This window comes from Acidobacteriota bacterium (assembly GCA_016716715.1).
Classification (GTDB): Bacteria; Acidobacteriota; Thermoanaerobaculia; order UBA5066; family UBA5066; genus Fen-183.
The window spans coordinates 1-230686 of record JADJVE010000001.1 but is presented as its reverse complement, the minus strand read 5'-3'; the positions used below and the strand labels follow the sequence as shown (position 1 = coordinate 230686).

Here is a 230686-nt window from a genome sequence, read left to right as displayed (position 1 = left end):
TGGATCTTCTCGGCCGCATCGCGCGCCTTCTTCAGCGCCTGGGAGAGCCCGCGCGAACGCGCGCAGACGTTCAGGACGCGGCCGCCCGCCGTCACGAGCCGGCCGTCGGGGGTCGTGGCCGTGCCGCCGTGGAAGACGAAGACGCCCTCCTCGGCCTCGGCGTCCTCGATGCCCGTGATGGGGCGGCCCTTCTCGTACGGACCGGGATAACCCTCCGCCGTCAGGACGAGGCAGGCCGTGGCCTCGCGACGCCAACCCGGCGTGACGCCCTCTTCGAACTTCCCGCGGGCCGAGGCCAGTAGGAACGGCAGGAGGTCGCCGTCCATGCGGAGCATCACGGCCTGTGTCTCGGGATCCCCGAAGCGGACGTTGTACTCGAGGACGTACGGGTTTAGGCCCTTCTCGAGAATGATGCCGACGAAGAGGACGCCGCGGAACGGCCGCCCCTCTTCCTTCATTCCCTTCAGCGTCGGCTGGACGACGAACGCGAGGATGTCGGACGCGGTCGACGCGTCCAGCAGGACCGACGGGCTGTGCGAGCCCATGCCGCCCGTGTTCGGGCCGCGGTCGCCGTCGTAGATCTTCTTGTAGTCCTTCACGGTCGCGAGCGGGAGCGCGCGCTCGCCGTCGCAGAGCACCATGAAGCTGACCTCGTCGCCGGAGATGAACCGCTCCACGAGGACGCGGTCGCCCGCCGAGCCGAAGACGCGGTCCTCGAAGAAGAGCTTGAGCGCCTGCTCCGCCTCGGCTGGCTCCTGGGCGATGACGACGCCCTTGCCGGCCGCGAGGCCGTCGGCCTTGAAGACGACGGGCAGGCCGAACGACTTGAGGGCGCGCTCGGCCTCGGCGCGGTTCGTGACGATCTCGGCGTCGGCCGTCGGGATCGCGTACTTCTTCATGAAGGTCTTCGAGAACGCCTTCGAGCCCTCGAGCTCGGCCGCGAGGCGGTTCGGCCCGAACGCGAGAAGGCCGCGGTGCGTCAGTTCGTCCACGAGGCCGAGCGTGAGCGGCAGCTCGGGCCCGACGATCGTCAGGTCGATGCTCATCGACTCGGCGAAGTCGGCCAGCTCGACGACGTTGTCGACGGAGATGGGGATGCACGTCGCGAGCTTCGCGATGCCGGGGTTGCCGGGCGCGCAGAAAATGTCCGTGACGCCCGGCGCCTGCGCGAGCTTCCAGACGAGCGCGTGCTCCCGCCCCCCCGAGCCGACCACGAGAAGTCTCATGCGACGGATAGAATCTTACCGCGAGGGCGTTCTAATGAAGAGAGACATCCGCGAGCGCCTGAAGACCGAGGTCCTGCTCGGCGACGGCGCCATGGGCACGCTCCTCGTCTCGCGCGGCGCCCCCGCGGACGGCCCGCGCTCTCCGGTCTGCCTCACGACTCCGGACCTCGTCAAGGAGATCCACGACGACTACGCCGCCGCCGGCGCCCAGGTGATCTCCACGAATACGTGGGACGCGAACCGCTCCAAGCTCACGAAGTTCGACTGGGCGGACTCGCTCGAGAAGATCAACCGCGAAGCGGTCCGCCTCGCGCATGCCTCGGCCGAGGGCGAATACGTCTACGTCGGAGGCGTCGTCGGCCCTCTCGGGCAGCTCGTCAAGCCCTACGGGCCGCTCACCCGCCCTCACGTTCGGGAAATCTTCACCGAGCAGCTCCGCATCCTCCTCGAGGAAAAAGTCGACCTCCTCGTCTTCGAGACGTTCTCGTCCCTGCTCGAGATCCTCGAGGCCGTGCGCGCCGCGCGCGCCCTCTCGGCGGAGATCCCCGTCCTCGCGTCCATGACGTTCCTCGCGGACGGCAAAACGAGCTTCGGCGACGAGGCGGCCGAGAGCCTCCGCGCGCTTGCGGACGCCGGCGCGGACGTCGTCGGCCTGAACTGCGCGATCGGCCCGCAGGAATCCCTCGAGGTCCTGACGCGCGCGACGTCCTCAGTTTCCCTCCCCGTCTCGCTCATGCCGAACGCGGGCTACCCGTGGATCGTCGGCGGCCGCACCGTCTACCCCGCGACGGCCGACTACTTCCGCGAGACGGCGCGTGAGGCCGTGCAGGCCGGCGCCGCGTACCTCGGCGGCTGCTGCGGCACGGGCCCCGAGCACGTCGCCGCGATGGCCCGCGAGACCGTCGGCAAGGCCCGCCGCGCCGCCCACGCCGCCCCGTCCGTCTTCGTGTCGTCCGAGCGCCCGCGGCCCGAGGCCGCGCCGCTCGAGACGTCCGCGTTCAAGCGCAAGCTCGCCGACCCCGCGGCCCGCGTCGTGACGGTCGAGGTCGAGCCGCCGAAGGGCTTCGACTCCTCGGTGGCGCTGGACGGCGCCCGCACGCTCAAGACGCTCGGCGTCGACGCCGTGAACGTCACGGACAACCCGATGGCGCGCCTCCGGATGTCCTCGATCGCCGTCGCCCACCTCATCCGCCACGAGACGGGCGCCGAGACGATCTTCCATTTCTCGCCGCGCGACCGGAACGTGCTCGGCATCCAGTCGGACCTCCTCGGGGCCGCGGGCCTCGGGATCAAGGCGCTTCTCGTCGTGGGCGGCGACCCGCTGAAGATCGGCGATTACCCGCAGGCCAAGCCCGTCGGCGAGGTCGACACGCTCGGTCTCCTGCGCATCGTCAAGGGCCTGAACGCGGGCGTCGACCTCGCGGGCGGCGCGATCGGAGCCGCCACGTCCTTCGCGATCGGCTGCGCCGCGAACCCGGCCGCCAAGGACCTCGACGTCGAGATCTCGAAGCTCGCCGCGAAGATCGACGCGGGAGCGACGTTCGCCCAGACGCAGCCCGTCTGGGATCTCGCGGCGCTGGACCGGTTCTGCGCGCGCGCCGAGTCGCGTTCGATTCCCGTCCTCGTCGGCCTCATCCCGCCGAAGAGCCTCAAGCAGGCCCTCTACTTCGCGAACGAGGTTCCGGGGATGGTCGTCCCCGAGTCCCTGATCGAGAGGATGCGCAAGGCCGCCGACAAGGGGCCGGAGTTCGAGGAGGAGGAGGGCATCGCGCTCGCCCTCGAGCTCGCCAAGGAGATGGCGGCGCGCGTCCGCGGCCTGCACGTGATGCCGATGGGCCGCTACGGCGTCGTCAAGCGCCTCATGGAGGCGCTCGGATGAGCGCCGAGGCACGCCTGCGGGCGCTGCTCTCCCGCCGGGTCGCCGTGATCGACGGAGCGATGGGGACGATGATCCAGCGCGAGGGTCTGGACGAGGCCGCGTACCGCGGGGACCGGTTCCGCAATCACGCAAGGGACCTCAAGGGCGCCAACGACCTCCTCGTCCTCACGCAGCCCGCCATCGTCGAGAAGATCCATCGCCAGTACCTCGAGGCCGGCGCGGACATCCTCGAGACGAACACGTTCAACGCGCAGGCGATCTCGCTCGCGGACTACGGCCTCGAGCCGCTCGCGTACGAGCTGAACGTCGCGGCCGCGCGGCTCGCGCGGAGCGCCGTCGACGCCCACCGCGCGGCGACCGGCAAGGACGCCTTCGTCGCGGGCGCCCTCGGGCCGACGAACCGGACGCTGTCCCTCGCCGTGGACGTGAACGACCCGGGCAAGCGCACGCACGTCTTCACGGACATGGTCGCCGCGTACCGCGAGCAGGTGCGCGGCCTTCTCGACGGCGGCGCCGACGTCCTCCTCTTCGAGACGGTCTTCGACACGCTCGTCCTCAAGGCGGCGCTCTTCGCGGCGCAGCAGCTCCTCGACGAGGGCGCGCGGCGCGTCCCGCTCATGGTTTCCGTCACGATCACGGACAAGTCCGGCCGGACGCTCTCGGGCCAGATGGTCGAGGCGTTCTGGAACTCGATCGCCCACGTCCCGCTCCTCTCGGTCGGGATCAACTGCGCGCTCGGGGCCAGGGAGATGCGGCCGTACGTCGAAGAGCTGTCGGGCCTCGCGCCGGTCTTCACGAGCGCGTATCCGAACGCCGGCCTCCCGAACGCGTTTGGCGGCTTCGACGAGACGCCCGAGATCATGTGCGCCGACCTCGCGGCCTTCGCGCGCGAGGGCTGGGTCAACGTCGTGGGCGGCTGCTGCGGGACGACGCCGGAGCACATCCGCGCGATCGCCGACGCCGTCCACGGCATCCCGCCGCGGCGCGTCCCCGAGGTCCCGCGCGCCACGCGCCTCAGCGGCCTCGAGCCGTACACGCTGCGCGACGGTGTCTTCACGGTCGTCGGCGAGCGGACGAACGTGACGGGCTCGCCGAGGTTCTCGAAGCTCGTCCTCGCGGGCGACTACGAGGGCGCGCTCGCCGTCGCGCGGCAGCAGGTGGAGGGCGGCGCGAACGTCCTCGACGTCTGCATGGACGAGGGGATGCTGGACGGGGCCGCCGCGATGACGCGTTTCCTCAGCCTCGTTTCGGCGGAGCCGGACATCGCGAAGCTGCCGATCATGCTCGACAGCTCGAAGTGGGACGTGATCGAGGCGGGCCTGAGGTGCCTGCAGGGCAAGGCCGTCGTGAACTCGCTCAGCCTGAAGGAGGGCGAGGACGCGTTCCGCGCCCACGCGCGGCTCGTCCGGCGCTACGGCGCCGCGGTGATCGTGATGGCGTTCGACGAGGCCGGCCAGGCGGCGACGGCCGAACGCAAGCTCGCGATCGCCTCCCGCGCGTACCGGATCCTCACCGAAGAGGTCGGATTCCCGCCCGAGGACGTCATCTTCGACCCGAACGTCCTGACGGTCGCCACGGGCATCGAGGAGCACGATTCCTACGCCGTCGACTTCTTCGAGGCGACGCGCCGCATCAAGGAGGCGCTCCCGTTCGCGAAGGTCTCCGGCGGGATCTCGAACGTGTCGTTCTCGTTCCGCGGGAACAACACGGTCCGCGAGGCGATGCACGCGGCGTTCCTCTACCACGCGATCCGCGCCGGACTCGACATGGGGATCGTGAACGCCGGCCAGCTCGCGGTCTACGAGGACGTCCCGAAGGATCTCCTCGAGCGCGTCGAGGACGTCCTCCTGAACCGGCGAAGCGACGCCACCGAGCGCCTCCTCGCATTCGCCGCGTCCGTGAAGCAGGCCGGCCCGGCCGAGGCGAAGACCGACGCGTGGCGGAGCGGGACGGTCGAAGAGCGCCTGACGCACGCCCTCGTCCACGGCATCACGGACTTCGTCGAGGCCGATACCGAAGAGGCGCGCCGGGCGCTCGCCCGGCCGCTGGACGTCATCGAGGGGCCGCTCATGGCGGGAATGAACGTCGTCGGCGACCTCTTCGGCGCCGGGAAGATGTTCCTGCCGCAGGTCGTCAAGAGCGCGCGCGTCATGAAGCGCGCGGTCGCGTACCTCGAGCCGTACCTCCAGGCCGACAAGGCCGCCGGGGCGTCGACGTCGCAGGGCAGGATCCTTCTCGCGACGGTCAAGGGCGACGTCCACGACATCGGGAAGAACATCGTCGGCGTCGTCCTCGCGTGCAACGGCTACGAGGTGATCGACCTCGGCGTGATGGTCGCCGCCGACCGCATCCTCAAGGCGGCGAAGGAGCACGCCGTCGACGCCGTCGGCCTCTCGGGCCTCATCACGCCGTCGCTCGAGGAGATGACGCACGTGGCGCGCGAGCTGGAGCGCGGGGGCTTCGCCGTGCCGCTCCTCATCGGTGGCGCCACGACGAGCCCCGTCCACACCGCCGTGAAGATCGCCCCCGCGTACGGCAAGCCCGTCGTCCACGTGCACGACGCCTCGCGCGCGGTCGGCGTCGTCTCCGGCCTCCTTGGCGGAGAGAAGGCGGCGTTCGCGGAGACGAACCGCAAGAAGCAGGCGCTCCTCGCCGCCGAGCACGAGGCGCGGGCAAAGAAGCCCCTCGTCCCGCTCGCGGCGGCCCGGGCGCGCCGCCCGAAGCTCGACTGGGCGGCGGCGGACCTTGCCGTCCCGTCCTTCACGGGCGTCCGCGTCCTCCACGACGTGCCGCTCGAAACGCTCGTCCCGTTCATCGACTGGTCGCCGTTCTTCCACGCGTGGGAGATGCGCGGCCGCTATCCCCAGATCCTGGACGACGCGGTCCTGGGGGAAAGAGCCAGAGAGCTCTTTGCCGACGCGCAGGCGCTCCTCGCGCGCGTCGTGCAGGAGCGGCTCCTGACCGCCCGCGGAGTCCACGCGTTCTTCCCCGCCGCGTCCGAGGGCGACGACGTCGCCGTCTTCGCCGACGAGGCGCGCACGAAGAGGCTCGCGACGCTTCACACGCTCCGCCAGCAGATGGAGAAGCCCGAGGGCCAGCCGCTGGAGGCGCTCGCGGACTACGTGGCGCCCGCCGCGAGCGGCCGGAGGGATCACATCGGCCTCTTTGCCGTGACGGCCGGTATCGGCGCCGACGAGCTTGCCCGGTCCTTCGAGGCCGCGCACGACGACTATTCCGCGATCCTCGCGAAGGCGCTTGCGGATCGCCTCGCCGAGGCGTTCGCCGAGATGCTGCACCAGCGCGCCCGCTCCGACTGGGGCTACGGGCGCGGCGAGGCCCTCACGCACGAGGAGCTCCTTCGGGAGAAGTACCGCGGCATCCGCCCCGCGCCGGGCTATCCCGCGTGCCCCGACCACACCGAGAAGCGCACGCTCTTCGACCTCCTCGGAGCCGAGGACGCCGCCGGCATCCGCCTCACGGAGAGCTTCGCGATGTCTCCGGCGGCGTCGGTCTCCGGCTTCTACTTCGCGCACCCCGACGCGCATTACTTCGCGGTCGGCCGCCTCGGGAGGGACCAGGTCGAGGACTACGCCCGCCGCAAGGGGCTCCCCGTGGAGGAGGCCGAGCGCTGGCTCGCGCCGAACCTCGGGTACGAGCCCGCGCGCGTCGCCGTGCCCGCCGCCGCGGCCCGCTGACGCCCCTCGGAGCCGTTTACCGATCCCGGCCGTGCGTTCGCCGATTTGCCCGGGCTGAAGGCCCCGCGGGCGCGTACCTTTCCCACGGAGGCAGACATGGACCCGACCGCTCCGACACCCCGCCAGCTCCCGACCGGACGCCTGCTCGTCGGGCTCCTCTTCATCGCCGGAGGCCTCCTCTTCACCGCCGCGAACCTCGGATTCGTCCAGGTGCGCGAGGTCTGGCGCTACTGGCCTCTCGTCCTCGTCGCGGTCGGCCTCCTGCGCCTCGTGTCGCGGAACTTCTTCGCGGGCCTCGTCCTCATCGGGATCGGCGGGCTGCTCCTCGCGCGCGAGTTCAATCTCCTGTGGTTCCGGCTCTCGATGCTCTTCCCGCTCATCTTCGTCCTCGTCGGTCTCAACATCGTGCTCGAGCACTGGCGGCGGCAGGCCGGCCCGGCTCCCGGCGGCGGGGCGCCCGGCGGGACGCTGAGCGAGTGGGCGATCTTCGGCGGCGGCAAGCGCCGAATCCAGTCGCAGGAGTTCCGGGGCGGGCAGGCGAACGCCATGTTCGGCGGCTTCGAAATCGACCTGCGCGAGGCGCAGATGGCCGGCGATTCCGCCGCCATCGACGTCTTCTGCTTCTGCGGCGGCGGCGAGATCCGCGTCCCGGAGACGTGGAACGTCTCGATGAAGGCGATCGCGATCTTCGGCGGGCAGGACGACAAGACACGGCCACCTCTGCCCGGAGCGCCGCACAAGGAGCTGTACGTCACGGGGTTCATCCTCTTCGGCGGCCTCGGCGTCAAGAACTGAAGGCGCGCCGTGCACCCGCTTCTCGCGCGGCCGGGCGCCTTCGCGGTCTACCTGATCGCGTGGGTCCCGCTCACGGCCATCCTCGGCGCGCTCCTCGTCCTCGCGGGCGGGATGACGGCGCTCGAGGCCGCCGTCGTCTCGCCGCTCCTGACGGGCGTGTACGCCTTCGTGTGCCTTTCCTCGTGGTACCTGTGCATCGCATTCCCGATCCGGACGTCCCGGCTCTTTTCGCTCGCCGTCACGCTCACGGTCGCGTCGGTCGTGGCTGCGTCGCTCTGGGTGCTCTGGGGCGCGACGCTCGGCGGCCTTCTCGCCCTCGCCCCGCCGTTCGCGGCGCTGCCCGAGGCGCTCCGGCGGGCGACGCTCGTCGTCCTCCTCCTCGGCATCCTCCTGTACCTCCTCGCGGTCGCGCTCCACTACCTCCTCGCGGCGGCGCGGGACGCGAAGGAGCGCGAGGAGCGCGAGGTGGAGCTCAAGTCCCTCGCGCGCGACGCCGAGCTCCAGGCCCTCAAGGAGCGCCTGAACCCCCACTTCCTCTTCAACGCGCTCAACTCGATCGGCTCGCTGGCCGCGTCGCGCCCCGAGGAGGCGCGCCGCATGTGCGCGCTGCTGTCGGACTTTCTCCGGACGACGCTCGGCCTCTCGGGCAAGGCGGAGATCCCGCTCTCGGAGGAGATCGCGCTCGCGCGGCGCTACCTCGCGGTCGAGCGCGTGCGTTTCGGCGACCGCCTCGGGTTCACCGAGGACCTCGACCCGGCCGCGGCGGATTCGCTCGTGCCGCCGCTCCTCCTGCAGCCGCTCGTCGAGAACGCCGTCAAGCACGGGATCGCGCGCCGCATCGACGGCGGCACGCTCACGCTCGTGACGAAGCGCTTCGGCGACCGCGTTTCGATCGTCGTCGAGAACCCCGCCGACGACGACGCACCGCCCGCCGCGGGAACGGGGCTCGGCCTCGTGAACGTCGCCCGGCGCGTGTCCGCCTCGTGGGGCGACGCCGGCCGCTTCTCCGCGCGCCGCGTGGACGCGACGTTCCGCGCCGAGATCGAGCTGCCCGCGCGCGTCTGACGCGCCCGCGCGCGACTCCCATGCCATCTCCTGGCACTTGTGCTTCCCGGTACAGCCTGGAGCTGCATCGAGCGTGCCAGCCGCCGGTTTGACGAAGCGACTTCCCGGACGCACATTGGGATCAGGTGGCAAACATGTCACGCAGCAAACGCCCCAGGGCCTGACGGCTCCCCGCAGGGGCGTTCCCCACTCCGTCTGAAAAGGGATTCGCGGCGCGGCTCCGCCGTCTGAGTGGCCCGTCACCCGCGATCCCGAAGGGAGTTCCCGTGTTCAAGGCGCTCGAACTCTTCGTCTCGGCTCACGCGTTCCTGGCCCTCGTGAGCCTCGTCCTCCTCCTCGGCGCGCTTGGGGCCGCGCTTTTCTTCCGGTGGATCCCGAACAATCGCGTCGGGATCGTGGAGAAGCTCGTCAGCGCGAAGGGGTCGGTCACGTCCGGCCTCATCGCGCTTCACGGCGAGGCGGGCTTTCAGCCTCAGCTCCTGCGCGGCGGCTGGCACGTCCTGCCGCGCGTCCTCTACCGCGTCCACCGCGTGCCCCTCGTGACGATTCCCCAGGGCAAGATCGGCTACGTCTTCGCGCGCGACGGCCAGCCGCTCTCCCCCACGCAGACGCTCGCCTCGGCGGGCAAGGCGCCCGACTACCAGGACGCGATGGCCTTCATCACCGGCGGCGGCCAGCGCGGGCCGCAGCGGATGGTCCTCCGCGAAGGCACGTGGGCGATCAACCTCGCGCTCTTCGCGGTCGTGACCGACTCCGGCGTCCTCCAGCTCCCGCTCGACAAGCAGGACGAAGAGGTGCTCCGCCGCATGGCGCAGCTCATCGCCGAGCGCCAGGGCTTCACGCCCGTCGTCATCAAGGGCGGCGACGACCTCGTCGGGATCGTGACCGTCCACGACGGCCCGTCGCTCGCGGAGGGCGAGATCATCGCGCCCGTCGTGGGCGACGACCCCGCCCAGCGCGCGACGTACCACAACAAGTTCCAGGATCCGGAGCGCTACCTCGCCGCGGGCGGCTTGCGCGGCCGCCAGCTCGAGGTCCTCGTCGAGGGCACGTACGTCCTGAACCGCCTCTTCGCGACGGTCGAAATGATCCCGAAGACCGTCGTCGACGTCGGCTCGGTCGGCGTCGTCGTGTCCTACACGGGCCGGGTCGGCGTCGACCTCTCGGGCCCCGAGTACGCGCACGGCGAGACCGTGACCGCGGGCTGCCGCGGCGTCTGGAGCGTCCCGCTCGGCCCCGGAAAGTACGCCTTCAACACGTACGCGGGCCGCGTCGTGACGGTGCCGACGACGAACATCATCCTGAAGTGGATCCGCTCGGAGACGGGCTCGCACCGCCTCGACGAGAACCTGTCGGAGATCGGCCTCATCACGAAGGACGCGTTCGAGCCGACGCTGCCTCTCTCGGTGGTGATCCACATCGACTATCGGAAGGCGCCGCTCGTCATCCAGCGTTTCGGCGACATCAAGAAACTCGTCGAGCAGACGCTCGACCCGATGGTGTCGGCCTATTTCAAGAACGTGGGCCAGACGCGCACGCTCCTGCAGCTCATCCAGGACCGCAGCGCGATCCAGGACGCGGCCTCGCGGGAGATGAAGGACAAGTTCGCGCGCTACAACCTCGAGCTCGAGGAGGTTCTCATCGGGACGCCGGGCGCGGCGCCGGGAGGCTCGATCGAGCAGATCCTGAACCAGCTCCGTGCGCGGCAGGTGGCTGCCGAGCAGGTCGAGACGTACACGCGCCAGCAGACGGCCGCCGTCAAGGAGCGCGAGCTCCGCGAGGCCGAGGCGCGCGCGAAGCAGCAGTCTCTTCTGACCGAGTCGGAGGTCTCGATCACCGTTCAGTCCAACCAGGGCAAGGCCGAATACCAGCGTTCGCTCCAGCAGGCGGCGCAGATCCAGGCGCTCGCCGACGCGGAAGGCAAGAAGGTGCGCATCCTCGCGGACGCGGACGCCGCGCGCATCCAGGCGGTGGGAGGCGCCGAGGCCGACCGGGCGGCGCGCGTCGGCATCGCGCAGGCGGTCGCGGCCGAGGAGCAGGTCCGCGCCTACGGCGGGCCGCGCTACCAGGTCGCGCAGGCCGTCCTCTCGCGGTTCGCGGAGGCCATCGAGAAGTCGAAGGTCGACATCGTCCCCCGCGTGATGGTCGGCGGCGGCGGGGCCGACGGCTCGCGCACGGGCAACGTCCTCGAGGCGCTCTTCGCGCTCTTCGTCGCGAACCAGGCCGACGGCGACGGCGCGAGCGCCGCCGCGCGGCCCGAGGTCGAGACGATGAAGGAGAACGTTCGCAAGGCGGTCTTCGGGAAGATGGGCTGAGTCTTCCCTCCCTCTCCCGGCGGGAGGCCCCGGAGCTATCCTCGCTCCGTGGCCTCCCGCCCTCTCGGCGTCGTGATCGTGGACGACGAGGAGCTCGCCCGCGAGCTCCTCCGGGAGTTTCTCGTCTCCCACGGCGACGTCGCCGTCCTCGCCACGTGCGCGAACGGCTTCGAGGCCGTGAAGGCCGTCGCCGAGAAGAAGCCCGACGTCCTCTTCCTCGACGTCCAGATGCCGGGCCTCGACGGCTTCGAGGTCCTCGAGCTCGTCGAGCGCGACGCCGAGGGAAGGCCCGCCGTCGTCTTCGTCACCGCGTACGACCAGTACGCCCTCCGAGCCTTCGACGCGAACGCCGTCGACTACCTCCTGAAGCCGTTCGACCGCGCGCGCTTCGACATGGCGCTCGAGCGGGCCCGGAGCCGCATCGGCGCGGCCCGCCCGGCCGCGCCGGCCGCCCCGCTGCGCGACGGGCCTCTTCGTCGCGTGGTCGTGAAGGCCGGGACGACGGTGACCGTCCTTCCCGTCGAGACGATCGACTTCGTGAAGGCCGAGGACGACTACGTGCTCCTCTCCGCGGGCGGGAGGGAGCATCTCAAGCAGCAGACGCTCGCGAGCCTCGAGGACGCGCTTCCGAAGGAGCGCTTCGTCCGCATCCACCGCTCCTACCTCCTGAACCTCGACCGGCTGAAGAAGGTCGAGCCGGGGGAGACGGGCGCGCCCACGGCCGTCCTCGCGGACGGCACGCGCCTTCCCGTCAGCCGCGCGGGCGCCCAGCGCCTGAACGAAATCCTCGGGCGCTGAGGCGCGGGAGTTCCGCTAAAGTCCTCGGGATGGTCTGGCCGTTCGGGAAGAAGCCGCGGGAGGGATGGCGCGACAAGCCGCAGGCAATCACGAGCGCCATTCCGCGCGACGACGACCGCGTCGGCCCGGTACCGCCTCCGCCACCCACGGCGCACGCGCCGGGCGTGGCGGTCTACGCATTCGGGGAGATTCCCGCGCCGCGCCTGTTGCGCCTCGCCGACGGCACGGGTGGTTTTTTCTTTGAAGGTGAAGAGGGGAAGGAGCGCTCCTCGGCGCTGTTGGTGCTCGAGCCGGGCGGCGCCGCCGGCCCCGGCGACGTCCTGCTCTTCTCCCCCTCTTCCTCATTCGAAGAAATCTCAAAATCCTCTCCCCGTCCGAGCCACCACATCCGAAGGGACGACCTCTCGGGCCGCGGCGTCTCCGGCATCACCGGCCTGCGCTCGCGGCATGCGGGCGGCGGGATCACGGTCCTGCGCTTCGGGCCGCCGCCCGGAGCGCGCTGGGTGTTCGTGGGTCTTCACGCGATCGCGGTCTTCGCCGGCAAGGTCACGCTCGTGGACGCCGAGGAGTCGCGGGTCGTCTCCGCGGGCCAGATCGCCCTCGTCGGCGACCCGACGGCCACGCTCTACGTGGAGGCCGGGAACGACTCGGCGCTCGCCGTTGCGCTCGGCGGGGCCCACGTCGTCTCGGCCCTCGGCTGACGCCGCGTAAACACGAGAGCGGCCGCTCTCCTCCGGCGCGTCTAGAATGGTCCCCCTTTCCGGAGGACCAGCCCATGTCACCGTCGAAGCCCGTCCCCGACTCGCCCATCTCCGCCAAACGCGGAGCCGACCTCGTGCCGACCGTCAACCCCAAGGGCGAGATGGCGTGGGAGAGCTCTCCGTCGCGTTACATCGCCAAGGTGAGCCTCGCGACGGGCAAGGAGATCCTCCGTCCGATCGACCCCGACGAGCTCCTCGTCTCGGCCCACCGCGACAAGAACCCGATCGAGGTGACCGCGCAGTTCCTCGCGAGCCGCGCGATCTCGTGGACCGGCAACGAGCAGACGGTCAAGGATGGCCTTCGAAAGGTGAACCTCCTCGGCCTGAAGATCGCCGAGGCTCTCGGCCAGGCGACCGGCAGCCGCGCCGTCGAGACGCAGGCGAAGAAGCTCATCGGCGTCTCCGAGCGCAACGTGTTCTTCAAGTTCCGCGAGGCCTCCCACCTCTCCGAGAAGGACGTCAAGGCGCGGATGGAAAAGCTGCAGAAGGACGCGCGGGCGCTCCTGAAGGCCCGCGGGCGCAGCCCGAAGCTCCACGTCCTCCTGACGGGCGCCACGGGCTTCCTCGGCAAGGAGATCCTCTTCCAGGCGTCGACCGACCGGCGCATCGAGCGGATCGTGTGCGTCGTCCGGCCCGAAAAGATCCGCGACCCGAAGACGAGGGAGGTCGTGAAGGTCCTCTCGCCGAAGCAGCGCGGGGCGATTCTCCTGAAGCGCATCGGGATCTCCGGCGCGAAGGCGAAGAAATTCGTCTTCGTGGACGGCGACATCGAGAAGCCGCGGCTCGGCATCGCCGACGGCGAGCTCAAGCGCCTCGAGCGCTCGATCACGCACGTCGTCCACTGCGCCGCGAGCGTCTCCTTCGACGACGCGTACGAGAACTCCTTCCGCGCGAACGTGCAGGGTGCCCGCAATGCGCTCGAGTTCGCGCTGTCGCTCCAGGACGCGAAGGGCTCGAAGTTCATCCAGCACATAGCGATCGAGACGTCCTACATCCACGGGCGCAAGAAGCGCACGACGGCGCAGGAGTCGGCCCTCGTCTTCCCGCGCAACTTCTACAACAACTTCTACGAGCTGACGAAAGCGATGGCCTCGCTCGAGACGGACTACACGCTCATCGAAAAGGGCCTCCGCGTCTCGCAGCTGCTTCCCTCGATCGTGATCGGCCACAGCAAGACGGGCAACAACCGCGGCGACACGAAGGTCGTGAACGCCCCGATCAACGCCTTCGGCCGGAGCAAGGAGGCGATGGACGCCCTCCAGTCCGACGCCGTCGGGCGCGGCAAGGCGTGGCTCATCGGGTCGATTGCGTCCGCGTTCCCCGGCGACCGCTCCGCCGAGCTGAACATCGTCCCCGTGGACCGCGTCGTCGAGGGCATCCTCGCGGCGCTCACCGTGCCCGAGTCCATCGGAGAGCGCATCCACCTCGCGACGGACAACCGCATCCGGTCCGAGGACATCGCGCGGATCACGCGCGAGGAGATCGGGATCGACGTGCGCCTCGCGGATCCGACGCTCTTCCGCAACGTGACGCTCCCGGTCGTCAAGGCCGTCCTCGAGAGGAGCGGCGAGCCGAAGCTCGCGAACGCGCTCGACAAGCTCGGGACGATCTTCGGCGGCTACGGCGAGTGGGGCCAGCCGATCCACGACGTTGGCAACGACGTCAGGATCCTCGGCCTCCCGCTCCGGCGCCCGAACACCGAGAACGCGTTCCGGATGCTCTGCCGGCACAACAAGTACGTGCAGGAGTTCGGCAAGGTCCGCGACCTCGACGAGATCGCGCGCCGCGAGCACCTGTGGGAGAAGACGCTCAAGGAGATCGAGAACAAAACCGGCCGCCAGGTCGCCTCGATCCCGCCCGAAGAGTTCCGCCGCTTCCTCTCCCAACGCCTCGAGCTGAAGGGGTTCAAGGAGAGGGAGAAGTAGCGCCTGGCCGAACCCGACTCAGGCGACGAACGGGTTCAGGGTCCGGACTCCCGTCGACGCGACGTCCTTGACGTTGCGCGTCGCGAGGACGAGGCCATGCACCTTCGCGGTCGCGGCCATGAGGGCGTCGAGGACGGGCAGCGGGTCCGGCACGTTCATTCGCCCCCACTCCTCGGCGACCGGGCGATCCACCGGCAGAATTCTGTCTTCGAACCCCGCCGAAAGCGCGGACAGCCAGCGGTCGAGGGCCTGGGCTGACTTCGGGTCGCGGCGGCGAATCTTCTCGATCCCGCGCCGGATCTCGCCGACGACGAGGACGCTCAGATAGAGGTCGTCCGCGTCGAGCGACTCGAACCACGCGACGACGTTTCGGTCGGCCCGGCCGCCCTTTCGAAGCTCCGAGACGACGTTCGTGTCGAGGAGGAACTTCACAAGTCGACGCGGCGGGCGCGCTGAGAGCGGCCGAGGGGCCTGGCGAAGTCGGCGTCCGTCCCGCCCGCGGGCATCGCGAGGAGCCACTCCTTGAGAGTGCCGCGCGGTCCCTTCCGAAGCAGCGCCTCCTCGAGGATGCGGCGATGCTCGGCCTCGGCCGAGCGGCCGTGCTTGGCCGCCCGCACCTTCAGCGAACGCACGACGGCCTCCGGAAGATCGCGCACGAGAAGCTGGGCCATCCTGCACCTCCGAGGGGATGCTATCACTGCTAGCATGGCGTAGGCGCACCGTCAGACGGTCCGAAGCCGCTTCGCGAGGAGGCCCGTGGCGAGCGAGAGGTCGAGTTCTGCGACGAGGAGGCCCTCCTTGCCGTACGGCTGGAACGCGAGGAGCGTGCCGTCGGGCTTCACGAACGCCGACGTCGTTGCCGAACCCTCCGCCGCGTAGTTCACGGACGCGATCCAGATCGTGTTCTCGGCCGCGCGGCAGAGGAGCGCCTTCTCGTGGAACGTGTTCTTCGGGTCCGCGAACGTCGCCGGTGCATACGCGTCCGGACCGCCCAGCTCCAGGTGCGGGTGGAAGACGACCTGCGCGCCGTGGCGCGCCGCGAAGCGCACCGTCTCGGGGTAGCGCCAGCCCTCGTGGCAGATCGCGACGCTGAACGTGAGCGGCCCGACCGTGAAGACGCGGCGCGAGGTTCCCGGCGTGTACGTTTCGTCCTCGCTCGGGTCCAGCTGCACCTTGTCCTGGAAGCCGATCCGCGCGCCGTCGTGCCCGATCACGAGCGCCGTCGCGTAAAGCGCATCCCCCTCGACGCGCTCCGTACCGAGGACGACGGCGATCTTCGCCTTCGCCGCGGCCGCCGCGACGCGATTCCATGCTCTCTCGAGAAGTACCGCGTCCGCTGGAGGCGGCGTCCTTCCGAGCCCGCGGTAGCCCGGGACGTAGCACTCCGGGAAGCAGACGATCGCCGCACCTTCTTCCGCGGCGCGCGCGACGAGCTCTTCCACGATCCGAACGGACTCCTCCGGAGACTCCGGGTAACGCGGGGTCGCGAGGGCGATGCGGACCGTCGCTCCGCTCACGGCAGCGCGAGGAGGTAGTCGGCCATCGCGGCGAGCTCGGCCTCCGAGAGATACGCGTACTTCGGCATCTTCGAGCCCTCGACGAGCTTCTTCGGGTCCTTGAAGTGCTCGACGAGCCAGGCCTTGTCGCGCTTGCCGGGGAGGTGCTGGAGCGCGGGGCCTCGGCGGCCGCCCTCGCCGTAGATCTGGTGGCACTGGCGGCAGTCCTCGCGGTCGATCGTCGCGCCGCCGAGGCGGATCGGCTCGGGAATGCCCGCGAACGTCGCGCCGTCCTTCAGCGCCGCCACGTAGCCGAGCATCGACGGAACGTCCTTGTCGGGGTCCTCGCCGCCTTCCTCGGCCGGGGCGCGGGCTTCGGCGTCTTCTCCTTCACGTGCGAAACCAGCGCGTCGCCGGCCAGCGCGTGCGACCGCATCGCGAGCGGGACCGAACCGGCCGGCGCGCCCGGAGCCAGCACGCCCTCGACGCCGTGGCAGGACGCGCACTGGCGCCGCTCGTACGAGGCGAGGCCGCCGAGGACGCGCGGGTCCGGCACGTCGCCCGACCCGAGGCCCGAGCGCGCCTTCGCCTTCGGCGCGTCGAGCGCCCCGAAGACGAGGAGCGCGAGGATTCCGGCGCCGACGAGCGCGCCAAGGGCGAGGACGGGCTTGCGGTCGCGCGGGCTGCGCGACGCTCCGCGGTCGAGCCACGGGACGAGGGCGAGAAGCAGCATCGACACCCCGGGAAGGACCGCCGTGCCGATCGGCTCGAGCGGCCCCTGGAAGAATTTCAGGAGCTGGAAGAGCGGAAGGAAATACCACTCCGGCCGCGGCACGTACGACGTGTCCGACGGGTCCGCGAGGCGCTCGAGCGGCGCGGGCGAGCCGAAGGCGAGCGCGAACAGCAGAATCACGACCGCGAGGCCGGCGACGGCGTCGCGCGCGGCCTGGTACGGAAAGAACGGCTGCCGCGGGTCGGGCTCCGACGTGGGCCCCGCGTGGCCGTGCTTGCGGAGGAGGAGAAGGTGCGCGGCGACGAGACCGAGCGTGAGAATCGGCAGAAGAATCACGTGCACGGCGTAAAAGCGCGTGAGCGTCGCGGCGCCGACGGCGCTCCCGCCGGCCATGACCCGCGCGGCGGCCGGGCCGACGACGGGCAGCGCCGACGGGACCTTCGTGCCGACGACGGTCGCCCAGTACGCCTTCTGGTCCCACGGGAGGAGATACCCCGTGAAGCCGAACGCGAGGATGAGGAGGAGCAGCGCGACGCCGACGAGCCAGTTCAGCTCGCGCGGCTTCTTGTATGCGCCATAGAGAAACGTGCGCGCGAGGTGGAGCGCGGCGAGGACGACCATCGCGGAGGAGCCCCAGTGGTGGAGGCCGCGCACGACCGCGCCCGCAGGGAGCTTCGTCTGGATCGCCCTCACGCTCTCCCACGCGTGGTCCGGCGTCGGCGCATAGGAGAGCGCGAGCGCGAGGCCGGTGACGACCTGGACGACGAGCGCGAAGAGCGCGGCCGAGCCGAGCGTGAAGAGCCATGCCCGCCGCACGGACACGGGTTCGTCGGCGAACTTCCGCCAGAGCGACGACGCGCCCGCCCGCGACTCGAGGAATTCCAAAAGACGCTTCATGCTTCGAACGCCGCCGGGTCGACCGTGACCCGCCCTCCCGCGAGCACGAGCGGAACCTTCGCGAGCGGCCGCGGCGGCGGGCCGGCGAGGACGCGCCCGTCGGCGCCGTACGCGCCGCCGTGGCAGGGACAGAGGAACGCCTTCTTCGCCGCGCTCCACGCGACGCCGCACCCGAGGTGCGTGCACGTCGTCGAGACGGCCGCGAGGCCGGACGGCGAAGACGCGTCCTTCACGACCGCGAGGCGCTCCTTGACCTTGCGCGTCATGGTGCCGTCCTCGATTTTGTGCTCGACGACGACCTCCGCCGCGCCGAGGGCGCCGCTCGCGACGGCGTCGAAGTCCTTCGCGGCGCCGAGGTCCAGCGCCGCGCCCGCGGCGGACGCGCGACGCACGAGCGGCGAGAGCGCGAACGCGAGAGCAGCGCCGGCCACCGACGTGAACGCGGCGGCGCCGGCGGCGAGAGCGGTGAACGTGAACGCGCGCCTCGACGCCATCGCGGGAAGGATATTCCGGCCTAGCTCCGTCCGGGCCCGTAAATCAGCGCCGCGCAAACCGTGCCCCAGATCACAACGGTCGCGAGCAGGCCGGCGTCCGTGAAGAGGTCCGAGGTCGCGTCCTCGCCGCCTCCGCGCGTCTCGATGAGGCGCCAGCGGAAGAGGCCGAAGAGGACGATCGGCACGGTCACGAGCAGCCGGTCCGTCCCGAACCACGCGATCGTCTCCGGCGCGACGGTGTAGAGCGCGTAGCAGACGATCGTGGTTCCGAGCGCGGTGTTCTCGAACGCCTCGAGGAGGCCGACCGGCACGTCCTTCAGCGACTCGCGCCCGGCCGCGCCGCGGGCGGCGAGCTCGCTGCGACGCTTGCTGAGCGCGAGGAAGAGAGCGAGGAAGAACGTGCAGAGCAGCAGCCAGTGTGACGCCTTGACCTGCGCGGCCGCCGAGCCCGCGAGGACGCGCAGCACATATCCGGACGCGACGATGAAGACGTCGAGGAGGGCGACCTTCTTGAGGCCGAGCGAGTAGAGGACCGTGACGCCCGCGTACACGAGCGTCGCCGGGAGCGCCGCGGGGGCGGCGAGGAACACGGCGAGAATCGCGAGCGGCCCAAGGACAGCGGCCATCGCGAGGGCGATCCCCGGCGCGAGCGCGCCCGACGCGACCGGCCGGTCCTTCTTGACGGGGTGCTGCCGGTCCGCCTCGGCGTCCTTGACGTCGTTCAGGAGGTAGAGCGCCGACGCGAGCGCGCAGAAGGCGGCGGCCACGGCCGCCGTCCGGCCGGCCAGGTCCCCGCGGTCCGCGACCTTGCCGAACAGGACTGGCGCGAGGACGAAGAGGTTCTTGACCCACTGGGCGGGCCGAAGCGCGCGGAGGTACGTCGTGGCGGTCAGGATTCCAGTTTACGCGACCTTGGTATTCTGGCTCCGCCCCGATGCACGCGCCGGACGCGCCCCTTCGTCTGGAATCCTGCGCCTGTCCGCTCTGCGGGGAGGCGAGTCCCGCGCGCGAGCGCGTCTCCTTTCCGCCGTACCGAGTCGTGGACTGCCCACGCTGCACGCTGCGCTATCTCTCGCCGCGCGTCGCCCGCGAGGACCTCGGCCGTCTCTACGAGGGCGGCTACTGGGAGGGCGGCGGGACCGGGGGCGGGTACGCGTCGTACGCGGAGATGGAGGCGCTCCTCGCGAAGACGTTTGCGCGGCGGCTGGGCTGGCTCGGCTCTCCGCCCGCCGGCGGGCGCCTCCTCGACGTCGGGTGCGGGCCCGGCGCGGGCCTCGACGCGGCGCGCGCCGCCGGGTGGGAGGCCTGGGGACTCGACCTCTCCTCGGAGGCGGTCGCGCGCGCCTCGGCGCGGCACGCCGGGCGCGTGGCCAGGGGAACGCTCGAGGACTCCCCTTTTCCCGCCGGCTCCTTCGACGCGATCACCGCGTTCGACCTCGTCGAGCACGTGTACGAGCCCCGGCGTTTCGCGGCGGCCCTCGCGGCGGCCCTGAAGCCGGGCGGCAGCGTCCTCATCGCGACGCCGAACGTCGAGAGTCTCCTCGCGCGGGCGACCGGGCGCCGGTGGGTGTCCTATAAGATTCCCGAACACGTGACGTTTTTCTCGAGGAGGACGCTCGCCGACGCCCTCGCGCCGCCGCTGACGCTCGTGCGCGCCGCGCCCTGCGGGCAGCACGTCTCGCTTCCCTTCCTCCTCGAGCGCGTCGCCGCGGCGCTGCCGGCGGGCGGCGGGCTCCTCCGCGCGGCCGCGCGCGCCCGGACGCTCTCGGGCCTCACCCTCTACGCGAACTCGGGCTCCATGCTCGTCCGCGCCGTTCGCGCGACGTGAACGCCGTGGACGTCTCCGTCGTCCTGCCCGTCTACAACGGCGCGGCCTTCGTGGCGGAAAGCGTCTCGAACCTCGCGGCCTTCCTGTCGCGCCAGCCCTTCTCCTGGGAGATCGTCGTCGTGGACGACGGCTCGCGCGACGCGACGGCCGGCGCGGTGCCGGACGGGCCCGGGATCCAGCTCCTCTGCCTCGCCGAGAACCGCGGAAAGTTCGGCGCCCTGAAGGCCGGCATGGCCGCGGCGACGGGGCGCTGCCGCATCTTCACGGACGCCGACGTGCCGTACGACCTCGAGGCCCTGCCGTACGTGGTCTCTCTCGTGACCGGGCGCGGCTTCCACGTCGTCGTCGGGGACCGGTCTCTCACGGACTCGATCTACGGCTCGCGCCTCCCGCGCTCACGCGCCGCGGCGAGCCGCGCGTTCTCGCTCCTCGTGCGGCTGCTCGTCACGGGCGGCCTCTTCGACACGCAGTGCGGGCTCAAGGGCTTTCGCGGCGACGTCGCGGACGCTCTCTTTCCGCTCCTCACCGTGGAAGGATTCGCCGGCGACGTCGAGCTCCTCTACGTGGCGCTGAAGTACAACCTCTCGATTCGGCGGATCCCGGTGCGCCTCAAGAAGCACGAGCCGTCCACGATCCGCTTCGGCGCGCACGCGCCCGCGATGCTGCGCGACGCGCTCCTCCTGCGCGGCAAGTGGGACCGCGGTCTCTACGCGTCGGCGGCGCTCGCGCGAATCGCGGCGCAGGACTACTGGGTCCCGCCGCCGCCGGAGACGGCCGCGTGACGGCGCGCGCCGCCGCGGCCCTCCTCGCGCTCGCCCTCGCCGCACCCGCGCCTCCCGCGTCGGCGGAAACGGATCGCCCGTTCTCGATCGCGATCCCGGGCGCCGGCGATCCCGCCGGAGAGGTCGGCTTCTTCGACGCGACGGGCAGGCGCGTCGGCCGCCTCACGGGCCTCGGCGAGCCGGCCCACCTCGTGCCTGCTCCCGACGGGCGCTTTCTCGTCCTCGACCGCGCCACGGGGCGCATCCTCGAGCTGGACGTCGACGGGCGCGTCACGCGCGACGTGCTCTGTCCGGCCACGAATCCCCATCCGGAACGCGCGGCCCTCCTCGCGGACGGGCACGTGCTTCTCACCACCGAGGGGCGCGTGACGGAGATCGACGCGGCGGGCGCGATCGTCGCCGAGTTCGAGCCGCCTCCGAACGTGCGGTTCCTCGGCGCGGCCCGCCTCGCCGACGGGAGCACGGTCTTTTCGACCACCGAGCAGCCGGAGCCGATCCTCAGGCGGACGCCGGGCTCGAAGGACTTCGAGCGGCTCGCGCTCGACGACGGCTGGGCCGGGTCGCGCTTCGCGCTCCGCCTGGAGCCCGAGGCGCCCTCCTCGCCCAACTTCCTCCTCTGGCACCACGATCTCGCCGGCGTGAACCGCATGGCCGTCGAGGACGGCCGCCTCGTGAAGAAGGGCTTCTACCCTCTACCGCTCGCGTGGAAGCTCACGGTCGACGACACGGGGGCCGCCGTCATGATCAGCGACGCGTTCGAGATCCGGCGGGCACACGCCAACGGTCCGGTCACGCGTTTTCAGGTGCCCTTCGCTCCGCTCGGCGCCGTCTACCTCCCCGCGCGCGGCCTCTTCGCCGTCTCGTACATGCGTGTCCCGGGAGCGGCGTGGCCCGAGAGCTGGCTCGCCGACGCGTCGGCGAACCGCTTTCCGTGGCCGCGCTTCGTTCTGTTCCTCCTCGCGGGCGCTGCTGCCGGCGCCGCCGTCTTCTTCGCGCGCGGCCGCCCGCCGGCCCCCACGCCGCTTCCGCCGGCCGCGACGCCTTCTCCCGCTTCCGCGGACGGCCGCACGCTCGCGCGCCGCGCTGCGTCGACGGCCGCCGCGTTCGTCCCGCTCGCGCTCTACGCCGCAGCCCTCGTCCTCACCCGGCGTGGCGTCCTCCTGCTCGAGCCGTACTTTCATCCGGAGCGCGACGTGCCGCTTCTCGCCGGATTCACGCTCGCGCTCGCCGCGGCGATCTGGAGCCGCGCCCTGACGCGGCGCAAGGACCCGTACTGGCAGGCCGTTCTCGCGGCGCCCGCGGAGGACCGGCGCCTGCTCCTCGCGCTCCTCGGGGGCGGCCTCGCGCTCGCCGGCGGGATGGCGCTCCTCTACCGCTGGCGGGCCGCGAAGCTCGAGGTGGATTCGACTTGCCTCTGGGCCGCTCTCCACGTTCTCGTCTTCGGCATGGTGGCGGCTTCCTTCCGCGGACGAGTCCGCCTGCGCGAGACGTTTCGCGCGCATTGGGTTGTCCTCGTCCCGCTGGCCGCCGCGTGCGTCACGCACCTCTACCGGCTTCTGGACGTCCCGACGAACGTCCACTTCGACTTCGTGTACTGCTCGGTCTCGGCCCTCGAGCTGATGGACGGCAGGCTCGCGAGCATCTTCCAGACGGGCTTCGTGCCCGTGCCCGTCGTGGGCCTCCTGCCCGAGATGGCCGGGTTCCTGCTCGCGGGCCCGACGGAGGTCGGGTTCCGGCTCGGCCCCGCTCTCGCCGGCATCTCCGGCGTCCTCGCGGTCTACGTCCTCGGGACGACGTGGCGCTCCCGCGCCACCGGCCTCCTCGGCGCGATCTTCCTCGCGGGCGCCGTGCCCTGGATCCACTTCAGCCGCATGTCGACCACCGGTGTGTCGGCCGTCGCGGGGCTCTGGCTGCTCGTCTTTTTCGCCCTCGCGCTGAAGACGAACCGTGCGGGCTGGTGGCTCCTCGGCGGGTGGGTCGCGGGATGGTGCTTCTACCTGTGGCCCGCGTCGCGCGTCGCGCCGGCCGCCTGCTTCCTCGCGGGGCTCGTCCTCGCTCTCCGGTCGCCGCGGGCGACGGCTCGCCGCTGGACCGGGCCGCCGCTCATGGCGCTCGTCTTCCTCGTGTGGCTCGTTCCGCTCCTCCCCGCGTGGATCGCATCGCCGAATCTCGCGCTGCCGCGCGCGCAGGAGTCGCTCGAGGTGTACAAGCCCCAGGGCGGCCTCGACCACGAGCGGCTCCGCGCGTCGTTCGGAAGGCCGCTCGCCATGAGCGCGGGCTGGTTCTTCACGACGCCGGACCAGAGCAGCCAGGGCTCGATGTCGCCCGCGCTGAACACGGCCGAGGCGACGCTCTTCGTCCTCGGCGTCGCGGTCGCGCTCGCCGCCGGTTTCTCCCTGAACGTGCTCCTGTTCCTCGACGTCGCGCTCGTCCTGCTCGTGCTCGGGGCGTTCGCGGGCTCGCCGCCCTGGTACACGCGAATGCTCCCGAGCCTCCCGGTCGCGTGCGTGTTCATGGGCGCCGCCGCCGCCGCGCTGCTCGAGAGCCTGCGCCTGCCGAACGCGCGCGGACGCGCCGCCGCCCTCGCCGCCGCCGCCGCTGCCGCCCTCGCGATCTCCCCCGTTGCCAACCTGCGCCGGTACGTCGCCTACGAGAGCGAGCAGCGTCCGATGTGGGAAGCGACGGCGCTCGGCCGCCGGCTCCGGACGATCGGCCCCGGCCGAACGGTCTACCTCGTCTCGACGGGACGCTCGGACTGGTCGCTCAACGTGAGCGGCGAACGGCCGCCGCGCCTCGGAGAGATGCTGCCGTTCGTCTGGAACCTCCACCTCGTCGAGATCCGCGAGCTGGAGGAGGCCGTTGCGTGGGCCGCCGGCCCGAAAGCGATCATCGTGCCGAAGGAGCGCATCGCGGCGGACCTCCCGCGCCTCGTCGCGGCGTGGCCGACGGCGCGCGTGGAGGACCTGCCGGGCGTGGCCGGCCCGTGGGCGAAGATCCTCCTGATCGACTGAGCGGGCGGTCTACTTGCCGCGGCTCGCGGCGACCGTGAGCGTCGCGGCGCCGAGGCGGCGCGGCTCGGACGACGGCTCGACGACCCACATCTCGACGACGTACTCGCCGTTCGCCCAGCCCGCCGAATCCGCGACGAAGCTCACCGTCCCCGGATCGGGAGGCAGCGGCTTGGACTCCTCGCCCATCTTCGTGCCGGCGGGGTTCTTCACCCATACGACCTTCGTCGAGGAGCCGGGCTTCGCATCCCGGATGCCGTACGAGAGGAACACTTTGTCGCCCTTGGCGAACGCGTTGCCCTCCCCGCGCACCTGTGAGTCGGACCCGAGCGCGTAGCCGAGGCGGAACGCGTCGAGACGGATCTGGGGATTTGCCGGAGCGGCGGCGGCCGCCCGCGCCGGCTCGGCGGCCGGAGTCGAGGGGGCGGCGGCGCTGCCTGCGGTGGGCTTGGGCGCTTCCTTCTTGCCGCCGCAGGCCGAAAGCAGGAGGACGGCGGCGCAGGCCGGGATCCAGACGTTCATTCGTGCACGTTTCATGTCCAAAAGAATACCGCCCCCGCAGCCGAAATTCCAACGTTCAGGGCGTGAAGAGGAACGGCGTGCCGCGCCTGAGGGTGCGCAGCGCCCTGAGCTCGCCCTCCGAGAGCGGCGGCCGCGGCCCGGCGCCGGCGGGAGGCCGGAGCACGGACGGCGGCACGACGGACTCCACACCGCCCGGCGGCGTCCAGATCCAGTCGATCGCCGCCGGCCTGTGGACGACCCGGTAGACGATCTCCACCGCGTGGGGGCCGCGCGTGAGCGGGACGGGCGGCAAGCGGGTGAGCCTCTCGTCGTCGCCATCCGTTCGGCGGGGAGGCCCGCCGTCGAGCGTCATCTCGGCGGTCCCGCCGTGCGTCAGGAAGCCGAACACGTAGGGCCCGTCGGTGGGCGCGACCAGCGTGCCGCTCCAGCGCGCGGTCCATTCGCCGTCGAAGTCGAGGTCCGCGCCGAGGGACATCGCCGCGAGCGCGGCGTCGAGGCGGAGCGGCGTCGCGAGCCCGGGCGCGGTGTACGTCCCGAGGAGCCCCTCCGGCGGGCCGTCGACCGCCCACAGCTCCGAACACCGCGTGCGCCGGAGCCTCTCTTCGCCATCGGGGGCCCACAGGAACGTCGCCGGTGCGGCGCCGAGAGGGGCGTTGAACTCCACGCGATGGTCTCCTTCCGGAAGCGCGACGGTCGTCTCGCGCTCTCCGCCCCGCGCACGCAGGATCTCGCGGCCGTCCACGGCGAGAACGCCGTCGGCGATCGAGAAGCGCACGTTCCCGAAGCGCGGGACGCGGAGGGCCGCCGTCCAGCGGGCGGTCTTCGCCCCGCGCGCCGCCTCCGCGGCGCCGGGCGGCGGATCTCCGATCGCGTCCACCCGCACGGGCGGTCCCCCCGCGATCGAGACGAGGGCCCCGCGCCGCGCCGACCACGCGGCGAGAGGGACGCGGTATTCCGTCACGACGAGCTCGTTCGGGAAGTGCCGCTTCTCGCGCGTCGCGCCGCCCGGGTAGACGCTCTCAAGGTACGGAAGGTAGTAGGCCTGCCGCGCGTAGACGACGAAGGAGAGGTCGCGCACCGCGGGGATCGCGAGAGGCAGGGCGATGCCCGGCGTCGCGACGCCCATGCGGTGCGCGCGGGGCGCGAGCAGGCGCACCCAGCCGGAGTTCACCATGTGGGCGTCGTTTCCGAGGGTCAGCGCCCAGCCCCCGGCGCCGGCTTCGGCAGCGGCCACGCCCTCGACGCGCTTGAAGGGCCAGCGGTCGGACGCCGCGTACGGGCCGAAGTAGAACGCCAGCTCGGCCGCGGCGCACAAGGCGACGACGACGGCAGCCGCGGCCGTCGCCGCGGCCCTCGCGCGCCCCGGCGCCGGACCGAAACGCCGGGCCCCCTCGTCGAGGACGAGCGCCGCGAAAAGCGGCAGGACGGGGATCGCGGTCGCCCAGCGGTGCATGTTCGGCGTCTCGACCGTCACGATGACGCCCAGAATGCCGATCCAGAACCAGAGCGACACGAGCACGAGACGCACGTCGCGCACCTTGACCGTCGCGGCGAGGATGCCGAGAAGCACGAGCGCCGCGAGCACCGGCGGGAAGAGGGGCCGGTCCGTGGGCCAGAGGATGTTCTGGTCGACGTAACGGTTCAGGAAGCCGACGGCGTGCTCGACCTGGGCGACGAGGACGCGCCCGATGCCCCAGTCCGCACGGAGGTACGCGAGGCGCGCCGCGTTCCGGGGGATGAAGATCGTCGTCTCCTGCGCGCGCACGGTGAACTCGCCCGGAAGGCGCAGGGTCGCGGCGAGGAAGGGCCCGGCCGCCACGAGGGCGGCGAGCGCCGCGAACGCCACGCCCGCCGCCGTTCGCGCCCGGGTGCCCTGCGACGCGCGGAGGAAGACGGCGATCGAGAACGGGATCGCGAGGAGGCACCAGAGACGCCCCGTCGGGTAGAAGTAGATCGACAGGCCGCCGGCAAGTCCGGCGAGCCCCCAGGCCCAGGCGCGCCCCCGGCGCGCGGCTTCGAGGAAGCCCGCCGCGCTGAGCGCCCACAGCGTCTGCGTGGGCGCGGCGCACGTCGTCACGCGCGAGAACTGGAGGGCGCCGCCCATGCAGGACAGCAGCGTCCCGGCGAGGAGGCCCGCGCGCCAGCCGAAGTGCCGGACGGCGAGGGCGGTCAGGACGGCGACCGTCGCGAGGCCGCTGAGCGCGCCGAAGACCCGCGCGCCCGCGACGTCCAGCCCGGCGACCGACATGACGGCCGCCAGCAGTTTGAAGTAGATCATGCTGATGTGGTACCAGCCCGGCCGGAACCAGGCGTCCGTGTTGAAGCCGCCGGCGATCTGCATGGCGAGCGCGGCCTGATCGCCCTCGTCGGGGTTTATGCCGAACGGCACGTTCGCCAGGTTCCAGAGCCTCACGAACGCGGCGGCGGACAGGAGTGCGAGGACACAAACCGCCAGCGCGACGCGCGGGCCGCGCGCCGCCGGAAGACGGGCCGTGCCCCAGCGTTCGGGGACGTCGAGGCCGCGGCCGGCGGCCACCGCCGTCAGGACCAGCGTCGCAAGCGAGGCGATCCAGAGCGGGAGCGCCGGGTCCCGGGACTCGCCCCAGAGCGCGCGCATCGAAGCGGCCGCGAGGACCGCGGCAACGGCCATCCCCGCGGCGAGGATGCCGCCGCGCCGCGCCGGGACGACCGGGGCGCCCGAGGGCTCGGGCGCCGGCCACGCGCCGGGCGCGAGGAGGAGCGCTCCCAGGAGCGTGAGCGCCGCGCCCGCGAACCACGCATGGCCCGTCCGGACCACGGCCTCGCCCGCTGCCGCGAGGCCGAGGGCCGCCGCGCACGCGAGACGCGGCCGGGAGAGCAGCGCCGCCGCCGGTTGGATCACGGGGATTCAAGGTAGCACAGGCTTTCGCCGGCGCGGCGCCTCGCCGATAATCGGCCGAACTCTCCATGTCGACACGAGGACCCGCCCTGAACTTCCGACGCGGGCTCGCCGTCGTCTTCCTCCTGGCCGCGGCCGTGCGCGTCGTCGGGCTGGACTTCGACCAGAACCACTTCTTCCATCCCGACGAGCGCGCGATCGGCGAGGCGATCGTGCACCTCTCGTTCTTCCCGCCGCAGCTCAACCCGCACTTCTTCGCGTACGGCTCGTTCCCGTTCTACGTGACGCGCGCCGCGTCCTCGGCGCTCGCGGCGGTGACGCGGCGCGAATGGTTCGCGTCCTACGATGGCGTCATCCACGTCGGGCGGTTCCTCTCCGCTCTCTGGGGCGCTCTCACGTGCGTCCTCGTCGCGCTGCTCGGCAGGCGCTGGTACGGCGAGGCCGCCGGTCTCCTCGCGGGCGGGCTCCTCGCGTGCTCGGTCCTGCACGTCCAGACCTCCCACTTCGCGGCGACGGACGTCGCCCTCACGTTCATGGTCCTCCTCGCGCTCGTCTGCGATTCGCGTTTCGCGAACCGCGGACGAGCCCGCGACGCGCTTCTCGCGGGCGCCGCGACGGGCCTCGCGCTCGCGACGAAGGCGAGCGCGGCGCCCCTCCTGCTGCCTCTCGCTCTCGCGGCCTTCCTGTCCGTCGCCGCCTCGCGGCGCTGGGGCCGCGGCGTTTCCCTCGCGGCCCTCGCGTTTGCCGCGGCGCTCGGAGCGTTCGCGTTGGGCGAGCCGTACGCGTTCCTCGACTTCCGCGAGTTCTGGCGCTCGATCTCCGAGCAGGGCGCGATGGTCCGCCACGCGGGCCTCCTGCCGTACACGAACCAGTACGTCGGCGTCCCGCACTTCCTCTACGAGGGCAAGGAGCTCGTCCTCTGGACGCTGGGGCCGCTTCTCGGGCTCGCCGCGCTGTGGGCCACGGGCTCGAAGCTCGCGACCTTCCGCCGCTTCCGCCCGGGCGAATGGGTCGTCGCGTCGTTCCTCGTGCCGTACGTCCTCATCACCTGCACGTTCGAGGTGAAGTTCCCCCGGTACCTCCTGCCCGTCTACCCGATCCTCGCGCTCTGGACGGCCGCGTGGCTGACCGAAAAGGCCGCCGCGTCCCGCGCGGGGAGGATCCTCCGGGCCGCCGTCGCCGCGGGCGCGGCCGTCTGGACGCTCGCGTTCCTCGCGATTTACACGCGCCCCCACAGCGCGGTCACGGCCTCCCGCTGGTTCCACGAGAACGTGCCCGAGGGGACGCGCGTCCTCGAGCAGGACTGGGACGAGGGTTTCCCGTTCTCGTTCCCCGGCTCGCCTGCCGAGCGCTACCCGATCGTGATGTTCGGGTTCTACGAGCCGGACTCGGCCGCGAAGATTGCGAAGCTCGCGAAGGAGCTGGCGGCCGCGGACCGCGTCGTCCTCCAGACGAAGCGGCTCTACGGGGCCGTGACGCGGGCGCCGGACAAGTTTCCGCTCACGAACCGCGCGTTCCGCCTCCTGTTCGCCGGCGACCTCGGGTTCACGCTCACGCGGTCCTTCGCGTCGCGCCCGGCGCTCTTCGGCCTCGAGCTTCCGGACGAGCTCGCGGACGAGTCCCTGAGCGTGTACGACCACCCGAAGATCCTCCTCTTCGAGAACCGCGAGAAGCTCGCGGCGGACGAGATCGAGGCGCGGCTTCTGACGCGCACGCCGTCGCGTGCGCTCTCGCGGGGCGACCTCCTGCTGGCCGAGCCCGCGGCCTCGCCGCGCCCCGCCGCGGAGGCAGGCCCCGGCCCGGGCCTGCCCGGGCTGAGATCCGAGCCCGCCGCGATCTTCCTCTTCGCGGGCTTCCTCGAGCTTCTCGGCCTCGCCGGCTACGCGCTCCTCGCCGCCGCACTGCCGGAGCGCCCCGGCCTCTACGCGCTCGGGAAGACGTGCGGCGTCCTCTTCTTCGCGTTCGGGTCGTGGCTCCTCGTATCCTGGCGCTGGGCGCCATTCGGGCGGCCGCTGCTCCTGGCGTGGGCGGCGGCCCTCGGCGCCGGCGCCTGGGCTCTCGCGCGCCGCCGGCCGTTCGCGGCGCCCGCCGCCGAGCGATGGAAGACGGAGCTCGTCGCGTGGGGAACGTTCCTCTTCTTCCTCGCGTTCCGCGCCGCGACTCCCGAGATCTTCTCGGGCGAGAAGCCCATGGACTTCGCGTTCCTGAACGCGCTCCTCCGGTCGACCACCCTGCCGCCGCCCGAGCCGTGGCTCGCAGGCTCGACGCTCTCCTACACGTACTTCGGGCACTACGGGCTCGCCGCGATCGGCAAGCTCCTCGGCATCCACCCGGGGCTCCTCTTCAACCTCGGGATCGCGGGCGTCGCGAGCCTCACCGCGTGCGGCGTGCTCGCGGCGGGCTCCGCGCTCGGCGGACGCCTCCGGGCCGGGGCGGTCGCCGCGCTCCTCGCGATGTTCGCCGCGCCGCCGTCCGGCGTGCGGGAGGCCGTCCTCCGGTGGAAGGCCGGCCAGCCGCTCGACTGGCACTACTTCTGGGCCACGTCGCGCGTCATCGGGCCGAACGGGATCAGCGAGTACCCGCTGTGGACGTTCCTCTTCGCCGACCTCCACGCGCACGCCCTCGCGATGCCGTTCACGACCGCGTTCCTCGCGCTCCTTCTCTTCGCCGCGACGCGCGACGCGGTCCCGACGCCGCGCGAGGAAGCCGCGACGATCGGACTCCTCGGCCTCCTCCTCGCCGCCATCCAGATCACGAACGGGTGGGCCGTGCCGACGTACGCCTGCGCGCTCGTCTTCGTTCCGCTCGCCGCATACGTCGTGGCGCGCCCCGGCGGAGCTTCCGCGTCGTTTGCCGGCTTCCTGCGCGGCGTCGCGCTCCCCATCGCGGGCGCCGCGGCCGTGGCGTACGGCCTCGCCCGCCCGTTCTGGGCGCACTTCACGCCCCCGCCCCGCAACTGGGGGCGCGAGGTCGGGCCGTTCGCCTCGCCGTGGGACTTTTTCAACGTGTGGGCGTTCTTCCTCGCGCTCCTCGTGCCGTTCGTGTTCACGGCCCTCCGGCAGGGCGATCCGCCTCCAGGCCGCGCCGCGCGCGCCGCCCGCGGAATCCTCGCGGCCCTGCTCCCCCTGTCCCTCCTCTCTCTCACGCTGAAGCCCTGGCATCTCGACCAGGCGGCGTCGATCCGCGGCTTCACCGCGCTCGCGTGCGCGGCGGCCGCGTGGGCGGCCCTGCGCCCCGGCGCGAGCCGCGAGGTTCGCCTCGCCTGCGCGCTCGCGGCGTTCGGGTTCGCGGTCCTCACGGGGTGCGAGGTCATCTACGTGTGGGACCGGATGAACACGATCTTCAAGTTCCATCTCGAGGTGTGGTTCTTCTTCGCGGTGGCGGGTGCGGCCGCGTGGCGTCTCCTCCGGACGGCCGGCGGGCCGCTCTGGAAGTCGGCGGCCGCGATCGCGTTCACGGCGGTCCTGTTCACGACGGTGACGGCCATGCCCGGCTACGTGCGCAACGGCCGCGAAGACTGGCCGCGGGCGACGCTCGACGGGACGGCCTACCTCGAGTCGAAGGCGCCGGGAGACCGGGGTGCGTACGAGTGGATCAACGCGAACGTGCGCGGCGTCCCCGTCGTCCTCGAGGCGCAGGGCGACGCGTACCAGGACTTCTCGCGCTATTCGATGATGACGGGGCTCCCGACCGTCCTCGGCTGGGAGTACCACACGTTCCAGCGGGGCCACAGCCAGCCCGAGATCGACCGCCGCAAGGCCGACGTGAAGGCGGCGTACACGGCGCTCGCGCCGGACGAGGTGGCCGCCGTCCTCCGGCGCTACCACGTCGCGCTCGTGGCCGTCGGGCCGCTCGAGAGAAAGACCTACGGCGCTGGAATCCTCGCACGCTTCGGCGGGTGGACGGACCTCCTGACGCCCGTCTACCGGAACCCCGAGGTCACGCTCTTCGCCGTGAAGGGCGCGTTCGCGCCCGGCGCCTCGACGCCGCCGCTCAAGGTCGAGGAGCTGCCGGCGCGGCCCGCGGGCGCCCCGGCCGCACAGCCCGCGCAGCAGCCCGCCGGGCAGGTCCGCCAGCCGCGCGGCCTCGCGTCGGATGCGAAGGGAAGGGTCTTCGTCGCCGACTTCGGCAACGTGCGCGTGCAGGCGCTCAAGCCCGACCTCTCGCCGCTGTTTTCGATCGGTTCGCTGGGCTCCGGCCCCGGCGAGTTCCGGGACCCGTGCGCCGTCGCCGTGGACGCGAAGGGCGTTCTTTACGTCGCGGACACCTGGAACGGACGCATCCAGGTCTTCGACGAAAAGGGTGTGTACCAGCGCGAGTTCTCTTCGGACTTCTTCGGGCCGCGCGGCGTCGCGGTGGACGCGAAGGGAACCGTTTTCGTGGCCGACACCGGCAACAGCCGCATCGTGCGCTTCGACGTGGAGGGGCGCAAGGAAGCCGAGTGGGGGCGCGAGAAGGGCGCCGGCAAGCTCGCCGAGCCTCAGGGCCTCGCGCTCGGCAAGGACGGCCTTCTCTACGTCGCGGACAACGGCAACGGGCGCGTCGCGGTCTTCGCGAAGGACGGCTCGTTCGTGCGCGCGTTCGACGTGGCCGGCTGGAGGCGACAGGTGATGAGCGAGCCGTACCTCGCCGTCGACGCGTCGGGCCGCGTTTGGGTCTCGGTGCCGCTCGACGGCGAGGTGCGCGGCTACGCGCCCGACGGAAAGCTCGTCGCGACCGCCCGCGGGAAGGACCAGCCCGAGGGCCAGCGCTTCGAGCACCCGTCCGGCGTCGCGCTGCTCCCGAACGGCCGGCTCGCCGTCGCGGACTTCGAGGGCCGCCTCGTCGTGATCGACCTCCCGCGCTGACGCGGTCGATTCAGGGCCCGGAGACGCGCGTGAAGGAGAACGTGACGACCGGCAGCACGAAGCCGGGCGGAGGCGCCGGGCCGCCGCGCAGCTCCTCGGTGCCCGCCAGGACGCCGTCCGGACTCAGGCGCCCGCGAGAAGCGCAGACTCCGCCGCCGCGGTTCTCGCGCTCCCATTCGATTCCGTCGGCCGTGACCCTCACCGCGGAAAGGCCGAACCGGAAGTCGCCCCCGTCCATTGCGACCCCGTGCGCGACACAGGACCCCGACAGGCGGCCGTCCGCGAAGGTGAACGTCAGGGTTTCCCGGACCGGACGGCCGGGCTCGGTGCGAAGCGTGCCCGTCCACGTCCCGACGAACGGCGCGGCCGCCTCCGCGGCGATCGGGGGTACGGCCGGTGCGGCCGAGGCTTTGGCCGCCCGCGCCGCGCGCGCCGCGATCCGCTCCTCGACCTCGGCGCGCGCCGCCGCCGGCACGGCGATCGCGAACCCGAGCTCCCGCGAGAGCGCGGCGTACTGCGCCTCGAGAGCGGCGGCCGTCGCCGCCTCCGCATCGCGCCGGTAAGCCGGCGGGTAATCGGAGAAGAGCGCGCGCAGACCCTCGTAGATCCCGCGGTAGGCGAGCGTCTCGTGGCTCTCGCCCTCCACGGCGACGCGCCGGAAGCGCACGCCGGGGAGCCTTGGATCCGCCGGGCCGCCGTCGCCGCCCGGGCTCTCCACGAGGACGAGCCGCGCGCGCGCGTCGGGGTGGCCGCGGAAGAAGGCCTCGAGCCGGCGCGCGACGGCGCCTCCGTCCCACCAGAGGGCGGGGTCGAGAAGAACGTATCCCTGAAAGAGGGCCGGCCGCGACACGAGCGCGTGGACCGCGAAGAGGCCACCGAGCGAGTGCCCGACGAGGACCCGGTAGGGCTGCACGGGATAGCGGCTCTCGACGAGGGGAATGACCTCTTCCGCGAGATGCGCGAGGAGCGCGTCCGCGCCTCCCGGGCGCGGCACGCCGGGCACGGGGCCGGAAACGGCCGGCGCCGGCGTGAGCTCGTGGCCGCGGTCCGCATGCCGGATTCCGACGACGATCGCGTCCGGCATCGAGAGGTGCGCCGCGAGAAAGCCCGCCGCCGCCGCCGCCGGCAGGAACCCCTCTCCTGCGTCCAGGACGTAAACGACCGGAAAGCGGGTGGGACCGCCGGGACGGGGTTCCGGCACGCGGACGACGACCTCTCGCGCGCCGCCCATCGCGGCGGAGGGAACGCGGAGGATCTGGCCCGGCGCGAACGGCGTCGCAGGCGTGGGCGGAGGAAGCTTCGTCGACGCGAGAACGAGCGCGAGCGCGGCAAACGTCATGCGGCATTCTCGGCGACGGCGGAAAAATGAAAAAGCGGGGCCGGCCCCCGGCCGGCCCCGTGATTCAGGAGGTCGTGGGCCCGTTTCAGAACGACAGGCGCGCGCCCACGCGCACGACCGTCGGCGTCTGCCAGTTGATGTCCTTTCCGTACGTCGGGTTCGAGGCGCACGCCGCGTTCGAAAGGCTCGCGTTCTGCGCCGTGCATCCCGGCTGTCCGATGCCGCTCCGCGGGTCGTTCCCGGCGAGGCCGCTCGTGTTGTTGAAGAGCTCCTCGCGGCTCGTCACGCCCTGGCGGTTGATCAGGTTGAAAACGTCCAGGAGCGGCGTGACCGTGAGTCCTCCGAAGCGGAAACCGTACTCGAGGTGCAGGTCCGCCTCGAACGTGGACGGCAGGTCGCCCGCCGAGCCGCGCGGCACGAGATAGCCCTCCTGGTTGTAGCCGGCGCCGCACGCCGTGACGTCCAGCGCGCAGCCACGGATCGAGTACGGCCGCCCCGTCGCGAAGTGCGCGTTCGCGCCCACCGTCAGGCCGAACGGAAAGGCGTAGTAGCCGGACATCTTGACCTGGTGGGCGCGGTCGTTGCGAAGCCGCCCGTACGCGTTCACGAGAAGGCCGGGGTAGTCGAAGTCGGCGTTGATGTTCGGGTCGGCCTGGCCGCCCTCTCGGGTCTGGGAGAGGTTTCCGGAGTAGTTGCCCTCGAGCTGCGAGTAGAGGTAGCTCGCGAGGAGGTAGAAGTTGTTCGAGAAGCGGTGCGAGGCCGTGACCTCGAGCCCGCGGAAGTAGCGGCGGGCCTCCGTCGAGTCGCAAGGGGCGCTCGCGACGAGGTTGCCCGCCGCGTCCGTCGAGCCGTTCGGATAGCAGCGCGGGTCGCTCGGGTCCTTGATCGCGCCCAGCGAATCGCCCTGCCCCGGGTTGATGAGCGCGCACGTCGCCGGGCTCGCGGGGTTGAAATAGCCCGCGAGGTCCGGGTTGATCGCGAGGTCGCAGCGGTCCTCGACCACGCGCCCGAGCGCCCGGTAGATGCCCTTGACGCCGATCGCCCAGTTCTTCGCGACCTCGTACTCGAAGCCGAGGATGACCTCGTCCTGATACATGCCCTTGAGACCGTTCTGGGTCAGCTCGCCGCCCTGCACGACCGGGCCGCCGAGGAACAGGTCGACGGGATTCGGCGTCGAGCTCGAGTTGCGCGTGATGATGATGTACTCGTTGCCGAGCGCGCGCGTCTGGATGTCCTGCGGGATGACCTCGTAGAAACGCCCGGCGTTGGCGTAGACCTTCGAGCGGCCGTTGTTCATGAAGTCCCACACGATGCCGAGGCGCGGGGCCCATTCGTCCGTGACCTTGACGAGCGTCGTCCCCGTGTAGTCCTTCAGGGACTGCTGCTCGTAGCGGAGGCCGGCGTTGATCGTGAGGTTCTTCAGGGGCTTGAACGAGTCCTGGACGAAGAGGGCCGCGTTGTCCGTGATCGGGTTGTTGTCGACCGTCGGGGCGATCGAGTAGCCCGTGCAGTTCGGAAACGCCGCCGGACCCGTCGGGTCGATCTTCCCGACGCAGTTCGCGCCGGAAAGGGGCGTCTGCGCGAAGTAGCGGTGCTGGTAGTTGTTCAGCGCGCCACCGGCGGTCAGGCGCGTGCGAATGCGGTCCGTGCCGCCGTAGGACTCCGTGAAGTCGGAGTTGAGGTGCTCCCAGTCGATCCCGGCCTTGATCTCGTGGCTGCCCGCGAAGACGGAGCCGGCGAGCTTGTAGACGTAACGCTGGTACTTCTCGTTGAGGAGGAGGATCGGGCCGGAGCCCGGCAGCGCCTCCGTCGAGAACCCGGCCTGCTGGACCTCGCGATAGGGGCTCCCGGCGACCGGGCTCGAGTCGTCCCGCTTCTCCGTGTGATATCCGATCTGGCCCTGCAGGAGGAACGCCGTGCCGAGAATCCCGTCGTACCTCAGCGATCCGTCCGTGCCGCCGACGTTGCGGTCCACGACGAACGCCCCGCTGTCGCCGATCATGTTCGGGATCTGCGTGAGGTCGTACCGCCCGTGGAACGTGCCGGGGTCGCCGAACACCGAGACGGCGATCGTCTGCGACTCGCCGAGGCGGAGCGTGAATTTTCCCGAGTAGAGGTTGTTGCGGTTCGTGTCCGTGTCCGACGTCGAAATCGTTCCTCCCGCGCCGGTCCGGATCTGGGACAGGGTCCGCGTGTAGTCCTGGTCCTGGGTCACGCGGTCGAACGCCCCGAAGAACCAGAGGCGGTCCTTCACGAAGTAGCCGCCGAGGTCCGCGCCGAAGTCGACGCGCGTCGGCGTCTCGTACTGCCCCTGGTTCGCCGCGGCGCGTTCCGTCGTCCGCTTGTCGCTCGCGGCCAGGGACGACCCGTCGTAGTAGCCGAACGCGTCGCCGTGGAACTCGTTGCCGCCCGATTTCGTGACGACGTTGATCGTCCCGCCGAGGACGCGGCCGTACTCGGCCTCGTAGCCGCCGGTCTTGACCTCGACCTCCTGGACGAACTCGTTGTTGAGCGACTTCGCCTGCGTGCCCGTCTTGACGCCCGTCGTGTTGACGCCGTCGATGATGTAGGCGTTCTCGAGGCCGGTCGCGCCGTAGATCGTGATGTTGCCCGTGACGTCCGTGCCCGTCCCGGAGACCGTGTTCGCGATCGAGACGAAGTTCCGCCCGATCGGCAGGCGCTGCATCGTCTCGAGCGTCGCGTTCGTCCCGATCGTCGTCCGCGTCGTGTCGATCGCGGGCGCTTCGGCCGTGACGACGAGGCTCTCCTTCACGGAGACGGCGAGCTGCAGGGCAGCCGTCGTGGTGGCGCCGAGCGAAACCTTCAGGCCCGTGCGCTCGGCCGACGTGAATCCGGGGAGCTTCGCGGTCACCGCGTAAACACCCGGCGCGAGGGCCGGGAAGCGGTACCGGCCGGCCCCGTCCGTCGTCGCCGTGCGGGCCCCCTGCAGGCTCGGCGACCTCAGCTCGACGGTCGCGCCGGGCAGAGGGCCTCCGTTCTGGTCGGAGACGGTCCCGTCCAGATCGCCCGTCGTCTGCGCAAACGCGGAGCCTGCGGCACACGCCGCAAGCAGAAGGAACAACGCGACGCGACATCGATGACGCATGAACTCCTCCCGTGGACCGGCAAAGGGCCGAATCCTGCGGGGCAGCGTGCGTCCGCGCCGGTGCTCTCACATCCTGTTTGGGACGGGCGGGAGACGCGCGGGGGCGAGCTCGCGCGGGACCGGGACCGCCGCGCCCCGCATTCAAGACTTTGGTGCGGGCGCCGTCCTCTCGCCGCGCGTCACGCCGGCAGCGCTCGCCCGCGCAGCTCGTCCAGCTTCTCGCGGTACGTCGCGCTCATGGTGAGCTGCCGGTCGTCCCGGAGGATCACGACGTAGTCGCCGTGGAACCAGGGCTGGAGCTCCTTGATCCGCTCGATGTTCACCATCGTCGAGCGGTGAATCCGGATGAAGCGCTCCGGGTCCAGCTTCGCCTCGAGGCCGTTCATCGTCTCGCGCAGGAGGTGGGACTCGGCGCCGACGTGAAGCCGCACGTAGTTGCCCGCCGCCTCGACCCAGTCGATGTCGGCCGTGCGCAGGAAGTACAGGCGCCCGCCGGACTTGATCATGATCCGCTTGAGATAGCTCTTCTGGGGGCGGATCTCCTCGAGGAGCGCGACGAGCTGCCCGGAGATGTCGGTCGATTTCTCGCGCGTGATCTGGGCGCGCGCGTGCGCGAGCGCCTTCTGGAGTCGCTCGCGGCCAAAGGGCTTCAGGATGTAGTCGACGGCGCGCACGTCGAACGCCCGCAGCGCGTAATGGTCGTAAGCCGTCACGAAGACGATGGCGGGGATGCGGTCCGCTCCGACGCTCTCGAGGATGCGGAATCCGTCGAGATTCGGGACCTGGACGTCGAGGAACACGAGGTCCGGCTTGAGCTCCTCGATGGCGACGACGGCCTGGCAGCCGTCGCCGCACTCCCCGACGACCTCGACGCCCGGCTCGTCCGCGAGAAGCGTGCGGAGCCGCTCACGGGCGAGAGGCTCGTCGTCGACGATGAGCGTGCGGACGTTCGGGCGCATTACTCCGTGATACGCAGCGGAAGCGCCGCGGTTTCCAGGGCCGCGGGCGGCGCCGCGGAGGCCCGCGCGACCCTGACCGAGTCGCTTTCGCGGCAGGACCCGGCGGTTTCGCACCCGGCCCACCAGGTTTCGTCCCCGATCCGCGTGACGGTTCCGTCGGGCTCGACCTTCCAGATCCCCCTCCGGGAAACCGTATAGACGGCGATCCCGAGCCGGGTCGCCGTCGCGCGGTCCGTGACGGACGGCCGCGGGTCCACCACCGCGGGATGCGTGTGGACGATCGCCACGGCCTCGCCGGGCGTCGGCCCCAGCCATCGCGACTCCAGGTACCTGCGGTCCCAGGGCCAGTCCCGCCACGCCACGCCCGACGGGGCCCGCACGACCCACGCGGCACGCTCGGAACGGTCGCCGCCAAACCCTCCGGCTTTCCAGAGCCGGAACGCCTCGCCGCGCAACCCGGTCTCGAGGACGGACTCCACTTCCGCGGGCGCGCCGCGGCGAATGGCGGCTTCGAGTTCCAACCTGCCGGTGACGCTGGGCGCGGCAACCGCCAACGCGCTCCACCCGGCGAGTGCGGCGGCGGCGAGGCGGGAGCGTGTCATCGCTCCCGAATCTCGGTCTCGATCTCGGCCGCGTCACGGGAGCGGGGACCGCGGCCACGCGGCGCGGGACGGCGGCGGGCAGGCGCGGGAGGAACGCGCGGCTAGAAGCCGTACGCGGCGGGCGCCTCGCCCGGGTCGCCCTCGGCGGCCGGCAGCTCGACGACGAGCGGGAACGCGAGCGCGACCGCGAACCCTCCCCCGGCGACGTTCGCGTAGGACAGCGAGAAGTCGTCGCCGAAGAGGTGGCGGAGGCGCTCGCGCGTGTTCGTGAGGCCGATCCCCTCGACGACGGGCGCGGGTCCGAGCCCCGGCCCGTCGTCCGCCACGCGCAGGAGAAGGCGGCCGCCCTCGCGCGTCGCGCCCACCTCGAGACGGCCGGCGTTCGCGTCGCGCGCGATTCCGTGGCGGATCGCGTTCTCGACGAGGGGCTGCAGGAGCAGGTTCGGCACGCGCGCGTCGAGGACGTCCGAGCGGATGCGAAAGTGCGTCGAGAGGCGGTCCCCGAACCGCGTCTTCTCGATGGCGAGGTACCGCTCGAGGAAGTCGAGCTCCTCGCGGAGCGTCACCTCCACCCGCCCCGTGCTGCGGAGCGTGAGCCGCAGGAACTCGGCCAGCTGGAGGACCATGCTTTCGGCCGCTTCGGGCTTTGGCTTCAGGAGCGCCGCGATCGCGTTGAGCGTGTTGAAGAGGAAATGCGGCTGGAGCTGCATCTTCAGCGCGCCGAGCTCGGCGCTCACGAGCTGCGTCTGGAGCCGCGACGCCGCGAGCTCGCGGTCGCGGTACTTCGCGTAGGTCTCGGCGGCCCACGCGAGGGCGACGAGGGCCGCGTAGGTCAGGACGTTCGCGTGAAAATTCAGGCGGAAGAAGCTCCCGAGCGCCCACGAGAGGGTGCTCGTGCCGCCCGAATGGACCACCGCGTAGAGGAGCGCTCCCGCGACGAGGAGCTGGATCACCGAGAGGGCGACGCTGGCCCCCGCGTGCACCGCGAGGTTCCTCTTCCAGCGTGAGCGCTCCAGCGGGAAGCGCCGCGCGAGACCGAGGATCGCGGGCGTCAGGAGCGCCCAGAGCCAGTAGAAGGGCACGTTGATGAGGAGCGCGCGGCCGAAGGAGATCTCGCGGCCCCCGGACGTGATCGGGTAGAGAAAGTAGAGCTGACTCGCGAAGAAGACGCCGGCGGCCGTCCAGACGCCGAAGATGAAGGCGGCTTTCTTCCCGCGGGCGAGGGTCATGGGGACGGATACGCACCGGCCGGGGCCGGGGTTGCCGGCCGGTGCGTCGAACTCCGGCGTCGAGGGCTCAGAACCTCACGCCGGCCGCGAGCGTGAAGGTGCGGGGAAGCTGGTAGTCGAGGTTGTTTCGGGCGCGGCCGAACGTCGAGCTGTAGTCCCAGTTCGTTCCCTGGGCCGGCGCAGACGTGAAGGGATTGAACTTCTGGTAGCCGCCGGGGACGTTCACGGCCGTGCGGACGGTCGTGCTGACGCCCACGAGGCCTTGGCGGTTCAGGACGTTCAGCACCTGTGGCTGGATGAAGATCTCCACGGCGTTTGCGATCCGCGTGGAGAAGTTCAGGGAAAGGTCCGTGCGGAGGATCGTATCCGTGCGGAACGCGTCGCGCGCGGTGAAGTAGTAGTTCACGGAGGTCGGCGGGGTGACGTAGGCCGGCGCGTTCGTGACGTAGTTGCGCGTATCGACGAGGCCGACGGCGCCGAACGGAACGCCCGTGTCGATGGATTGGATCGCGCTGACGTTCAGCGAACCCACCTTCGCCGGGACGAAGGGCAGGGTGTACGACGCGTAGAGCTTCACGCGGTGGCGCTCGTCCGTCGCGAGCGAGCCATACGGGTTGTTCCAGGCCGGATTCTTGTACTCGGGGTACGTGTCGCCGGCGTTGGGGACGGGGCCCGACGCGGCGGTCTCGCCGTTCAGGTTGCCGAGCGTGTGGGACCAGGTCCAGTTGACGCCGCCGTTGAAGCCGCCGTTGCGGTAGGAAAGGCTCGTATGGAGCCCCGTGTAATTGCGCTCCACGGTGTCGGCGTTGTTCACGTAGCCGATGTCGAACCTGTTGCCGAATTCGTCAACGCCCGTTCCCGTCGCGCCGTTGATCACGTTGTTGTAGAAGTCGCGGCCCTCACGCCGCACGAGGTCGACCCGGTAGGCGAACGAGGACCCCACGTTGCCGGCGACCGTCGCGGCGTACTCGATCGTGGACGGCGAGGACAGGGAACCCTGGATGAGCGTCGTGAGGCCGGGGATGTTCGCGTAGGCGAGCGGGAGCCGGCACGTCGTGAGGTCCGGGCATCCCTGCGCGAAGAACCAGTTGAAGACCTGCTGAAGCGCCTGAGCGCGCGTCACGAGCGGCCCGCCGCTCCCGGGCGTGTTGATCGGCGTCGCGCCGGGACCGTCGTAGTACCAGATGAACGTCGAGGGCGAGCCTCCGTCCGACGAGGAGTCCACGAGGCTGTCCTGGATCGCGCCGACGTACTTCGCGTAGCTCGCGCCGACGCGAAGCGTGCCCTTGCCGGTCACGTCGAACGACGCCGCGAGGCGCGGGCTGACGGCGCTGTCGTCAGCGCGAACGACGCCGTTGCTGTCCGCGGCGTGGTTCTTGTCCCAGCGCACGCCGAGGTTCACCGAGAGCCGGTCGTTCAGGCGCCAGGAGTCATTGAGGAATACGGAGTGCGTGAGGGCGTCCGTGCCCTTGGAGAGGTTCGTGATCGGCGTGTAGTAGATGTAGGAGCTCGGCCCGATCACAGGGTAGATGTCGCCGTTCGCGAAGATCGTCGACGTCGTGAAGAGGCGGTAGTTGCTGCCGGACTGGTAGTTGTTTGCCTTGCGCTGCCCGGCGAAGTTGTCGTAGCCGGCGACGATGTTGTGCGAGCCGAGAGACCCGGTCGAGAGGAACCACGTGCCCTTGATGAGGTAATCGCGGTTGTCGCGCGACTCCGGGTCGCACACGCCGCAGAACGTGGGCGCGTTGTACCGGGCGTTGCCGCGCGACTGGTCGCGCATGAGGGTGCCCTGGATCAGGTCCTTGTACGGAGAGCCCGAGTTCTCGAACGAGAACTTCCGGCGCGAATAGAGGCCCTCGACGAAGAACGAGTTCGACAGGACGCCGTTGTAGTTGACGGTCAGGATCTCCTGCGGAAGCTGTCGCGCCGGCACGAGACTCAGGAGATCCATGATCGTCCCGAAGGACGAGTTCGTCTGCTCCTCGTCCACGCGCAGGTAGTTGCCGGTCAGCGTGTGATTCGAGACGGGCGTGAGCGTGAGCTTGGCCTGGTAGCGCTTCTCCGTGTCCCCGATCGGGAAGGAGACGTTCGAGAAGCTCGTCTGGCCCGAGGCTGTCTGGTCGAAGTACCGGCCGGACCCGAAGAACCACACGTGGTCCTTCCAGATGGGCCCGCCGAGCGTCGCCTCGTACTGGGGATTCACCTTCTGCGGCGTCGCCTCGTTCGCGGGCGTCGTCGCCGACCACGCGGCGTTCGTAAACGTCGTCCGGAACGAGCCCGAGAAGGCGTTGCCGCCCGACTTCGTGACGGTGTTCACGACGCCGCCCGTGAATCGGCCGAACTCGGCGGACACGGACGAGGTGGACGTCGTGGTCTCGGCGATCGCGTCCTCGATGAAGAGGTTGTTGGGCGTGCCGCGGATGTTGTCCGTCACGACGGCGCCGTCCACCGTGAAGAGGTTGTCGAAGGACTGGCCGCCGGAGATCGTCACGACGGGATTGACGCCATTCCCGAGGCGGTCGCTCGAGCCCGGACCGTTCGTGTTCACGCCCGCCGCGAGCGAGACCGTCGACAGGAGCGACCGCGTGACCGGGAGCTGGTCCGTGAGCTCCTTCGTGAACGTCTGCGCCGCCTGCGGCGTCGAGGTCGCGACCGTCTCCGACTTCGCGACGACGGTCGCGGCCGCCTCGACGCCCGCGAGCGCGAGCACGACGTCGAGCCGCGCCTCCTGCCCGACCGTGAGCGGCTGCGCGCGCGACTCGTTCCTGAAGCCCTGCAACGCAAACGACACCGTGTACGCGCCGGGCGGCAGACCGGGGAACACGAAGTCGCCGTTCGCGGACGTCGAGGCCGTGCGGGCGCCCTGCAGGGTGCCTGATTTCACCGTCACGAGGACGCCGGGAAGGCCCTGCCCCTCGTTCGTGACGCGACCCCGAAGCGTCGCGGTCGTCACGCTCTGGGCGAGCCCGGCCACGGCGGAAAGGAGAAGAGCGAGGGAGAGTAAGACGCGAAGTCCGGTTCGGCGCATGCACAACCTCCTTGGCGACGCGACGGCCCGTGGATACGGGACTCGCGCCTCGAATCACCAAGGTGGGGCGACCCGTGGAATCTTTCGACGGCTCAGGGACAGGCGCCCGCGGGCGGTGTCCGGCGTCGCGTCTCCGGGGACGGATCCGGCCGGCGGCGGGCGGGTCCTGGATCCCGGAGCGTCATCCGACCGCGCCGGAACGGCGAGGGCGCCGCCGCGTAATCTCCTCCGTCAGCGAGCGGCCGGCACCCTCGGCCCCCTCCGTCCAGACCCACCGCTCGTGGAGGCGGTACCGCCCGTCCGGGAGGACTTCCGTTCGCGCCCGGCACCGGCCCGCGCGGAAGTCGCCGTTTTTGTTCAGATGCTGGTAGACCATCTCGAGGCGTCCGTCCGCGGCCGCGCGGGCGAGCAGCGTTCCGAACGAGACGTCGCCGCCGTGATAGGTCGCCCAGACGACGGCGCCCTTCTGCCGGTAGTGAAAGACGGTCTCGGAGCCGGACTCGCCGTCGGCGGAATTGCGGACCGTCCGGAAGCGCCGACCGTCGAAGTCGACGTCGCTCATGCCCCCGACAATAGAATCCCCGCTCCGCGGACGGCGCACGACGGGGACGAACGCGGGATTCGGCGGGACGAAAGGCTCGGCTCGATGGACGGGAGAAACGGCACCGGCTTCTCGCCCGCGTGGGGGCTACGAGGCGCGCACGTCCAGACGGTCTGGGGGCGGCTCGCCCGCTCCCGGCGGCAGGTGCCGCTCCGCCGCGAAGCGCTCACGGCGCCCGACGGCGACACGCTGTTCCTCGATCACGCAGACGCGCCCGTCCCGGACGGCGCGCCGCCGCTCGTGATCCTCCACGGGCTCGAAGGCAGCTCGCACTCCGTCTACGCGCAGGGCCTCCTCGCGCTCGGTGTCGCCGCGGGGCTCAGGGCCTCGGTCCTGAACTTCCGCTTCTGCGCACGCGACCTCCTAGACCTCTCGAAGACGCTCCCGAACGGGCGGCCGCGGCTCTACCACTCCGGCGAGACGACGGATTTCGACTTCGTCCTCCGGACGCTCGCCGCGCGCCACGGGCGGCCCGTCCTCGCGGCGGGCGTGTCGCTCGGCGGAAACGTCGTCCTCAAGTGGCTCGGCGAGCACCCCGGCGAGCGCCTCGTCGCCGCGGCGGCGACGCTCTCGGTCCCGTACGACCTCGCCGCCGGCGACCGCCACATGGCGTCCTTCCCGTCCGCGCTCTACGTGCGCGCGTTCGTGAAGACGCTCGTGCCGAAGGCCGAGTCGATCGTGAGGCGCTTCCCCGAGGCCGCGGCCCGGCTCGACCTCCCGCGCGCGGCGCGCGCGTGGACGTTCCGCGAGTTCGACGACGCGGCGACGGCCCCGCTGCACGGATTCGCGGGCGCCGACGACTACTACACCCGCTCGAGTTCCCTCCGCGTCCTCGGGACGATCGACGTGCCGACACTCTGCCTCTCGGCCCTCGACGATCCGTTCGTGCCGCCGGAGTCCGTCGACGCCGCGCGCGCCGCGGCATCCCCCTCGGTCCGCTTCCTCGTCACGGAGCGCGGCGGCCACGCGGGCTGGGTGGCCGCGCGCGGGCTCCGCCCCGTCTACTGGGGAGAAGAGGAGGCCATTTCCTTTCTCGCGCGGCAGTCCGGCGCGGTTAGTCTCGGCAGCTGATGCAGGCCGCCGACCTCGGGCCCGTCCCCGAAGCCGAGAAGACGCAGTCGCCCGTCGACCTCTTCCTCATCATCGCGGGCGCGAACCTCGTCGCGACGACGCTCCAGACGGGCGCGAGCCTCGCGCCCGCGTTCGGCCTCGGGCAGGCCGCGCTCCTCGCGGGCGGCGGCATCGTCCTCGGCACCGCGCTCGTCGCCGCGCTCACGCCTCTCGGGCCGCGTCTCGGCGTCCCGTCCGTCATCGCCTGCCGCGCGGCGCTCGGCCTGCGCGGCGGGGCGCTCGTCTCGCTCATCCTCTACGTCACGAACTTCGCATGGATCGCCGTGAACAACGTGATCGCGGCCTCCGCGTGCGCGCGGCTCGCCGGAGGGCCGGCGAGCGTGAAGTTCTGGGCGCTCGGGCTCGGCCTCCTCGCGACGGCTGTCGTCGCGGGCGGACCGCGGGCGGTCGGCCACGCGGACCGCGTCGCCGTGCCCCTCCTCCTCGTCGTCGGCGGCATCCTGACGTTCGCGTTTCTGCGCCTCCCGGCGGCCGTCACGGCGGCGCCCGGCAACGGCTCGATGACGGCGGTGCGGGGCCTCGATGTCGTGATCGGTTACCAGGTCTCGTGGCTCCTCGTCTTCGGCGACTACCCGCGCTACACGCGCTCGCCGGGGAAGGCCGCGGCCGCCGTGTTCCTCGGCCTCGCGGCGACGAGCCTGTGGTTCGTGCCGCTCGGTTTCGTCGCGGCGCGCGCCGCGGGCTCGACGAACCCCGGCGCGATGATCGCGGCCGCGGGGCTCGGCGGCCTCGGCGCCCTCCTCCTCGCCCTCGCGACGCTCACGACGAACTTCGTGAACATCTACATGTCGGCGCTGGCGTGGAAGAGCCTCGTCCCGGCTGCGAACGACCGCGCGTCCGTCTGGACGATCGGCGTCGTCGGCGCGCTTCTCTCGCTCTTCTCGGGCTGGCTCGATCGCTACGCGGACTTCATGCTGCTGCTCGGCGGCCTCCTCGTGCCCGTGGGCGGCGTCCTGCTCGCGCACTTCTTCCTGCTCCGGATGCCCGTCTCCGTTCCGGAGCTGTACGACGAGAAGGGGCCTGCCAGCCGCCACGGCGGCTTCGCGATCCCCGGGATGTGCGGCTGGGCCGCGGGCGCGGCCGCGTACTTCCTCGCCGGGTCGACGGGCGGAACGCTGCCCGCGCTCGCGACGGCGCTCGTCGTCACGTGGGGGCTCGAGCGATGGATCGAGCCGTAGGAGGCCGCCGGGCCTGGATCGCTCTCCTTCCGGCGTTGGTGGCGATCATTGTCTTCTACGGGGCCACGCTGCGCGGCGGGTTCGTCTACGACGACACGCGCCAGATCGTCCGGAATCCGCTCGTCCAGGATCCAGGCCTCCTCGGAAGAGCCCTTGTCTCCGACGTCTGGGCGTTCAAGGGCGGCGGCGAGGCCGTGAGCGACTACTGGCGGCCCACGTTCGTCCTCTGGATCGCGGCAAACGCGCGCCTCTTCGGCCTCGGGAGCACGACGGGCTGGCACGCGGCGAACATCCTCCTCCACGCCGGCGTCACGGCCCTCGGGTTCGCGCTCCTCCGCCGCTGGGGCCTCTCCCCCCTTCTCGCGGGCGCGGTCGCGCTCCTGTTTGCGGTCCACCCCGCGCACGCCGAGTCCGTGGCGTGGATCTCCGGGGCGCCGGATCTCCTCATGAGCCTGGCCCTGCTCGCGACGCTCTGGTTCGCCGACGCGCTCCCGGAGCGCGCGACCGCGGGGACCTGGGCCGCGGCGCTCTTCTCGTTCGCGCTCGGCCTCGGCGCCAAGGAGGCCTCGTTCCTCTTTCCCGTGGTCGTGTTCGTCGCGCTTCGCCGTCCTCGCGGCGGGCGGAAGAGCGCGCCCACCGCGTGGCGCGCCGCCGTCCTCGCCTCGCCGTTTCTCCTCCTGTCCGGTCTCTTCTTCCTCTCACGCTGGGGGGTCATCGGCCGGCTGTCGCGCCCCGTTCTCGGGGGCGCGACGTTTGCGGACGCCGTTCTCACGGCCCCCGCCGCGCTCTTCTTCTACCTGCGCCAGACGCTCGTCCCCCTCCTGGTCGGGCCCTCCTACCCGCTGCGCGCCGTGACGCCCGCGACCGTCTCCTTCGGGAACTTCTGGGCGCCCCTTCTCGCGGTGGCCGCGGCCGGGTTCGTTCTCGCGCGCCTGGCAAAGAGGACGAGTACGGGAGCCGCCGGCCTCGCGCTCTGCGTCGTTCCCCTCCTTCCCGCTCTCTCGATCCAGGCGTTCGCGCCCGAGTTTGTCGTGCACGACCGGTATCTCTACCTGCCGCTTCTCGGGTTCCTCCTCGTCCTGTGGCCCGCGTTCGCCGCGGACGGCCCGCTCGCGACGCCGGCCGGCGGGCGGCGGGAGCGGATCCTCTTCGGCGCCGCGGCCGCGGGCTCTCTCGTGCTGGGCGTCCAGACCCTCCGCGCGGCTTCGGCCTATGCGTCGAATCTCGCGTTCACGGAGGCAGCCGTGCGGAGCGACCCGACCTCCGCACCGAACTGGGACTTCCGGGCCGACGCGCTCGTCGCGGCAGGCCGCCTTCCCGAGGCGGCCGACGCGTTCAGCCGCGCGCTCTCGATCCAGCCGCTCGCGACATCCGTCGTCGGCCGTTCGCGGCTCTTCATCGAGACCGGCCGGTTCGCCGAGGCCGAGCGCGACCTCGTCGCTCTCGTCGACGGGCGCGCGCTGCCCGCGTCGCCCTACGTGACGTACCAGGCCTTCGAGTCCCTCGCCATCTGCTACGAGCGCCAGAAGCGCTGGGACGAAGCGGTCCGCGTCCTCGAGACGGGAATCGCCCGCCTCCCGTTCTCGCGCGCCGCCCTCACCGAGAAGCTCGCGGTCGTTCTCTATCAGGCAGGGCGCAAGGACCGGGCGCTCGCGGAGCTGGAAGGCGTGCGGACGCGGGCCGCCGAGGAGCTCCTCCCCGAGGCGAAGGCCGTCCTGTTCCGCCTCGGGCTTCTCTATGCCGAGGCGGGCCGCAATTCCGACGCCCGCCTCGCGCTTGCGGACTTCCTCGCGCAGACGACCGCGTTCGGAGACGCCGGAACGCTCCGCGACCGCGAGACCGCCGCGCGCGTCCTCGCGCAGCTTCCGCGCTGAGCGGCCGGGCGCGCAGAATCGGCCGCGTGGCCGCGCCTCCCCGCCGCATCCTCCACCTCGACATGGACGCCTTCTACACGTCCGTCGAGCAGCGCGACGATCCCGCGCTCAAGGGCCGTCCCGTCGCCGTGGGCGGGGACCCGAAGGGGCGCGGCGTCGTCGCGGCTGCGAGCTACGAGGCCCGCAAGTTCGGCGTCCGCTCCGCGATCCCGATGGCGCGCGCGGTGCGCCTCTGCCCGCAGCTCGTGATCGTGAAGCCCGACTTCCGGAAGTACTCCGCCGTGTCGAAGGAGATCTTCGCCCTCTACCGCGCGGTCACGCCGCTCGTCGAGCCGCTCTCCCTCGACGAGGCTTACCTCGACGTCACGGAGAACGCGTGGGGCGAGTCGCTCGGGATGCAGGTGGCGAAACGGCTCAAGGCGCAGGTCCGGGAGACGACGCGCCTGACGGTCTCCGCCGGCGTCGCGCCGAACAAGTTCCTCGCGAAGATCGCCTCGGGCTGGAAGAAGCCGGACGGCCTCACCGTGATCGCGCCGGAGCGCATGGAGGCGTTTCTCGCGAAGCTTCCCGTGGACGCGCTCTGGGGCGTCGGGCCGAAGACGGCCGAGCGGCTGAGGGCCATCGGCTGCGCGAAGCTCGTGGACGTGCGCGCGGCGGACCCCGCCGCGCTCCGCCGCGTCGTCGGCAGCTGGGCCGAGTCGCTCGTCCGGCTCGCGCACGGCGACGACGCCCGTCCCGTCGTACCCGACCGGACCCGGAAGTCCGTCAGCACGGAGGACACGTTCCGCGAGGACCTAGCCGACCTCCGGGAGATGCGGACGATCGTCGAGTCGATGGCGCGGCACGACGCCTCGTTCCTCGCCGAAAAGCGGCTCCTCGCGCGCACGGTCACGCTCAAGGTGCGGTACGCGGACTTCACGACCGTCACGCGCAGCGACAGCGCGCGGCCGACGCGCGACGCCGACGAGCTCGCGGCGCGGGCGGCGGCGCTGCTCGACCGGACGGAAGCGGGAGCGCGGCCCGTGCGCCTCCTCGGCGTGGGCGTCCACGGCCTCGTCTCGCCGGGCGCTCCGGGCCCGGACGGCCAGCTGCCGCTCTGGTCCGACTAGCCGCGCAGCTTCTTCAGGATGGCGTCCGCCGCGTCGCGCCCGATGCGCACGGCGTAGTTCTGGCCGCGGTCCTCCGGGTAGATCTGCGCCATGCACGCGGACCACAGCCCGGGCACGGGTGTCTCGAGCGGCGGCAGGAGCTTCGAGTAGCCCGGCACGACGATGGGCTGAGCGTACTCGGCGCGCCCGATCTGCTTCTTCAGGATCCAGCTCTCGTCAAAGGCGGGGTTGATGCGCTTGAGCGCAGGGAGGTACTCGGCCCAGAGCGCCGCGTCCGGGCTTTTCCACTTCGGGTCGTCCGGGAGGACGTAGTTCGAGATGTAGACGACGTGCCGGCCCCCGTATTCCTCCTTCGGGATGAAGTTCGTGTGCTCGATGACGCCGCCGAACGGCATCGACGCGTCGCCGACGTTCAGCCAGTAATAGGGCGACAGCGAGCGGTCGAGCTCGAGGATCGGGCAGAGCGCGTGACAGTAGGAGATCGCGCTCCACGTCTTCCGCACGTCCTCCGGGAGGTCCGGCGCGAGCCGGAGGAGCTCGGGGATCGCGACCGTCGAGAGGACGAGGTCGAACGTCTCGGTCCCGCCCGCGAACTCCACGTCGAAGCCGCCGCCAGTTTTCTTCACGATCTTCACGGGGCGCGACGTCCGCACGTCCCCGCCGCGCGCCTTGACGCGCTCGAGCACGGCGGCGACGCCGCGCCCGAACGAGCCCTTCAGGTATCCGAGGCGTTCGCCGAGCCCGGTCTTGTCGCGCGAGCGCGTGCGGAGCGCGATCTTTCCCCAGAGCCACACGAGCCCGACGTCCTCGGCGCGCCGCCCGTACTTCTGGAAGAGCAGCGGGCCCCACACGGCGTCGAGCGCGCGGGAGTACCCGCTGCGGCGCATCCAACCGATCGCGGTGTCGCCCTCGAGGCTCTGCCAGTCCTTGCTCTGCCGGAGCTTCAGCGTCGAGAGGACGAACTGGAGCCGCCCCATGATCCCGAGCGGCGCGAACGAGAGAAGCGACGCGGGTGTGCCGAAGTCCCAGAGCTTCCCGCCCGCGAAGAACCCCATCCGGGACTTCAGCCACATGAGGTCCGCGCCGAGGCCGAACTCCTCGGCGAAGGACACGTAGTCGACGTCGCTCGTGAAGAGGTGGTGGTAGTAGCGCTCGAGGGCCGTCCCGCCCACTTCGACGACGCCGACGAGCCCGCCGGCCTCGGGGAACTTCTCGAAGACCGTCACGGGGAGACCCGCTCCGAGGAGGCGGTCCGCCGCGACGAGCCCCGCGAGGCCTCCGCCGATCACGGCGACACGAGGAGAAGCGGCGCTCACGGGCCCAGTCTAGCCCGGCGCGGACCGCGCTTTGTGTTACCTTGATTCGTTCCGTGACGGCCCTGTCCGCGTTCCTCTTCGCCTCGGTTCTTCTCCTGGCGAGCGCGTCGGGAATGGCCCTGCTCGCCCGCCTGTTCCGGGGCGACGCGGCGGACGACGGGACGGCCGAGACCGTCTTCGCGTTTTCTCTCCCCGTCGGCCTCGTGGCGGCCGCCCTGCCCGGCTGGCTCGTCTCGGGGTTCCTGCCGGCCACCCCGATCCGCTCCCTCGCGCTGCCCCTCGCGGGCCTCGCGCTCGTGGCGCTGCTCCTCTGGGGCGGGCGGGACCTCGCGGGCGTCCTCGTGCGCGGCCGCGCGCTCGTCCTTCCGGCCGCCCTCTTCCTCGCGGTCTTCGCCGTCTTCCTGTGGCTCCGGGCGCCGTACGGCGAGATCCGCCAGACCGAGAAGCCGATGGACTTCGCCGTCCTCTCCGGCCTCATGGCGACGCCGCGCCTGCCGTTCCTGGACCCGTGGCTCTCCGGCTCGCGCTTCCCCTACTACCACTTCGGGACGTACCTCTTCGCGCTGCCGGCGCGAGCGGCGCGCGTGCCGTCGGAGTACGCGTACAACCTGATCGCGGCGCTCCTGCCCGCGATCGCCGCCCTCGCGGCCTACGGGGCCGTCCGGACGCGCGGAGGCGGGCGGCGCCTCGCGCTGCTCGCGGGCTCGGTCCTCGTCCTCGGCGGGACGTTCGACGGCGCGCGGCAAGCCCTCGGCGACAAGCCGCTCCAGGACCTCGACTGGTGGGTGTCCTCGCGGCGCGTCGAGAACGCGATCACGGAATGGCCGCTCTTCACGTTCCGCCTCGGGGACCTCCACCCCCACGCCGTCACGTTCCCGTTCTTCCTCGCGTTCGCGGGCCTCGCCGGCAGAGTGGGGACGGCGTCGGGCACGCTCCTCGACGGCGTCCTCCTCGCCGCCGTCCTCTCGGCGAATCCCTGGGACCTCCCCGCGTGCCTTCTCGTTCTCGCCGCCGGCAACCTCGCCGCCCGTCCGTTCCGTGCGGCCGTCTTACGGAGCGTCTTCTCGGCCCTTCTCGCCGTCCCGTTCCTCCTTCCGTTCCTCCGGTCGCCGCGGCCGGCGTTGCACGGCCTGACGTTCTGGAAGGAAGCGACGACCGCGGGAGAGGCGTTCCTCCACTTCGGCGTCCTCGCCGTCGTCCCCGCGCTCGCGTTCGGCGTCGCGCTCGTGCGTTCGCAGTCGCGGGAGGACCGCGCGCTCGTCGCCGCGACCGCGTTTCCCGCGCTCGGCCTCGCGCTCGCCGTCCTGACGAAGCGGCCCGTTTTCGGCCTCGCGGCGGGACTCGCGGCCGGGGTCCTCTGGCTGCTCTTCCGGGAGCCCGCCGCGGACGAGGCGCCCGCCCCGACGGGCGCGCTGCGAGCGGGGTTCCTCTACGCGGCCGCGGGCGCCGTCCTTGCCTCGGTGCCGGACGTCGTCCTCGTCTCGGACTCGTATGGCGATCAGATGCGCCGGATGAACACCGTCTTCAAGACGTTCATGGGCGCGTGGCCTCTCCTCGTCATCGGCGGCGCGCTCCTCCTGCCGCTCGCGCTTTCGACGCGCCGCGCCCGCACCTTCATCCGCGCGGCCCTCCTCGTCGCGGCCGGCGGCCTCCTCGCGCACCCGCTCGCGGCCGCCGTCCTCCGGTGGAAGTGGACGGGCCCGGTCGACGGCCTGAACGGCCTCGCGTGGATGGCGCGCGAGGCCCCGGGCGACCGCGCGGCCGTCGAGTGGCTGCGAACGCACGCCGTCGAGGGCGCCGTCCTCGCGGAGGCGACGGGCAATGCCTACTCGGACTACAGCCGCATCGGCGGCGCGGCGGGGCTGCCGATCGTCCTCGGCTGGGACAACCACGAGAGCCTCTGGCGCGGCGGCGGCGCGGTCCCCGAGCTCGAGGGACGCCGCCGGGACCTGCGGCTCCTCTACACCTCCGAGGATGCCGACGCCGTGTTCGCGACGCTCCACCGCTACAACGTCCGCTACGTCGTGGTCGGCTCGTTCGAGAAGAAGGACTTCGGCGTGAACGCCTTCCCGCTTCGCGCGAACTTCCGGCGCGCCTTCGAAACGAAGGGCACCGCCGTTTACGAGATCCTGAAATGACGGCCGCGACCGCGCCCGCCGCGCCGCCGCTCTCGGCGTTCGAGAAGAGGGCCTGGATCGGCCTGATCGCCCTCTCGCTGTTCCTGCACCTCGCCCGTCTCGGAACGCACGCGTTCCACCACGACGAGTCGATCCACGCGTACGCGTCGGTGCGGCTCCTCAAGGAAGGCGCCTACAAGTACGACCCGATCTACCACGGACCCGTGCAGTACTTCGCCGTCACGGCCGTGTTCGCGGTTTCGTCGGTGGTCGGCAAGGCGGTCGGAGTCCTGACCGGGTTCGCAGCGGCCAAGACGTGGGACGGAACGTCCGACTTCACGGCCCGTCTCGCCCCCGCGCTGGCGGGCGTCGCCCTCACCGCGATGGCCTTCCTCCTGCGCCGGCGGTTCGGCGGGCGCGCCGCGTTCGCGGCGGGAGCGCTTTGCGCGCTTTCGCCGAACCTCCTCTACTACACGCGCTTCTGCCGCGACGACGCCTGGAGCCTCCTCGGAACCGCGGGGCTCTTCCTGTGGCTCGACGAGTACCTCGCGACGCGGCGCGTCCGGGACCTCGCGGTCGCGGGCCTCTGGGCGGCCGTGGCGTTTGCCTCCAAGGAGAACTTCTACGTTCTCCTCGCGCTCATGGTCCCGTCCGTCGCGGCCGCGTGGTTGGAGCCCGGGCGCGGCCTCGACGTCTGGAACCGTCTCAGGCGCCTCATCGACTGGTTCGAGGAGAACGCGACGGCCGTCGTGGGCGCGCTCCTTCTCTTCTTCGTCACGTCCGAGGTCCTCTACACGGTCTTCCTCGTCCACCCGGAGTCGGGCAACCCCGCGTTCGACGCGATCTCGTACTGGTGGGGCCAGCACAAGATGGAGCGCGTCGGCGGGCCGAAGACGTTCTACCTCCCGCGCCTCCTCCAGTACGAGTTCGCGATCCTGCTCCCCGCGCTCGCGTACATCGTGCTGCGCTGGCGGAAGCTCTCCTTCGCCGAGCGCTTCGTCGCGGGCTGGGCCCTGTCCTCGGTCGCGATGTACGCGTATCTCGGCGAGAAGGCCGGCTGGCTTCTCGTGCACCAGGTCCTCCCGTTCCTCCCGCTCGCGGGCGCCGCGTGGGCGCTCCTCGCGGAGAAGGGCGCCGGGTGGCGGCTCGCCGGCGCCGCGACCGCGTTCGCCTCGGTGGCGACGGCGCTCACGCTCTCGTTCGTCTACCCCGACCTCTCCCCGAACTCGCGGAAGGCCGAGTCCACGATCCAGGTGCAGACGTGTCCCGAAGTGCTCGGGATCGTCGACGAGATCCTCCGCTCCGGCCGCGCCGGCGAGGTGCCGGCCGCGATCGTCTCGGGCGAGGCCGGCTGGCCGCTGAGCTGGTACGTCCGGCCGGCGCCCGTGAACTGGCAGCCGCCGACGGGCGAGATGCACCCGCCGATCGTCGTCTGCGACGACGCCGACGCCGACAAGCAGGCGCAGATCCTCGGCCCCGGCTACGCGCGCGACCACGTGCCGTTCCGCGCCTGGTGGATTCCCGACACCGCGCTCTCGCCGCTGCGCCCGAGCCCGGGCCAGCTCCTGCGCTACCTCTTCACGCGCGACGCGTGGGATCGCCAGGACGGCAACAACCCGATCGGCGCCGTGTGGGTCACCGTATTCCGCCGGCAGTACCCGGCGGGTTCGCCTCCGCCCGCGCCGCCTCCTCCGCCGCCGCAGGAGTCGCCGGCCGCCGAGCCGAAGGCTCCGTCCTGACGATGAGCGCGCCCGAGATCTCCGTCGCCCTGCCCGTCTTCAACGAGGCCGACAACCTCGACGAGCTGAAGGACCGCCTCGTGAAGGCGCTCGACGCCGTGGGCCGGACGTGGGAGATCGTCTTCGTCGACGACGGCAGCCAGGACGGCTCGTTCGAGAAGATGGCGGCGTTTGCGCGCGTGGACCGCCGCATCCGCGCCCTCCGCTTCTCGCGCAACTTCGGCCACCAGATGGCGCTCACGGCGGGCGTCGACGCGGCGCGCGGGCGCGTCGTCGCCGTGATGGACGCCGACCTGCAGGACCCGCCCGAGCTCCTCGTCGACATGCTGAAGAGGATCGACGAGGGGTACGAGGTCGTCTACGCGCAGCGCACGAAGCGCGAGGGCGAGAGCGCCTTCAAGCTCTGGACCGCCCACGTCTTCTACCGGCTCCTCAAGCGCTGGACGAACGTGGACATCCCCGTCGACGTCGGCGACTTCCGCCTCATGGGGCCGAAGGCCGTCGCCGCGTTCCGGAGGCTGCGCGAGCGGCACCGGTTCATCCGCGGGATGACGGCCTGGGTCGGCTTCCGCCAGATCGGTGTTGGGTACGTGCGCCCGCCGCGGACCCGCGGCGAGACGAAGTTCCCGCTGCGCAAGATGCTCCGCTTCGCGCTCGACGGCCTCACGTCCTTCAGCCACGTCCCGCTCCAGCTCGCGACGTGGCTCGGCTTTCTCGTGTCGGGCTTCGCGTTCCTCTACATCCTCGTCGTCGTCGCGCTCAAGGTGCTCGGGATCAACGAGCGCGGCTGGACGACGCTGATGGGGTGGATCCTCCTCCTCGGCGGCGTCCAGCTCCTCATGATCGGCGTCCTCGGCGAATACCTCGGCCGCATCTACGACGAGGTGAAGGGCCGGCCGCTCTACCTCGTGGCGGAAGAGGTCGGGGGGGACGAGGCCTGACAGGGAATCTCCCGCGGGGGACATCTGTTCTAACCTTTCCAGGGATGAAGTCGGGCTATTACCACCACGCGATCGGGGACCTCAGGGCGCGCCTCTCGGCCGCCGTGCCGAACGAGGTCCTCAAGGCGCTGCACCGCAAGAGCCCCGCGCGGCACTTCGCTGTCGTCCTGCGCCAGGTCGTCCTCTTCGCGGGCGCGTTCGCGCTCGGCTGGCAGTTCGAGAGCCTCTGGGTCCGGATCCCGTGCGCGCTCGTCCTCGGCTTCGTCGTCTTCGACGGGACCGTCCTCCTCCACGAGGTCGTCCACAAGGCCGTCTTCGACGGCGACCGGCCCGGCGCCTACCGCGCGCTCGGCCTCCTCTACGCGCTGCCGTCGGGGATCTCGCCGACCCAGTTCACGCGCTGGCACCTCGACCATCACGCCGAGCTCGGCTCCTCGACGGACGACCCGAAGCGCGCGCACCTGTCTCCGAAGATCAACGCGCGCTGGCTCAAGCTCCTGTACGCGACGCCGGCGCTCTTCCCGATCTACTTCCGCGCCGCGCGGAAGGAGACCGCGACGTACCCCGAGACGCTCCGGCGCCGCATCGCGGGCGAGCGCCTCGCGGCGATCCTTCTCCATCTCGTGACGGCCGCGCTGATCGCGCGATTCGGCGGCGGCGCGCGCCTCGTCTGGCTCTACCTCGTCCCGGTATTCCTCGTCTTCCCGCCGGCCTTCGCGCTGAACCGCCTCGGCCAGCACTACGACATCGTGCCGGGCGAGCCCGCGAAGTGGGGCACGCGCATGGCGCGCTCGCCGCTCTGGGAGTTCGTCTACCTCTGGTCGAACCTCCACCTCGAGCACCACTACTACCCCGCCGTGCCGTTCTACCGCCTGCCGGCGCTCAACACGGCGCTCGTCCCCTTCTTCGAGAAGGAAGGCGTCCCGGCGCGGCGGTACCGCGACCTCCTCCGCGGCTGGATCGTCGAGAACCGCGCGCCCCATTCGGACTGGAGCGCGCCGGCCGCCCCGACGGCGCCCGCCGCGTAGGGTAAAGTCCCGCGCAGATGGCTTCCGAAGCCGCCGCGCCCCGGGTGGACAAGTACGAGGGGCTGACGCGGGACGACCTCCTCCGCGCCTTCCGCAACATGGTGACCTCCCGGCGGATTGACGACCGGGAGATCCAGCTCAAGCGGCAGAACCGCATCTTCTTCCAGATCTCCGGGGCGGGCCACGAGGCGCTCCAGACGGCGATCGCCGCCCACATGAAGAAGGGCGTCGACTGGCTCTTCCCGTACTACCGCGACCGCGCGCTCTGCCTCGGGCTCGGCGTGACGCCCCGCGAGATGTTCCTCGAGGCCGTCGGCGCCGCCGCCGACCCCGCCTCCTCCGGCCGCCAGATGCCGTCGCACTGGGGCTCGGCGCGGCTGAACGTCTTCACCACCTCCTCCCCGACGGGCTCCGAGTGCCTGCCGGGCGTCGGCGCCGCCGAGGCGGGCCGCTTTCTCCTCCGCCCCGACGCCGCCGCGATCCGCGACCAGGCGTCGCGCGCGTCCGCGGACGAGGTCGTCGTCGTCACGATCGGCGACGGGGCGACGTCGGAGGGCGAGTTCTGGGAAGCGCTCAACTCCGCGGCGACGCTCAAGCTCCCGGTCGTCTTCGTCGTCGAGGACAACGGCTACGCGATCTCGGTGCCCGTCGAGGTCAACACGCCCGGCGGCTCCATCTCGCGCCTCGTGCGCTCCTGGCCGGGCATCTTCGTCGTCGAGGTGGACGGCTGTGACTACCTGGCGTCCTACGACGCGTTCCGGTACGCGTTCGCGTACGCGCGCGAACGGAAGGGCCCCGCGCTCGTCCACGGGCACGTCGTCAGGCCGTACTCGCACTCCCTCTCCGACGACGAGAAGCTCTACCGCCCCGAGAACGAGCGCCAGAAGGACGCCGAGCGCGACCCGATCGTCCTCTTCGAGAAGTTCCTGCTCGACGAGAATCTCGCGACGGCGGACGAGATCAAGGCCCTCCGTGACGAGGTCGACGCCGAGGTGGGTCGCGCCGCGGACGAGGCGCTCGCGAGCCCGCAGCCGGCCGCCGAGACCGTCTTCGAGAACGTGACCTCCCCCGACGCCGACCCGACGTCGGCCGCGTTCGACACGGAGGACGCCCCCGCGTTCTCCGGCGAGCCCACGACGATGGTCGACCTCGTCAACGCGGCGCTCCGGGACGAAATGGCGCGCGACGGGAGGATTGCCGTGTGGGGCGAGGACGTCGCGGACGCGAGCCGCGTCGACGTCCTCGGCGAGGTGAAGGGCAAGGGCGGCGTCTTCAAGGTCACCGCGGGGCTCCAGAAGGCCTACGGCAATGCGCGGGTCTTCAACGCGCCGCTCGCGGAAGCGAGCATCGTGGGCCGAGCGATCGGCTGGGCCGCGCGCGGTCTCAAGCCCGTCGTCGAGATCCAGTTCTTCGACTACATCTGGCCCGCGATGCAGCAGCTGCGCGACGAGCTCGCGACGGTGCGCTGGCGCTCGGGCGGCGCGTGGAAGGCGCCCGTCGTCGTCCGCGTGCCGATCGGCGGCTATCTCACGGGCGGCGGGCCGTACCACTCGCAGTCCGGCGAGGTGACGTTCGCGCACATCCCGGGCCTCAGGGTCGTGATGCCGTCGAACGCGCTCGACGCGAATGGCCTCCTGCGCACCGCGATCCGGTGCGACGACCCCGTCCTCTTCCTCGAGCACAAGCACCTCTACCGCCAGACGCACAACAAGGGGCGCTACCCGGGCCGGGACTTCATGATCCCGTTCGGGAAGGCGAAGGTCGTCCGGCCCGGCGAGGACGTGACGGTCGTGACGTACGGCGCGACGGTCTACCGCAGCGCGGTCGCCGCGGCGGCGCTCGCCGAGGAGACGGGCCGGCACGCCGAGGTGATCGACCTTCGCACGCTCGCGCCGTACGACTGGGAAGCGATCGCGACGAGCGTGAAGAAGACGAACCGGCTCCTGGTCGTCCACGAGGACTGGAAGACGCACGGCTTCGGCGCCGAGATCGCGGCGCGCGCGGCCGACGAGCTCTTCGAGTGGCTGGACGCCCCGGTGCGCCGCGTCGCGGCGAAGGACGTCTTCTGCGCCTACGCGCCGCAGCTCGAGGACGCGACGCTCCCGCAGAGCGACGACATCCTCAACGCCCTCCGCGACCTGGTCGCGTACTGAGCGCCAGCGCGATGAGCAACCGCAAGCGGCTCCTGAGCTGGGCCCTCGGCGCCATCGCCTTCTCTTTCTTCTTCCTCTTCGGCGCCCTCGCCGTCGACCCGTTCCCGGCATACCGCGCCGTCATGGAGGAGTGGCTCGCGATCTCCGGCGGCCACCGCGAGGTCTTCGCGGCCGACGACGGCTCGCGCCTGTCCGTCTGGGTGCTCGGGCCCCTCTCCGCCGAGCGGCCCGTCGTCCTCCTGCACGGCCTCGGCGCCGACGCGTCGTACTGGGCCGGCACGGCGCGCGTCCTCGTCCGCGCCGGCCGCACCGTCCTCCTCCCGGACGGGCCCGGCTCCGGCCGCAGCGAGCCCCCGCGCGCCGCCGCCGGCTACCGGATCCCGGGCCGCGTCAGCGCGCTCGCCGCGCTCTTCCGCGCGCTCGCGCTCGACAAGGCCGATCTCGTCGGCCACTCCCTCGGCGGCTGGACGGTCGCCGCGTTCGCGCTCCAGCACCCGGAAAAGACGGGCCGCCTCGTCCTCGTCGATGCGGGCGGCTTCGACCTGCCCGCCGACATCGCCGCCGAGCGCCGCCGCGTGCTCCCGGAGGACCGGCCGGGCGCTCGGCGCGTCCTCGACCTCCTCTTCTTCCGTCGCCCGTTTCCCGCCGCGGGATTCGTGGTGAACGCCTTCGGCCGCAACTACGGCGGCGATCCCGCGGCCGTAACGGTGAGGACGCTGGATGTGTCCGACGGGCTGGAGGGCCGCGGGAAGGACCTGCCCGCCGGCACCGCCGTGATCTGGGGGGAGAAGGAGACGCTCTTTCCCCTCCCGCTCGGGAAGAAGCTCGCCGCGGAGATTCCGGGCGGCCGCCTCTTCGTCCTGCCGGGCGCGGGCCACGACGGCCCGCTCGAGACGCCGCGGGCCTTCCGCGAGGCGCTCGCGAGCGCTGACTTCCGCCCCTCAGTCCGGCGACAGCCGGTAGACCGTGAACGTGGGCCGCCCCCACGGGTCTTTGCCCCGGGAGACCACCGACCCCCGCCGGCCCGCGAGGCCGGCGGCTTCCAGCGCGCCGCCGTCCGCGTAGAGAACGTTCCCGTCGAGCGCGATGCGCGCGTCCGTGAGGTCCCGGAATGCGACGACGGGCCCGCGCCGCGCCCCGGGCGGCGCAAGCAGCTCCTCGACGACGTACGGGTTCCGCGCGGCGCCGCGCGCGGCGAGGACGACGCGCGCGGGCGGGCCGCCCTTCGAGGCGGCGACGAGCGCGTCCGCGAGCTCGCGCTCCGGGCCGCCGAATGCCCCCCACGTCCGCGGAGACGCGCCCCAGCGCGCGAACCCTGCGACGTCCGACGCCGCCGCGAGGGCGAGGACGCCCCCGAGCGCGACGGCCGCGAGGCGCCGCCGCTCCGGCGGGATCGCCTCGAGCACGATTGCGGCCCCGAGTCCGGCGAGAACCAGAACGTACGGCGTCATGGGAGACACCCGGTACGCGTTCGCGCCCGTGTCTTCAGCAGCGAGAAGACCGCCCGCGAGGAACAGGCCCGCCGGGAGGAGCAGCGCGCGCGCCGGCCCCCCGCGCGCGGCGCCCCACGCCGCGCCCGCGAGCGCGAGGCCCGCGACGGCGGCGGGGAGCACGGGCCGGGCCGGATCGCCGTGGCGTTCGTTCACGTCCCCGCGCCAGAAGAAGAGCGCGGCGTAATCCGTCACGTTCCGTGCGAGAAGGAGGCCCGCGTCCGCGCCCCCGTGCCGGAGGAGCGAGAGCTCCCGCTCGCGGGCGAAGAAGCGGTCCGGGGAGCGGACGTAGTGCGCGGCCAGCGGCGCGAAGACGACGGCCTCCGCGGCGAGCGCGAGCGCCGCGAGGCGTGCGAGCGGCCACGCTCCGGCCCGCCGCGCGAGGACGCGCAGGGCGGCGAGCGCGAGCACGACGGCGGGCGCGGCCAGGAACAGCCGGCCGGCGGCGTAGCCGTATGCCCCGAGCCCTGCGGAGGCGCCGGCGAGAAGGGCGAGCGCGGCCGAGCCCCTTCGTGCCGCGCGCAGGCCAGCCCACGTCGCGAGCGCGGCGAAGGCCGACGTCGCGAGGGCCACCCAGCCCCAGCGCCCCGTCGTGAGGAGCCACATCGAGGTCGCGCCGAGGACGGCCGAGGACCCGAGCGCGAACGACCGGCCGCGGCACGCTTCCGTGGCGAGGAGAAGGAACGCGGCGAAGAGGGCGAGCGCCGGCACGACCGAGAGCACATGGACGGACGCGAGCCCTCCGCCGGCCGCGACGTCGAGCGCGCGGATCGCGCGCAGGGTCGCGTTCGGGACCCACATGTTCACGAAGCCTTCGCCGGGCGGCGTGAGCGCCGTCGTCCCGAAGAAGGGCGCGCCGGGCGGGAGCAGGCGCGCGGCGCGGAGCGCGTAGGCCTCGTCGATCCACGGCCCCGGCGGCCACGCCGAGAGGTTCACGAGCCGCAGCCCGGCGCCGAGGAGCGCCGCGGCCGCAACGACGACGACGACGGAGCGGACGCGCGTGCCGGGCGGGACGGTCGGGACGGACGTCACTGCGGTCCCCCGGGCTCGAACGTGGTGATCACCGGGACGCTCGCGATCTCCGCGAACCTCTCGTCGAACGCTTCGGCGAGGACGCGCCCGTCCATGTCGCGCGCGAGCGGCTCGCCCGCGAGGACGAGAAGCGTCGGCGCGAGGTCGAGGACGCCGGCCGAGGTGAGGCGCACGCCCGAACGGACGCCCGCACCGGCAAGAAGCACGAACCCGTCGCGCGCGGCGTCGGGACCGGCCTCGGGCACGCGTCCGCGCACGAAGCGCACGACGGCCTCAGCGGTGGTGGGCGGGCCCCACCCGACGGGCGCGAAGAGGCAGATCGTGCGCTCTTTGCCCTCGCGCTCGAGAACGTCCGCGAGCGTGTCGTCGAGGAACCGGTAGTACGCCTTGAGGGCCCGGGCCCGCGTCTCGGCCCCCTCCGGCGCCGCGAGTCCCCAGTAGCGCGCGTCCCCGGCGCCGCCGAAGAGCCGCGCGGCCGTCGCGAGGCCGGAGAGGACGAGGGCCGCGACGTTGTTCGGCCCCGCCGGAAGCGCGCCCAGCGCCGCGCCGACGACGCTCAGGTCGCCCGCCGCGGCGGCGGGCGGCTCGCGGCGCGCCGGCCCTTCGGGCAATCCGTCCGGGCCGAGCGCGCGGGCGAGCGGCCGGTCCAGCCCGGCCGGAGAGACCCGGAAGAGGCGCGCGCGCCGGGCGGCCTCGGCCGGGCGCGCCGCGTCGTCCGCGTCGTCGCCCGCGAAGAAACGGTCCGTCGCCCAGAGCACCGTTCCGTCGCGCGCCGGGGCCGAGCACGGCCAGTTCAGGACCGCCGATTCGTGGCCGCGCGCCACCAGGATCTCCCAGAACGTGAGGCTGCGACGCCGGGCGCCGTCCTCGCGCACCCACGTCCCGAGCGGCGGCACGAGCCGCCCGAGGCCCGGCACGACCGGCAGCATGCGGAACGACCCCGAGAGCGCGTCCCGCCGGAAGCCCGAGACGACGCCGTGCTTGAACGGCTTCTTGCCCGTCGCCGCGGACGTCCAGAGGGCCGCGCGGTCGTACGGCGCGAGAGACGCGAGCGGCCCCGCCGCCCCTTCCGAGAGCAGGCGCGCGAACGTCGGAAGCGAGCCCTCCGACGCGAACGCCGTCAGGAGATCCCAGGAGACGCCTTCGATCCCGATGACGAGGAGGCTCCGGCGCGCGGCGCGCGGCAGCGGCTCCGGGCTCGCGAGCACGGCCCGCTCCGGCGCGCGGCGTCCCGCCAGCGGCGCGAGGAGGAGCAGGACGAGGACGGCCGCGACCGGCCGCGCGGGCGCGCCGCGCCCCGCAGCGAAAGCGAGGAGGAACGCGCCCCCCGCGAGCGCGAGCGCCGCCGCCGCGAGGACGCGCCGCCCGCCTCCGGGGACGAAGTCGTGCGCCGCCCGGCGCTGGACTTCGACGCCCGCGGCCGCGAGGCCGAGAAGGAGAGCCAGGAGGAGCGTCGACGCGCGCGTCGCGGGCCGTTTCCGGAGCCACGCGAGGGGCGCCGCGAGCGCCGCGCCGATCGCGCCGAGCACCACGAGGGCCCGCAGCGCGGGGGCGGGCGCGAGGAGATCGGGATTCAATCCGATCAGGACGTCGGCCGCCGCGACGCCGGCGAGCGCCCCCGCCAGGACGAACGGCAACGCCCGACGTCTCTCGTCCATATAATCCGCGCCCGGCGAGTCTCGCCCCCTTCCCGATGGCCGTCAACGAAACGCTTCGCGTCCTCCGCACGCTGCACTACGACGCGGCGCACTATTCGTTGTTCCTCCAGGCCGGCACGATCGGCCCGGCGGCGAAGGCGGGAAACTTCGCGATGTTGCAGGCCGGGGACGGCCTCCGGCCGTACCTCCGGCGGGCGTTCTCGATCGCGGACGTCACGACGGTCGCCGGCGTTCCCGCGATCGAGTTCGTCGTGAAGGCCGTCGGCGTCGGCACGGGAGCGCTCGGGCGGCTCCCCGAGGGCACGCCGGTGCCCGTGCTCGGCCCGCTCGGCGTCCCCTTCCCGACGGACGACCTCAAGACCGGCGACCGCGTGGCCCTCGTCGCGGGCGGGATCGGCCTCGCGCCGCTCGTCCTCCTCGCGCGCACCCTCGCGGCGCGCGGCCTCGCCGCGGACCTCTACTACGGCGGCCGCAACGAGAACGACATCCTGAAGCGCGCCGACTTCGAGCGCTTCCTCGGCCAGCACCGCTGCCGCTACGCCACGGACGACGGCTCCCTCGGCCGGCGCGGGCGCGTGACGGACCTCTTCGCGCACGCCCTCGACGGCGGGACGTCCTACCGGCGCGTCTTCGCGTGCGGCCCGCTGCCGATGTTCCGCACCCTCGCCGCGATCGTCGAAAAGGCGGGCCTCGACGCTTCGTTCGCGATGGAGTCCGAGATGGCGTGCGGTTTCGGCGTCTGCCTCGGATGCGTCGCCCCGACGACGGACGGCCGCTTCGCGACGATCTGCAAGGAAGGGCCGTGCGTGCCCCCGTCCTTCATCGACTGGAAGAAGGTCTGATGGCCGTCGACCTCGCCGTCCAGATGGGGCGCCTGCGCCTGAAGAATCCGATCGCGACGGCCTCGGGCACGTTCGGCTACGGCCTCGAGTTCGCGGACTACCTCGACCTCTCGGCGCTCGGCGCGATCTCCGTCAAGGGCCTCTCGCACCGGCCGTGCCACGGCAACCCGCCGCCCCGCATCTGCGAGACGGACGCGGGGATGCTGAACGCGATCGGCCTCCAGAACGTCGGCGTCGACGCGTTCCTCGCCGAGAAGCTCCCCGAGCTCCACGCGAAGGGCGCGACGGTGATCGCGAACGTCTGGGGCGATGCCGAGGAGGACTACGTCGCGGTCGTCGAGCGCATCGGCGCCGACCGCCGGATCGCGGCGATCGAGCTGAACGTCTCCTGCCCGAACGTCGTGAAGGGCGGGATGATCTTCGGCAACAATCCGCAGGCTCTGGCGGCGCTCGTGAAGAAGGTCCGGGCCGCCACGCCGCACGTCCTCGTCGTGAAGCTCTCCCCCAACGTGACGGACATCGTCGCGGTCGCGCAGGCGGCCGTGGACGCCGGGGCGGACGCTCTCTCGCTCATCAACACGCTCGTCGGCCTCGCGATCGACCTCGAGACGCGGACGCCGAAAATCGGCTTCACGACCGGCGGCCTGTCGGGCCCGGCGATCCGCCCGATCGCCCTCCGGATGGTCTGGGAGGTCCGCAAGGCGCTCCCGAAGATCCCGATCTTCGGGATGGGCGGGATCGAGACGGTCGAGAACGTCGTCGAGTTCCTCGTCGCCGGCGCGAACGCCGTCCAGATCGGCACGGCGAACTTCCGGGATCCCTCGCTCGCGGGCCGGCTCGTCGGCGAGCTTTCCGCCTGGTGCGCGGAGCGGAAGATCGCGCGCGCCGCCGACCTCGTCGGAACCCTGAAGACGAGGCCGCGCGAGGACCACCGGTTTGCCTGACGCGCGCGCACGCCTCGCCGTCGCGCTGGATCTCCCGGACCGGGCCGCGCTCCTCGCGATGGCGCGCCGCGTCGCCCCCGAGGCCGGCGTCCTCAAGCTCGGCCTCGAGGCCTTCGTGGCGGAAGGGCCGGCGCTCGTCCGCGAGGTCGTCGCGTCCGGCGCGGACGTGTTCCTCGACCTCAAGCTCCACGACATTCCGAACACCGTCGGCCGCGCCGCGGCCGCGGCCGCCGCGACGGGCGCGGCGATCGTGAACTGTCACGCCTCCGGCGGGCGCGACATGCTGCGAGCCTTCGGCGACGGAGGCCGCGAGGCCGCCGCGAAGGCCGGCCGCCCCGCGCCTCGGCTCATCGCCGTCACGATCCTGACGTCTCTGGACGCGAGCGCGCTCGCCGCGATCGGCGTCGCCGGGACGCCGCGCGAGGCCGCCGTGCGTCTCGCCGCGCTCGCGCAGGAATCGGGCCTCGACGGCGTGGTCTGCTCGCCGGAGGAGATCACGGCGATCCGCGCCGCGTGCGGGAAGGACTTCCTCCTCGTGGTGCCGGGCGTGCGCCCCGCGGGCACGGCGCTCGGCGACCAGAAGCGCGTGGCGACGCCCGCCGAAGCGATCCGCGCAGGGGCGGACATTCTCGTCGTCGGCCGCCCGATCACGGGCGCAACGGATCCCGCCGCCGCGGCGCGCGCGATCGTCGCCGGGATCGCCGCCGCGCTCTGACCCGTCCGCCCGCTATTCGACCTTGATCTTTTCGTAACGCGCGGTGCCGTCGGACCGGGCCGCGCGCTCGGCGAGCGAAATCTCCTCGTCGAGGAAGTCGCGCAGGGCCTTCATCAGTTCGATGCCCGAGAACGCCGCGCGGCCGAGCGCGGCGCGCCCCGCGAGCGAGACGGAGAACTTCCCGATCAACCCGGCCGCGGGCCGGAGGAAGCAGCCCTCGCCGCCGCACGCGAGGCCGGGAATCGGACCGCCGGCGCGCGGAGCGCCCGCCGCGGCCTGCGCTGCGTCCGTGGCCGCGACGCCGGGCCCGAAGTCGGCCTCGAGGGGATCGACGGGTTTCTTCTTGCGTGCCATCAGGGCGCCTCCGTCGCGCGCGCGAAGCGCACGGTGAGCTTGCCGTCCTCGACCTTCGCGCCGGAGGGCGTGAAGCCCGCGAGCGTCCGCGGGATCGGGACGTGGTGCCGGACGTTGCCGATGCGGACGATGAGATCGCCCGACGCGACCGCGAGGTCGACGTCCTCCTTCGCGACGAAGGGAAGGTCGAGCGTGAGGACGTAGCGCCCGTTCTGCTTGGTGTACCGGTAGGGCGCGACCGAGCGGAACGACGCCGCCGCGTCCCGGCCGGCCCACAGCTCCGTTCCGAGAGAGAGGAGCGCCGCCGGGCCGAGGACCTGGTCGTCGCGGAGCGGGAGCGTGAAGAGGGGAACCGGGTCGAAGTAGCGGTGCGCCTCCTCGAGGAACCGCGCCTGGGTCTTCCGCCACTTGTCGAAGAACGGGTCGTGCATTTTCCCGGGGAGGAGACGGTTCACGATCACGGCGTCCACGGTGAACCCGTAAAGGCCGAAGTACATGAAGGCGCGCTGTGTCTCCTTGATCACGATCTTTTCCGCGTTCGTGACGAGGCGGACGGTCGTCGTCTTCGGGTCCTTCAGGAGCGCGTCGACGCCGTCGAGCTTCTCGGCGAGCGACTGCACGTTGTCGAAGTACCGGTCCGGCGGGAGCGGGACGTTCGCGACCTTCCTGGCCACGGGACGCGCGACCTTCAGGATGTTGCGCTGAATCCGGAAGAGCTTCGTCATGTACCAGTCGAGCGTCGGCGGCAGGGAGACGAAGCGCAGGGACTCGCCCGTGGGGGCGCAGTCGAGGATCAGGACGTCGAACGCCTTCTCCTTCGCGTAGCGGTTCACGTAGAGGAGGGCGGAGACCTCCTCCATCCCCGGGAAGATCGCGAGCTCCTCGGCGAGGACCTCCTCGACGCCCGTCACGGCGAGGAGCGCCGTGATGTAACCCGAGATGTCCTTCCAGTGGCGCCCGATCTCCTCCGTGACGTCCACTTCCTGGATCCAGAGGTTCTCCGCGACCGGCACGGCCTCGCCGCGGTGCTTGTCCGTGAGGGCGCCCGGCAGGTCGAACGAATCGGCGAGCGAGTGCGCGGCGTCGACGGACATCACGAGCGTCTTCAGGCCCTGCGCCGCCAGCGTCAGGCCCGTCGCGGCCGCGACCGTCGTCTTGCCGGTGCCGCCCTTGCCCGTGAAGAGGATGATCCGCATCCGCCGGATGTTACGCGGGCGGGACGCTGCGCCTTCCCGCCGCCTCGCAGGCCCACGCGAGGAGGAGGCCCGCGTACCCGTCGATCGCGTAGTGCCACCCGCTCACGACGGAGGTGAAGAGGGTCACGGCGGTCAGCGCCGCGAAGAGGGCGAAGAGCGCCTTCGACCGCCGGCGCGCGAAGAACATGAGGAACGCCTGGGCCGCGACGTGCAGCGACGGCATCGCGGCCACGCCGAGATACGGGGAGATGTCGAACCCCTCCGGGTGGCGGTGGAGCGAACGGATCCGGCCGTAGTGCGCGAAGAGGAGGTCCATCGTCGCGGACTGCCCCGGCATCGCGGCGCGGACCTCCGTGTAGTCGTCCTTGAGGACGTAACACGGCCCGAGCGACGGCACCGCGAAGTAGAACCACGCGCCGAAGACCCAGAGGAGGGTGAAGCCCGCCGCGAAACGCGCGCGGTCGCGGACGGAGAGCGCCGCCCCGAACCAGGCGAGGCCCGCCATGACGGTCCAGATGAACGCGCCGTAATAGACGTCGAGAGTGCGCCACAGAGCCGGATAGGGAAAGAGGCCCTGGAGGAAGCGCCCGGGATTCACGCCCAGATGAAGCGCCGTCTCGATCCGGAAGAGGCCCGGGTCGAAGAGGACGTCGGGACGGAGGAGCGGGAGCGCGACCTTGAGCCAGCTGTAGGCCCAGGACGTGAGCGTGAGGACCGCCAGGAACCGCGCCAGGTCCGGGAGGGACCTCGGCCGGAGGAGCGCGCGGAGCCGGGCCGCCCCGCGCCTCTTCCCGCGGCGCCCCGCGAGGAGCGCGCGCACGAGAACGCCCGCGAGCAGAACGGTTCCCGTGATCGCGACGAACTGGCGCATGTCGAGCAGGGTCCTCAGGAGATCGACGTTCATCCTTGCGCGCGTCCGGAGGAGGAACGCGACGAGAACGACGTCGGCGAGGAGGACGATCTCGTAGAGTCTCGGGCGCGCGAGGCGCCTCACCACCCGCGCGTCCTCTCGCGCTGCCGCCGTTCCTTCTTCGTGGGACGGGCGCCGCCCGCGTCCTTCGGCGCGAACATCCGTTCGAGCCTCCGTGCCTCGAGAACCTCCGGGGAGGGGGGCGGCGTCGTCTCCTCGAAGAGGGCGCGCGCGTCGGCCTTCTTCACGTGCCGCTCGGCAAGCCCCTTCACGACGAACGTGCGCTTGCCGCGGGCGAACGTGATCGACAGGCGGTCTCCCGCGCGGAGGAGCTTGTGCGCGGCGGACGCGTGGCCGTTCAGGTCCACCTTGCCGCCGGCACACGCCGCAGCCGCCTGCGAGCGCGTCGGGAAGAGGCACGCCACGTCCAGCCACACGTCCAGCCGGACCTCGGTGAGTGGAGCGTCCTCGTCCTCGCGCGTCTTCGCCATCGCGCGGCTAGAAGACCGGCTTTTCGACTTTCTTGTCGAACAGGTAGACGTACTTGTAGCCGAAGATGTCGGCGGTCTGCTTGTACCGCGCCGCGATCACGACGTAGCTCCCGTTCTTGTCGACGTGAATGTCCTGCAGCTGGAGCGGGACCTTCGCGTCCTGCGCCTTGAGGTAGATGTCCATCCGGAGCTTCTCGAGCGGCTTCAGTCCGCCGAAGTTCGCCGCCTCGTTCATGGCGTCGAGGACCTCGTTGCCGTGGATGTGCAGCGGGACGACGCGCACCAGCGCCACCACGGCCACGAACAGGATCGCAAGACCGACGATCAGACCGAAGGCGCCTTCCCCACGATTCCCGATGCGACGCATGTGCAAGCTCCTCTCTTCGACGCGACCGTCCGGACGGCCCGGCTTCAACGAACCGCCCGGAACGTCCGGTTCCAGCGGGTCCTGACCAAAAAGTGTAACCCGGTGTCGAGCGTCCGGCGTAACGCCGCGCCCCGGCCCGAAAACGTCCGGTCGGAGGGCGCCCACGACCAGAGAACGCAGACGGCCCGGCCCTCGAGGTTCGCGGCCGGGGCCGGCCCCCAGAAGCGTGAATCCTGCGAGTCGTCCCGGTTGTCCCCCATCGCGAAGAACCGGCCCTCCGGCACCGCGACCGGCCCGAAGGAGTCGCGCTTCGCGAGCGCCGCCGGAGCGTCCGCGCCGTACGTCGTGGCGTCGCGGTGGACGACGAAGGATTCGTCCCGGGCAAAGCCGTTCACGCGCAGCTCCTTTGCGCGCTGCTCCACCGTGTCGCCGCCCGTCGCGACCGCGCGCTTCAGGAGGTCGCGCGAGGCGTCGCGCGGGTCGCGGAACACGACGACGTCGCCCCGCGTCAGGGTCCGGTAGGGCAGAAACCGCGCCCACGGCCCCGCGTGGGGCGCGTAGGCGACCTTGTCCACGACGATCCGGTCTCCCGCGAGCACGGCGTCCTCCATGGACGACGTGGGGACGTGGAAGATCTGGAAGACGAAGGTCTTGACGAAGAGCGCGAGCGCCGCCGCCACGAGGACGGCTTCGGCCGTCTCCGCGAAGCGCCCGGGGCGGCTCACGAGTCGACCTTGAGGACGGCGAGGAAGGCCTCTTGCGGGAGGTCGACGCGGCCGACCTTCTTCATGCGCCGCTTGCCTTCCTTCTGCTTTTCGAGCAGCTTCTTCTTGCGCGTGATGTCGCCGCCGTAGCACTTCGCGATGACGTTCTTGCGCATCGCCCTCACGGTCGAACGCGCCAGGATTTTCGAGCCGATCGCCGCCTGGATGACGACCTCGAACATCTGCTGCGGGATCATCTCCTTCATCTTCTCCACGATCGAGCGGCCCTTCGTCTGCGCCTTGTCGCGGTGGACGATGAACGCGAGCGCGTCCACGGGCTCGCCGTTGATGAGGACGTCGAGCTTCACGAGGTCGCCGGGCCTGTAGTCGATGAGCTGGTAGTCGAACGACGCGTAGCCCCGGGAGAGCGACTTGAGCTTGTCGTAGAAGTCGAGGATGACCTCGTTCAGGGGAAGCTCGTACTTGAGGACGGCGCGCTGCGTGCCCGCGTACTCGAGCGAGACCTGCGTGCCGCGCCGCTCCTGGGCCAGCGCGAGGATCCCGCCGAGGAACTCGTCCTTCGTGATGATCGTCGCGAGGATGTACGGCTCGCGCATCTCCTGGATGAGCTGCACGTCGGGGAGCTTCACGGGGTTCGAGATCTCGAGCTCCTGGCCGCGCGTGGTCGTGATCCGGTACGGGACCGACGGCGCCGTCGTGATGAGCGAGAGGTTGAACTCGCGCTCGAGGCGCTCCTGGATGATCTCCATGTGCAGGAGGCCGAGGTACCCGCACCGGAAGCCGAACCCGAGTGCCGTCGAGGACTCGGGCTCGAACGTGAAGGACGCGTCGTTCAGCCGGAGCTTCTCCATCGCGTCGCGCAGGTCCTCGTACGCTTCCGTCTCCGTCGGGAAGATCGACGCGAAGACCATCGGCTTGACGTCCAAAAAGCCGGGGAATGCTTCAGCGGTCGGACGTTCGGTCTCCGTGACGGTGTCGCCGATCTTGGCGGCGTGGAGGTCCTTGATGCCCGCGATGACGTAGCCGACCTCGCCCACGGAGAGCTCGGGCACGACGAGCGGCTTCGGGTTGAAGATCCCGACCTCCTGAACCTCGCCGCCGAAGCCCGTCCCCATCATCCGGATCTTCATGCCCGGCCGGATCGTCCCCTCGTGCACCCGCACGAGGCACGTGACGCCGCGGTAGACGTCGAACCACGAGTCGAAGAGGAGCGCCTTCAGCGGCGCCGCGGGGTCGCCCTTCGGCGCCGGAATGTCGTGGACGATCTGCTCGAGCAGGTCGCGCACGCCCGTCCCGACCTTGCCGGACGTCAGGACCGCGTGGCGGGCCGGGATCCCGATGACCTCCTCGATCTGCTCGCGCGCCATCTCGGGCACGGCGGACGGGAGGTCGACCTTGTTGATGCACGGGACGATCGTGAGGTCGTTGTGGATCGCGAGGTACGCGTTTGCGAGCGTCTGGGCCTCGACGCCCTGCGTCGCGTCGACGACGAGGACCGCGCCTTCGCACGCGGCGAGGGAGCGCGACACCTCGTAGGTGAAGTCCACGTGCCCGGGCGTGTCGATGAGGTTCAGCGTGTAGTCCCGTCCGTCCTCGGCCCGGTACTTGAGCGTGACGGAGCGCGCCTTGATCGTGATCCCGCGCTCCTTCTCGATCGGGTTGTCGTCGAGGACCTGCTCGGTCATTTCGCGGGCGGTCAGCGCGCCCGTGATCTCGAGGATCCGGTCGGAGAGCGTCGTCTTCCCGTGGTCGATGTGAGCGACGATCGAGAAGTTGCGGATGCGCGAGGGGTCGGTCATGAGGGGGGCGCGGCGCGAAAAGGCGCGGCGGAGCGCGGATTCTAGCGGACGTGGGCGGGGACCGACTTTTCGCGCCCGGGCCGCCTCAAGGGCGCCACGGTTCCACCCCGATCCTCATGTCATTCTTGACTCTGGCGGGCAGGAGCTGGGTGATTTCCGCGTATGGAGGCACGTCTTCTAAGAACCGCGCCATGGTGTTGCTGGACCAGGACTCGATGACCCGGTCGACCTGAACCCGGAGGATGAACCACGTTCTTCCGGCCGGAACCGGTACCCGACACGAACTCCGGACGTGGACCTCAACCTGATCGACCTCCTTGGTCTTCTCGTTGACGACGGGCTTTCCCCAATATCCGAGACACGCAACGGATTCCATGTACTCCTTGGCCCCGGGGTCCCAGCTGTTGAGGTGCGGAAGGAGGTGGACTCTCGTCGCCGCCGTCTCGAAGCGCAGGCTTCGAGGGTCCGAGGACTGAGTCGGGGCCAGGAGCTCGCGGGAGAATGCCTGGCGCCCTCGAGGCGCCAGGCCATTGAAGCTCTCGAGCCCCCTGAGGACCGTCCCGTCGCGCCTCATCGCGGAGATCTCGACGACCCCTCTCTCATGGCTGTCGCCGCTGTTCACGAGCTCTCCCGTGACGAGAAGGCCATTCGACCAGGGTCTTCCCGCAACGCGTTCGGCTCTCACCTTGTCCGGCGTGGTCGCTTCTGCAGCCGAAAAGCGGCCCTTCCCTCCTGCCTGCGGAGAAGGCGCCCGGCCGCCCTCCTGACCCAACGGGCTTGCAGAGATTGGCGCGGCGCCTCCAGCGGAGCCGGGCGGGGAGGTGGGACCCGCCTTCCAACCCGCGAGCGTCGCTTCCACTATCTCGACGGGTATCGCGAAGCCGAGCCCCTGCACACCGCCGACGATCTTCCACGTATTCACGCCGACAAGTCGGCCTTGCGCGTCCACGAGCGGTCCGCCGCTGTTGCCTGGATTGATCGCCGCATCGTGCTGGAGATAGGCGTGCCCCGAGAAGAGTCGAAGCGGGCTGCTCACGATCCCGCGCGTCACGGAGAAGCTGAGCTCCTGCGCGAGCGGCGAGCCGATTGCGTACACCTGCTCCCCGTAGCTCAAGCCCTTCGATGTCCCGAACGGGAGGGGCGGAAAGGGTCCCTCACCGATCGCCACGAACAGACCAAGGTCGACCTCCCTGGACCTCTCGCGGTCGCTGAGGCTCAGCCGCCGGCCGTCAAACGTGCGACCCGAATAGATCCCGCTGTGTTCCATGACATGCGCGTTCGTGAGAACCATCCCGCTGTCCGACACGAAGAAGCCGGAACCGACGACCTGCTGTGTGGTGCCGTCGATCCTGACCTCGCCCGTGATGGAGACCACCGAGCGCAATGCGGCATTTATCGGGTTATCGGATGAGGAGGGCGTTGCAGGCGTTGTGGGTGAAACGTGAGGTGCCGACGGCCGGCTGGCAACGGAGGCAGCGCTTCGGGAGGAAGTCGGCTCCTCTGGGTCAGGTTTGAGCAGACTCTTGATCCCCCTGGCCCGGCGCTCGGCGAGTTTCGCATCCTCCGGGTCGAGCCGCGCGCGCCACTTCACGGTTCGCGCTGAGTTGATCGCCCACGCCGCTCCGAAAATCACGAGCGTGACCGCCGCCACTCGCAGGAACGGGAAACTCGTCGTGGACGATGCGGCATTTGGCGGCGTCGGAGCCGGAGGACCGCGGTGGAGCGTCCTCGGGACGCCCGGGGGAGCCGCGTCCGTCGCCTCGTTTGCCGCGTCCGAAACGGTCACGTCGATCTTCCCGAAACGCAGGACGTCGCCCTCGTGGAGGTTCTGGGACCGAGTCGGCATCTCGTTCACCAGAAGCGGCGCTATGGCCGTGACGACCGGCGGCGAAACCCCCGCGTCGATCGTCGCATGGAGGGGGGCGACGGAGGGGTCGGTGAGCCTGACGTCCGCTTCCATGCTCCGCCCGACGCGGATCGATCCCCGGAGCACACGGACGCGAGGCTTGCCGGTCGAGTCGATCCAGAGGAGAACCAGACTCACGGGAGCGACTCCAGCGGCCAGCGCGAGCGCGCCACGGCCGCGAGGCCCTCGCCGAGGCGGCCCTCGGCCAGTCGCCGCAGCCCCGCGAAGCCGATCATGACGGCATTGTCGCCCGTCAGGGCGCGCGGCGCGACGCGCACGTCGACCCCGCGCGTCTTTCCCCACGCCGGGAGGCGCTCCCTCACGAGCGTATTCGCCGCGACGCCGCCCGAGACGGTGAGGACCTCGAACCGCTCCTCGCGGGCGATGCGCTCCACGCGGTCCACGAGCTGGTCGACGATTGCGGCCTCGACGTCGGCCATGAGGTCGGCGAGCTCCTGCGGCGCATCGTCCGCCGCGAGCGCGGGCCCGGACGGCAGCCCCGAGACCGGCGCGCGGCCGATCTCGCCGAGGCGCTCGCGCACGGAGGTCTTGAGCCCCGAGAAGCTGAAGTCGGCCGACCGGTCCTTGAACTGCGGGACCGCAAACGGCCGCGCGGCGCGCCCGCGGCGCGCGAGACGGTCCACCGCGGGGCCGCCGGGATAGCCCAGGCCGGCCATCTTCGCGACCTTGTCGAAGGCCTCGCCCGCCGCGTCGTCGCGCGTCCGCGCGAGGCGGTCGATGCGCGCTCCGGAGAACCGGTAGAGGTGCGTGTGCCCGCCCGAGACGACGAGGGCGCCGAAGCGCTCCGGCACGGGCGCGGCCGGCGCGCCCGCGGGGTCGACGAACGCCGACAGCGCGTGCGCTTCGATGTGGTGGACGGGGACGAACGGCACGCCGAGACCGAGCGCGACGCCCTTTCCCTCCGACAGTCCGACGAGGAGCGCGCCGACGAGGCCCGGGCCCGCCGTCGCGGCGACGGCCGAGACGTCGGCGAGCGTCACGCCCGCGTCCGCGAGCACGGCCTCGAGGAGCGGCGGGAGGTTCTGAAGGTGCGCCCGAGCCGCGATCTCGGGCACGACGCCGCCGAAGGCGCGGTGCGCGTCTTCCTGCGAGGCGATCCGGGAGGCGCGCGCGCGGCCCTCTCGGTCGAGGAGGGCGACGGCCGTCTCGTCGCAGGACGTCTCGAACGCGAGAAGGAGTCCGCCCGGGCCGAAGGGGCCGCTCTGGCCGCTCATCGGGAGGCGAGGAGCCGCGCGAGGCCGGAGGCGTGCGGGCGCTCGGAGATCCCGCGCTCCGTCACGATCGCGTCGACGAGGGCCGACGGCGTCACGTCGAAGGCCGGGTAGAGCGCGGTGACGCCCGCGGGCGCCAGGGACACCGTGCCGCCGCCGGGCAGCGGCAGGTCGACGACCTCCGCGCCGTCGCGCTCCTCGATCGGGATGGCCGCGCCATCCGGCGTCGCGAGATCGAGCGTCGTCGTGGGCGCCGCGACGACGAACGGCACGCCGTGGGCGTGCGCCGCGAGCGCGAGGCCGTACGTCCCGACCTTGTTCGCGACGTCGCCGTTCGCGGCGATGCGGTCCGCGCCGACGACGACCGCGTGGACGCGCCCGCGCGCGATGAGGGACGCCGCCGCGACGTCCGGGAGGAGCGTGACGGGCAGGCCGTCCTTCGCGAGCTCCCACGCCGTGAGGCGCGCGCCCTGGAGGAACGGGCGCGTCTCGTCGGCGAGGATCGCGAGCCTTCCGCGGGCTGCGAGCGCGCGCACGATCCCCAGCGCCGTGCCGATTCCCGCCGTGGCGAGCGCGCCCGCGTTGCAGTGCGTCAGGACGGTCGGGACGTCGACGGAAAAACGCGCGCGCAGCCATTCGGCCCCGAGCCGTCCGATCTCCGCGCAGGCGGCGCGGTCCTCGGCGGCTATGAGGTCCGCCTCGGCCTCGAGGAGGAGGACGCGCTCTTCGGCGTCGCCTCCCGCCGTCGCGAGGGCCACGCCGCGCATCCGCGCGACGGCCCAGGCGAGGTTCACGGCGGTCGGGCGTGCAGCCGCGAGCCGATCCGCGGCGGCGAGGAGCGCCGCGTCGAGGTCCTCCGGCACGCGCGGCAGGACGCGCCGCGCCTCCGCGCACATCCCGTACGCCGCAGCGACGCCGATGAGCGGCGCCCCCCGGACGGCGAGGCTCCGGATCGCCTCGGCGGTCTCGAGGGCGCTCGCGCACTCGAGGACGGACTCCTCGTGCGGCAGGCGGCGCTGGTCGAGCAGGGTGAGGACGCCCGCGCGGTACGCGTACGGCACGACGGACGTCGCGGGACGAGACGGCATCTCCACCGCCCGACTATAAGCGCCCGGTCGGGTAGGATCGTGCCGCGGTCACCTGCAGGAGGACCCCATGGCGGACCTTCCTCCCTCGATCACGGGACTCGACCTCGACGGCAAGCGCGTCTTCATCCGCGTGGACTTCAATGTCCCGCTGAAGGACGGCGTCGTGCGCGACGACACGCGCGTCGTCGAGGCCCTGCCGACCATCCTCCTCGCGAGAGAGCGCGGCGCGCGCCGAATCGTCCTCGCCTCGCACCTCGGGAAGGCCAAGGGCGCTCCCGACCCGAAGTACTCCCTCGCGCCCGTGGCCCGGACGCTCGAGCACCGGCTCGGCGCGCCCGTCGCCTTCGCCCCCGACTGCGTCGGCCCCGAGGCCGAGAAGGCCGAGGGCGCCCTGCCCCCCGGCGGCGTCCTCCTCCTCGAAAACGTCCGCTTCCACAAGGGCGAGGAGGCCAACGACCCGGCGTTCGCGAAGCAGCTCTCCGCGCTCGCGGACGTCTACGTGAACGACGCGTTCGGGACAGCCCACCGCGCGCACGCCTCGACGGCCGGGATGGCGGCGTTCTTCCCGCGCGACCGACGCGGAATCGGCCTCCTCATGGAAAAGGAGCTGACGGCCCTCGCGAAGGTCGCGACCGACATCGACCACCCGTTCGCCGCGATTCTCGGCGGCGCGAAGATCATGGGAAAGATCAAGGCGCTGAAGACCCTCGTCGAGAAGGCCGACGTCGTCCTCGTCGGCGGAGGGATGGCGAATCACTTCGTCGCGGCGCTCGGCCTGCCGGTCGGAAAGTCGCTGCTCGAGCCCGAGGGCGTGCCCATCGCGCGCGAAATCCTCGACCGCTGCAAGGAGCGGGGTGTCTCGCTCGTCCTCCCGTCGGACTTCATGGTCGCCCCGTCGCTCGAGAAGGCGTCGGCGGCGAAGGCCGTCGCGATGAACGCGATTCCGGCCGACTGGGCCGCGTTCGACGTCGGCCCCAAGACGCTCGAGATGTTCCGACGGATGACGAAGGACGCGAAGACGATCTTCTGGAACGGCCCCATGGGAGTCTTCGAGACGAAGCCCTTCGACGCGGGGACGCTCGGCGTCGCGAAGATCCTGGCCGCCTGCTCCGGCTTCACCGTCGTGGGCGGCGGCGAGAGCGTGGAGGCCGTCGTCGCGGCAGGCCTCGCGGGCTCGATCTCGCACGTCTCGACCGGCGGCGGGGCATCGCTCGACCTCGTCGCGGGCGAAGCGCTGCCCGGCGTCGAGGCCCTGCGCTGACGCCGATGGCCGCACGCCGGCTCGTCGTCGCGAACTGGAAGATGTCCCTGACGCCGTCGGCGTCGCTCGCCCTCGCCGAGCACCTTCTCGACGCGCGTCTCCCGCCGGGCGTCGACGTCGGCCTCGCCCCTTCGTTCGGCGCGCTCGAGCGCGTCGGCCGCCGCCTCCGGGGCTCGCGGATTGCGCTCGCCGCCCAGGACGTCTCGCCCGAGGCGCAGGGCGCGTTCACGGGAGAGGTTTCGGCGGCCAGCCTGAGGGAGCTCGGGGTCTCGATCGGCATCGTCGGGCACAGCGAGCGCCGGCAGCGCCACGGCGAAGCGGGCCCTCTTCTCGCGCGAAAGATCGAGCGCCTCGTCGAGAACGGAATCGCGCCGCTCTTTTGTGTCGGGGAGTCGCGCGCCGAGCGCGACGCCGGACGGACGCAGGCCGTCCTCACCTCCCAGCTGACGGCCCTCGACGGCTTCGCGGCTCCCCCGCCTCTCTTCGCTCTGGCCTACGAGCCGGTCTGGGCGATCGGGACGGGCCTCGCCGCGACGCCGGCCATGGCCGCCGAGGCGCACGCCGTGCTCCGGGAGGCCCTGAGCGCGCGCTGGGGGGCGGCCGCTGCCGGCGCGACCCGGATCCTCTACGGCGGGTCCGTCACGCCCGCGAACGCGCCGGAACTCTTTCGCCAGGCCGGCGTGGACGGGGGGCTCGTGGGCGGGGCCTCCCTGGACGCGGCGGCGTTCGGGGCGCTCCTCCGGGCCGCCGCATAGGCCGGCCGGACCCTTTCGAGCCCGAAAGTCGCGCCCGGCCAGCGTTTCCGCTATCATCTGCGGCCCCGCCGAGCTCGTCCGCGAGCGCAGTTGGCGGGGTCCGGAGTTCACCGCATGTGGCTGTACGTTCTCGTCCCGATCTACGTGATCGTCTGCGTGTTCCTGATCCTCGTCGTCCTGCTCCAGCAGGGCAAGGGCGCGGATGTGTCGGCGGCCTTCGGGGCCTCCTCCTCGCAGACGACCTTCGGCGCCCGCGGCGCGACGACGCTCCTCGAAAAGATCACGACGTGGTCTTTCGTGGCGTTCTCGGTCCTCGCGGTCACCATCTCCCTGATCCAGGCGCGGCGCCCCGGCTCCGTGCTCGCGAAGTCGATCGGGGCGACGCCCGCGAAGGCTTCCGTCCCCGCCGCCCCGGCGCCCGTGACCGCGCTTCCGGCGGCACCGGTCGCTCCGGCCCCGGCTCCCGCGGCTCCCGCAACGAAGTAGAGTTCGGTTAAGATCCCCCTCCCTCGCGAGGGTGCCCTGGTGGCGGAATTGGTAGACGCGCACGTTTGAGGGGCGTGTGGAGCAATCCGTGCCAGTTCGAGTCTGGCCCAGGGCACCATTCCTTTTCCCCCGGGACGCGGCCTCCGGCCTGAGGCGCGCTTACTTGCGGACGGCCGAGGAATCGGCCACGAAGAGCCGGACGTCGCCGTTCACGGTTTCGACCGCGAGGCTCTCCCGGCCCCCGTTGATCGAGCCGTGGGCCTCCTTCGGGCCCCACTTGCCCTCGATCGTGACGGGGAACTCGGACTGGATCCGGCCGTTCGTCGTCTGGAGCGCGCAGCGGATCGAGGAGTCCTTCGCGCACGTCACCGTCACCGAGCCGTTCACGGTCTCGAGGCTGGCCTGCCGCATCGCGCTCGCGAACGAGACCTCGACGGAGCCGTTCACCGTGTTGACCTTCAGGGGCCCGTCCTGGCCGTCCACCTTCACCGCGCCGTTTACGGTCGAAAGGACGAGGTCGCTCGTTCTCTTCGACGCGACGATCCGGCCGTTGACGGTCTCGGCCTCGACGGCGACGCCCGCCGGCAACGTGATCTGGTAGGAGACCTCCGCCGAGCTCGATCGCCCGAAGAAGGACCACTGGAAGAACTTTCCCTGCTTGGGGAGAATCGTCTCGATCTCGATCGCCGAGCCCGTCTTCGTCACGCGGATCTCGGTTTCCCTGAGGACGTCGGCGTCGGAGGCGCGGCGGACCGTCTTGACGGCCACGACCTTCAGGTTCTCGCCGCCCGACTCGATGTTCACGGCGCCGTTCACGTTCTGGAGGCGGACCTTGCGGACGCCGGCCATCTCGTACGTCTTCTCGAAGCGCTCTTCCTTCGCGTCGTCGGCTCGCGCACCCGGGGCGGCGGCCACCGCAAGGAGCGCGGCCGCAAGGACTCCGCCTGCGCGGGCGAAACGGCCGGGGCGGGTTCTGTGCGAGGCATTCATGGCGGCTCCCACCAGAGATAACGCGCGGTGGGGTGGAAAGGTTTCGGAGAAGCCTCTCAGGCTTCCACGAGCGTCGTTCCGGCCAGCTTGTCGCCCGGCCTCCGGCCGTCGCGGCGGCGGATAACCGATGCGATTTCAACGAGATTCCACCCCGGGACGAGGAGCATGAGATTCCGGGCGAAGGAGGCCGCCGGACCGGACGCCGCGCCGCCTTTTCGGATCAGGCGCAGGCCGAAGAGCTTCTTCCCGGGGCTCCCTCCGGAGGCGTCCCGGAAAAGGAACAGGAGGCCCGCGAGCACCTGCGCCGCCCGGAACCCGTCGTCGAGGCCGACCGGGGCCTGCTCGGAAACGAAGGCGATCCCGAAGACGATCGCCGAGGCGACGAGGAGCGGTCCGCCCGCCACGAGAAGGAGGTCGACGCCGAAGGCCGCCGCGCGCATCCAGAGCCGCCCGCGCGGCGGGGCGCCGAGCGGGACGGGTCCCGTCTGGAAGACGCCGTAGGATGCGTCCGCGTGGGAATCGCTCCGTCCGCCGCCCGTTTTCTCCGGCGTTTCGCCGCCGCGCCCGCCGTCGAGCTTCACCTTCACCTCGAGGGCGCGATCTCCGGAGCGACGCTCGTGCGCCTCTCCTCCCGAGCGCCCGCACCCATTTTCCCGGATCTCGCGTCCGTGCGCGCGCGCCGGCTCGCGCTGGGCTCTCCGGGGGCGTTCTTCTCGTTCTACCGGGACGTCTGCCGCCAGATCCGCTCGGCCGCAGACTACGCGGCCGTCGCGCGTTCCCTCACCGCGCGCCTCGCGAAGGAGCGCATCCGCCACGCCGAGGTCTACGTCTCGCCCGCCGTCGCCGAGAAGCTCGGCCTCGACTGGTTCGAGGTCAAGGAAGCGCTCGAGGCCGTCTTCGCCGCTCACGAAGCCGCGCGGCGGGGGCGCATCGTCGTCCTCCTCGACGCCGTGCGCCACTGGGGACCGGAGTCGGCCGACCGGGTCCTCGACCTCCACACGCAGCGCCCGTGGCCGCGCGCCCGGGGATTCGGTCTCGGCGGCGAGGAGTCGGCCTTCCCCGCCCGGGACTTCGCGCGGGCCTTCCGCCGCGCACGCCGCCTCGGGCTGATGCCGGTCGCGCACGCGGGCGAGTGGGCGGGGCCCGACTCGGTCGCCGAGACGCTGGAGCATCTCAGGCCCGTGCGTCTGGCGCACGGGATCCGCGCCGCCGAGGACCCCGCGCTCCTCACCCTGCTCGCGCGGCGCGGCATCGTCTGCGACGTCTGCCCGACTTCGAACCTCGCGACCGGCGCCGTGCCGGAGGGCGCGCCGCACCCCGTGCGGGCGCTCCTCGCGGCGGGCGTCGCCGTCACGCTGTCGACGGACGACCCGGGCCTCTTCGGAACGACGCTGCGGAAGGAATTCCGGCGCGTCGCCGGCTGGGGCGCGACGGGCGGAGAGCTTCTCGCCTGCGCGCGCGCGGCCCGTCACGCGGCGAAAAGGACCCTCTCGTACAGCGCGAGGTAGCGCGAGACGACTGCATCCGCGTTGAAGAGCTTGATCGCGCGGGCGCGGGCGGTCTGCGACATCGCCTTGTAGCGCGCGTCGTCGAGAAGCAGCGAGGCCCCGTCGTCCGCGAGGCCGACGACGTCGCCGACGGCGCGGAGAAACCCCGTTTCGCCGGGGACGACGACCTCGGGCAGGCCGCCGACGGCGTAGCCGAGCACGGGCACGCCGCAGGCCTGCGCCTCGAGCGCCGAGAGGCCGAACGACTCGGAGTCCGTCGGCAGAAGGTAGAGGTCGGCCGACGGCATGAGGGCCTCGACCGCGGGCATGTTCCCGAGGAACGTCACGTGCCCCGCGAGTCCCTTCTCGCGACAGAGGGCTTCGGCCGCGGGCCGGTCCGGGCCGTCGCCGACCATCACGAGGGACGCGGGGACGCGCTTCTGGACGCGGTCGAAGATCTCGACGACGTCGAGGACGCGCTTGACGGGCCGGAAGTTCGAGACGTGCATGAGGACCCTGCGGCCCGCCGGGACGAACCGGCACGAGAGCTGCGGCGACTCCGGCGAGAAGCGCACGGGGTCGATGAAGTTCGGGATGACGACGATCTCCTTCTTCGGCTGGAAGACGTCGATCGTGACCTGCTTGAGGTGCTCGGAAACCGCCGTCACGGCGTCGGACTTCTCGATTCCGAAGCGCGTGATCGGCAGGTACGAGCGGTCCTGCCCGACGATCGTGACGTCCGTCCCGTGGAGCGTCGTGACGAGGCCGAGGCGCACGGGCGCGAGCATCTCGCGCGCGAGGTGCGCGGAGATCGCGTGCGGGAGCGCGTAATGGACGTGGATGAGGTCCAGCTTCTCGTGCGTCGCGACGTCGCCCATGCGCGTCGCGAGAGCGAGGTCGTACGGCGCGTACTGGAAGAGCGGGTACGACGGGACCGTGACCTCGTGGTACGTCACGCGGTCCGCGAAGACGTTCAGCCGCGAGGGCATCGCGTACGTGATGAAGTGGACGTCGTGGCCGCGCCGCGCGAGCTCGTGCCCGAGCTCGGTCGCGACGACGCCCGAGCCGCCGAACGTCGGGTAGCACGTGATCCCGATCTTCACGGCTTCGCCCCCTCGTAGCCGAGGAACGCGGCGGCGGGGTCGGCGAGCGTCGGCGGGACCTTCGAGACGAAGCCCTCGGCGTACGCGACGTTCGCGATGCGCCCGTAGGCGCACGCGCGCGCCTCGACGCCGTCCCAGAAGGATTTCGACGAGACGTACGTCTCCGGCTCGCGGGCTCCGGCGTCGCCGCTCCGCTCGGCATCGTGGAACTGACTCCTGTACGCGCGGAGCGCCGCTCGCTTCGTCCCGAAGGTGGCCGTCACGTCCACGAGAAACGTCGGCGGAAGCAGCGCGTACGCCGCGTAGAACACGACCTGGTCGGGGCGATGCGCCGGGAGGCCCGTTTCGAGCTTCGCGAGGCCGGCGTACCACGCGGCCTCGGCCACGAGTCGGCCCGCTCGCTCGTGGTCCGGATGGCGGTCCTCTGTGACGGGCGCGAAGACGAGGCGAGGCCGCGCCCGCCTGACGGCCTCGACGACGAGGAGCTGCGCGGCCCGATCCGTCCGGAGGTCGCCGTCCCCGAGGTCGAGGTTCACGCGGAAGCGCGCGCCGAGGAGGCGCGCCGCTTCCGCGGCTTCCGCGGCGCGTGTTTCCGGGTTTCCCCGCGTCGCCATCTCGCCGCGCGTGAGGTCGACGATGCCGACGCCGCGCCCCCGGCCGGCGAGAGACGCGAGCGTTCCGCCGCAGCCGAGCTCGACGTCATCCGGATGCGGGCCGAACGCGAGGACGTCGACGGGAACCGCAGCGGCCATGTTCACAATACGATCTCCTGCAGGCCGGGCTCGTCCCATTTCAGGTCGCGTCGGAGCGCGCCGACGACCGCGGCCCTCCCGAGTTTCAGAACATACGGCAGAACCGGGTAGAGCCGCTCGGCGAGCTTCCCGTCCGGCAGAAGCTCGTCCATGAGCCGGCGCACCTGCTGGGCCACCTGGGCGTCCGCGCGTCCCGCGGCGGCTTCCGTCTTCTCGACGAGCTTCTCGAAGGCGAACGCGAGCTTTTCGCGCGTGGCCTCGACCGCTTTCTCCAGCGAGGCGTCCACGGCGGCGAGCGCGGGCCGGGCCGCGTCGAGGTCCGCGATCGCGCGCTCGGGGATCGACGCGACGCGGGCGAGAAGCGCGCGCGCCGAGCCCGCACCCTTCTTCCGGAGGAGCGCGTCGCTGCCCGCGAGGACGTCCCCGAGCCCGATGTCGAGCTTCGCGAGGAGGCGGCGCGCCGAAGGCGTTTCGAGGGCGACGAAGGGGCGGAGGAGGACGGCGGGTGGGACGATTCCGGCCCACGCGAAGAGCGGCCAGGACTGCGCCCAGTAGGCCACCTCCGCGGGACCGAGGACCGTCGCGCCGACGGGGTAGAGGACCGAGGCCGCCAGCGGGCGCGTGAGCGCCGAGAACGACGGCAGCCAGTCTCCGGACTCGAGCCGCGCGACGACGTCCTCTTCGGCGAAGGTTCCGTCGCGACCCTTGAGCGCGAGCCGGCCCGCCTCGTCGACGAGGAGCAGGCGCTCGGCGCCGACGCGGACGAAAAGCGGCAGCGCGGCGGCATCCGTCTTCACCTGGAGCGGATGGCCGGCCTTCGCGAGCGCCGTGCCGCGCGTCTCGAGAAGCGCGCGCACGTCGCGCCGCGCCCTCACGAGCCGGACGGCGAGAGGCACGAGCGCGGGCTTCTCTGCAGCGTCGGCCGCGTCGACGACCGGGAGCTCTCCGTCGAGCAGCCAGCCGAGCGTCCGTGTGAAAGCCGCGCCGTACGTCGCCCCTGCGTGCGCGCCCCGCAGTGCGGCGAGGGCGTCCTCGTCGGGCGGGCCGCCGAGATTCGCGGCCGCCGCTTCGAGGATCGCGTCGAGGTCGGCGGTGATCGGGAGCGCGCCGACCGGCGCCCGGTTCGCCGCGAGCGCCCCGGAATCCGGACCGAAGTCGCGCGGCCCCTCGGGAGTCGGCAGGACGACGCGCGTGACCTCGACGAGGTCGTGGTCCTCGGAGGCGCACCAGAACGCCGCGGCAGCCGGCGTGCCGGCCCTGGAGAGGTCCTCCGCGATCTTCTCCGCGGCGACGGCCTTCACGAGCGTGAGGTGCGGGCCGCCGAAGAGGCCGGCCTGCTGGCCGGTGAGGACGGCGGCGCTCTCTCCCCGGGCGAGGGCCTGGAGGCGCGGGTCGGCGCCCGCCGCCGCGGAACGCGGACGGAAGGCGCGGCGCACCGCGGCCGCATGCGCCGCGATCGCGGCCGGCGTCGCCACGCGCGGCAGGAATTCCGACACGTCCGGCGCGCCCGTCGCGAGCCCGCGCGCGAGCGCCGGAATGCCCGGCACGCGGTCCAGCGGAACGGTCATCGGCCGGGCGCTCCGAATGCCTTCGACGAAGGCTTCGAGGCGAGGAGAACGAGGCGCGGCGAGCGCCCGCGCTCGAACGCCGAGCCGTCGAAGTCGCCCCAGGCTCCGACGACCGTCAGCCCCGCGGTGCGCAGGCGGCCGCGCAGCTCGTGCTCCGTCAGGGCGCGGGCACGCTGCGCGTAAACGCGCCTGTCGGGGCCGCTCCCGAGCTCGATCTCCTTGTCCAGCATGCGACGCTCGGGATCGTACCGCCGCCGGATCACGACGCGCGTTCCCTGGATCAGCTTTTCCTCGCGCCGCGCGAGACCCGCGACGACGCGCTCGGCGTTGAAGACGGCCGCGAGGAACCCGCCGCCCGGCGCGAGGACCCGGGTGATCTCACGGGCCACGCGCGCGTCGTCGGCCGGGTCGTCCGAGCGGCCGAACGCGCCCGCGAAGCTCACGGCCGCCCCGACGCTCCGGCTTGCGAGAGGCAGGCTCTCCGGGAGCGCGCAGAGGGCGCCGGGCCGGAGGCGCGGCCCGAAGCGGCGCGCGGACCCGACGAGGCGGAGCGAGGCGTCGACGCCCACGGTCGCCCCGAGGCCGTGTCCGAGGGCCGCGGTCCGGCGGCCCGTTCCGCAACCGAGGTCGAGGAACCGGAGGCGGCCGGCCTTCGCGAACGGGGAGAGAACCTCGCGCGCGAACACGGCCTGGGTGCGCGCCTCGCGCTCGTCGCGTTCCGGATAGAGCGCGAGGTACGGCTCTCCGAACCAGTGCTCCCACCAGGGATCGCGGTCCTCGGTCACGCCGCCACCGGATCCGATGATAGGCGGAACCCCCGGGCCCGCGCCGTTCAGGACGCCGCGACCGAGATCCGCGCCTCGGCGAATCGGGCGTCGGCGTTGGCGGCGTCGAGCTGTTCGTCGCCCACGACGTCCGCGCGGCGCGCCTCGGCCGCCGTCTTCTCCTCGGCGGCCTTGCCGGCGTCGATCGCGTCCTTCGCGGCCGCCTCGTCCGCGAGGACGCGCACGGCGTCATTTGCGATCTCGGCGAAGCCGCCCCGCACGGCGACGGACGTCTTCTTCGCTCCGTCGCGGAACGTCACGAGGCCGATCCCGAGAAGAGCGATGAGCGGCGTGTGGGCGGGCAGAATCCCCATCTCGCCTTCGAGTCCGGGCAGCGTAACCTCGTCGCAGAGGGCGCCCGCAACGACGGCGCGCTCCGGGGTCACGACGGTGAGCGTGAGGCGTCCGTCCACGGCGTCAGGCCGCTCCCTTGAGCTTCTCGGCCTTCTCCTGGGCTTCCTCGATCGCGCCGACGTTGAAGAACGCCTGCTCCGGCAGGTCGTCGTGCTTGCCGTCGACGATTTCCTTGAAGGAGCGAATCGTGTCGGCGACCTTCACGTAGCGGCCCGGGAGGCCCGTGAACTGCTCGGCGACGTGGAAGGGCTGCGAGAGGAAGCGCTGGATCTTGCGGGCGCGGGCGACGATGACCTTGTCGTCCTCGGAAAGCTCGTCGATGCCGAGGATCGCGATGATGTCCTGGAGGTCCTTGTACTTCTGGAGGACCTGCTGGACGGCGCGCGCGACCTTGTAGTGCTCCTCGCCCACGGTGAGCGGCGAGAGGATCTTGGACGTGGACGCGAGCGGGTCGACGGACGGGTAGATGCCGATCTCGGCGATCTGGCGCGAGAGGACGGTCGTCGCATCGAGGTGCGCGAACGCGGTCGCCGGCGCCGGGTCCGTGAGGTCGTCGGCCGGGACGTAGATCGCCTGGACCGACGTGATCGAGCCGCGCTTCGTGGAGGTGATGCGCTCCTGCAGCTCGCCCATCTCGGTCGCGAGGTTGGGCTGGTAGCCGACGGCCGAGGGCATGCGCCCGAGCAGCGCCGAGACCTCGGAGCCCGCCTGCGTGAAGCGGAAGATGTTGTCGATGAAGAGGAGGACGTCCTTGCCTTCCTTGTCGCGGAAGTACTCGGCCGCCGTGAGGCCCGTCAGGCCGACGCGCAGGCGCGCGCCGGGAGGCTCCGTCATCTGGCCGTAGATGAGCGCGGCCTTGGACTTCTTCCAGTCCTTCGGGTCGATGATCCCGGACTCGGTGAACTCGAGCCAGAGGTCGTTGCCCTCGCGCGTGCGCTCGCCGACGCCCGCAAAGACCGAGTAGCCGCCTGCCGCCTTCGCGACGTTGTTGATGAGCTCCATGATGAGGACGGTCTTGCCGACGCCCGCGCCCCCGAAGAGGCCCGTCTTGCCGCCGCGCGTGTAGGGCTCGAGGAGGTCGATGACCTTGATGCCCGTCTCGAACATCTCGACGGACGTGGACTGGTCCTCGTAGGCGGGCGCCTCGCGGTGGATGGGCCAGTGCTCCGTCGTCGTGACGGGGCCCATCTCGTCCACCGGCTCGCCGATGACGTTCAGGATGCGGCCGAGCGTCTCGGGGCCGACCGGGATCGTGATGGGCGCGCCCGTGTCGATCGCCTTCATGCCGCGGACGAGGCCGTCGGCGGGCTTCATCGAGATGCAGCGGACGCGGTTCTCGCCGAGGTGCTGCGCGACCTCCGTGATGATGTCGATCGGGACCGTCGAGAGCTTTTCGTCGTCCACGATTCGGACGGCGTTGAGGATGGTCGGGAGCTTCCCGGCCGGGAACTCGACGTCCACGACGGGTCCGATGACCTGGACGACCCTGCCTTCAGTTGCCATGTCGGGCTAGCCTTTCTGCACGGAGGAACGGGCGGCTCTCATTCCAGAGCAGCCGCTCCCGAGACGATCTCGATGAGCTCTTTCGTGATGCGCGCCTGGCGCGCGCGGTTGTACGTGAGGGTGAGGCCGTCGATGATCTCGCCCGCGTTCTTGGACGCGCCGTCCATCGCGGTCATCTGGGCCGCGAAGAACGCCGCGTTCGACTCGAGAAGGGCGCGGTACATCTGGAACTCGAGGAAGCGCGGAACGAGCGTGCCGAGGATGACGTCGGGCCCCGGTTCGTAGAGGTAGTCCGTGCCGCCGGCTCCGGGAGCTCCCGCACCGGCCTCGAGGCTCACCGGAAGGAGCCTCTTCGTTCGGACGATCTGGGAGATCACGCTCCGAAACTCGTTGTAGACGACGTAGACCGCGTCGACCTCGCCCGAGACGAAGCGCGCGCCCAGGCCGCGCGCGATCTCGGCCGCGACGGCCATGTTCAGCTTCGAGAAGAGGCCGGGCCTGGCGTCCAGGATTTCAAAGGAACGTCTCTTCCAGAAGTCGTTCGACTTCTTGCCGAGGACGACGAGGCGCACGTTCACGCCCCTCTCCTTCTGCTCGCGCAGAAGCGCTCCTACGGCGCGGTTCACGTTCGTGTTGAATCCGCCGGCGAGACCCTTGTCGCCGCTCACGGCGATCACGACGACGTTCTTCTCCTCGCGCCCCTGGAGGAGCGGGTGCGCGCTCGTGCCGTCCTCGTTTGCCGGGACGCGCGCGGCGACGGAGGCGAGCGTCGCCTCGAGCGTCGTGGCGTAGGGACGCGCCGAGAGGACGCGGTCCTGCGCCCGGCGCAGCTTCGAGGCCGCGACCATCTTCATCGCCTTCGTGATCTGCTGCGTGTTCTTCACGCTGCGGATCCGGCGCCGGATGTCGATCAGGTTGGCCATGGGCGCGCCGCGCGACTCCCTACGCGACCTTCGCTTCGGGCCGCGTTGCGAGGAAGACCTTCTTCGCCTCGGCGACCGCCGCCGAGAGCGCGTCCTCGATCTCCTTCGTGAGCTTGCCCGCGGCGCGGACCTCGTCGAGGAGCGCCTTCTTCTGGTCCTTCAGGTACTCGTGGAGCGCCGTCTCGAACGGGAGCACCGCCTCGACGAGGAGGTCGTCGAGGAAACCCTTCGTCCCGGCGAAGACCGACGCGACCTGGAGCCCGATGTCCATCGGCACGTACTGATTCTGCTTGAGGATCTCGACGAGGCGCTGGCCGCGGTTGAGCTGGGCCTGCGTCGTCTTGTCGAGGTCGGAGCCGAACTGGGCGAAGGCCGCGAGCTCGCGGAACTGCGCGAGGTCGAGGCGCAGCGTGCCCGAGATCGCGCGCATGACCTTGATCTGCGCCGATCCGCCGACGCGCGACACCGAGATGCCGACGTTGACCGCCGGGCGCTGGCCCGAAAAGAAGAGGTCCGACTCGAGGAAGATCTGGCCGTCGGTGATCGAGATGACGTTCGTCGGGATGTACGCCGAGACGTCGCCCGCCTGCGTCTCGATGATCGGGAGCGCCGTGAGCGAGCCGCCGCCCTTCTCCTTGCTCAGCTTCGAGGCCCGCTCGAGGAGCCGGCTGTGGAGGTAGAAGACGTCGCCCGGGTACGCCTCGCGGCCCGGCGGCCGCCGGAGGAGGAGCGAGATCTCGCGGTAGGACGCCGCCTGCTTCGAGAGGTCGTCGTAAATGACGAGCGCGTGCCGGCCGTTGTACATGAAGTACTCGCCCATCGCGCAGCCCGCATACGCGGCGATGTACTGGAGCGGCGCCGGGTCGGACGCGGAGGCCGCGACGACGATGGTGTGTTCCATCGCGCCGTGCTTCTCGAGCGTCTGGACGACCTGCGCGACCGTCGAGTTCTTCTGCCCGATCGCGACGTAGACGCAGACGACGTCCTTGCCCTTCTGGTTGATGATCGCGTCGAGCGCGATCGCCGTCTTGCCGGTCTGGCGGTCGCCGATGATGAGCTCGCGCTGGCCGCGGCCGATCGGGATCATCGCGTCGATGGCCTTGATGCCGGTCTGCATCGGCTCCTTGACGGGCATGCGGTCGACGACGCCGGGCGCGAGACGCTCGACGGGGTAGAACTCCGTCGAGGCGATCGGGCCCTTGCCGTCCAGCGGGATCCCAAGCGGATTCAGGACGCGGCCGATCAGGGCGTCTCCGACGGGCACGGACACGATGCGCTTCGTTCGCTTGGCCGTGTCGCCTTCCTTGACGAGGCTCGTCTCGCCCATGAGCACGCAGCCGACGTGCGATTCCTCGAGGTTCAGCGCGAGGCCGAAGACGTCGTTCGGGAACGCGATGAGCTCGCCGGCCATCGCCTTGTCGAGCCCGTAGACGAGCGCGATGCCGTCGCCGACCGAGATGACCGTGCCGACCTCGTCGACGTCCACGCCCTGCGTGACGCCCGCGAGCTGGGCCTTGATGAGCTGGGTGATTTCCTGGGCGCTGATGTCGGCCATAAGCTTCTTTCTCCGGTCAAGACGCCGGGGCGAGTGCGTGCAGCGCGGCGCGAGCCTTCTCGAGCCGGCGCGCGAGCGACGCGTCGAGGCGGGCGCTGCCCACCGAGACGACGAAGCCGCCGAGGAGCGAGGGTTCTACGGACGAGACCACGCGCACGGTCGAGCCGGTGCGGCCCTCGACCATCCGGCGCAGGGCCTCGAAGACCGCGTCGTCGAGCGGGCGCGCGCTCGTGACGCGCGCCTCGAGCGTGCGGCGCTCGCGGTCGAGCCGCTCGCGCACCGCGGCGAGGAACGCCGGAAGGCGGTGCACGCGGCGGTTCTGGAGGAGGGTGTCGAGGAGCCGCACTCCGAGCGTGTCGACGCCGACCTTCTCGGCGACGGCGTCGAGGAGCGCCTTGCGGCGCGTCCGCTCGACGCCGGGGTTCGCGAGAACCTTCGCGAGCTCGGCGTTCGACTCGATCGCCCGGGCGACGGCGTCGAGCGCCGGAAGCTGCGCGTCGACGGCCCCGGCGGAGCCGGCGACGGCGAAGAAGGCGTCGACGTAGGGCCGGGTGAAGCGTTCCGCCATCGTCAGCCTTTCGCCCGCGCCGACAGCTCGGCCACGCCCTCGGCGACGAGGCGTTTCTCGTCTTCGGGCGTGACGTTCTTCGCGAGGATCTCGCGGGCGACCTCGACGGCGAGATCGCCGGCGTAGGCCGTGAGCTCCGCGCGCGCGGCGCGCAGCCGGTTGTCCACGTCTGTCGACGCGCGGGCGAGGACCCGCGCCGCGTCCTCCTCGGTCTGCTTCAGAAGGGCGGCGTGCTCGGCCTCGGCGTCGCGCCTGGCGCTGTCGCGGAGGTTCGTGAGCTCCGTCTCGATCTGCGCGAGGCGCTTGGCGAGCTCGGCCGCGAGGGCCTCGGCGCGCTTCGTGTCGTCCTCGGCCTTCGCGAGCGCCTTTGCGACCTCGGTCCGGCGCGTGCCGAAGAACTCGGCGACGGGCTTTCGCAGGAAATACCAGAGGAGCCCGAGAAACGCGACGAGGTTCGTGACCTGCCAGAAGAGATTCGGAATTCCGAGGAACCCCTTCACGGTCTCGTGCCCGGAGGGACTCACGCGAGCCTCCGCCCGAGCGCCAGAGAGGCGATCTCGCCTGCCGTCGTTCGGATGTTCTTCGCGAGCTCCGCACGCGCGGTGGCGACCTCGGCGTCGAGCTTCCCCTGCGCCGAGGAGGCGGCGAGCCGGACCTTCTCGCGGGCTTCGTCGAGAAGCGCCTGCCGCTTCGTGTTCGCGTCGTTGCGGGAGGCCTGCCGGGCGGCGAGCGCCTCGCGCCGGGTCTCCGTCAGGCGGCGGTCGATCGAGGCGAGCGTCTCTTTCTCGTTCTCGAGCGCCTTCGCGAGGGCGTCCGTCGCCGTCGCGGCCTTCTTCTCGCGCTCCTCGAGGATCGAGCCGAGCGGTTTGAAGACCCACGCGCGCAAGACGGCGTACGTGGCCCAGAAGAGGACCATGATGATCAGCAGGGAGAGATCGGGAAGCTGCATGTCGATCCGTCGAGCGTCGTTGCCCGCGCGGGTCGGGACCTCGAGGCGTGGCCTCGAAAGAGGCAGGGTCGACGGCCCGGAAACGCGCGCTGGCCGGCGCGTTATCTCACAGCGGGGCCCATGGGTCAAACCTCGGGCGCATCAGCCGCGGCGCTTTCCGCGCTTTCCCTCGCCTGCCATGATCGGCCGGCGCAGCCCATGCCTCCAACACAGAAACTAATCGGTCGTTTTATAACGTCTCTCGAGGGTGCCGACCGGCTCTGGGAGGAGAAGACCGCCGCGCTCCGTCCGGGCGAGCTGACCTGTCGCGCGGGCTGCTTCGGCTGCTGCGTCGGGCTCTTCGCGATCGGCCTGCCGGAAGCGCTCGCGCTGCGCCACGTGGTGGCCGGGCTGCCCGCGGGCGCTCGCGCTGCGGTGCTCGCCCGGGCGACGCGCGCGGTCGAGCAGAGCGCCGCGACGTTTCCCGGAGACGCCTCGTCGGGCCTGCTCGATCCCGAGAGAAGCGACGCGGCCGAGGGGGCGTGGTTCCTCGCCGCGCGCAACACGCCTTGCCCGGCGCTCGAGCTTCCCTCCGGCCGTTGCGCGGTCTACGCCGCACGCCCCACGACGTGCCGCACGTACGGCCTCGCGTTGCGGTCGGGCGGCGAGACGCTCGTGTCGGCCTGCGAACTGAACTTCCCCGCGGCCTCTGCCGAGCGCGTTCTCGCCACGGCGATCGAGGCGCGAAACCTCACGGGGGTCGACCAGGCGCTCGTGGAGGTCGCGGCAGCGGCGGGACTCCCCGCGGGCGTCGAGACGACGATCGCGCACGCGCTCGCCGGCTCGGCGTTCGCGGTTCTCGAACGCGGGATCCGTTAGGTTTTTTCCGGGCTGGGTCCGTCGCCCCCGGCCGGACGCGCCGCGCCGGCTTCGACGGCGCCCTGGATCACGGCGCCTTCCTCGACGACGAGCGAAGGGGCGTGGATCTCCGCGAACAGCCGCCCGCCCGCGTGGACCTCGATGCGCTCCTTGGCGTGGATGACGCCGCGCACGGTCCCGGACACGGCAAGGCGTCCGACGCGGATCTCGCCCTCGACGAGGCCCCCGTCTCCGACCACGAGCTCGGCGTCCGAGACGATCGTGCCCTTGAAGGCGCCGTCGATCCGGAACACGTCGTCGAACGTGAGCGTGCCCTCGAGCCGCGCGCCGCGGTCGAGGAATCCGTTCAGGGTGCCGCTGGACTTCTTCGCGCTCACGCGTCTCCCCCGCCCGACAGCTTCTCGAAGAGGCCGATGAGCTCCTCCTCCGAGTAGAACGCGATGCGCACCTCGCCGCCTCGTTTCTTTCTCCGGATCTCGACCTTCGTGCCGAGCGCGCGTCCCAGGCGCAGCTCCGCGTCGCGCGTGTCCGCGTCGACCGTGCGGTTCTTCTTCTTTTTGCTGCCGCCCTTGGCGAGCGCGGCGACGCGCGCCTCGACGGCGCGCACGTTCAGGCCGCGCCGGACGATCTCCTTCGCGAGCGTTTCCTGGTCCGCGGCGGAGGAGAGCGCGAGGAGCGCGCGCGCGTGGCCGGCCGTCAGCGCGCCCTCCTCGAGCGCCTCGCGCACGGCGGCGGGGAGTTTCAGGAGGCGGAGCGCGTTCGCGACCGTCGCGCGGTCCTTGCCGACGCGCTCGGCGACGTCCTCCTGCGTGAGGCCGAAGTCCTCGCGAAGGTGGCGGTAGGCCTCGGCTTCCTCGAGCACCGTGAGGTCCCGGCGCTGAAGGTTCTCGACGAGGGCGATGAGGAGATGGTCGCGGTCCGCGACGCCCTCTCGCACGACGACGGGGACCTCGGAGAGGCCCGCGAGGCGCGCCGCGCGGACGCGCCGTTCGCCCGCGAGGATCCGGTAGCGCTCCCCTTCGCGGGTGACGAGGACCGGCTGCAGGATCCCCGTCTTCGCGATCGAGCGCGAGAGCTCGGCGATCCCGTCGTCGTCGAAGCGGCGGCGGGGCTGCCGCTTGTTCGCGTCGAGGAGCGCGAGCGGCACCGTGCGCAGGCCCCCGGCCTCGCGGCCCGGCTTTGCCGAGGGAATCAGGGCCGAGAGGCCTCGGCCGAGCGCGGGTTTTCGGGACATCGGCGGAATCGTAACAGCCGCCCGCGGAGACGGGCTCGCCGCGGGTCAGCGCGCGTCGCGCCGGAGCATCTCGCGGGCGATGGCGAGGTACGCCTCGGCCCCGCGCGAGCGCGCGTCGTACAGGAGGATCGGCTTCCCGAAGGACGGCGCCTCGGCCAGCCGCACGCTGCGCGGCACCGGCGTCTTGAACACGCGGTCGCCGAAATGCTTGCGGATCTCGTCGAGCACCTGGCGAGAGAGATTCGTCCGCTCGTCCCACATCGTCGGGACGACGCCCGCGACCGTGAGGGCCGGGTTGAGGCTCTCCTTCACCCGCTCCATCGTCGCGAGGAGCTCCGAGACGCCCTCGAGCGCGTAGTACTCGCACTGGATCGGGAGGAGGAGCCCGTCGGCCGCCGCGAGCGCATTGAGCGTGAGGAACCCGAGCGAAGGCGGGCAGTCGACGAGGACGTATTCAAACCGGTCCTTCACCCCCGCGAGCCGCTCCTTGAGCCGGAACTCCCGCCTCTCGGCGCCCACCAGCTCGACCTCTGCGCCGACGAGGTCGCGGTTCGCGGGCAGGAGCGTCAGGCAGGGCAGTTCGGTCGGCCGGGCGACCTCCTCGAACGCGGCCTCGCCCAGGAGCCAGTCGTAGGTCGTGCGAAGGAGCTCCGCCTTGTCGACGCCGAGCCCGCCGGTTGCGTTGCCCTGCGGGTCGAAATCGACGAGCAGGACCGGCCGTTCCAGCGCGGCGAGGGCCGCCGCGAGGCTGACGGCGGTCGTGGTCTTCCCCACTCCGCCCTTCTGGTTCGCGACGGCGAGAACGCGATGTTTCACGTGAAACATTCCAGGACGAGGAGGCCCCGTCGCTCGCTGCTGGGGTCGCGGTGGAACGCGGAAACCTTCGCGCGGCTGTCCCGGACGGCGTCCCTCACGAGCGGCTCCGTCGTCCAGAGGAGCGCCCGCGCGCCGGGAGCGAGGACCGGCCGGGCCGCGGAGACGAGCTTCCCCGCCGAGCCGACGGCGCGGGTCGTGAGAACGTCGAAGGGCCCGCTTTTCGCCATCGGAAACGAGTCCGGGAATCTAGCGTTCACGCTGCGCGCGGTCAACGCGAGGCGCTCCGCGGCCTCCGCCAGGAACGTGCACTTCTTGCGGATCGAGTCGACGAGCGTGCCCTCGACGTCGCGCCTCACGAGAAGGAGCGGAAGCGCCGGGAACCCGCCGCCCGAGCCCAGATCGAGGAGGCGGATCGGCGCCGGACGCGGCGCCGGAAGAAAGGGCAGTCCGGCGAGCGCGTCCGCAAGGTGTCCCGCGAGCGCCTCCGGCTCGGCCGCGCGCGCCGAGACGAGGTTCATCTCCCCGTTCCGCTCCGTGAGGAACGCGAGAAAGGCCACGAGCCCCTCGCGTGCGGCCTCGGCCTGCGGCCGAACCCCGGCGGGCAGCGCCGCGACGACGCGCGCCACCTCGGCCCGGAGCGCGGCGTCCCTCACGCGGCCACGCTCCGGTCGCGCGCCAGAAGCCGCGCGAGGAGAAGCGCCGCGGCCGCGGGCGTCACACCGGGGATGCGCGCGGCCTGGCCGAGCGTGCCTGGCCGATGCCGCTCGAGTTTTTCGACGGCCTCGAGCGAGAGCCCCGGCGTGCCGCGGTAGACGAAGTCGCGCGGGATGCGCCGCCCGCCCGCTCGCTTGAGCCGGGCGACGGTCTGCCGTTCGCGCTGTAGAAACCCCGCGTAGCGCAGCTCGGACGCGACACGGTCCAGCGCCCCGGCGTCGAGCGCGGCGAGATCCCCGCGCGCCCCCTCGTCGAGCGCCTCCGCGAGGAACGCGCGCAGCGCCGAAGCGGCGAGCTCCGGCCGCCGGAGGAGGCCCGCGAGCGTCGTCTCCTCGCCCACGTTCACGCCCTCCTCGGCAAGTCGTGCGCGCGTCGCGCGGTCGGGCGTCACCCGCGCCGTCTCGAGCGCCGTGGACACGCGCGCATGGCGCGCCTCGGCCTCGAGAATCGGTTCGGCGTCTTCCGGCGCGACGAGCCCGAACGCGACCGCCTTCTCCGTGAGCCGCGCGTACGCGCTGTCGGCGCCGAGAAGGAGGCGGTGCTCCGCGCGCGACGTCAGCAGCCGGTAGGGTTCGTCGAGGCCGAGCGTCACGAGGTCGTCGAGCATCACGCCCACGTACGCCTCGTCGCGCGAGAGAACGAGCGGCTCTCCGAGATCCCGCGCCGCGCGCGCCGCGTTCGCGCCCGCGACCAGGCCCTGCCCGGCCGCTTCCTCGTAGCCGGACGTTCCGTTGATCTGTCCCGCGAGAAAGAGCCCCGGCAGCGCGCGCGTCTCGAGAGACACGTCCAGCTGCTCCGGGAATACGACATCGTACTCGACCGCGTAGGCCGGCCGAAGGATCTCGGCGTGCTCGAGCCCAATAATCAATCTAACGATTTGTTCTTGTGTCGCGGGAGGGAGAGACATCGAGAGACCGTTCAGGTAGAGCCAGTCGGTCGAGAGACCCTCGGGCTCGACGAAGATCTGGTGGCGCGCTTTGTCGGGAAAGCGCACGACCTTGTCTTCGATGGACGGGCAGTAGCGCGGGCCACGGCCCGTGATGCGCCCCGCGTAGAGCGGCGAGAGCGGCAGGCTCTCGCGGATGAGGTCGTGGACGCGCGCGCCCGTGTGCGTCAGCCAGCAGTCGACCTGGGGCTGCGCGGGAAACTTCCCGCCGCGCGAGCGGAATGAAAACGGCTCGGGCCGCGCGTCGCCCGCCGCGCGGTCCATGCGCGAAACGTCCACGCTCCCCGCGGCGACGCGCGGCGGCGTGCCGGTCTTCATGCGTCCGAGGCGGAGGCCGAGCGCCGAGAGAGCGTGAGAGAGCGACTTCGCCGGCGGCTCGTCCCACCGGCCCGCTTCGCGGCGGCTCTCCCCCACGTGCACGAGGCCCGAGAGAAACGTCCCGGTCGTCACGACCGCCGCGCGGCACGGAAGCGTCGTCCCGTCTTCGAGGACGATGCCGGCGAGCCGGCCCTTCTCCACCTTGAACCCCGCCGCCGTTCCCGCGGCCACCGTGACGCGCGCGGCCGACTCCACGACGCGGCGCAGCTCCGCCGCGTAGAGCGCCTTGTCGGACTGGCAGCGCAGGCCGCGCACGGCGGGCCCGCGCGAGGCGTTCAGCACTTTGAATTGGATCGCCGTGCGGTCCGCGACGAGACCCATCGCACCGCCGAGCGCGTCGATCTCGCGCACGACCTGGCCCTTCGCGAGCCCGCCGACCGCGGGGTTGCAGCTCATGCGGCCGATCGTCGCGGGATCGCCGGTCACGAGAAGCGTCTCGGCGCCGAGGCGCGCGGCCGCAAGCGCGGCCTCCGCGCCCGCGTGCCCGCCCCCGACGACGACGACGTCCCATGTCCGGCTCACGGGCGACACTTTAACGGCGCCGTCTACTTGCCGACGCAGAACGTCGAGAAGATGCGGTCGAGAAGATCCTCGGTGGCGGTCTCCCCCGTGATCGCGCCGAGCGCGACGAGGCCTTCTCGCGCCCGCGCCGCGACGAGCTCGGCGTCGCTCCCGCCGGCCGCGAGCGCGCCGGCCTCCGCAAGAAGCCGCGCCGCCGACTCGAGGGCTTCCTTGTGGCGCGCGAGGACGAGCAGCTCTCCTTCGGCCTCGACGAGGCCGAGGCGCGCGGCGGCCGCCGCGCGCAGCGCGTCGAGGCCGGCGCCGGTGAGCGCGGAGACGGAGAGATCCGAAGAGGAAGAGAGAGGAACGAGATCGGCCTTCGTCATCACGACGAGCGTCTTCTCCCCTCTTCCCCCTCTAAGAAAATCCTCGTCCTCTTCGTTCCTCCCGGCAAGCGCATCGACCACGTAGAGCACCAGGTCCGCGTTCTCCCCGGCTCGCGTCGCGACGTCGACGCCGATTCGCTCGACCTCTTCCGTCGCGTCGCGCAGACCCGCCGTGTCGACGAGCGTCACGCTCTCCCCCGCGATCTCGACGGTCTCGGTGATCGCGTCGCGCGTCGTGCCCGGCGTCGCCGTCACGATCGCGCGGTCGCTTCCGACGAGCGCGTTGAAGAGCGTCGACTTCCCCGCGTTCGGCCGGCCGAGGATGGCCACGACAGGCTTCCGCTCGCCCGCGCCGCGCGCCGATCTCGCAAGAGCGTCGAGCTCCGCGGCGATCGCGGCGAACTCCGCTCCCGCACGCGTCGCCTCACCGGCGGGCACGTCCTCGGCGAAGTCGAGCGCGGCCTCTAGCGCCGCCAGCGCGTCGAGCGCCCGTTCGCGGGCCGCGTGCACCCGCTTCGAGAGCGCGCCCTCCACGAGGCCGAGCGCCCGCCGCGCCGCGCCGCGGCTCTCGGCGCGCGCGAGCACCGCGAGGCCCTCGGCCTCGGCGAGGTCCAGCTTCCCGTGCGCGAGCGCCCGCCGTGTGAACTCGCCGCGCTCGGCCGGCCGCGCCCCCGCGCGCCGCGCCGCGTCCACGAGGCCGAGAACGACGCCGGATGAACCGTGACAGACGAACTCGACGACCTCCTCGCCGGTGGGCGAGTGCGGCGCCGCCCAGAAGAGGACGACGGCGCGATCGAGCGCGCGGCCCTCGGCGTCGACGAGGCGCAGGAGAAGCGCCTGGCGCGGGACCGGCTCGGCGGGGAAGTCCGGCGCGAGGCGGCGGGCGACGGCCCGCGCCGCGCCCGCCGGGCCCGTCAGCCGGACGACGGCGAGGGCCGAAACGCCGGGCGGCGTCGCGGGAGCGACGAGCACGTCGCCCCCGCGTTCGCGGTCGCCGGCGAGCGGCGACATCCTCGGCAGCCCGTCCTCAGGACGCCTTCGGCTTCATTGAAGAATGCCCGAGGTCCGTGAAGCGGTTGAGGATCATCTGCTGGGCGATCGTCAGGATGTTCTGCATGAGCCAGTAGAGGACGAGGCCGGACGGCACGTCCTTGAACAGGAAGCCCATGACGAGCGGCATGATGTTCTGGACGCGCTTCATCGTGGCGTCGCCGGTCGTCGGCGTCATTTGCTGCTGGATCCACATCGTCGCCGTCATGAGGATCGGCGTGACGTAGTACGGGTCCTTCGCGGAGAGGTCCGTGATCCAGAGCATGAACGGCGCGTGCCGGAGCTCGATCGAGTGCGCGAGCAGGTTGTAGAACGCGATGAGAATCGGCATCTGCAGGAGGAGGGGCAGGCAGCCGCCCGCGGGGTTCACGCCCTCCTGCTTGTAGAGACCCATCATCTCCTCGTTCATCTTCACGCGCGCCTGCGGATCCTGCTTGAGGCGCGAGCCCCACTTCGTCCGGATCGCCTCCACCTTCGGCTGCAGCGCGCCCATCTTCTTCATCGAGACGAGCTGCTTGTGCGTGAGCGGGTAGAGAAGGACCTTGATGACGACGGTGATGAGGAGGATCGCGACGCCCCAGTTTCCGACGTACTTGTGGATCGCGCGCAGCCCCCACAGAAGCGGCTTCACGAGGACCGCGAACCAGCCGTAGTCGATCACGCGGTCGAGGCCCGGCCGCGTCTTCTCGAGGATGTCGATTGCCTTCGGTCCGAGGAAAACGTCCGTCGCAAGGGCGCCGGTCCCGGACAGGACGACCTCGCTCTCGGCCGCAGCCGCCGGCGCGGCCGCCGGCGTCGCGGACGGCGCCGCGGTCTGCGCCGGGACGGGCGCGCTCAGCGAGACCGGGCGGAGCGCCACGACGCCCTGCGCGCCGGGCAGGAACGCCGTGAGGAAGTAGTTGTCCTCGAGCCCCGCCGCCACAAGGCCGGCGAGTCCCGGCACGGCCTCCTTGAGCCCGTCCTTGGCCCGGCGCGTGACCGAGCCGCCCGTCGCCACCGTGATCGTCCCGCCGGGGGTCGAGTAACGGCTCTGCAGCTCCTCGCCCGACGGGTTCCCGATGCTCGGGCCGAGGACGACGCCGACCGGGCCCGCCGCGCCCGCGGGGCCCTCGCGCTCGACCTTCAGGCCGATGACGTACGAGTCGCGGAAGACGTACGTCGCCGTGAGCCCGTTGCCGTCCGCCTCGCGGTACCGGAACCGCACGGTCTTCTCGCTCCCGTTCTCTTCCTTCGCGACGGCGAAGCGCGCCTTCGCCGCGCGGGCGAGGAACGGGTCCGCGGGGTCGAGCGCGAGCGTGCGCCCGGGATACGGCGCGTCCAGGCGGACCAGGTTGAGCGGCTTGCCGGCGCCGTCGCGGTGCTGCGCGAGGACGAACGCGGTGAGGACGGCGCCCTCGTTCGAGAGGCGCGCCGTGTAGAGCGGCTGGTGGACCTCGACGGTCTCCCCGGCGGCCGCGGCGATCGGCTCGACGGGCACCGCCGGGGCGGCCGGCGGCGGCGCGGCGGCAACCGGCGCGGGAGCAGCGGTGGTGGCGGGGGAGGCCGCGGCGGGAGAACCCGGCGCCGCCGTTTTCGGGGCGGCCGCCGCCGCCGCCGGTTTCGTGGGCGCGGGGGCCGGCGGCGGGAACAGCACGTACCAGCCGATCAGGACGGCGGCCGAAAGGGCGAACGCGAGGACGAGTCGTTTGGTCTCCAAGAGGTCTCCTTGGACGATCTTCTCAGGGTACGGGGTCGTGGCCGCCCGCGTGGAACGGATGGCAGCTCGCCAGCCGCCTCGCGGCGAGCGCGAGGCCGCGGGGTAGGCCGTGGCGGAGGACCGCTTCACGCGCGTATTCCGAGCAGGTCGGCGTGAACCGGCAGGCGGGCGGCAGCAGCGGAGAGACGAATTTCTTGTAGAAGCCGAAGACGGCCGCGGCCGCGCGGGCCCCGGGGGTCGGCTCGGCGGGGAAGGCGGCCACGGCGCTCACGCGCGCTCCGGCCACGCGGCGAGGGCGGCGCGGTCGAGCAGGGCGCGCAGCTCGGCGTCGAGCGCCGGAAACGGGGCGGTCGCGGCACGCGACATGACGTTCACGACGACCTCGAGGGACGCGGCCAGGGGAGCGGCGGCGTGCCAGCGGCGGTAGATCTCGCGCACCCGGCGCCGGGCGCGGTTGCGCAGGACGGCGTTTCCGACCTTGCGCGTGGCCGTGATTCCGAGCCGGCCCGCGCCGTCCTTCGGCCGCGCGAACACGACGACGAGGCGGCCGTGGTGGCGGCGGCCGGCGTCGTAGGTCGCGGTGAAGTCCCGGCGCGCGGCGATCCGCAAGGCGGCGCGGGAACGCCTCCGCGCGCGCGGGGCGCGGTTCGGGCGGTACGCGTGGACTCATGAACCGGCTCTTTGGCCGGGGGGGCCCGGTGGCGGCCCGGGCCCCTCCTCCGCTCAGGCGGAGAGGGTCTTGCGGCCCTTGGCCCGGCGGCGGGCGAGGACGGCGCGGCCGGTCTTGGTTCTCATCCGGATGAGGAAGCCGTGCGTCCTCTTCCGGTGGCGGTTGTTGGGCTGGAACGTTCTCTTCGTTTTGGCCATGGTTGGCGGACCCTCCCGCGGGGAGGGGGATTCTCCGGGTCCCGGCCCCGCCTGTCAACCCGAAGGGTCTTGGACCCCCGCTGGACGGGTGGTAGGCTCTCGCCCCCCGTCGCAAGATCGATTTGCACAGCGGTGGACATCCTGTGGAAAAAGCCAACTCCTGGGCCAAGATACTCGAGCACCTGAAGACCCGCGTCGACGAGCGGGAGTTCGACTCCTGGTTCCGCGATTCGCGCCAGAAGTCGGAAACCGCGGAGGCGATCTTCGTCCAGGTTCGAACGCCCCTCTTCGTCGACTACATCCCGGAGGCCTACGCCCACCAGATCGCCGAGGCGGCCCGCCTCGCGGGCGTCGGAACCCGCGAGATCCGGTTCGGCGCCGACGGGGAGTTCCGCTCTTCGGTCAACCCGCAGAAGATCCCGTCCGAGCCGCGGCGCCGGGCCGGCGGCCTGAACCCCGCGTACACGTTCGAGAATTTCGTGACCGGCTCGTCGAACCGTCTCGCGCACGCGGCCGCGCTGCGCGTTGCCGACCAGACTTCCCGCCAGTACAACCCGCTCCTCGTCTGCGGCGGCACGGGCCTCGGCAAGACGCACCTCATGCAGGCCATCGGCCACCGGCGCCTCTCGCGCCACCCCGGCGAGAAGGTCATCTACCTGACGTCCGAGAACTTCGTGAACGAGGTCGTCCTCGGCCTCAGGTTCAACAAGATGGAAGCGGTCCGCCAGCGTTTCCGCGCCGCCGACCTCCTCCTCCTCGACGACGTGCAGTTCGTGGTCGGCAAGGAGGCTTCCGAGAACGAGCTCTTCCACACGTTCAACGCGCTCTACGACGAGGGCAACCAGATCGTCTTCTCCTCGGACGTGCCGCCGCGCGAGATTCCCGGGCTCGCGGAGCGCCTCAAGAGCCGTTTCGAGGGCGGGCTCATCGTGGACATCCAGCTGCCCGACTTCGAGACGAAGGTCGCGATCCTCCGGCAGAAGGCCGACGCGCACGAGGTCGCGCTGGAGGACGACGTCTCGTTCTTCCTCGCGTCGAAGATCAAGTCCTCGATCCGCGAGTTGGAGGGCTACTTCAACCGCGTCGTCGCGTACGCGTCGCTCAAGGGCGAGCCCGTCTCTCTCGACCTCGCGCGCGAGTCGCTGAAGGACGTCTTCCGCGCCGAGGAGTCCGCCGCCTCTCCCGCCGAGATCGTCAAGGGCATCGCGGCGCATTACGGCCTGAAGCCGAACGAGATGCGCGCGCGGTCCAAGCGCGGGCCGATCGTCTTCCCGCGCCAGGTCGCGATGTACGTTCTGAAGGAAGCCACTCACCTCTCGCTCCCGGAGATCGGCCGGCTCTTCTCCGACAAGCACCACACGACGGCTCTTCACGCGGTGCGCAAGATCGCGGCGCTGCGCGAGGAGGATTCCGACTTCGACCGTCTCGTGGCGGGCTTCCTGGCGCAGTATCGCTGACTTTTCCACGCTTTTTTCCACCCGTTTTCCTCCCCGCTTGGCGCCCGCTTGGATAACCCGGCACACCCGTTTTCCATGTCTCGTGAATACACAATCCGGTGGCCGGCGATGCACAGGGTGTTGTGCTCTTCAACCCTCTCAATTTGAACGAGTTACATACTTCTCCACTTTTTGACACTCCCTACGACTTCTACTTCTTTTGGGGGGTTCTGAATGGTACGATTCAGATTCCTTAAGGAGTCGTCGTGGAGCTGACAATTCCGGCCTCGGTTCTTGCCCGCGAACTCAGCCTGATTCAGGGCGTCGTGGAGAAGAGAACCACGCATCAGATTCTCACGAACGTGCTTCTCGAAGCGCGAAATGGCGTCCTCGCCCTGACGGCGACAGATCTGGACACGACCCTCGTGTCCGAGATCCCGACGACGGCACAGAAGAGTGCCGGGGCCGTGACGGCGCCGGCACGCCGGCTTTACGACGTCGTGCGCGAGTTGCCGCCGAACGCCGAGCTCAAGCTCAAGGTGCTCGAGAACAACCACGTGTCCGTCGAGTGCAAGGAACCAAAGCTGCGGATCCGGCTCAATGGCCTGCCGGCCGGGGACTACCCCACGCGGCCGGAGCCCTCCGGGGGTCCGTCGCTCACGTTGCCGTTCGGCGCGCTGCGCCGCATGGTCGACAAGGTCCGCTTCGCGGTTTCGACCGAGGAGATGCGCCTGCAGCTGCAGGGGGCTCTCCTGAAGGCGAAGAACGGCGTCGTCGAGATGGTCGCCACCGACGGGCACCGGCTCGCCCTGGTCGAGGTGGAAGGGTCGAAGGCCGATTCGGGGTTCGAGCCCGTGCTCGTTTCGAAGAAGATCCTCGACGAGCTCGGAAAGCTCGACGCGGCGGATGACGCGGCCGTGACGATCGTGCGCGGCACGAACCACATCGGGTTCGTCGTCGGGAACCGGAAGCTGTTCTCGAAGCTCGACGAGCGCCGCTTTCCCGACTACGAGAAGGTCATCAGCAAGGAAAACGACAAGAAAGCCGTCGTCCCGCGGGAAGAGCTCCTCGGCGCGGTGAGGCGCATCGCGCTCCTCTCGGGCGACCGGACGAAGGCCGTGAGCCTCGCGTTCGACAAGGGATCGCTCGTCGTTTCGTCCGAGAGCCAGGAGGTCGGCGACGGCTCGCAGGAGATCCCCGCGGCCTACGACTCGACCCCCGTGACGCTGCGCCTCAACGCGCGCTACCTCGAGCAGTTCCTCGAGGCGGCCGAGACCAAGGACGTCCACTTGTTCGTCAAGGACGAGCAGGCCCAGTGCCAGGGCCGGCCCGGGGAGCCACTCGGCGGCATCCGGAGCTACCTCTACGTCGTCATGCCGATGCGGATGTAAAAGGCCTAGTGGAGATTCTGTCCCTCACGTCGGACGCGTTCCGGAACCTCGCCAGCACCCGGCTCGAGTTCCACCCGAGGCTCAACCTCGTGGTGGGAGACAACGGGCAGGGCAAGACGAACCTCCTCGAGGCGCTCGCGCTGGTCTCCGGACGGGCGTCGTTCCGCACCCGCGACCTCGCGGAGGTGCGTGAGCACCTGGCTCCGCGCACGGTCGTGTCCGCGCGCGTGCGCGAGGCGGGAGACCCACGCACCGACGCGACCCTCGGCCTCGTTCTTTCGGCCGGCGTTCGCGAGCACTACCGGGACGGCAAGCGCGTCACGCGCCTCACGGCCGCCCGCACGCTTCCCGCGGTGTTCCTGACGGCGCGCGACCTCGCGCGCCTCTCGGGGCCGGCGGCCGACCGCCGGCGCGCCCTCGACCGGGCCGCGCTCGCCGTCGACCCCGAGCACGCGCGCTTCCTCGCGCAGTACGAGAAGGCGCGCGCGTCCAAGACGCGGCTTCTCGCGCTCTCGCCGCGTTACGACGCCGACGAGATGGCCGTGTACGAATCGACGCTCTCCGAGACCGGCGCCCGGATCGCCGTCTCCCGCCGCGCGACGCGCGCGCGCCTCGAGACGGAGATCGCCCGGGCCGCCGAAGCTCTCGGCTCTCCCTTCCGCGGCGTCGCGCTCGAACTCCTGAGCGACCTCCCGGCCGAGGGCGACGCGGCGGACCACTCGCGGGCCCTGGCCGCGCTCATGCGGCAGAAGAAGGCCGACGAGCGGCGGGCCCAGCGCTGCCTCGCGGGGCCGCACCGCGACGACGTTCTCCTGAAGGCCGAGGGCGTTCCGGTCGCGTCGCGCGCCTCTTCCGGCGAGACGCGGACCTTCCTCCTCGCGTGGACGCTCGCCGAGATGACGCTCATGGCCGAGGCGGCGGGCAACCCGCCGGTCCTCGCGTTCGACGACTTCGACTCCGAGTGGGACCCTCGCGTCCTCGGCGCCTTCGCCGAGGCGCTTCCGGAGGACGGGCAGATTTTTCTCTCGTCCGCGCGCCCGGAGGCCGTCCGCGGACTCCCGCTACCCGCGGGCGCCCTCTACCGCATGGCGGCGGGCCGCCTCGCGCGCGAGGGAATCCTCGGCGCGGGCCGGTCCGCGTCGCGCGTCGCCCGCGGAGGCGGCCGGTGAGCGCGGAGTCGAACCCGAACTCGGGCGACGACTACGGCGCCGCGTCGATCAAGCTCCTCAAGGGGCTCGAGGCCGTGCGCAAGCGGCCGGGGATGTACATCGGAAACACCGACGACATCACGGGCCTCCACCACATGGTGACCGAGCTCGTCGACAACGCGATCGACGAGGCCCAGGCCGGCTACTGCGACACGATCAGCGTCGTCGTCCACGCGGACGACTCCGTGACGGTCGAGGACAACGGGCGCGGCATCCCGGTCGGGCCGCACCCGGTCCACAAGCGCGAGACGCTCGAGATCATCCTCACGGACCTCCACTCGGGAGGGAAGTTCGACGACAACGCGTACAAGGTCTCGGGCGGCCTCCACGGCGTCGGCCTCTCCGTCGTGAACGCGCTCGCGGGCGCGCTCCTCGTCGAGGTCAAGCGCGAGGGGAAGGTCTGGCAGCAGCGTTACGGCAAGGGCGTTCCGCTCGAGCCCATCCGCGAGGTCGGGAAAACCGCCAAGACGGGCACGAAGATCACGTTCAAGGCGGACCCCGAGATCTTCTCGGTCACGAGCTACAACTTCGACGGGCTGTCGCAGCGCCTTCGCGAGCTCGCGTTCCTGAACCGGGGCGTCACGATCGAGGCCGTCGACGAGCGCGACCCCAAGGGCGAAAAGAAGCACGTCTTCAGGTACGAGGGCGGGATCAAGTCCTTCGTGGAGCACCTCAACAAGAACAAGGCGCCGCTGCACGAGGCCGTCATCACGTTCGCGGACGTGAAGAACCCGACCGGCGACCCGGCGCAGGACGCCAAGCACGAGCGGCTCGACGTCGCGCTCCAGTGGAACGAGGGCTACGCCGAGCAGATCTTCTGCTTCACGAACACGATCTCGAACAAGGACGGCGGCACGCACCTCGAGGGCCTCAAGGCCGCGCTCACGCGGGCGATCCAGCGCTACGCCGAGAGCACGGGGCTCACGAAGAACCTCAAGGACACGACGCTCTCCGGCGACGACTGCCGCGAGGGCCTCACGGCCGTCGTCTCGCTCAAGATCCGCGACCCGAAGTTCTCCTCGCAGACGAAGGAGAAGCTCGTTTCGCAGGAAGCGAAGACGTGGGTCCAGACCGTCACCTACGAACGGCTATCGAGCTTCTTCGAGGAGAACCCGAAGGTGGCGCGCCGGGTCGTCGAGAAGATCGTCGACGCCGCGCGGGCGCGCGAGGCGGCCCGCAAGGCGCGCGAGCTCGTCCGCCGCAAGGGCGCGCTGGACGGCGCGGGTCTTCCCGGCAAGCTCGCGGACTGCCAGGAAGGCGATCCGGCGCTGTCGGAGATCTTCATCGTCGAGGGCGACTCGGCCGGCGGCTCGGCCAAGCAGGGCCGCGACCGGCGGACGCAGGCGATCCTCCCGCTCAAGGGCAAGATCCTGAACGTCGAGAAAGCGCGCTTCGACAAGATGCTCGCCTTCGCGGAGATCCGCTCGCTCATCCTCGCGCTCGGCGCGGGGATCGGCGAGGACTTCGACGCCGGCAAGATCCGCTACCACAAGATCATCCTCATGACGGACGCCGACGTCGACGGGAGCCACATCCGGACGCTCCTCCTGACGTTCTTCTTCCGCCAGATGCGCGCGACGATCGACAAGGGCTACCTCTACATCGCGCAGCCCCCGCTCTTCCGCGTCGTGGAGGGCAAGAGGGAGACCTTTCTCAAGGACGAGAAGGAAAAGGCGCGGTTCCTCCTCGCGCGCCTCGGCGAGGACCGCACGCTCGTCTCCGAGACGACCGAGAAGACGGCCTCCGGCGCGGCGCTCACCGCGCTCGTGGCCGAGATGCAGGAGTGGCGCGGCCTCGTCGCGCGCCTCGCCGTGCGCGGCTTCCCCGAGGCGCTCCTCAGGACGCTCGTGAACGGCGGCCTCACGGACCCCGCGGCCTTCGCCGACCGCACGCGCCTCGAGCGCGCGGCGCAGGAGCTCTCGGCCGTCGTCGAGGCGTTCGAGATCCGCGCGGACGAGGAGCACGGCGGCCACGCGATCCACGTCCGGCAGGCCGTGAACGGCGTCGTCAAGACGGGCGTCGTGGACGCGGCGTTCCTCGCCGGCTACGAGATGCGCAAGGTGGCCGACCTCGCCGCGAAGATCGACGGGTTCCTGGACGGGCCGTACCGGCTCCGGGCGAACGGCTCCGGCGCCGAGCAGGCGCTCGCGACGCTGCCCGAGGCCGTCGACGCGGTCCTCGCGAGCGCGGAGAAGGGCCTCACGATCAACCGCTACAAGGGCCTCGGCGAGATGAACCCCGAGACGCTCTGGGAGACGACGATGAACCCCGCGTCGCGCCGGCTCCTGCAGGTGCGCGTCGAGGACGCCGTCGAGGCCGACGAGATTTTCACGATCCTGATGGGCGACGCGGTCGAGCCGCGGCGCGAATTCATCGAGGCGAACGCCCTGAACGTCTCGAACCTGGATATCTGACATGGCCGACACACCCGAAAAGCCCCCCGTGATCGACCCGACGGAGAAGATCCCCGTCTCCATCGAGGAGGAGATCCGGCGGAGCTACCTCGACTACGCGATGTCCGTCATCGTCGGGCGCGCCCTGCCCGACGTGCGCGACGGATTGAAGCCCGTGCACCGCCGCGTCCTGTACGGGATGTGGGAGCAGAGCAACCGCGCCGGCCGCCCGTACAAAAAGTCAGCGCGCATCGTCGGCGACGTCATGGGCAAGTACCACCCGCACGGCGACTCGGCGATCTACGACACGATCGTCCGCATGGCCCAGCCGTTCTCGCTGCGCGAGCCGCTCGTGGACGGCCAGGGCAACTTCGGCTCCGTGGACGGCGACGCGGCCGCCGCGATGCGCTACACGGAGATCCGCCTCGCGCGCCTCGCCGACGACCTCATCGGCGACGACATCGACAAGGAGACGGTCGACTGGACGCTGACGTACGACGGCTCGCTCCAGGAGCCCGTCGTCCTGCCGTCGGCGTTCCCGAACCTGCTCGTGAACGGCTCGGAGGGGATCGCGGTCGGCATGGCGACGAAGATCCCGCCGCACAACCTCGCCGAGGCGTGCGACGCGGCGGTCCTCCTCCTCGACGATTCGAAGACCGACCTGGCCGGGCTCCTGAAAGCCCTGCCGGGCCCCGACTTCCCGACGGGCGGGATCATCCTCGGCCGCCAGGGAATCGTGGACGCGTACCGGACCGGGCGCGGCATCCTGCAGGTGCGCGGCAAGGCGGGGATCGAGAAGAACAAGAAGGGCGACCGCGAGTCGATCGTCATCACGGAAATCCCCTACCAGGTCAACAAGGCGCGGCTCATCGAGCTCATCGCGCATCTCGTGAACGAGAAGCGCCTCGAGGGCATCTCCGCGATCCGCGACGAGTCCGACCGCGAGGGAATGCGGGTCGTCGTCGACGTCAAGCGCGACGCCGTCGCGCAGGTCGTCCTGAACCAGATCCTCGCGCTCACGCCGCTGCAGTCTTCGTTCGGAATCATCTTCCTCGCGATCGTGGACGGGCAGCCGCGCGTCCTCCCGCTGAAGGACCTCTTCCGCCACTTCCTCGACCACCGCCGCGCGGTCGTCGTGCGCCGCACGCAGTTCGACCTCCGGAAGGCCGAGGAGCGCGCGCACCTCCTGCTCGGCCTCGCCGTCGCGCTCGCGAACCTCGACCGCGTCATCGCGATCATCCGGGGGAGCAAGGACGCCGCGGAGGCGAAGGAACGGCTGTGCGCGGAGGTGGTCGTCGAGAAGGCCGCGCTCGAGAAGTTCCTCGGCGTCGAGTCGCTCGAGATCTCCGCGTCCGCGCGCACCGAGGACGGCCTCCTGCGCCTCGACGCGGTCCAGGCGCAGGCGATCCTCGAAATGCGCCTGCAGCGCCTCACGGGCCTCGAGCGCGAGAAGATCCTCGCCGAATACCGCGAAGTCCTCTCCCTCGTCGCCGACCTGAAGGACATCCTCGCGACGCCCGCCCGCGTCGCCGCGATCATCCGCGCCGAGCTTCTCGCGGTGAAGGAGCGCTTCGGGAACCCGCGCCGCACCGAGATCCAGGCGGAGGCCGGCACGCTCGAGATGGAAGACCTCATCGCCGAGGAGGAGGTCGTCCTCACGATCTCCCGCGGCGGCTACGCGAAGAGGACGCCGCTCTCCGTCTACCGGGCGCAGCGCCGCGGCGGCAAGGGCCGCACGGGCGCCGCGACGGCCGCCGAGGACGTCGTCGAGCACCTCTTCGTCGGCTCGACGCACGATTCGCTTCTGGCGTTTACCAATAAGGGCCGCGTCCACTGGGTCAAGGTCTACGACCTCCCGTCGCTCGCGCCCGCGACGCGCGGCAAGGCCCTCGTGAACTTCCTCGCCCTCGAGGAGGGCGAGCGCCTCGCCGCGATGGCGACGACGCGCACGTTCCCCGACGACCGCTTCCTGATCTTCGCGACGCGGAACGGCACCGTGAAGAAGACGGTCCTCTCCGCGTACGGCAACCCGCGCGAGAAAGGGATCATCGCGATCAAGCTCGAGGAGGGCGACGAGCTCCTCTCGGCGCAGATCACGGACGGCACCCGAAAAGTGTTCCTCGGGACCCGCAACGGGATGGGCATCAAGTTCGAGGAGACGGACGTCCGCGCGATGGGCCGCGACACGACGGGCGTCAAGGGGATCGAGCTGCGCGAGGGCGACTTCCTCGTCGAGATGGACCTCGTCGAGGACTCGTCGACGCTCCTCGCGGTCACGGAGAAGGGCTACGGCAAGCGCACGGACATCGCGGAATACCGCCAGCAGGGCCGGGGCGGCACGGGCGTCATCAACGTGAAGGTCACCGAGAAGAACGGCCCCGTCGTGGGCGTCTCGTCCGTGACGGACACCGACCACCTCCTTCTGATCACGGAGCAGGGGATCCTGATCCGGATCGCGGTCTCGGACGTGCGCGAAACCGGCCGCGCGACGATGGGCGTCAAGCTCATCGACCTGGCGGACGGGGACCGTGTCGTCGCCGTCGCGAAGCTCGCGGGCGAGGACGTCCCGAACGGCGACGCCGAGCCTCCGGCCGAGGGCGCGCCGCCCCCCGAAGGCCCGCAAACCGCCTAGACGGGCTAGACTCCGCCCCCCATGCGATTTTTTCTCGACACCGCGGACGCCGACGAGGCGCGCCGCGTCCGCGAGTGGGGCCTCCTCGACGGGATCCTCCTCCGGCCCGACGCCGCCGGAGCCCCTGGGCGGGACACCCGCCGCCTGCTCGCCGAGCTCGCGCAGGTCGGCGACGGCCCGGTCGTTGCGACGCTCGCGGCGGGCGACCCGAAGGCGATGTACAAGGAGGCGCGCGAGCTCCACAAGCACGGCAAGAACGTCGTCCTGCGCGTCCCGATGACGCGCGAAGGCCTGCGCGTCGTGCGCCTCCTCGGCGACGAGCAGATCGCGACGGACGTCGGCCTCGTCTACACGGCCTCGCAGGCGCTCCTCGCCGCGCGCGCCGGCAGCGCGTACGTGAGCCCGTCCGTCGGCGAGCTGGACGACGCGGGCCAGATCGGGATGGACGTCGTCGAGTCCATCGTGCGCGTGTACGACAACTACGGCCTCGAGACGCAGATCTGCGTGCAGGGAATCCAGAACCCGATCCACGTCCTCGACGCGGCCGCCCTCGGGGCCGACGTCGCGACGCTGCCGTACGCCGTCCTCGACAAGCTCTTCGACCATCCGCTCACCGCGAAGGGCGTCGCGCTCCTGCGCGCCCCGGCGGGCGACGGGCCGAGACGGATTCACTGATGTCGATCTCCCGCGAGCGGGCCGTGGACCTTTCGCACCGGATGGTCGAGCGTCTCGGGAAGACGCCGGGCGTGGTCGTGGCGGCCGAGCGCGAGTTCCTCAGGAACCACATCCTCCAGGCGATCCTCGCGTGGGACAAGGAAAACGACCGGATCACCGGCGCCGTAAAGGCGAAAATCGCCGAAAAAGCGCGCCGCGTCGTCGAAGGCACGCGCGAGTGGGACCTCCTCGTCGCCGAGGAGATGGAGCGCGCGTACGCGGCGTTCCTCTCCCGCGGCGAGTAGCCTGGCCGGGTCGCGCCCACACTTGGTTGGCTCGAGGTGGCGGCCGGTTTGACGTTGGTCTAGGCCAAGACCTAACGTATCGGGCATGGCGACGTCAGGGACAGAGCCCGTGAGCGCGGCGGCGCGGGTCCCGCTCTACCGGACCATCGCGGACGCGGTCATCCGCGACATCCGTCGCGGCAAGCACCTCGAGGGCGAGCGCCTCCCCGCGTCCCGCGATCTCGCGCGGGCGCTCGAGGTCAACCGGGCGACCGTCCACCAGGCGCTCCAGGTCCTCAAGCGCGAGGGCTGGATCGAGACGAACAAGGGGGGCGGGACCCGCGTCGTGCGCCGCTCCAGCGCGGCCCCCGTTCTCGGGCCCGCGCCCGCCTGGGACCGCATCGCGTCGTCGCTTCTCCTCCGGATCGTCGCGGAGCCGCCCGCTGCCGAGCCGGTGGCCGCCCCGTACGACCTCTCGCGCCTCGCGCCCGACGAACGCGACTTCCCGGCCGCGGCGTTCGCCGCGCTGCTGGCCGAGGTCGCGCGCGACGGAACGCTCCTCGCGTACGGCTCGCCGTTCGGCTACCGGCCGCTGCGCGAGACGCTGGCCGAGCGCCTGTCGCGCCGGGGGATCGCGGCCGACCCCGACGCGCTCCTCATCGTGAACGGCGCGCAGCAGGGCCTCGACCTCATCACGCGCGCGCTCGTCGACCCGGGCGACGCCGTCGCCGTCGAGAGCCCGAGCTACTCGGGCGCGCTCTCGCTCCTGCGCGCGCACCGCGCCCGCCTCGTCGGTGTGCCGCTCGACGACGAGGGGATGGAGACGGCCGCCTTCGAGCGCGCCCTCGCCGAGCGGCCGAAGTTCGTGTACGCGATCCCGGACTTCCACAACCCCACGGGACTCCTCGCCTCGGCGCGGCGCCGGGCCGAGATCGCGGGCCGCGCCGCCGCCGCGGGCGTCCTCCTCGTGGAGGACGCGTTCGACGCGGATCTTCTCGTCGAGGGCGAGCTCCCGCCGCCGCTCGCCGCCCTCGCGCCGGAGCACGTGATTCACCTCGGGACGATCAGCAAGGCGCTCTTCCCGGGCGTGCGCGTCGGCTGGATCGCGGGACCGAGGGAGTTCGTCCACCGGCTCGCGGCGCTGAAGCGCGTCGGCGAGCTCACGTCTCCGCCGCTCCTGCAGGCCGCGCTGAACCTCTTCCTGACGCGCGGCGACTACGACCGCCACCTCGCGCGGACGCGCGTGCGGCTCAAGCGGCGCCTCGCGCTCGCTCACCGGACGGTCCTGAACCGCTTCCCGATCGGCACGGCCGTCGAGCGGCCCGCGGGCGGCTGGGTCCTCTGGGTGAGGCTGCCCGAGGGGGTGACCGGGCGCGCGCTCGTCGCGGCCGCGCGCGAGCAGGGGGTCCTCCTGTCGGCCGGCGCCGACTTCTCGCCCGACCAGTCCGACGTTTCCGCCATCCGCGTGTCCGTCGCACGCGGCACGACCGCCGAGCTCGAGAAGGCCCTCGAGATCGCGGGCGCCTCGGCGCGCGACCTCGCCCGCCAGGCCGCGCGTCAGAAGAAGGGCCGCGCGAAGTCCGCGCGGGACGCGAGCGACGCCCAGGAAGCGGCTCTCATTCAGATCTGAAGACGAAAGGAACTCCGATGACCACTCCCGTGTTCTCGTCCCCGTTCTCCTCCGACGCCTTCCGCGTCAAGGTCGGCCTCGCCGAGATGCTCAAGGGCGGCGTCATCATGGACGTCGTGAACGCCGACCAGGCGAAGATCGCCGAAGACGCCGGCGCGGCCGCCGTGATGGCGCTCGAGCGCGTCCCCGCCGACATCAGGCGCGACGGCGGCGTCGCCCGCATGTCGCCCGTCTCGAAGATCCGCGAGATCGAGGCCGCCGTCTCGATCCCCGTCATGGCGAAGTGCCGCATCGGCCACCTCGCGGAGGCGCGCATTCTCGAGGCGCTCGGCGTGGATTTCATCGACGAGTCCGAGGTCCTGACGCCGGCCGACGAGGAAAACCACGTCTACAAGCACGACTACAAGGTCCCGTTCGTTTGCGGGTGCCGGAATCTCGGCGAGGCGCTGCGCCGCATCGGCGAGGGCGCCGCGATGATCCGCACGAAGGGCGAGGCGGGCACCGGCGACATCGTCCACGCCGTCAAGCACCTTCGCGAGGTCACGCGCCAGATGAAGGCGTTGACGCTCCTCACGAAGGACGAGTGGATGACGGCGGCCAAGAACCTTCAGGCGCCGTTCGACCTCGTCGTGTGGGTCGCCGAGCACGGCCGGCTCCCGGTCCCGAATTTCGCGGCCGGCGGCATCGCGACGCCTGCGGACGCGGCGCTCTGCCGGATGCTCGGCGCCGAGGCCGTTTTCGTCGGCTCGGGGATCTTCAAGTCCGAAGACCCCGCCAGGCGCGCCCGCGCGATCGTCGAGGCCACGACGCACTTCGAGGACGCGGACCGCGTCGCGAAGGCGTCCGAGAACCTCGGCGAGGGCATGAAGGGCATCGAGGCGGCGAAGCTCCCCGAGGCCGAGCAGCTCCAGACCCGCGGCTGGTAGACCCGTGATCGGCGTTCTCGCCCTCCAGGGCGACTTCCAGGCGCACCTGGCGGCCCTCGGCCGCGCGGGCGTCGCCGCGCGCCCCGTGCGCACGGCGGCGGGGATCCTCGAGTCGACCGGCCTCGTGATCCCCGGGGGAGAGTCGACGACGTTTCGCACGCTCATGGAAGGCACGGGAATCGAGGCTGCGATCCGCGAGCTGGCGCGGCGGGGCGACCCGGTGCTCGGGACGTGTGCGGGCGCGATCCTCCTCGCGGACACCGTCACCAACCCCGAGGGCGCGGGCCTCGGCCTCCTTCCGGTGACGGTTGCGCGGAACGCGTACGGGCGCCAGCTGGACTCGACGGTGCTTCGCCTCACGGACGTGGACCGCGCGGCTCTCGGCGAGGGCCCGCTCGAGGCGGTGTTCATCCGCGCGCCCAAGATCACGGCCGCGGGCGCCGGAGTCGAGACCCTCGCCCGGCGCGACGGCGCCCCCGTCCTCGTCCGCAAGGACAACGTCGTGGCCGCGACGTTCCACCCGGAGCTCACCGAGGACCGCCGCGTCTTCGACCTCTTCCTCGCCGCCCGCATGAGAACATCGGCCCGATGAGCTCAGAGTTTTCCGCCGTCACGATCGACCGGCCGACCGACGTCTTCATCGAGGACCGGGGCGCGGTCCGCATCCTCTCGCTCTCTCGCGGGAAGGCGAACGCTCTCTCGACGGAGTTCGCGCACGCGCTCCACAACGCCGCCCTTGCCGCGCAGGAAGACCCATCCGTCCGTGGAGTCGTGCTCACGTCGACGAACCCGAAGATCTTCTCGGCGGGCTTCGACCTGAGGAAACTCGCGCACGCGACGGACGAGGAGTTCGCACGATTCGTCCGCGTCTTCGACTCGTTGTTTTTCGACCTCTTCCTCCTGGGCAAGCCGCTCGTCGTCGCGCTCACGGGCCACGCGGTCGCCGGGGGCGCGCTTCTCGCCTCGACGGCCGACTTCCGGATCGCGGCCGCGGGCCCGGGCACGATCGGCCTCCCCGAGGTGACGCTCGGCATCCACGTCCCGCGGCACTACCTCGAGGCGATGCGCACGACCGTCGGCAACCAGGCCCTCACGCACTGGGCGCTCCTCGGCGAGACGATGCCGTTCGCGGAGGCGCACGAGCTCGGGGCGATCGACCGGATCGTCCCGGCCGAGCGCCTGATCGAGGAGGCCGTCTCGTTCGCCCAGCGCCTCGGCGGCGCGTCGAGCGACGTCTACGCGGCGATCAAGCGAGACCTGCGCGGGGCGGCGTACGAACGCGCCCTGGACATCCAGCCCGACGCCCGCAAGGCCTTCGTCGAGTCGTGGTTCTCCGAGACGGGGCAGCGGGGTCTCGACCGCGCCCTCGCGCGTTGACGCGCGCGGGAGCCGTCTGACGTCCCCCGCGGCGCGCGCGTGGCTCGAGGCGCTCGGCCTCGAGCCGCGGCTCCCCGACACGCGCTTTCTCGAGGACCTCTTCCACGTCTTCCAGCGGCGCGTCGCGTGCGAGACGCTCACGCGCGCCGCGGGCGAGCCGGCGGCGTTCGACGCGGAGGCGTTCGCGGCGGAGTGGCCGGAGGAGGAGCGCGGCCTGACGGGCGAGGAGCGCGCGCTCTCGTTCGCGTGGTTCGCGACTCAGCTCGGGTTCGAGTGCGGGCTCCAAGAATCTCTTTGCTCCCGCCCATGGGCGGCCGGATCTCTCGACGGGTTGCGCCGGAGCGGGGGAGACGGTGGCTTTTCTTCGAGTGGTAATGGGCCGGAAGCGCACCGGAGCGTCGTCGCGACGATCGAGGGCCGGCGCATCCTCGCGGATGCGGCGATCCCGCTCCCGTTCCTCGTCCCTCTTCAATTACCTTCCAGAGAAATCCCCTCTTCCTTCGGTACGCTGAACGTCGAGCTGGGGGAAAGAGAGGGCGGCGGACTTCGCGTCAGGTGCGACGCGCGCGGCGACGTGACGGACCTGCTCCGCCTCGGGGCGGGGGCGCGCGCCGGCCCGGCGCGCGCCCCCGCCGCCCCCGTCGCCACGCGCGTTCTCGACGATCGAGTCCTGCACTGGGAGGGCGGCGTCATGACGATCCTCGACGCGTGGAGCGTGCTGCGCTACCCGCTCGCCGGGACGGAGCGCGCGGCGCTCGAGTCGCTCTTTGCGCTGAACCTCGAAGGCGTCGAGTTGCCCGCCGTTCCCGCCGCCGAGATCGCCCCGGTCCTCACCGTGTTTCACGCGGTTCCGCTGCCGCCCGAAGAGGTGGGCCGGGAACTCGAGCGCGCGGGGCGGCCGGCCTCCGATCTCGTCGCGCCTCCGGAGGCGTTCTTCGAGGCGGTCCCGGGCGGGTCGCGCGTTGCACGGAGCGCGAGATTCCGCGCGCCCGTGCCCGCCGCGGGGCCGGGAGAGTCCGTGCGAAAGACTCTCGTCTTCCACCTCGCGATGGACCTTCTGAGGCTCGGAGAGGCCAGGGAGACGGGCTAGAAGACGAGGTCGTCGCCGTCCGAGAGGACGACGAGGCGGGCGTCTCCGATCGCGGCGATCTCGGCGGCGAGGCGATCGAGGGCGGGCGGCTTCATGTGGTACAGGTAGATGGGGACGTCCTTCGGGAACTTCGCCATCTCGGCGCGCAGGGTCGTCGGCGTCAGGTGGCGGGAGACGTCCGCGATCGGCTGCATGTCGCTCGGGAACGAGCACTCGACGAAGAGAGCCTTGAGGTTCGACGCGCGGCGCGCCACGGACCAGATCTCGTCCGTCGGGCCGGTGTCTCCCGAGAAGACGACGGCGGCGCGCTCGTCCGCGAGAACGTAGCCGTAGGTCGGGACCACGTGCGACACCTTCACGGCGGTCGCCGTGAGGCCGTCGGCGGAGAACGGCGCCCCGACCGGAACGGCGCGAAACGTGACGCTCGGGCCGGCCTGGCCCTCGATGCGCGAGAAGTCCGGCCACAGCGCGTCGTTGAAGAGGTGCGTCCGGAGGGCGTCGAGGACGTCGTCGGGCGCGAGGATCTCGAGCGGGCCGCGCGCCCGCCCGAACACGTTCTCGACGAGAAACGGGAGCGACGCGACGTGGTCCATGTGGGAGTGCGTGACGAGGACGGCGCGCACGCGCTCCTGTTCCTCGAGCGAGAGCGCGTCCGTGACGGCGCCCGCGTCCACGCACAGCGCATCGTTCACGAGGAAGGACGTCTGCCGGTGTCGGGGCGTGGAGCCGCCGTGGGCTCCGAGAACGCGAATGCGCACGGGTCCGGGATTATGAGGCCGCCCGCGCCCGGAAGATCACGCGGTGACGAATCTCACAGTCTAGAAGGTCGTCCCGACGTAGAAGGTCGTCTGCCAGTCCGACAGCGTGTTCTTGAAGTCCCACTTCTTGGCGAAGTCCACGTTCCACGGCAGACCCAGGAAGTAGACCGAGAAACCGCCGCCGAAAGACGCGAGTCCGCCCGGGACCCCCGGGTTGTTCAGCCCGTTGAGTTGGCCGTCCGTCATGAACACGAAGCTCTGGCCGTCGAACCAGCCGCCGCCGACGTCGAGGAAGATGCGCCCCCGCACGCCCTGGAACGCGAGGATCGGCGTCGCGAGGACGTCGATGAGAGGGAAACGGAACTCGCTGTTCACGTAGAAGATGTTGTTGCCGATGACCGTGTTGTAGTCGTAGCCGCGAAGGGTGTCGAGGCCGCCGAACGCGTACACGGTGGGCGCTGCCCCGTTCGAGTGCGCGGCGAAGCCCCGGAACGCGAAGAGGACGCGCCGCGAGAGCGGGACGTAGAGACGCGCCTCCGCGATCGCGTCGAACGAGAGCGTCGTCTCGCCCGGCTGGAAGGACGGCGTGTACTGGAGGTTCACGTCGAGCCGGTGCCCCGAGAGCGGCCCGAAGTACGAGTAGCGCGTCGTGTCGTTCGAGAACCCCACGCCCCCCGTCGGCACGTCGTCCGACCGGGGCAGGTAGACGTACTGCTGGGAGCCGTCCGCGTTCGACTGGAGGATGGGGACGTCGAGCGAGCGGCTCACGAAGCCGATGTTCCCGTCGAAGCGCGTGTAACGCGAGGTCGGGTAGGTCCCCAGGACGGTGACGCCCGTGTCCCGCGCGATCCGCTGGTCCCGGACGACCGCGCCGGTGTCGTAGTCGTAGCCGTAGAAGTAGCTGCGGTTGTCGTAGATCTGCGCGCCCCACTGGAGGCGGCGGCTGAGGTTGAAGTAGCCGATGCGGAAGTTCGAGAACGTCGACACCGAGTCGAACTGGAAGAAGGCGCGCCGGTCGCCGAGGTAGTCGGAGAACGACAGGAGAATCTGCGAGACGAACGTCTGGTCCGAGTTCACGCCGGCGATGAGGGACGCGTTGTCGAGGAAGAGCTTGAACTTCGGGCGCGAGATCTTCTCGGGGTCGACCGAGACTTCGACGGACGGCACGAACCCGGACGCCCCGTCGGGTTTCAGCGCCGCGGGCGCCGCCGCCCTCTCGTCGAGCTTGCGGAACGGCTTCTTCGCGTCCGCCATGTAGAGCTGAAACCGTCCGCCCTGGTAGCCCGAGAAGACGACCTTCTCCTGGCCGTCGGGCCCCATGAACGCGGCCGGCCCGAGCGCGGCGCCGATGACGTCCGTGTACTGGACGATCTCGCCCGTCGCGAGGTCCTGCCCGTAGACGTTGAAAATGCCGCCGCGGGAGGACGCGTAGTAGAGCCGCTTGCCGTCCGGCGAGAACGCCGGATCCTCGTCGCTGCCGTCGCCCCACGTCACCTGCTCGACCTTCGCCGGATCCGAGAGCGGGAAGCGGACGACCTTCGAACGGGCGCCCACGATCTTCGAGTGGTACACGTACTTGCCGTCGGGCGAGAAGACGGGCCCCTCGTCGTACGCGACGTCGTTCGTGAGGTTCTTCACGGCGCGCGTCTTGAGGTCGAGGAGGAAGATGTCCCGGCTGTTTCCCTCGATCGCCGAGAAGACGATCTCGTTGCCCGACGGGGACCACGACGGCGCCATCGGGACGTCGGGCGCGACGGCGATGCGCTCGAGCAGGCCGCCGCCCCTCGCGGAGAAGATCAGGAGCTTCCGGCCGCGCTCCTGCCGGCCGAAGACCGCGATGCGGTCGCCGTCCGGGGCGAAGGACAGGTCGCGCCCGCTCTCGGGCCCCGTGGTCACGTACTGCCCGACGATGTACTCGTACTTCGTCGTCGTCCCGGGCGAGAGGTTCTTGAAGAGCTTGCGCTCCTTGACTGAGAGAAGGCCGATGTCGACGTCGTCCGCGTACGTCGTGAGCGTCGCGATGAAGTCGCCCGACGGCGAGGGCGCCGCGCCGATCTCGAAGGAATCGCGCCCGTAGGGGCCGACGCGGAAGCGCTCGCCGTACTCGGAAGCCTCGCCCTTGACCGCGAGGAGGGGAAGGTACTTGCGGCGCAGGTACCTCCGGAACTTCAGGTCGAAGTCGTCGGGCTGGATCTCGAACGTCCGGCGGAGCGCGACGGAGATGTCGCGCCCGAGGAACGACCGGAACTCGAAGATGAAGTCGCGGACGCCGTCCTTGCCCCACTCGGCCTCGATGAAGTCGAAGACGGCGTGGCCGTAACGGTACGCGGGGTAGCCGTAGATCTGGACCTTCGTGATCGGCGGGATGAGGTCCGCGTTGACCGCGTCCCTGAGGTACATCCGGTCCTTGTCGTCCTCGTCGTTTCCGAAGTACGAGGCCATGCCCTCCATGAACCACGTCGGCGGGTTCGCGGTGAGGGCGCGCGAGAGCCGGCCGCCGAACAGGATCTCGTACTGGAAGACGTGCGTGAGCTCGTGCTGGATGAGCGCCTGGAGCTTCTCGTCCGGCAGGTCGATCGGGAGGACCATCCGGTTGCGCGCGGGCTCCGCGAACGCGCCGACGCCCTCGGGGATGAAGTTCAGCTCGATGTTGTTCTGCTCGAACTCGGCGTGCGTCGCGTAGTAGATGATCGGGACGCGCTTCGGGATCTGGTAGTTCAGCCGGCGCGAGAGCTCGTCGTACGCGGACTCGGCCATCGAGACGACCTTCTGGAGCGTCGCCTTCTCGCGCGAGTAGTGGTAGACGTCGAAGTGCGTCGACTGGTAGATCGACCAGTCGAACGTGTCGTAGACGATCTTGTTCTGGCCGGCGGCGAAGAGCCCGGGGGCGCCGGCCGCGGCGAGGCCGGCGAGGAGCACGACGGCGAGGGCCTTCCTAGTCGAAGACATAACGGTTGGCCTCCCGCTCGCGGACGACGAAGAGCCCGAGGAGCTGGTTCTCCAGCGAGAAGAGGTTCTCGAAGAGGCCGGCGAGCTCGTTCACCGAGCGCTGGTTCTTCTCCTTCGTGTCGCGGAAGTTCTCCTGGAAGAGGCGCGCTCCCGTGCGCCCGTCCATCGCGAGGACGGTGACGTCGAAGGAGAAGCCCGTCGAATCGATGTTGACCTGCCGGTAGTACTTCCGGCCGTCGATCGGGCTGATGTACTCCTCGGAGCGGTAGCCGGACTTGTTCTCGACGCGGAAGTCGACGACGCCGGACAGGATGATGTCGGCGCCCGTGCGCGCCCCGAGGCCCTTCCAGAAGTCCCCGGCCTCCGTGAGCTCCTTGAGGTGCGTCGTCGGGAGGCGGACGTCGGCGGGCATCGTGACGATCGTCATCTTCGTGCGCTTGCCGAGCTGCTTGCCGAGGTAGCGGCGGAACTCGGCGTCGAGGTCGAGGTCCTTGTACTTCGGCGCGTCCTTCTTGTCGGACAGGCGCGACGCGACGATGAAGGGGGCCAGCGTGATGCGCTCGCGGCCCGTCACGGCGAGCTTCGGGCGGAGGGGGAGCTTGAGCTTGACCTCGTTGGAGCTCGAGCAGGCCCCGAGGAGCAGGGCCGCCGCGAGGGCGCCCGGGACGCAGCGCCGCGTCACGGGAATCCTCCGGGCGGCGTCGCGGGGGGGAGCGACGGCGGGGGCGCGGCGGCCGGCAACTGCGGGGGCGCGGGGGCCGGCGAGGGGACCGGCGCCGGCGCCGGGGGGGGCGCCGGCGTCTCGGGTGCGGACGAGGACGGCGCGGGCAGCGACGAGGAGCGCTGCACGGACGTGTAGTACTCGGCGAACCGCGCGTAGTTGCGCTTGATCTTCGCGTCCTGCGGCGCGAGCTCGAGAGCGCGCTTGTAGGAGGCGAGAGCGCGCGCGGTGTCGCCGGTCGACTCGTACGCGACGGCGAGGTTGTTCTGGACCTGGGCGTCGCCGGGCTGCTGGGCCGCGGCCCTCTCGTAACGGAAGAGCGCCTCGCGCCAGAACCCCTTCCTCGCCATCTCGGTCCCGTAGGCCTTCTCGGCCTTCCACGTGTCGTCCGTCTTGCCCGAGGAGCACGCGCCCGCGGCCGCGGCGAGAGCCGCGACGGCGGCGACGGCGACGGCTCGGCGAAGACTCGTCACGGTGCGGTCGGGCATTATAGACAGCGACTCCTCCGCAAATTCTCGCAAGAGAGGTGCCGCGTCCCGAACTCCGCTGGCGATCTCCGAACAGGACTCGCGTGGTCGCGCCTGGCCCGCGGACGGCGGGCGCGCGCCCTTTCGAGGCTCCTCGGGGCGGTCGAGACGCCGTCTCATGTGCTCGCGTTGTCCCCCGCGGAGGCCGCCCGGATCGCGCGGGAGGCCGAGGAGGTCGTGGCCCCGCTCCTCGCGCCGGACCGCGGGGCGACGGACGCCGACCTGCGCCGGCTGGAAGCCTCCGGCGCGCGCCTGCTCTTTTTCACGGATCGGGAGTACCCCGAACTTGTGCGCGAGATCACGGATCCGCCTCCGATCCTCTTCGCGCGCGGCGCGCCGCTTCCCCTGGCGCCCGCGATCGCGCTCGTCGGGGCGCGCCGCGCCTCGCGCCTGGCGCTGGACGTCGCGGCCGTCCTCGCGCGCGGCCTCGCGGGCGCGGGAGTCGACGTCGTCTCGGGCTTCGCGCGCGGCGTGGACGCGGCCGCGCACCGTGCGGCGCTCGAGGCCGGCGGGCCGACGGTGGCTGTGTTCGGATGCGGCATCGACATCTGCTACCCCGCCGAGCAGCGCGGGCTCCTCGAGACCCTCCTCTCTACGGGGACGGCGCTCTCGGAGTTTCCGATGGGCGACGAGCCCGAGCCGTGGCACTTTCCCGTGCGCAACCGGCTCATCGCGGGCCTCTCGCGGATCGTCTGCGTCGTCGAGGCCGCCGAGAAGAGCGGCTCGCTCATCACGGCGCGCTGCGCCACGGGGTACGGGAGGGACGTCGCCGCGGTGCCGGGTTCGATCCTCGCGCCGGGAGCCGCGGGCTCGAACGCGCTGCTGAAGGACGGAGCGATCCTCGTCCGAGCCGCCGCCGACCTTCTCGCCGAGCTGCCCGAGGAGGACCGCCGGCGGTTGAACGTCGCGGTGGCGGCCCGGACGGCGGCGTCGCTTCCCGACCTCCCGCCGGACGCGGCGGCTCTTCTCGGGGCGCTCGACCCCGACGAGCCGCGCGACTCCGACGCCCTGATTCCGGCCGCGGGACTCGACGCGGCGCGCTTCTCGGCGGCCCTTCTGCACCTCGAAATCGAGGGCCTCGCGACCGCTCTTCCGGGCGCGCTCTTCGTCCGCTCGCGCCCCCGGAGTTGACAGGCGTGGCATCGTGACGGGTCCTGTATGGCCAAATCACTCGTGATCGTCGAGTCCCCCGCGAAGGCCGCGACGCTCGGGAAGTTCCTCGGGAAGGACTTCACCGTCATGGCCTGCTACGGCCACGTCCGAGACCTGCCACGGAAGGGCATCGCCGTGGACCGCGAGCACGGCTACGCGCCCACCTACGAGATCCTCCCCGGAAAAGAGCGCACGGTCGCGGACCTCAGGCGGGCGGCGAAGGGCGCCGACACGATCTATCTCGCGGCCGACCCCGACCGCGAGGGCGAGGCGATCTGCTGGCATCTCCAGGAGATCCTCAAGCCCGGCTCCCCGAAGGCGAAGTTCCACCGCGCCGAGTTCCACGAGATCACGAAGTCGGCGGTCACGCGCGCGGTCCAGAACCCGGGCGTGATCGACCAGAACCGCGTGAACGCGCAGCAGGCGCGCCGCATCATCGACCGGCTCGTCGGCTACGAGGTCTCGGACCTGCTCTGGTCGAAGCTCTGGAGAGGGCTGTCGGCGGGACGCGTCCAGACCGTGACGCTCCGGATCATCGTGGAACGCGAGAGCGAGCGCGAGCGCTTCGTCGCCGTTCCCTACTTCTCGGTTCCCGTGACGCTGAAGAAGGGGGAGACCGCCTTCCCGGCGCGCGTCGTCCTCTGGAAGGGCGAGAAGCTCCGGTTCGACGGGACGGACCCGCGCCTCGCGACGGCCGCCGACGCCGAAGCCGCGCGCGCCCACGTCGAGGGCGCCGCGTTCTCGGTCGTGAAGGTGGACGCGAAGGAGCGCAAGAGCAGCGCGCCGCCGCCCTTTACCACCTCGAAACTTCAGCAGGGCGCCGCGCGCGTCGGGTTCAGCGTCCGGCGCACGATGCAGATCGCGCAGAGGCTCTACGAAGGCAAGACGATCGGCGACCGCGGCACGATCGGCCTCATCACGTACATGCGCACGGACTCGACGCGCTCGGCCGACGAGGCGCTCGTGGCCGTCCGGGACTTCATCGGACGGACCTACGGTCCGGGGGCGCTCCCCGAGGAGGCGCGGCGTTTCCGCCAGAAGAAGGACGCGCAGGACGCCCACGAGGCCATCCGCCCCACGTCGCTCGACCTTCCGCCCGAGGCGGTCGCGCGGTACCTGGCCCCGGACGAGATCAAGCTCTACCGGCTCATCTGGAACCGGTTCGTCGCGTCCCAGATGAGCCCGTCCGTCTCGGAGGTGACTTCGGTCGACATCGAGGCGATCAAGGGGGGCGTGGCCGCGGGCCTGCGCGCCTCGGGCACGGTCCTCAAGGACCCGGGCTGGCTCAGGGTTTACGAGAAGGAAGCCGAGCCCGAGACCGAGGAGAAGGACAAGGCCGAGACCGACGCGGAGTCCGCCGACGGAAGCGGCGCCGCGGGCGAGAAGGTCCGCCTGCCGGCGCTCGCGACGGGCGACGCCCTCGCGCTCGTCTCCGCCGTGACCGAGGGGCACGAAACGCAGCCGCCGCCGCGCTTCAACGAGGCGTCGCTCGTGAAGTTTCTCGAGGAGAACGGCATCGGCAGGCCGTCGACCTATGCCGAGATCATGCGCAAGATCGAGGATCGCGAGTACGTGAGGAAGAAGGACCGCCGCTTCACGCCCACGCCCCTCGGCCGCCTCGTCGTGGACCTCATGCGCGAGGGTTTCGACGACTTCTTCCAGACCGAGTACACCGCGAAGATGGAGGAGGAGCTGGACGAAGTCGAGGAAGGGAAGCTCGACTGGAGGAAGGCGCTCGCGGAGTTCGACGGGAAGTTCGTCAAGGACCGCGACATGGCGAAGAAGAAAATGGTCTCGGTCAAGGCCGGCCTCGCGCTCGCCGAGGTGAGGAAGCGCTTCGTCGACTTCAAGCTCACGAACGACCCGGGCGACACGTGCCCGAAGAGCGGCCACCCTCTGAAGCTCCGGATGGGGAAGGCCGGTCTCTTCATCGCGTGCTCGGGCTACCCCGACTGCGACTTCACGCAGGACATCCCCGAGGTCGAGGAAGACGAGATCGACGCGACCGAGCTCGAGGGCCAGACGTGCGAGGAGTGCGGGAGCCCGATGAAGCTCCGCACGGGCCGCAACGGCTCGGCGTTCCTCGGCTGCACGGCGTACCCCGTCTGCCGCAACACGGTGCCCGTGAAGGTCGCGGGCGGGAAGGCCGAGGCCAAGCCCGACGTCCCGACCGGAGAGGCGTGCCCGAACTGCGCCTCGGCTCTCGTGACGCGCCACGGCCGCTTCGGCGACTACGTTTCCTGCTCGAACTACCCCGCCTGCCGTTTCAAGCCGCCCAAGCCCGTCACGCTGACGGGCGTCAAGTGCCCGGTGTGCAAGGCGGGGGACATCCTCGTCCGGCGCGGGCGCTTCGGTCCGTTCTACGGGTGCTCGAACTACCCGTCGTGCGAGAAGAACTTCAAGGCGCGGCCCGTCCCGAAGGCGTGCCCGAACTGCAAGGCGTCCTACCTCCTCGTGCGCGACCGCAAGGCGGGCGCGTTCTACGTCTGCGAGACGGAGGGCTGCGGCCTCGACGTCCCCGCCTCCGACCTCGACGCCTTCGAGCCCACGACGCGCATCCCCGAGGGCGCGCTCGAAGCCGCGATCGCCGAGGCGCGCGTCCCGGCGCCCGTCAAGGGCGCGAAGAAGCGGACGGCGAAGCCGAGACCGGCGGCGAAGGAGAAATCCGCTTCGCCGGATGGTCCTCCGCCGAGTACCGCACGTTCACCGAAGAAGCCCGCCCGTCCTCGCCGAGCGAAAAAGTGACCGTCCCGTCCCCGAGCGGAAAGTAGAACCGCGTCGGCGAGAGCGGAACGAGGCCCGCCGTGTAGCGGCCTTCGAGCTCGGCCGTCAGCAGGTCCGGCTTCTTCGTGACCGTCAGCTTCTTCCCGTCCGCCATCGCGTACACGCCCTCGAGGCGCGCGTACTCCTCGGCCGTCAGGGTCGTCACAATTCCGTGGACCGGCATGTCCCACGGCTCTCCGAGGACCATCGCCGTCACGTCCCGGACGATCGCCGAAAGGCGCGCGCGGTCGAGGTTGCACAGGAAAACGAGCGTGAGGCTCTCGTCCGGAAACTTCACGAAGTCGGACGTGTAGCCCGGCAAGGAACCGTTGTGCCGATACCGGCGGCGCTTGAACCCTTCGCCCGAGAACCAGCCGTAACCGTAGTTCTCGAGGCCGGGCGTGAAGACCTCGTCCGCCTCGCGCTTCGGGACGAGCGCGCCGCCGTCCATCGCGCGGCTCCACGCGAGAAGGTCGTCGACGGTCGCGTAGAGGCCGGCGTCGCCGGCGGGCGGCGTGAGCGGGAGGCGCGGCCGCGCCACGAGGTGGCCGCCCGTGAGAGGCGTTCCAGCGAGGAGCTTCGCCCACCCCATCTCGGGGTGCGTGTAACCGACCGCGAGGCCATCGGGCACGGTCTTCCCGTCGAACATCCCGGCGCGCTTCATGCCCGCGGGCTTCAGGAGCGTCTCCGTGACGAAGTCGTTGAAGGGCCGCCCAGAGGCGTTCTCGACCACCTGCGCGAGGACGAGGTAGCCCGTGTTGCTGTACCGGAACTTGGTTCCCGGCGGAAAGTCGAGGGGCTTCTGCTTCGCCTCGTCCACGAGGCGGCGGCTCGCGCCCTCCTGCGTCATCACGGCGAGGTACTTCGGCGACCCGAGCTCGAGCGGGTCCTCGTAGTCGGGGATGCCGGACGTGTGTCGCATGAGGTGCAGCACGGTGACGGGCTTCCAGGCGTCCGGACACGCCGCGACGTGGGCGCAGATCGAATCCTCGAGCTTCAGCTTTCCCGAGTCCCGCAGCTTCAGCGCCGCCATCGACGTGAACATCTTCGTGATCGAGGCGACCGCGTGCCGGGTTTCGGGCGTGTAGGGCGCGCGACGCGCGACGTCGGCGAAGCCGTAACCCCTGCGGAAAAGGATACGTTCGCCCTTCGCGACGAGAACAGCGCCGCTGAACCGGCCGAGCGCCGTCCGTGCCGTGAGGTACCGGTCGAGGGACTCCGCGACGGTGGCGGGGGCTTCCGGGTGGGAGGAAAGCGCGGAGGAAAAGGGCAGGACGACGAGGAGCGCGAAAGCCGCGCGGAGGCGAGATCGGGTCGGGTTCATCGTGACCGGGAGACGTCCGTCGCGGTCACGAAGTTACGGGGCCGGGGTCGGGCCTCAATTCGCGATGCCGTCGGAGACGAGTCGATCGGCAAGGCCAGCCGCCATCTTCGGCGTCCCCTCGATGAGAGGTGAAGCGTCGCGGTTCGTGACGACGCCCTTCCAGATCTCCCGATCGCCGTCGAGGGCGGTGAGGCTCGCGACGAGCCGCATTCCGATCTGCTTCGACGCGATGACCTCGAACGGGGTATCGCCGAGGAGGGAGGGATACGTCTTACTCGTCATGTCGACGGGCCAGACGACGAGGAGCCCGTCGAAGCCGTCCTTGCGCGCGCGTTCGTAGAGCGCACCGAGCGTGATGCCGCCCTCCAACGAGACGGTTGGATACGAAACCGAAGGGTGAAGCGACGGGAGACGCGCGACGAGCGTGTCCTCCGTGACGCGACGCACGGCGTCGGGCAGGGCGACGACGACGAGCGTGCGCGTGAAGGCGGGCGCGGCCGGCGAGAGCCGAGCCTGGCTCTCGACGGAAACCGAGGAGCAGGCGGCGAGGGACAGCGAGGAAAGAGCCAACAGGAAACCCGGGAGCTTGCTCATGGCAACCATCCTCTTCGGAGAGTCCCCGAATTGAGACTACTCGCGAGGGGCACGCATTTCACGTGCCTGAAACGGCTAAACCTCCAACTCCCCCCGCATCATGAGAACAGCGCTCCCCTCGACGCGGACGCCGGTGGGCCGGCCGCCGGCGACGAGGACCGTCACGTTCAGCTCGGACGGGCGGCCCATCTCGACGCCCTGGTCGATCGTGAACCGGCCGCGCCCGCCTGCGACGCCGCCCGGGACCGCGCCGTGGAGCGCGAGGTAGACGCCGACGGGTCCGGCCGCCGAGCCCGTCGCGGGGTCCTCGGGCACGCCCGCGCCCGGCGCGAACATGCGCGCCCGGAGGCGCACGCCGGCGGACGTCTCGTCGAACGCGAAGAAGAAGAGGCCGAGAACGCCCAGCTCCTTCTCGACGTGATTCAGCATCCGCGTGTCGGCGAGCGCCGCCGACACCGCCTCGACCGACGCGAGAGGCACCATGAGGAAGGTGTTGCCGGTCCCGACGGCCTGCGGCGGGAGGACCGGGTGCAGCGCGTCGAACGGGACGCCGAGCGCCGCGGCGATCTGGCCCTTCACGTCGTCGCCCGTCACGGGCGCCTTCCACTCGGGCCTTCCCTGCTCCATGCGCACGCGCGAGACGCGTCCGTCCGTCTTCAGGAGCTCGAGACGCAGCGGCCCGAACCCGACCTCGATCATCACGGGGTGGGTGCCGTCGGGCGCGCCGCCCGCGACTTTCCCGAGCGCCGCCATCACGATGGCCGTCCCGACGGTGGGGTGGCCGGCGTACGGGATCTCCTTGACCGGAACGAACGTCCGCTGCCAGTAGGCGCAGGCGGGATCCCGCGCGGGCAGGACGAACGTCGACTCGGAGTAGTTGATCTCGCGCGCGACCGACTGCATCTGCGCGGCCGTGAGACCGCGCGCGTCCGGCACGACGAGGAGCGGGTTGCCCGCGAAGGGGCGATCGGTGAAGACGTCGCAGGTGACGAAGGAGACCTTCATGAAGAGCGACGTTACCGCCCGGAGGCACGTCCGGAAACGGCAGAGGCCGACCATCGGGAGCGCCCGGTCGAGGGCGCCGAGCAGGGGATACGGGCTGGCGGAGAAGAAGAGGTCGTCCACGCAGAACCCGGCCTCCTCGACGAGCGCCACGACGCGCGCGGCGGGGCGCACGGCGATGTGGTCCTCCTGCTGCAGGCCCGGCACGGCGGCCTTGATCCGCTCGGCCCAGTGGTCCCGGTTCGGCGTGTAGATCGCGAGGGCGCCGCCGGGGGCGAGGACGCGACGCGCGCTTTCGAGGCACGCCGCGAGCACGTCGTCGAGGACGTGCTCGACGAAGTCGGCGAGGAGGACGACGTCGAACGGGCCGCCCGGCGCCGCCGCGAGGTCCCGCGCATCCGCCTCCTCGAAGCGGACGTTCAGGAGGCCGCGGGCGGCAGCCTGCTCGCGCGACGCCACGACGGCGGCGCGCGCCGCGTCGATTCCGACGACCTCCGCGACGCGCGAGGCGAGAAAGAACGCCGTGTCGCCGCGCGCCGAGCCCACCTCGAGGACGCGGAGAGACGCGGAGGGCCGGATGATCCGGACGAGCGCCGCGTCGCGCTCTTCGTACTTGCGCCGGTTCCTCAGGAACCAGTGCCGGCGGTACATCCGGTCGTAGTAGCCCGGCCCGTAGACCTCGGCGTTCGGCGCGAACTTCCCGGGCGCATCCGTCACGGCCGGAGTCTACGCATCGAAAGGGGGATCGGCCCCTAGAATGGCCCCGATGGCGCGTGTCACGGTGATCGGCGGCGGCTTCGCGGGCGTGGAGTGCGCGCACCAGCTCCTGCGGCGCGGCCACGCGGTCACGCTCGTCGAGATGCGGCCCGTGCGGACGACGGACGCGCACGCGACGGACCGTCTCGCCGAGATGGTCTGCTCGAACTCGTTCCGGTCCGACAACCCCGCGAACGCCGTCGGCCTCCTGAAGCGCGAGATGGAGAGCGTCGGGTCCCTGGTCCTCGAGGAGGCCCGCAAGGCCGCGGTCCCGGCCGGCGACGCGCTCGCGGTCGACCGCACGATCTTCGCGGACGCCGTGACGCGCCGCCTCGCGGCCGAGCCGCTCCTGACGATCGTGCGGGCCGAGGCCGAAGCGCTGCCCGATCCCGGCGACGGCTTCGTCGTCGTCGCAACCGGACCGCTCACGTCGCCCGCGCTCGAGAAGGCCCTGCTCGCGCTGCTGGGCGAGAAGTACCTCTACTTCTACGACGCGATGGCGCCCATCGTGGAGGCGGCGTCGCTCGACATGGAGAAGCTCTACGCGCTCTCGCGCTACGGCAAGGGCGGCGGCGACGACTACCTGAACGTCCCGCTCTCGCGCGCCGAGTACGAGTCGTTCGTCGCGGCGCTTCTCGCGGGGGAGAAGGTTCCGTTCCACGACTTCGAGAAGGCCGTCTACTTCGAGGGGTGCCTGCCCGCCGAGGCGATGGCCGAGCGCGGCGTCGAGACGCTGCGCCACGGTCCGATGAAGCCGTTCGGGCTTCCGGACCCGCGCACGGGGAGGGAGCCGTACGCCGTCGTCCAGCTCCGGCAGGACGACCTCGCGAAGACGCACTTCAACCTCGTCGGCTTCCAGACGAAGCTCAAGGTCGGCGAGCAGCGGCGCGTCTTCCGGATGCTGCCGGGCCTCGAGAACGCGGAGTTCGTCCGCTACGGCATGCTCCACCGCAACACGTACATCAACGGTCCGGCGCACCTCGACGGTTTCTTCCGCTGGCGGAAGGACCCGCGCGTGTTCTTCGCGGGCCAGCTCACGGGCGTCGAGGGCTACCTCGAGTCCGCCGCGACGGGCCTCATGGTGGGCGCGACGCTCGCGCAGCTCCTCGAAGGAAGAGAACCCGCGCCGCTCGCGTTTTCCACGGCGCTCGGCTCTCTCGCCAGGCACGTTTCGACGCCCCGCGAGGGGGACTTCACGCCGATGAACGTGACGTTCGGCCTCATCGACGACGCCGGCGTCCCGCCTTCGAAGGACCGGGCGAAGCGCCGCGCGGAGATCGCGCGCCGCGCCCTGGAAGAGGTCGCGCGCTGGAGGGCGGAGGCCCTTCCCGTGCCGTCCGTCACGGCCCGCGGCGCGGGCGCCGCCTAGAATCGGCGCGGAGGAAGACCCGTGAAGAAGAACGCAACCGCCGCCCTGACCGCCCTGCTCCTCGCCGCCGCGCCGGCCGCCGTTGCCGACGGCCGCTCCGAGAACTTCCAGACGTACTGCTCGGTCTGCCACGGCGACGACGGAAAGGGCCAGACCGAGGAAGGCAAGAAGAAGGGCGCCCGCGACCTCACGAACGCGCGCTGGCAGGACAAGGTCGACGACGCGCGGATGGTCAAGTCCGTCACGAAGGGGCACGACAAGATGCCCGCCTTCGAGAAGAAGCTCTCGGCCGACGAGATCAAGGCGCTCGTCGCCGAGGTGCGGACGCTCGCGAAGAAGTAGTGCGCGGCCGCCTCGCCGAGGAGCTCGCCGCGTTCGACCGCCACCTCGCGGACGAGCGCGGCGTCTCCAGGCACACGCGGGCGGCCTACGGCAAGGACCTCGGCCGGTTCGGCGTGTTTCTCTCGACGGTCTTCTGGAACAAGCCGCTCGAGAAGGTCGCGGCCGCGGACGTCGACGCGCTCGCCGTGCGGTCCTACCTCGCGCACCTGCGGGCGGACGGGCTCGCGAAGGCGTCCATCGGCCGGCACCTCTCGGCGCTGCGCACGTTCTTCGCGTTCCTGAAGCGCGAGGGGAGCGTCGGGGCGAATCCCGCCAAGGCGATCGCGACGCCGCGCAGGGAGCAGTCCCTGCCGCGCACCCTCTCGGTCACGGAGGCGGGCGCCGTCGTCGCCGCGAAGGGGCGCGAGGGCGCGCTGGGCGCGCGCGACCGGGCGCTCCTCGAGCTGCTCTACGCGACCGGCCTCCGCGTCTCGGAGCTCGTGGGGCTGAAGCTCGAGGACGTGGACCTCTCCGCGCGGCAGGTGCGGACGATCGGCAAGGGAAAGAAGGAACGGATCGTCCCGTTCGGGCGCGCGGCCGCCGACGCCGTGAAGACGTGGCTCAAGGCGCGGGGAGAGATGCGCCCGGGCGCGAAGGACGCGGCGTTCCTGTTCCTGAACGCGCACGCGGGGCGGCTGACGGACCGCAGCGTGCGGCGCATCCTCGACCGGGCGATGCTCGGGGCCGACGTGAGCCGCCACGCGTCGCCGCATGCGCTCCGGCACTCCTTCGCGACGCATCTCCTCGCGGCCGGCGCCGACCTGCGCTCCATCCAGGAGCTCCTCGGCCACGCGTCGCTCTCGACGACGCAGAGGTACACCCATCTCGACGCCGAGAGGCTCCTCGAGGTCTACCGCAAGAGCCACCCGAAGGCCGAGGAGCGGGACTGATCCCAGCCCGGCGCTAGACTCCCCGCGTGGCACATCCGGTCTTTCACCACACGACGATCCTCTGCGTCAGGCGCGGGTCCTCCGTCGCCCTCGGCGGCGACGGACAGGTCACGATGGGAACCACCGTCATGAAGCACGGCGCCTCCAAAGTGCGGCGCCTCCTCGACGGCAAGGTCCTCGCCGGCTTCGCCGGCTCCACGGCCGACGCCGTCACGCTCTTCACGCGCTTCGAGAAGAAGCTCGAGGAGTTTCACGGCCAGCTCGAGCGCGCGGCCGTGGAGCTCGCGACGGACTGGCGGACGGAGAAGACGCTCCGCCAGCTCGAGGCTCTCCTCGTCGTCGCGGACGCGAAGACCTCCCTCCTTCTCTCGGGGACGGGCGACGTCATCGCCCCGGACGAGGGCGTCCTCGCCGTGGGATCGGGCGGCCCCTACGCCGCCGCTGCCGCGAAGGCTCTCCTCCGGCACTCGTCGCTCGATGCCGCGACGATCGTGAAGGAGTCGCTCGCGATCGCCTCCACGATCGACATCTACACGAACGACACGATCAAGGTCGAGACGCTGCCGTGACGCCCCTGACGCTGCGCGACCTGTCGCCGCGCAAGATCGTGGCCGAGCTGGACCGTCACGTCGTCGGCCAGGGGAAGGCGAAGCGCTCGGTGGCCATCGCGCTGCGCGACCGCTGGCGCCGCCAGCGTCTCCCGGCCGATCTCGCGCGCGACACGACACCGAAGAACATTCTCATGATCGGGCCGACGGGGGTCGGCAAGACGGAGATCGCGCGCCGCCTGGCGCGCCTCGTGGATGCGCCGTTCGTGAAAGTCGAGGCCTCGAAGTTCACCGAGGTCGGCTACGTCGGGCGGGACGTCGACTCGATCGCGCGCGATCTCGTGGACGCCGCGATCCGGCTCGTCAAGGAGGAGCGCCGCGCCCGCGTCTCGGATCGCGCCGCGGCGGCGGCGGAGGAACGGCTCCTCGACCTCCTGACGGCCGCGCTCGCGACGGACGCCACGGGCAAGTCCGTGCTGGCCGAGGGGCGGGACAAGATCCGGCGCGACCTGCGCGAGGGCAAGCACGAGGCCCGCGAGGTCGAGCTCGAGATCACGGACGACCAGAGGCCCCAGATCTCCGTCATGGGCCCGCAGGGCATGGAGGAGATGGGGATCGACATCCCCGGCATGCTCCCGGGCCTCTTCGGCGGCCCGAAGAAGAAGAAGGTCCGCCTGCCGGTGTCGGAGGCGAGGCCGCTGCTTCTCGAGCGCGAGGCCGACGCCCTCACGGACGAGGCGACGCTCCCGCAGGAGGCGATCCGCCGCGCCGAGGAGACGGGCATCGTGTTCCTCGACGAGATCGACAAGATCGCCGGGCGCGAGGGCGCGCGCGGCGGGCCGGACGTGTCGCGCGAGGGCGTCCAGCGCGACCTCCTGCCGCTCGTCGAGGGGACGACCGTCAAGACGAAGCACGGCATGTTCAAGACGGACCACGTCCTCTTCGTCGCGGCGGGCGCGTTCCACGTCGCGAAGCCCTCGGACCTGATCCCGGAGCTGCAGGGCCGCTTTCCGATCCGCGTCTCCCTCGACGCGCTCAGCGAGGATGACTTCCTCCGGATCCTGACCGAGCCCGAGCACGCGCTGCCGAAGCAGTCCGCGGCGCTGCTCGGCGCGGACGGGATCACGCTGGAGTTCGCGGACGACGGCCTGAGGGAGATCGCCCGCGCGGCGGCGGAGGTAAACCGCAACCTCGAGAACATCGGCGCGCGCCGCCTCCACACGATCCTCGAGACCGTCCTCGAGGAGATCTCCTTCGCGGGCCCCGACGCCGCCGGCGCCCGCGTCGTCGTCGACAAGGCGTACGTCGACCGCGCGCTCGCGAGCCTCGTGCGCGACCGCGACCTCTCTCGCTTCGTGCTGTAGGGATACGAGGCCGTGCCCCATCCCCCTTTCAAAGAAATCTTCTCTTCTCTTTCTCTACTTCTCTCTCTCTCGGCCTGCGGGCGGAAGCTGCCGCCCGAGGCGCCGCTGCTGGTCCTCCCCGCGCGCGTCGAGCCCGTGCGCATCTCGCAGGAGGCCGGCGACGTCGTCCTGCGCTTCCCGTATCCGTCCGTGACGAACTCCGGCTCGACGCTCACGAACCTCACGAAGGTCACCGTGGCGCGCGAGATCCAGAGCATTCGCGACGGGCAGCGCGTCCCGCCGCCGCCGGCCGACACCGCGCAGCGCGAAAGCGAGGAGAGGACCTTCCGCGCGCGCGCCGAGACGGTCGCGGAGCTCTCCGCGCGGGACCTCGACGCGGCCACGGTGGGCGCGGACCTCGTCTTCCGCGACCCGCTGATTCCGCTCTACCGCGAGAAGCGGCTCGGGCGCGTCCTGCTCCGGTACGCCGTCACGGCGACGCGCGACAAGAAGCGCGTCTCCGAGCTCTCGCCGATCGCGTCGATCGTGCCGCGCGTGCCGCCGGACCGGCCGCTCCGCGTCGTCCCGGCGGTCGAGGAGAACCGCGTCTGTCTCGACTGGTGGCCGCCCGCCGCGATGCTCGACGGCGCGACGCCGGCCGTCGTGGCGGGCTACACGATCTACCGCCGGAACGCGTCCGAGGAGGAGTTCGACGACCAGCCGATCGGCATCGCGATCGGCGCGACCACGTATGTCGACACGACGGCCCGGCCGGACCGCGCCTACGTGTACACGGTGCGCGCCGCGCCCGTCGCGGACCTCCCGCTCATCCTCGGCCCGGCCGCGGACCCCGTCGCCGTCTCCACGAAGGACGTCTTCGCGCCGCCCGCGCCCGAAGGGCTCCTCGTCCTCGCCGAGTCCGGCGGAACGCGCCTCGTGTGGAACCCGTCGCTCGCTCCGGACCTCGCGTTCTATAGGGTCTACCGGACGGACGGAGGGGCGCGAACGCGGCTCGCGGACGGCCTCAGGGACCCGCTCTTCTTCGACGCAGGGGCCGCGGGGCGAACATACGGCGTGACCGCCGTCGACAAGTCCGGCAACGAGAGCGAGCCGGGGACCGTGAAGTGAACGTCTCACCGCTCGGCGGCCTCCCGGTGCGCTTCACGAAGATGAGCGGCGCTGGAAACGACTTTCTCGTCTGGGGCGAGCCCGTGAGCGTCGGGGCGGCGGAAGTCGCCGCCATCCGGCGCCTCTGCCGCCGGGGGACGGGCGTCGGGGCCGACGGTGTTCTCTTCGTCTTTCCGGACGGACCCGGCCGCGTCGCGGCGGACTACCGCAACGCCGACGGGTCCGTGGGCCGCTTCTGCGGCAACGGCACGCGCTGCGCCGCGCGCTTTGCCGTGCTGAAGGGGCTGGCGCCGGAGACTCTGATCGTCCGAACGGGCTGGGGCGACGTCCCCGCCCGCGTCGACGGCGCGCACGTCACGCTCGCGCTGCCCGAGCCCGTGGCCGTCGGGCGCGCGGTGTCCTCGCTCGACTCCACGGGCACGCTCGAACGCGAGGCGTACGCCCTTTCGGTCGGAGTCCCGCACGTCGTCGCGTTCGTCGCGGACGGCGTGGACCTCGAGACGCTCGACCTCGCGCGCTTCGGTCCGGCGCTTCGGCGCCACCCGGAGATGCGCGAGGGCGCGAATGCGAACGTCGTGCAGGTGCTCGGGCCGTCGCGGCTCCGCGTGCGGACCTGGGAGCGCGGCGTCGAGGCCGAGACGCTCGCGTGCGGCTCGGGCAACGTCGCGACGGCGGTGACCGCTTGCGCGCTCGGCCGCGCGAAGGCGCCCGTCTCGCTCGAGACGCGCTCGGGGCAGACGCTCTCTGTGGATTTCCGGTTCGAGGGCGAGGTCGCGCGGGACGTCGCGCTCGCGGGCGACGCGCGTGTCGTCTACGAGGGAACGCTCGACCCCGGGGAATGGGAGGACGCATGAGGCTCGTGAGGTTCGTGAACGCCGGCGCGCCCGCGTGGGCGCTGGCCGAGGAGGAGACGCTCGTCCCGCTCGCGGGAGCGCCGTGGGAGACGGGAGGAGCGCCGGCGCCGTCCGGGCCCGCAGTGCCGCGCCGCGGCGTGCGTCTCCTGCCCGCCGCGGCGCCGACGAAGATCCTCTGCATCGGGCGGAACTACCGCGCCCACGCGGCGGAGCTCGGCCACGAGGTCCCAAAGGAGCCGCTCGTCTTCTTCAAGCCGCCGTCGTCCCTGATCCCCCACGGCGGGACGATCCGCCTCCCGAAGGAGAGCGCGCGCGTCGACTACGAGGGCGAGGTCGCGCTCGTGATCGGCCGTCGCGCCCGCCGCGTTCCGAAAGAGGACTGGCGGGACGTCGTCTTCGGCGTCACGTGCGCCCTCGACGTGACGGCCCGCGACCTCCAGAAGACGGACGGACAATGGTGGCGCGCGAAGGGCTTCGACACGTTCTGCCCGCTCGGCCCCGCGATCGAGACGGACGTCGATCCGTCCACCCTCACGCTCGAGACGTTCGTGGACGGCGCCCAGCGGCAGAGCGGCACGACGTCGGACTTCATCTTCGACGTCGGGACTCTGATCGCCTGGACGTCGGCCGCGATGACGCTCGAGCCCGGGGACGTGATCCTCACGGGCACGCCCGAGGGCGTCGGGCCGCTGGCGGCGGGGCAGACCGTCGAGGTGCGGATCGGCGGGGTCGGGAGCCTCTCGGTCGCCGTGGCGGCGGAAGACTAGCGGGTCTTCAGCGACCCGAGGAGCCTCTGCGGGAACCCGTCGAACGCGCCCGACGACATCGTGACGACCACGTCGCCCGGGCGCAGCTCGGCGAGCAGCGCGGAGAGGAGCGCCTCGGGCGTCGGCGCCGTGAGCGCGGGTGTTCCGGCCCCGCGGAGGCGGGCCACGAGGGCGTTGGCGTCGAGAGCGCCGGGCCCGCCCGGCTGCGCGAGCCGCGCGGCGTGGAACGGAGCGGCGAGGGCGACGGCGTCGGCCGCGCCGAGCGCCGCCGCGTACGGCTCGAAGAAGTCCGCCCGGCCCGCGGTCATCGAGCGCGGCTCGAACGCGGCCCAGACCCGGCGGCCCGGAAAGCGGTCCTTCGCGCCGGCAATCGTCGCCGCAACGGCGGTCGGGTGGTGTGCGAAGTCGTCGACGACCGTGACGCCCGCCTCCGTGCCGAGGATCTCGAGGCGGCGCTTGACTCCCCGGAAGGACGCGAGGCCGCCCGCGAGCTGCGCCGGGTTGAGGCCGAAGCCGAGGGCGACGGCGAAGGCGGCGAGCGCATTCGAGACGTTGTGCCGTCCGGAGAGCGGCGAGAGGACGGAGTAGGGCTCCTGGCCGGAGCGGTGCACCGTGAAGCGGGTGCCGCCCTCGCCCTCGGCGACCTGCGTCGCGAGGAGGTCCACGTCGGGCGCGCCCGCGGGGCGGGGCGCGACGCCGTAGAGGAGGACGCGGACGCGCGCCGCACCCAGCACATCGCGCACGTTCGCGTCGTCGCCGTTCGCGACGATTGCGCCGTCCTCGGGCACGAGCGCGACGCCGGCGCGAAACGCGGCTTTCACGGCGGCGAGGTCCGCGTAGAGGTCCGCGTGGTCGAACTCGACCGACGTGAGGACGAACGTCCGCGGCGCGTAATGGAGGAACTTCGGCCCCTTGTCGGCGTAGGACGTCGAGTACTCGTCGCCTTCGACCACGAAGGGCGCGCCGCCCCCGAGCGCAGCCGGCCCCGGGAAGTTCGCGGGCTCGCCGCCCACGAGATAGCCGGGGTCGCGGCCGGCGGCGGCGAGGAGCCACGCGGCGAGAGCGGTCGTCGTCGTCTTTCCGTGCGTCCCCGCGATCACGACGGGGTGCCGGCCGAGGAGGATCTCGTCGTGGAGCGTCTCGGGCATCGACCGGACGCGCAGGCCCCGGCGCAGGGCCTCGAGGATCTCGGGGTTGTCCCTCCTGGCGAGGTTGCCCGCAACGACCTCGGACACGTCGGCGCCGACGTTGTCCCCGCTGAAGGCGGGCAGGACGGTGATGCCCAGGGCCGCGAGGCGGTCGGACATCGGCGGGTAGAGGGGGCCGTCCGAGCCCGTCACGCGCTCGCCGTGGGCGAGGAGGAGGGCGGCCAGGGGCGTCATCGCGGTCCCACCGACGGCGACCAGGTGGAACGTGCGAGGGGCTGCGGACACCGGGCGCGGAGTTTGCTAGACAGGTCGGGCGCCGTCAAACGGCGCCTCGCTGGCGTGTCCCCCGGGGGGCCCGGCGACCCCACGTATACTCGGCAAGGCTCGAATTCATAGTGTTTCAAGGGTTCCGGCGCCGCCGGGCCCGTTCCCGAAGGAGGCTCCCGGACATGACTCCCCCCCGCCATTCCCGACTCGTTTCCGCTCTCGCGGCCGCCGCGCTCGCGGTCCTCGTCCTGCCGTCGCCCCTCGCCGCTCAGGCGAAGGCCTCGGGGGCTGCCGCCGCCGGCCCGAAGCTCGTCGTCGTCGAGGACAAGAAGGACGTCGGGCAGGTCGCGAAGGGCGAACCGATCAAGCACGTGTTCATCCTCAAGAACACCGGCAACGCCGACCTGCACATCACGGACGTGAAGCCGTCCTGCGGCTGCACGGTTCCCGAGTTCGACAAGGTCATCAAGCCGGGCGCCGAGGGGAAGGTCACCCTCACCGTCGACACGAAGGGCTTCTCGGGCCCGATCTCCAAGACGGCGCTCCTCATCACGGACGACCCGGCCGTGCCGCAGAAGACGCTCTTTCTCTCGGCCGTCGTGAAGCCGTTCGTCGACGCCCTGCCGTACGCGTTCTTCCGGATCACGGCCCTGTCCGGCGAGGCCGCGTCCGCGGACGTGATCCTCGTGTCGGACGAGCCCGACTTCAAGCCCACGAAGGCGGAGGCCCCGAACTCCTTCCTGCGCGTCGCGCTCACGCCCGTGCCCGAGAAGGAGCTCGTGAAGGACCGCGGCCCGAATCAGTGGAAGGTCACGGTCTCGACCGCGCCCGACGCGCCCGAAGGCCTCCTCGGCGGCGCCGTGAAGGTCGCGACCGGCGCCAAGAAGCAGCCCGAGATCGAGCTGCAGGTGACCGGCTTCATCAAGCCGGCCGTGTCCGTGACGCCGCTCTCGATCAACTTCGGGAACTTCGACCCGAAGGGCGATCCCCAGAAGCGGAACGTCATGCTCGTGAACAACAACGCGGCCGTCGAGAACTTCTCGGTCACGAAGGCCGAGACGAACGTCCCCGGCATCTCGGCCGAGGTCGTGCCCGTCGACAAGTCGCGCGTGCAGGTCGTCCTGACGGTCGACCAGAAGATCAAGAAGGGCGTCTTCGAGGGCGACCTCACGATCAAGACGACCGACAAGGCCCGGGCCGAGGTGAAGGTCCCGATCAAGGGCGTGATCCTGTAGGACGGGAAATCTTGCCGGAAAACGAGGGGGCGCTTCGGCGCCCCCTTTTCATTTCTTGCGGCGCGGCGCCGAGGACGGCTGGGGCGAGGTCGGGACGTCGTGGAGCGGCGGGTACCGGAGCGTCGCGGCCTCCTCGGCGATCGCCTTGAACATGCGGAGCGCCGAGAGGCGGCGCGCGCGGCGGGCGGGCATGTAAGTGGGCGACAGGAGCGCCGAGAACGGCGAGTCCGCGTCGTAATGCGAGGCCCACGTCAGGTCCGTCGTGCCGTCCGGCCGGGCGTCGACGAAGAAGGACAGCGTGAGGCTCTCGACCTTCGCGTCGAGAAGATCCGCGGCGTCGGATTTCAGCAGGAAGGACAGGATTTCTCCGGGCTGGTAGGCGATCACGGTCAGGTCGATCCGCCGCGGCCCGTCGGCCGTCGTCGCGTCGATCGAAAGGACGTCGCCCTTCGACGCCGTGAGGCCCTTGCCGTACCGCGCGCGGCGGGGCACGACGTTGGGAACGCCCGCGAGGAGCCACGTGCTCACCATCTCGGGGCCGACGAGGAGGCGCCAGACGATGGCCTTGGGCGCCTCGATGGAAACGCACTCGGCTCCCTGGAACGTCGCGATGGGCGTCTCCGTGGCGTTCCGGAGCCGCGTGCTGAGCGGGTCAGGCTGCTGCGCCGATGCGCCGCCCGCTGCAAGGGCGAGAATGCCGAGGATCGGAAGGGGGCGCTTCATCCGGTTCAGCATACCGGGAAACGTGGACTCTACAATTCCCCGATGGACTTCCGGCGCCTCTCGGCCCTTCTCCTTTTCGCGTCCCTGGCGTCCCTGGCGTCCATGGCGTTGGCCGAGGACGCGCCCGCGCCGTTCCGCTGGGAGGGGTTCGCGCGCCGCAACCCGGGGATCGTGATCTTCCGGAGCCGATGGAATCCCGGCGTCCTCGAGCTCCGGGACGACCTCGTCCGCTGGACGGACCGCGGGGATCCCGGCAAGAACCTCGTGCTGCCGGTGCGCCGCCTGACGGGCCACACGCTCGTGTGCCGCGGAGGGGCCGATGCGCCGTGCACGGAGTGGCGCGTCGCGACGAAGACGGAAGACTACATTTTCCGGGAGGTCCCGCCCGCGGGCGGCGCCTCGCTCCGGCGCGCGTTCGACGCCCTGCGCGGCGCGTACGCGGACGTTCCGTCGGCCGAGGAGCGCTGAGCGCCGGCTACTTCTTCTTCGGCGAGGAGACGGGCGGGAGGATCTCGAGCCAGTCGAATCCGGCCGCGAGCGTTCGCTCGTCGGTCGCGCCGGGGAGGCGGTCCTTCGGGGACTCGGCGTACGCGAACGCGAACGTCAGCTCGTTGACGCCATGCTTCCACGCGTCCTTCGGCGTCGGGATCGCGTAGACCCGCGGCTCCCCGCTCAGATTCACGGTCTCGATCTTCCGGCCGTTCACGGAGAACGTGAGGGTCTGCCCGGGGCCTCCCGGGAAGCCGAACGGCCAGCAGCGGAAGCGCACGAGGCGGTCGCCGTCGGCGCGGCTCTGGACCACGACACGCGCCTCCTTGCCGTGGGCCCACACGAAGGTGTCGCCGGAGTCCGTCTTCTCGAAGCCGTCCCAGCCGGGTCCGAGGGCGCCGGCCGTCGTCTCCGGATCGAAGTTCAGGGACCGCGTCTCCTCGACGCGGCGGCAGGACGCGGTGACGGCGAGCGCGGCGAGCGCCGCGAGGACGAGGCGGGCATTTCTCACGGAGCGAGTCTAGCGCCGGCTCTCGAGACCCCGGACTTCGACACCGGCCGCCACGAAGACGGCGCGTCCCTCGCGGGTTTCCGCGCGGCCCTCGGCGGCGAGCGTTCCGCCCGCAAGGCCCTCGGGCAGCGTCCACGAGCCGTCGGACACGATCGGGAGGACCGCGTCGCCTTCCTTGAGCGCCGGCTTTCCCGCGGCGCCTTCGTTCTTCCCCTCGACGCGCACGGCCTTCGCGGCGTATTTCGCCGGCGCGGCCACGACCGCCGCGACGCTCACGGCCGTCAGGCCGCGCAGCGGCTTGCCGTAGAGGTCCGCCGCGCGCGCGGGAGCGGCGGCGGAGAGGGCGAGGGCGGCGACGGCGAGAGCCGCCGCGGCGCGGGCGATTCTCACGGGAGTTTGAAAGCCTTCGTGCCGCGGTACGCGTACGTCGCCGTCGCCCCGCCGCACGGGGCGCCGGCGGAACCGGAGGCGCGCGTGTAGGTGATCGTGCCCTGGATCGAGCCGTCGTACCGGGAGAGGATCGAGCCGCTGAAGGTGCTGCTCGGATCCGCTCCCGAGAACGTGATGGATCCGTCCGTCGGGTTTCTGACGAAGCTCGTGTTCTGGAGCGACGGCCCGAACGACGGGCCGAACGCCTGGAAGCTGAAGCCGGTCGGCCCCCCCGCGCAGTTCTCGACGACGATCGTGACGTAGAGGAAGTCGCCGTTGCCGTCGACGACGTCGGCCCGGCCGGCGGCGCCGTAGGGGTCGTTGAGCAGGATCCCGAAGGCGCCGTTGTTCGCGATCGCGACCTTGACGGGCGGCGAGTAGCTGATCGACGCGATCGCGTTGTCGATCACGGAGGCGCCGGTCGCGACGGGGCCGCCGCTCTTGACCTTCACGGTGGCCGTGAGGTTCGTGTCGTTCGCGGTGTAGCCGAAGGACGCCGCGATGCCGTTGATCTGCGTCTGGGCGTATTTCGCGAGGGTGACGTCGCGCGTCCCGAGGACCGTTCCGTCGCCCTTGAGGAGCGTGACCGTGACGACGGTCGAGCCGGTCGCGTTCGCCGACAGCAGAAAGAGGTTCGTCCGGTAGCCGCTCGACCCGCTGCTGGAGGACGAGACGTACGGGACGTAGGCCGTCTCGCCGAGCGCCACGAGCTGGTCCGTGTTCTGCGCGGGGATCGCGAACCCGTTCGTGCCCGGGACGCCCGTCGAGCTCTTCGCGTTGACGACGAGCGTCTGCGAGAGGACCCACACGGGTTGCGGCGTCGCGCCCGTCGATTCGACGCGAATGCCGCCGGCCCCGACGGTGCCGAACTTCGTGGACAGAACGTCGTCGATCGCGAGCGTCGCGCTCGCCGGAACCGTGACGGTGACCTTCGGCGCCGCGCTGTTGTCACCCGATCCGTCGCTCGCGGGGAGGAGATACATGTCGACCGTCGCGGCAGCCGCGTTCGGGTTCACGATCCGGAGGCCCGTGACGTAGTCGTTTCCGCCGCCGGAGGCATGCGCGGACGTGACGACCCACTGCGTCGTGGCCGGCGTGTCCGCGCGAAGGGCCGTGGACAGGAAGAAGGCGGCGGCGAGGGCGGAGCGGGGAATGAGGCGCATGCGATCGGTTCCTCTCGAAGAGATTGTGACCCGGTTTCGACGCAAAAAGGCCGCCAAAGTTGCGGCCCTCCGGCCGGAAGTGTCCGCCGGCACGTCGGCCTCACACTCAGAAGAGCGCGCCCGGCGCGCCCGCGATCCGCCGGAAGTCGCCGCGCCGGCGGAGCGTGAGAAGCGGGATCGCCTCGCCGGCCACGAGAGAGAGGCTCCGCGCGGCCGAAAGGAGGGCGGCGGCCTCCGCGGGGACGCGCACGACGAGGCGCGACGCGCCGGAGGCGCCCGCCCGCGCCGCCAGCGCGAGGAAGAGCTGCGCGGCGGCTTCGGGGCTCCGGCCCGCGGCCGGACCGATCCACGCGCGCGTCCCGGCGCGGCGGAGCGCGCCGACCGCCTCGGGCCTCCCGCGCCGGCGCAGCGCGAGCACCTCTCCGGTGGCGACGGCCCGCTCCCACTCGGGAACGCGTGCGAAGCCGCGCGTCTCGCGCTCGAGGTCCGCGACCCAGCCCGAGAGCGGGGCGCCGAGACCGACCGGCTCCAGCGCGCCGGCGCCGGCCGCGCTCTTCGGCGGCGCTCCCGTGAACGAGAGGACCAGCGTGCGGAGCGAGAGCCCGGCGCGGAGGAGGAACGCGACGCCCTCCGGGCCGGAAGGCGCGAGCGCCTCGAGGGCGCGGGCGCGCCGCGCGGCGCCGTAGGCGCGCACGGCTTCGAGGAGCGCGCGGCCCACGCCGCCGCCCCGCGCAGCGGGGTCGACCTCGAGGCGCGCGAGGAGGAGCGCGTCCTCGCGCACCGCGGCGGCGGCGCGTCCGAGGATGCGCCCGTCCGCGGCGGCGGCCACGAGCGCGCCGTCGGGGTCCGTGGCAAGGAGCGCCGCGTCCGCGGCGGTTTTCGGCCACTCGGCCGCGCGGGCCGGCCGGACCCGGAACGAAACGGCCTTCGACGCGTTCACCTTGGCGGACGCTAACATTGACCGTGCGCCGACCAATCCTCCGGTTTGTTTAGAATCCAAATTCGCCATGGGTACGGATTAACGGCATGAAGAAGCGCAACGTGGGTCGTCCGCGCGACGGCGACCCGGCCGAGACGCGGCGCGACATCCTCAGGGCCGCGGAGGAAAGTTTTGCAGCGTCTGGGTTTGTCGGCGCCACGACGCGCCAGGTGGCCGCCCGGGCCGGGGTGAACGTCGCGACCCTCCACTATCACTTCGGGAACAAGGAGCGCCTCTACCGCGCCGTCCTCGACGCCGCGGTCGCCGGAGAGGTTCCCGACGGTCCGGCGGCGGGCTCGCCCGCCGAGCGCCTGACCGGCGTCGTCGAAGCGCTCTGGAACTTCGGCTGGTCGCGCCCCGCGCTGTCCCGTCTCAGTCTCCTCCACCGCCTGGCCGGGCCCGCGCGCACCGAAGGCAGCGCGCCCGAGATCGACGACCCGCGGGCGAAGCTCCTCGCGAAGACGATCGCGGACGTCTCGGCGAAGGGAGCGCTCCCGCCGGACGACGCCGTCCGCTTCGTGCTCGTCCTGATGGACGGCGCCCTCGTGGCGGCGCGCAACGGGCACGGTCCCGACGCTCCGGTTCCCGAGGCGCCACGCCGCGCCGTCGTGGCGGCGGCGCTTCGCGTCACGGGACTGGCCTAGACCTCGGGCGAACGCCACACGCGAGGACGATCGCGTTGACACCGGTGCCCGCGAGGACCGGGTCGACGCCGGCGACGTGTGCGAAGCGCTCGAGCATCGCCGCGGCGCCGCCGAGGAGCATTGCCGCACCCGCGAACCGGCGGTCCACGCGAACGCCGGGCACGAACGCCGCGAGCGTCGGCAGGATCAGGCCCGAGGCGAAGAGCGTGTAGCCGAGCCGGAACGTCTCGACGAGGTCGTTCAGGACGAGCGCGACGGCGAGGCCGGCCGCGCCGTACGCGACGACCGCCATGCGGGCGAAGCGCACCCCGGCGCCCGGGACGAGGTCGTGCGCCGTCGCGGCGGCGGCCGACAGGAGCACGGAGTCCGCCGAGGACTGCATGGTCGCCACGAGCGCGACGAGAAGAAGCGGCGCGAGAGCGGGGCCGGCGAGCGCGAACACGGTGCGCGGGAAAAGCTGCGCGGGCGGCCCGCCGACGCCGAGCGCGACGCCCGCGAGGGCGATGGCCGCGGTCGCGAGGCCGAACGCGAGCTTGGCGCCCGCCGCACCGAACGCCGCGCGCCGGGCCGATGCCGCGTCACGCGCCGAGAGCAGCTTCCCCCACACGTCGCTCCCGACCGCGTGCGGCAGGCCGACGAGGACGAAGAGCGCGAGGACGTCGGCCCACGAGAACGCCGGGCCCGTGGGGAACGTCAGGAGTCGTGCGGGCGGCGGCGTCCGCGCAAGCGCCGCGAGCGCGAGCGGGAGCGCGACGAGGAGGAGGCCGGAGACCATGAGCGCGAACTGCAGGAGGTCCGTCCCGACGACGGCCCGCTGGCCGCCGAGCGCCGTGTAGACGACGAAGAGCGCGGCCGTCAGGACGAGGACGCGGCCCGGATCCCACGGCGTCGCCGCGACGATCACGGTTCGCGTCGCCTCCGTGAGGAGCGCGAACCAGACGATCTCGGCCGAGACGACGAGCGTCGCGGCGATGCGCCGGACGCCCGGGCCGTACGCGAGTCCGATGACCTCCGCGATCGTCGTCGCGCCCGTCGCCCGGAGGCGGGGGGCGAGAAACGCGCCCAACGCGAGGAGGCCGAGCGCGCCCGCGAGGTCGAGCCAGAGCGCGGGGAGGCCCTTCGCCGCCACGAGCGCGGCGAGGACGAGTGTCGTCGAGCCGCCGATGACGGTCGAGGAGAGCGCGACGCCCGCCCGGAACGCTCCGAGCCCGCGGTCCGCCACGAGGAACGCGTCCTTGGAGCGCGAGGCCTTCCGCGCCGAGACGGCGCCGACGAGGAGAACGGCGGCGCCGTAGACGGCGAGCGCGAGCGCGAGACTCACGCGGGCGGGGCCGAGAGAACGTCGCGGGCGTACGCGGCGAGGAGGCGGGCCGCGTGCGGGAGAGCCCGCTCGTCGAAGTCGAAGTCCGGCGCATGGTGTGGCCCGCACGGTCCGCGCGGGCCGTCCGTGCGCGCGGCGCCGACGAACGCGAAGGCGCCGGGGACGCGCTCCAGGAACTCCGAGAAGTCCTCCCCGCCCATCGTCCGGCACTCGGCCGTCGCGCGCCCCGCGCCGAGGAGGGCGTCCGCCGCGCGCCGCGCGCGCGCGGCCTCGCCGGGGTGGTTGACGAGCGCCGGGGTGCGCGTCTCGTAGACGGTCTTCGCCCCGCAGCCCGCGGCGGCGGCGGCGTGGGCTGCGATCTCCGGGACGAGCGCCGCGAGGCGCTCCCGCGCGTCGCGGTCGAACGAGCGGCAGGTGCCCGTCAGCGTCACGGACTCGGGAAGGACGTTGAACGCGGAGCCGCCGTGCACGGACGTGACGGACACGACGGCGGGCTGGAGCGGCGAGAGGCGCCGCGCGACGACGGTCTGAAGCGCCGTGACGACGAGCGCCGCGGCGACGACCGCGTCGCGCGTCTCGTGTGGCGAGGCCGCGTGCCCGCCGGGGCTCGTGACGTCGATCCGGAACTCGTCGACGGCGGCCATCATGGCGCCGGACGCGACGCCCGCCGCTCCGAGCGGGAGCGACGTCCAGAGGTGGATGCCGAAGACGGCGTCCGGGCGGGGGTCGTCGAGGACGCCGTCGGCGATCATCGCGGCGGCGCCCCCGGCGCCCTCCTCGGCCGGCTGGAACGCGAAGACCACGCGGCCGCCCGCGGGCGGGTCGAGGAGCAGGAGGTCGGCCGCCGCGTCGAGGGCGGCCATGTGCCCGTCGTGCCCGCAGGCGTGCATACGGCCGTTCGTCGACGCGAACGGCAGGCCGGTCTTCTCGGCGACGGGCAGCGCGTCGAGGTCGGCGCGCAGAAGCACGGTCCGCCCGGGCCGGCCCGTGTCGAGCACCGCCCTGACGCCGGTCTTTCCGAGGCCCGTCCTCACGGAGAAACCGCGCGAGCGCATGCGGCCGGCGACGAGGCGCGCGGTCTCGACTTCCTCGAAAGCGGTCTCGGGCCGCGCGTGAAGCGTCCGCCGGAGGGCGACGGCGGCGGCATCCGTGGAGGCGGCGTCTTTCGAGAGCGGATTCACGCCGGGATCATAGGCCGGGGACGCGCTATCCTCGGGCCGTGACCGAGCCCATCCGCAAGACGTTCACGTTCGACGAGGCGCGCACGCTGCTCCCGGCCGTGCGCGAGAAGACGCGGCGCGCACTCGAGGCGCTCGACGGCCTCGCGGCCGTGGACGACGACGACGCCGAGACGGCCCGGCGGCGCACGGAACGCGAAGTCGAGGGGATTCTGAACGGCTGGCGCGCGGAGCTCGAAGCTCTCGGGATCGAGGTGAAGGGACCGTGGCTCGTGGACTTCGACTCGGGCGCTGGCTACTACTGCTGGAAGTGGCCCGAGGAGTCCCTCGAGTTCTTCCACGGCTACGAAGAGGGGTTCGCGGGCCGCGTGCCGCTGCAGTAACGCGTCAGGCGATCCCGAGGATCCGCTTTCCCTCGGGCGTCATCATCTCCGCGCTCCAGGGCGGGTCCCAAACGAGCTGGACCTCCGCTTCCTTCACGCCCGGCACCCGCGCGACGCGGGACTGCGCGTCCGATGCGATCGCCGGGCCCATCCCGCAGCCCGGCGCCGTGAGCGTCATCTTCACCTCGACGCGCGTGCCGCCCTTTTCCGCGGCGAGGACGCGCAGGTCGTAGACGAGGCCGAGGTCCACGATGTTCACGGGGATCTCGGGGTCGTACACGGTCTTGAGGGAGTCCCAGAGCGCGTCTTCGCTGACCGGGCCCGCGGCGGCGGCCGGCGCGCCTTCGTCGGCGCCCGCCGTGATGCCGAGGGCGTCTCCGTCCGCACCGGAGATGCGGAAGAGGCCGCCGAGCGCGGGCGCCTGCACGGTGAGCGTTCCGCCGAGCGACTGCGTGAGGAAGACGTCCGTGCCGGCTTTGAGCGTGAGGGGCTCGCCCGACGGGATCCGGATGGCCGGGCAGTCGCGCGAGAGCTGGTGTGCGGTGGGAACCTGGGGCGTCATCGGGGGGACTCCTCCGCGCCCTTGGGCGCTTTTTCATTCTCTCTCAGGAGACCGGCGGCGGAAAGGACGAGCGCGCCGCCCTGCAGCGCGGCGGCGGCCCAGTGCGGCGCGTCCGGCCCCACGCGCAGGTACAGGTTCTCGCCGGCGAACGGGCCGAAGACGCGCCCGAGGGAGGCCATGGACTGGTACGCCCCGAGGACCTCGCCCTGCTCCGTCGCCGCCGTCCGCCGCGAGACGAGGGACGACAGCGTGGGGGTCGTGATCCCGATGCCGAGCGCGATGACGGCGATGGCCGCGAGGAGCCGCGGCGGCGTCGTCCCGAGCCTGAGGAGGAGGAAGCCCGCGGTCAGGAGGACGCAGCCCGCCATCACGAGGCGCGCCTCGCCGAAGCGCGGCGCGAGGCGCCGCACGAGGCCGCCCTGGACCACGACCGAACAGACGCCGACGAAGACGAAGAACCAGGCGACCGTGGACGGCCCCGCTCCGAGTCGGAGCGAGAGGAACTGCGCGAACGTGGACTCGAAGTTCGCGAACGCGGTCGTCGTCACGAACGAGAGCAGCATCAGGGCGCCGATCTCGGGCCGGCGAAGCGCCTTCAGGAGCGGGCCCGCCGAGAAGAGCGGGCCGGACGGCGCGACCTTTCCCGCGGGGCGTGTCTCGGGCAGCTTGAAGAAGGCCCAGATGCACGCGACGAGGGAAAGACCCGCGGCGAACAGCCCCGGCGCCGCCTCTCCGAGGTGCACGGCGAAACCGCCGATGGCGGGTCCGAAGATGAATCCGAGGCCGAACGCGATCCCGACCATCGCCATTCCGCGCGCGCGCTCCGACGGGGCCGTCGAGTCCGCGATGACGGCCTGCGCCGTCCCGATGTTCCCGCCCGTCGCGCCGGGCAGGAGGCGCGCGACGAAGAGCATCGGGAGCGTGCGCGCGAAGGCGAAGAGGAGATAACCGACCACCGTTCCCGCGAGCGAGAAGATGATGACCGGCCGCCGCCCGTAGCGGTCCGAGAGGCGGCCGAGGAGCGGACCGAACAGGAACTGCATCGCGGAATAGCTCGACATGAGGAGGCCGAAGACGAGCGGCGACGGGTGGTACTTCTCGGCGTAGAGCGGCAGCAACGGGATCACGATCCCGAAGCCGAGAAGGTCGATGAAGACCGTCAGGAAGACGATCTTCAGGATGGAGCGGTTCTGCGTCAGCTGAACGACTTGCCGCAGCCGCAGCTTCCGCCGGTCGCGTTCGGATTCTCGACCGCGAAGCCGGCGCCACGCATGTCTTCGACGAAGTCCACGGTGGCGCCGTGGAGCTTGAGGGCGCTCGCCGGATCGACGACGACCTCGATGTCCTTCACGGCGAGGACGTGGTCCGTCGGCCGCTTGTCGTCGAACGTGAAGCCGTACTGGAAGCCGGAGCAGCCGCCGCCCTGGATGAAGACGCGCAAAGGCTTGCTGGCGGCCTCGGGCATTTTCGCGGCGAACTCCTTCACCTTCGCGACGGCGCGATCCGTCACGCTGAGAAGGAACACGGACGGGGAAGCGACCTGCGTGGCGGTCTCGGGAGCGCTGGACATCGAAAGTACCTCCGGCGGCGCACGCCGCCTGTGGAATATGGCTGCGAACGGCGGCGGAAGTCAAACGCCCGAGAGGGGTTGCGTATTCCCCACAGGCGGTGGAAAACCCCACCATCTAGTGGCCCCCAGAAAGAAAAGCACTATCCCTTGCGTTTTCCCCTTGAAATCACATCTCAGCGGCACTACCTTGTCCGACAGACCTGACAACGATCCGCGGATCACGAAGAGTCGTCTTCCCCGGTTAGACGAAGGGCCCGAGGTGCCGCCGGGTGGCGGCAAAAACAGGACAAACCGCTCACGTCATCAGAAGGTGAGAGGGAGGCTTTCCCGGCAATGAGCAACATGAATACGCGCGAGACGAAGGCCGGAACGAGGACGGAGCCCGCGGGAAAGACCGCTTCCCGGACCAGGGTCGGCGGGCTCACGTTCCGACGCGTCTACACGGACGGCGTGACGCACCCCTACGACGCGATCGAGTGGGAGCTCCGCACGGCCGCGATCACGAACGAGAAGGGCGAGGTGTTCTTCGAGCAGAAGGACGTCGAGGTCCCGAAGGCGTGGTCGATGACGGCGACGAACATCGTCGCCCAGAAGTACTTCTCCGGGAAGCCGGGGACCCCGCAGCGCGAGCGGTCGGTCCGCCAGCTCATCGGCCGGGTCGTCGAGACGATCACGGGCTTCGGCGTGAAGGGCGGCTACTTCCGCACCGCCGCCGACCGCGATGCCTTCTCCGACGAGCTCACGCACATCCTCGTGAACCAGGCCGCGAGCTTCAACTCTCCCGTCTGGTTCAACGTCGGCGTCGAGCCGAAGCCGCAGGCCTCCGCGTGCTTCATCAACTCCGTCGGGGACTCGATGTCCTCGATCCTCGACCTCGCCAAGACCGAGGGCATGCTCTTCAAGTTCGGCTCGGGCACGGGCTCGAACCTCTCCAACCTGCGCTCGTCGACCGAGTCCCTCTCCTCGGGCGGCATCGCCTCGGGCCCCGTCTCCTTCATGAAGGGCTTCGACAGCTTCGCGGGCGCGATCAAGTCCGGCGGCAAGACGCGCCGGGCCGCGAAGATGGTCATCCTCAACGTCGACCACCCCGACATCGAGGAGTTCATCCTCTGCAAGGAGAAGGAAGAGAAAAAGGCCTGGGACCTCATCGACGCCGGCTGGGACGGCTCGTTCAACGGCGAGGTCTACAGCAACATCGCCTTCCAGAACGCGAACCATTCCGTCCGTGTCACGGACGAGTTCATGAAGGCCGTCGAGTCGGGCGGCACGCACACGACGAAGGCCGTCACGTCGGGCGAGCCGATGGGGACGTTCGGCGCGAAAGAGCTCCTCGTGAAGATGGCCGAGTCGGCCTGGGTCTGCGGCGACCCCGGCATGCAGTACGACACTCTCATCAACAAGTGGAACCCGTGCAAGGCGACGCACCGGATCAACGCGTCGAACCCGTGCTCCGAGTACATGTTCATCGACGACTCGGCCTGCAACCTCGCCTCGCTGAACCTCATGAAGTTCGCGAAGGAAGACGGCGGCCTGGACGTCGAGAAGTTCCAGCACACCGTGGACGTCGTCTTCGCGGCCCAGGAGATGCTCGTCTCCGAGGCGTCCTATCCGACGCCCGCAATCGAGAAGAACTCGCACGACTTCCGCCCGATCGGCCTCGGCTACGCGAACCTCGGCGCGCTCCTCATCTACAACGGCCTCCCGTACGACAGCGAGGAAGGCCGCCGCTACGCGGCCGCAGTCACGAGCCTCATGCACGGGCAGGCGTTCCTGACCTCCTCGAAGATCGCCTCGGAGATGGGCACCTTCGCGGGCTACGCGCCGAACCGCGACGCGTTCCTCGAGGTCATCTCGATGCACCGCGACGCGGCCTACGCCGTCGAGAAGCCGGGCGTCCCGAAGGACCTCTGGGAAGCCCAGCGCGCCGTGTGGGACCTCACGCTCGAGTCCGGCCGCCAGCACGGCTACCGCAACGCGCAGGCCACGGTCCTCGCGCCCACCGGCACGATCGGCTTCATGATGGACTGCGACACGACGGGCGTGGAGCCGGACCTCGCGCTCGTGAAGTACAAGAAGCTCGTCGGCGGCGGCACGATCAAGATCGTCAACCAGACGGTCCCGCACGCGCTGACGCGGCTCGGCTACTCGGACGACGAGATGCACGCGATCGTCCGCTGGATCGACGAGAAAGGCACGATCGAAGGCGCCCCCTCCCTGAAGAGCGAGCACCTGCCGGTCTTCGACTGCGCCTTCAAGGCGCTCGGCGGCACGCGCTCGATCGCGCCGATGGGCCACATCCGGATGATGTCGGCCGTCCAGCCGTTCCTCTCGGGCGCGATCAGCAAGACGGTCAACATGCCGAACGACGCGACCGTCGAGGAGATCGCGGACGTCTACATGCAGGGCTGGAAGCTGGGCCTCAAGGCGATCGCGATCTACCGCGACGGCTGCAAGCGCACCCAGCCGCTCAACACGTCCGCGTCCAAGAACGACGACGGCGTGAAGGGCACGCGCGACGCGCGCGGCAACGTGATCGCCGCCGCGCCCGCGGCGCTCGCGCCCGCGCTGCGCCGGCACAAGCTGCCGGACGAGCGCCGCGCGATCACGCACAAGTTCTCCGTCGCGGGGCACGAGGGCTACGTCACGGTCGGCCTCTACGAGGACGGGATGCCCGGCGAGATCTTCCTCACGATGGCGAAGGAAGGCTCGACGATCTCCGGCCTCATGGACGCGTTCGCGACGGCGATCTCGCTGACGCTCCAGTACGGCGTGCCGCTGGAAGCGCTCGTCGAGAAGTTCAGCCACATGCGCTTCGAGCCCGCGGGCTACACGAAGAACCCCGAGATCCCGATCGCGAAGAGCCTCGTCGACTACATCTTCCGCTGGCTCGCGTCGAAGTTTTTGACCGCGGACCTCAAGGAGAGGGTCGGGATCATCTCGCGCGAGGAGCCCGGCGCCGCGACGTCGGCGTCGGGCTACAAGGTGGCAACCTCGCTCACGACGCTCGCGCCCGTGGCCGACGCGGCGATGGCGCCGATCGCGGCGGCGTTCCAGGCGATCGCCGGCATCAAATCGGACGCGCCGTCCGAGGGCGCCGAGCCGCGCGCCATCGGATTTGCCGTCCCTCTCGCCTCTGCCTCGAAGCTGACGTTCGAGAACAGCTCGGACGCGCCGAGCTGCCACGAGTGCGGAAGCCTCATGGTGCGCGGCGGCGCCTGCTACAAGTGCCTGAACTGCGGAGCGACGAGCGGCTGCAGCTGAGGTGACGCGGAAACCCGGCCTGCGGGTTTCCGCGCCTTCCCCTCGGCGCTTCGCACCGGCGGCCGCGGCTTGAACGGACCCGTCGTCCACGCCGCCTTCGAGCTTCTCGCGTACCTCACGGGGTTCGCTCTCTCGCGGCGCGCCTGGGCGCGAGAGAAACGCGTGTTCGCCGCGCAGCCCGACAGCGGCTGGATCGCCGTTGCCGCAATCCTCGGTGCCGCCTTGGGCAGCAAGCTGCTCTTCCTCCTGCAGTTTCCCGACTTCGTCTGCGCCCGGTTCCCGTCGGCGGAGGCCCTCCTCGGGGGCAAGACGATCGTCGGGGGCCTGCTCGGCGGCCTCGCCGGCGTCGAGATCGCGAAGGCGCGACTCGGCGTTGCCGACTCGACCGGGGACCTGTTCACGCTCCCCGTGATCGGAGGTCTCGTCGTGGGCAGGCTCGGCTGCCTCGCGGCGGGCCTCGTGGACGAGACGTTCGGCCTCCCGACGTCACTCCCGTGGGGCTGGGACTTCGGCGACGGCGTGCGGCGGCATCCGACGCCGCTCTACGAGATCGCGTTCCTCCTCGCATTCCTCGCGGCGCTCCGCGTCTTCGCGCCGCGCCTCGTGCATGCCGGCGACACGTTCCGAATCTTCATGGCGTCGTATCTCGCGTTTCGCGTGGCGGTCGACTTTCTGAAGCCTCCGTTCGGCCCCGTGGCGTCCGCGGTCGAGGCCGCCTTGCCGCGGGCGCGCCTCTACGCGGGCCTGACGGCGATCCAGATCGCGGCGCTCTGCGGCGTTCTGTACGATGCATCGGTGTTCCTGAGACGGATTCTCCGGCGGCCGGCGTGAGGGACGCGCGGAGAACGCGGCCGTACCTCTTCTACGACACGTCGACGTCCGTGTGCGCAACGTGCCTGAGGCGCGTCGAGGCCAAGGTGCTTCTCCAGGACGGCGCCGTCTTCCTCGAGAAGTGGTGCCCGGAGCACGGCAAGGCGCGCGTCCTTCTCGCGGACGACGCGGACTACTGGCGGATGGCCCGCGAGAAGTTCCTGAAGACGCCCGAACTGCCCGGCGTCTGCGCGACGCCGACGCGCTGGGGCTGCCCGTACGACTGCGGCCTCTGCCCGGACCACATGCAGCACTCCTGCCTCGCGCTCCTCGAGATCACGGACGCCTGCAACCTGCGCTGCCCGGTCTGCTACGCGGGAAGCGGCCCGGAGAGGACGACGTCGAAGACGCTCGAGGACGTGGAGCGGATGCTGGACGCGCTCGTCGCGAGCGAGGGCGCGCCGGACGTGGTGCAGGTCTCGGGCGGCGAGCCGACGATTCACCCCCGGTTCTTCGAGATTCTCGACGCGGCGCGCCGCCGGCCCATCCGCCACCTCATGGTCAACACGAACGGGATCCGGATCGCGAACGATGAGGGGTTCGCCGAGCGGCTCGCGTCCTACGCACCCGGCTTCGAGGTCTACCTCCAGTTCGACTCCCTGCGCGACGGCGTGAACCGCGCGCTGCGCGGGGCGTCCCTTGCCGAGACTCGGCTTCGGGCCCTCGACCGTCTCGACGCGCTCAACCTCTCGACCACACTCGTCGTCACGGTCATGCGGGGGCTCAACGACGGCGAGATCGGCGAGCTGGTCCGATTTGCGCTCTCGCGCCGCAGCGTCCGCGGCGTCACGCTCCAGCCCATGCAGGTGGCGGGCCGGACGGACGGCGTCGATCCGGAGCGCGACCGGTTGACCCTGACCGAGGTGCGGAGGCGCCTCCTCGAGCAGACGGACGTCTTCAAGGCGGCCGACGTAATTCCCGTGCCGTGCAACCCCGACGCGCTCGCGATGGGCTACGCGCTGAAGATCGACGGGCGCGCCGTGCCATTGACCGGCCTCCTCGACCCGCAGGTGCTCCTCGCCGAGGCGCGGAACACGATCGTCTACGAGAAGGACGAGGCCGTGAAGCGGCACGCGCTCAGGCTGTTCTCGACCGGCACAGGCCCCGAGGCCGCGGCCGAGACACTGCAGGACCTTCTCTGCTGCCTGCCGAAGGTCGGCGTCCCCTCGGGCCTGTCGTACGAGAACCTCTTCCGCGTCCTCATCGTCGCGTTCCTCGACGCTCACGGCTTCGAGACGCGCGTCGCGAAGCGCTCGTGCATCCACATGGTCGAGCCGGACGGGCGGCTGATCCCGTTCGACACGTACAACCTCTTCTATCGCGACGGGGCCGCGGAGCGCCTCTCGGCTCTGAGGGCCGGAGTCGACGCCGCGTTCCGCCCGGAGGTGTCGTGAGCGACCTCCCGCCCCAGCCCGAGCCGCCGGCCCCGCCTCCTCCTCCGCCCCTTCCCGCAGGGCCCAAGGCTTCGTGGCCGCCAGCCAAGGACACCGTCGGGACCGGCGTCCTGAGGCTTCTTCTGCTGCACCTCATCCAGATCCCGCTCACGGTCGTCGCCGGGCCGCTCTGGATCGGGATCTCGCAACTCGTCTACGTCGTCCCGCAGCACTTCGCGTTCAAGAAGCAGGGCCGGAACGCGTGTATCCGCGGCCTCTGGATCGGCGCGGGCGTCACGTTCCTCCTGAACGCGGGCTGCTTCGGAATCGTGATGTACTCGCTCTCGAGCACGAGCTTCCACTAGGTCCCTTCAGCGCCGGCTCCCGAAAAGCCGGTTCTGAAGCGCCTCGAGGAGACCCACGGGCCGCAGGACGATCTCGCTTCTGCCGGCCGGCAGCCGGACGCGGAGCGTGCCCCGCTCCGTCGTCTCGACGCGGCCTCCGCGGTCGGCGCTCACCGCGAGGAACGGATTCGCGAACTGGTTGATCTCGAGGATGCCGCCGGGGGCGGCGTCCGCGGCCAGCCGAAGCCGTGGAAGGACGGCCGCTCCCGCGAGCGGCGCGGCGCGGCCGGTGTCCTCCACGGTGCAGCCGACCTCCTCGAGAAAGGGCCGCGCGGGCGACGGCGGAATCCCGCGCGGCCGGAACTCCCCGCTGTGTGAGGCGGCGGCGAGTCGCTCGGTCGTCAGGCTCTCCTCGATCTCGGGTACGGAGAGGATCCGGCCGACGCGCCGCGGAGCGACGCCGGACCAGATCTGAAAGAGAACGGCGAGGGCCAGCACGCCGCGGAGACCCCCTCGAATCGACGGGCGGGACGCGCCCGCCAGAAGCAGATCGGTCGAAAGGCAGAGGACGAAGATCGACGCGGGCGTCGAGAAGACGAGCAGGCGCCAGGGAAACTGGATGTACTGGAGCGGGGGCACGAGCCGGTAGAGCGGCGCCGCGAGGGGCGTCTGAAGGAAGAGGGTGCAGAGGGCCGATCCGAGGACCAGGAACCACGCCGGGAGCGTCTCCCAAAGCCGCGCCGCCGGGAGGCGGCGGCGAACGAGACCCACGGCAACCGCGACGGCGCCGAGGACCGCGAGCGTATTGAAACCCCTTCCGATCTCCACCGAGAAACCGCCCGCGCCGGGCGCCCAGCCGCCCCCGCGGTCGTAGAGGTACTCCCCGAGCGGCGCGAAGTTCCGGAAGACGCTGAACATTCCCGCCCGGAAGCGGTCGAGGTCGACGTCCTTTCCGAAGAGCCAGAAACCGAGGAGAAAGGGCCCCGTCGCGGGAAGAACGACGAAAGCCGCCTGGCCGGCGTGGAGAAGGGGGCGGCGCGAGTCCTTCGAGAAGACGAGAGCCCCGAGGAAGGCGACGAGAACGAGCGCGAACGAGAAGACGAAGACGACGGAGTGCGCGAAGAAGATCAAGGCCAGGACGGCGCCGAGGACCCATCCCGCGCGCGGCTTCCCGAGGACGATGCCGAGCGCGGCGAGGGTGAGCCAGGGGACGAGCATGAAGGCCGCGAACTCGGCGAAGGCGCCCCGCACGACCCAATCCGTATACGCATAGTTGGAGAAGACGAGCAGCAGGGCTCCGCTCACGGCGTGGAACGAGTCCAGCCCCATGGCGAGGATCGCCTTGCGCATTCCGAGCGCCCCCGCGAAGACGAGCAGCGGGATCGTCAGCTTGACGGCCGTGAGGGAGGAGCCCGTGGCGAGCGCCGCGGCCCCGGCAAGCGTGTTGAAGAGGCGGTGATAGAAGAACGGAAACGGCGAGCCCAGGCCGTTTTCGGCGAGGGGCGTCCAGAGAGGAACGAGAACGCCGTCCGCGAACGCACGGCGGAAGATCTCGACCCGCTGAAAACAGGCCACGCCGTCATGGTTCCAGGGCCAGCCGGAGAGCATCAGGACCGGGGAGCACGCGAGGAGGCTGGCGGCGAGGAGCAAAAGGTACGGGCCCGCGCGACGCAGCGCCATGCGGGCGCCTAGAGCGAGATCGGCGACCAAAGTCGCCATAGATTGCTCCTCACGGTCGGAAGGCGGGCCGGCCCCGGCCGCGCGTACTCCGTGAACTCCGGGCGTCCCCCGGTGCGAACGAGACCGACGCTCTCGCCCCAGCCTTCGAAGTCCGCGTTGCCCTCGACGAGGACCACGTCGGGCGCGAAGCCGTCCAGCGGCGCCTCGCCGGCCGACGGGAAGGCCGAGGCCGGCGTCACGAGATAGACGCTCTCGATCCGCCGCCAGCAGAAGTACTTCACGACGTCGCGGCCCGTCCGCGCGACGAGAAGGACGCGGCTCCCGCCGGAGGCGAGGTCCCGGGCGCGCTCGCCCATCGCGGTGGCCCTCTGGTGGAAGGCCCACGCGGCGGCGCTCGAAGACCCGAACGTCACGGCGTACGCCTCCGCGCGCAGAAGGAGCCAGACTCCGAGAAACGCGGCGAGGGGCAGACGCAGGCGCGGCGCGGAGGCGAGAAGGGCGTCCGCGCCGACCGCCGCGAAGACGATCCAGGCGGGAACGAGGATCAGGAGACGCGTGAGGCTCGGCCCGAACGCGCCGAGCAGCACGCAGCCGGCGGCCCAGACGACGAAGAGAAACGAGAGCCCGTTCGAGGCACGGCGGCGCGTCCACGCGAGGATCCCGAGGACCGCGAGCGCGGCCGCCACCGGGTCGATCGGGTCGATCCCGCTGACGGTCAGCGCGACGCCCGTCATGTCGAAGACGTGCCCGTCCCCCCGCCAGACGCGGTAACGGTCCGGGTAGCCGAACGGCAGGAGGAACGTCGCCGCGACGTTCGCGAGCTTGTCGGGGAGTCCTCCGCGGTCGACGTAGTAGCCGCGACTCAGCACGGCATCCGGCGCCCTGAGGAGAAGGAGGATGTTCGGGATCGAGACCAGGAGGAACGCGAGGCCGACGCGGCGGGCCTCGGCGGCGAGACCCGGCCGAAGCGAGGGCCACTTGACGGCGCGCCAGGCCGCGTGCGCCGCCCACGCGATCGGCAACAGGCGGCAGCCCGAGTAGGCGTAGAGGGAGAGCGCCATCACGGCGCCCGCGGCGCGCGGACGGGAGGCGAGCCGGGAGCCGTTCGCGTCGTCCAGGAGGAAAACGGTGACGAGGAGAAAGAGCGGAGCGGCCGCGGCGCGGAGACCGACCTGTCCGTAGTGAAAGAGCCAGAGGGAGGAGGCCGGCAGGAGAAGCGCCACGGAGAGCGGCAGAGCGGGCAGCGCCCGGCGCGCGAGGCGCGCCGTCAGGAGCGCCGTGGCGACGGACGCGAGGATGGTCGGAACCGCGAGAGCCCAGCGCACGGGGCCGAAGACGGCGAGGCTCGCGCCGCTGAGGTAGAGGAAGAGCGTCTCGGCGGACGGGCCGATCGAGACCGTGAGGATCTCGAAGCGGCGCTCGAGAACGAGGCGCAATCCCCGGAGGGCTTCGACGGCCGGGTCGGCGGCGAGGCCGGGCGGCACGCGGCCGAGCGCGAGAGCGTGCAGCCCGAGGAGGAGCCCCGCTCCGGCCGCCCACGGCGTCCAGGGTCGGAGGGCGCGCGTCGAAAATGCCAGGCGGTGCTCCTCATGCCCCATTTGCGGCGGCCCTGGGCTCTGAAAGACGTGAGTCCACATTGTAGGACGCCGCGTCATGGTTCAAATGGGGGATAGACGGCGCTCGGCCGCTCCCCGACATTGACCTTGGATGACTCTGTCCCGGGTCCCCTTCCACCGTCGGCTCGGCTTCAAGATCACCGCGACGGCGGCCGCAGCGATCCTCGTGCCCGTCGCGATCATCGCGGCCGTGACGATCCGCGCCCAGCACGACGAGCTCGTGGCGCGGGCGCAGGGCAGCGCCGCGATTCTCTCGGAGACCGTCCGGAGCGCGACGCACGACTTCATGCTGAAAGACCAGCGCGAGGACGCGTACCGGATCGTCGAGATCGTCGGGCACGAGAGCCTCCGCGAGGACAGCTCGATCGAGAGCGTCCGCATCTTCAACAAGCAGGGCGCGACCGTGTACTCGACCGACCGCGCCGAGATCGGACGCATCGCCGACAAGAGGGCCGGGGCCTGCGCGCCGTGCCACGGCGGCGCCGGCGCCCCCATCACGAACCCCGACCCGACGACCCGCAGCCGGATCACGACGGTCGGCGATCACCGCGTCCTCTCGTTCGTGACGCCGATCTACAACGAGGCCGCGTGCGCGGCGGCCGGCTGCCACGCGTCCCCGAAGGACCAGCGCGTCCTCGGGCTCCTCGACGTCGCGCTCTCGCTGCGCGACGTGGACGACCGGCGCCTCGCCGCGACGTGGCGCATCGTGGGCCTCTCGGTCCTCGCGCTCGTCGCCCTGACGGCCCTCGTCTTCGCGATCGTGAAGCTCCTCGTCGTGAAGCCCGTCTCCGAGATGCTCGCGGCGACGAAGAACCTCGCTCTCGGCGGCACGCCGGCGCCGCTGCCCATCCGGTCCGAGGACGAGCTCGGGATGCTCGGGCGCTCGTTCAACGAGATGAGCGCCTACCTCCAGTACGCGCGCTCGCGTCTCGAGGCGGCGGCGGACGACCTCGAACACCAGGTCGAGGAACGGACCGCGGCGCTCAAGCAGGCCCAGGAGGCGCTCGTCCAGTCCGAGAAGCTCGCCTCCCTCGGGACGCTCTCGGCCTCGATCGCCCACGAGATCAACAACCCGCTCGCGGGCATCCTGACGTTCGCGCGCCTCATGTCCCGCACGCTCGAGGCGGGCGAGATCGACGACGCGGCGCGCGCGGCGTGCCTGAAGAACCTCGGCCTCATTCAGCGCGAGACCGAACGCTGCACGCGGATCGTGAGGAGCCTCCTCGACTTCGCGCGCGCGCGGCCCATCGAGCTCCACGCGGTCGACGCCGTAGCGGCGCTCGACGAGGCCGTCTCCCTCACGCAGCACAAGCTCCAGCTCCAGCAGGTCGTCGTGACGAAGGATCTCGACGGCGCGGCGATCGTCCGGGGAGACTTCGGCCAGCTCCGGCAGGTCTTCGTGAACCTCATCCTCAACGCCTGCGACGCGATGCCGGACGGAGGGGCCCTCAGGGTGACGTCGCGAAAGGCCGACGGCGCGGTCGAGATCGCGATCGCGGACACGGGGACGGGCATCGCGCCCGAGCACCTCTCGAAGATCTTCGACCCGTTCTTCACGACGAAGCAGATGGGGACGGGCCTCGGGCTCTCCGTCGTCTACGGCGTCGTCGAGAAGCACGGCGGCTCGATGAAGGCGCAGAGCCGCCTCGGCGAGGGGACGACGATGACGGTCCGGCTCCCGCTCGCCGGAGAGGCGGCGCCGCCGGCGGGCGCCGCCGCATGAGCGAGGTCCTCCTCCTGTGGTTCGGCCAGAAACGACCCGCGGCGGACCTTCTCGAGGGCGTGCGCCGAAGCGTCGAGCGCGAGTTCGACCGCGCCGTCCGCGTGGGCCTTTCGCCGGAGAGGCCCGAGGACGCGTTCGACGCGCGCCGCGGCCAGCACTCCTCCACCCGGATCCTCGCCTGGCTGAAGGACCGGCACGAGGGCGCGCACCGCGTGCTCGGCGTCACCGACGCCGACCTCTTCATCCCGATTCTGACCTTCGTGTTCGGCGAGGCGCAGCTGTCCGGCCGCGCGGCCGTCGTCTCGACGGCCCGCCTCGGCGACACGCCGCTCATCCCGGGCGAAGCGGCGCGCATCGCCCTGCGCCTCCAGAAGGAAGCCGTGCACGAGCTCGGGCACACGTTCGGCCTCCTGCACTGCGCCGACGCGCGCTGCGCCATGGCGCGCTCGCCCAGCCTGCGACACGTCGACGCCAAGTCCCCCGTCCTTTGCCGCGCCTGCCGCGCCCGCACCCGCGAACTCTCGGAGAACGGAGACGTCCATGAGCAAGAAGAACACGCGAATCCTGATCGTCGATGACGAGGAGATCATCCGGGAGTCCCTCTCGGGCTGGCTCGGCAAGGACGGTTACACGATCGGGACGGCGCCCGACGGGCTCACGGCGCTGAAGCTCATGGAGGAGCACCCCTGGACGATCCTCCTCGTGGATCTCAAGATGCCCGGGATCGACGGGCTCGAGGTCCTGAAGCGCGTCAAGGAGCGCTGGAGCGACACGGCCGTCCTCATCATGACGGCGTACGCCACCGTCGACACGGCCGTCAACGCGATGAAGGCGGGCGCGTTCGACTACGTCGTCAAGCCGTTCGACCCCGAGGAGGTCAGCCTCGTCGTCGAGAAGATCGTCGCGCAGCAGGCCCTCGTGCGGGAGAACGTGATCCTCCGGAAGGCCCTCAAGAAGGAGTACCGCTTCCACGACCTCGTCACGAAGAGCCCGGCGCTCCTCGCGACGCTCGAGCTCGCCAAGACGGCCGCGCGCAGCGCGTCGACGGTGCTCGTCCTCGGCGAGAGCGGCACCGGCAAGGAGCTCCTCGCCCGCGCGATCCACGCCGAGAGCCCGCGCAACGGCAAGCCGTTCGTCGCGATGTCCTGCGCGGCCCTCACGGAGACGCTCCTCGAGTCCGAGCTCTTCGGGTACGAGAAGGGCGCGTTCACGGGCGCGAACGCCCGGCGGGAAGGGAAGTTCGAGGCCGCGAGCGGCGGCACGCTCTTCCTCGACGAGATCGGCGACATCAGCCCGAAGCTCCAGCTCGACCTCCTGCGCGTCCTCGAGGAGCGGCGGGTCACGCGCGTGGGCGGCACGGAGTCGCTCGCCGTCGACGTGCGCATCATCGCGGCGACGAACCGGGACCTCCGGCGCGCGGTCGAGGAAGGCCGGTTCCGGCAGGACCTCTTCTACCGGCTGAACGTCATCACGATCACGCTGATCCCGCTGCGCGACCGCAAGGAGGACATCCCGCTCCTCGTCGACCGGCTTCTCGAGCAGCTCTCCTCGGAGCTCAAGCGCCCTGTGGAGCGCGTCTCGCCCGAGGCGATGGCGATCCTCCTCGCCCACACGTGGCCCGGGAACGTCCGCGAGCTGCGCAACGTCCTCGAGCGGGCGATCGTCGTCTCGGAGGGGCCGGTCCTCGAGGCCCGCCACCTCGGCCTCAATCTCCAGGAGGGCTCGGCCTCCGGGGCGACGCCCGAGCACCCGGCGTCCCTCGAGGAGATCGAGCGCCAGTACATCGGAAGCGTCCTCAGACAGAGCGGCGGAAACGTGACGCAGGCCGCGCGCATCCTCGACATCGACCGCGTGACGCTCTACGCCAAAATTCGCAAGTACGGGCTCAAGCGCGCCGAGGACGGAGAGTTCGAGCCCGCAACACCCGCCTGATGAGACTTACAACGCCCCGTTGAGAAAGCGAACGCGCGGTCCTCCCGCGCGTTCTTTCGTTTTTTCGGGGCAACTCGCTGCGGCCGAGCGTGTTGCGGGCCGCGCGGGCCCCGGATCGAAACGTGGCGCGATCCGTGCAACCCACTGGTCGCCATGTTGAACGACACCACGACCGCCTGCCCCTGGTTGAAGCAAGTCGTGATGCTCTATTGCGACGCCTGCCCGACGAAAAAAATGGTCCCGCGCGACCAGCTCGTGTCCCAGGGTCCGTGCCTCGCCGTCTCCCACACGGAGTGCGCGATGTACCGCGAGATGGTCCAGAGGCTCGCCGCCGGCGCCACCAGCAACGTCGATGACACGGAGGCGAGCCGTGAGGCCGCTTCCGGGAGGGAGGTCCCGTCATGATCGCCACCGTTCCGCTCGCCGTCCTCGCCCTCCTGACGCTCCTCGCAGTGGCCCACCAGAACCGGGTCCGCACCGCGTAGGGACAAGGAGAAAAACGCGATGAACCTGAACCGCCGCAACCTGCTGAAGATCGCCGGCGCCGCCGGTGCGGGCGCCGCCCTCACCGGAGGCGCCCTCGCGTCGGCCACGACGCGCGGCGCGGCGAAAAACGCCGCCGGCGTCCTCGTCGATACGACGCGCTGCGTCGGGTGCCGCGCCTGCGAGGCCGCGTGCTCCGAGGCGAACGGTCTCGCCGCGCCCGAGAAAGCGGGCGACGACACCGTGTTCGCCGCGCGCCGCCGGACCGGACCGACGAGCTTCACGGTCGTGAACAAGTCGGCCGAGAAGAGCCCCGCCGGCGAGGAGCGCTACGCGAAGACGCAGTGCATGCACTGCGTGACCCCCGCGTGCGCGTCGGGCTGCGTCGTGAAGGCGCTCGAGAAGACGGCCTTGGGGCCGGTCGTGTACCACGAAGACCGCTGCCTCGGCTGCCGCTACTGCATGATCGCGTGCCCCTTCGGCGTGCCGAAGTACGAGTACACGAAGGCGGCCCCCCTCGTCCGCAAGTGCACGTTCTGCGCGGCGCGCCAGGAAAAGGGCCTTCCGCCCGCCTGCACGGACGCCTGTCCTTCGGGCGCGCTCACGTTCGGCAAGCGGGCCGACCTCCTCGAGGAGGCGAAGACCCGCATCTACCAGAACCCGACGAAGTACGTCCACGAGATCTACGGAGAGGACGAAGCCGGCGGAACGAGCTGGCTCTACATCTCGGACGTCCCGTCCGCGAGCCTCACGCTCCCGCAGGACATCGTGAAGAAGTCCTACCCCGAGATGGCGGACGGCGCGCTCTCGGCCGTCCCGTTCATCGTGACCCTGTGGCCGCCGCTCCTCATGGGCCTCTACACCTTCAGCAAGCGGCGCGACGACGTCGCCGGCCACGAGAACAGCCCGAAGGGAGCCGGCCATGAGTGAGACCTTCGACCGCGTCGCCGCCTCCACGTTCGTCCGCGAGAAGGTCTTCCTCGGCATGGCGCCGAAGGCGTACGCGAGGAGCCTCTTCACGAGGACGAACGCGATCTTCGCCGCCATTCTCGCGATCGGCCTCCCGACCCTGGCGTACCGGTTCTGGAAGGGCATGGGCGCCGTGAGCAACCTCTCCCAGACGAACCCGTGGGGCATCTGGGTCGCGTTCGACATCGTCTGCGGCGTCGCGCTGGCCGCCGGCGGCTACACGGTGGCCGCGGCCGTCTACCTGTTCGGCCAGAAGCAGTTCCGGCCGGTCCTCCGGCCCGCGATCCTGACCGGCTTCCTCGGCTACCTGTTCGTCGTCGTCGGCCTCATGGTCGACCTCGGCCAGCCGTGGCGGCTCCCCTACCAGTTCTTCCTCACGCCCGGAACGACCGCCGTCATGTACGAGGTCGGCTGGTGCGTCTTCCTGTACCTGATGGTCCTCGCGCTCGAGTTCCTCCCGGCTGCGCTCGAGTGGCTCGGGATGACGAAGGTCCGCCGCTTCATGAGCGCGATCTCGATCGGGATCATCGTCCTCGGCGTCACGCTCTCGACGCTTCACCAGTCCTCGCTCGGCGCGTTCTTCCTCATGTCGCCCGGCAAGCTCCACCCGCTGTGGTACTCGCCGTTCCTCCCGATCTTCTTCTTCGTGTCCTCGATCGCGGCCGGCATCGGCATGGTGATCTTCGAGAGCTCGGTCTCGCACCGGGCCTTCCAGGACCAGCTCGACCCCGAGGCGCACGTCGACATGGACGCGCTGCAGCTCGGGCTCGCCAAGGGCGGCGCGGTCGTCCTCTTCGCCTACTTCTTCGTCCGCCTCCAGGGCCTCGTGGCGTCCGGCCGGTACGACCTCCTCCTGACCGGCTGGGGAGCCTGGTACGCCCTCGAGATGCTCGGCTTCGTCCTCCTGCCGTCCCTCCTCTTCGCCTTCGCGGTGAGGACCCAGAGCGCGAAGCTCGCGCGCGCCGCCGGCGTCATGACCGTGCTCGGCGTCGTCCTCAACCGCTTCAACGTCTCGCTGATCGCGTTCAACTGGAACGTGCCCGACCGGTACGTCCCCGCGCTCGGCGAAATCATCATCTCGATCACGATCGTCACGCTCGGCGTCCTCGTGTTCCGCTGGATCGTCAACCGCATGCCGGTGCTCCACGAGCATCCGGAATGGCGCGGCGCCCACTGAAAGAGCAGAGAAGAAACATGAACGAAAGCAACCTCCTCAGCCCGCACGCCACCAAGGCCATCGAGTACCTGCTCGCGGTCTCGTACCTCCTGCTCTTCATCCCCTTCTGGCGCTTCGTGAACGGCGCCACGGTCGCGCAGTCCTTCTCGCTCGGATGGTTCCAGGTCCCCGAGAACGTCCACCTGCACCGCGGCCACTCCTGGGCCAAGACGTTCGGCGGCGCCGTCGCGGTCGGCCTGGACGACTTCGCGCACAAGCTGATCGGCCCGCTGGACGAAGTCCGGTTCCCCGCGGTCGGCACGGCGCTCCGGCAGGGCCAGAAGGCCTTCACGGTCGTCGCGGACGGCAAGCCTTTCGACGTCGTCTCGCCCGTCGACGGCAACGTCGTCGCGGTGAACGAGGTCGTGCACGCTCACCCGGCCGACGCGGTTCGCGACCCGTACGGCACGGGCTGGCTCCTGAAGGTCGAGCCCCGCTGGCTGACCGCGAACCTCAAGAACCTCGTCTCCGGCGACTCCGCCCGCCGCTTCCTGGACGCGGCCGCCGAGGCGCTCTCGGGCCGCATGAGCCCGGAGCTCGGCGTCGTCCTCCAGGACGGCGGCGCCCCGGTCCACGGCATCGCCCGCGAGATCGACCCCGAGCACTGGGACGAGGTCGTGCGCCACTACCTGAAGGGCGAGTGAGGAGGACGCGATGAAAACCCGCATCCATTTCCTCGCGGCAACCCTCCTTCTCGCCCTTCTTTCTTCGACTCTTCTCGCGGGCACGCTTCCGAACCTTCCGAAGGACAAGGCTCTCCCGCAGGGAGACGGCAGCCCGGGCGTCGTCACCTTCCGCCACGACTCCCACGTCGACGCTTCGCGCCCCGACTGCACGACGTGTCACCCGACGCTCTTCCCCATCGTCAAACGCACCGCCTCTTCGGCCGCCCCCGCCGCGATCCGCCACGCCGACATGGAAAAGGGCAAGAGCTGCGGCTCCTGCCACGACGGCAAGAGCGCCCACGGCCTCGACGACTGCGGAACGTGCCACCAGGCCAAGTGAGGTGACCTATGACGCCTCTTGAGTTCCTCCAGCTCGCCGGCATCTTCCTCGCCGGACTCGTCGTCCGCGCCCTCGCGTTCACGCTCGTCCTCGCGGTCTGCGCGCTTCCGATCCTCGCGGCCTGGGCGCTCTGGCGCTCGTGGCAGAAACTGCGGGACCGGAGCATCGGCCTCGTGGACGTCGGCGGGCTCGAGCTCGCCGAGGCGCACCACTACGCGCCCGGCCACACGTGGCTCCAGCGCAAGACGCGCGGCACGGTCCGCGTCGGACTCGACGAGATCGCGGGCCGGCTCCTGCACGGGCCGACCAGCGTCACGCTGCCGAGGCCGGGCACCGTCCTCGCCGCCGGCCTCCCGGCCGCCACCGTGAACTGCCGCGGCCGCGCCGCCGCGATCCCGGCGCCCATCTCGGGCACCGTCGTCGCGATCAACCCGGCCGTCGTCCGCGACCCCTCGCTCCTCGAGGAATCGCGCTACCGGAACGGCTGGCTCTTCGCGATGAAGCCCGCGACGGCCGCGTTCCTGACGCTGCCGACCGGCGACACCGCCCGCTCCTGGTTCCAGGACGAGACGGCGCGCTTCTCGCACGCGCTCGAGACCGAGCTGGGCCTCCTCGCCGCCGACGGCGGCGAGCTCGTGGTCGAGGCGCCCGCGCTGCTGTCCGAGGAGAAGTGGCAGCGCCTCGTCTCGGAGTTCCTGAAGGGCTGACGCTCAGCGCTTGCCGAAGAGGTTGTCGAAGGCCGAGCGCGCGCCGTCGGGCGTGTCGCCGGCCTTCGTGCCCGTGAGGTCCATGCTCACGACGGGCGCGTAGAACGTGCAGTCGTTCGCTCGCGACTTCGCCGGGATGGCTGCAGTGATCGGCTGGCGACACTGCTGGGGCGCGGAGCCGTCGAAGTGCCGGCACTGGCTGCACGCGTGGAGCGCGGCGCCGCACTTCCGGCAGGCCGACGCCTTCGTAACCGCGGCATCGTTCTTCTCGCCGCAGGCCTTGCAGCGGAAGACCTCGTCGCGGTGGCGGTCGGCGCCGCGGCCGCGCGGCGCGCCTTCCATCCGCGCGGGGCGGTCGGTGGAGAACCCGCCGCTCCCGCCGGCGCTGCCGCCGGAGCCGCCGGTGCGCGCGCCGTCCTGATAGCCCTTGGAGCGGTACTTGCGATCACCCATTCGCATCATTCTACGGTCCGGCGCGCGGGCCGTAGAATCCTCTTCCGAGGTATTTCATGAGACTCCTCCTTCGCATCCTCATCAACGCGGCGGCCCTGTGGGTCGCGGCGTCGGTCGTGGACGGCATCCACGCGGGCGGGGCGGGCTCCATCCTGGCGGTCGCGGTCGTCTTCGGCGTCGTGAACGCGCTCGTGCGCCCGCTGCTGAAGCTCCTGAGCTGCCCGATCATTTTCCTCACGCTCGGCCTCTTCACGCTCGTGCTCAACGCGCTCATGCTCATGCTCACGGCGTGGGTGGGCAGGCAGCTCGGGATCGACTTCACGGTCGACACGTTCTGGGCTGCGTTCCTCGGCGCGCTCATCGTCTCCATCATCTCGACGGTCCTGTCCTGGTTCATCCCGGACAAGGCCGCGTGAACCAACACCCGAAAAGGAGCTCTCCCCCCATGCGCGTTCCGGTCTCTCTCCTGGCCCTCGTGTTCCTCGCCGGCTGCGGCAAGCAGCAGCCCGCGCTCGACGTGAAGTCCGCGGCCCCCGCGTCCGCCCCTGCGGCGTCCGCGTCCGCCCCCGCATCCGGCGTCGTGCCTGCCGCGCCCGAGCCGGCGCTCGTCACCGTCAGCGGCACCGTCCTCGAGACGATGGACGCGGCCGAGTACACCTACATGCGCCTGAAGACCGCGACCGGCGAAACGTGGGCCGCGATCAACAGGACGAAGATCGCCAAGGGCGACGCCGTCACGGTCACGAACGCGATGGTGATGGACGGCTTCCAGAGCAAGACCCTCAATCGCACGTTCGACCACATCCTCTTCGGCGTGCTCGCGAAACCCGGCGCCCCCGCCCCCGCGGCGGCCGGAGTCCCCGCTGCGCCGATGGCCTCCGGCCACCAGCCCGCCGCGGGCGCGGCCGCGCCCCCGACGCAGGAGCAGATGGCCGCCCAGCACGGCCAGGCGGCCGGCGGGCCGGCGGACGCGCCGGACGTGAAGGTGCCGAAGGCCGAAGGCTCGAACGCGAAGACGGTCGCGGAGCTCTGGGCGCAGCGCGCGTCGCTCAAGGGCAAGGAAGTCGCCGTGAAGGCGAAGATCGTCAAGGTGACGAACAGCGTCATGGGGAAGAACTGGCTGCACGTCCGCGACGGTTCCGGCTCGAAGGCCACGAAGGACAACGACCTCACGGTCACGACCGACGTGGTTGCCAGGACGGGTGACGTCGTGACGGTGACCGGTACGGTCTCCGTCGACAAGGATTTCGGCGCCGGGTACGCCTACCCCGTCATCATCGAAAACGCGAAGGTGAAATGACCTCCGCGGACCCTACTCGCCGATGATCTTGATCAGGACGCGCTTCGGGCGGCGGCCGTCCCACTCGCCGTAGAAGATCCGCTCCCACGTGCCGAAGTCGAGGCGGCCGTTCGTGATCGCGACGACCGCCTCGCGGCCCATGAGCTGCCGCTTCACGTGCGCGTCCGCGTTGTCCTCCCCGGTGTCGTTGTGCCGCCATTGCCTCACGGGGTCGTGCGGGACGAGCGCCTCGAAGAAGCGCGCGTAGTCCGCGTGGAGGCCGCTCTCGTCGTCGTTCACGAAGACCGACGCCGTGATGTGCATCGGGTTCACGAGGCAGAGACCTTCCTTTACGCCGCTCTCCTTCACGGCGGCCTCGACCTCGGGCGTGATGTTCACGAACCCGATGCGGGCGGGGACGTTCAGCGTGAGGACCTTGCGATGTGACTTCACGGGACGTCGATCTCGCGCAGGGCCGCCTCGGCGTTTCTCGCGGCGTCGCCCCCGACGGGCGCGAGGCGGAGGATCTCCTCGTAGAGCCGCCGCGCGTCGTGCGAGCGGCCGGAGGCGCGGTAGAGGCCCGCGAGGCCCACGCGCGCGGGGAGCGCCTCGGCGGACACCGGCGCCGACCGGAGGATCTCCTCGTAGAGCGTCTGCGCGCGGAGCGCGTCCTGGCGTTTCTCGGCGGCCTGGGCGAGGCGCAGCGTCGCCGTCCGCGCCGCGTCGGCGTCGGCACCGGAGCGGGCCTGCTCGTAGACGTGCAGGGCGTCCTCGTCCCGCCGGATGCTTTCGAGGTACTCGCCCCGAGTGAGAAGAGCCTCGCCCCGCAGGGAGGGGATCGCGGCAAGAAGGTCGAAAGCCTTGAGGACGCGAGCGTCGTCGCCCGCCTTGCGGGCGAGCTCCGCCATCGTCCGATAGAGCGCGGCGCGCGTCTCGACGCGCGGAGTCCTTGCCGCGGCCTCCGCGTAGAGGTCGAACGCCTTCGCCGGCCCGCTCTCTTTCTCGGCGGCCGAGCCGCGCTCGAGGATCCGCGCGAGCGTCTCGTCAGCGATGGGCGAACGGGCCGGGTCGGGGGCGGCGGCCGGAGCCTGAGCGTTCGCCGGAGCCGAACCCGCGCCCCCACCGGGCAGCCGGGGCGCGCGGCGGGCCCACCACGCCCCGAGGAGAACGACCGCGAGAACGGCGGCGGCGAGAAACGCGGCGGGAATGCGCGGGCCGGTCCGCGCGGGCGGCGAGGCGGGAACCGTGCGCGGGCTGGCGGGAACCGACGCCGGCAGCGCGCGCGCGGCGCCCGCGTCCGGCGAGAGCAGCGAGGCGATCTGCCCCTGCGTGTAGGGGTCCGGGGGCGCGAGCGCCTGGAGCTTGCGGAAGAACCGCATGAGGTTCACGAAATCGTGCTCGAGGCGGTAGAGCTTCGCGAGCTGGAGGAGGAGCGCGAGGTTGTCGGGCTCCTTCTTGAGCGACTCCTCGAGGGCGCGGATCTTGGCGTTGTCGAGCGGCTTCTCGCGCTGCCCGGCGCGGATCGCGGCCGTCCGGAAGAGCTCCTGCGCCTTCGCGTCGTGCGGGAGGCACGCGACCGTGCGATAGGCGGCCCAGAGGGCCTCCTCGGGCCGCGCCGAGGAGTCGTTCATGAGCGTCTCGGCCGCCGCCGTGGACTCCGCGGCGAGCCTCCGGTTGCGCGCGGCGACGAACGCGCCGGGGTCGTCGAGGAACGAGCGGAAGAGGACGGAGGGGCGCTCGACCTTCTCCTTCTCGAACACGGCCCGCAGGGCCCTCGAGGCCGTCGCGGCGTCGGGGAAGCGCGCCGCCCGGTCCTTGGCGTGGAGCTTGCGCAGGAACGTGTCGACGCCGGGCGGGATCGTCGGGTCGAGAAGCGAAGGGAGTTCGGGCTCGCTCTCGGCGACTCGGCGGAGCGTCACGGCGATCGAGTCGGCCGTGAACGGGTTGAATCCGCAGAGGAGCTCGTAGAGCACGGTGCCCATCGAGAAGAGGTCGGTGCGCGCGTCCAGGTCGTCGCCGCGCGCCTGCTCGGGAGACATGTGCGCCGGCGTCCCGACGACGGTCCCCGTCATCGTGAGGCGCGTGAGGTGCTCGGCGTGGCTGATGCCGAAATCGCCGATCTTCACGCCGCCTTCCTTCGTCCACATGATGTTCTGCGGCTTGATGTCGCGGTGGACGATGCCCTTCGCGTGCGCGGCCGCGAGGCCGTTCAGGGCCTCGTCGACGGCATAGAGCGCGATCTCCCACGGGAAGCGCCCCGACTCCTGGCGCAGGGCGTAGAGCTCGCCGCCGTCCACGTACTCCATGACGATGTACGCGTTCGACGGCGTCGGGCTGCAGTCGACGAGCTCGACGATGTTCGGGTGCTTGAGCCCGATCTGGATCCGGATCTCGTGAAAGAAACGGTCGAGGAAGTCGGGGTCCGTGACGAGGTGAGGAAGGATCTTTTTGATCGCGACCGTGCGGCCCGTCTTCCCGTCGACGGCCAGGAAAATCTCCGCCATCCCGCCGAGCGCGAGCCGGCGGACGATCCTGTAGTGGTCGATCCGCTCCGGAACCGGAGGGCCGCCGCCGTCGGGCATGTTGCGGGAATCTTACGCGGCCCGTTCAGGGAGGCGCGCCCGTCTCCATCGGCAGGTCCTCCCGCGAGGACCACTCCCAGAGCGAGCCGTCGTAGTTCGCCGCGACGACTCCGAGGCGGGCCTCGAGGAGGAACGCGAGGAGCGCCGAGCGGACGCCGCCCGTGCAATAGGTGACGACGGGACGCTCCGCGGGCAGGGGCCCGGCGGCCGCAGCGAGCGCTTCGGCGGAGGCATACGTACCGTCCGGCGCCCGGAGCGCGGCGAGCGGAACGAGGCGCGCCCCCGGCAGCCGGCCTCCGCGCGCCTGGCCCGTGAGCGTCTTCCCCGTGAACTCCTCGGGCGTGCGCGCGTCGAGGAGGATGGCCCCGCGCGAGCCGAGGAGATCGCGCAGCGCGTCCGCGGCGATGCGGCGCCCGGGCTGCGGCGACGGCTCGAAGTCGCCGGGCGGCGGCGCAGCGCCGCGCTCGGGGCCGCGCTCGAGGCGCGCCCGCTCGAGCTTTTCCCACGCAGGGAATCCGCCGTCGAGAAGCGCGACGTCCCGCGCGCCGAGGGCGAGCAGCATCCAGCCGATCCGCCCCTCCTCGCCCCAGCCCCCCGCGCCTCCGACGACGACGACGGGCCGCGAGGCCGAGAGGCCGAGGGCGCGCAGCTTCGGAGCCAGCTTCGCGTCGTCCGCGAGGAGCCCCCAGCGCGACGAGCCGCGAAACAGGTATGCGAACCCGCCGGGCCGCACCGCGCTGAAGTCCCTCCAGTCCACGTTCCGGCTGCCGGGGACGCGGCCGGCCTCGAACGCGCGGCGGTCGCGCGCGTCGAGGACGATGGGCGCCGTGGGTCCGTCGAGCGCGATGGCGAGCGCCGCGGCCTCGACGAGCCGGGCCCGGCCCGGAGCGGCCGCGAGAGCGGGCGTCGCCAGCGCGAGGAGGAGAGCGGCGGCGCGCACGCGTCAATTCTCGCGCAGCCGCGCGCGCAACCCGTCGAGGAGGCGGACGGGGCCCTTCGCGTGGCCGGCGCCGCGCATCCACGCGGGCAGGCTCTCGCCGAAGACGCCGCTCTCCGTGTAGACCAGCGTCGCGCCGCCCGGCACGGGGCCCGGGGACACCGAGAAGCACCCGCTCACGGGCGCCACGCGGACGCGGCCGGAACCCGGTGGTGCGAGCCGCGTCGAGGCGTCCTCCCAGAACACGACGGCCGCATCTCCGTCGCGGGCCGTCGCGGGCGCGAGCGCGTACTCGCGTTCCCGGAGCGGCCACGGGGCCGCGAAGACCGCCGCGAACGCGGGAGGCTCGCCCGGCAGCCGCTCGAAGGAGCGCAGGCGCTTGATCCAGAGGGGCCAGCGGGCGACGTCTTCGAGGATCGCGGCGACCCGGTTCGCCGGCGCGTCGAGACGGGTGCGCGCGCGCAAGACCACGGCGCCGCCGGGCAGGCGCGCGAGGCCGACCGTCACGCCGTGCTCCTCGTGAAAAGGCGAGAAACGGGCGTCCTCGATCCGGCAGGGATGGCCGGCGGCGAGCGGGCGCTCCGGGAGGTCCGCCGCCGGCGCGCTGCCCGCGGCCACGGAGGCGGCAAGGAGAGCGGCGGCGCAGCCGCGCGCGATCACGAGGCGCGCGCCGCGGAACGGGCCGGCAGCGCAAGCGAGCCCGTCTTCGGGTCCCAGACCGCGGCGCCGCCCGCGGACGGGAGCGCAAGCGGCTTCAGGATGTACTCGTCGCGCCGCGCGTTGTGCGCGCACATCGAAACGGGGCCGTCGTCCGTCATGACCATGAACGAGCAGTTTGCGAGGCGCTCCTCGTCGAGGGCGTCCGCGTCCATGAAGTTCTGGATGAAGAACGTGATCTTGCCGGTCTTCCTGCGCGCGAGGACTTCGCGCCGCACCCGCCAGAGGCGGGAGAGGACGAACGCGCCGCCGCGCAGCACCCACCAGGGCCGGCGGGCGAGCGCGAGGAGGACCTGCCGCGCCGTGCCCGCAACGTCGCGGCGGTCGAACGGCACGTGTTTCATCTCCTCGAGGAAGCTCTCGTAGAGGGTCTGGTCGGCGAGGACGTCCACGGCGCGGCCGCCGAACGTCGCGAGCATCGTGGCCTCGTGGCAGTCCGGGTGCCCAAGGAGCGCCGCGTTCCACGCGAGCGCGCCCTCGCCGACCGCCGCCGTGATGCGGTCGCGGATCGCCGGCAGCGTGACCTCGGGCGCGCGCGCCTGCCACTCGCCGCGGCCCGTCGCCGCCTGCACCTGGAACGAGGCCATCCCGACGACGTCGGAGTGGTCGAGGAAGAAGCGGACCAGACCCGGAATCTCGTCGAGGTTTCCGCCGTGGACGGACGTGTTGAAGATGACGGCGATCCCGAGGCCGCGGGCGCGCCCGATGTACTCGCGGCGAATCGCGTTCAGCGACTCCTCGGTGGGGAAGCGCTTGCGCCGCTGCGTCGTGTCCACGTGAAACGCGACGTCGTAGAGGCCGGCCGCCGCGAGCTCCTCGAGGAGGTCGCGCGTGGCCTTGATGCCGTTCGTGAAGAGCGAAGGGCGGAGGTCGCGCCCGGCGGCGCGCGTCACGATCGCGACGAGCTCCTTGCGATCGCGCAGCGTCGGGTCCCCGCCCGTGATCTGCACGCTCACGCCCGCGCCGTATTGCTCGCGGATCCGGTCGATCCGGTCGAACAGAATCTCGAGCGGCGTGTCCTTCACGGACTCGGAGGATTCCGAGAGATAGCAGAGCGTGCAGTCGAGGTTGCACCGCTGCGTGATCTCGAGGGCGACGCACCCGACCGTCGAGCGCCGCCCGAGCACCTGGTTCGGCAGCCGAAACCGCGGGTCGAGCCTCTCCCACGCCTCGGAAAGTGCGCGCTCGCGGAGGGCGGCGTCGGGAAAGACGGGCAGGCGGCTCATCGGATGGAATATTCGGAAGGTGATGGAAGATATTCCCTCGAACGGGAGTCCGGGGGACGGGAGACAGGGGGATTTTCTTCGAATGAGCAGAAACGGGATCGCGGGCGTTGCAGGGGCGGCGCTGGGTTTCCTCGTCTTCGGCGGCTTTGCGGGTCGTGCTCCGGCGACGCCAGCGCCCGATGCCCCTTTCACAGAATCTCTCTCTCTTCCCTCTTCTTCCTCTTTCTCCTACGCAGACTGGAATCTCGTGCTTTCGGCCTTCGTGGACGACCGTGGCGCCGTCGACTACGCGGCGCTCGCCCGCGCCCCTCAAGCGCTCGACAGGTTTCTCGCCGCGGTGGAGCGGACGAGCCCCGAGTCGGAGCCGGCGCTCTTTCCATCTCGGAACGACCAGCTCGCGTACTACCTCAACGCGTACAACGCATGGGTCTTTCGCGGCGTCCTCCGGCGCGGGCCGGAGACCGAGAGCGTCTGGAAGGGCGGGCTCGTCTCGGGCTATTCGTTCTTCGTGGGGATGGACATCGTCGTTGGAGGCGTGAAGACGAACCTCAAGAAGCTCGAGGACAAGACGGTGCGCGCACGATTCGCCGACCCGCGCATCCACGCCGCGCTGAATTGCGCGAGCCGCGGCTGCCCGCGCCTCCCGCGCAAGGCTTTCGAGCCCGCGACGCTCGACGCCGAGCTGGACGCCGCGATGAGGGAGTTCGTCTCCGAGGAGCGCAACGTCGCCGTCGCCGCGGCCGCGCGCACGGTCACGCTCTCGAAGATCTTCGACTGGTTCGAGGGCGACTTTCTCGCCTTCGAGAAGAAGCAGGGCAACGCGAAGCCGAACCTCGTGGACTACGTGAACCGGTACCGCGCGGCGGACGCGCAGGTTCCGCGAAACTTCCAGGTGCGCTTCGCCGAGTACGACAAGAGCCTCAACGGGCGCTGAGGGGCCGCAGCCCGTAAACTCCGCGGCCGTGCCGCCGCGAGCGCTCCCCTCTCCCGCCCTTGCCGTCCTCGACGTTGGCTTCTTCCGCCACCCGGACCTGACGGCGCGGCGCGTGATCGGCTGCTTCGACGCGACGGGCCGCCGCGTCCTCCCGTTCCGGTACGGCGCGAACGGCACGGGCGCCGAGCACGGGACGCGGACGATGCTCCTCGCGGCGGGGAGCGGGCGGGCCAGCGGGCTCGTCTCGCCCGCACCCCGCGCGAAGGTCGTCCTCGTGAAGGTCGGCGAAGGAGGCCGGGTGCCGCGCGAGGCCATCGTGCGCGCGTATCGCTGGCTCCTCGCGCACGCGGCGCGCCACGCGATCCGCGTCGTCCTCTGCCCGTTCGGCGACGATCCCGAAGTCCGGGGCGAGCGGAGCGAGGTGCCCGCGCTCGTCGCGGCGCTCGCGGCCCACGGTCTCGTCGTCGTCGCCGCCGCGGGCTGGGATCCGGCGAACGAGGTCATCTCGCCGGCGCGCTCACCGCGGGCGATCGCGGTCGGCGGCTGGGACGTGGCCGACAACCGGCCCGCGCGCGGGCCCCGCGTCGGCGTCGTCGAGGGCGTCCTGAAGCCCGATCTTCTCGCGCCGGCGGTCCCGCTCGAGGTGCCGTGCCTCCGCGGCAGCCGGATGCACGAGCGGGCCGGCGGAACGTCGTTTGCGGCGTCCCTCGTGGCGGGGGCCGCGCTCCGCATTCTCGAAAGCGAGCCGGCGCTCGGGAAGGACGGCGTCCTCGCCCGCCTCACGGCCCTCGGGCGCCCGGTGCCGGGCCACCCCCCATACCTGCCCCTGAAGACGCTCCGCCGGAGCTGACCCCGGATTTCCTAACGTTTTCGGGGCTCCGCGTCTGGACTCAGATGCAACTGCACCATTCCCTTCCGATTTCCGGGGGGGCATCGTTCCTCTCACCATGAGCGGAAACACCGACGAACGCCGCGTCTTCGACGAATTCCTCAAGCGCAAAGGCCTCAAGGTCACGCGCGAGAGAACGGCCGTGTTCGACGAGATCTTCTCGACGCACCGGCACTTCGACGCCGACGACCTCGTGAGCCGCATGCGCGAGCGCGGCACGAAGATCAGCCGGGCGACGATCTATCGCACGCTCGAGCTGCTCTACGGCTGCGGCCTCGTGGGGCGCGTCCGCCTGAACGAGGAGAAGTACCGCTACGAGCGGCTCCGCAAGGGCGAGCATCACGACCATCTCGTCTGCACGAACTGCGGCAAGGTCGTCGAGTTCGTGGACGGCGCCATCGAGAAGAGGCAGGACGCGGTCTGCAAGGAGCACGACTTCGTCGCGACGTCGCACTCGCACCAGATCTGGGGTCTCTGCGGCGCCTGCCGGAAGGTCGCTCTGAAGGCTCCGGGCCGGGCTCCGACGATCGCCGCGTAGACTCGCGCGCGTGCCCGTTGCCGTCGTCTGGCTGCGGCGGAATCTCCGCCTCGACGACAACCGCGTCCTCGATGCGGCCCTCAGGGCCGCGGACGCGGTTGTTCCCGTGTTCGTCCTCGACGACCACTACCTGCTCGAGGACTTCTCACCGCCCCGCCTCGCGTTTCTTGTCGCGTCGCTGAGGGAGCTCGCGGCCGCGCTCGAAGGGAAGGGCGGCCGCCTCGTCGTCCGGAAGGGACCGGCGGGCGACGCGCTCGCGGCGCTCTGCCGCGAGACCGGCGCGGACGCGGTCTTCACGCACGCGGACCACGAGCCGCACGGGAAGGCCCTCCACGAGGAGGCGCGCCATGCGCTCGCGGCGCAGGGGACCGCGCTGCACGCCGTCGAGGATCTGCTCCTGCTTCCGCCCGGGCAGCTCGCGACGCAGGACGGCAAGCCCTTCACGGTGTACACGCCGTTCTCGCGCCGCTGGCTCGAGGCCGACAAGCCCGCTCCCGTTCCCGGGCCCGTGCGCGTTCCGGCGCCGGACGCGGTCCTCTCCCCCGCGTTCCCTTCGATTCCTCTCGAGAAGCCGCGGGGGTTCCGCGAGAGGGGAGCGCCCGCGAACCCGGAGGCCGGCGCCGCCGCGGCGCGCCGGACGTGGGACGCGTTCCGCGCGTCGGCGCTCTTCCGCTACGCCGGGGAGCGCGATCGGCCTGATCTCGAGGGCACGTCGCGTCTCTCGCCGCACCTGCGCTTCGGGACGATCGGAATCCGCCGTGTCCTCGCCGAAGCGCGGGCAGCGTGGAAGGACGCCTCTCCCGAAGGAAGGCGAGGTATCGAGACGTTCGTCAAGGAGCTCGCCTGGCGCGAGTTTTACGCGGGAATCCTCCACGCGTTTCCGCGAGTTCTCGCGGAAAGCTTCCGGAAGGACTTCGACGCGTTCCCGTGGAGCGCGGGCGACGAGACAGAGAGGCGCTTCGCGGCGTGGACGGAAGGGCGCACGGGCTATCCGATCGTGGACGCGGGGATGCGGCAGCTCGCTGTGGAGGGCTGGATGCACAACCGGGTGCGCATGGTCGTGGCGTCCTTCCTCACGAAGGATCTCCTCGTCGACTGGCGGCGGGGCGAAGCGTTTTTCCGCAGGCACCTCGCCGACGGCGACCCCGCCTCGAACAACGGCGGCTGGCAATGGGCCGCGGGCTGCGGGACGGACGCGCAGCCGTTCTTCCGCATCTTCAATCCCGTCCTGCAGGGCCGGAAGTTCGATCCCGACGCCGCGTACGTGAGGCGGTGGATCCCCGAGCTTGCACGCGTCGACGCGAAGGCCGCGGACCTCCACGCGCCGTGGACGCTCGCGACCCCGCCTGCCGACTACCCCGCTCCTGTCGTCGACCACGCGGCGGCACGAGCCGCGGCGCTCGCCGCGTTCGCGACGCTGAAGAAGGCCTGAGGCGCTACGGCGCCGCGGGCGCGCCGGTCTCGAGGCGCGGCACGGGCGTGTCGAGCGGGAGCCCGTAGAGCGCGGCGTACGCGCTCTGGAAGTAGAGGACGCGCTTGACGTAGACGCGCGTCTCCGTGATCGGGATCCCCTCGAGGAACTCGTCCATCGGCGCGCCGCCCGCGGCCCTCTTCCACGAGCGCACGCGGCCCGGCCCCGCGTTGTACGCGGCCACGGCGGCGGCCGAATCGCCGTGGAACTCCGCGAGGAGGTCGCGCAGGTACGCGGCGCCGAGGTGCACGTTCTCGGCGGGGTCCCTGAGATCCGGCCGGCTCTTCGAGCCGTTCTCGCGCCGGTTCATCGATTTCCCCGTCGCGGGCATGACCTGCATGAGACCGAGCGCGCCGGCCTTCGATCGGATGTCCGCGGTGAAGACGCTCTCCTGCCGGATGACGCCGTAGAGGAGCGAGGCGGGAAGGCCCACGCGCTGCGCCTCGCGCTCGACGATGCCGGAGTGCGCGACGGGGTAGTACGCGCGGCGCGCCTCCGCGGGCACGCCGCCTTCCTCGGGCGTCCCGAGCTCCGGGTAGCGGCGCTTGAGGAGGCCGGCGGCGCGCCGGTAGTCGCCCGTCCCGGCGGCGACACGCGCCGCGAACACCGGGTCGAGCGTGCCCTCGAGCTCGGCGGCGTCGCCCGCGAGGTCGGGAAAGCCGCAGGACATGAATTCGCGCGAGGGAGCGAGCGGCGTGTCGCTCTCGGCCGCGGAGTTCCGGAGGGGGGCGGTCGCGGGCACGGCGAGCGCCACGCCGAGCGCGGCGGCGGCCCAGCGCGCATAGAGGTCGGGCGCGGCGCCGGGGACGAGGTTCGCGTAGAGGGAACGCGCTCCGTCCGCGTCGCCGAGGCGCTCCCTCGACCGCGCGGCCCAGTAAGTTGCGCGCCGCTTGACGCCGACCTCGCGCCACAGAGCGCTTTGCTCCTCGAAGGCCCGAGCGGCCTCGGCGTACGAGCCCGCCGTGTAGAGGTCGAACGTGTCGCGAAACGCCTCGGCTGCGCCCGCGTCGTTCGCGGGGTCGATCTCGAGGAGACGCAGCAGGAGGGTGCGCGCCTGCTCGGTGCGGTTCACGCGGCGCGCGAGGCGCACGCCGGTTTCGAGCAGCCGGCGGCGGTCGTCCTCCGCGAGCGGCTGCGCGAGAAGCGCCGTGAGCTCGGAGAGGCGGAGATCGGCCGCGGAGCGCTGGGCGGGCGTGAGCGCGGGCGGTGCCTTCGCGGGCGCCGGCTTCTTTCCGCGCGCACTGCGCCGTGCCGCGCGGGGCGACGGCGGGATGAGACTGCGCGCCTCGGCGAGCCACGAGAGTGCGGCGCGGTGCAGCACCTCCGCGTCGCCGAGCCCGTCGGGCGGCGGAAGGGCGAGCAGGCGACGCGCGTCCTTCGGACTGCCCGCGTGCAGCCAGGCCTCGGCCGCGGCGGTCCGCACGGAGACAGGCGGATTGGGGCCGAGCGACTTCAAAAGCGCCGCAGCCTGTTTCGGGTCGCGCGAGGCGACGGCGCGGGCGCGGGCCGCGCGGGCGGCGGGCGGCGCGACCTTCATCGCCGCGTCGAAGGCGGCGCGATCGGTTTCGTCGAAAAGATCCGCGGCGCGCTCGGGGGCATCCGGCCAGGTGCCGCCCGCCGCGCCGAGCAGGAGCCGGGTCTCGTCGCGCGACGGGGCGACGCGGGCGAGCGCCAGCGCGCGCGCGATTCCGGCGCGAGCGTGCCGGGGGTCGGGCTCCTTCCGTGCGGAGAGCGCCTCGCGCACGGCGCGCTTGTCGGCGGGGGTCGCCGCGAGGTGCGCGGCCTCCCCGAGGGCTTCGCGGGCGAGCACCTCGTCCGACCCGGACGCGTACGCGAGGAGAGCGGCGAGGGTGGTCCTCTTCGCGGGGATGCTGGCCGACAGGCCCACCCACGCCGCGAGGCCCGAAAGGCCGAGCGGCGTTCCGTCGAGGCCGGCCACGAGCGCGGGCGCCGACCCGTCGCCACGCGCGAGCGCGGCCGCTGCAGTCGCGAACCCGCGGCGCAGGGCCGGGAGGTTCGGCGCTCCAGGTGCGAGCGCGGCCGCCGCGTCCGGCGGAGGTCCGGAAGCGGCAAGCGCCGCGAGGAGCGCGAGGGCGGCGGGGCTCAGGGAGTCCCGCTCAGCCCATCGGCCCGAGCGACTCGGCGCGTCCGTCCGCGAGGATGCGGACGAGCTCGTCCCTGAAGAAGTCGTGCTCGCGGCGGATGTGCTCCGGCGTGCGCTCGTCGTAGACCTGCCGGCTCCGCTCGATGTCGTCCTTGAGGCGCTCGTAGAGGTCGGACGAGGCGCGGCCTTCGTCGACCTTTTTCTCGTTGTAGAGCTTTATCTCCGAGATGAGGAGGCGCGCGAGACGGCGGGCGTCGTCGAGCGAGCGCTGCGGCCCTTCCGCCTGACCGGCGCGGCCGCGCGGCACGAAGCCGGAGATCGGGCGGACGCCGCCCGCATCCTTCGGAGGCAGCACGGCGGATGCGCCCGTGCGCGGAGCGGGCTTCTGGACCGTCACGTCCTCGCCGCCGGGAGCGGGCGCCGGGGAAGCGCTGCGCATGGCCGCGCTCGACGCGCGAAGCGCCTCGAACGCGCCGGTGAAATCGCCGGTCGATGCGCCGGAAAGCGGCGACGGGATGCCGGCCGGAGGAGGCGGCGCGGTCACGCTGGGCGGGAGCGGCAGCGACGGGTACGAGATCGAGCTCGAGGCCGGGGCGGACGTTGCCGCCGCCGCCGGCGCGGGCATCGGCGGAGGTGGGGGCGGTGTCGCCATCGACGGGATCTGGCTCGTGAGGCCGGGGTCCGAGAACGTGTGTTTCAGGCTCGGGACCGGTCGCTTGCCCGACTCCTCGATGGCGCGCAGCGCCTCGCGTGCGTCGGTCGGGCGCGGCCGGGCCGGAGGGGCGGACGGCGGTTCGAGCGCCGCGACCGTCATGGCCGGCGGCGGAGGAGGTGGAGGCGCGGCGATCGTCGCGGCGGGCGGCGCCATCGAAAGCGCGTCGAGGTCCTGCGCGGGCAGCTGCACGGTGGCTCCGGGCGATGCGGCCGACGCGACTTCGAAGCGCGCGATCTTCTCGCCCGTGGGCGTGAGCGTCGGGGAGGGGATCTTTTTGCGGGCCGCAAGGAGGTCCACGGCGAGGCCGGTGACGAACGTGAGGACCTCGATGGCCGCCTCGTTCAGGCGGCCCTCCTCGCCGGGCAGCTCGTCGGCGCAGACGAGGCCAGCCAGGCGGTCGCGGATGACCATCGGCACGAGGAGTGTCCGCGCGGGTGCCGGGCCGGAGAGCGCGCGGCGAAGCGGCGAGCTCTCGTCGGGCGGTTCGGCGAGCATCGAGCGCTGGCCCTTCAGCACGGCCGCGACGAACGGATCGTCCTCGGTCGAGAGGTCCACGGCGCGCACGGCCTCGTCGCGGCCGCCCGTCGCGTCGTAGCCGACGGATTTCCAGCCCGTGAGCCGGTCGTTGCGCAGGACGAGGAGCGCGACGCGCGAGGCGTGCGCCTGCGTCTGCGCGAGGAAGCGGGACAGGACGTCCACCTGCGTGCGCGCGGACTCGACGGCGGCGAGCGACCCTCGGACGACCGTCCAGTCGGCCTGCGCGGGCGCGGCGGGGGCGGCGGCGCGCGCCGGGGGGGCCGCCGCCGGAGCGGGGGGCGCGGCGTCCTCGAGCATGAGGGCGACGACGTCTTCGGGGAAGAGGGGCTTGGCCTGCGCCGGGATCTTGTCGGACAGGGCCGCGAGCAGGGACTCGATGTCCCGGCGTGCGTCGACGAGACCCGACTTCCACGTCGCGAGGTGGTCCTCGAGGTGCGTGGACAGCGATTCGATCAACCGGCGTGTCGCGGCGGGATCCACCGACATACGTCTCCTGACGGCGCCAATCCAGGGCCCGTGTGGCGTCGTGTCCCGGCATTATATTCAGACAACACGACTTGTGCCCGCCCTTGGCCTCCTGATTGACGGGAGCCCCCTGGCCGCTTAGCATGTGGGGTTTGCCCGTGTCCGGGGACCGTCGTCCGGACCAGTCGGGGCGCGGAAGGAGGGATTCCAAAAGTGCCGCTGATCCACGTCAAAGAGGACGAGTCGTTCGAGAACGCCCTGCGCCGTTTCAAGCGCAAGTGCGAGAAGTCCGGCATCCTCTCCGAGCTCAAGAAGCGTCAGCACTACGAGAAGCCCTCGGCCAAGCGGAAACGCAAGGCCATCGCCGCCCGCAAGAAGATGCTCCGCAAACTCGCCGAAGAGCGCCGTACCGGGATGTAGATTCCCGGTTGGTGTCACCTCTTCCGGCTCACTCCGAACTCGACTGGCCCGGCGTGCTGCGGCTCGCCGGGCGTTTTTGTTCCTCGGACCGGGGCCGGATCCGTCTCCTCGCGTCCGAGCCCTCGGCCGACCCCTTCGAGGTCGCGCGGCGCCTCGGAGTCACGCGCGACCTCCTCGCGCGCCGCGCGCTCAGGCCCGCCATCGCTCTCGCGGGCGTCGACGAGGGCGCGCCGCTCGTCGCGCGCCTCGGCCCCGCGAACCGCGCGCTCGACCCCGAGGACCTCCTCGACCTCTTCCTCCTCGTCGAGCGCTCCGAGGGCGCGCGCGTCGCCGTGCCCGTCGAGGGAGCGGACCTTCCGGCGCTGACGGAGCTTCTCCGCCCGCTCGCGGACTTCGAGGACCTCCTCGCCGAGCGTGAGCCGACGTTCGAGCCGGACGGCCGGATCAAGGACACGGCGTCGGCGCGGCTCTACGCGCTGCGCTCGGCGATCCAGCGTCTGCGCCGCGACCTCGTGAAGAAGCTCGACGAGCTCGCGCGCGCGCAGGGCGACGCCCTCTCCGGCGGCTACGTGACGGAGAAGGGCGGGCGCTACTGCCTTCCCGTGCGCTCGGACCGCCGCGAGGCCGTGCAGGGTCTCGTGCACGAGAAGTCGGGCTCGGGCCAGACGTTCTTCGTCGAGCCGCTCGCGGTCGTCGAGGACAACAACGCGCTCTCCGAAGCGCTGGAAGAAGAGCGCGAGGAGGTCCACCGCATCCTCGTCGCTCTCACGGCGCGCTTCGCGCAGCGCCGCCCCGAGCTCGCCGCCGCGGTCGAGATCCTGACGGAGCTCGACGCCGCGCAGGCGCGCGCGGAGTTTTCGTCTGCCTCCGGCGGCGTCTTTCCCGAGTTCGGGGACCGCCTCGTCCTCCGGGGCGCGCGCCACCCGCTTCTCGACAAGCGTCTCGCCCAGCTGCGCGCCGAGGTCTTCGGCGAGGACGAGGAGCGCCACGCGGAAGCGGTGCCGCTCGACCTCGATCTGCCGGAGGGCACGCGGACACTTCTCCTCTCGGGCCCGAACGCGGGCGGCAAGAGCGTGGCGATGAAGACGGCCGGGCTCTTCTCGCTGCTCGCCCAGTCGGGCTTCGCGATCCCGGCGGGCGCCGGCTCGACGCTTCCGGTCTTCGACCGCATCCTGGTCGTCGCGGGCGATGCCCAGGACCTTCTCGGCGATCTCTCCTCCTTCGCCGCCGCGATGACGCGCACGGCGCGCGTGCTCGCCGAGGCGACGCCCCGGAGCCTCGTCCTCCTCGACGAGCTCGGGAGCGGCACCGACCCCGACGAGGGCGCCGCGCTCGCGATCGCGGTCCTCGCCGAGGACCTCGCGCGCGGCGGCTTCACGGTCGCCACGACTCACCTTTCGGCCGTCAAGGAATGGGCGCAGGACCGACCGGGCGTCCTCTCGGCCGCGATGGAGTTCGACGAGAAGGCGGGCCGCCCGACGTTCCGCGTCCGGCCCGGCGCGTTCGGCCGCTCGCGCGCGCTGGCCGTCGCCGAGCGTGCGGGCCTGCCGGCGCGCGTCCTGAAGGCGGCGAAGGCGCGGCTCGGGAACAAGTGGGAGGCGGCCGACGCGGCGCTCACGCGGCTCGAGTCCGAAACGCGCCGCGCGCGCGAGGAAGCCGACGCCGCCCGGACGGCGACGCTCAAGGCGCAGGCGCGCCTAGCCGAGCTCGAAAGGGAGAAGGCCGCGCTCGCCGCGGACCGGGCCAAGGTCAAGGAGAAGGCGAAGGAGCAGATCGAGAAGGCGCTCCTCACGCTTCGCGAGAAGACGCGCCAGGAGCTCGAGCGGATGCGCGAGGACCTCCGGGCCGGCCGGAGCGTGTCGAAGGGCGCGCTCATGACGGTCACGCAGAGCGCGCGCGAGGCGGCGCTCGGCCTGTTCGGCGAGGAGGAGCCCGAGGCGCCGTCCGGGCCCGTGGCGCCGGGTATGGACGTGCGGGTCGCGCCGTTCGGAGCGGTCGGAAGGCTGCTGACGCTCGGGACGCGCGGCGAGGCGGAGGTCGAGGTCAAGGGCAAGAGGATGCGCGTGGACGTGAAATCGCTTTCTCCCGCTTCCGCCGTCCCGGCAAGCCGACCGAACTTGGAACGCGCAGGCCGCGCGGGCCCGGGGGGGTCTTCCGACCTCTCGGCGTCCTCCCCCGCCGTCGTCGCCACGGCCGAGCTCGTCCTCGTCGGCCAGCGCGTGGACGCGGCGCTCCCGCTCGTCGAGCGCGCGATCAACGACGCCCTCCTCTCGGGCAAGGGCGCGCTGCGCCTCGTTCACGGCCACGGCACGGGCCGCCTGGCGGCCGCCGTGCGAGAGTTCCTCACGTCGCATCCCGGCGTCGCGTCCTTCCGCTACGCCGACGCGTCGGAAGGCGGCCCCGCCGTCACGATCGCGAGGCTCGATGTCTGACCAGCAGTACGACATCAACGACGACGTCAAGCGCGACGTCCTCGCCGCGACGGACATCGTGGCGCTGATCGGCGCCACGACGTCGCTCAAGAAGATGGGGAAGTCGTGGAAAGGCCTGTGCCCGTTCCACGGCGAGAAATCCGCGTCCTTCTACGTCCATCCGGACAAGGGCTTCTACTACTGCTTCGGCTGCGGCGCGAAGGGCGACGCGATCACGTTCGTGCGCGAGACCGAGCGCCTCGACTTCCCGGAGGCCGTCGCGTACCTCGCGCGCCAGGCCGGAATCACGCTCCCCGTGCGCCGCGGCGGGACGCGCGCGGATCGCGGGCGCGACACGCGCGCTTCCGAGGCGCTCGCGGCCGCGGCGGCGTTCTTCCGCGCGAACATCGAGAAGCACCCGGCCGCGCGGGCGCTCCTCGCCAAGCGCGGCCTCACGCCCGAGGAGGGCGCGGCTTTCGGCTTCGGCGCCGCGCTCGAATCGTGGGACGCGCTCAAGAACAGCCTCGGCGCGCGCTTCACGGAAGAGGCGCTCGTCGACGCCGGTCTCCTGCAGAAGAACCCCGAGACGGGCCGCGTCTACGACCGCTTCCGCAACCGCCTCACGGTCGAGATCCGCGACGCCCGCGGCGAGATCCTCGGATTCGGCGCGCGCGCCTTCGGCGACGACCAGCCGAAGTACCTGAACTCGCCCGAGACGGCGCGCTTCTCGAAGGGGAAGCTCCTCTACGGCCTCGACCGCGCGCGCGACGCCATCCGGAAGGAAGACGCCGTGCTCCTCGTCGAAGGCTACTTCGACCGCATCGCGTGCGAGAGGGCCGGTGTCGGATGGGCCGTCGCCTCGATGGGCACCGCGCTCACGCCGGCGCAGGCCGACCTCCTCGCGCGGCACGCCGCGACGGTCGTCGTCGCGTACGACGGCGACGCGCCCGGCGTCGCGGCGGCGTTCAAGGCGTTCCCGCTTCTTCTCGCGCGAGGCGCGAACGTGAAACTCCTGGCCCTGCCGGACGGTCACGACCCGGACTCGTTTCTGGCCGCGCACGGCGCCGAGGCGCTGCGCGCCGAGGTGGCCGCGGCGAAACCGCTTCTCGACGCGCTTCTCGCGGGGGTCCCGCCGGCCGGGAGCGACGCGGTCGAGCGGGCGGGGAAGCTGCGCGAGGCGGCCGAGATCCTCTCGGCGGCCTCCGACCCGGTCCTCCGGCACGAGCTCCTGAGCGGCCTCGCGCGGGGGGCGGGCGTCCCGCTCGCCGTGCTCGCGAAGGGGGCCGGGGCAGCCGAGGGGAAGAAACCCGCGCCTCCGGCGGTTAGGAAAGAGCCGGTGGCGTCACAACAGGAGCTACCGGAGCAGGAGGCCCGGGTCCTTTCAGCCGTTCTCTCCGATTGGCCCGAGAGCGCCCCGCTCGTGGGGCGCATCCCTGTCGAGCTTTTTTCACATCCGATTGCCCGCGAAGTCTTTACGGCCCTGAAAGAGCATGCGTCTCAGCCCGAGACCCTTGATTTTTCGTCACTTACGACACATCTTGGAGCGGACGCGGGGCCCGTGGCCGCACAGCTCCTCCTGCGGGAGGGTAACCAGAGGACAGACGGCGGAAGCACGGCAGGCTCGGAGGGGCTCAGCCGCATTCATATCCCATTGATGCAGTTGAAGATACGCCTCTTGGAGGAGACTGCGAAGAACCTCCAGCCGGACATCCAGAGCGCCTCGTCAGCCGGAGACCGACCGGCGGGGGACGCGGCGACGCGAAAGAAACAGGACCTGGTCGAGGAAATCCGCCGCCTCAAGGCGGAACTCAAAGCCGAGACCGCGAGACGAATCTGAGTAGCGCCCCGGAGAGGCCGGAGCGCATGGAAGTGAGACACCGGTGACCGTAGAAGAAAAACATCCCGAAGTCCGGACGCTGATCAACCTCGGCAAGGAGCGCGGGTATCTCCTGTACGACGAGATTTACCAGGCGCTGCCCGAGGAGCTCGCGAACGCTCCGGAGGAGCTCGACGAGATCTACATTCGGTTCGGCGACTTCGGGATCGAGGTCGTCGACGTCCCGGAGAAGGCCACGAAGAAGGCCGCCGCGCCGGGCACGGAGACGACCGTTCCCGACCCGGCCACCGTCGAGAAGACGAACGACCCCGTCCGGATGTATCTGCGCGAGATGGGCACCGTGAAGCTCCTCGACCGCGAGGGCGAGGTCTCGATCGCGCGGCGCATCGAGAACGGCGAGGCGAAGATCTACCGCGCTCTCTCGACGAACCGCGTCGTGCTCGAGGAGATCCTCCGGATCGTCGAGCAGGCCAAGAAGGACAAGAACGTCGCGCGCGGATTCCTCGAGTTCGCGGCCGCGGCCCTCGAGGACGCCGACGAGATCGACCCGCGCACGGCGCACCGCATCGAGGGGATCCTCGGGCACTTCAAGAAGATCGCGAAGCTCGACGGCGAGCTGCGCAAGCTGGCCGACAAGAAGAAGCCGGCGCCGAAGCCGAAGAAGCTCACGGTCAAGGCGTTCGCGCAGGCCAAGGCGCACCAGAAGGCGGGCGGCAAGCCGGTCCCGCCGACGAAGCCCGTGCCCGTCGTCGACCCGGCGATCGACCGCCGCATCTCCGAGATCGCGCGCCTCATCCACGCGATCGACTTCACGCCTGCGACGCTGCTCCGGATGGTGAACATCCTCCGGGACATCGACCGGCAGTTCGCGATGCCCGAGGCCACGATCCGGCAGGACCTCGCGAACATCAAGAAAGAGAAGAACGAGGTCCGCCGCGACTTCTACAAGCGCCGCGTCTCCAAGTACCGCCAGATGCTCAAGGATCTGGAGGAGAAGTACGGCGTCTCGCACGACGAGATCAAGAAGACGATGCGGCAGATCCGCGAGGGCGAGGACGAGGCCGACCAGGCCAAGCAGGAGCTCATCGTCGCGAACCTCCGACTCGTCGTTTCGATCGCGAAGAAGTACACGAACCGCGGCCTCCAGTTCCTCGACCTGATCCAGGAAGGGAACATCGGCCTCATGAAGGCGGTCGAGAAGTTCGAGTACCGCCGCGGCTACAAGTTCTCGACGTACGCGACGTGGTGGATCCGCCAGGCCATCACGCGCGCGATCGCCGACCAGGCGCGCACGATCCGCATCCCGGTCCACATGATCGAGACGATCAACAAGCTCACGCGCACGCAGCGCTCGCTCGTCCAGGAGCTCGGCCGCGAGCCGACGGCCGAGGAGATCGCCAAGCGCATGGACATGCCGGCCTCGAAGGTTCGGAAGATCATGAAGATCGCGCAGGAGCCGATCTCCCTCGAGACGCCCATCGGCGAGGAGGAGGATTCGCACCTCGGCGACTTCATCGAAGACCGCCAGGTCATCTCGCCGATCGACGCCGTCATCGTCGCGAACCTCAAGGAGCAGACGCGCCGTACGCTCAAGACGCTCACCCCGCGCGAGGAGCAGGTGCTCCGCATGCGCTTCGGCGTCGGCGACGGCTCCGAGCACACGCTCGAGGAAGTCGGCAAGAGCTTCAACGTCACGCGCGAGCGCATCCGGCAGATCGAGAGCAAGGCGCTTCGGAAGCTCCGTCACCCGAGCCGGGCCAAGAAACTGCGCCCGTTCGTGGACGTCGGGCAGTAATTGCCCGCCGTGTTATTCTTCGAATTCGGCCGTCGGGGTCCGTAGCTCAGCGGTCAGAGCCACCGGCTCATAACCGGCGGGTCCCTGGTTCGAATCCAGGCGGACCCACCAGGCCTTTGGCAGAGGGAGATCGACAATCCGGTTGCGACGAATTCATTCCGATCCCGCAGGCGCTTTCGAGCGCCGGGGGTTCGTCCAGGCGGGCGCCGTTCGGCGCCCGCTTTTCGTTTTCAGGGGTTTCTTCGTGACACCACGAGAGATGGGAGCGGGACGTTGAGCACGGGCACCATGGGAGCACTGGACAGGCTGTTTCTCCTTCAGGAAGTTCTGATCGAGGTCCAGCTGAAGACCGAAAAGCGCGGGCAGACGCCGGAGCACCTCGCGCACATCGAAGCGGCGTACCGCGACTCGCGCCAGCAGCGCGAGGAGACCGAGCAAACGCTCGCGAAGGCGGCCGAGCGCAAGAAGGCGCTCGAAAGCGAGATCCTCGACCTGAACGAGAAGCTCAAGAAGTACCAGGGGCAGCTCCAGACGGTCAAGACGAACCGCGAGTACGGCGCCCTCCTGAACGAGCTCGACGTCGTGAAGCGCGACGTGAGGACGCGCGAGGACGAGATCCTCGCCCTCGAGGAGACCGCGGCGGCGGCCGCGGAGGAGCTCGAGCGCCGCAACGAGGCCTTCCCGGCCGAAGAAGCGAGCTACGAGGAGCAGATGAAGGAGTGGCGCGCCGAGCAGGCCGGCCTCTCCGCGGAAATCGAGAAGGCCGAGGCGCAGGCGAAGGCGCTCCGCGCCGAGCTCGACGCCCGGCTCCTGTCCACGTTCGACCGGCTCGCGCGCGTCCGTGCGGGGGTCGCGGTCGCGAAAATCGACATGGTCGGCACCCAGACGGCCGCCTGCTCGGCCTGCCACGTGCGTCTCCGGCCTCAGCTGCTGTCGGACCTCCGGCTGGCCCGCGAGACCGTGACCTGCGAGAGCTGCAAGCGCATCCTCTACTGGGCGGGCGCGTGACGGCCGCGGGGCGACGCGCGGGTGGCGCCGCTCCCGCTTCCGCCGCCGCTCCACTCGTCCTCTACTTCGACGGGGCCTCGCGGGGAAACCCGGGGCCGTCGGCGTACGGCGTCTGGTCTCCCTCCGGCCTCGAGAAGGCCGACGTGCTCGGCACGACGACGAACAACGTAGCCGAATGGCGCGGATTCCTCGCGGCGCTCGACCTCGCGGTCGCCTCGGGCGCCGAGGACGTCGAGATCCGCGCGGACAGCCAGCTCGTCCTCAGGCAGTTCTCCGGCGAGTACCGGATGAAGGCGCCGCACCTCGCGGAATACCTGACGGCGGCGCGGGCCAAGGCGCGGAAGGTGCGCCGGCTGCGCGTCCTTCACGTGCCGCGCGCGGAGAACCGCGAGGCGGACGCCCTCGCGAACCGCGCCCTCGACGTCGAGGCGCGGCACCTCCGGGGGGCCGGGACGCCCGCGTGACCCGGCCGGGCGAGATCGCCGCGCGCGTCGCCGAGGTGCGCGGCCGGATCGCGGAGGCCGCACGCCGCGCCGGACGCGACGCCGCGTCCGTCACGCTCGTCGCCGTCGGGAAGACCTACCCGCTCGACGACCTTCTCGCCGCGCACGCGGCGGGCGTCACGTCGTTCGGCGAGAACCGCGTCCAGGAAGCCGAGACGAAGTTCCCGCTCCTCCCCGCCGGCTGCGCGGCGCACCTGATCGGTCCGGTCCAGTCCAACAAGGCGAACCGCGCCGCGAAGGTCGCGGCCGTCGTCCAGACGATCGATTCCGGAAGATCTCGCCCGCCGGCTCGATCGCGCGGCCGCTACTCTCGGAAAGCGCCTCGGCGCGTTCGTCCAGGTGCGCCTCGGCGGCGAGGCCACGAAATCGGGCGTCGAGCCCGGAGCGGTCCCGGCGCTCGTGGCCGCCGTGAGGACTCTCCCGAACCTCGAGCTTCAGGGCCTCATGGCGATCCCGCCGCCCGGCGACACGCGGCCGCACTTCGCGGCGCTGCGCACGCTGGCGGAATCGCTCGGGCTCGCCGGTTTGTCGATGGGAATGAGCGACGACTTCGAGGCCGCCGTCGAGGAGGGCGCGACGCTCGTCCGCGTCGGCTCGGCGATCTTCGGAGCACGAGAAACGAAGAAAGAGATTGCTTAGAAGGTGAGGAGGGAATGAGGCCGACCACCCAGATGCGCTTCGCGACGCCGCCGGGCTGGCGGCGGATCCCGCCGGTCACGCGCGCGCTGATTGTGCTCGTCGCCGCGGGCTACCTGCTCACGCTCGCGTGGCCGGTCGCGGCGGCGTGGCTCGTCCTCGCGCCGGGCGCCGTCCTTGCCGGGCAGGTCTGGCGGCTTCTCACCTACGCCGTCGTGGGCGCGTCGATTTCGGGCGTCCTCTTCTCGCTCCTGCTCGTATGGAGCCTCGGCAGCGAGATGGAGCCGCGGTGGGGCTCGCGGCGGTTCGCGGCGTTCCTCGCGGCCGCCACGGCGGCCGCCGGAGTTCTCGGTGTCTTCGTCGGAGGCGGGGCGGGCCTCGCACCGGCGTCGCCCTGATCTTCGCGTGGATGCTCGAGGGACCTTCGCAGAGTCTTCTCTTCTTCGGCGTCTTCCCGATGACCCGCCTCGCGTTCGCGGCGCTCGCGTTCATCATCTCGTGTTCGGCGAGCTCGAGGACCGGCTCGCTCCGCCTCCTCTTCGTCCTCGGCGGACTGCCGGTCGCGTGGCTCTTCGTCCGCGGCCCGCGCGGCGGGCCGCGCTTTCCGCGCGTCCGGAACCCGTTCCGCCGCCGCCGCTTCACGGTCGTGGGGTCGAATACCGTCCATTGAGTTGAAGGCAAAGGGTTTATAATCGCAGCATGCGGCCAACCATCAGCTCCCTGGAGATCCGGAAGAGGCAGTTCCCGAAGAAGTTTCGCGGCTTCGACCCGGCCGAGGTGTCGCAGTTCCTCGAGGCGCTCGCGGAGGACTTCGAGGAGATGTCGCGCGAGCTGGACGAGCTCGAGCGCGACAACGCCCGCTTCAAGGACGAGAACATGCGCCACCGCGAGACGGAGGCGACGCTCAAGGAAACCCTCCTCCTCGCCCAGCGCTCGGCCGACAGCCTGCGCGAGACGAGCGAGAAGGACGCCGGGCGCATCGTCGGCGAGGCCGAGACGAAGGCCGAGAAGATGGTCCAGCAGGCGATGGACCGCATGGCCGAGACGGAGAAGAAGATCCGCGAGCTCCGCATGGAGCGCCGCAACTTCCACATCAAGTTCCAGGGGATGCTCGACCTCTTCCAGCAGGTCCTGAAGTTCGACAAGGAGGAGGACGAGATGGAAGCCTCCGTCTCCGTCCACCGTCCGAAACGGAAGGAAGGGGAGGCCGGCTGACCGGCGTCCTCACCGTCCGGCGCCTCGCGGAGCTCGCGACGCCTGAGGGAACCTCCGCCCGCGCCGGCGCCGCGCAGGGCGCGATTCGGCGCGTCACGAGCGCGGCCCTGCGCTTCGAGAACGGGTGCATCGCCTTCGCCGGCACAGACACGGAATTCGTGAGGCGCTACGGCGAGGCGCCGTTGCCCGGCGAGACGATCCTCGACGGGCGGGGCAAGACCGCCGTCCCCGGCTTCGTCGACGCGCACACGCACCTGCCGTGGGACGGCTTCCGCGAGGACGAGTTCAACCGGCTCCTGAAGGGCGAGACGTACGCGGGCATCGCCGCGTCGGGCGGCGGCATCGTCGCCACGATGAACGCAACGCGCGCGGCCTCCGTCGAGACGCTCGCGGCGAACGTGCGCGGGCGCCTCGACCGCATGCTCGCGCACGGGACGACGTTCTGCGAGGCGAAGACGGGCTACGGCCTCGACCTCCCGAACGAGAAGAAGCAGCTCGCCGCGATTCTTGCCGGCGCCAAGGGCCACGCCGTCGGTGTCGCGCCCACCGCGCTCCCCGCGCACGAGCTGCCGCCCGAGCGCCGGGGCTCGGACGCGCTCCGGAGACGCTACGTCGACGAGTGCCTGAACGAGATTCTTCCGGCCCTCGCGGAAGGGGGCGCCCGTTTCGCGGACGTCTTCTGCGAGGAAGGCGTCTTCTCGCTTGCGGAGTCGGCCGAGATCCTCGAGGCGGGTCGATCCCTCGGGCTCGTTCCGCGCGTCCACGCCGACGAGCTGACGCCGCTCGGCGGCGCGTCGCTCGCGGCGCGGATGAAGGCCGCATCCGCGGACCACCTCCTCTTCGCGACGGACGAGGGCATCGCCGACATGGCCGCCGCCGGCGTCGTCGCGACGCTGCTGCCCGGCACGTCCGTCTTCCTGCGCATGAACCGGTACGCGCCGGCCCGAAAGATGATCGCGGCGGGCGTCGCCGTCGCCCTCGGAACCGACTGCAACCCCGGCTCGTCCTACACGGAGTCGCTCCCGGCCGTCGCGTTCCTTGCTTCGGTCGGCATGGGTCTCACGGTGGAGGAGACGCTCACCGCGATGACGTTGAACGCCGCCTCTTCGCTCGGCGAGGGCGCGCGCCGCGGCACGCTCGAGGAGGGGAAGGCGGGCGACGCGGTCCTCCTCGACGGCCCGGCTGTCGAGCACCTCGTCTACCACTGGGGCGTCAGCCTCGTGACGGACGTGATCGCGGGCGGGCGCCACGTCGTCCAGCGCGGCCTGCTACGCTGAACGCATGAGCCGCCTCGCCTCCCTTTCCGTCGAAGGATTCGCCGCCGCCCTTGCGTCCGACGCGCCCGCTCCGGGCGGCGGCTCGGCCGCCGCCGCCGGAGGGGCGAACGGCGCCGCGCTCCTCGCGATGGTGGTCCGCCTGACGCTCGGCAAGGAAAAGTACAAGTCCGCGTGGGAGGACCTCGCTCCGCTCGTCGACCGGCTGGACGACGCGCGCGCGAAGCTCGTCGAGCTCATCGACGAAGACACGAAGGCGTTCGACGCCGTTCTCGCCGCCCGCCGCCTCCCGAAGGAGACGGACGCCGACAAGGCCGCGCGCCAGAAGGCGATCGACGCGGCGAACGTCCTCGCGACGGCCGTGCCGATGCAGACGGCGTTCTTCGCGCACGAGGCCCTCAAGAACGCGCCGGCGATCCTCGAGAAGGGGAACCCGAACGCGGCATCCGACGCCTGGGCCGGCGCGCTCGCCTCGTGGGCGGCGGTCCTCGCGGCGCTCGCGAACGTGCGGATCAACCTGCCCGGCGTAGCCGACCCCGAGCTGCTGCGCGGCTTCCGCGAGGACGCCGACCTGATGGAGAAGACGGCGGGCGAGGCGCTCGAAAAGACGCGCGCGATCGCCCGCTCCCGCGGTCTGGCCGCGTGACGCCGCGGCCCCCGCGCACGGCCGCAGCCGTCCTGGCGCTCCTCGTCCTCGCGCGCCCGGCCGCGGCGGCCGTCCTCGGATTCGACCGCCCTGCCGAAGCGTTCGAGCCGTCCCCCGGCTTCCGTCTCGACCCCGGACCCGCCGACGAGCCGCCCGCGGCCTCCCCGGCGCCCGCGCCGCGCTTCTGGGACACGAAGACGACGGCGATCACGGCGGGCGTCGTCATTGGTGCGCCCCTCCTCGGCTACTTCACGTGGTGGCGGGTGAACAGCCGGTCGTCGTTCACGGTCGCGAACGAGCGCTGGTTCCAGAGCGATACGTACGCAGGCGGCGCGGACAAGGCGTCGCACATCTTCCTCGGGTACGTTTCGACCCAGGCGCTCCAGGCCGCGTACCGCGCCGTCGGCAAGGCGCCGGGCGAGGCCCGCGCGCTCGCGCTCGGCGTCGTCGCGCTGACGGGCGCCCTCATCGAGGTCGGCGACGGGTACTCGCAGTACGGCTTCGCGTGGGAAGACATCGCCGCGAACACGATCGGTTCCCTCGTCGCAACGGGCATCGACGCGTGGGGCCTTCACGACACGGTCGGGCTGCGGTTCGGTTACGTGAAGGCTCTCGTCCCGGACGAGTGCTGCCGGTACGGCGGCTACGGCGACGACTACTCGAAGGAGATTTACTCCGCCGACCTGAAGCTCGCGGGTTTCCTGCCGCGCGTCGGACTCAAGCCGGGGCCCGCGCGGTTTCTCCTCCTGTCCGCCACGTACGGCAGCAAGGGCTACCGGTACTCCGACGAGCCGCTCCGCCAGCGCAACATCGGGATCGAGATCGGGCTGAACCTGCGCGAGATCCTCCTCGCCGTCGGCGTGCCCGAGAAGCCGCTGTGGGGAAAAGTGCTTCTCACGATCGCGACGTATTTCCGGTTCCCGTACACGTCCTTCGGGTGGCACTACGACCTGAACCACGGCACGTGGAGCGGCCCCGACACCGGGGACAAGTTCGACCCCGGCTCGATCATCTACGACTGAGCGTCAGGAGCCTCGCCGCTCCTCGAGCCAGTCCGCGAAGCGGTCGCGGGACCACGTGTTCACGACGCGGCCGGCAGGGACGCCCGCGAGACGCGCGACGGCGAGTCCGTAGTCGAGGAACGACAGGTGCGCGGCCGCGTGCGCGTCGCTCGAGATCGAGAAGAGACAGCCCGCCGCCTCCGCGATCCTCGCGAGCGCGGGCGGAAGGTCGAGCCGTTCCGGACAGCCGTTCAGCTCGACGGCCACTCCACGTGCCGCGGCGGCAGCGAAAACGCGCGGCCAGTCGGCTCGCACGCCGCTCCTCATGTCGTAGAGGCGCCCCTTCGGGTGGCCGAGGACGGCGACGCCCGGCGTTTCGACGGCCCGCACGAGCCGGGCCGTCTGGTCGCGCGTGCCTCGGAGGTCCGTGTGGACGGACGCGACGACCGCGTCGAGCTCCGGCACGCCCGCCGGCGTCACGTCGAGGGAGCCGTCCTCGGCGATGTTCGCCTCGGCCCCGACGAACATCGCGAACGTTCCGGCGCGCTCGTTCAGGGCGTCGGCCTCGCGCCGCTGCGCGCGAAAGTCGGCGGGGAAAAGGCCGCCCGCCACGGCGCAGTCTCGCGCGTGGTCCGTCAGGAGCGCGTAAGCGTCGCCGCGCGCCTCGAGGGCGCGGTGGAGCGCGGCGAGCGGCATCCGGCCGTCCGAGCGGTCCGTGTGGAGGTGGGCGTCGCCGCGCAGGTCCGCGTGCGAAATTCCGCCGGGCGCCGAGAGGATCCGGTCCACGTCCGCCCGCGACAGGAAGTCCGCCTTCCTGTGGGCGGCAGGGTCGGCGCGGTCCAGCATCGCGGCCACGGCGTCGCCGACGTTCTCGTCCGAGCCGCACGCGAGAAATGACGCGATCGCGTCGGCGGCGCGGGGCGACACGCCCGGGAGCGACGCGACCGCGACACGGCGCCCGAAGAGGTCCGTGTCGAGCTGGCGGAGGGTCCTGGCGGCCGCGCGGTACTCGGCGGCGCGGCGGCTCAGGGGGTCTTCCGCGGACGCGAGCGCGAGGAGCGCGGACGCGACCCGCCCGTTCGTCACCGGAGGCGCCGCGGGAAGGGACGAAGAGGACCGGGGAGACGGGAGAGCCGACATCGCGCCTCGCCCCGATTCTACGTGCCGGCCTCCCGTCGGGATGCCAGTTTCGAAAGCGCGAACGCCGACGCGCCGGCCACGGCGCAAAAGAGCGGCAGGCGCGCGGCGGCGCGCCCCGCCTCGACGGAATGCGGGAGCGCGGCGTAGCGCGGCTCGAAGACGGAGCGCCTGTAATCGACGGCGCTGGATCCGAACCTCGCCTTCTCCCAGTCCTTCCACGAGCCGAGGTCCTCGGCGGCGTTTACGGCGAAGCCGACGGCGAACGGCAGCGCAAGGACGACCGCGAAGGGGCAGCCGGGCGTCCGCCACGGGGAACCGCGGGGGGAGGACCGGCAACGGAGGCAGAAGAAAACGCGGGCCCCAGCACCAGCCCCCTCGAAGGAATCCCACGTTGCGTAAACGCCAGGGGTATCCGGCGAAGGCGGCGGGCGTAGAACGCCGAGACCGGCGTCGCCGGTCCGAGGCGCAAGGGCCCCACGGCCCCCCCCCCCCCCCCCCCCCCCCCCCCCCCCCCCCCCCCCCCCCCCCCCCCCCCCCCCCCCCCCCCCCCCCCCCCCCCCCCCCCCCCCCCCCCCCCCCCCCCCCCCCCCCCGGGGGGGACCCCCCCCCCCGGGGGCGCGCCCCCCCCCCCCCCCCCCCCCCGCGCCAGCTCGGCACCGAAGGCGATCTGGGCGATCGCGAGGGGTATGAAAAGCGCTCCGTTCAGGACGAGGAGCGCGGAGGACGCCGCGAGGCGCCGCGCCGCGCCCGCGAGCCCCGCCGCTCGCGTCGAGAAGAGCGGACGCCGCGACGAGGACGAGAAGAGCGTTGAGCGGCTCGGTGAACAGCAGCCGCGAATACGGGAGGAGAAGTGTCGTGAAGAGGAGCGTGAAGACGCCGAAAAGCGCCGCGCCCTTGCTCGCGCCCGCGCGGACCGCGGCGCGCCGGAAGACGACGCAGAGGAGAGTGACGAGAAGCGGGGTGAAGAGGAAGGCCGTCACGCGGTAGCCGACCCGCCGCGGGTCGGAGCCCGCGAGAACGCCGAGGCCCTTTCCAAGGAGGTACGTCGGGATCATGAGGACGCTTTGAAGGGGCGCGTACTTCACCGGGCCGAACTCCGGCGTCACGGCCGAGCCCCGCTCGACGAGCGACCGCGTCACGGCGAAGCGCTGGATCGCGTCGACGGTGCCCCACGTGTGCTGCCCGAGGAGGGAGAGGGTCGCGAAGACGACGGCGGCGAGCGCGGCGTCGCGGCCGTTCCATTTATCGCTCACGTGGCCCGCGATTCTGGCACGCGCCGCGGATACACTCGCCGCGATGGCGAACCCCGAACGGCCCACGCTCGCGCTGATCGACGCGTCCAACTATCTCTACCGCGCGTTCTACGCGATCCGCGGCCTCACGGGTCCGGGCGGCAGGCCCACGAACGCGGTCTACGGCTTCCTGAACATGTGGCGGAAGTACGTCGCGGACCGCAAGCCCGCCGCGGTTGCGGTCTGCTTCGACCGGTACGAAAAGACGTTTCGCGAGGAGCTGGACGCCGCGTACAAGGCGCAGCGCGCGGCGATGCCGGACGACCTCGTTCCGCAGATCGAGGACGCCAAGCGCCTTTGCCGCCTCCTCGGCCTCGCGGTGCTCGAGGAAGCGGGCTTCGAGGCCGACGACCTGATCGGCTCGATCGCCGTCGTCGCGCGGGAGGCCGGATTCCGCGCCGAGATCTGCTCGGCCGACAAGGACCTCTTCCAGCTCGTGAAGGACCCGGACGTCGCGGTCTTCCACCCCGTGAAGGACGTCCTCCTCGACGAGGCGGGCGTCCTGGACTTCTTTGGCGTCAAGCCGTCGCAGGTCATCGACGTCCTCGCCCTCATGGGCGACTCGTCCGACAACATCCCCGGCATCCGGGGCATCGGCGAGAAGACGGCCAAGGAGCTCATCGCGACATTTGGCTCACTCGACGCGATCTACGCGCGCCTCGACGAGGTGAAGGGCAAGCGAAGGGATCTCCTCGCCGCCGGGCGCGACGAGGCCTATCGCTCGCAGACTCTCGCGACGGTCCGCTGCGACCGGCCGCTCCCGGCGCCCCCCGAGAAGCTTCTCGAGCACTTCCGCATCCGGCCGGTCACGGGGGAGGCCGCGAAGGAGCTCGCCGCCTTCTATGACGAGATGGGGTTCGGGCGCTTCAAGAAGGAGCTCCTGGCATCCAGACTCCCGACGAACGCCGCCCAGCCGGGTAAGTCCGCCACGGCGTCCGCGCCGACGACCCTCTCACTATTCGAAGAATCCTCCTCTTCGAATCCCCCTCCGGAGGACCTGCGGTGGATCGCGGACGGCGCCGGCCTCGACGCGCTCGTCGCGGCTGCCGTGAAGGCCGGCCGCGCGTCCGTCCACGTCGAGTGCGGCCCCGGCGCGCCGTGGCCTGCGCCGCCGCTCGCGGCCGCGGTCGCGATCCCGGGCGGCGAGGCCGCGGCCTTCGCGCTCGACGCGGCCGGCACGAAGGCCCTCGCGGCGCTGTTCGCGAAAGTCCCCGTCGTCGCGCACGACGCCAAGCGCCTCTTCCTCGCGGCCGACGCGCTCGGGATCCCGCCGCCGGCGCGCTTCCTCGACGCGATGCTCGCGAGCTACGTCGTGGCGCCCGGACTCCACGCGCACGACCTCGCGGGCGACGCCCGCGGCGTCCTGAACCTCCCGCCGGAATCCGTGCCTCCGCTCAAGGAGCTCACGAACGGCGAGCCCGCGTCGGCCGCGACGTTCGCGTCCGAGGAAGGCCGCCGCTGGCTGGCGCCGCGCGTCCTCCTGCCGCTCGCCCTCGCGGACGCGCTCCAGCCCCGCCTCTCGGAGGGCTCGCCGCTCTCGCGGATCCTCGAGGAGATCGAGATCCCGCTCGTGCCCGTCCTCGCGCGGATGGAGAAGGCGGGTGTCGCCGTCGACCGCGGCGTGCTCGCGGGCCTCTCGAAAGAGTTCGACGGGCGGCTCGCCGCGCTGGAGGCGAAGATTCACGAGGCGGCCGGGGAGCCGTTCAACATCGGATCGCCCCTGCAGCTCGGCAGGGTTCTGTTCGAGAAGCTCGGCTACCCGGCGGTCAAGAAGACGGCCAAGACGAAGTCGTACGCGACGGGCTCGGACGTCCTCGAGGAGCTCCAGGCGCTCTCCTCGGGGCCGGTGCCCGCCCTGGTCCTCGAGTGGCGCGAGATCTCGAAGCTCAAGGGCACGTACGTCGACGCGCTCCCGGAGTGCATCGCCGCGGACGGGCGCATTCACACGCGGTACGACCAGGCCGTCGCGGCGACGGGCCGCCTCTCGTCGAACGCGCCGAACCTCCAGAACATTCCGATCCGCACGGAGGCGGGCCGCGCGATCCGGCGCGCGTTCGTCGCGCCGGAAGGGAAGAAGCTCGTCGCGGCGGACTACTCGCAGATCGAGCTCCGGATCCTCGCGCACCTCTCGGGCGACGAGGCGCTGATCGACGTCTTCCGGCGCGGCGAGGACATCCACCGCGCGACAGCGGCGAAGATCTTCGGCGTCGACCTCGCCGCCGTCACCGCGGACCAGCGCCGGAGCGCCAAGACGATCAACTTCGGCGTCCTCTACGGCATGGGGCCGTTCGCTCTCGCGGCCCAGCTCGGCGTCCCGCGTGCGGAGGCGAAGGAGTTCATCGCGGCTTACTTCGACCGCTTCCCGAAGATCCGCGCCTGCCTCGACGCGATCCTCGAGAAGGCGCGCGCGACGGGCGGCACGGAGACGATCCTCGGGCGCGTGCGCCCGATTCCCGGCCTCCACGACCGCAACCACAACGTCCGCGCGAACGCCGAGCGCATGGCGATGAACGCGCCGTTCCAGGGCTCGGCCGCGGACCTCGTCAAGAAAGGCGATGCTCGCCCTCGACGCCGCGCTGGCCGCGGAGCTCCCCGGCGTCCGCCTGCTCCTCCAGGTCCACGACGAGCTCGTCCTCGAGGCGCCCGCGGCCCTCGCGGAGAAGGCCGCGGCCCTCGCGCGGCGCACGATGGAGGGCGCCGCGAGCCTCAGCGTCCCGCTCACGGTGGACGTCGGCATCGGCCTGAACTGGGCCGAGTCGAAGTAAGGGGCGGAGGCCCTAGAATCGCCCCATGCGGAGGCTCCACGGTTTCCTCGGCGCGGCCGCGCTGGCCGCAAGCGGCGTCCTTTCCGCGCAGACGGCGGCTCTCAAGCCCGTCGAGGCGCTGCCCGATCCCGTGCGCCCCGTTCTCGCCGAGGTCGCCTACGCGCATCCGCTCTTCCTCGCGCTGGAGGAGCCGCCGAAGGTCCTCGAGCGCCCGAACCCCGTCGACCTCGAGACGCGGGTCCCGCTCGTGCTCGTCGCGCGCGTCCTCGACACCGGGAAGGTGAGCGAGCTCGCCCTCGTCGAGCCGCCGCTCAAGGCGTTCGCGACGCCTCTCCCGGCGCTCGCCCCGCGCTGGCGATACGCGATCCCGAGGAAGGGCGGGAAGCCGGCCGCCACGTGGGCGACGCAGGTCCTCGAGCTGAACGTTTCGCTCGAGAAGCCCGTCTTCAGCGTCTTCCAGTTCGAGCCGCTCAAGAAGGACGACCCGCTCGCGAAGGTGTTCCGCGAGAACTCCGGCGACGAGTGGATGGCCCGCTATCCGGCCGCGATCGACCCGAAAGACGCCGAGGCCGTCTCCGTCGAGGAGCTGGACGCGCTTCCGGCGGCCGAGAAAACGCCGTGGAGCTTCGACGCGACGCGCCAGCGCGGCCGGATCACGGCGCTCGTGGAGGTTTCAGCCCAGGGCACCGTCTCGCGCCTCCTTCCGACGGGCGACGCCGAGCCGCTTCTCGTGCGCTGGGTGCGCGAAAGCGCGGCGAAGTGGAAGCTCTCCCCGGGCAAGGCGGGCGGCAAGCCGGTGGCGTCGTGGATGACGCTCGACGCGACGCTGGACTACACGATCGACTCGGCGAAGAAAAAAGGCGAGCGCGCGGTCAAGAAGAACCTGCGGGCCCTTCCACCTTCCTGAGATCCCCGACCCGGCGCGTGAGCTTTTTCGAGTCGAAATACTCGAGCAGCGGAATGAGGGTCTTGCGCGTCAGGCCGAGGAGGTCGCGGAAGCCCGCGACCGCGAGCGTCTGGCCCCTGACGCTCTCCAGCTTCTTCTCCGCGGCCGACGCGACGTCCCTGTGCACGACGAGGTCGGGCGAAAGGCGGACGAGGAGGCCCGACTTCACGAGGTGCGACGCAAGGCCCTCCACGACCTGCGGTTTCGTCCCGAGGACCTTCGCGGCGTCGAACGTCTTCGGCGGCTCGAAGCCGGACTTCCTGTAGAGCTCTTCGAGCTTCGCGGCGAACGACGCGGCCTCGCCCGAGAGATCCGCCGCCTTCGCGCCCGGCGGCACCACGCGGTCGCCCTCGAGTGCGATCGTCCTGCCGGCCGCGAGCGTCGCGAGCCAGCCGTCGGCCGCGGCGGGGGAAAGGCCCTTCGCGAGGCGGAGAAGGAACTCGCCCTTTCCGAGCGCGACGGTGGCCGAGCCGGCCCTTCGCCGCTCGGTGAAGAGAGCGGCCGCGCGGCCCGCCAGGTCCGACGCGACGGAGGAGTGCGCGAAGAGCGCAGGCGTGATCTTCAGCGCGCGACCGGCGCCGGCCATGGTCTCGAGGAGGCTCGCGGCGGCGGGCGACACGATCCCGAGTCGGGCGCCCAGCCGCGCGGCGGTGAGTCCGGCGGGGCCGGCCTCGAGGAGGAAGAGGTCCGCCAGCGCCTTCTCGTCGCCGAGGGAGAGAACCGACAGGACCGGGAGAAGGGCCGCGTCCGCGCCGGCACGCCGCTTCATCCGCGGGCGCCCGGCGTCGAGAACGCGCCCGCCGCCGAGCGTCTCGGCGGGAGACGGCCGGCGCAGGATGAAGCGGTCGCCGGGCCGCGCCGCGACGGGCGACTCGAGAGACAGCTGGACGAACGCCGTCTCTCCCGGCCTGAACGCCCGGCCCGCCGGGTCGTCCGGTCCCGGACCCGCCCGCGAGAGTTTCGCGGCGACGTCGGCCGTGCCGAGGTGAACGCGGACGCGCATCCCGTCGGGCAGGGCGGCCGCGGGCCCGGGCAGGATCGTCACCTCGGCCGTGAGCACGGACGCCGCGTCCAGCGCGCCCTTCGGAACGAGCGCCTGCCCGCGCTCGAGATTTCCGCGGTCCACGCCCGCGAGGTTAAGGCTCGTGCGTTCGCCCGCGAAGGCCTCGCGCCGCTCGTCGCCGTGCACCTCCACGCGGCGCACGCGCGCGTCGATCCCGTCAGGCAGAAGGGTGAGCGCGTCCTCGACGGCGATGCGCCCCGCGTCGAGCGTTCCCGTGACGACCGGCCCGAACCCCTTCATCGTGAACGCGCGGTCGAGGAAGAGGCGCGGGACCTTCCGCGAGCGGTCCTCGCGCACGACGCGGCCCGCCGCGGCGAGAAGGGCCGCCCGGAGGGTGTCGAGCCCCTCGCCCGTGGCGGCCGAGCACGCGACGATGGGCGCGTCCTCAAGGAACGAGCCCTTCACGAGCGCGCGGATCTCCTCGTCCACCAGCGCGCCCGTCTCGGCGTCCACGAGGTCGCTCTTCGTCCGGGCGATCACGCCCGTCGAGACCTTGAGGAGCTTCAGGATGTCGAGGTGCTCCCGCGTCTGCGGCATCACGGAATCGTCGGATGCCACCGCGAGGAGGACGAGGTCGACGCCCTGCGCGCCCGCGACCATCGTCCGCACGAACTTCTCGTGCCCGGGCACGTCCACGAACGAGAACGTCGTGTCGTCCCATTCGGCGTGCGCGAAGCCGAGGTCGATCGTGATGCCGCGCGCCTTCTCCTCCGGGAGCCGGTCCGGGTCCGTGCCGGTGAGCGCGCGCACGAGCGCGCTCTTGCCGTGGTCGATGTGTCCGGCGGTTCCGACGAGGACGCGGCGCATGGGCGCCGATTATGGTCTCAGTACTCCGGGCCCTTGAAGATCGTCGACTTCTCGGGCTCGAGCGTCTCGCCCGCGAGCTTCGCGCGCACGTGCCGCGCGACGCGCAGGCCGTCCAGCGCGGCCGAGACGATGCCGCCCGCGAAGCCCGCGCCCTCGCCGGCGGGGTAGAGGCCGCGCACGGAGGTGCTCTCGCACCAGCCGTCGCGGTCGATCCTGACGGGCGACGACGTGCGCGACTCCGGGGCGAAGAGCACCGCCTCTTCCGAGACGAAGCCGGGCATCTTCCTGTCGAAGGCCTTCAGCCCTTCGGCCAGCGCCTCGAGGTACGGCTCGGGCAGGATCCCGTCGAAGGCGACGGCCGTCACCCAGGGGCCGTACGTCGTCTTCGGCAGCGGGCGCGGCGAGATGGGCCGCTCGCGGCTCTTGAGAAAGTCGGTCACGCGCAGGGCGGGCGCGGCGTACGTGCCGCCCGCCGCCGTGAACGCCGCGGCCTCGACGCGCCGCTGCAGCTCGCGCCCGCGCAGGAGCTCCGGTCCCGGCATCGCGTCGAAGTCCTCGTCCTTCGTCTGGACGACGATCCCGGCGTTCGCGTAACCCGAGCCGCGCTTGTAGCGCGACATCCCGTTCGTGACGACGCCGCCCGCCTCGGACGAGCACGCGATGACCTCGCCGCCGGGGCACATGCAGAACGTGTAGATCCCGCGGCCGTTCGACGCGACGTGCGCCTGCTTGTAGTCCGCGGGCTGGACGCCGCATTCCGTCGACACCTGCGCGTACTGGATGAGGTCGACGGCGTCCTGCGGATGCTCGATCCTCACTCCCATCGCGAAGTGCTTGCGCGTCATGGCGACGCCGCGGGCGTTCAGCATGTCCATCGTGTCGCGCGCCGAGTGGCCGAGCGCGAAGATCGCGACGTCGGCCGGAACGTCCTCGCCGGACTCGAGCGTCAGGCCCGCGAGCGCCCCGTCCGGCCGGGTCCTCATGTCGGTGACCTTCGCGCGATAACGCAGCGTCGCCCCGTGCTCGAGGAGGTGCTTTCGCACGTTGCGCAGGACGACGACGAGGCGGTCCGTGCCGATGTGCGGCTTGGCGTCCACGAGGATCGAGGCGGGCGCCCCGAAGCGGTGGAACGTCTCGAGGATGACCTTGATCTTGTCGTGGCGCTTTCCGCACGTGAGCTTGCCGTCCGAGAACGTTCCGGCGCCCCCCTCCCCGAACTGCACGTTCGACTCGGGGTCGAAGACGCCCGACGTCCAGAACTTCATGACCTTGCGGTAGCGGTCCTCGGCCGGGTCGCCGCGTTCGAGGATCGTGACGGGGACGTTCGCGTCCACGAGCGCGAGCGCGGCGAAGAGGCCCGCCGGGCCCGTTCCCACGATCACGACCTTCGCCTTCGTGTCGATCTCGGGCAGGAGCAGCCCCGGAGCGGGCAGCGGCTCGGCCGGGCCCAGGCGCAGCGGGGCTCCGGGCGTCAGGTCGAGGTCCGTCGCCGACGTGAACTCGACGGCGATCTCCCAGAAAAGGACGGGCTTCTGGCGCGCGTCGAGCGAGCGGCGCACGAGGGCGAAGTCGGAGAGGCCGTCCCGGGGAATGCCGAGGAGCCGCGCGACCGTCGCGAGGTTGACGATACTCGGGGTGCGCGCACGGACACCCGCGAGGCGATAGCGCGGCACGCGCGTATTGTGCCGCCGCGATACTCTGATGTCATGCGCGGTCCGCGGGAAATCGAGACGAAGTTCCGGGTCGCGGACCGCGAGAGGCTGGAAGGGCGCCTCGAGGCGCTCGGCGCCCGGCCCGGGCCTCTGGAGGACGAGAAGAACGTCCTCTACGACGATGCGGCGGGCCGCCTGAAGTCCGAGGGGTGCGCACTCCGCCTTCGGACTGTCGACCGGCTCGGCCTCTTGACCTTCAAAGGACCTCCGAAGATCTCGAGGGGAATCAAGAATCGCCTCGAATGGGAGAGCCGGGTCGAATCGCCGGAAGCCGTCGCCGCGATTCTCGAAGCCCTGGGCGTCCAGCCCTCGTTCCGATACGAGAAGCGCCGCACGCCGTGGACGTTTGTGGACCCGTCGCGCCCGCTCGTCGTCGTGGACGAGACGCCGCTCGGGCTCTTCGCCGAGATCGAGGGGACCGAAGCGGCCGTGCGGGCGATGGCGGGCGAGCTGGGTGTCGCGGAGGCGGACTTCATCGCCGAGTCGTACGTCGCGCTCTGGCTCGCCGCGCGCGAGAAAGACCCGTCTCTGCCGGAAGACATGGTGTTCACGTGATCGCGTTCGTCCTCGCCGCCGGTTTCGGGACCCGCTTCCGGCCCGCGACGCTCGCGACGCCCAAGCCGCTCCTCCCGCTCAACGGCCGGCCGATCCTCTTCCACGTCTTCGACCATCTTCTCGGGCAGGGAGCCGACCGATTCGTGGTCAACGCGCACCATCTCGGGCCGGCCCTGCGCGCCGCCGTGGGCGACGCGTACGCCGGCGTCCCGGTCGACTGGTCGTTCGAGGAGAAGATTCTCGGGACCGCCGGAGGCATCCGGCTCGCGTTCGCGCGCGGGCTGCTCGGCGAGCACTTTCTCGTCGCGAACGGCGACGTCCTGACGACGCTTCCCCTCGGGCGGCTCCTCGCCGCGCGGCACGAGCCGGGCGTCGTGTCCGCGCTCGCCGTCCTACCGAACGAGAACCCCCAGCGCGACACGCCGCTCTGGGCGGACGCACGGGGCCGGCTCGCGGCCGTCGGCGGCCCGCGGCCCGACGGCGCAACGGGACCGTGGCTCTTCACGGGCCTTCAGGCCGCGACGGACGCGCTCGCCCTTCGCATTCCCGAGGGCTTCGCCGAGCTCGCGAAGGACGTCCTCGCCCCGTCGGCCGCGGGCCGGGACGGCGCGTTCGCGCTCGTCCCCTACTCGGCGTCCGACGGACTCTGGTTCGACCTCGGCACGCCCGAGCGTCTCGCGGCGGCGGAGGCATCTTTTCGCCCTCGCTGAGCCGCTCGATTCCCGTCGTCACCAGCGGGCGATCCACTTCAGCTTTTTGCCGTGCCAGGTCCAGATCTGGATCTTCGCGTTGATCGGCGTGACGCGCACCGCGGCCTGCCGGTTCCTGCGGTTCGAGAGGTACACCGTGCCGGGCGAGGCGTGGCCCACCGGTGAGAACGTGCAGATGTTCGAATTCCCGAATCGGATGGGATCGGCGAGGTTTCCGATGGGCGCGCCGCCTGGGTCCGTTCCGGCCATCCCGGGCACGAACGAGAAGTTGACGCCCTGGTAGCGGCTGCCCAGCCAGTACGGACCTGCGACGAGCCTGTCGACGCCCTTCTTGATGTCGCCTGTCGTCACGCCGTTGGCGTTGCCGTCCTGGTAGACGGTGAGAACGAGGTCGCCGGCGTTCGCGACCCACTTCACGCCGACGTCCGCGCCCTGGAAGACGGCGCGCGCGCGGGCGGCGTGGAGGATGGCGGCGACCTCCCGGGCGGCGGCGCCGAGCGATTCCTCCGCGAGGATCTCCGACAGCGCCGGGATGCTCACGAGAAAGAGGGCGCCGAGGATGGCGAGGACGACGGCGAGCTCGGCCAGCGAGACGCCGCGTTCGGATGCGCGCATGGTTCCTCCGTTCGTGCGCGTGAGGAGGGGGGACGACGCGGCGCCGCTGTGCCGGCGAGCGCCGCGCCGTCCCATGGGCGGGAGGGACTCAGGCCTTCGTCTTGGCAGGCTTCTTCGTCCCGGCGGAGGTGGTCTTGGCGCTCTTGGACCCGCCGCGCGTGCCCTTGGACGACACCTTCTCGGCGAGCGTCGTCGCGCCGGAGACGGCGATGTAGGGCTTGAGCGTCGTGAAGAACTTCTCGCCGACGCCCTTCACCTGCATGAGGTCCTCGGGGCGCTTGAACGCGCCGTGCTGGCTGCGGTGCTCGACGATGCGGCCGGCCAGCTTCGGGCCGACGCGCGGCAGGCGGGCGATCTCGTCGGCGGAGGCCTGGTTGATGTTGACGACCTTGTGCGCGGCCGGCGCGGGCCCCTCGCCCTCGGCGAGAGCCGGGTGCGCCGCGATGCCGGAGAGCGACAGGCCGAGGACGGGGACGACGAGAGCGCGGACGATCGGACGCAGAGACATCGTGAACTCCTTTGTTTTCTTTCTTCTTTGTTCGGAAAAAGGACACGAACCGGGATTCGGGGGGTTGTTCCTTCCGCTTCGTCCCGGCGCGTCCGGGTGCGCGTGTGTGGCGCCTAACTCATCGATCACCTCGCCGGACTCCATCGCACAGGCGATGCCGGACGGCGCGGCCGAAGCGCAACGCACTGGCGCTAAAGGGACTTCTTCTTAGAACGGGTCCGCAGCCGGCGCCGGATCGCGACAAGCAAACCTGTCGCGCGGGCCGGCCGCCACGCCCTATTACCTTCTAAGCAAATCTCTTCTCTTCTCCCACACGGAAAGGGAGAGCGCGACAGGAAAAGCTGTCGTGGTGGAGAATCCAGCGATGGCGCAGCGCGCGGGCGGGAAGAACGACCTCATCCTCGGAATCTCCGGGGCCAGCGGCTCGCGCCTCGCGCTCCGGGCGCTGCAGATCTTCTCGGCGTCGCCGGACGTCGAGCGCCTCCACGTCGTCGTCTCGCCGCGCGCCCTCGTCGTCGCGCGCGACGAACTGGATGCGAACCTGACGTCGGTCGACGCGTTCGTCGACGCGGCGGGCCTCGACGCCGCGACGCGAGCCAAGCTCGTCCTCCACCCCGAGAGCGCGATCGACGCCTCCATCGCGTCGGGCTCGTTCAGGACGCGGGGCATGGCCGTCCTGCCGTGCTCGGCGGGCACGCTCGCGTCCATCGCGCACGGGACGTCGCGCGGCCTCCTCCAGCGCGCGGCCGACGTCTGCCTGAAGGAGCGGCGGCGCCTCGTCCTCGGCCTCAGGGAAACGCCGCTCTCCCTCGTCCACGCCGAGAACATCCTGGCCGTCACCCGCGCGGGCGCGATCGTCGCGCCGCCCGTCCCGGCTTTCTACGCGGCGCGCACGGCCGAGGCCATGCTCGACGCGTACCTCGAGCGCGTCGCGGACCTTCTCGACGTCGCGGTCGACACCGCCGGCTTCCGCTGGACGGGAGCGCGCTGAAGCTTCTGCGCCCCGTGAAGAAGTACCTCTCCCTCGTCACGTTCGCGCACACGGTCTTCGCGCTCCCGTTCGCGCTGCTCGCCGCCGTTCTCGCGGCACGGGGATTGCCGCCGCTCCCGGTGCTCATCTGGATCCTCGTCGCGATGGTGGGCGCGCGCTCGGCGGCGATGGCCTTCAACCGCATCGCCGACCGCTCAATCGACGCCGTGAATCCGCGCACCAGGACGCGCGACATCCCGGCCGGGCGCGTGTCGGTCGCCGCGGCTTCGGTCTTCTGCGCGCTCTCGGCCTCGCTCTTCGTCCTGGCCGCCTGGCGGCTCAACCCGCTATGCCTCGCGCTCAGTCCCGTGGCGCTCCTCGTGGTCCTCGGCTACTCGTACACGAAGCGCATCACGGCGCTCGCGCACCTCGTCCTCGGCCTCGGCCTCGCGATCGCGCCGGTCGGCGCGTGGATCGCCGTCACGGGCGCCTTCGCAGCGCCTCCGGTCGTCCTCGGCCTCTCCGTCCTCTTCTGGGTCGCCGGCTTCGACGTCATTTACAGCCTGCAGGACGAGGCCTTCGACCGCGAGCACGGGCTCTTCTCTCTGCCGGCCCGCCTCGGGGCCCGCCGGGCCCTGAACGTCTCGACGGCCTTCCACGCCCTCTCCCTGGCGCTCCTCTACGGCGTCTTCGTCCTCGCGGGCGGCGGACTCCTCTTCGGCCTGGGCGTCGTCCTCGCGGGCGTCTTCCTCGTCCGCCAGCACGTCCTCGTCAAGCCGGGCGACCTCTCCCGGGTGGACGGGGCCTTCTTCACGGCCAACGGCTGGCTTTCGGTGGCCGTCTTCGTCTGCGGGGCGGCCGACGTCTTCCTCCGCCGGTAGCCTCGCGGACCGGTAAACTCGCCTCCCGTGCCCGCGCCCACTCCGAAGGAATTCCCGCTCCGCCACATCGCCATCGAGGGACCGATCGGCGTCGGGAAGACCTCGCTCGTGGGCCTCCTCGCGAAGCGCTTTTCGGGCACGCAGATCCTCGAGGACGTGACGAACCCGTTCCTCGCGGATTTCTACGCGGGCAAGAAGGGCGCGGCGTTCCAGACCCAGATGTACTTCCTGCTGTCGCGCTACCAGCAGCAGAAGGAGATCGCGCAGATCGACCTCTTCCGGAACCTCGTCGTCGCGGACTACACGTTCGCGAAGGACAAGATCTTCGCGTACCTCACGCTGAACGACTCCGAGATCGCGCTCTACGACAAGATCTACGCGACCCTCGCCGCGAACGTCCCCCGCCCGGACCTCGTCGTCCACCTCACGGCGTCCGTGGACACGTGCCTTTCGCGCATCAAGAAGCGCGGGCGTGCGTTCGAGAAGGGCATCTCGGCCGAGTACCTCAAGTCGCTCGTCGAGGCCTACAACTACTTCTTCTACCACTACCGCGACGGCCCGCTCCTCGTCGTCGAGACGAACGAAATCGACTTCGTCGAGCGAAAGGGCGACCTCGACGACCTCATCGCTCAGATCACCCGTCCGTTCCGCGGGACGCAGATCTACGTGCCGCGCGGCTCGAAGAAGTAGGCGTGGGCGCCGTCGAGCGGCTGCGCGAGCTGGGCGCGGGCCCCGAGATCCTCGGCGAGGTCGTGCCGCGCGAGCGCGACGGCCTGCGCGTGGCCCCGCGGAACGCGGACCTCACGCCCGAGGAACGCGGCGCCGCGCCGGCCGTCTTCCGCGCGCTCCTCGCGGGGCAGCTGCTCCACGGCCTCGGCGAGAAGAAGTCCTTGAGGCTCCTCAAGGCGGTGCGCCTCGCGCTCGAGATGGAGCCGGGTTTATCGATCGAGGCGTTGGACGTCGTCGACGCCATGACGCTCCGTCCTGTCGAGAAAATCAACGGTCCGGCGGTCCTGATCGCGGCGGCCTGGGCAGGCAAGGTCCTGCTCGCCGACAGCGTGCGGCTCGACGCATCCCGCTGACACGGCGTCGCAATTTCTTTTTCGCTTGATTTCGCTGATTGTTTCGATTCTCATTCCCTTAACAACAGCCCGGAGAGCCCAAGGGTCAGCCCCAATGCCTTCGAAGGCCGTGAAGTCTGTTCGTCGGATCGAGTTCGTTTAGGAGGCGAGACCCATTTCCAGCCCCGGGGGCAGCAGCAGGAACAACGCCCCGTCCCTCCTTCCTGAATTCTCCGACCGGCTCCATTCGCCAGTTCCCGGCGTCCGCCGCTCGATGGTGAGCGTCGTCCGCGATTTCCAACCCTCGGTTTCCGGTTAGAGCCGGCGACCCTCTCTGGAGTTCTGATGTACACGGACAAATCCATCCCCTGTATCGACTGCAGCGCCCCCTTCATCTTCTCGGCGAACGAGCAGGAGTTCTACGCTCAGAAGGGCTTCTCCAACGAGCCCAAGCGTTGCAAGAACTGCCGCGACAAGCGCAAGGCCGGCGGGTTCGGCGAGGGCGGCGCGCGCCAGCTCTACAACGTCACCTGCGACGCCTGCGGCAAGACGACCCAGGTCCCGTTCAACCCCACGAACGGCAAGCCGGTCTACTGCCGCGACTGCTACCGCGAGCGGCGTCCGGCCGAGGTAGGGGGTCCGGGGGAAGGGCCAGGGGCCCTTCCCCCGGCTGAAACTCCCGGGGCCCCGCGCTGCTAGAGTCGGCCCCTATGGCCGACCACGACCGCAAACCTGGTTTCGCGACGACCTGCATCCACGCGGGACAGGAGCCGGAGCCCGTCACGGGCGCGGTGACCGTCCCCATCTTCCAGACGTCCACGTACGTCCAGGAAGCCTTCGGCAAACCGAAGGGCGGCTACGAGTACGCGCGGACGAAGAACCCCACGCGCCTCGCGCTCGAAAAGCAGCTCGCCGCGCTCGAGGGCGGAGCCGTCGCCCACGCGTTCGCCTCCGGCATGGCCGCCGAGACGACGCTCATGCTCGCGTTCGTCAAGGCGGGGGACCACGTCCTCGTCTCGAAGAACACGTACGGCGGAACGTACCGCTTCTTTTCCAAGGTCCTCGCGAACTTCGGAGTCACGTTCGCGTACGTCGACACGACCGACGCCGAGACCGTGCGGAAGGCCGTCACGCCGGAGACGCGGATGCTCTTCGTCGAGACGCCCACGAACCCGACGATGGAGATCTCCGACCTCAAGGCGCTCGCCGACGTCGCGAAGGCCGAAGGGTCGCGGATCGGCGCGAAGATCCGCGTCGTCGTCGACAACACGTTCGCGACGCCGTTCTTCCAGAAGCCGCTCGCTCTCGGCTGCGACGTCGTCGTCCACTCGACGACGAAGTACCTGAACGGCCACTCCGACTCCGTGGGGGGCGCCGTGATCTCGGCGGACGCCGAGGACGGCGCGAAGATCGGCTTCACGCAGAACGCCGCGGGCGGCATCCTCTCTCCGTTCGACTCGTTCCTCGTGTCGCGCGGCATCAAGACGCTGCCCGTGCGCATGAAGGCGCACGACGCGAACGGCCGCGCGGTGGCCGCATGGCTCGCGCGTCACCCGAAGGTGCTCAAGATCCACTACCCGGGTCTGCCCGGGCACCCGGGGCACGCGATCGCGGGGCGCCAGATGACCGGCTTCGGCGGGATGATCTCCTTCGACCTCGGGTCGGAGGCCGCGGCCAAGCGCCTTCTCGATCGCGTGGTCGTCTGCTCGCTCGGCGAGTCGCTCGGCGGCGTCGAGAGCCTCATCTCGCACCCGGCGACGATGACGCACGCGAGCGTCGAGCCCGAGGAACGCCTCCGGCGCGGCATCACGCCGGGCCTCGTGCGCGTGTCGGTGGGCATCGAGGACGTCGAGGACATCCTCGCGGATCTCGAAAACGCGCTGTCGGGGGTCTAGCGCTTCAGGGCGAGCGCGCCGAGGACCGCGAGCGCGGCCGCGAGCGCGGCGAGAGCGCGCGGCGAGAGTGCCGGCACGTCGCCCGCGGGCGGGGGATTGCCCGGCCCGCCGCCGGGCGGCGTGAACGTGATCGTGAGGGACGGCCGATCGGCGAGGTTCGCGGCCTCGCGCGAGCCGAATCGCCGCGCGCTCGGCGCCGCCTGCAGCTCGTCGGCGCGCACCTGCCAGCCGAAGTTCGTCGCCGGCGTGTCCAGCCAGCTCTGCACGTCGGCCTGCATCGCGGCGGTGGGGCCGAAGGAGTACGTCGTGAGCGTCACCTGCACGGGAATCTTCGCGGACGGGAGGACCGCGGTGTCCCCGCCCGGCGTGAGCCACGCCGTGCCGGGCCAGACGCGCCTCGTCCACGTCGCGTCGCCCGCCGTGGCGGCCGCGCCGGTGCCGCCGGGGCTCCCGGCGTCGGACGTCCCCTCGCCCCAGGCGGCCGTCGCGCGGAACAGGTTCATGTCCACCGGGTTGCCCTTCCCGCTCAGGAGGACGAGGTCGAGGCGCGCCCCGTTGATCGTGGCGCCGGCCGGAACGGCGGCGGCGACGTCGAACCGCACGAACGCGCGGCGGATGGCCGTCAGCGCGTTGCGCCCGGCGAAGATCCCGGGGCCCTTCGCGTCGGACGCGTCGCCGTTCTCCTCGTAAATCGACGTGTCCGCCACGGGCCGCACCGTCACCGAGTCGGCGGCCAGCGGCGCGCCGGGCAGGGCGACGGCGAGGATCAGGCAGGGAAGCAGTCGGCGCATCGGACCTCCAGGGGAATCGTAAGGGAGATGGCGGCGCGGGGAGTGTCCGGGCGGCCCGAAAACCCACGCCGCCGGTCCAAATCAAAGGTCAATCGATCGTCGCCTCGCCGGACTCGTCGTCGTCGTCGTCGTCGCTCGCGTCGCCGGTCGACGAGTCGTTCACCCAGGCCGCGAACGCGGAGTCGGCCATCGCGGCAGGGAACGCGGCGATCTCGGGCAGCTCGTAGGCGTTCAGCTCCTTGATCACGCCGCGCACGGCCTCGAAGTTCGAGGCGAGCGTCTTGACGAAGAGCAGCAGCTCGGCGTCCTGCTGCACCTTGCCCTTCCAGCGGAAGAGCGACCGCACGCCGGGCAGGATGTTCACGCAGGCCGCGAGGCGCCTCTTCACGAGCGCGTGCGCGATGTCGAGCGCCTGCTGCTCGGTGCCCACGGACGTGAGCACCACGACGATTTCGGGGGTCCGCGCGCCGTTCTTCACCCATTCAAGGTAGAAGCCCGCCGCCCCGGCGTCAAGCGGCAGGATTGATCAGGCGATCTCCTTCTTGAGGCGTTCGGCGAGGAACTGCTTCAGAAGCGATTGGTAGGGCACGTCGCGCTTGTTCGCCAGGACCTTGAGCTGCCCGATCATCGATTCCGGGAGTCGCAGGGAGATCGTGCGCAGCGACGGTTTGAGAGCGGGGAACGCGGGGCGGTTCGCGCGCCCCCAATCGACGTAGTCCATCGAGTCGTGAGTGGCCCAGAAGGACCGCTCCTCGCCCTCGTTCGCGAACACGGGAATCTGCTTACGCTTTCGTGTGCTCATAGGTGCGGGCCTCCCGGCGGGTCATGTCCCGCGCGGAGATGATGCGTATGAGTGAGCGTCTCACGGTGAAGCTCAGGAAGAGGAGTCGGCCGGCGTCGGTTTGTCCGAGCGCAGCGAATCGCCCTTCGACGTTCGAATGAGGAAGATCGGCCCGAACGACGAGGGGTTCGTTGAAGAACACCTCCTCGGCTTCCCAGAAGGCCACCCGGTGAAGGTCCCAGTTCTTGTCGACATTCCCATCGTCCCAGTCGAATCCGGTGCACCCCTCGAGGGGGTCCTGCCGTTTCACCCGGGAAGTATATATGGGACATATACACCGCGCCAACCGCGGGGGACGCGACTCAAACCCGGTTCAGCTTTCGCCCCCGCCGCGCTGCCGAAGCACGAACAGCGCCTCGGCGAGGAGGCCCGCGAGCGCGACGTACTGCGCTTCCGTGTTGTAGAGCTGTGCCGAAACGCGCACGAGCTTGCCGGCGCCCGACGGGGGCCAGCCGAAGAACCACGGCTCGGAGCCGCGCGCGCGCATCCAGTCCGCCAGCCGAACGCGGTCGAGGCGCGCCGCGGGGCTCGCGGGCGCGGGCGGAGGCAGGATCACCGCGGCCATCGACCCGATCATCGACTCCGGCGCGGGCGGCGAAACGCCGAGCGCGTCGCTCAGGATCTCCCGCGCCTTCAACGCCAGGCCGTTGTTCGCGGCCATCAGCTCCGGCCAGCCGCCGGGGAGAAGGCCGCCCATGTACCGGATGCACTCGGGAATCGTCAGCGCCGGCGTCGGGTCGATCGTCCCGGTCCAGTCGAACTCGTCGCGGAAGCGCGCGTCGCCGCCGGCGTAGCCGTGGCTGATCGTCACGGGGTGGACGCCCTTCTGCCGGTCGCGCCGCACGTGGAGGAACGCGGCGCCCTTCGGCGCGCAGAGCCACTTGTGCGCGTTGCCGGTGTAGTACGCCGCGCCGAGACGCGTGAGGTCGAGCGGCAGCATTCCGAGCGCGTGCGCGCCGTCCACGACGGTGTCCACGCCGCGCGCCGAAAGCTCGGCCACGAGCCGCTTGACGGGGAAAACGAGCGCCGTCGGGCTCGTGACGTGGTCCAGCATCGCGAGGCGCGTGTGCGGCGTCACGCGCGAAAGGACGGCGGAGACCACTTCCTCTTCGGAACGAAGCGGGAAGGGAACGGAAGCCACGACCACGCGCGCGCCCGCCCTGGAGGCCGCGTAATCGAGCGTCTTCTTGCACGCGCCGTAGGCGTGGTCCGTCGTCAGGATCTCCTCGCCGGGAGAGAACGTCAGCGACCGCACGACCGCATTGATCCCCGTCGTCGCGTTCGGGACGAACGCGAGGTCGTCCGGGTCGGCGCCGACGAACGGACCGAGGGCCGCGCGCGCTTCCGCATACAGGGACGGCGCGTGCCGCACGAGGAAGTCCATGGGCTCGCGCTCCAGCCGCGCCCGCAGCTCCGACTGCTTCTCGAGGATCGCCGCCGGGCACGCCCCGAACGAGCCGTGGTTCAGGTAGGCGACGGCCGGGTCGAGGGTCCAGAGATCCGCGTAGCTCATTTCTCGATCGCTCCGAGAATGCCGCGTGCGACGAAGACGCGGCTGCGGCCCCGGCCCGTGACCTCCACGACGACGCCTGCCTCCACGAGCTTGAGGACGTTCAGCGTGGCGGCGCGGTGGGTGACCTTGAGGCGCTTCGCCGCAAGGGGAATCGTCAGGACGGGCGCTTCGAGAAGGCCGTCCACCAGCTTCAGGAGCAGCGCCGACGACCGGGCGGACTCGAAGTGCGCCCGGTACTTCTGGCGGAGGTCGAGCAGCGTCCTCGTCCGGCGGCTCGCATCGCGCGCCTGTTCCTCCACGCCGGAGAGAAAAAACGTGATCCATTCCGTCCACGCGCCTTTCCGGCTCACGGCGAGAAGCAGCCGGTAGTACTCGCTCCGGTGGCGCTCGAAGAACGCACTGAGGGAGAGGCTGGGCTGGGTCAGAAGACCTTCGCTGCAGAGAAGCAGCGAGATCAGCAGCCGCCCGATGCGTCCGTTTCCGTCGATGAACGGGTGAATGGCCTCGAACTGGTAATGGACGAGCGCGATGCGGACGAGAGCCGGCAGATCGGAAGAGGCGTGAACGAACGACTCGAGCTCGTGGAGGCAACGCTCCATCTCCCGGACGGGCGGCGGCACGAACACCGCGTCGTCGAGGCGCGAACCCGGCGGGCCGATCCAGTTCTGCCGCGTTCGGAACTCGCCGGGCGTGACGCCGGCGTGCCCGATGCCGTCCATCAGGCGCTCGTGGAGCTCCCTGAGGAGGCGAAGACTGATCGGCAACGTCTCCAAACGCGAGAGGCCGTATTCGAGCGCCGTTACGTAGTTGGCGACTTCGCGCACGTCGTCCGGCGGGCCCGCGCCTCCGCCGGCCTTCGCGAAGGCGGGCCCGGACTCGAAGAAGAAGAGGTCGGAAAGAGACGCCTGCGTTCCCTCGATCCGGCTCGAGAGCACGGCTTCCTTGTGGACGAACGGCGAGACGAGAAGGTGCGGATTCGGAAGCGAGCGGACCGCGCCCGCCAGTTCGGCGAGGGCGCGGTCCGCTCGCGACACTGCCGAGCCGAGGGCCCACGTGGGCGGCAGCGGCGGAGGCAGACGCTTCGGAACGAAGGCCTCGTAGCCACCCGCGATACCTGCGAGGCGGCCCCAGCTGCCCGGCGAGAGATCGGAAGCCTTCATCTCTTCGATACCTTGTTACGACTCGCGCTCAGCAATGATACTTTTGAGCGTTAAAGTATCATAACGCATTCGTCGCAGAATGGGCCGCCCCGGGAGGTTCCCATGAAGCGCGTCCTCGCCGCCCTCGCCCTCCTCGCCGCAACCGCCGCGCCCGCTTCCGACCTGCTCGTGACGCCGGAGTGGCTCGCCGCGCACCAGCGGGACAAGAACCTGGTCCTCCTGCACGTCGGCGTGCCGGCCGAGTTCGAGAAGGAGCACATCCCGGGCGCGATCCCGGTCACGCCCGCGGACTTTGCGTTTCCGCGGTCCGAGGGCGCGCTCGTCCTCCAGCTCCTGCCGCCCGACCAGCTGAAGGCGAAGCTCGAGGGCTACGGCATCTCCGACGACTCGCGCGTCGTCGTCTACTTCGCGAAGGACTGGGTCTCGCCCACGACGCGCGTCTACTTCAGCCTCGACGCGGCGGGCCTCGGCGACAGGACCTCCATCCTCGACGGCGGCATGCCCGCGTGGAAAGCCGCGGGCGGCCCGGCGATCGAGTCCGCGAACGACCCCGCGTCGGCGATTCAGCGAAAGCCGGGAAAGATCACCGCGAAGCCCCGCCCGGAACTCGTGGCGGATCTCGACCTCGTCAAGGCGAGCATCCGGAAGAGCGGCGTCGCCATCGTCGACTCGCGCAACCCGAAGTTCTACGACGGCGAGGACGCCGGCAACATGCCGCGCGCGGGCCACATCCCCGGCGCGAAGACGCTGCCGTTCGACACGCTCGTCAACGACGACAACACCATGAAGAGCCCGGCCGACACGGCGAAGGTGATGGAGGCCGCGGGCATCAAGCCGGGGGACACCGTCGTCTCCTATTGCCACATCGGCCAGCAGGCCACCGTCATGTACGTCGCGGCCAGGCGCCTCGGCTACAAGGCGCTCCTCTACGACGGCTCGTGGGACGAGTGGAGCCGCAAGAGCGAGCTGCCGGTGGAGAAGAGCGCGCCGAAGCCCTAGATTCTTCCCTGATGCCCGCATCGTCGCGAAGCCGGACGCTCCCGGCGATCCAGTTCGTGGGGCGAGTCGTCAGGGACTTCCGGAAGAACCAGGGGTTCCTCCTCGCGAGCGGGGTCGCGTACAACACGCTCCTCTCGATCGTGCCCCTGTTCGCGGTGCTTCTCGTCGTGTTCTCGGAGTTCACCGACGAGAAGAGCCTTCTCGCCACGGTCGCGAGCTATGTCGAGCTGCTTCTCCCCGGTAGCTCCGCGGCGGTCATGAACCAGGTGTCCAGCCTGCTTGCCCACCGCGAGGCCATCGCGGGCATCGGCGGCCTGGCGCTTCTCTTCTTCAGCTCGATCGCCTTCACCGTCCTCGAGGGGGCAATGTCGGTGATCTTCTTCCACCGCTCCGTGCACCGCCGCCACTTTCTCCTGTCGGCGATCATCCCGTACCTCTTCATCCTCGCGCTCGGCACGGGGCTTCTCCTCGTAAGCATCATCACGGGCGCCCTTCGGGTCGTCGGCCGCGACACCCTCTGGCTATTCGGCCGCCAGTGGGAGCTGGGCGGGCTTTCCCGCGCGATCCTCTGGTTCCTGGGCGTCGCCGGCCTCGCGCTCCTGATCACGGCGCTCTACATGGTCCTTCCGGTCGGCCGTCTCTCCTTCCGCCACGCGCTCGCGGGCGGCGTCACGGCGACGGTGCTCTGGGAGATCGTGCGCCGCATCCTGGCCTGGTACTTCGCGACGATCTCGATGGTCAACGTCGTCTACGGCTCGCTCGCGAGCACGATCGGCGTCCTCCTGACGCTCGAAGCCGCGGCCCTCGTCCTTCTCATCGGGGCGCAGGTCATCGCCGAGCTCGAGAGGTCGCGGAAGAAGCGCTGACCGGCGGCGTTGGCACGAAACTGTCCTCGCGCACGCGCGACGATGTGTCGCACGCCTCCATTGGGCACATGAGTTGCACGGTTTCTCCGGGTCACTGCCTGATCCAGATGAGGACGCTGTCGGTGCCGGCCACGTAGGGATTGCTCTCGCCCTCGGCTTCGACTGTCAGGGAGAACTGGGGCCAGCCGGGGTACGCCTGGGTCGGCAGGGTAACCGTGAGCGAATTCTCCGACGTGTGCCAGACGATCGGGCTGCCGGAGGTGTGCTTGAGGCTGAGCTTCACCTGGGGAGTCGTGAGCCCGGCCTTCTCGAAGTTCACGGTGAGCTTGGCTCCGGCATGGAACTCGCTCTCGCTGGCGATGTTGGTGATCCGCACGTACGGCGTCATGAAGAAGACCGGGACCTTGGCGTCCCAGGTCCAGAACTGATTGTTGCCGTAGCCGCCGCCCCTCAGGCGGATGAACCCGGACGAGTACGTGGAGTCCTTCACCCTCGCGATCGGAAACGGTTGCGGGTATCCGATGTGCCGCGCGGCGATGTCCCAGGTGTAGGTGCCCGGGTTCGGCTCGAGAGTCCAGACCGTTGCGAAGTCGCCGATGTTCTTCGCGGGCCAGCTGTAGCCGACGATCACGGGCGTGTCTGCGGGCGGCCCGGACCAGCTGATCTTCACCGGCTTGTTGATCCAGATCAGGCTGCCGGGCGCCGGCGAGGTGATGACGACGAGGGGGTCGACCTTCTTGAGCTTGACGTCGATGGTCCTCACGCCGCCGACGTCCGACTTGACCTCGTAGTCCCACGTGAACGCGACCTGGTTGTGAAGATGCGGCGCCTCGACCCGGGCGCCGGCGGGATTGTCGACCTTGATGTCGTAGCTGGCGGGCGCACCGCCGTAGCCCGGGTGGGACATGCCGGTCTCGACGAGCTTGTTGCTCGCGTCCCACACCTTCAGCCAGATCTTGTCGCTGCCGCCGAACCACTGCGCGGCTGAGTACCCGGCGACGCTTCCCGTGATGTCGCCCTTCACGCCCCTCCACTTGGGCGGGCCCGAAACGCTCTTGAGGACGACGTTCGTGACGTTGTGGCGGTCGTCGCCCGTCGTCCACTGCTGGTAGTACTGCCATTGAAGCTGGTCGCCGAGCCAGCTGGCGGGCGCCCGGACGCTGAAGTGGCGGGGGTTGTCGCGGTCCATCCTGTAGCGGCCGGTCTTGCCGTCGAGGTTGTCCTCCGCTGTGATCGCGCCGACCTTGTTGCCGTTCGCGTCGAGCACGTCGAGGACGATGTTCTTCGCGGTGGCGAAGACGTCACGAATCGACCTGCCCGGGATGCCGCTCGTAATCTCGCCGGACATCTGGCCCGGCAGCGCCACGTTCCTGGCGGGTTGAAGCAGGGAGGGAGTCGCGATGGCCTTGGCGGCGGCCGGCGCCGGGGTGGGAGTCGGGGTCAGAGGATTGCTCACGGCGGAAACGCCGGCCACGCCGAGGAACAGCGCCAGGCGGAGAACGAGACGGGACAGTCGCCAAGGGGTCATGGTCGTACCCTCCGGTTGTTCTCGAAATGATCGAGCGAATCCCGCGGAAGGAGAGGGGGCGAAAGGGAGCCGCCCGCATGCGACCACTATAGGCGCAGGCGTCGGGGCCGGGTTGGCCCGTCCCTTGACAGAACCCGGGTCGCAATCGAGACTCGGTACACAAGTCCCGAGAGTCCGACGCCGGAGGCGAAGGGTACGGGCGGAGGTTTCCGATGTCGTCTCGCCCGAGCGCGATCAGCGGACCTTCCGCCGACGACGCGGAAACGACGCTCGACACGCCGAGCGTTCCGGGCGGCACGGGAGCGGGCGCGTCGTCGCGGCCGACGGACGCGTTCATCCAGCCGGGCCTCGTCATCAACGGGCGCTATCGCGTCGACCGCCTCCTCGCGCGCGGGGGAATGGGCGGGGTCTACCGCGTCGACGATCAGCTCTTTCCGGGCCGTCCGACGGCGCTCAAGATCTTTCTTCACCCGCTTCGGAACACGGTCGAGCTGTTTCGCACCGAGTTCAAGACGATGGCCTCCCTCCGGCACCCGAACGTCGCGCGCGTCTACGACTTCGAGCAGGTGGCGGGCGCAGACGCGTTCTTCTTCACGATGGAGCTCCTGCCGGGCGTGCCGCTCGACCGCTTCCTGGCCGCCGCGCCTCCCGCCGAGGAGGAGACGCTCGACAGCGGCTCCGCGCCGGTGCCCGCGACGGACGCGCCCCCGCCCGCGACGCGGCCGCCGGCCGGGAGGATCGTGCCGTGGCAGGAGGCCCTCGACCTCCTCGTGCCGGTGATCCGGGCGCTCGCGTACCTCCACGGCCGCGGCGTCGTCCACTTCGACCTCAAGCCCGGCAACATCGTCGTCGGCTCGCGCGGCGGAGAGCGCCAGGTGAAGGTCGTCGACTTCGGCCTTGCGGGCCTGCGCGGCATCCGCGGGCTCGTGATGGGAACGCCCCACTACGTCTCGCCCGAGATCGCGGGCGCGAAGGAAGGCGACCACCGGGCCGATCTCTACAGCCTCGGCATCATGGCCTTCAAGCTGCTGACGGGCGAGACGCCCTACAGCGCCACGCAGGGCCTCGACGTCCTCTTGAAGCAGAAGATGACCGAGCCCGTGCGCTTCGCGCTCGCGCATGCCGAACGCGTCCCGCCGTGGCTGCGCGAGATCGTCGAGCGGCTCTGCTCCGTCGAGCCCTCCGGGCGTCCGGCGGGCGCCGGCGAGCTGCTCGAGCTGATCAACCGCGCCGGAGGCCTCGCGTACGAGCTCGAGACGCGGGACACGCGCGAGAACTACCTCTTCTCGAGCGCCTTCGTCGGCCGCTCCCGCGAGATGGAGGACGTGACCCGCTCGATCGACGCGGGCCTCAAGGGCGACCGGCACACGGGCCTCTTCGTCACGGGGCAGAGCGGCATGGGCAAGTCGCGCCTCATGCGAGAGGTTCGGCAGGCCGTCCAGCTCCGCGGCGTCCCATTTCTCGAGGTCGACTGCTTCGAGCGCGACCTCACCGAGTCCGGCCCGATGGCGAACCTCGTCCTGCAGGCCGCCCGCCTCGCGGTGTCCGTCGGCGCGCAGACGCTTCTCGACGCGCACGCGCCGGAAATGGTGAAGCTCGTGCCGTCGCTCCCGCTCGGCGCGGGGGTCGCGCCGACGCCGCCGCTCCCCAATGCGGACGCCGAGCGCCGGCGCGTGATCGAGGCCATCGCGGAGTTCCTCGTCGGACTGGGCCGGTTCGTGCCGTACGTGGCGTACGTGAACGACCTCCAGTGGGCGCGGGACGGCACGATCGACGCCCTGTCGTCGCTGCTCGCGATCCGGTCGGGCACGGCAGGCGCAACGGGTGCCGGCGCGGGCTCGAGGTTCTGCTTCCTCGGGAGCTACCGCGTCGACGACGTCACGGGGCGGCCGCTCGCGCGCCTCATCCAGCCGGGGCCCGAGCGCCCGGCGCCGCGCGTCGTGGAGCTCGAAGCGCTCCACGACGAGGACGTCGCCGGCCTCCTCAAGTCCATGCTCGGTCTTGCCGAGCTGCCCGAGGGGCTCGCGGCGCGCGTCGCCGAGTCGAGCGAGGGCCTTCCGTTCTTCGTCGAGGAGATCCTGCGCGACCTCCTCGAAGAGGGCCGGCTCGGCGCGGCGGACGGAGCGGGCATCGACGCGGCGGCGTCGTTCCTGAAACGCGCGGCGCGCGTGTCGGTCGACGAGCGGAGCCTCCTCGACATCCTCGCGGTCTCGGGGCGGCCCGTGAACACGGACGTCTTGCAGGAGGTGAGCGGCCTGCCGCGGCCGGCGGCCCGCGAGGCCCTGCAGATCCTCGGCGAGAAACAGATGGTCGTCGCGATCCCGGGCGAGAAGGAGCGCTACAACCTCGCCCACGACCGCATGCGCGAGGCGCTCTACGCGGGCCTGCGGGCGGACGCGCAGACGGCGCTGCACCTCAGCCTCGCGCGGAGCCTCGCCGGCGCCCTCGCGGCGGACGGCCGGTGGGAGACGCTCTTCGAGGCCGTCGCCCACTTCGGCCAGGTTCTCGACCGCGGCGGACCCGGGGCGCTTTCCGACGAGGCCGAGCGCACGGGCGTCGCGCGCCTCCACCTGCGTGCCGCGGCGGCCACGAACGCGACGGGCGCGTTCTCGACCGGCGTCTCCTACCTCGAGCGCGCGCGGGCCCTTCTCCCCGAGCGCGCGTACGAGCGCGACTACGCCCTCGCGCTCGCGGTCGACCACGCGCTCGCCTCGACGCTCATTCCGCTCGGGCGCGTCGACGAGGCGCTCGCCACGGCGGATCGCATCGCCCTGAACGCGCGCGGCGCCCTCGACGAGTCGCCCGGATGGGAGGCCCGCATCCTCGCGTACGCGGCGCTCAACGAGTACCCGAAGGCGATCGCGGCCGGCCTCGAGATCTGCGCGCGGCTCGGCCTCGAGCTGCCCCCGGACCCGAACCGTCTCGACATCGCCCGGATCCTCGGCCGCGTTCTCTGGAAGGTCCGGAACATGACGGACGAGACGCTCGCCACGCTCCCGCAGGTCGAGGACCCGCGCGCCCTGCGCCTCATCCGCATCATGTCGTCGATGACGGCGTGCGCGTACGTCTCGCGGCCGTACTTGTGGCCCGTCCTCATCGGCAACTGCCTGACGCTCATGCTGCGCCACGGCCGCGGGCCCACGCACGCGCTCCTCTTCGTGTGGTTCGGAACGGCGCTCAATGCCGTGGGCCTCTACGGCGCGTCGCCGCGCTTCTCGCGCCTCGGCACGCGCCTCATGGGCGCGCCCGACGGCGCCGCGTTCCTCCCGAAGCTGCACCACGCGATGGGGCAGTTCGTGTCGCACTGGAGAGAGCCGATCGCGCGCTCGGCCCAGTGGTGCCGCGAGGGCTACACGCTCGGCCGGCGCGTCGAGGACGCTGAGTTCGCGGGCTACTGCCACATGGGCTGGGCGAAAGCGCGGCTCGAGACGGGCGAGCCGCTCTCCGAGGTGCGGCAGACGGCCCTCGACGCGCTCGAAACGATCCGCGCGTCGGGACAGATCGGCACCGAGGTCATGCACCGGACGACGATCGAAGCGGTCGACGCCCTCATGGGCCTCGCCCCCCTCCCTGCCGCCGGCGCCGACGACGCCGCGCGCGCCGCCGAGCTCAGCAACACACAGAACGCTTTCCGCCTCCTCGACCGCGCGCGCCTCCTGGGCTTCTTCCGGAGAAGCGGCGGCCCCGCGTTGGGCCGAGAGCTCCTGAAGGTGAGCGAGATCGGTCTGCCCGCGACGTTCTTCCTCTCCATCGCGCACTACTTTGCCTGCCTCGGCTGGTTGCTCGAGGCGCGCCGCGGCGGCGCGTTCACGAAGCTCGCGTGTCTCGTCCGCGTCCGCCTCGCGCGCGGCCGCATCCGCAAGTGGGCGCGGGCCTGCCCCCACAACTTCGAGCATCGCTCGCTGCTCGTGGACGCCGAGTGGCTCCGCACGACGGGACGCTCCGGGCGCTCGCTCCGGAAGTACGAGGAAGCGATCGCGGCGGCGATCGACCACGGCTTCTTCCAGGACGCGGGGCTCGCGCACGAGCTCGCGGCCGAGATGCTGGTCGACAGCGGGCGATCCCGCGCCGCGCGGACGCACGTCCTCGCCGCGCTGGAGAGATACGGCGCGTGGGGCGCCGACGCGAAGGTCCTCGACCTTCAGGCGCGCTACGCCCCGCTCCTCGGCGCCGGCTGACGCGCGGCCCGGCCCGTCAGATCGAGATGCTGTTCGGGATCAGCGAGGGCAGCTGGTTCTCGTACGGCAGCGGGCGGGTCTTGTTCCGTCTCCGGATCTCGGCCTCGATCGCCGCGAGCGCCATCCGGAAGTCGACGGCCGTCGCCTCGGCCCGTGCGTCGCCGAAGTAAGGGCGGCGGGGATTGCCCGAGTACGTGCCGAGCACGTCGTACTGAATGCTGGAGAGGAGATACCCGAACGACAGCTGGTAGAGCGCAACGTCCACCGGCGGCAGGACGGCGAGGTACGCGTCGGGAGCGGGCTTGGCGGAGGAAGGGGGCGGCGCGTACGTCGTCCCGGAGACGCTCGGCAGGTACGACATCAGCGGGTACTGCGCGTAGTTGACGTTCGCGTGCTGCGGGCCGGCCGTGTAGACGATCAGCGACACCATGTCGACGAGATAGTCGAAGTTGTCGAGCCGCGCCGTTCCGTTTTCGACCTTGAGGCCGTCGAGCCCGTGGAACGCGGCGGCGGCCGGGCTCGTGACCTCCTCGACCCACGCCTGCACTTCCGTGTCGGCCTTCACATCGTCGTTGCACGCGTAGTAGCACGCGAGGTACGCGCGCACGTACGCGCGGATCGCGTCCCAAAGCAGCACGGTGTCGTCGCGGAACGGGAACTCGGGCAGCCGGTTCTTGTCCACGCCCCGGAGCTTGAAGAGGTTGTGCGGCAGGTTCTGGTCGAAGCGCCACGCGAGGCGCGCGTCCTCACCATCCCGAGGCTCCCGGCGATGCTCGGCGACAGCACCGAAGCCACCACGCCGTGGGGAATGATGAGGCTGTGCTTGGCGCCCTCGTTGATGTCGAGCGTGAACCGGAAGTGGGGCGTCAGGAGCGCGAGGATCGGATGCTCGTACGAGAGCTGCCGATTCGTGGCGACGACGAGCGTCTCGATCGTGAGATGGCAGGCGCCGAGGTGCGCGACCGTCTCGTGCTGCACGGCGAGCCCGTTCAGCACGAAGAACTTCGCGAGCTTCCACGCGGCCGCGTCGCCGCCCGGCAGGAAGATCGGGCACGAGGCCGGATCGTTCTTCTGGCCGAGCTGGATCGCGACGGGCTGCAGGCTGCCGCGGCCCTCCGGATAGCCCGCCCCGGGCTGGGGTTCCAGTAGAAGAGGGCGATCGGCGCCGTGAGGTAGCGCTGGTCCCCGTGGAGCTTGCTCGTCGGGACGCCGTCGAGCATCGTGAGGTCGAGCGCATAGAGGCGGCCCGTCTCCGCCGCCCCCTGCAGCGTGACGCGAGGATCCGCCCGGGGCGCGCCGCAGCATCCCGTCCCCGGGGGGCATCTTCGAAAGCAGCGTGTTGAGGTCGAGCGCCATCTCCGGCGCGGCGCCCGCCAGGAAGACGCCCTTGAGGTTCGACGTGTTGAAGCCGGCGATCTGGATCCAGCCGAAATACCAATCGCTCTCCCACACCTGCTGGCCGGGCGCGAGGTGCATCCACGGCTCGGGGCGGAAGTTCATCACGGCGGGCGGCCCGGCGAAGGCCTGGTACAGCGTCGCGAACTCGGCGATGTCCTTCGCGTGAAGGTACGCGTCGCCCCTCTCCGGAGTCCTCAGGACTTCGTAGAGCGTGTCCCTCAGGAACGAGGTCATGCCGACGTCCGTCAGGTCTGCGAGCGACTTCGTGAGCGCCTTTTCGAGCCCTTCCACGAGCATGGGGATCTCGGCGAGCTTCTTGTACGACTCGACGAGCTCCGGCGGGCCGTCGTGAAGCGCCTCGAAGATTCGGTGGATGGCCGCGAGGTCGCCGGGGATGTTCAGCCCGCTGAGACCTGAGAACTGCTTCTCCGCATCGTCGACTGCGACCCTCAGCGCGACCATCCAGGGCATCGGCATCGGAGGAAGGTCGGAATGCAGCTGCGCCTCGAAACGCGCGACGAGGACCTTCTTCGAGGTTCTTGGCGATCTCGAGCAGCACGGGCGCGACCTTCGCCTTGTACGCGAGCGTGAACTTCTCGGAGTCCGGCACCTGCGCCGCGAGCGGCGCCGGATACAGGTAGCTCGTCGTGTAGTTGTAGCGCGTCCTCGCGAGCGTCAGCTCGTAAGCCCGGTGGTGGCTCCGCTTCTCGTCGTCTTTCTGCGGGAGGGACGGGAGGGAATTCGGACGAGGAACTCGAGAGCATGCTGTCGGTCACGAAGCCTCCTCGAAACACAGTCGGCGTGGGATGGTTTACGGCTGGGCAGTATAGCGGCGCCGCGATTGCGGCGCAGTCGCGGGATGGTCGAACTGCTCGCCGCAAGCCTTGCAGTGCTTCCGCGGGTCGTCGCCGGAGACGCAACACCCACCCAGCTCGATCAGCCCCTTCTCTGCCGCGGCCATCATTTCCGGCCCTGGGTAGCCGTACTCGATGGGAACGACCTCGGGGCTCCCGCACTTCGGGCAGGGCTTCTTCCGTGTCTTCCTGTCGCTCATGGATCTCCCTTCTCGCCATCAATCTGGTGGGGAGACACGGACAGGGGCTGTCCGGGGAAGGGAGAATCCCCCAGGCATACGCCAATGGCGTATCATCTCCGGGTGGTCATCGTGGAAACCGGGCCGTTCACGGCACGGATTCGGATGCTCCTGAAGGATGAAGACTACCGGCACCTTCAGGCCTTGCTCGCGGGCCGCCCGGATGCGGGGGCGCTCATCCCGGGCACCGGGGGTCTTCGGAAGGTTCGGTGGGCCGGCTCGGGGCACGGGAAGCGGGGCGGAATCAGGATCATCTACTTCTGGCATCAGGCCACGGCCCGCATCGTGATGCTGCTCGCATATGCCAAGAACGAACGGGACGACCTGTCGGAGACACAGAAGCGGGCGCTCAAGCGCGTAATTGAAACGGAGTACCCATGAAGAAGGAACTGTTCGACGAGCTCCTGGCCAGCGTGCGCGAGGGTGGCGCCATCCTCCGCGGTTCGCGCCGCGCTGCTCGCACGACGAAGTTCGCGGAGCCTGACGTCCGCTTGCTCCGGGAGCGATACGGACTCACGCAGTCGAAGTTCGCGGCACTCATGGGCATCAGTGTCGCAACCCTTCGAAACTGGGAGCAGGGCCGGCGCAGGCCGGAGGGCAGCGCTAAGGTCCTGCTCCGGGTCGTTGCGAAGCATCCCGAGGTCGTTCTCGAGAGTGCTGCCGGCGGTTCGGGAAACCGCACCTGAACGAGAGAAGGCTTCTTCAGCATCCCGGGTACTTTCGCCACCATTCGTCCGCCTCCTCGAACCCCGTTGCGAGATCCGCCGAAATCGTCTCGATGACGTCTCTCAGCTCGAGTCGCTCGAGCCACTTCTTCGGAATCGCCTTGCGGCCCAGTGCGGCCCCGAGGATGTTCCCGGCGATCGAGCCCGTGCTGTCGCTGTCGCCGCCGTGGTTCACGGCGAGGAGCACGCCCTCCTCGTATGTCTTGCACGCAAGCGCCGCGTAAACGCCGATAGCGAGCGCCTCCTCGGCGATCCAGCCGCCGCCCAGCGTCGTCAGCTTTTCGGCGGTGGGCTGTCCCTTTCCGGCCAGCTCCACCGCGGCGCTCAGCGCGTCGCGGCATTCGCGTGGGCGCGAACCGTCGTGCAGCAGGCGCAGCGCCTCGTCGACGGCGGCGCGCAGCGTCCGCCCCGCGAGCAGCTCGAAGACCATCGCGGCCAGCGCACCGCCGGCCAGCCAGCCCGTCGGGTGACCGTGCGTGATGACCGACGTCTGGCAGCCCAGCTCGAACGCGCGTTCCACCGTCTCGCCGACGATGCCCGCCGGCGCCGCACGCATCACTCCGCCGCAGCCCTTCGAGTCGTTGATGGGCTCGCGATCCTCCACGCGCCCGAACCTCCCGGACTGGAGCGCCGCGAGGCACGTGTTGCCCGGCCCGCGCCGCGAGCGCAGCTCCCTCACGGTCGACAGCCAGCCGTTGGGATACGTTCCTTCCGGATCCAACCGCGGCAGGTCCTCGGTCGCGAAGCGGAAGCTCTCGCTCTTGGAGTCGTAGCCCTGCGTCTTGAGCCACCTCAGGTAGGCGAAGTAGACGACGGTCGGCCCGTCGCAGATACCCTTCGTCGCGCCCCGGCACATCGCCCGCAGCAGGCCTTCGGCCGTGAAGAGCGTCATCTGCGTGTCGTCGGTGATCGCGCCCAGCTTTCCGTACGCGAGCGCGTAATCGGTCAGCCCTGCCGGGGCCGAAGCGCTCGCGGATCTCCGGCAGCCTCAGGAACTCGATCGGCGCCCCCAGGGCGTCGCCCACCGCGCCGCCGAGCAGACATCCGGCGATGCGCTCCGAGCGGCTCGGGCCGCCCGCGGCCCTCGTCTTTCGTGTTGTTCTTGCGTTCATCGACCTCCCTTCTCCCTGCGAATGTAGGGCGGAGACGGGGACAAGGGGTGTCCGAGGGCCCGCACGGGCCAGGCTTGCGGATATGTACGAATGTGCATACGATTCGCCGACAGAATCCGGATCATCTCAGCGCGGAAGGCGACAAAGCTCGAGCGCGAGCAGTACGAAGGGTGACTCGATGAAGAACGAATACGACTTCAGCAAAGGCAAGCGAGGCGCGATCGTCCCCGTTCCGCGGGGGAAAGAGCGAATCACCATCCGCCTGGACGAGGATGTCCTGCGTTGGTTCCGTGATCAGGTGCACGCCTTTACGGCGGGAGCTACCAGAACCTGATCAACGTGGCGCCCGAGAACACATCACGGCGCGGAAGGAGCCGCTTGAGACGACGCTTCGCCGAGTACTTCGGGAGGAGCTACCGAAGAGAGTGGCCCGGTAGCGGGGAAGTCGTAAAGACCCTCGGCCGCAGCTCACTGAGCCGTGCGGCCGCGCGCCGGCCCGCGTCGTCCGCGGGGAAGCGCGCCGCCACCTCTTCGTAGATCGAGATCGCGTCCACCGTCTGCCCGCGCCTCTCCATGAGCGCGGCCGCCAGGCCCCCGAACCGCGGAGAGAGGTACGGGCGCGCCCTTCGCAGCACCTCCAGCGCCACGTCCGCGGCAGGGTCGCTCTCGCGCATTCCCAGATAGAGCGGGATCGCCCGCCCCGCGCAGCGCACCGCTTCGGCTCCGTCGCCGAGGTCGAGCGCCAGCCGCGCCGCCAGCGCCCACGCGTCGGCGTTCGCCGGGTCTTCCCAAAGGAGTCGCCTCACGTCACGCCGCGCGTGGGCCGGGTTTCCGGCGAAGCGAGCCTCCCTCGCCCGGACGAGGAGCGGGTGCTGCTGCCAGCCGATCTGCGCCTCGATGGCGGGATGGATCCGGCGCCTTTCGATTCCCGCAGCCCAGACGGCGACGGCCGCCAGCATCCCGAACGCGAATCCGCCCACGTGAGCGCCGAAGCCGATGCTGGCGTCCGGACTCCCCACGAGAAGCCACTGCTCCACGAAGCCATCAGAAGCATCGACGGCCGCCCGCACGCGGATACGAAAGCCCAGGAACGGCAGGAAGCCGAGCGGCGCCAGGAAGAACCGCAGGTACCTCGTCCCGAATCGGACCGCAAACGCCCCCTCCACGCCGAAGACGGCTCCCGACGCCCCTATTCCCGATGTCCGGGAGTCGGCGCCGAGCCCTGCCCACGCGTAGCAGCCCGAGATCGCCGATCCGAGGTAGATCACCGGGAAGAGCACGCGCCCGTAGGCGTCTTCGAGAAACGGCCCCGTGGCGAGGAGGAAGATCATGTTTCCGGCGAGGTGCCAGAGGTCCGCGTGGACGAAGACCGCCGTGACGGCGCTCCACAGGCTCGGTCCCCGCGATGAAGCCCCACCGCGCCGAAAGTCCCGGGGTCCGGTCCGCCGGCCCGGCGACGACGAAGACGAGGACATTCAGGGCGACGATTGCGATCGTCACCCACGGCCAGCGCCGCACCTCGCGATCCTCCGGACCCAACGGGAAAAGCAGCATCGATCAACCGCCCCGAGAGATGTTCGTTCCGGAGACGGACAGACCGTGTCCGTGCCCCTCCCGCCATTTTTCGTCTGATGCGTTTGCACCTTTCCCGACACTTCCCGGACATCCCCTGTCCGGGCGGCACGCCTATCTGATGCACATGCCCGATTACGCGCTGGCCGGGGAATTGCAACCCTCCGATGAACTCATGCCCTTCAACGACCGACCGTACTTCCGGCGGCTGCTGGACTTCGACGACCTCGTGCGCCGGGGGCGCCCCGTCACGTGCGAGTCCCTCGCCGCACGCTGGGAAACGTCCTCGAAGACCGTCCAGCGGTTCGTCGAGCAGATCCGCACCGACTTCGAGGCCCCCGTCGTCTTCGACCGCAAGAAGCACTCCTTCGTCTACGAAGACCCGAGCTGGCGCTTCCCGTTCCTCGACGTCTCCGGCGCCGACCTCTTCGCCATCGGCGTCGCCATGAAGGTCTTCCAGATCTACGAGGGCACGCCCGTCCTCAAGGACCTCAAGGCCACGTTCGACCGCATCGCGCGCCTCCTGCCGGAATCGGTGCGCATCCAGCCGTCGTCGATGGTCGAGAAGCTCTGGGTGCATCCGCAACCCGTGCGCGCCATCGCGAAGGAAGTGTGGGCCGCCACGGCGAACGCCCTCCGGGAAAAGACGCAGCTCGACATCGACTACAAAAAGCCCACGGGCCAATCCTCGCGCGCCTCGTCGAGCCGCTCGTCCTCGTCCACATGAACTGGGACTGGTTCCTCCGCGCGCGACCCTGAGGACGGCAAGACGAAGACCTTCTACCTCGCCCGCATCAAAGAGGCGAGGAACACGAACTTCCACTTCACCCCGCCGAAGGACTTCGACGCCGCCACGCACTTCGGCGACTCCATCGGCCTCTTACGTCGGCGGCAAGCCCTTCCGCTTCAAGGTCAAAGTCGCCAGGGAGATCGCCCCCTGGATCACCGAAGTGCGCTGGCACCCCGCGCAGAAGCTCGAGGCGCTGAAGAACGGCGACGTCGTCCTCGACCTCCGGCCGGCTCCTCATCGAGGCTAAGCGCTTCCGTGCTGTCGCTGGGCAGGTTCGGGAAGGCGCTGGGGCCGAAGGAGCTGGTGGGGGAGATGAGGGCGGAGATCGCGCAGATGAGGAAGGACTACGGAGCGGCATGAGGGGGGTCCAAACAGACGCGCCGACGGGATCAGGTTTCGCGAGCTCCGGTCGGGAGCATCCGAATCCTGATTCGATCCTCCTCGATTACGACGATCGCACCTTGCTTGAGCGCATCCGCAACAGCGACCAGGTTGTTCAGAAGAAGAGCCGCCTGGCTTTCCGGCCGGCGCTGCGATGCCCTCCGGAAGAGGATCACCGAGGGAGCGCTCGCGTTTTGAACTGCGAGCAGGGTGCCGAAATCCGTGTCGGCCGAGACAATGACCCGGTGTTCCGCCGCCGCGACCTCGAAGATCTCCGAGTCCGGCGCCGCCGCCAGCTTTCGGTCGCGGACGTGAATCGCGTCATGGCCAGCGGCGCTCAGCAGCTCCGAAACCACGGGAGAGAGCGCGTTGTCGACGAGAAATCTCACGCACCGACCGACAGCGGAAGCTCCCGCTCCCGAACGGCCTCGGCCGCGTATCGAAGGGCCTCGCGGACGTCCTCCTCGACGAGATCCGGAAACGCCTTGACGATCTCGGCGGTGGTCATCCCGTCGGCCACCATCCCCACGACCGTGGCGACCGGGATCCGCAGGCCACGGATGACCGGGACCCCACCCATCTGTTCGGGATTGACGGTAATGCGGGCGAACGTCACGGTGGACTCCTGTGCGGCTTTCATTCTATCTCTCCACGGAGCCGCCTGATGCATGTTGTCGACGGCTCCTCACCCTCGCCGCCACCGACCTCGGCCGCTTCCTCGCGTGCCGGCATCTGACCGGTCTCGACGTCGAGGTTGCGTTCGGCAAGCGCAAGAAGCCGCCGAAGTACCCCGACCCCTTCCTCGACCTCCTCATCAACCGTGGGCTCGCCCACGAGAAGGACTACACAGGGAAGATCGAAAAGGGCGGATCGCCCGTCCTCGATCTGACCGAATTCGGAGGCGCCGACGCCGTCACCCGGACCACCGAAGCCATGAAGGCGGGGAAGCCCGCCATCGCGCAGGGTGCGCTCGCGGCGGACGGCTGGTTCGGCCGGCCCGACTTCCTCCAGAAGGTCGAAAAGCCCAGCTCCCTCGGCCCTTCTCGTACGAAGCCATCGACACGAAGCTCACCCGTGAGACGCGCGGCAGCACGATCCTCCAGCTATCGTTCTACTCCGAGCTTCTCGGCGTCACGCAGGGCGTCCAGCCCGAGTTCTTCCACGTCGTCACGCCCATCGCCCCGAGGAATACCGCGTCTCCGACTTCGCCGCCTACTACCGCCTCGTCAAGCGGCGCCCGAGGAAGCCGCAGCCTCCGATGCGGAGGCGCTTCTCGCCGCCAACTACCCCGAGCCCACCGACCACTGTCTCGTTTGCCGCTGGGACCAGCAATGCGACAAACGCAGGCACGGCGACGACCACCTCTCGTCGCCGGCATCACGCGCCTGAACCGGCGCGAGTTCGAATCGATCGACGTCAAGACGCTCGAGCGCCTCGCCGACCTCGTCTTCCCCATCTCCTTCAAGCCGGCCAAGTGCTCGACGGACTCGCTCGAGAAGGGCCCACCACCAGGCCCGCGTCCAGCTCGCGGGCGCCGTGCCGGCAAGCCCGTCCACGAGCTGCTGCCCCCGAAGAGGGCCGTGGCCTCCTGCGTCTGCCCGAGCCTCGCCCGGCGACGTCTTCCTCGACCTCGGAGGCGCACCACTTGCAGCCGTTGGCCCGCGGAGTACCTCTTCGGCATGACCGTCCTCGGCCCGAAGGGCGGGGGACGTCCCCACCTCAGCCTCTGGGGCCGAGACCGACGCGAAGGAGAAGGACGTCTTCGAGACGATCTCGACCGCATCGGCGAGCTTCTGGAAAGCCAACCCGGGCATGCACGTCTACCACTACGCGCCCTACGAGCCCACCGCGTTCAAGAGGCTCACCGGCCGGCACGCCACGCGCCCGCGAGCTCGACCGCATGCTGCGCGCCGAGCTGTTCGTCGACCTCTGCGCCGTCGTCAAGCAGGGCCTGAGGGCCAGCGTCGAGTCGTACTCATCAGAAGCTCGAGCCGTTCTACGACTTCACGCGCAAGGCCGACCTGCGCCACGCCGGAAGCGCGCCCGGCGCCTCGAATCGGGCGTCAGACGGGCGACCTCGCCGTCCTCACCCCCCGAAGTCAAAGACCTCGTCGCCCTACAACGAGGAAGACTGCGTCTCGCCCCTCCGCCTGCGCGACTGGCTCGAAACCCTGCGGCCCAGGCCGCCCCGCGCCCGCCGCTCGGCGACGGCACCGCCTCGGAAGAAGGTCGAGAAGCGCAGCGCCGAAGTGCAGGCCGCGATGGACGCGCTCTGAAGGGCGTGCCCGACGAGAACGCCGACCGCACGCCCGAGCAGCACGCCCGCTGGCTTCTCGCCCATGCTCGGGTTCCACCGCCGCGAGGACCGGTCCGCGTGGTGGGACTTCTACCGGCTGACGCTATGGACCTCGCCGGCTGGTCGGCGACCGGTCCTGGTCGGCGCGCCGTCGTCAGCGGCCGGACGAGTTCGGGCGGAAGCGACGCCCCGGTGGGGTACACCTTCGAGGCACCCAGGGACCGTCTCGATGCCCAGGACTTCGAGGGCGCGAGCAGACGAGCTGCTCACCAGCACGCCAGAGTCCCTCGGCACCGTCGATTCCCTCGACCCGCCGCCTGCCGCGTGGCAAGCATCTCCGTCGTCAACCGCGTCGACCAGGCGGACCACCCGTCCTCGCCCCGCGATCACTCGCAGGTGGGGTCCGACGCAGTCGTCCTCCCGGCTCGGCGAGTCTGGCGGCGCGACGGCGCTAGCGCGGCGTCACCCCGAGTCGGCCGGTCGCGGTACCTCCTAGTCGGCAGGTCCGCCGCGAGAAGGGCGCGGTCGGCGCTCGCAGGGGGAGGAGGTGATGCCCCGGCAAACCGCCCTCCGCGTCGGTCCACTCCATCGCTCGGTCCTCGCCGTCCAGGGGCCCGCCCGGACAGCAAGACCTGGCTCGGCGCCGGATGATCCTCGCCTGCGCCAACGCCGGGCCTCCGGGTCGGCGTCACCGCCGTCACCCACGAGGACATCCCCAACCTTCTCGACGAGGTCCGCGTCGCCGCTCGCGCAAGAAAGGCTCCCTCTCCGGCGTCAGAAGTGGGGGAGAAGCGGGAGGACCCGGACGCCTGGCATCGAGGTAGTCGCCGACAACGCCGTCGTCCTGGCCGCGCTCGACGACAGGGTCCGCGCAAGTCTGGTCGGCGGCACGGCCTGGCTCTGGTCCCGCGAAGGAGCTGGCAGTGCAGCGGGTCGACGTCCACGTCGTGGACGAGGCCGGGCAGTTCTCCCTCGCCAATGCCGTGGCCGTCGCAATGCGGTGGCCCATCCTCGGGTCGGCCGCGAACGGGGAACTCCGCGGACGGTCCTCCTCGGCGACCCGCAGCAGCTCGACCAGCCGCACCGGCGGCCACCCACGGCGTCGACGCCTCGGCCCTCGAGCACGTCCTCGCGGGGCAACGAGACCATCCCCCGAACACGGGGCGTCTTCCTCGACAAGACGTGGCGCCTCCCGCCCGCCATCTGCGCCTTCACGTCCGAGCGCTGTTCTACGAAGGCCGCCTCGAATCGCGCCCGAGCAGAAACTGACAGAAGCTCTCCGGCGCCCTTGCGCCCTACGAGGGCGCGGGGCTGTGGTTCGTGCCCGTCCAGCACGACGGCAGCAGGAACGCCTCCAGACGAAGAAGTGAAGGCCGTCAAGCCCTCGTCGACACGCTCCTCAAGAAGGGCAGCCGCTGGACGAACCAGAAGGGCGAGACGAAGCAGGTCACGCCCGGCAAAATCCTCGTCGTCGCCCCCTTCAACGCACAGGTCAACCGCCTGCAGGACGCGCTCGAATCAAGGCATCCCGTGTCTGGTACGGTGGACAGGTTCCAGGAAAAGACGAGGCGCCATCGTCATCTACTCAATGGCCACGTCACGCCCCGAAGACGCTCCGCGAGGATGGAATTCCTC

The 230686-nt window shown here is 71.1% G+C and carries 200 protein-coding genes, 2 tRNA genes and 5 pseudogenes (1 of these 207 cut by a window edge); 109 read left to right on the top strand and 98 right to left on the bottom strand.

Annotation, left to right across the window (positions count from 1 at the left end; translation table 11 throughout):
• Positions 1–1226: the 5' portion of a phosphoribosylamine--glycine ligase gene (gene purD, locus IPL89_01035; protein MBK9061783.1), read on the bottom strand. It extends 85 nt beyond the left edge of the window; 1226 of the gene's 1311 nt are visible here — the first part of the coding sequence; the start codon lies at positions 1224–1226; the stop codon falls past the left edge of the window.
• Between the two features lie 34 nt (positions 1227–1260).
• On the opposite strand from purD, the gene IPL89_01030 reads away from it, so the two are divergent.
• The 8 genes from IPL89_01030 to IPL89_00995 all read left to right on the top strand — a co-directional run bounded on the left by IPL89_01030 (position 1261) and on the right by IPL89_00995 (position 14459).
• Positions 1261–3105 carry a bifunctional homocysteine S-methyltransferase/methylenetetrahydrofolate reductase gene (locus tag IPL89_01030; protein MBK9061782.1) on the top strand — a complete coding sequence of 615 codons (1845 nt, stop codon included), beginning with the start codon at positions 1261–1263 and terminating at the stop codon, positions 3103–3105.
• On the top strand, positions 3102–6800 hold the full coding sequence (metH, locus tag IPL89_01025; protein ID MBK9061781.1) for a methionine synthase: 3699 nt from the start codon (positions 3102–3104) through the stop codon (positions 6798–6800). Before IPL89_01030 ends, metH begins: the two co-directional genes overlap by 4 nt.
• 96 nt (positions 6801–6896) lie before the next feature.
• Positions 6897–7595 carry a hypothetical protein gene (locus IPL89_01020; protein ID MBK9061780.1) on the top strand — a complete coding sequence of 233 codons (699 nt, stop codon included), beginning with the start codon at positions 6897–6899 and terminating at the stop codon, positions 7593–7595.
• A 9-nt stretch (positions 7596–7604) separates the two neighbouring features.
• Positions 7605–8660, top strand: a complete 1056-nt coding sequence (locus IPL89_01015) for a histidine kinase (GenBank protein MBK9061779.1) — start codon at positions 7605–7607, stop codon at positions 8658–8660.
• Positions 8661–8968: 308 nt separating this feature from the next.
• Positions 8969–10975 (top strand): flotillin family protein, encoded by a 2007-nt coding sequence (locus tag IPL89_01010; protein ID MBK9061778.1) that lies wholly within the window; start codon positions 8969–8971, stop codon positions 10973–10975.
• Positions 10976–11047: 72 nt separating this feature from the next.
• Positions 11048–11773 carry a response regulator gene (locus IPL89_01005; protein MBK9061777.1) on the top strand — a complete coding sequence of 242 codons (726 nt, stop codon included), beginning with the start codon at positions 11048–11050 and terminating at the stop codon, positions 11771–11773.
• A gap of 29 nt (positions 11774–11802) precedes the next feature.
• Positions 11803–12474 carry a hypothetical protein gene (locus IPL89_01000; protein ID MBK9061776.1) on the top strand — a complete coding sequence of 224 codons (672 nt, stop codon included), beginning with the start codon at positions 11803–11805 and terminating at the stop codon, positions 12472–12474.
• 74 nt (positions 12475–12548) lie between these two features.
• Positions 12549–14459, top strand: coding sequence for an SDR family oxidoreductase (locus tag IPL89_00995; protein MBK9061775.1), 1911 nt, complete (start codon positions 12549–12551; stop codon positions 14457–14459).
• An 18-nt stretch (positions 14460–14477) separates the two neighbouring features.
• On the opposite strand, the gene IPL89_00990 is transcribed toward IPL89_00995, so the two are convergent.
• Genes IPL89_00990 through IPL89_00960 form a run of 7 tightly spaced genes read right to left on the bottom strand, consistent with a single transcriptional unit; the run spans position 14478 to position 18975 of the window.
• Positions 14478–14891 (bottom strand): type II toxin-antitoxin system VapC family toxin, encoded by a 414-nt coding sequence (locus IPL89_00990; protein ID MBK9061774.1) that lies wholly within the window; start codon positions 14889–14891, stop codon positions 14478–14480.
• Entirely contained in the window at positions 14888–15130 is a 243-nt protein-coding gene (locus tag IPL89_00985) for an Arc family DNA-binding protein (protein ID MBK9061773.1), read from the bottom strand. The genes IPL89_00990 and IPL89_00985 overlap by 4 nt, the downstream gene beginning before the upstream one ends.
• A gap of 51 nt (positions 15131–15181) precedes the next feature.
• On the bottom strand, positions 15182–15976 hold the full coding sequence (locus IPL89_00980; protein ID MBK9061772.1) for a carbon-nitrogen hydrolase family protein: 795 nt from the start codon (positions 15974–15976) through the stop codon (positions 15182–15184).
• Positions 15973–16275: a cbb3-type cytochrome c oxidase subunit II gene (locus IPL89_00975; GenBank protein MBK9061771.1), complete on the bottom strand. Its 303-nt coding sequence runs from the start codon at positions 16273–16275 to the stop codon at positions 15973–15975. Before IPL89_00975 ends, IPL89_00980 begins: the two co-directional genes overlap by 4 nt.
• A complete protein-coding gene (locus IPL89_00970) occupies positions 16251–17585 on the bottom strand; it encodes a cytochrome bc complex cytochrome b subunit (protein MBK9061770.1) in 1335 nt (444 codons plus the stop codon). Before IPL89_00970 ends, IPL89_00975 begins: the two co-directional genes overlap by 25 nt.
• On the bottom strand, positions 17582–18079 hold the full coding sequence (locus IPL89_00965; GenBank protein MBK9061769.1) for a Rieske 2Fe-2S domain-containing protein: 498 nt from the start codon (positions 18077–18079) through the stop codon (positions 17582–17584). The genes IPL89_00970 and IPL89_00965 overlap by 4 nt, the downstream gene beginning before the upstream one ends.
• Positions 18080–18099: 20 nt before the next feature.
• Positions 18100–18975, bottom strand: a complete 876-nt coding sequence (locus tag IPL89_00960) for a UbiA prenyltransferase family protein (protein MBK9061768.1) — start codon at positions 18973–18975, stop codon at positions 18100–18102.
• Between the two features lie 143 nt (positions 18976–19118).
• Between IPL89_00960 and IPL89_00955 the strand changes: the two genes are divergently transcribed.
• From IPL89_00955 to IPL89_00945, 3 genes are read left to right on the top strand one after another with little or no spacing between them, the layout of a single operon-like run.
• Positions 19119–19907 (top strand): class I SAM-dependent methyltransferase, encoded by a 789-nt coding sequence (locus tag IPL89_00955; GenBank protein ID MBK9061767.1) that lies wholly within the window; start codon positions 19119–19121, stop codon positions 19905–19907.
• Positions 19904–20689, top strand: coding sequence for a glycosyltransferase (locus tag IPL89_00950; GenBank protein MBK9061766.1), 786 nt, complete (start codon positions 19904–19906; stop codon positions 20687–20689). The genes IPL89_00955 and IPL89_00950 overlap by 4 nt, the downstream gene beginning before the upstream one ends.
• Positions 20686–23700 carry a glycosyltransferase family 39 protein gene (locus tag IPL89_00945; GenBank protein MBK9061765.1) on the top strand — a complete coding sequence of 1005 codons (3015 nt, stop codon included), beginning with the start codon at positions 20686–20688 and terminating at the stop codon, positions 23698–23700. Before IPL89_00950 ends, IPL89_00945 begins: the two co-directional genes overlap by 4 nt.
• Positions 23701–23709: 9 nt before the next feature.
• Here IPL89_00945 and IPL89_00940 read toward each other — a convergent pair whose 3' ends face one another.
• Positions 23710–24234 carry a hypothetical protein gene (locus tag IPL89_00940; protein ID MBK9061764.1) on the bottom strand — a complete coding sequence of 175 codons (525 nt, stop codon included), beginning with the start codon at positions 24232–24234 and terminating at the stop codon, positions 23710–23712.
• A 40-nt stretch (positions 24235–24274) separates the two neighbouring features.
• Positions 24275–27100, bottom strand: coding sequence for a glycosyltransferase family 39 protein (locus IPL89_00935; GenBank protein MBK9061763.1), 2826 nt, complete (start codon positions 27098–27100; stop codon positions 24275–24277).
• A gap of 65 nt (positions 27101–27165) precedes the next feature.
• Here IPL89_00935 and IPL89_00930 point away from each other — a divergent pair, with 65 nt between their 5' ends.
• Positions 27166–31944: a glycosyltransferase family 39 protein gene (locus tag IPL89_00930; GenBank protein MBK9061762.1), complete on the top strand. Its 4779-nt coding sequence runs from the start codon at positions 27166–27168 to the stop codon at positions 31942–31944.
• A 10-nt stretch (positions 31945–31954) separates the two neighbouring features.
• On the opposite strand, the gene IPL89_00925 is transcribed toward IPL89_00930, so the two are convergent.
• The 7 genes from IPL89_00925 to IPL89_00895 form a co-directional block, all read right to left on the bottom strand.
• The gene (locus IPL89_00925) at positions 31955–33283 is read right to left on the bottom strand and encodes an alpha/beta hydrolase (protein MBK9061761.1); all 1329 of its coding nucleotides are present in this window, start codon (positions 33281–33283) and stop codon (positions 31955–31957) included.
• An 85-nt stretch (positions 33284–33368) separates the two neighbouring features.
• Positions 33369–36389 carry a TonB-dependent receptor gene (locus IPL89_00920; protein MBK9061760.1) on the bottom strand — a complete coding sequence of 1007 codons (3021 nt, stop codon included), beginning with the start codon at positions 36387–36389 and terminating at the stop codon, positions 33369–33371.
• Positions 36390–36568: 179 nt separating this feature from the next.
• Complete coding sequence (locus IPL89_00915) at positions 36569–37348, bottom strand: response regulator transcription factor (GenBank protein ID MBK9061759.1); 780 nt, start codon at positions 37346–37348, stop codon at positions 36569–36571.
• Entirely contained in the window at positions 37348–37950 is a 603-nt protein-coding gene (locus IPL89_00910) for a Mov34/MPN/PAD-1 family protein (GenBank protein ID MBK9061758.1), read from the bottom strand. The genes IPL89_00915 and IPL89_00910 overlap by 1 nt, the downstream gene beginning before the upstream one ends.
• Before the next feature lie 101 nt (positions 37951–38051).
• Positions 38052–39179, bottom strand: a complete 1128-nt coding sequence (locus IPL89_00905; GenBank protein MBK9061757.1) for a histidine kinase — start codon at positions 39177–39179, stop codon at positions 38052–38054.
• Between the two features lie 67 nt (positions 39180–39246).
• Positions 39247–42207 (bottom strand): TonB-dependent receptor, encoded by a 2961-nt coding sequence (locus tag IPL89_00900; GenBank protein MBK9061756.1) that lies wholly within the window; start codon positions 42205–42207, stop codon positions 39247–39249.
• Positions 42208–42388: 181 nt separating this feature from the next.
• Positions 42389–42769 (bottom strand): n-acetylglutamate synthase, encoded by a 381-nt coding sequence (locus IPL89_00895; protein ID MBK9061755.1) that lies wholly within the window; start codon positions 42767–42769, stop codon positions 42389–42391.
• 84 nt (positions 42770–42853) lie between these two features.
• Between IPL89_00895 and IPL89_00890 the strand changes: the two genes are divergently transcribed.
• The 4 genes from IPL89_00890 (at position 42854) to dinB (ending at position 48100) form a co-directional block, all read left to right on the top strand.
• Positions 42854–43879, top strand: coding sequence for an alpha/beta fold hydrolase (locus tag IPL89_00890; GenBank protein MBK9061754.1), 1026 nt, complete (start codon positions 42854–42856; stop codon positions 43877–43879).
• Complete coding sequence (locus IPL89_00885) at positions 43879–45117, top strand: cytosine permease (protein ID MBK9061753.1); 1239 nt, start codon at positions 43879–43881, stop codon at positions 45115–45117. The genes IPL89_00890 and IPL89_00885 overlap by 1 nt, the downstream gene beginning before the upstream one ends.
• A gap of 38 nt (positions 45118–45155) precedes the next feature.
• Positions 45156–46991, top strand: a complete 1836-nt coding sequence (locus IPL89_00880; protein ID MBK9061752.1) for a tetratricopeptide repeat protein — start codon at positions 45156–45158, stop codon at positions 46989–46991.
• 62 nt (positions 46992–47053) lie between these two features.
• Positions 47054–48100 carry a DNA polymerase IV gene (dinB, locus tag IPL89_00875; GenBank protein MBK9061751.1) on the top strand — a complete coding sequence of 349 codons (1047 nt, stop codon included), beginning with the start codon at positions 47054–47056 and terminating at the stop codon, positions 48098–48100.
• Here dinB and IPL89_00870 read toward each other — a convergent pair.
• Positions 48097–49416, bottom strand: a complete 1320-nt coding sequence (locus IPL89_00870) for an NAD(P)/FAD-dependent oxidoreductase (protein MBK9061750.1) — start codon at positions 49414–49416, stop codon at positions 48097–48099. The genes dinB and IPL89_00870 overlap by 4 nt on opposite strands.
• 53 nt (positions 49417–49469) lie before the next feature.
• Between IPL89_00870 and IPL89_00865 the strand changes: the two genes are divergently transcribed.
• From IPL89_00865 to IPL89_00840, 6 genes and pseudogenes are all read left to right on the top strand, one after another.
• Positions 49470–51554, top strand: a complete 2085-nt coding sequence (locus tag IPL89_00865) for a hypothetical protein (GenBank protein MBK9061749.1) — start codon at positions 49470–49472, stop codon at positions 51552–51554.
• Positions 51551–53272: a TIGR03663 family protein gene (locus IPL89_00860; GenBank protein MBK9061748.1), complete on the top strand. Its 1722-nt coding sequence runs from the start codon at positions 51551–51553 to the stop codon at positions 53270–53272. Before IPL89_00865 ends, IPL89_00860 begins: the two co-directional genes overlap by 4 nt.
• A gap of 2 nt (positions 53273–53274) precedes the next feature.
• Positions 53275–54213 (top strand): glycosyltransferase family 2 protein, encoded by a 939-nt coding sequence (locus IPL89_00855; protein MBK9061747.1) that lies wholly within the window; start codon positions 53275–53277, stop codon positions 54211–54213.
• Between the two features lie 44 nt (positions 54214–54257).
• The gene (locus tag IPL89_00850) at positions 54258–55241 is read left to right on the top strand and encodes a fatty acid desaturase (GenBank protein ID MBK9061746.1); all 984 of its coding nucleotides are present in this window, start codon (positions 54258–54260) and stop codon (positions 55239–55241) included.
• A 17-nt stretch (positions 55242–55258) separates the two neighbouring features.
• A complete protein-coding gene (locus IPL89_00845) occupies positions 55259–57394 on the top strand; it encodes a dehydrogenase E1 component subunit alpha/beta (GenBank protein ID MBK9061745.1) in 2136 nt (711 codons plus the stop codon).
• Between the two features lie 11 nt (positions 57395–57405).
• Positions 57406–57975 (top strand): annotated as a pseudogene (locus IPL89_00840) (alpha/beta fold hydrolase).
• Positions 57976–58335: 360 nt separating this feature from the next.
• Here the strand turns inward: IPL89_00840 and IPL89_00835 are convergent.
• On the bottom strand, positions 58336–59916 hold the full coding sequence (locus IPL89_00835) for a hypothetical protein (GenBank protein MBK9061744.1): 1581 nt from the start codon (positions 59914–59916) through the stop codon (positions 58336–58338).
• Positions 59913–61553: an alkaline phosphatase family protein gene (locus IPL89_00830; GenBank protein MBK9061743.1), complete on the bottom strand. Its 1641-nt coding sequence runs from the start codon at positions 61551–61553 to the stop codon at positions 59913–59915. Before IPL89_00830 ends, IPL89_00835 begins: the two co-directional genes overlap by 4 nt.
• Before the next feature lie 56 nt (positions 61554–61609).
• Here IPL89_00830 and IPL89_00825 point away from each other — a divergent pair, with 56 nt between their 5' ends.
• From IPL89_00825 to pyrF, 3 genes are read left to right on the top strand one after another with little or no spacing between them, the layout of a single operon-like run.
• Positions 61610–62416, top strand: a complete 807-nt coding sequence (locus IPL89_00825; GenBank protein ID MBK9061742.1) for a dihydroorotate dehydrogenase electron transfer subunit — start codon at positions 61610–61612, stop codon at positions 62414–62416.
• The gene (locus IPL89_00820) at positions 62413–63360 is read left to right on the top strand and encodes a dihydroorotate dehydrogenase (GenBank protein MBK9061741.1); all 948 of its coding nucleotides are present in this window, start codon (positions 62413–62415) and stop codon (positions 63358–63360) included. Before IPL89_00825 ends, IPL89_00820 begins: the two co-directional genes overlap by 4 nt.
• Entirely contained in the window at positions 63353–64075 is a 723-nt protein-coding gene (gene pyrF, locus IPL89_00815; GenBank protein MBK9061740.1) for an orotidine-5'-phosphate decarboxylase, read from the top strand. Before IPL89_00820 ends, pyrF begins: the two co-directional genes overlap by 8 nt.
• Before the next feature lie 12 nt (positions 64076–64087).
• Here pyrF and IPL89_00810 read toward each other — a convergent pair whose 3' ends face one another.
• The 10 genes from IPL89_00810 to mtnA form a co-directional block, all read right to left on the bottom strand.
• Positions 64088–64429 carry a hypothetical protein gene (locus tag IPL89_00810; protein MBK9061739.1) on the bottom strand — a complete coding sequence of 114 codons (342 nt, stop codon included), beginning with the start codon at positions 64427–64429 and terminating at the stop codon, positions 64088–64090.
• Complete coding sequence (locus tag IPL89_00805) at positions 64429–65625, bottom strand: TRC40/GET3/ArsA family transport-energizing ATPase (GenBank protein MBK9061738.1); 1197 nt, start codon at positions 65623–65625, stop codon at positions 64429–64431. The genes IPL89_00810 and IPL89_00805 overlap by 1 nt, the downstream gene beginning before the upstream one ends.
• Positions 65626–65635: 10 nt before the next feature.
• Entirely contained in the window at positions 65636–66622 is a 987-nt protein-coding gene (locus IPL89_00800) for a phosphatase PAP2 family protein (GenBank protein MBK9061737.1), read from the bottom strand.
• The gene (locus IPL89_00795) at positions 66616–67026 is read right to left on the bottom strand and encodes an RNA-binding S4 domain-containing protein (GenBank protein ID MBK9061736.1); all 411 of its coding nucleotides are present in this window, start codon (positions 67024–67026) and stop codon (positions 66616–66618) included. The genes IPL89_00800 and IPL89_00795 overlap by 7 nt, the downstream gene beginning before the upstream one ends.
• 7 nt (positions 67027–67033) lie before the next feature.
• Entirely contained in the window at positions 67034–67393 is a 360-nt protein-coding gene (locus IPL89_00790; GenBank protein MBK9061735.1) for a hypothetical protein, read from the bottom strand.
• Between the two features lie 44 nt (positions 67394–67437).
• Positions 67438–68118, bottom strand: a complete 681-nt coding sequence (gene lepB, locus IPL89_00785; protein ID MBK9061734.1) for a signal peptidase I — start codon at positions 68116–68118, stop codon at positions 67438–67440.
• The gene (gene lepA, locus IPL89_00780; GenBank protein MBK9061733.1) at positions 68115–69917 is read right to left on the bottom strand and encodes an elongation factor 4; all 1803 of its coding nucleotides are present in this window, start codon (positions 69915–69917) and stop codon (positions 68115–68117) included. Before lepA ends, lepB begins: the two co-directional genes overlap by 4 nt.
• 85 nt (positions 69918–70002) lie before the next feature.
• Complete coding sequence (locus tag IPL89_00775) at positions 70003–71961, bottom strand: trypsin-like peptidase domain-containing protein (GenBank protein MBK9061732.1); 1959 nt, start codon at positions 71959–71961, stop codon at positions 70003–70005.
• The gene (gene tsaD, locus IPL89_00770; GenBank protein MBK9061731.1) at positions 71958–73058 is read right to left on the bottom strand and encodes a tRNA (adenosine(37)-N6)-threonylcarbamoyltransferase complex transferase subunit TsaD; all 1101 of its coding nucleotides are present in this window, start codon (positions 73056–73058) and stop codon (positions 71958–71960) included. The genes IPL89_00775 and tsaD overlap by 4 nt, the downstream gene beginning before the upstream one ends.
• The gene (gene mtnA, locus IPL89_00765; protein ID MBK9061730.1) at positions 73055–74143 is read right to left on the bottom strand and encodes an S-methyl-5-thioribose-1-phosphate isomerase; all 1089 of its coding nucleotides are present in this window, start codon (positions 74141–74143) and stop codon (positions 73055–73057) included. The genes tsaD and mtnA overlap by 4 nt, the downstream gene beginning before the upstream one ends.
• 67 nt (positions 74144–74210) lie before the next feature.
• Between mtnA and IPL89_00760 the strand changes: the two genes are divergently transcribed.
• The 4 genes from IPL89_00760 (at position 74211) to IPL89_00745 (ending at position 76763) form a co-directional block, all read left to right on the top strand.
• The gene (locus IPL89_00760) at positions 74211–75404 is read left to right on the top strand and encodes a phosphoglycerate kinase (GenBank protein MBK9061729.1); all 1194 of its coding nucleotides are present in this window, start codon (positions 74211–74213) and stop codon (positions 75402–75404) included.
• 5 nt (positions 75405–75409) lie between these two features.
• Positions 75410–76159 carry a triose-phosphate isomerase gene (locus IPL89_00755; GenBank protein ID MBK9061728.1) on the top strand — a complete coding sequence of 250 codons (750 nt, stop codon included), beginning with the start codon at positions 75410–75412 and terminating at the stop codon, positions 76157–76159.
• 114 nt (positions 76160–76273) lie between these two features.
• Entirely contained in the window at positions 76274–76645 is a 372-nt protein-coding gene (secG, locus tag IPL89_00750) for a preprotein translocase subunit SecG (GenBank protein ID MBK9061727.1), read from the top strand.
• Positions 76646–76678: 33 nt separating this feature from the next.
• Positions 76679–76763 (top strand) — tRNA-Leu (locus IPL89_00745).
• A 41-nt stretch (positions 76764–76804) separates the two neighbouring features.
• Here IPL89_00745 and IPL89_00740 read toward each other — a convergent pair.
• Together IPL89_00740 and IPL89_00735 are read right to left on the bottom strand one after the other, a co-directional pair.
• Positions 76805–77635, bottom strand: a complete 831-nt coding sequence (locus tag IPL89_00740; protein MBK9061726.1) for a DUF4097 family beta strand repeat protein — start codon at positions 77633–77635, stop codon at positions 76805–76807.
• A gap of 56 nt (positions 77636–77691) precedes the next feature.
• Entirely contained in the window at positions 77692–78075 is a 384-nt protein-coding gene (locus tag IPL89_00735) for an RDD family protein (GenBank protein ID MBK9061725.1), read from the bottom strand.
• Between the two features lie 72 nt (positions 78076–78147).
• On the opposite strand from IPL89_00735, the gene IPL89_00730 reads away from it, so the two are divergent.
• Positions 78148–79143 (top strand): adenosine deaminase, encoded by a 996-nt coding sequence (locus IPL89_00730; protein ID MBK9061724.1) that lies wholly within the window; start codon positions 78148–78150, stop codon positions 79141–79143.
• On the opposite strand, the gene bshA is transcribed toward IPL89_00730, so the two are convergent.
• From bshA to IPL89_00675, 11 genes are read right to left on the bottom strand one after another with little or no spacing between them, the layout of a single operon-like run.
• Positions 79104–80225 carry an N-acetyl-alpha-D-glucosaminyl L-malate synthase BshA gene (bshA, locus tag IPL89_00725; protein ID MBK9061723.1) on the bottom strand — a complete coding sequence of 374 codons (1122 nt, stop codon included), beginning with the start codon at positions 80223–80225 and terminating at the stop codon, positions 79104–79106. The two genes, IPL89_00730 and bshA, sit on opposite strands and share 40 nt — an antisense overlap.
• Complete coding sequence (bshB1, locus tag IPL89_00720) at positions 80222–80983, bottom strand: bacillithiol biosynthesis deacetylase BshB1 (GenBank protein MBK9061722.1); 762 nt, start codon at positions 80981–80983, stop codon at positions 80222–80224. Before bshB1 ends, bshA begins: the two co-directional genes overlap by 4 nt.
• A complete protein-coding gene (gene bshC, locus IPL89_00715; GenBank protein MBK9061721.1) occupies positions 80980–82545 on the bottom strand; it encodes a bacillithiol biosynthesis BshC in 1566 nt (521 codons plus the stop codon). Before bshC ends, bshB1 begins: the two co-directional genes overlap by 4 nt.
• Positions 82542–83330: a class I SAM-dependent methyltransferase gene (locus IPL89_00710; GenBank protein MBK9061720.1), complete on the bottom strand. Its 789-nt coding sequence runs from the start codon at positions 83328–83330 to the stop codon at positions 82542–82544. Before IPL89_00710 ends, bshC begins: the two co-directional genes overlap by 4 nt.
• A gap of 47 nt (positions 83331–83377) precedes the next feature.
• Positions 83378–83782 (bottom strand): ATP synthase F1 subunit epsilon, encoded by a 405-nt coding sequence (gene atpC / locus IPL89_00705; protein MBK9061719.1) that lies wholly within the window; start codon positions 83780–83782, stop codon positions 83378–83380.
• Positions 83783–83786: 4 nt separating this feature from the next.
• Positions 83787–85226 carry a F0F1 ATP synthase subunit beta gene (gene atpD / locus IPL89_00700; protein ID MBK9061718.1) on the bottom strand — a complete coding sequence of 480 codons (1440 nt, stop codon included), beginning with the start codon at positions 85224–85226 and terminating at the stop codon, positions 83787–83789.
• 38 nt (positions 85227–85264) lie between these two features.
• Positions 85265–86149 carry an ATP synthase F1 subunit gamma gene (gene atpG, locus IPL89_00695; protein ID MBK9061717.1) on the bottom strand — a complete coding sequence of 295 codons (885 nt, stop codon included), beginning with the start codon at positions 86147–86149 and terminating at the stop codon, positions 85265–85267.
• A gap of 19 nt (positions 86150–86168) precedes the next feature.
• Positions 86169–87704, bottom strand: coding sequence for a F0F1 ATP synthase subunit alpha (locus IPL89_00690; GenBank protein ID MBK9061716.1), 1536 nt, complete (start codon positions 87702–87704; stop codon positions 86169–86171).
• Between the two features lie 16 nt (positions 87705–87720).
• Positions 87721–88272, bottom strand: coding sequence for an ATP synthase F1 subunit delta (atpH, locus tag IPL89_00685; GenBank protein ID MBK9061715.1), 552 nt, complete (start codon positions 88270–88272; stop codon positions 87721–87723).
• Positions 88273–88274: 2 nt separating this feature from the next.
• Complete coding sequence (locus tag IPL89_00680) at positions 88275–88796, bottom strand: hypothetical protein (protein MBK9061714.1); 522 nt, start codon at positions 88794–88796, stop codon at positions 88275–88277.
• A complete protein-coding gene (locus IPL89_00675) occupies positions 88793–89221 on the bottom strand; it encodes an ATP synthase F0 subunit B (GenBank protein MBK9061713.1) in 429 nt (142 codons plus the stop codon). Before IPL89_00675 ends, IPL89_00680 begins: the two co-directional genes overlap by 4 nt.
• Before the next feature lie 198 nt (positions 89222–89419).
• Between IPL89_00675 and IPL89_00670 the strand changes: the two genes are divergently transcribed.
• Positions 89420–90079: a YkgJ family cysteine cluster protein gene (locus tag IPL89_00670; protein MBK9061712.1), complete on the top strand. Its 660-nt coding sequence runs from the start codon at positions 89420–89422 to the stop codon at positions 90077–90079.
• Here IPL89_00670 and IPL89_00665 read toward each other — a convergent pair.
• The 10 genes from IPL89_00665 to rpmH all read right to left on the bottom strand — a co-directional run bounded on the left by IPL89_00665 (position 90076) and on the right by rpmH (position 98667).
• Positions 90076–90456 carry a polymer-forming cytoskeletal protein gene (locus tag IPL89_00665; GenBank protein ID MBK9061711.1) on the bottom strand — a complete coding sequence of 127 codons (381 nt, stop codon included), beginning with the start codon at positions 90454–90456 and terminating at the stop codon, positions 90076–90078. The two genes, IPL89_00670 and IPL89_00665, sit on opposite strands and share 4 nt — an antisense overlap.
• Entirely contained in the window at positions 90453–91313 is an 861-nt protein-coding gene (locus IPL89_00660) for a ParB/RepB/Spo0J family partition protein (GenBank protein MBK9061710.1), read from the bottom strand. The genes IPL89_00665 and IPL89_00660 overlap by 4 nt, the downstream gene beginning before the upstream one ends.
• A gap of 45 nt (positions 91314–91358) precedes the next feature.
• Positions 91359–92138 carry a ParA family protein gene (locus IPL89_00655; protein ID MBK9061709.1) on the bottom strand — a complete coding sequence of 260 codons (780 nt, stop codon included), beginning with the start codon at positions 92136–92138 and terminating at the stop codon, positions 91359–91361.
• On the bottom strand, positions 92126–92782 hold the full coding sequence (locus tag IPL89_00650; protein ID MBK9061708.1) for a class I SAM-dependent methyltransferase: 657 nt from the start codon (positions 92780–92782) through the stop codon (positions 92126–92128). The genes IPL89_00655 and IPL89_00650 overlap by 13 nt, the downstream gene beginning before the upstream one ends.
• A complete protein-coding gene (gene mnmG, locus IPL89_00645) occupies positions 92779–94698 on the bottom strand; it encodes a tRNA uridine-5-carboxymethylaminomethyl(34) synthesis enzyme MnmG (GenBank protein ID MBK9061707.1) in 1920 nt (639 codons plus the stop codon). The genes IPL89_00650 and mnmG overlap by 4 nt, the downstream gene beginning before the upstream one ends.
• 14 nt (positions 94699–94712) lie before the next feature.
• Positions 94713–96065, bottom strand: a complete 1353-nt coding sequence (gene mnmE, locus IPL89_00640) for a tRNA uridine-5-carboxymethylaminomethyl(34) synthesis GTPase MnmE (GenBank protein ID MBK9061706.1) — start codon at positions 96063–96065, stop codon at positions 94713–94715.
• A 16-nt stretch (positions 96066–96081) separates the two neighbouring features.
• Positions 96082–97800 carry a membrane protein insertase YidC gene (gene yidC / locus IPL89_00635; GenBank protein ID MBK9061705.1) on the bottom strand — a complete coding sequence of 573 codons (1719 nt, stop codon included), beginning with the start codon at positions 97798–97800 and terminating at the stop codon, positions 96082–96084.
• 22 nt (positions 97801–97822) lie between these two features.
• Positions 97823–98062: a membrane protein insertion efficiency factor YidD gene (gene yidD, locus IPL89_00630; protein MBK9061704.1), complete on the bottom strand. Its 240-nt coding sequence runs from the start codon at positions 98060–98062 to the stop codon at positions 97823–97825.
• A 5-nt stretch (positions 98063–98067) separates the two neighbouring features.
• Positions 98068–98409, bottom strand: a complete 342-nt coding sequence (gene rnpA / locus IPL89_00625; GenBank protein ID MBK9061703.1) for a ribonuclease P protein component — start codon at positions 98407–98409, stop codon at positions 98068–98070.
• A 114-nt stretch (positions 98410–98523) separates the two neighbouring features.
• Positions 98524–98667 carry a 50S ribosomal protein L34 gene (gene rpmH / locus IPL89_00620; protein ID MBK9061702.1) on the bottom strand — a complete coding sequence of 48 codons (144 nt, stop codon included), beginning with the start codon at positions 98665–98667 and terminating at the stop codon, positions 98524–98526.
• 143 nt (positions 98668–98810) lie between these two features.
• Between rpmH and dnaA the strand changes: the two genes are divergently transcribed.
• The 12 genes from dnaA to IPL89_00560 all read left to right on the top strand — a co-directional run bounded on the left by dnaA (position 98811) and on the right by IPL89_00560 (position 113688).
• Positions 98811–100124 (top strand): chromosomal replication initiator protein DnaA, encoded by a 1314-nt coding sequence (gene dnaA / locus IPL89_00615; GenBank protein MBK9061701.1) that lies wholly within the window; start codon positions 98811–98813, stop codon positions 100122–100124.
• 245 nt (positions 100125–100369) lie between these two features.
• Positions 100370–101494, top strand: a complete 1125-nt coding sequence (dnaN, locus tag IPL89_00610; protein ID MBK9061700.1) for a DNA polymerase III subunit beta — start codon at positions 100370–100372, stop codon at positions 101492–101494.
• Between the two features lie 8 nt (positions 101495–101502).
• Complete coding sequence (gene recF / locus IPL89_00605) at positions 101503–102663, top strand: DNA replication and repair protein RecF (protein MBK9061699.1); 1161 nt, start codon at positions 101503–101505, stop codon at positions 102661–102663.
• On the top strand, positions 102660–105116 hold the full coding sequence (gene gyrB, locus IPL89_00600; protein ID MBK9061698.1) for a DNA topoisomerase (ATP-hydrolyzing) subunit B: 2457 nt from the start codon (positions 102660–102662) through the stop codon (positions 105114–105116). The genes recF and gyrB overlap by 4 nt, the downstream gene beginning before the upstream one ends.
• Before the next feature lie 28 nt (positions 105117–105144).
• Positions 105145–107727, top strand: a complete 2583-nt coding sequence (gene gyrA / locus IPL89_00595) for a DNA gyrase subunit A (GenBank protein ID MBK9061697.1) — start codon at positions 105145–105147, stop codon at positions 107725–107727.
• Between the two features lie 21 nt (positions 107728–107748).
• Positions 107749–108402, top strand: coding sequence for a fructose-6-phosphate aldolase (locus tag IPL89_00590; protein ID MBK9061696.1), 654 nt, complete (start codon positions 107749–107751; stop codon positions 108400–108402).
• A complete protein-coding gene (locus IPL89_00585; GenBank protein ID MBK9061695.1) occupies positions 108402–108686 on the top strand; it encodes a DUF507 family protein in 285 nt (94 codons plus the stop codon). Before IPL89_00590 ends, IPL89_00585 begins: the two co-directional genes overlap by 1 nt.
• A gap of 85 nt (positions 108687–108771) precedes the next feature.
• Positions 108772–110295: a PLP-dependent aminotransferase family protein gene (locus tag IPL89_00580; protein MBK9061694.1), complete on the top strand. Its 1524-nt coding sequence runs from the start codon at positions 108772–108774 to the stop codon at positions 110293–110295.
• Positions 110296–110312: 17 nt separating this feature from the next.
• Positions 110313–111221 carry a pyridoxal 5'-phosphate synthase lyase subunit PdxS gene (gene pdxS, locus IPL89_00575; GenBank protein ID MBK9061693.1) on the top strand — a complete coding sequence of 303 codons (909 nt, stop codon included), beginning with the start codon at positions 110313–110315 and terminating at the stop codon, positions 111219–111221.
• A 4-nt stretch (positions 111222–111225) separates the two neighbouring features.
• Complete coding sequence (gene pdxT / locus IPL89_00570; protein MBK9061692.1) at positions 111226–111813, top strand: pyridoxal 5'-phosphate synthase glutaminase subunit PdxT; 588 nt, start codon at positions 111226–111228, stop codon at positions 111811–111813.
• Entirely contained in the window at positions 111810–112598 is a 789-nt protein-coding gene (locus IPL89_00565) for an enoyl-CoA hydratase/isomerase family protein (GenBank protein MBK9061691.1), read from the top strand. The genes pdxT and IPL89_00565 overlap by 4 nt, the downstream gene beginning before the upstream one ends.
• Positions 112599–112929: 331 nt before the next feature.
• The gene (locus tag IPL89_00560; GenBank protein ID MBK9061690.1) at positions 112930–113688 is read left to right on the top strand and encodes a hypothetical protein; all 759 of its coding nucleotides are present in this window, start codon (positions 112930–112932) and stop codon (positions 113686–113688) included.
• Here IPL89_00560 and IPL89_00555 read toward each other — a convergent pair.
• Genes IPL89_00555 through IPL89_00540 form a run of 4 tightly spaced genes read right to left on the bottom strand, consistent with a single transcriptional unit; the run spans position 113685 to position 118589 of the window.
• Positions 113685–114446, bottom strand: a complete 762-nt coding sequence (locus IPL89_00555) for a 3',5'-cyclic-nucleotide phosphodiesterase (protein ID MBK9061689.1) — start codon at positions 114444–114446, stop codon at positions 113685–113687. The genes IPL89_00560 and IPL89_00555 overlap by 4 nt on opposite strands.
• 60 nt (positions 114447–114506) lie before the next feature.
• Positions 114507–117395: a PD40 domain-containing protein gene (locus IPL89_00550; protein ID MBK9061688.1), complete on the bottom strand. Its 2889-nt coding sequence runs from the start codon at positions 117393–117395 to the stop codon at positions 114507–114509.
• Positions 117382–118077 (bottom strand): hypothetical protein, encoded by a 696-nt coding sequence (locus IPL89_00545; GenBank protein ID MBK9061687.1) that lies wholly within the window; start codon positions 118075–118077, stop codon positions 117382–117384. The genes IPL89_00550 and IPL89_00545 overlap by 14 nt, the downstream gene beginning before the upstream one ends.
• On the bottom strand, positions 118074–118589 hold the full coding sequence (locus tag IPL89_00540; GenBank protein ID MBK9061686.1) for a tetratricopeptide repeat protein: 516 nt from the start codon (positions 118587–118589) through the stop codon (positions 118074–118076). The genes IPL89_00545 and IPL89_00540 overlap by 4 nt, the downstream gene beginning before the upstream one ends.
• A gap of 174 nt (positions 118590–118763) precedes the next feature.
• On the opposite strand from IPL89_00540, the gene dprA reads away from it, so the two are divergent.
• Together dprA and topA are read left to right on the top strand one after the other, a co-directional pair.
• Complete coding sequence (gene dprA / locus IPL89_00535; protein ID MBK9061685.1) at positions 118764–119774, top strand: DNA-protecting protein DprA; 1011 nt, start codon at positions 118764–118766, stop codon at positions 119772–119774.
• A 27-nt stretch (positions 119775–119801) separates the two neighbouring features.
• Positions 119802–122540, top strand: a complete 2739-nt coding sequence (topA, locus tag IPL89_00530; protein MBK9061684.1) for a type I DNA topoisomerase — start codon at positions 119802–119804, stop codon at positions 122538–122540.
• Between the two features lie 1396 nt (positions 122541–123936).
• On the opposite strand, the gene IPL89_00525 is transcribed toward topA, so the two are convergent.
• Entirely contained in the window at positions 123937–124476 is a 540-nt protein-coding gene (locus IPL89_00525) for a hypothetical protein (protein MBK9061683.1), read from the bottom strand.
• A gap of 75 nt (positions 124477–124551) precedes the next feature.
• Positions 124552–126195: a PhzF family phenazine biosynthesis isomerase gene (locus IPL89_00520; GenBank protein MBK9061682.1), complete on the bottom strand. Its 1644-nt coding sequence runs from the start codon at positions 126193–126195 to the stop codon at positions 124552–124554.
• A gap of 40 nt (positions 126196–126235) precedes the next feature.
• Here IPL89_00520 and trmFO point away from each other — a divergent pair, with 40 nt between their 5' ends.
• The 8 genes from trmFO to IPL89_00480 are packed head-to-tail and all read left to right on the top strand — an operon-like array spanning position 126236 to position 133514.
• Positions 126236–127603, top strand: coding sequence for a methylenetetrahydrofolate--tRNA-(uracil(54)-C(5))-methyltransferase (FADH(2)-oxidizing) TrmFO (gene trmFO, locus IPL89_00515; GenBank protein MBK9061681.1), 1368 nt, complete (start codon positions 126236–126238; stop codon positions 127601–127603).
• A gap of 21 nt (positions 127604–127624) precedes the next feature.
• Positions 127625–127945: a c-type cytochrome gene (locus IPL89_00510; protein ID MBK9061680.1), complete on the top strand. Its 321-nt coding sequence runs from the start codon at positions 127625–127627 to the stop codon at positions 127943–127945.
• Entirely contained in the window at positions 127945–128874 is a 930-nt protein-coding gene (gene xerC, locus IPL89_00505; GenBank protein ID MBK9061679.1) for a tyrosine recombinase XerC, read from the top strand. The genes IPL89_00510 and xerC overlap by 1 nt, the downstream gene beginning before the upstream one ends.
• A 26-nt stretch (positions 128875–128900) precedes the next feature.
• Positions 128901–129443, top strand: coding sequence for an ATP-dependent protease subunit HslV (gene hslV, locus IPL89_00500; protein MBK9061678.1), 543 nt, complete (start codon positions 128901–128903; stop codon positions 129441–129443).
• An 11-nt stretch (positions 129444–129454) separates the two neighbouring features.
• Positions 129455–130786 carry an ATP-dependent protease ATPase subunit HslU gene (gene hslU, locus IPL89_00495; protein ID MBK9061677.1) on the top strand — a complete coding sequence of 444 codons (1332 nt, stop codon included), beginning with the start codon at positions 129455–129457 and terminating at the stop codon, positions 130784–130786.
• A 12-nt stretch (positions 130787–130798) separates the two neighbouring features.
• Positions 130799–131893: a hypothetical protein gene (locus IPL89_00490; protein MBK9061676.1), complete on the top strand. Its 1095-nt coding sequence runs from the start codon at positions 130799–130801 to the stop codon at positions 131891–131893.
• Positions 131890–132747: a diaminopimelate epimerase gene (dapF, locus tag IPL89_00485; protein MBK9061675.1), complete on the top strand. Its 858-nt coding sequence runs from the start codon at positions 131890–131892 to the stop codon at positions 132745–132747. Before IPL89_00490 ends, dapF begins: the two co-directional genes overlap by 4 nt.
• Positions 132744–133514 (top strand): fumarylacetoacetate hydrolase family protein, encoded by a 771-nt coding sequence (locus tag IPL89_00480; protein MBK9061674.1) that lies wholly within the window; start codon positions 132744–132746, stop codon positions 133512–133514. The genes dapF and IPL89_00480 overlap by 4 nt, the downstream gene beginning before the upstream one ends.
• Here IPL89_00480 and IPL89_00475 read toward each other — a convergent pair.
• Positions 133511–134947, bottom strand: coding sequence for a hypothetical protein (locus IPL89_00475; GenBank protein MBK9061673.1), 1437 nt, complete (start codon positions 134945–134947; stop codon positions 133511–133513). The two genes, IPL89_00480 and IPL89_00475, sit on opposite strands and share 4 nt — an antisense overlap.
• 164 nt (positions 134948–135111) lie before the next feature.
• Here IPL89_00475 and IPL89_00470 point away from each other — a divergent pair, with 164 nt between their 5' ends.
• Entirely contained in the window at positions 135112–136164 is a 1053-nt protein-coding gene (locus IPL89_00470) for a DUF1573 domain-containing protein (GenBank protein MBK9061672.1), read from the top strand.
• A gap of 48 nt (positions 136165–136212) precedes the next feature.
• Here IPL89_00470 and IPL89_00465 read toward each other — a convergent pair whose 3' ends face one another.
• Positions 136213–136887: a hypothetical protein gene (locus tag IPL89_00465; protein ID MBK9061671.1), complete on the bottom strand. Its 675-nt coding sequence runs from the start codon at positions 136885–136887 to the stop codon at positions 136213–136215.
• A gap of 42 nt (positions 136888–136929) precedes the next feature.
• On the opposite strand from IPL89_00465, the gene IPL89_00460 reads away from it, so the two are divergent.
• Positions 136930–137355, top strand: a complete 426-nt coding sequence (locus IPL89_00460; protein ID MBK9061670.1) for a hypothetical protein — start codon at positions 136930–136932, stop codon at positions 137353–137355.
• A gap of 7 nt (positions 137356–137362) precedes the next feature.
• On the opposite strand, the gene IPL89_00455 is transcribed toward IPL89_00460, so the two are convergent.
• From IPL89_00455 to IPL89_00440, 4 genes are all read right to left on the bottom strand, one after another.
• Positions 137363–137887, bottom strand: coding sequence for a hypothetical protein (locus tag IPL89_00455; GenBank protein MBK9061669.1), 525 nt, complete (start codon positions 137885–137887; stop codon positions 137363–137365).
• Between the two features lie 9 nt (positions 137888–137896).
• Positions 137897–138277, bottom strand: coding sequence for a hypothetical protein (locus tag IPL89_00450; protein ID MBK9061668.1), 381 nt, complete (start codon positions 138275–138277; stop codon positions 137897–137899).
• Positions 138274–139479 carry a hypothetical protein gene (locus IPL89_00445; protein MBK9061667.1) on the bottom strand — a complete coding sequence of 402 codons (1206 nt, stop codon included), beginning with the start codon at positions 139477–139479 and terminating at the stop codon, positions 138274–138276. The genes IPL89_00450 and IPL89_00445 overlap by 4 nt, the downstream gene beginning before the upstream one ends.
• A 106-nt stretch (positions 139480–139585) precedes the next feature.
• The gene (locus IPL89_00440) at positions 139586–140437 is read right to left on the bottom strand and encodes a GNAT family N-acetyltransferase (protein MBK9061666.1); all 852 of its coding nucleotides are present in this window, start codon (positions 140435–140437) and stop codon (positions 139586–139588) included.
• Positions 140438–140505: 68 nt separating this feature from the next.
• Between IPL89_00440 and IPL89_00435 the strand changes: the two genes are divergently transcribed.
• The gene (locus tag IPL89_00435) at positions 140506–141102 is read left to right on the top strand and encodes a TetR/AcrR family transcriptional regulator (protein ID MBK9061665.1); all 597 of its coding nucleotides are present in this window, start codon (positions 140506–140508) and stop codon (positions 141100–141102) included.
• Here IPL89_00435 and IPL89_00430 read toward each other — a convergent pair.
• Together IPL89_00430 and IPL89_00425 are read right to left on the bottom strand one after the other, a co-directional pair.
• Positions 141086–142423 carry a hypothetical protein gene (locus IPL89_00430; GenBank protein MBK9061664.1) on the bottom strand — a complete coding sequence of 446 codons (1338 nt, stop codon included), beginning with the start codon at positions 142421–142423 and terminating at the stop codon, positions 141086–141088. The genes IPL89_00435 and IPL89_00430 overlap by 17 nt on opposite strands.
• Entirely contained in the window at positions 142420–143604 is a 1185-nt protein-coding gene (locus tag IPL89_00425; protein ID MBK9061663.1) for an amidohydrolase, read from the bottom strand. The genes IPL89_00430 and IPL89_00425 overlap by 4 nt, the downstream gene beginning before the upstream one ends.
• A gap of 50 nt (positions 143605–143654) precedes the next feature.
• On the opposite strand from IPL89_00425, the gene IPL89_00420 reads away from it, so the two are divergent.
• Positions 143655–143984 (top strand): DUF2203 domain-containing protein, encoded by a 330-nt coding sequence (locus IPL89_00420; protein ID MBK9061662.1) that lies wholly within the window; start codon positions 143655–143657, stop codon positions 143982–143984.
• Positions 143985–143988: 4 nt separating this feature from the next.
• On the opposite strand, the gene sufT is transcribed toward IPL89_00420, so the two are convergent.
• Together sufT and IPL89_00410 are read right to left on the bottom strand one after the other, a co-directional pair.
• Positions 143989–144546 carry a putative Fe-S cluster assembly protein SufT gene (gene sufT, locus IPL89_00415; GenBank protein MBK9061661.1) on the bottom strand — a complete coding sequence of 186 codons (558 nt, stop codon included), beginning with the start codon at positions 144544–144546 and terminating at the stop codon, positions 143989–143991.
• Positions 144543–146180, bottom strand: a complete 1638-nt coding sequence (locus IPL89_00410; protein MBK9061660.1) for an MFS transporter — start codon at positions 146178–146180, stop codon at positions 144543–144545. The genes sufT and IPL89_00410 overlap by 4 nt, the downstream gene beginning before the upstream one ends.
• A 278-nt stretch (positions 146181–146458) precedes the next feature.
• On the opposite strand from IPL89_00410, the gene IPL89_00405 reads away from it, so the two are divergent.
• The 4 genes from IPL89_00405 (at position 146459) to IPL89_00390 (ending at position 151985) form a co-directional block, all read left to right on the top strand.
• Positions 146459–149377: a vitamin B12-dependent ribonucleotide reductase gene (locus tag IPL89_00405; protein ID MBK9061659.1), complete on the top strand. Its 2919-nt coding sequence runs from the start codon at positions 146459–146461 to the stop codon at positions 149375–149377.
• Positions 149378–149446: 69 nt separating this feature from the next.
• Entirely contained in the window at positions 149447–150208 is a 762-nt protein-coding gene (locus IPL89_00400) for a prolipoprotein diacylglyceryl transferase (GenBank protein ID MBK9061658.1), read from the top strand.
• Positions 150205–151641 carry a radical SAM protein gene (locus tag IPL89_00395; GenBank protein ID MBK9061657.1) on the top strand — a complete coding sequence of 479 codons (1437 nt, stop codon included), beginning with the start codon at positions 150205–150207 and terminating at the stop codon, positions 151639–151641. Before IPL89_00400 ends, IPL89_00395 begins: the two co-directional genes overlap by 4 nt.
• Positions 151638–151985: a hypothetical protein gene (locus tag IPL89_00390; protein MBK9061656.1), complete on the top strand. Its 348-nt coding sequence runs from the start codon at positions 151638–151640 to the stop codon at positions 151983–151985. Before IPL89_00395 ends, IPL89_00390 begins: the two co-directional genes overlap by 4 nt.
• A 6-nt stretch (positions 151986–151991) precedes the next feature.
• Here the strand turns inward: IPL89_00390 and IPL89_00385 are convergent, their stop codons facing one another.
• Both IPL89_00385 and IPL89_00380 read right to left on the bottom strand, forming a co-directional pair.
• Positions 151992–153644, bottom strand: coding sequence for a hypothetical protein (locus IPL89_00385; protein MBK9061655.1), 1653 nt, complete (start codon positions 153642–153644; stop codon positions 151992–151994).
• Between the two features lie 8 nt (positions 153645–153652).
• Positions 153653–155242 carry a hypothetical protein gene (locus IPL89_00380; protein MBK9061654.1) on the bottom strand — a complete coding sequence of 530 codons (1590 nt, stop codon included), beginning with the start codon at positions 155240–155242 and terminating at the stop codon, positions 153653–153655.
• Positions 155243–155351: 109 nt separating this feature from the next.
• Between IPL89_00380 and IPL89_00375 the strand changes: the two genes are divergently transcribed.
• The 9 genes from IPL89_00375 (at position 155352) to IPL89_00335 (ending at position 163295) form a co-directional block, all read left to right on the top strand.
• Positions 155352–156983, top strand: a complete 1632-nt coding sequence (locus IPL89_00375) for a HAMP domain-containing protein (GenBank protein ID MBK9061653.1) — start codon at positions 155352–155354, stop codon at positions 156981–156983.
• Complete coding sequence (locus IPL89_00370; protein ID MBK9061652.1) at positions 156980–157561, top strand: peptidase M54; 582 nt, start codon at positions 156980–156982, stop codon at positions 157559–157561. Before IPL89_00375 ends, IPL89_00370 begins: the two co-directional genes overlap by 4 nt.
• Positions 157524–158915, top strand: a complete 1392-nt coding sequence (locus tag IPL89_00365) for a sigma-54-dependent Fis family transcriptional regulator (GenBank protein ID MBK9061651.1) — start codon at positions 157524–157526, stop codon at positions 158913–158915. Before IPL89_00370 ends, IPL89_00365 begins: the two co-directional genes overlap by 38 nt.
• 153 nt (positions 158916–159068) lie before the next feature.
• A complete protein-coding gene (locus tag IPL89_00360) occupies positions 159069–159320 on the top strand; it encodes a hypothetical protein (GenBank protein MBK9061650.1) in 252 nt (83 codons plus the stop codon).
• 99 nt (positions 159321–159419) lie between these two features.
• Positions 159420–160328: a 4Fe-4S dicluster domain-containing protein gene (locus IPL89_00355; GenBank protein MBK9061649.1), complete on the top strand. Its 909-nt coding sequence runs from the start codon at positions 159420–159422 to the stop codon at positions 160326–160328.
• A 55-nt stretch (positions 160329–160383) separates the two neighbouring features.
• Entirely contained in the window at positions 160384–161544 is a 1161-nt protein-coding gene (gene hybB, locus IPL89_00350; GenBank protein MBK9061648.1) for a Ni/Fe-hydrogenase cytochrome b subunit, read from the top strand.
• 17 nt (positions 161545–161561) lie between these two features.
• Entirely contained in the window at positions 161562–162227 is a 666-nt protein-coding gene (locus tag IPL89_00345; protein ID MBK9061647.1) for a glycine cleavage system protein H, read from the top strand.
• Positions 162228–162237: 10 nt separating this feature from the next.
• Positions 162238–162588, top strand: coding sequence for a hypothetical protein (locus IPL89_00340; protein MBK9061646.1), 351 nt, complete (start codon positions 162238–162240; stop codon positions 162586–162588).
• Positions 162589–162596: 8 nt separating this feature from the next.
• A complete protein-coding gene (locus IPL89_00335; GenBank protein MBK9061645.1) occupies positions 162597–163295 on the top strand; it encodes a glycine cleavage system protein H in 699 nt (232 codons plus the stop codon).
• A 3-nt stretch (positions 163296–163298) separates the two neighbouring features.
• Here IPL89_00335 and IPL89_00330 read toward each other — a convergent pair whose 3' ends face one another.
• Positions 163299–163748, bottom strand: coding sequence for a hypothetical protein (locus IPL89_00330; GenBank protein MBK9061644.1), 450 nt, complete (start codon positions 163746–163748; stop codon positions 163299–163301).
• Between the two features lie 56 nt (positions 163749–163804).
• Here IPL89_00330 and IPL89_00325 point away from each other — a divergent pair, with 56 nt between their 5' ends.
• Together IPL89_00325 and IPL89_00320 are read left to right on the top strand one after the other, a co-directional pair.
• Entirely contained in the window at positions 163805–164164 is a 360-nt protein-coding gene (locus IPL89_00325) for a phage holin family protein (protein MBK9061643.1), read from the top strand.
• A 29-nt stretch (positions 164165–164193) separates the two neighbouring features.
• Complete coding sequence (locus tag IPL89_00320; protein ID MBK9061642.1) at positions 164194–165048, top strand: nucleotide-binding protein; 855 nt, start codon at positions 164194–164196, stop codon at positions 165046–165048.
• Between the two features lie 12 nt (positions 165049–165060).
• Here IPL89_00320 and IPL89_00315 read toward each other — a convergent pair whose 3' ends face one another.
• The 5 genes from IPL89_00315 to IPL89_00295 are packed head-to-tail and all read right to left on the bottom strand — an operon-like array spanning position 165061 to position 170489.
• Positions 165061–165480: a YjbQ family protein gene (locus tag IPL89_00315; protein ID MBK9061641.1), complete on the bottom strand. Its 420-nt coding sequence runs from the start codon at positions 165478–165480 to the stop codon at positions 165061–165063.
• On the bottom strand, positions 165477–167609 hold the full coding sequence (locus IPL89_00310) for a protein kinase (GenBank protein MBK9061640.1): 2133 nt from the start codon (positions 167607–167609) through the stop codon (positions 165477–165479). Before IPL89_00310 ends, IPL89_00315 begins: the two co-directional genes overlap by 4 nt.
• Before the next feature lie 25 nt (positions 167610–167634).
• A complete protein-coding gene (locus tag IPL89_00305; GenBank protein ID MBK9061639.1) occupies positions 167635–168549 on the bottom strand; it encodes a sulfurtransferase in 915 nt (304 codons plus the stop codon).
• Positions 168550–168552: 3 nt separating this feature from the next.
• The gene (locus IPL89_00300) at positions 168553–169206 is read right to left on the bottom strand and encodes a hypothetical protein (GenBank protein ID MBK9061638.1); all 654 of its coding nucleotides are present in this window, start codon (positions 169204–169206) and stop codon (positions 168553–168555) included.
• A complete protein-coding gene (locus tag IPL89_00295) occupies positions 169203–170489 on the bottom strand; it encodes a radical SAM protein (GenBank protein MBK9061637.1) in 1287 nt (428 codons plus the stop codon). Before IPL89_00295 ends, IPL89_00300 begins: the two co-directional genes overlap by 4 nt.
• Positions 170490–170571: 82 nt before the next feature.
• Between IPL89_00295 and IPL89_00290 the strand changes: the two genes are divergently transcribed.
• From IPL89_00290 to IPL89_00275, 4 genes are all read left to right on the top strand, one after another.
• The gene (locus IPL89_00290; GenBank protein ID MBK9061636.1) at positions 170572–171423 is read left to right on the top strand and encodes a DUF547 domain-containing protein; all 852 of its coding nucleotides are present in this window, start codon (positions 170572–170574) and stop codon (positions 171421–171423) included.
• A 28-nt stretch (positions 171424–171451) separates the two neighbouring features.
• The gene (locus tag IPL89_00285; GenBank protein ID MBK9061635.1) at positions 171452–172273 is read left to right on the top strand and encodes a S8/S53 family peptidase; all 822 of its coding nucleotides are present in this window, start codon (positions 171452–171454) and stop codon (positions 172271–172273) included.
• A 97-nt stretch (positions 172274–172370) separates the two neighbouring features.
• Positions 172371–172850, top strand: a complete 480-nt coding sequence (locus IPL89_00280) for a transcriptional repressor (GenBank protein ID MBK9061634.1) — start codon at positions 172371–172373, stop codon at positions 172848–172850.
• A 10-nt stretch (positions 172851–172860) separates the two neighbouring features.
• Positions 172861–174282, top strand: a complete 1422-nt coding sequence (locus IPL89_00275; GenBank protein ID MBK9061633.1) for a deoxyribodipyrimidine photo-lyase — start codon at positions 172861–172863, stop codon at positions 174280–174282.
• A gap of 4 nt (positions 174283–174286) precedes the next feature.
• Here IPL89_00275 and IPL89_00270 read toward each other — a convergent pair whose 3' ends face one another.
• Together IPL89_00270 and IPL89_00265 are read right to left on the bottom strand one after the other, a co-directional pair.
• Positions 174287–176260 (bottom strand): lytic transglycosylase domain-containing protein, encoded by a 1974-nt coding sequence (locus IPL89_00270; GenBank protein MBK9061632.1) that lies wholly within the window; start codon positions 176258–176260, stop codon positions 174287–174289.
• A 178-nt stretch (positions 176261–176438) separates the two neighbouring features.
• Positions 176439–178157, bottom strand: a complete 1719-nt coding sequence (locus IPL89_00265; GenBank protein ID MBK9061631.1) for a hypothetical protein — start codon at positions 178155–178157, stop codon at positions 176439–176441.
• A gap of 198 nt (positions 178158–178355) precedes the next feature.
• Between IPL89_00265 and rpsU the strand changes: the two genes are divergently transcribed.
• The 14 genes and pseudogenes from rpsU to IPL89_00195 all read left to right on the top strand — a co-directional run bounded on the left by rpsU (position 178356) and on the right by IPL89_00195 (position 190909).
• Entirely contained in the window at positions 178356–178562 is a 207-nt protein-coding gene (gene rpsU, locus IPL89_00260; protein ID MBK9061630.1) for a 30S ribosomal protein S21, read from the top strand.
• Between the two features lie 11 nt (positions 178563–178573).
• Positions 178574–180994, top strand: a complete 2421-nt coding sequence (locus IPL89_00255; protein ID MBK9061629.1) for a Smr/MutS family protein — start codon at positions 178574–178576, stop codon at positions 180992–180994.
• The gene (locus IPL89_00250) at positions 180987–182810 is read left to right on the top strand and encodes a DNA primase (protein MBK9061628.1); all 1824 of its coding nucleotides are present in this window, start codon (positions 180987–180989) and stop codon (positions 182808–182810) included. Before IPL89_00255 ends, IPL89_00250 begins: the two co-directional genes overlap by 8 nt.
• A gap of 43 nt (positions 182811–182853) precedes the next feature.
• Positions 182854–184605, top strand: a complete 1752-nt coding sequence (rpoD, locus tag IPL89_00245) for an RNA polymerase sigma factor RpoD (GenBank protein ID MBK9061627.1) — start codon at positions 182854–182856, stop codon at positions 184603–184605.
• Positions 184606–184640: 35 nt separating this feature from the next.
• A tRNA-Ile gene (locus tag IPL89_00240) sits at positions 184641–184716 on the top strand.
• Between the two features lie 162 nt (positions 184717–184878).
• Positions 184879–185613: a hypothetical protein gene (locus tag IPL89_00235; GenBank protein ID MBK9061626.1), complete on the top strand. Its 735-nt coding sequence runs from the start codon at positions 184879–184881 to the stop codon at positions 185611–185613.
• The gene (locus tag IPL89_00230) at positions 185610–186077 is read left to right on the top strand and encodes a ribonuclease HI family protein (protein MBK9061625.1); all 468 of its coding nucleotides are present in this window, start codon (positions 185610–185612) and stop codon (positions 186075–186077) included. Before IPL89_00235 ends, IPL89_00230 begins: the two co-directional genes overlap by 4 nt.
• A pseudogene (locus IPL89_00225) lies at positions 186074–186755 on the top strand (YggS family pyridoxal phosphate-dependent enzyme). The gene IPL89_00230 and the pseudogene IPL89_00225 overlap by 4 nt, the downstream one beginning before the upstream one ends.
• Before the next feature lie 14 nt (positions 186756–186769).
• Positions 186770–187150, top strand: a complete 381-nt coding sequence (locus IPL89_00220; GenBank protein MBK9061624.1) for a rhomboid family intramembrane serine protease — start codon at positions 186770–186772, stop codon at positions 187148–187150.
• Between the two features lie 11 nt (positions 187151–187161).
• Positions 187162–187422, top strand: a complete 261-nt coding sequence (locus IPL89_00215) for a hypothetical protein (protein ID MBK9061623.1) — start codon at positions 187162–187164, stop codon at positions 187420–187422.
• 29 nt (positions 187423–187451) lie between these two features.
• Positions 187452–187967, top strand: coding sequence for a DivIVA domain-containing protein (locus IPL89_00210; GenBank protein MBK9061622.1), 516 nt, complete (start codon positions 187452–187454; stop codon positions 187965–187967).
• On the top strand, positions 187964–189244 hold the full coding sequence (locus IPL89_00205; protein MBK9061621.1) for an imidazolonepropionase: 1281 nt from the start codon (positions 187964–187966) through the stop codon (positions 189242–189244). The genes IPL89_00210 and IPL89_00205 overlap by 4 nt, the downstream gene beginning before the upstream one ends.
• Positions 189245–189248: 4 nt before the next feature.
• Positions 189249–189887: a cyclodeaminase/cyclohydrolase family protein gene (locus tag IPL89_00200; protein MBK9061620.1), complete on the top strand. Its 639-nt coding sequence runs from the start codon at positions 189249–189251 to the stop codon at positions 189885–189887.
• A complete protein-coding gene (locus tag IPL89_00195) occupies positions 189884–190909 on the top strand; it encodes a DUF2279 domain-containing protein (GenBank protein ID MBK9061619.1) in 1026 nt (341 codons plus the stop codon). The genes IPL89_00200 and IPL89_00195 overlap by 4 nt, the downstream gene beginning before the upstream one ends.
• A 3-nt stretch (positions 190910–190912) precedes the next feature.
• Here the strand turns inward: IPL89_00195 and IPL89_00190 are convergent, their stop codons facing one another.
• Complete coding sequence (locus IPL89_00190) at positions 190913–192028, bottom strand: hypothetical protein (protein MBK9061618.1); 1116 nt, start codon at positions 192026–192028, stop codon at positions 190913–190915.
• A 3847-nt stretch (positions 192029–195875) separates the two neighbouring features.
• Here IPL89_00190 and IPL89_00185 point away from each other — a divergent pair.
• Both IPL89_00185 and IPL89_00180 read left to right on the top strand, forming a co-directional pair.
• Complete coding sequence (locus tag IPL89_00185; GenBank protein ID MBK9061617.1) at positions 195876–196085, top strand: hypothetical protein; 210 nt, start codon at positions 195876–195878, stop codon at positions 196083–196085.
• 130 nt (positions 196086–196215) lie between these two features.
• A complete protein-coding gene (locus IPL89_00180; GenBank protein MBK9061616.1) occupies positions 196216–196992 on the top strand; it encodes a hypothetical protein in 777 nt (258 codons plus the stop codon).
• Here the strand turns inward: IPL89_00180 and selB are convergent.
• Together selB and IPL89_00170 are read right to left on the bottom strand one after the other, a co-directional pair.
• Positions 196958–198901, bottom strand: coding sequence for a selenocysteine-specific translation elongation factor (selB, locus tag IPL89_00175; GenBank protein MBK9061615.1), 1944 nt, complete (start codon positions 198899–198901; stop codon positions 196958–196960). The genes IPL89_00180 and selB overlap by 35 nt on opposite strands.
• A 17-nt stretch (positions 198902–198918) precedes the next feature.
• Entirely contained in the window at positions 198919–200574 is a 1656-nt protein-coding gene (locus IPL89_00170) for a hypothetical protein (protein MBK9061614.1), read from the bottom strand.
• A gap of 33 nt (positions 200575–200607) precedes the next feature.
• On the opposite strand from IPL89_00170, the gene IPL89_00165 reads away from it, so the two are divergent.
• Together IPL89_00165 and IPL89_00160 are read left to right on the top strand one after the other, a co-directional pair.
• Complete coding sequence (locus tag IPL89_00165; protein MBK9061613.1) at positions 200608–201168, top strand: class IV adenylate cyclase; 561 nt, start codon at positions 200608–200610, stop codon at positions 201166–201168.
• On the top strand, positions 201165–201878 hold the full coding sequence (locus IPL89_00160; GenBank protein ID MBK9061612.1) for an NTP transferase domain-containing protein: 714 nt from the start codon (positions 201165–201167) through the stop codon (positions 201876–201878). Before IPL89_00165 ends, IPL89_00160 begins: the two co-directional genes overlap by 4 nt.
• 18 nt (positions 201879–201896) lie before the next feature.
• On the opposite strand, the gene IPL89_00155 is transcribed toward IPL89_00160, so the two are convergent.
• Positions 201897–202493, bottom strand: a complete 597-nt coding sequence (locus tag IPL89_00155; GenBank protein MBK9061611.1) for a hypothetical protein — start codon at positions 202491–202493, stop codon at positions 201897–201899.
• A gap of 88 nt (positions 202494–202581) precedes the next feature.
• On the bottom strand, positions 202582–203001 hold the full coding sequence (locus IPL89_00150; GenBank protein MBK9061610.1) for a helix-hairpin-helix domain-containing protein: 420 nt from the start codon (positions 202999–203001) through the stop codon (positions 202582–202584).
• Positions 203002–203365: 364 nt separating this feature from the next.
• On the opposite strand from IPL89_00150, the gene IPL89_00145 reads away from it, so the two are divergent.
• The 6 genes from IPL89_00145 to IPL89_00120 all read left to right on the top strand — a co-directional run bounded on the left by IPL89_00145 (position 203366) and on the right by IPL89_00120 (position 207808).
• Positions 203366–203992: a UbiX family flavin prenyltransferase gene (locus tag IPL89_00145; protein MBK9061609.1), complete on the top strand. Its 627-nt coding sequence runs from the start codon at positions 203366–203368 to the stop codon at positions 203990–203992.
• A 14-nt stretch (positions 203993–204006) separates the two neighbouring features.
• A complete protein-coding gene (locus IPL89_00140; protein ID MBK9061608.1) occupies positions 204007–204852 on the top strand; it encodes a UbiA family prenyltransferase in 846 nt (281 codons plus the stop codon).
• A gap of 27 nt (positions 204853–204879) precedes the next feature.
• Entirely contained in the window at positions 204880–205542 is a 663-nt protein-coding gene (locus tag IPL89_00135) for a deoxynucleoside kinase (GenBank protein ID MBK9061607.1), read from the top strand.
• A 2-nt stretch (positions 205543–205544) separates the two neighbouring features.
• Positions 205545–205934 (top strand): pantoate--beta-alanine ligase, encoded by a 390-nt coding sequence (locus IPL89_00130; GenBank protein ID MBK9061606.1) that lies wholly within the window; start codon positions 205545–205547, stop codon positions 205932–205934.
• Positions 205935–206258: 324 nt separating this feature from the next.
• Positions 206259–206612, top strand: a complete 354-nt coding sequence (locus IPL89_00125; GenBank protein MBK9061605.1) for a zinc-ribbon domain containing protein — start codon at positions 206259–206261, stop codon at positions 206610–206612.
• A gap of 11 nt (positions 206613–206623) precedes the next feature.
• Positions 206624–207808, top strand: coding sequence for a cystathionine gamma-synthase (locus IPL89_00120; GenBank protein MBK9061604.1), 1185 nt, complete (start codon positions 206624–206626; stop codon positions 207806–207808).
• On the opposite strand, the gene IPL89_00115 is transcribed toward IPL89_00120, so the two are convergent.
• From IPL89_00115 to IPL89_00090, 6 genes are all read right to left on the bottom strand, one after another.
• Positions 207805–208599 carry a DNRLRE domain-containing protein gene (locus tag IPL89_00115; protein ID MBK9061603.1) on the bottom strand — a complete coding sequence of 265 codons (795 nt, stop codon included), beginning with the start codon at positions 208597–208599 and terminating at the stop codon, positions 207805–207807. The genes IPL89_00120 and IPL89_00115 overlap by 4 nt on opposite strands.
• An 88-nt stretch (positions 208600–208687) precedes the next feature.
• A complete protein-coding gene (locus tag IPL89_00110; GenBank protein ID MBK9061602.1) occupies positions 208688–209077 on the bottom strand; it encodes a divalent-cation tolerance protein CutA in 390 nt (129 codons plus the stop codon).
• A gap of 48 nt (positions 209078–209125) precedes the next feature.
• Positions 209126–209401, bottom strand: coding sequence for a BrnA antitoxin family protein (locus IPL89_00105; GenBank protein MBK9061601.1), 276 nt, complete (start codon positions 209399–209401; stop codon positions 209126–209128).
• A complete protein-coding gene (locus IPL89_00100; protein MBK9061600.1) occupies positions 209382–209690 on the bottom strand; it encodes a BrnT family toxin in 309 nt (102 codons plus the stop codon). Before IPL89_00100 ends, IPL89_00105 begins: the two co-directional genes overlap by 20 nt.
• A gap of 63 nt (positions 209691–209753) precedes the next feature.
• Positions 209754–210953: an aminotransferase class V-fold PLP-dependent enzyme gene (locus tag IPL89_00095; protein ID MBK9061599.1), complete on the bottom strand. Its 1200-nt coding sequence runs from the start codon at positions 210951–210953 to the stop codon at positions 209754–209756.
• Entirely contained in the window at positions 210950–212113 is a 1164-nt protein-coding gene (locus IPL89_00090) for a Fic family protein (GenBank protein ID MBK9061598.1), read from the bottom strand. The genes IPL89_00095 and IPL89_00090 overlap by 4 nt, the downstream gene beginning before the upstream one ends.
• Before the next feature lie 102 nt (positions 212114–212215).
• On the opposite strand from IPL89_00090, the gene IPL89_00085 reads away from it, so the two are divergent.
• A complete protein-coding gene (locus IPL89_00085) occupies positions 212216–213112 on the top strand; it encodes a sulfurtransferase (protein MBK9061597.1) in 897 nt (298 codons plus the stop codon).
• Between the two features lie 11 nt (positions 213113–213123).
• Positions 213124–213978, top strand: coding sequence for a YihY/virulence factor BrkB family protein (locus tag IPL89_00080; protein ID MBK9061596.1), 855 nt, complete (start codon positions 213124–213126; stop codon positions 213976–213978).
• Between the two features lie 91 nt (positions 213979–214069).
• Here the strand turns inward: IPL89_00080 and IPL89_00075 are convergent, their stop codons facing one another.
• Complete coding sequence (locus IPL89_00075; protein MBK9061595.1) at positions 214070–215506, bottom strand: hypothetical protein; 1437 nt, start codon at positions 215504–215506, stop codon at positions 214070–214072.
• A gap of 212 nt (positions 215507–215718) precedes the next feature.
• On the opposite strand from IPL89_00075, the gene IPL89_00070 reads away from it, so the two are divergent.
• Positions 215719–219684, top strand: coding sequence for a protein kinase (locus IPL89_00070; GenBank protein ID MBK9061594.1), 3966 nt, complete (start codon positions 215719–215721; stop codon positions 219682–219684).
• Positions 219685–220245: 561 nt separating this feature from the next.
• Here IPL89_00070 and IPL89_00065 read toward each other — a convergent pair.
• Together IPL89_00065 and IPL89_00060 are read right to left on the bottom strand one after the other, a co-directional pair.
• On the bottom strand, positions 220246–221559 hold the full coding sequence (locus IPL89_00065) for a hypothetical protein (protein ID MBK9061593.1): 1314 nt from the start codon (positions 221557–221559) through the stop codon (positions 220246–220248).
• A 334-nt stretch (positions 221560–221893) separates the two neighbouring features.
• Positions 221894–222136, bottom strand: coding sequence for a hypothetical protein (locus IPL89_00060; protein MBK9061592.1), 243 nt, complete (start codon positions 222134–222136; stop codon positions 221894–221896).
• A 102-nt stretch (positions 222137–222238) separates the two neighbouring features.
• Between IPL89_00060 and IPL89_00055 the strand changes: the two genes are divergently transcribed.
• Both IPL89_00055 and IPL89_00050 read left to right on the top strand, forming a co-directional pair.
• Complete coding sequence (locus IPL89_00055; protein ID MBK9061591.1) at positions 222239–222556, top strand: type II toxin-antitoxin system RelE/ParE family toxin; 318 nt, start codon at positions 222239–222241, stop codon at positions 222554–222556.
• Complete coding sequence (locus tag IPL89_00050; protein MBK9061590.1) at positions 222553–222861, top strand: helix-turn-helix domain-containing protein; 309 nt, start codon at positions 222553–222555, stop codon at positions 222859–222861. The genes IPL89_00055 and IPL89_00050 overlap by 4 nt, the downstream gene beginning before the upstream one ends.
• 16 nt (positions 222862–222877) lie before the next feature.
• Here the strand turns inward: IPL89_00050 and IPL89_00045 are convergent.
• Positions 222878–224012, bottom strand: a pseudogene (locus tag IPL89_00045) (ADP-ribosylglycohydrolase family protein).
• Between the two features lie 178 nt (positions 224013–224190).
• Here IPL89_00045 and IPL89_00040 point away from each other — a divergent pair.
• Positions 224191–224449 (top strand): annotated as a pseudogene (locus tag IPL89_00040) (BrnA antitoxin family protein).
• Here the strand turns inward: IPL89_00040 and IPL89_00035 are convergent.
• On the bottom strand, positions 224426–225487 hold the full coding sequence (locus IPL89_00035; protein ID MBK9061589.1) for a rhomboid family intramembrane serine protease: 1062 nt from the start codon (positions 225485–225487) through the stop codon (positions 224426–224428). The pseudogene IPL89_00040 and the gene IPL89_00035 overlap by 24 nt on opposite strands.
• 272 nt (positions 225488–225759) lie before the next feature.
• Here IPL89_00035 and IPL89_00030 point away from each other — a divergent pair, with 272 nt between their 5' ends.
• Both IPL89_00030 and IPL89_00025 read left to right on the top strand, forming a co-directional pair.
• On the top strand, positions 225760–226311 hold the full coding sequence (locus IPL89_00030; GenBank protein MBK9061588.1) for a hypothetical protein: 552 nt from the start codon (positions 225760–225762) through the stop codon (positions 226309–226311).
• Between the two features lie 18 nt (positions 226312–226329).
• Positions 226330–226734 (top strand): annotated as a pseudogene (locus tag IPL89_00025) (WYL domain-containing protein).
• Positions 226735–226763: 29 nt separating this feature from the next.
• On the opposite strand, the gene IPL89_00020 reads toward IPL89_00025, so the two are convergent.
• From IPL89_00020 to IPL89_00010, 3 genes are read right to left on the bottom strand one after another with little or no spacing between them, the layout of a single operon-like run.
• The gene (locus tag IPL89_00020) at positions 226764–227144 is read right to left on the bottom strand and encodes a DUF5615 family PIN-like protein (GenBank protein ID MBK9061587.1); all 381 of its coding nucleotides are present in this window, start codon (positions 227142–227144) and stop codon (positions 226764–226766) included.
• A complete protein-coding gene (locus IPL89_00015) occupies positions 227141–227371 on the bottom strand; it encodes a DUF433 domain-containing protein (protein MBK9061586.1) in 231 nt (76 codons plus the stop codon). Before IPL89_00015 ends, IPL89_00020 begins: the two co-directional genes overlap by 4 nt.
• 20 nt (positions 227372–227391) lie before the next feature.
• Complete coding sequence (locus tag IPL89_00010) at positions 227392–227589, bottom strand: hypothetical protein (protein ID MBK9061585.1); 198 nt, start codon at positions 227587–227589, stop codon at positions 227392–227394.
• Between the two features lie 2782 nt (positions 227590–230371).
• Here IPL89_00010 and IPL89_00005 point away from each other — a divergent pair.
• Positions 230372–230686: hypothetical protein (locus IPL89_00005; protein MBK9061584.1), on the top strand; the 315-nt coding region annotated here is incomplete at its 3' end.

What these genes read in the sequence shown, in the direction of transcription:
- IPL89_00660 (MBK9061710.1), bottom strand. Translation starts at nt 91,313, where the DNA reads ATGTCCCGAAAACCCGCGCTCGGCCGAGGCCTCTCGGCCCTGATTCCC.
- IPL89_00370 (MBK9061652.1), top strand. Translation starts at nt 156,980, where the DNA reads ATGAGCGAGGTCCTCCTCCTGTGGTTCGGCCAGAAACGACCCGCGGCG.
- IPL89_00890 (MBK9061754.1), top strand. Translation starts at nt 42,854, where the DNA reads ATGGACGGGAGAAACGGCACCGGCTTCTCGCCCGCGTGGGGGCTACGA.
- IPL89_00655 (MBK9061709.1), bottom strand. Translation starts at nt 92,138, where the DNA reads ATGTTTCACGTGAAACATCGCGTTCTCGCCGTCGCGAACCAGAAGGGC.
- IPL89_00385 (MBK9061655.1), bottom strand. Translation starts at nt 153,644, where the DNA reads ATGGCGCTGCGTCGCGCGGGCCCGTACCTTTTGCTCCTCGCCGCCAGC.
- IPL89_00165 (MBK9061613.1), top strand. Translation starts at nt 200,608, where the DNA reads ATGCGCGGTCCGCGGGAAATCGAGACGAAGTTCCGGGTCGCGGACCGC.
- IPL89_00090 (MBK9061598.1), bottom strand. Translation starts at nt 212,113, where the DNA reads ATGAAGGCTTCCGATCTCTCGCCGGGCAGCTGGGGCCGCCTCGCAGGT.
- IPL89_00330 (MBK9061644.1), bottom strand. Translation starts at nt 163,748, where the DNA reads ATGGGTGATCGCAAGTACCGCTCCAAGGGCTATCAGGACGGCGCGCGC.
- IPL89_00850 (MBK9061746.1), top strand. Translation starts at nt 54,258, where the DNA reads ATGAAGTCGGGCTATTACCACCACGCGATCGGGGACCTCAGGGCGCGC.
- IPL89_00590 (MBK9061696.1), top strand. Translation starts at nt 107,749, where the DNA reads ATGCGATTTTTTCTCGACACCGCGGACGCCGACGAGGCGCGCCGCGTC.
- IPL89_00095 (MBK9061599.1), bottom strand. Translation starts at nt 210,953, where the DNA reads ATGAGCTACGCGGATCTCTGGACCCTCGACCCGGCCGTCGCCTACCTG.
- IPL89_00115 (MBK9061603.1), bottom strand. Translation starts at nt 208,599, where the DNA reads ATGCGCCGACTGCTTCCCTGCCTGATCCTCGCCGTCGCCCTGCCCGGC.
- IPL89_00995 (MBK9061775.1), top strand. Translation starts at nt 12,549, where the DNA reads ATGTCACCGTCGAAGCCCGTCCCCGACTCGCCCATCTCCGCCAAACGC.
- IPL89_00070 (MBK9061594.1), top strand. Translation starts at nt 215,719, where the DNA reads ATGTCGTCTCGCCCGAGCGCGATCAGCGGACCTTCCGCCGACGACGCG.
- IPL89_00125 (MBK9061605.1), top strand. Translation starts at nt 206,259, where the DNA reads ATGTACACGGACAAATCCATCCCCTGTATCGACTGCAGCGCCCCCTTC.
- rpmH (MBK9061702.1), bottom strand. Translation starts at nt 98,667, where the DNA reads ATGGCCAAAACGAAGAGAACGTTCCAGCCCAACAACCGCCACCGGAAG.
- selB (MBK9061615.1), bottom strand. Translation starts at nt 198,901, where the DNA reads ATGCGCCGCGTCCTCGTCGGAACCGCCGGACACATCGACCACGGCAAG.
- IPL89_00465 (MBK9061671.1), bottom strand. Translation starts at nt 136,887, where the DNA reads ATGAAGCGCCCCCTTCCGATCCTCGGCATTCTCGCCCTTGCAGCGGGC.
- IPL89_00220 (MBK9061624.1), top strand. Translation starts at nt 186,770, where the DNA reads ATGAGGCCGACCACCCAGATGCGCTTCGCGACGCCGCCGGGCTGGCGG.
- IPL89_00210 (MBK9061622.1), top strand. Translation starts at nt 187,452, where the DNA reads ATGCGGCCAACCATCAGCTCCCTGGAGATCCGGAAGAGGCAGTTCCCG.
- IPL89_00445 (MBK9061667.1), bottom strand. Translation starts at nt 139,479, where the DNA reads ATGCGCCTCATTCCCCGCTCCGCCCTCGCCGCCGCCTTCTTCCTGTCC.
- lepA (MBK9061733.1), bottom strand. Translation starts at nt 69,917, where the DNA reads ATGACCGACCCCTCGCGCATCCGCAACTTCTCGATCGTCGCTCACATC.
- atpD (MBK9061718.1), bottom strand. Translation starts at nt 85,226, where the DNA reads ATGGCAACTGAAGGCAGGGTCGTCCAGGTCATCGGACCCGTCGTGGAC.
- IPL89_00190 (MBK9061618.1), bottom strand. Translation starts at nt 192,028, where the DNA reads ATGTCGGCTCTCCCGTCTCCCCGGTCCTCTTCGTCCCTTCCCGCGGCG.
- IPL89_00965 (MBK9061769.1), bottom strand. Translation starts at nt 18,079, where the DNA reads ATGGCGTCGAGGCGCGCGTTCACGTTCACCGCTCTCGCCGCCGGCGCC.
- IPL89_00365 (MBK9061651.1), top strand. Translation starts at nt 157,524, where the DNA reads ATGAGCAAGAAGAACACGCGAATCCTGATCGTCGATGACGAGGAGATC.
- IPL89_00200 (MBK9061620.1), top strand. Translation starts at nt 189,249, where the DNA reads ATGAGCCGCCTCGCCTCCCTTTCCGTCGAAGGATTCGCCGCCGCCCTT.
- IPL89_00155 (MBK9061611.1), bottom strand. Translation starts at nt 202,493, where the DNA reads ATGCGCGCATCCGAACGCGGCGTCTCGCTGGCCGAGCTCGCCGTCGTC.
- IPL89_00320 (MBK9061642.1), top strand. Translation starts at nt 164,194, where the DNA reads ATGCGCGTTCCGGTCTCTCTCCTGGCCCTCGTGTTCCTCGCCGGCTGC.
- mtnA (MBK9061730.1), bottom strand. Translation starts at nt 74,143, where the DNA reads ATGCCGTCTCGTCCCGCGACGTCCGTCGTGCCGTACGCGTACCGCGCG.
- IPL89_00895 (MBK9061755.1), bottom strand. Translation starts at nt 42,769, where the DNA reads ATGAGCGACGTCGACTTCGACGGTCGGCGCTTCCGGACGGTCCGCAAT.
- IPL89_00760 (MBK9061729.1), top strand. Translation starts at nt 74,211, where the DNA reads ATGGCGGACCTTCCTCCCTCGATCACGGGACTCGACCTCGACGGCAAG.
- trmFO (MBK9061681.1), top strand. Translation starts at nt 126,236, where the DNA reads ATGGCCCCGATGGCGCGTGTCACGGTGATCGGCGGCGGCTTCGCGGGC.
- IPL89_00565 (MBK9061691.1), top strand. Translation starts at nt 111,810, where the DNA reads ATGAGCTCAGAGTTTTCCGCCGTCACGATCGACCGGCCGACCGACGTC.
- IPL89_00675 (MBK9061713.1), bottom strand. Translation starts at nt 89,221, where the DNA reads ATGCAGCTTCCCGATCTCTCCCTGCTGATCATCATGGTCCTCTTCTGG.
- IPL89_00970 (MBK9061770.1), bottom strand. Translation starts at nt 17,585, where the DNA reads ATGAAGCGTCTTTTGGAATTCCTCGAGTCGCGGGCGGGCGCGTCGTCG.
- IPL89_00690 (MBK9061716.1), bottom strand. Translation starts at nt 87,704, where the DNA reads ATGGCCGACATCAGCGCCCAGGAAATCACCCAGCTCATCAAGGCCCAG.
- IPL89_00755 (MBK9061728.1), top strand. Translation starts at nt 75,410, where the DNA reads ATGGCCGCACGCCGGCTCGTCGTCGCGAACTGGAAGATGTCCCTGACG.
- IPL89_00295 (MBK9061637.1), bottom strand. Translation starts at nt 170,489, where the DNA reads ATGAGCCGCCTGCCCGTCTTTCCCGACGCCGCCCTCCGCGAGCGCGCA.
- IPL89_00075 (MBK9061595.1), bottom strand. Translation starts at nt 215,506, where the DNA reads ATGACCCCTTGGCGACTGTCCCGTCTCGTTCTCCGCCTGGCGCTGTTC.
- IPL89_00805 (MBK9061738.1), bottom strand. Translation starts at nt 65,625, where the DNA reads ATGCGGATCATCCTCTTCACGGGCAAGGGCGGCACCGGCAAGACGACG.
- IPL89_00340 (MBK9061646.1), top strand. Translation starts at nt 162,238, where the DNA reads ATGAAAACCCGCATCCATTTCCTCGCGGCAACCCTCCTTCTCGCCCTT.
- IPL89_00150 (MBK9061610.1), bottom strand. Translation starts at nt 203,001, where the DNA reads ATGTCTCTGCGTCCGATCGTCCGCGCTCTCGTCGTCCCCGTCCTCGGC.
- IPL89_00855 (MBK9061747.1), top strand. Translation starts at nt 53,275, where the DNA reads ATGAGCGCGCCCGAGATCTCCGTCGCCCTGCCCGTCTTCAACGAGGCC.
- atpG (MBK9061717.1), bottom strand. Translation starts at nt 86,149, where the DNA reads ATGGCCAACCTGATCGACATCCGGCGCCGGATCCGCAGCGTGAAGAAC.
- IPL89_00085 (MBK9061597.1), top strand. Translation starts at nt 212,216, where the DNA reads ATGAAGCGCGTCCTCGCCGCCCTCGCCCTCCTCGCCGCAACCGCCGCG.
- IPL89_00310 (MBK9061640.1), bottom strand. Translation starts at nt 167,609, where the DNA reads ATGCCCGACGGCGGCGGCCCTCCGGTTCCGGAGCGGATCGACCACTAC.
- IPL89_00335 (MBK9061645.1), top strand. Translation starts at nt 162,597, where the DNA reads ATGACGCCTCTTGAGTTCCTCCAGCTCGCCGGCATCTTCCTCGCCGGA.
- IPL89_00790 (MBK9061735.1), bottom strand. Translation starts at nt 67,393, where the DNA reads ATGCGTCGCATCGGGAATCGTGGGGAAGGCGCCTTCGGTCTGATCGTC.
- IPL89_00470 (MBK9061672.1), top strand. Translation starts at nt 135,112, where the DNA reads ATGACTCCCCCCCGCCATTCCCGACTCGTTTCCGCTCTCGCGGCCGCC.
- IPL89_00405 (MBK9061659.1), top strand. Translation starts at nt 146,459, where the DNA reads ATGAATACGCGCGAGACGAAGGCCGGAACGAGGACGGAGCCCGCGGGA.
- IPL89_01020 (MBK9061780.1), top strand. Translation starts at nt 6,897, where the DNA reads ATGGACCCGACCGCTCCGACACCCCGCCAGCTCCCGACCGGACGCCTG.
- IPL89_00120 (MBK9061604.1), top strand. Translation starts at nt 206,624, where the DNA reads ATGGCCGACCACGACCGCAAACCTGGTTTCGCGACGACCTGCATCCAC.
- IPL89_00905 (MBK9061757.1), bottom strand. Translation starts at nt 39,179, where the DNA reads ATGACCCTCGCCCGCGGGAAGAAAGCCGCCTTCATCTTCGGCGTCTGG.
- IPL89_00735 (MBK9061725.1), bottom strand. Translation starts at nt 78,075, where the DNA reads ATGCGCGCGGCGGCCTTCGGCGTCGACCTCCTTCTCGTGGCGGGCGGA.
- IPL89_00435 (MBK9061665.1), top strand. Translation starts at nt 140,506, where the DNA reads ATGAAGAAGCGCAACGTGGGTCGTCCGCGCGACGGCGACCCGGCCGAG.
- IPL89_00930 (MBK9061762.1), top strand. Translation starts at nt 27,166, where the DNA reads ATGTCGACACGAGGACCCGCCCTGAACTTCCGACGCGGGCTCGCCGTC.
- topA (MBK9061684.1), top strand. Translation starts at nt 119,802, where the DNA reads ATGGCCAAATCACTCGTGATCGTCGAGTCCCCCGCGAAGGCCGCGACG.
- IPL89_00860 (MBK9061748.1), top strand. Translation starts at nt 51,551, where the DNA reads ATGACGGCCGCGACCGCGCCCGCCGCGCCGCCGCTCTCGGCGTTCGAG.
- IPL89_00035 (MBK9061589.1), bottom strand. Translation starts at nt 225,487, where the DNA reads ATGTCCTCGTCTTCGTCGTCGCCGGGCCGGCGGACCGGACCCCGGGAC.
- IPL89_00480 (MBK9061674.1), top strand. Translation starts at nt 132,744, where the DNA reads ATGAGGCTCGTGAGGTTCGTGAACGCCGGCGCGCCCGCGTGGGCGCTG.
- IPL89_00215 (MBK9061623.1), top strand. Translation starts at nt 187,162, where the DNA reads ATGCTCGAGGGACCTTCGCAGAGTCTTCTCTTCTTCGGCGTCTTCCCG.
- dinB (MBK9061751.1), top strand. Translation starts at nt 47,054, where the DNA reads ATGGACGCCTTCTACACGTCCGTCGAGCAGCGCGACGATCCCGCGCTC.
- atpH (MBK9061715.1), bottom strand. Translation starts at nt 88,272, where the DNA reads ATGGCGGAACGCTTCACCCGGCCCTACGTCGACGCCTTCTTCGCCGTC.
- metH (MBK9061781.1), top strand. Translation starts at nt 3,102, where the DNA reads ATGAGCGCCGAGGCACGCCTGCGGGCGCTGCTCTCCCGCCGGGTCGCC.
- IPL89_00920 (MBK9061760.1), bottom strand. Translation starts at nt 36,389, where the DNA reads ATGCGTCATCGATGTCGCGTCGCGTTGTTCCTTCTGCTTGCGGCGTGT.
- IPL89_00280 (MBK9061634.1), top strand. Translation starts at nt 172,371, where the DNA reads ATGAGCGGAAACACCGACGAACGCCGCGTCTTCGACGAATTCCTCAAG.
- IPL89_00925 (MBK9061761.1), bottom strand. Translation starts at nt 33,283, where the DNA reads ATGACGTTTGCCGCGCTCGCGCTCGTTCTCGCGTCGACGAAGCTTCCT.
- IPL89_00345 (MBK9061647.1), top strand. Translation starts at nt 161,562, where the DNA reads ATGAACGAAAGCAACCTCCTCAGCCCGCACGCCACCAAGGCCATCGAG.
- IPL89_00250 (MBK9061628.1), top strand. Translation starts at nt 180,987, where the DNA reads ATGTCTGACCAGCAGTACGACATCAACGACGACGTCAAGCGCGACGTC.
- IPL89_01030 (MBK9061782.1), top strand. Translation starts at nt 1,261, where the DNA reads ATGAAGAGAGACATCCGCGAGCGCCTGAAGACCGAGGTCCTGCTCGGC.
- IPL89_00360 (MBK9061650.1), top strand. Translation starts at nt 159,069, where the DNA reads ATGTTGAACGACACCACGACCGCCTGCCCCTGGTTGAAGCAAGTCGTG.
- hybB (MBK9061648.1), top strand. Translation starts at nt 160,384, where the DNA reads ATGGCGCCGAAGGCGTACGCGAGGAGCCTCTTCACGAGGACGAACGCG.
- IPL89_00145 (MBK9061609.1), top strand. Translation starts at nt 203,366, where the DNA reads ATGGCGCAGCGCGCGGGCGGGAAGAACGACCTCATCCTCGGAATCTCC.
- IPL89_00380 (MBK9061654.1), bottom strand. Translation starts at nt 155,242, where the DNA reads ATGGGGCATGAGGAGCACCGCCTGGCATTTTCGACGCGCGCCCTCCGA.
- IPL89_00030 (MBK9061588.1), top strand. Translation starts at nt 225,760, where the DNA reads ATGCCCTTCAACGACCGACCGTACTTCCGGCGGCTGCTGGACTTCGAC.
- IPL89_01000 (MBK9061776.1), top strand. Translation starts at nt 11,803, where the DNA reads ATGGTCTGGCCGTTCGGGAAGAAGCCGCGGGAGGGATGGCGCGACAAG.
- IPL89_00940 (MBK9061764.1), bottom strand. Translation starts at nt 24,234, where the DNA reads ATGAAACGTGCACGAATGAACGTCTGGATCCCGGCCTGCGCCGCCGTC.
- IPL89_00585 (MBK9061695.1), top strand. Translation starts at nt 108,402, where the DNA reads ATGTCGATCTCCCGCGAGCGGGCCGTGGACCTTTCGCACCGGATGGTC.
- IPL89_00325 (MBK9061643.1), top strand. Translation starts at nt 163,805, where the DNA reads ATGAGACTCCTCCTTCGCATCCTCATCAACGCGGCGGCCCTGTGGGTC.
- IPL89_00065 (MBK9061593.1), bottom strand. Translation starts at nt 221,559, where the DNA reads ATGCCGATGCCCTGGATGGTCGCGCTGAGGGTCGCAGTCGACGATGCG.
- sufT (MBK9061661.1), bottom strand. Translation starts at nt 144,546, where the DNA reads ATGACGCCCCAGGTTCCCACCGCACACCAGCTCTCGCGCGACTGCCCG.
- secG (MBK9061727.1), top strand. Translation starts at nt 76,274, where the DNA reads ATGTGGCTGTACGTTCTCGTCCCGATCTACGTGATCGTCTGCGTGTTC.
- IPL89_00795 (MBK9061736.1), bottom strand. Translation starts at nt 67,026, where the DNA reads ATGGCGAAGACGCGCGAGGACGAGGACGCTCCACTCACCGAGGTCCGG.
- IPL89_00810 (MBK9061739.1), bottom strand. Translation starts at nt 64,429, where the DNA reads ATGGCACGCAAGAAGAAACCCGTCGATCCCCTCGAGGCCGACTTCGGG.
- IPL89_00550 (MBK9061688.1), bottom strand. Translation starts at nt 117,395, where the DNA reads ATGTCTTCGACTAGGAAGGCCCTCGCCGTCGTGCTCCTCGCCGGCCTC.
- IPL89_00580 (MBK9061694.1), top strand. Translation starts at nt 108,772, where the DNA reads ATGGCGACGTCAGGGACAGAGCCCGTGAGCGCGGCGGCGCGGGTCCCG.
- pdxS (MBK9061693.1), top strand. Translation starts at nt 110,313, where the DNA reads ATGACCACTCCCGTGTTCTCGTCCCCGTTCTCCTCCGACGCCTTCCGC.
- IPL89_00440 (MBK9061666.1), bottom strand. Translation starts at nt 140,437, where the DNA reads ATGTTAGCGTCCGCCAAGGTGAACGCGTCGAAGGCCGTTTCGTTCCGG.
- IPL89_00985 (MBK9061773.1), bottom strand. Translation starts at nt 15,130, where the DNA reads ATGGCCCAGCTTCTCGTGCGCGATCTTCCGGAGGCCGTCGTGCGTTCG.
- IPL89_00060 (MBK9061592.1), bottom strand. Translation starts at nt 222,136, where the DNA reads ATGAGCGACAGGAAGACACGGAAGAAGCCCTGCCCGAAGTGCGGGAGC.
- IPL89_00460 (MBK9061670.1), top strand. Translation starts at nt 136,930, where the DNA reads ATGGACTTCCGGCGCCTCTCGGCCCTTCTCCTTTTCGCGTCCCTGGCG.
- IPL89_00670 (MBK9061712.1), top strand. Translation starts at nt 89,420, where the DNA reads ATGCCTCCAACACAGAAACTAATCGGTCGTTTTATAACGTCTCTCGAG.
- IPL89_00050 (MBK9061590.1), top strand. Translation starts at nt 222,553, where the DNA reads ATGAAGAAGGAACTGTTCGACGAGCTCCTGGCCAGCGTGCGCGAGGGT.
- IPL89_00975 (MBK9061771.1), bottom strand. Translation starts at nt 16,275, where the DNA reads ATGCTCGGCTACGTGGCGGCGCTGAAGGACGGCGCGACGTTCGCGGGC.
- IPL89_00845 (MBK9061745.1), top strand. Translation starts at nt 55,259, where the DNA reads ATGGCTTCCGAAGCCGCCGCGCCCCGGGTGGACAAGTACGAGGGGCTG.
- IPL89_00185 (MBK9061617.1), top strand. Translation starts at nt 195,876, where the DNA reads ATGCTCGCCCTCGACGCCGCGCTGGCCGCGGAGCTCCCCGGCGTCCGC.
- IPL89_00825 (MBK9061742.1), top strand. Translation starts at nt 61,610, where the DNA reads ATGGCCGTCAACGAAACGCTTCGCGTCCTCCGCACGCTGCACTACGAC.
- IPL89_00375 (MBK9061653.1), top strand. Translation starts at nt 155,352, where the DNA reads ATGACTCTGTCCCGGGTCCCCTTCCACCGTCGGCTCGGCTTCAAGATC.
- IPL89_00105 (MBK9061601.1), bottom strand. Translation starts at nt 209,401, where the DNA reads ATGAGCACACGAAAGCGTAAGCAGATTCCCGTGTTCGCGAACGAGGGC.
- bshC (MBK9061721.1), bottom strand. Translation starts at nt 82,545, where the DNA reads ATGACCGTTCCGCTGGACCGCGTGCCGGGCATTCCGGCGCTCGCGCGC.
- IPL89_00900 (MBK9061756.1), bottom strand. Translation starts at nt 42,207, where the DNA reads ATGCGCCGAACCGGACTTCGCGTCTTACTCTCCCTCGCTCTTCTCCTT.
- IPL89_00915 (MBK9061759.1), bottom strand. Translation starts at nt 37,348, where the DNA reads ATGCGCCCGAACGTCCGCACGCTCATCGTCGACGACGAGCCTCTCGCC.
- mnmE (MBK9061706.1), bottom strand. Translation starts at nt 96,065, where the DNA reads ATGTCGCCGCTCGCCGGCGACCGCGAACGCGGGGGCGACGTGCTCGTC.
- IPL89_00290 (MBK9061636.1), top strand. Translation starts at nt 170,572, where the DNA reads ATGAGCAGAAACGGGATCGCGGGCGTTGCAGGGGCGGCGCTGGGTTTC.
- IPL89_00885 (MBK9061753.1), top strand. Translation starts at nt 43,879, where the DNA reads ATGCAGGCCGCCGACCTCGGGCCCGTCCCCGAAGCCGAGAAGACGCAG.
- tsaD (MBK9061731.1), bottom strand. Translation starts at nt 73,058, where the DNA reads ATGAGCGGCCAGAGCGGCCCCTTCGGCCCGGGCGGACTCCTTCTCGCG.
- IPL89_00910 (MBK9061758.1), bottom strand. Translation starts at nt 37,950, where the DNA reads ATGACACGCTCCCGCCTCGCCGCCGCCGCACTCGCCGGGTGGAGCGCG.
- IPL89_00080 (MBK9061596.1), top strand. Translation starts at nt 213,124, where the DNA reads ATGCCCGCATCGTCGCGAAGCCGGACGCTCCCGGCGATCCAGTTCGTG.
- IPL89_00740 (MBK9061726.1), bottom strand. Translation starts at nt 77,635, where the DNA reads ATGAATGCCTCGCACAGAACCCGCCCCGGCCGTTTCGCCCGCGCAGGC.
- IPL89_00525 (MBK9061683.1), bottom strand. Translation starts at nt 124,476, where the DNA reads ATGAGCAAGCTCCCGGGTTTCCTGTTGGCTCTTTCCTCGCTGTCCCTC.
- IPL89_00355 (MBK9061649.1), top strand. Translation starts at nt 159,420, where the DNA reads ATGAACCTGAACCGCCGCAACCTGCTGAAGATCGCCGGCGCCGCCGGT.